The sequence below is a fragment of the Rhodoferax sp. ZS1R8 genome, from assembly GCF_056521325.1.
In genome coordinates this window covers 114,907-342,821 of sequence record NZ_JBWMBA010000001.1, presented here as the reverse complement: position 1 = coordinate 342,821, position 227,915 = coordinate 114,907, and the positions used below count along the sequence as shown (strand labels likewise).

Annotated in this window: 202 protein-coding genes, 6 tRNA genes and 1 pseudogene (2 of these 209 only partly in view); 127 read left to right on the top strand and 82 right to left on the bottom strand. The window is 59.9% G+C overall.

The genetic code is table 11. From position 1 onward, the window contains the following. From gspE to AC097P_RS01505, 17 genes are all read left to right on the top strand, one after another. On the top strand, nt 1-834 hold the final stretch of the coding sequence (gene gspE, locus AC097P_RS01585) for a type II secretion system ATPase GspE (RefSeq protein WP_479608609.1). 849 nt of this gene lie to the left of the window's left edge; only the last 834 of its 1,683 coding nucleotides appear in the window; the start codon falls outside the window, past its left edge; it ends in the stop codon at nt 832-834. A gap of 59 nt (nt 835-893) precedes the next feature. Continuing rightward, complete coding sequence (locus AC097P_RS01580) at nt 894-2,054, top strand: type II secretion system F family protein (RefSeq protein WP_479608608.1); 1,161 nt, start codon at nt 894-896, stop codon at nt 2,052-2,054. A gap of 37 nt (nt 2,055-2,091) precedes the next feature. Next, on the top strand, nt 2,092-2,541 hold the full coding sequence (gspG, locus tag AC097P_RS01575; RefSeq protein ID WP_479608607.1) for a type II secretion system major pseudopilin GspG: 450 nt from the start codon (nt 2,092-2,094) through the stop codon (nt 2,539-2,541). Continuing rightward, on the top strand, nt 2,520-2,987 hold the full coding sequence (locus AC097P_RS01570) for a GspH/FimT family pseudopilin (RefSeq protein ID WP_479608606.1): 468 nt from the start codon (nt 2,520-2,522) through the stop codon (nt 2,985-2,987). Before gspG ends, AC097P_RS01570 begins: the two co-directional genes overlap by 22 nt. 2 nt (nt 2,988-2,989) lie before the next feature. Next, on the top strand, nt 2,990-3,382 hold the full coding sequence (locus tag AC097P_RS01565; protein ID WP_479609453.1) for a type IV pilus modification PilV family protein: 393 nt from the start codon (nt 2,990-2,992) through the stop codon (nt 3,380-3,382). Further along, nucleotides 3,379-4,035: a prepilin-type N-terminal cleavage/methylation domain-containing protein gene (locus AC097P_RS01560; protein ID WP_479608605.1), complete on the top strand. Its 657-nt coding sequence runs from the start codon at nt 3,379-3,381 to the stop codon at nt 4,033-4,035. Before AC097P_RS01565 ends, AC097P_RS01560 begins: the two co-directional genes overlap by 4 nt. Continuing rightward, on the top strand, nt 4,032-4,931 hold the full coding sequence (locus AC097P_RS01555; protein ID WP_479608604.1) for a type II secretion system minor pseudopilin: 900 nt from the start codon (nt 4,032-4,034) through the stop codon (nt 4,929-4,931). The genes AC097P_RS01560 and AC097P_RS01555 overlap by 4 nt, the downstream gene beginning before the upstream one ends. Continuing rightward, nucleotides 4,931-6,031 (top strand): PilN domain-containing protein, encoded by a 1,101-nt coding sequence (locus tag AC097P_RS01550; RefSeq protein ID WP_479608603.1) that lies wholly within the window; start codon nt 4,931-4,933, stop codon nt 6,029-6,031. Before AC097P_RS01555 ends, AC097P_RS01550 begins: the two co-directional genes overlap by 1 nt. Beyond that, nucleotides 6,028-6,603 (top strand): type II secretion system protein GspM, encoded by a 576-nt coding sequence (gspM, locus tag AC097P_RS01545; protein WP_479608602.1) that lies wholly within the window; start codon nt 6,028-6,030, stop codon nt 6,601-6,603. The genes AC097P_RS01550 and gspM overlap by 4 nt, the downstream gene beginning before the upstream one ends. Continuing rightward, nucleotides 6,600-7,292 (top strand): hypothetical protein, encoded by a 693-nt coding sequence (locus AC097P_RS01540; RefSeq protein WP_479608601.1) that lies wholly within the window; start codon nt 6,600-6,602, stop codon nt 7,290-7,292. Before gspM ends, AC097P_RS01540 begins: the two co-directional genes overlap by 4 nt. Nucleotides 7,293-7,346: 54 nt before the next feature. Then, nucleotides 7,347-9,602 carry a type II secretion system secretin GspD gene (gene gspD, locus AC097P_RS01535; RefSeq protein ID WP_479608600.1) on the top strand — a complete coding sequence of 752 codons (2,256 nt, stop codon included), beginning with the start codon at nt 7,347-7,349 and terminating at the stop codon, nt 9,600-9,602. A 276-nt stretch (nt 9,603-9,878) separates the two neighbouring features. Beyond that, entirely contained in the window at nt 9,879-10,811 is a 933-nt protein-coding gene (locus AC097P_RS01530; protein ID WP_479608599.1) for a hypothetical protein, read from the top strand. A 152-nt stretch (nt 10,812-10,963) separates the two neighbouring features. Then, nucleotides 10,964-12,721: a sialidase family protein gene (locus AC097P_RS01525; protein ID WP_479608598.1), complete on the top strand. Its 1,758-nt coding sequence runs from the start codon at nt 10,964-10,966 to the stop codon at nt 12,719-12,721. Between the two features lie 72 nt (nt 12,722-12,793). Next, a complete protein-coding gene (locus tag AC097P_RS01520; RefSeq protein WP_479608597.1) occupies nt 12,794-14,794 on the top strand; it encodes an O-linked N-acetylglucosamine transferase, SPINDLY family protein in 2,001 nt (666 codons plus the stop codon). 65 nt (nt 14,795-14,859) lie between these two features. Next, nucleotides 14,860-17,172, top strand: coding sequence for a tetratricopeptide repeat protein (locus AC097P_RS01515; RefSeq protein WP_479608596.1), 2,313 nt, complete (start codon nt 14,860-14,862; stop codon nt 17,170-17,172). A gap of 2 nt (nt 17,173-17,174) precedes the next feature. Next, nucleotides 17,175-19,394, top strand: coding sequence for a tetratricopeptide repeat protein (locus AC097P_RS01510; RefSeq protein WP_479608595.1), 2,220 nt, complete (start codon nt 17,175-17,177; stop codon nt 19,392-19,394). 11 nt (nt 19,395-19,405) lie between these two features. Beyond that, nucleotides 19,406-21,826, top strand: a complete 2,421-nt coding sequence (locus AC097P_RS01505; RefSeq protein ID WP_479608594.1) for a tetratricopeptide repeat protein — start codon at nt 19,406-19,408, stop codon at nt 21,824-21,826. A 36-nt stretch (nt 21,827-21,862) separates the two neighbouring features. Here AC097P_RS01505 and AC097P_RS01500 read toward each other — a convergent pair whose 3' ends face one another. Next, nucleotides 21,863-24,163 (bottom strand): tetratricopeptide repeat protein, encoded by a 2,301-nt coding sequence (locus AC097P_RS01500; RefSeq protein WP_479608593.1) that lies wholly within the window; start codon nt 24,161-24,163, stop codon nt 21,863-21,865. Nucleotides 24,164-24,450: 287 nt separating this feature from the next. Here AC097P_RS01500 and AC097P_RS01495 point away from each other — a divergent pair, with 287 nt between their 5' ends. The 3 genes from AC097P_RS01495 to AC097P_RS01485 are packed head-to-tail and all read left to right on the top strand — an operon-like array spanning nt 24,451 to nt 27,446. Beyond that, entirely contained in the window at nt 24,451-25,572 is a 1,122-nt protein-coding gene (locus AC097P_RS01495) for a DegT/DnrJ/EryC1/StrS family aminotransferase (protein WP_479609452.1), read from the top strand. Then, nucleotides 25,569-26,288 carry a WbqC family protein gene (locus AC097P_RS01490; RefSeq protein WP_479608592.1) on the top strand — a complete coding sequence of 240 codons (720 nt, stop codon included), beginning with the start codon at nt 25,569-25,571 and terminating at the stop codon, nt 26,286-26,288. The genes AC097P_RS01495 and AC097P_RS01490 overlap by 4 nt, the downstream gene beginning before the upstream one ends. Before the next feature lie 48 nt (nt 26,289-26,336). Further along, nucleotides 26,337-27,446: a class I SAM-dependent methyltransferase gene (locus tag AC097P_RS01485; protein ID WP_479608591.1), complete on the top strand. Its 1,110-nt coding sequence runs from the start codon at nt 26,337-26,339 to the stop codon at nt 27,444-27,446. A gap of 3 nt (nt 27,447-27,449) precedes the next feature. Here AC097P_RS01485 and AC097P_RS01480 read toward each other — a convergent pair whose 3' ends face one another. From AC097P_RS01480 to AC097P_RS01460, 5 genes are read right to left on the bottom strand one after another with little or no spacing between them, the layout of a single operon-like run. Beyond that, entirely contained in the window at nt 27,450-28,163 is a 714-nt protein-coding gene (locus AC097P_RS01480; protein ID WP_479608590.1) for a class I SAM-dependent methyltransferase, read from the bottom strand. A gap of 29 nt (nt 28,164-28,192) precedes the next feature. Beyond that, a complete protein-coding gene (locus AC097P_RS01475; RefSeq protein ID WP_479608589.1) occupies nt 28,193-29,158 on the bottom strand; it encodes a glycoside hydrolase family protein in 966 nt (321 codons plus the stop codon). 25 nt (nt 29,159-29,183) lie between these two features. Further along, nucleotides 29,184-30,185: a class I SAM-dependent methyltransferase gene (locus tag AC097P_RS01470; RefSeq protein WP_479608588.1), complete on the bottom strand. Its 1,002-nt coding sequence runs from the start codon at nt 30,183-30,185 to the stop codon at nt 29,184-29,186. Between the two features lie 13 nt (nt 30,186-30,198). Further along, nucleotides 30,199-30,795 (bottom strand): GNAT family N-acetyltransferase, encoded by a 597-nt coding sequence (locus tag AC097P_RS01465; RefSeq protein ID WP_479608587.1) that lies wholly within the window; start codon nt 30,793-30,795, stop codon nt 30,199-30,201. Next, on the bottom strand, nt 30,792-31,472 hold the full coding sequence (locus AC097P_RS01460; RefSeq protein WP_479608586.1) for an LbetaH domain-containing protein: 681 nt from the start codon (nt 31,470-31,472) through the stop codon (nt 30,792-30,794). Before AC097P_RS01460 ends, AC097P_RS01465 begins: the two co-directional genes overlap by 4 nt. A gap of 163 nt (nt 31,473-31,635) precedes the next feature. On the opposite strand from AC097P_RS01460, the gene AC097P_RS01455 reads away from it, so the two are divergent. The 13 genes from AC097P_RS01455 to AC097P_RS01395 all read left to right on the top strand — a co-directional run bounded on the left by AC097P_RS01455 (nt 31,636) and on the right by AC097P_RS01395 (nt 44,537). Continuing rightward, nucleotides 31,636-31,863 carry an acyl carrier protein gene (locus tag AC097P_RS01455; RefSeq protein ID WP_479608585.1) on the top strand — a complete coding sequence of 76 codons (228 nt, stop codon included), beginning with the start codon at nt 31,636-31,638 and terminating at the stop codon, nt 31,861-31,863. Continuing rightward, nucleotides 31,860-32,612, top strand: coding sequence for an SDR family NAD(P)-dependent oxidoreductase (locus AC097P_RS01450; RefSeq protein ID WP_479608584.1), 753 nt, complete (start codon nt 31,860-31,862; stop codon nt 32,610-32,612). Before AC097P_RS01455 ends, AC097P_RS01450 begins: the two co-directional genes overlap by 4 nt. 15 nt (nt 32,613-32,627) lie before the next feature. Further along, nucleotides 32,628-34,166 carry an AMP-binding protein gene (locus tag AC097P_RS01445; RefSeq protein WP_479608583.1) on the top strand — a complete coding sequence of 513 codons (1,539 nt, stop codon included), beginning with the start codon at nt 32,628-32,630 and terminating at the stop codon, nt 34,164-34,166. 122 nt (nt 34,167-34,288) lie between these two features. Continuing rightward, nucleotides 34,289-35,854 carry a GNAT family N-acetyltransferase gene (locus tag AC097P_RS01440; RefSeq protein WP_479608582.1) on the top strand — a complete coding sequence of 522 codons (1,566 nt, stop codon included), beginning with the start codon at nt 34,289-34,291 and terminating at the stop codon, nt 35,852-35,854. A 21-nt stretch (nt 35,855-35,875) separates the two neighbouring features. Beyond that, nucleotides 35,876-37,132 carry an oligosaccharide flippase family protein gene (locus AC097P_RS01435; RefSeq protein WP_479608581.1) on the top strand — a complete coding sequence of 419 codons (1,257 nt, stop codon included), beginning with the start codon at nt 35,876-35,878 and terminating at the stop codon, nt 37,130-37,132. Next, entirely contained in the window at nt 37,122-38,141 is a 1,020-nt protein-coding gene (locus tag AC097P_RS01430; protein WP_479608580.1) for a class I SAM-dependent methyltransferase, read from the top strand. Before AC097P_RS01435 ends, AC097P_RS01430 begins: the two co-directional genes overlap by 11 nt. Beyond that, on the top strand, nt 38,141-38,974 hold the full coding sequence (locus AC097P_RS01425; RefSeq protein WP_479608579.1) for a glycosyltransferase family 2 protein: 834 nt from the start codon (nt 38,141-38,143) through the stop codon (nt 38,972-38,974). Before AC097P_RS01430 ends, AC097P_RS01425 begins: the two co-directional genes overlap by 1 nt. After that, on the top strand, nt 38,971-39,783 hold the full coding sequence (locus AC097P_RS01420; RefSeq protein WP_479608578.1) for a glycosyltransferase family 2 protein: 813 nt from the start codon (nt 38,971-38,973) through the stop codon (nt 39,781-39,783). Before AC097P_RS01425 ends, AC097P_RS01420 begins: the two co-directional genes overlap by 4 nt. Before the next feature lie 5 nt (nt 39,784-39,788). Next, nucleotides 39,789-40,715, top strand: coding sequence for a glycosyltransferase (locus AC097P_RS01415; protein ID WP_479609451.1), 927 nt, complete (start codon nt 39,789-39,791; stop codon nt 40,713-40,715). 2 nt (nt 40,716-40,717) lie between these two features. After that, nucleotides 40,718-41,683 (top strand): NAD-dependent epimerase/dehydratase family protein, encoded by a 966-nt coding sequence (locus AC097P_RS01410; protein ID WP_479608577.1) that lies wholly within the window; start codon nt 40,718-40,720, stop codon nt 41,681-41,683. Nucleotides 41,684-41,695: 12 nt separating this feature from the next. After that, nucleotides 41,696-42,256, top strand: a complete 561-nt coding sequence (locus AC097P_RS01405; RefSeq protein ID WP_479608576.1) for a sugar transferase — start codon at nt 41,696-41,698, stop codon at nt 42,254-42,256. 22 nt (nt 42,257-42,278) lie between these two features. Then, the gene (locus AC097P_RS01400) at nt 42,279-42,623 is read left to right on the top strand and encodes an H-NS histone family protein (RefSeq protein WP_479608575.1); all 345 of its coding nucleotides are present in this window, start codon (nt 42,279-42,281) and stop codon (nt 42,621-42,623) included. 24 nt (nt 42,624-42,647) lie between these two features. Further along, nucleotides 42,648-44,537, top strand: a complete 1,890-nt coding sequence (locus AC097P_RS01395; RefSeq protein ID WP_479608574.1) for a polysaccharide biosynthesis protein — start codon at nt 42,648-42,650, stop codon at nt 44,535-44,537. Here AC097P_RS01395 and rsmI read toward each other — a convergent pair. Then, entirely contained in the window at nt 44,501-45,448 is a 948-nt protein-coding gene (gene rsmI / locus AC097P_RS01390) for a 16S rRNA (cytidine(1402)-2'-O)-methyltransferase (protein WP_479608573.1), read from the bottom strand. The genes AC097P_RS01395 and rsmI overlap by 37 nt on opposite strands. Here rsmI and AC097P_RS01385 point away from each other — a divergent pair, their 5' ends adjacent. The 3 genes from AC097P_RS01385 to AC097P_RS01375 are packed head-to-tail and all read left to right on the top strand — an operon-like array spanning nt 45,449 to nt 47,124. Beyond that, complete coding sequence (locus AC097P_RS01385; protein ID WP_479608572.1) at nt 45,449-45,850, top strand: YraN family protein; 402 nt, start codon at nt 45,449-45,451, stop codon at nt 45,848-45,850. It begins immediately after the preceding gene. A gap of 54 nt (nt 45,851-45,904) precedes the next feature. Continuing rightward, nucleotides 45,905-46,504, top strand: coding sequence for a phosphoheptose isomerase (locus AC097P_RS01380; protein ID WP_479608571.1), 600 nt, complete (start codon nt 45,905-45,907; stop codon nt 46,502-46,504). Then, nucleotides 46,501-47,124 (top strand): BON domain-containing protein, encoded by a 624-nt coding sequence (locus AC097P_RS01375; RefSeq protein ID WP_479608570.1) that lies wholly within the window; start codon nt 46,501-46,503, stop codon nt 47,122-47,124. Before AC097P_RS01380 ends, AC097P_RS01375 begins: the two co-directional genes overlap by 4 nt. A gap of 67 nt (nt 47,125-47,191) precedes the next feature. On the opposite strand, the gene AC097P_RS01370 is transcribed toward AC097P_RS01375, so the two are convergent. The 3 genes from AC097P_RS01370 to AC097P_RS01360 all read right to left on the bottom strand — a co-directional run bounded on the left by AC097P_RS01370 (nt 47,192) and on the right by AC097P_RS01360 (nt 50,573). Next, nucleotides 47,192-48,118 (bottom strand): NAD(P)-dependent oxidoreductase, encoded by a 927-nt coding sequence (locus tag AC097P_RS01370; RefSeq protein ID WP_479608569.1) that lies wholly within the window; start codon nt 48,116-48,118, stop codon nt 47,192-47,194. Between the two features lie 151 nt (nt 48,119-48,269). Continuing rightward, nucleotides 48,270-49,406 carry a PilT/PilU family type 4a pilus ATPase gene (locus tag AC097P_RS01365; protein WP_479608568.1) on the bottom strand — a complete coding sequence of 379 codons (1,137 nt, stop codon included), beginning with the start codon at nt 49,404-49,406 and terminating at the stop codon, nt 48,270-48,272. 123 nt (nt 49,407-49,529) lie between these two features. After that, nucleotides 49,530-50,573 (bottom strand): type IV pilus twitching motility protein PilT, encoded by a 1,044-nt coding sequence (locus AC097P_RS01360; protein WP_479608567.1) that lies wholly within the window; start codon nt 50,571-50,573, stop codon nt 49,530-49,532. A 77-nt stretch (nt 50,574-50,650) separates the two neighbouring features. Between AC097P_RS01360 and AC097P_RS01355 the strand changes: the two genes are divergently transcribed. Continuing rightward, entirely contained in the window at nt 50,651-51,379 is a 729-nt protein-coding gene (locus AC097P_RS01355; RefSeq protein WP_479608566.1) for a YggS family pyridoxal phosphate-dependent enzyme, read from the top strand. 61 nt (nt 51,380-51,440) lie between these two features. Here AC097P_RS01355 and AC097P_RS01350 read toward each other — a convergent pair whose 3' ends face one another. Then, a complete protein-coding gene (locus tag AC097P_RS01350; protein ID WP_479608565.1) occupies nt 51,441-52,013 on the bottom strand; it encodes a DUF3617 domain-containing protein in 573 nt (190 codons plus the stop codon). 111 nt (nt 52,014-52,124) lie between these two features. Here AC097P_RS01350 and AC097P_RS01345 point away from each other — a divergent pair, with 111 nt between their 5' ends. Next, nucleotides 52,125-53,090 (top strand): adenylate/guanylate cyclase domain-containing protein, encoded by a 966-nt coding sequence (locus AC097P_RS01345; RefSeq protein WP_479608564.1) that lies wholly within the window; start codon nt 52,125-52,127, stop codon nt 53,088-53,090. Nucleotides 53,091-53,184: 94 nt separating this feature from the next. Here AC097P_RS01345 and AC097P_RS01340 read toward each other — a convergent pair whose 3' ends face one another. The 4 genes from AC097P_RS01340 to AC097P_RS01325 all read right to left on the bottom strand — a co-directional run bounded on the left by AC097P_RS01340 (nt 53,185) and on the right by AC097P_RS01325 (nt 57,859). Beyond that, complete coding sequence (locus AC097P_RS01340; protein ID WP_479608563.1) at nt 53,185-55,608, bottom strand: serine/threonine-protein kinase; 2,424 nt, start codon at nt 55,606-55,608, stop codon at nt 53,185-53,187. 62 nt (nt 55,609-55,670) lie between these two features. Then, nucleotides 55,671-56,492 (bottom strand): hypothetical protein, encoded by an 822-nt coding sequence (locus AC097P_RS01335; RefSeq protein ID WP_479608562.1) that lies wholly within the window; start codon nt 56,490-56,492, stop codon nt 55,671-55,673. An 80-nt stretch (nt 56,493-56,572) separates the two neighbouring features. After that, nucleotides 56,573-57,232 (bottom strand): hypothetical protein, encoded by a 660-nt coding sequence (locus AC097P_RS01330; protein ID WP_479608561.1) that lies wholly within the window; start codon nt 57,230-57,232, stop codon nt 56,573-56,575. 150 nt (nt 57,233-57,382) lie between these two features. After that, nucleotides 57,383-57,859, bottom strand: a complete 477-nt coding sequence (locus AC097P_RS01325; RefSeq protein ID WP_479608560.1) for an Lrp/AsnC ligand binding domain-containing protein — start codon at nt 57,857-57,859, stop codon at nt 57,383-57,385. A 266-nt stretch (nt 57,860-58,125) separates the two neighbouring features. Between AC097P_RS01325 and AC097P_RS01320 the strand changes: the two genes are divergently transcribed. Then, nucleotides 58,126-61,167: an L-glutamate gamma-semialdehyde dehydrogenase gene (locus AC097P_RS01320; RefSeq protein ID WP_479608559.1), complete on the top strand. Its 3,042-nt coding sequence runs from the start codon at nt 58,126-58,128 to the stop codon at nt 61,165-61,167. A gap of 117 nt (nt 61,168-61,284) precedes the next feature. On the opposite strand, the gene AC097P_RS01315 is transcribed toward AC097P_RS01320, so the two are convergent. The 3 genes from AC097P_RS01315 to AC097P_RS01305 all read right to left on the bottom strand — a co-directional run bounded on the left by AC097P_RS01315 (nt 61,285) and on the right by AC097P_RS01305 (nt 64,651). Then, a complete protein-coding gene (locus tag AC097P_RS01315) occupies nt 61,285-61,584 on the bottom strand; it encodes a hypothetical protein (RefSeq protein WP_479608558.1) in 300 nt (99 codons plus the stop codon). 227 nt (nt 61,585-61,811) lie between these two features. After that, nucleotides 61,812-63,764, bottom strand: a complete 1,953-nt coding sequence (locus AC097P_RS01310) for an MFS transporter (RefSeq protein WP_479608557.1) — start codon at nt 63,762-63,764, stop codon at nt 61,812-61,814. A 35-nt stretch (nt 63,765-63,799) separates the two neighbouring features. Next, entirely contained in the window at nt 63,800-64,651 is an 852-nt protein-coding gene (locus AC097P_RS01305) for a hypothetical protein (RefSeq protein ID WP_479608556.1), read from the bottom strand. Between the two features lie 114 nt (nt 64,652-64,765). Between AC097P_RS01305 and AC097P_RS01300 the strand changes: the two genes are divergently transcribed. Next, nucleotides 64,766-65,497, top strand: coding sequence for a helix-turn-helix domain-containing protein (locus tag AC097P_RS01300; RefSeq protein WP_479608555.1), 732 nt, complete (start codon nt 64,766-64,768; stop codon nt 65,495-65,497). 80 nt (nt 65,498-65,577) lie between these two features. Here the strand turns inward: AC097P_RS01300 and cuyB are convergent, their stop codons facing one another. The 5 genes from cuyB to AC097P_RS01275 form a co-directional block, all read right to left on the bottom strand. Then, nucleotides 65,578-66,294 carry a cysteate racemase gene (cuyB, locus tag AC097P_RS01295; protein WP_479608554.1) on the bottom strand — a complete coding sequence of 239 codons (717 nt, stop codon included), beginning with the start codon at nt 66,292-66,294 and terminating at the stop codon, nt 65,578-65,580. Then, on the bottom strand, nt 66,294-67,595 hold the full coding sequence (locus AC097P_RS01290) for a dicarboxylate/amino acid:cation symporter (RefSeq protein WP_479608553.1): 1,302 nt from the start codon (nt 67,593-67,595) through the stop codon (nt 66,294-66,296). The genes cuyB and AC097P_RS01290 overlap by 1 nt, the downstream gene beginning before the upstream one ends. A gap of 21 nt (nt 67,596-67,616) precedes the next feature. Next, complete coding sequence (locus AC097P_RS01285) at nt 67,617-68,441, bottom strand: substrate-binding periplasmic protein (protein WP_479608552.1); 825 nt, start codon at nt 68,439-68,441, stop codon at nt 67,617-67,619. A 24-nt stretch (nt 68,442-68,465) separates the two neighbouring features. Beyond that, on the bottom strand, nt 68,466-70,580 hold the full coding sequence (locus AC097P_RS01280; RefSeq protein WP_479608551.1) for an adenylate/guanylate cyclase domain-containing protein: 2,115 nt from the start codon (nt 70,578-70,580) through the stop codon (nt 68,466-68,468). Between the two features lie 66 nt (nt 70,581-70,646). Then, a complete protein-coding gene (locus tag AC097P_RS01275) occupies nt 70,647-75,368 on the bottom strand; it encodes a response regulator (protein ID WP_479608550.1) in 4,722 nt (1,573 codons plus the stop codon). 92 nt (nt 75,369-75,460) lie between these two features. Here AC097P_RS01275 and AC097P_RS01270 point away from each other — a divergent pair, with 92 nt between their 5' ends. Continuing rightward, complete coding sequence (locus AC097P_RS01270) at nt 75,461-78,277, top strand: M16 family metallopeptidase (protein WP_479608549.1); 2,817 nt, start codon at nt 75,461-75,463, stop codon at nt 78,275-78,277. A gap of 10 nt (nt 78,278-78,287) precedes the next feature. On the opposite strand, the gene AC097P_RS01265 is transcribed toward AC097P_RS01270, so the two are convergent. From AC097P_RS01265 to AC097P_RS01255, 3 genes are all read right to left on the bottom strand, one after another. Beyond that, a complete protein-coding gene (locus AC097P_RS01265) occupies nt 78,288-79,367 on the bottom strand; it encodes an alpha/beta hydrolase (protein WP_479608548.1) in 1,080 nt (359 codons plus the stop codon). A gap of 75 nt (nt 79,368-79,442) precedes the next feature. Next, nucleotides 79,443-80,360, bottom strand: coding sequence for an arginase (rocF, locus tag AC097P_RS01260; protein ID WP_479608547.1), 918 nt, complete (start codon nt 80,358-80,360; stop codon nt 79,443-79,445). Between the two features lie 15 nt (nt 80,361-80,375). Beyond that, the gene (locus AC097P_RS01255) at nt 80,376-81,383 is read right to left on the bottom strand and encodes an asparaginase (protein ID WP_479608546.1); all 1,008 of its coding nucleotides are present in this window, start codon (nt 81,381-81,383) and stop codon (nt 80,376-80,378) included. 97 nt (nt 81,384-81,480) lie between these two features. On the opposite strand from AC097P_RS01255, the pseudogene AC097P_RS01250 reads away from it, so the two are divergent. The 3 genes and pseudogenes from AC097P_RS01250 to AC097P_RS01240 form a co-directional block, all read left to right on the top strand. Next, nucleotides 81,481-83,298, top strand: a pseudogene (locus tag AC097P_RS01250) (carboxyl transferase domain-containing protein); the annotation flags it as partial. 72 nt (nt 83,299-83,370) lie between these two features. Then, nucleotides 83,371-84,498, top strand: a complete 1,128-nt coding sequence (locus AC097P_RS01245) for an aminotransferase class V-fold PLP-dependent enzyme (RefSeq protein ID WP_479608545.1) — start codon at nt 83,371-83,373, stop codon at nt 84,496-84,498. Nucleotides 84,499-84,610: 112 nt separating this feature from the next. Beyond that, nucleotides 84,611-85,018, top strand: a complete 408-nt coding sequence (locus AC097P_RS01240) for a hypothetical protein (protein ID WP_479608544.1) — start codon at nt 84,611-84,613, stop codon at nt 85,016-85,018. Nucleotides 85,019-85,070: 52 nt separating this feature from the next. Here AC097P_RS01240 and AC097P_RS01235 read toward each other — a convergent pair whose 3' ends face one another. Continuing rightward, the gene (locus tag AC097P_RS01235; protein WP_479608543.1) at nt 85,071-85,400 is read right to left on the bottom strand and encodes a hypothetical protein; all 330 of its coding nucleotides are present in this window, start codon (nt 85,398-85,400) and stop codon (nt 85,071-85,073) included. Nucleotides 85,401-85,878: 478 nt separating this feature from the next. Here AC097P_RS01235 and AC097P_RS01230 point away from each other — a divergent pair, with 478 nt between their 5' ends. From AC097P_RS01230 to AC097P_RS01220, 3 genes are all read left to right on the top strand, one after another. Beyond that, nucleotides 85,879-86,379 (top strand): hypothetical protein, encoded by a 501-nt coding sequence (locus AC097P_RS01230; RefSeq protein WP_479608542.1) that lies wholly within the window; start codon nt 85,879-85,881, stop codon nt 86,377-86,379. 447 nt (nt 86,380-86,826) lie between these two features. Next, complete coding sequence (locus tag AC097P_RS01225) at nt 86,827-87,543, top strand: DUF899 family protein (protein ID WP_479608541.1); 717 nt, start codon at nt 86,827-86,829, stop codon at nt 87,541-87,543. 145 nt (nt 87,544-87,688) lie between these two features. Then, entirely contained in the window at nt 87,689-88,123 is a 435-nt protein-coding gene (locus tag AC097P_RS01220; protein ID WP_479608540.1) for a DUF2846 domain-containing protein, read from the top strand. Between the two features lie 43 nt (nt 88,124-88,166). Here the strand turns inward: AC097P_RS01220 and AC097P_RS01215 are convergent, their stop codons facing one another. Beyond that, nucleotides 88,167-89,660: an FAD-linked oxidase C-terminal domain-containing protein gene (locus AC097P_RS01215; protein WP_479608539.1), complete on the bottom strand. Its 1,494-nt coding sequence runs from the start codon at nt 89,658-89,660 to the stop codon at nt 88,167-88,169. 161 nt (nt 89,661-89,821) lie between these two features. Here AC097P_RS01215 and AC097P_RS01210 point away from each other — a divergent pair, with 161 nt between their 5' ends. Beyond that, the gene (locus tag AC097P_RS01210) at nt 89,822-90,985 is read left to right on the top strand and encodes a GGDEF domain-containing protein (protein ID WP_479608538.1); all 1,164 of its coding nucleotides are present in this window, start codon (nt 89,822-89,824) and stop codon (nt 90,983-90,985) included. A 17-nt stretch (nt 90,986-91,002) separates the two neighbouring features. Here the strand turns inward: AC097P_RS01210 and AC097P_RS01205 are convergent, their stop codons facing one another. Continuing rightward, nucleotides 91,003-91,974 (bottom strand): LysR substrate-binding domain-containing protein, encoded by a 972-nt coding sequence (locus AC097P_RS01205; RefSeq protein ID WP_479608537.1) that lies wholly within the window; start codon nt 91,972-91,974, stop codon nt 91,003-91,005. A gap of 65 nt (nt 91,975-92,039) precedes the next feature. On the opposite strand from AC097P_RS01205, the gene asd reads away from it, so the two are divergent. After that, entirely contained in the window at nt 92,040-92,885 is an 846-nt protein-coding gene (gene asd, locus AC097P_RS01200; protein ID WP_479608536.1) for an archaetidylserine decarboxylase, read from the top strand. Between the two features lie 132 nt (nt 92,886-93,017). Beyond that, nucleotides 93,018-94,649, top strand: a complete 1,632-nt coding sequence (locus tag AC097P_RS01195; RefSeq protein ID WP_479608535.1) for a methyl-accepting chemotaxis protein — start codon at nt 93,018-93,020, stop codon at nt 94,647-94,649. Nucleotides 94,650-94,733: 84 nt separating this feature from the next. On the opposite strand, the gene purU is transcribed toward AC097P_RS01195, so the two are convergent. The 3 genes from purU to AC097P_RS01180 form a co-directional block, all read right to left on the bottom strand. Then, complete coding sequence (gene purU, locus AC097P_RS01190; RefSeq protein WP_479608534.1) at nt 94,734-95,582, bottom strand: formyltetrahydrofolate deformylase; 849 nt, start codon at nt 95,580-95,582, stop codon at nt 94,734-94,736. 303 nt (nt 95,583-95,885) lie between these two features. Continuing rightward, the gene (locus AC097P_RS01185) at nt 95,886-96,200 is read right to left on the bottom strand and encodes a BTH_I0359 family protein (RefSeq protein WP_479608533.1); all 315 of its coding nucleotides are present in this window, start codon (nt 96,198-96,200) and stop codon (nt 95,886-95,888) included. Nucleotides 96,201-96,260: 60 nt separating this feature from the next. Continuing rightward, nucleotides 96,261-97,412, bottom strand: a complete 1,152-nt coding sequence (locus tag AC097P_RS01180; RefSeq protein ID WP_479608532.1) for a DUF3108 domain-containing protein — start codon at nt 97,410-97,412, stop codon at nt 96,261-96,263. 85 nt (nt 97,413-97,497) lie between these two features. Between AC097P_RS01180 and AC097P_RS01175 the strand changes: the two genes are divergently transcribed. From AC097P_RS01175 to AC097P_RS01165, 3 genes are all read left to right on the top strand, one after another. After that, nucleotides 97,498-98,529: a fumarylacetoacetate hydrolase family protein gene (locus AC097P_RS01175; RefSeq protein ID WP_479608531.1), complete on the top strand. Its 1,032-nt coding sequence runs from the start codon at nt 97,498-97,500 to the stop codon at nt 98,527-98,529. A 77-nt stretch (nt 98,530-98,606) separates the two neighbouring features. Then, nucleotides 98,607-98,825, top strand: a complete 219-nt coding sequence (locus AC097P_RS01170; protein ID WP_479608530.1) for a helix-turn-helix transcriptional regulator — start codon at nt 98,607-98,609, stop codon at nt 98,823-98,825. A 59-nt stretch (nt 98,826-98,884) separates the two neighbouring features. Then, on the top strand, nt 98,885-99,796 hold the full coding sequence (locus AC097P_RS01165) for a glutaminase (protein ID WP_479608529.1): 912 nt from the start codon (nt 98,885-98,887) through the stop codon (nt 99,794-99,796). Between the two features lie 160 nt (nt 99,797-99,956). Here the strand turns inward: AC097P_RS01165 and AC097P_RS01160 are convergent, their stop codons facing one another. Then, nucleotides 99,957-101,291, bottom strand: a complete 1,335-nt coding sequence (locus AC097P_RS01160) for a lipase family protein (RefSeq protein WP_479608528.1) — start codon at nt 101,289-101,291, stop codon at nt 99,957-99,959. Nucleotides 101,292-101,461: 170 nt separating this feature from the next. Continuing rightward, nucleotides 101,462-102,067 (bottom strand): MarC family protein, encoded by a 606-nt coding sequence (locus AC097P_RS01155; protein ID WP_479609450.1) that lies wholly within the window; start codon nt 102,065-102,067, stop codon nt 101,462-101,464. A 177-nt stretch (nt 102,068-102,244) separates the two neighbouring features. On the opposite strand from AC097P_RS01155, the gene AC097P_RS01150 reads away from it, so the two are divergent. The 3 genes from AC097P_RS01150 (at nt 102,245) to AC097P_RS01140 (ending at nt 107,017) form a co-directional block, all read left to right on the top strand. Next, nucleotides 102,245-102,934 (top strand): PhaM family polyhydroxyalkanoate granule multifunctional regulatory protein, encoded by a 690-nt coding sequence (locus tag AC097P_RS01150; RefSeq protein ID WP_479608527.1) that lies wholly within the window; start codon nt 102,245-102,247, stop codon nt 102,932-102,934. A 73-nt stretch (nt 102,935-103,007) separates the two neighbouring features. After that, on the top strand, nt 103,008-104,315 hold the full coding sequence (locus tag AC097P_RS01145) for an FIST signal transduction protein (protein WP_479608526.1): 1,308 nt from the start codon (nt 103,008-103,010) through the stop codon (nt 104,313-104,315). Between the two features lie 74 nt (nt 104,316-104,389). Further along, complete coding sequence (locus AC097P_RS01140) at nt 104,390-107,017, top strand: EAL domain-containing protein (protein WP_479608525.1); 2,628 nt, start codon at nt 104,390-104,392, stop codon at nt 107,015-107,017. Nucleotides 107,018-107,103: 86 nt separating this feature from the next. Here AC097P_RS01140 and tgt read toward each other — a convergent pair whose 3' ends face one another. Next, nucleotides 107,104-108,294: a tRNA guanosine(34) transglycosylase Tgt gene (gene tgt, locus AC097P_RS01135; RefSeq protein ID WP_479608524.1), complete on the bottom strand. Its 1,191-nt coding sequence runs from the start codon at nt 108,292-108,294 to the stop codon at nt 107,104-107,106. A 169-nt stretch (nt 108,295-108,463) separates the two neighbouring features. On the opposite strand from tgt, the gene AC097P_RS01130 reads away from it, so the two are divergent. Together AC097P_RS01130 and AC097P_RS01125 are read left to right on the top strand one after the other, a co-directional pair. Continuing rightward, entirely contained in the window at nt 108,464-109,084 is a 621-nt protein-coding gene (locus AC097P_RS01130; RefSeq protein WP_479608523.1) for a helix-turn-helix domain-containing protein, read from the top strand. Between the two features lies 1 nt (nt 109,085). Continuing rightward, a complete protein-coding gene (locus tag AC097P_RS01125) occupies nt 109,086-109,604 on the top strand; it encodes a GNAT family N-acetyltransferase (RefSeq protein ID WP_479608522.1) in 519 nt (172 codons plus the stop codon). On the opposite strand, the gene AC097P_RS01120 is transcribed toward AC097P_RS01125, so the two are convergent. Together AC097P_RS01120 and queA are read right to left on the bottom strand one after the other, a co-directional pair. Beyond that, on the bottom strand, nt 109,589-110,242 hold the full coding sequence (locus tag AC097P_RS01120; protein WP_479608521.1) for a PEP-CTERM sorting domain-containing protein: 654 nt from the start codon (nt 110,240-110,242) through the stop codon (nt 109,589-109,591). The genes AC097P_RS01125 and AC097P_RS01120 overlap by 16 nt on opposite strands. A gap of 59 nt (nt 110,243-110,301) precedes the next feature. Continuing rightward, the gene (gene queA, locus AC097P_RS01115; protein WP_479608520.1) at nt 110,302-111,426 is read right to left on the bottom strand and encodes a tRNA preQ1(34) S-adenosylmethionine ribosyltransferase-isomerase QueA; all 1,125 of its coding nucleotides are present in this window, start codon (nt 111,424-111,426) and stop codon (nt 110,302-110,304) included. A gap of 68 nt (nt 111,427-111,494) precedes the next feature. On the opposite strand from queA, the gene recG reads away from it, so the two are divergent. From recG to AC097P_RS01085, 6 genes are read left to right on the top strand one after another with little or no spacing between them, the layout of a single operon-like run. Beyond that, nucleotides 111,495-113,747 carry an ATP-dependent DNA helicase RecG gene (recG, locus tag AC097P_RS01110; RefSeq protein WP_479608519.1) on the top strand — a complete coding sequence of 751 codons (2,253 nt, stop codon included), beginning with the start codon at nt 111,495-111,497 and terminating at the stop codon, nt 113,745-113,747. 11 nt (nt 113,748-113,758) lie between these two features. Continuing rightward, nucleotides 113,759-114,769 (top strand): hypothetical protein, encoded by a 1,011-nt coding sequence (locus AC097P_RS01105; RefSeq protein ID WP_479608518.1) that lies wholly within the window; start codon nt 113,759-113,761, stop codon nt 114,767-114,769. A 27-nt stretch (nt 114,770-114,796) separates the two neighbouring features. Further along, nucleotides 114,797-115,756 carry a LysR substrate-binding domain-containing protein gene (locus AC097P_RS01100; RefSeq protein ID WP_479608517.1) on the top strand — a complete coding sequence of 320 codons (960 nt, stop codon included), beginning with the start codon at nt 114,797-114,799 and terminating at the stop codon, nt 115,754-115,756. 25 nt (nt 115,757-115,781) lie between these two features. Next, nucleotides 115,782-116,684 carry a Dyp-type peroxidase gene (locus tag AC097P_RS01095; RefSeq protein WP_479608516.1) on the top strand — a complete coding sequence of 301 codons (903 nt, stop codon included), beginning with the start codon at nt 115,782-115,784 and terminating at the stop codon, nt 116,682-116,684. 8 nt (nt 116,685-116,692) lie between these two features. Continuing rightward, nucleotides 116,693-117,592, top strand: coding sequence for a 4-hydroxybenzoate octaprenyltransferase (gene ubiA / locus AC097P_RS01090; RefSeq protein WP_479608515.1), 900 nt, complete (start codon nt 116,693-116,695; stop codon nt 117,590-117,592). A 22-nt stretch (nt 117,593-117,614) separates the two neighbouring features. Continuing rightward, complete coding sequence (locus AC097P_RS01085) at nt 117,615-119,498, top strand: putative bifunctional diguanylate cyclase/phosphodiesterase (RefSeq protein WP_479608514.1); 1,884 nt, start codon at nt 117,615-117,617, stop codon at nt 119,496-119,498. 51 nt (nt 119,499-119,549) lie between these two features. Here AC097P_RS01085 and AC097P_RS01080 read toward each other — a convergent pair whose 3' ends face one another. Further along, the gene (locus AC097P_RS01080; protein WP_479608513.1) at nt 119,550-119,834 is read right to left on the bottom strand and encodes a PsiF family protein; all 285 of its coding nucleotides are present in this window, start codon (nt 119,832-119,834) and stop codon (nt 119,550-119,552) included. Between the two features lie 140 nt (nt 119,835-119,974). Between AC097P_RS01080 and argS the strand changes: the two genes are divergently transcribed. The 3 genes from argS (at nt 119,975) to AC097P_RS01065 (ending at nt 123,139) form a co-directional block, all read left to right on the top strand. Beyond that, nucleotides 119,975-121,672: an arginine--tRNA ligase gene (gene argS / locus AC097P_RS01075; protein ID WP_479608512.1), complete on the top strand. Its 1,698-nt coding sequence runs from the start codon at nt 119,975-119,977 to the stop codon at nt 121,670-121,672. Nucleotides 121,673-121,745: 73 nt separating this feature from the next. Beyond that, nucleotides 121,746-122,402, top strand: coding sequence for an SPOR domain-containing protein (locus tag AC097P_RS01070; protein WP_479608511.1), 657 nt, complete (start codon nt 121,746-121,748; stop codon nt 122,400-122,402). An 86-nt stretch (nt 122,403-122,488) separates the two neighbouring features. Further along, on the top strand, nt 122,489-123,139 hold the full coding sequence (locus AC097P_RS01065; protein WP_479609449.1) for a thiol:disulfide interchange protein DsbA/DsbL: 651 nt from the start codon (nt 122,489-122,491) through the stop codon (nt 123,137-123,139). Nucleotides 123,140-123,156: 17 nt separating this feature from the next. Here AC097P_RS01065 and AC097P_RS01060 read toward each other — a convergent pair whose 3' ends face one another. Continuing rightward, nucleotides 123,157-124,050, bottom strand: coding sequence for an alpha/beta fold hydrolase (locus AC097P_RS01060; protein ID WP_479608510.1), 894 nt, complete (start codon nt 124,048-124,050; stop codon nt 123,157-123,159). 191 nt (nt 124,051-124,241) lie between these two features. Here AC097P_RS01060 and AC097P_RS01055 point away from each other — a divergent pair, with 191 nt between their 5' ends. Genes AC097P_RS01055 through AC097P_RS01040 form a run of 4 tightly spaced genes read left to right on the top strand, consistent with a single transcriptional unit; the run spans nt 124,242 to nt 127,106 of the window. Further along, a complete protein-coding gene (locus AC097P_RS01055) occupies nt 124,242-124,715 on the top strand; it encodes a Spy/CpxP family protein refolding chaperone (RefSeq protein ID WP_479608509.1) in 474 nt (157 codons plus the stop codon). Nucleotides 124,716-124,736: 21 nt separating this feature from the next. Continuing rightward, nucleotides 124,737-125,018, top strand: a complete 282-nt coding sequence (locus AC097P_RS01050) for a hypothetical protein (protein ID WP_479608508.1) — start codon at nt 124,737-124,739, stop codon at nt 125,016-125,018. Then, on the top strand, nt 125,015-125,743 hold the full coding sequence (locus AC097P_RS01045) for a response regulator transcription factor (protein ID WP_479608507.1): 729 nt from the start codon (nt 125,015-125,017) through the stop codon (nt 125,741-125,743). Before AC097P_RS01050 ends, AC097P_RS01045 begins: the two co-directional genes overlap by 4 nt. Further along, nucleotides 125,736-127,106, top strand: coding sequence for a sensor histidine kinase (locus AC097P_RS01040; protein WP_479608506.1), 1,371 nt, complete (start codon nt 125,736-125,738; stop codon nt 127,104-127,106). Before AC097P_RS01045 ends, AC097P_RS01040 begins: the two co-directional genes overlap by 8 nt. Nucleotides 127,107-127,202: 96 nt before the next feature. Here the strand turns inward: AC097P_RS01040 and pap are convergent, their stop codons facing one another. Next, a complete protein-coding gene (gene pap, locus AC097P_RS01035; RefSeq protein ID WP_479608505.1) occupies nt 127,203-128,786 on the bottom strand; it encodes a polyphosphate:AMP phosphotransferase in 1,584 nt (527 codons plus the stop codon). 273 nt (nt 128,787-129,059) lie between these two features. On the opposite strand from pap, the gene lptA reads away from it, so the two are divergent. From lptA to AC097P_RS01000, 7 genes are all read left to right on the top strand, one after another. Further along, nucleotides 129,060-129,710, top strand: a complete 651-nt coding sequence (lptA, locus tag AC097P_RS01030; RefSeq protein WP_479608504.1) for a lipopolysaccharide transport periplasmic protein LptA — start codon at nt 129,060-129,062, stop codon at nt 129,708-129,710. 59 nt (nt 129,711-129,769) lie between these two features. Next, the gene (lptB, locus tag AC097P_RS01025) at nt 129,770-130,510 is read left to right on the top strand and encodes an LPS export ABC transporter ATP-binding protein (RefSeq protein WP_479609448.1); all 741 of its coding nucleotides are present in this window, start codon (nt 129,770-129,772) and stop codon (nt 130,508-130,510) included. Between the two features lie 17 nt (nt 130,511-130,527). Continuing rightward, entirely contained in the window at nt 130,528-132,135 is a 1,608-nt protein-coding gene (gene rpoN / locus AC097P_RS01020) for an RNA polymerase factor sigma-54 (RefSeq protein ID WP_479608503.1), read from the top strand. A 57-nt stretch (nt 132,136-132,192) separates the two neighbouring features. Continuing rightward, nucleotides 132,193-132,774, top strand: coding sequence for a nucleotidyltransferase domain-containing protein (locus AC097P_RS01015; RefSeq protein WP_479608502.1), 582 nt, complete (start codon nt 132,193-132,195; stop codon nt 132,772-132,774). Continuing rightward, the gene (locus tag AC097P_RS01010; RefSeq protein WP_479608501.1) at nt 132,761-133,180 is read left to right on the top strand and encodes a hypothetical protein; all 420 of its coding nucleotides are present in this window, start codon (nt 132,761-132,763) and stop codon (nt 133,178-133,180) included. The genes AC097P_RS01015 and AC097P_RS01010 overlap by 14 nt, the downstream gene beginning before the upstream one ends. Nucleotides 133,181-133,242: 62 nt before the next feature. Further along, nucleotides 133,243-134,547: a THUMP domain-containing class I SAM-dependent RNA methyltransferase gene (locus AC097P_RS01005; protein ID WP_479608500.1), complete on the top strand. Its 1,305-nt coding sequence runs from the start codon at nt 133,243-133,245 to the stop codon at nt 134,545-134,547. Further along, complete coding sequence (locus AC097P_RS01000) at nt 134,537-135,004, top strand: putative toxin-antitoxin system toxin component, PIN family (RefSeq protein ID WP_479608499.1); 468 nt, start codon at nt 134,537-134,539, stop codon at nt 135,002-135,004. Before AC097P_RS01005 ends, AC097P_RS01000 begins: the two co-directional genes overlap by 11 nt. Here AC097P_RS01000 and AC097P_RS00995 read toward each other — a convergent pair. Continuing rightward, entirely contained in the window at nt 135,001-136,650 is a 1,650-nt protein-coding gene (locus AC097P_RS00995) for an FMN-binding glutamate synthase family protein (RefSeq protein WP_479608498.1), read from the bottom strand. The genes AC097P_RS01000 and AC097P_RS00995 overlap by 4 nt on opposite strands. Before the next feature lie 84 nt (nt 136,651-136,734). On the opposite strand from AC097P_RS00995, the gene AC097P_RS00990 reads away from it, so the two are divergent. Then, nucleotides 136,735-137,610, top strand: a complete 876-nt coding sequence (locus tag AC097P_RS00990) for a UPF0149 family protein (protein WP_479608497.1) — start codon at nt 136,735-136,737, stop codon at nt 137,608-137,610. A 162-nt stretch (nt 137,611-137,772) separates the two neighbouring features. Further along, nucleotides 137,773-139,545: a methyl-accepting chemotaxis protein gene (locus AC097P_RS00985; protein WP_479608496.1), complete on the top strand. Its 1,773-nt coding sequence runs from the start codon at nt 137,773-137,775 to the stop codon at nt 139,543-139,545. On the opposite strand, the gene AC097P_RS00980 is transcribed toward AC097P_RS00985, so the two are convergent. Beyond that, nucleotides 139,542-140,435 (bottom strand): LysR family transcriptional regulator, encoded by an 894-nt coding sequence (locus AC097P_RS00980; RefSeq protein WP_479608495.1) that lies wholly within the window; start codon nt 140,433-140,435, stop codon nt 139,542-139,544. The two genes, AC097P_RS00985 and AC097P_RS00980, sit on opposite strands and share 4 nt — an antisense overlap. A 111-nt stretch (nt 140,436-140,546) precedes the next feature. Between AC097P_RS00980 and AC097P_RS00975 the strand changes: the two genes are divergently transcribed. Both AC097P_RS00975 and AC097P_RS00970 read left to right on the top strand, forming a co-directional pair. Next, a complete protein-coding gene (locus AC097P_RS00975) occupies nt 140,547-141,572 on the top strand; it encodes an NAD-dependent epimerase/dehydratase family protein (protein ID WP_479608494.1) in 1,026 nt (341 codons plus the stop codon). A 31-nt stretch (nt 141,573-141,603) separates the two neighbouring features. Then, nucleotides 141,604-142,830 (top strand): Acg family FMN-binding oxidoreductase, encoded by a 1,227-nt coding sequence (locus AC097P_RS00970; protein ID WP_479608493.1) that lies wholly within the window; start codon nt 141,604-141,606, stop codon nt 142,828-142,830. A 117-nt stretch (nt 142,831-142,947) separates the two neighbouring features. Here the strand turns inward: AC097P_RS00970 and AC097P_RS00965 are convergent, their stop codons facing one another. The 8 genes from AC097P_RS00965 to apaG all read right to left on the bottom strand — a co-directional run bounded on the left by AC097P_RS00965 (nt 142,948) and on the right by apaG (nt 149,005). Then, entirely contained in the window at nt 142,948-143,469 is a 522-nt protein-coding gene (locus tag AC097P_RS00965) for a CinA family protein (RefSeq protein WP_479608492.1), read from the bottom strand. Continuing rightward, on the bottom strand, nt 143,466-143,987 hold the full coding sequence (locus AC097P_RS00960) for a phosphatidylglycerophosphatase A family protein (RefSeq protein WP_479609447.1): 522 nt from the start codon (nt 143,985-143,987) through the stop codon (nt 143,466-143,468). The genes AC097P_RS00965 and AC097P_RS00960 overlap by 4 nt, the downstream gene beginning before the upstream one ends. An 86-nt stretch (nt 143,988-144,073) precedes the next feature. After that, nucleotides 144,074-144,610, bottom strand: coding sequence for an SRPBCC family protein (locus tag AC097P_RS00955; protein WP_479608491.1), 537 nt, complete (start codon nt 144,608-144,610; stop codon nt 144,074-144,076). 81 nt (nt 144,611-144,691) lie between these two features. After that, a complete protein-coding gene (locus tag AC097P_RS00950; RefSeq protein ID WP_479608490.1) occupies nt 144,692-144,907 on the bottom strand; it encodes an HNH endonuclease in 216 nt (71 codons plus the stop codon). A gap of 51 nt (nt 144,908-144,958) precedes the next feature. Next, nucleotides 144,959-145,339, bottom strand: coding sequence for a YXWGXW repeat-containing protein (locus AC097P_RS00945; protein ID WP_479608489.1), 381 nt, complete (start codon nt 145,337-145,339; stop codon nt 144,959-144,961). A 155-nt stretch (nt 145,340-145,494) separates the two neighbouring features. Next, entirely contained in the window at nt 145,495-146,514 is a 1,020-nt protein-coding gene (gene thiL / locus AC097P_RS00940) for a thiamine-phosphate kinase (protein WP_479608488.1), read from the bottom strand. 17 nt (nt 146,515-146,531) lie between these two features. Next, the gene (locus AC097P_RS00935) at nt 146,532-148,604 is read right to left on the bottom strand and encodes a site-specific recombinase (protein ID WP_479608487.1); all 2,073 of its coding nucleotides are present in this window, start codon (nt 148,602-148,604) and stop codon (nt 146,532-146,534) included. Next, the gene (apaG, locus tag AC097P_RS00930) at nt 148,604-149,005 is read right to left on the bottom strand and encodes a Co2+/Mg2+ efflux protein ApaG (protein WP_479608486.1); all 402 of its coding nucleotides are present in this window, start codon (nt 149,003-149,005) and stop codon (nt 148,604-148,606) included. The genes AC097P_RS00935 and apaG overlap by 1 nt, the downstream gene beginning before the upstream one ends. Nucleotides 149,006-149,280: 275 nt before the next feature. On the opposite strand from apaG, the gene rpe reads away from it, so the two are divergent. Next, the gene (rpe, locus tag AC097P_RS00925; protein ID WP_479608485.1) at nt 149,281-149,958 is read left to right on the top strand and encodes a ribulose-phosphate 3-epimerase; all 678 of its coding nucleotides are present in this window, start codon (nt 149,281-149,283) and stop codon (nt 149,956-149,958) included. Between the two features lie 15 nt (nt 149,959-149,973). On the opposite strand, the gene AC097P_RS00920 is transcribed toward rpe, so the two are convergent. After that, nucleotides 149,974-150,558, bottom strand: coding sequence for a chalcone isomerase family protein (locus AC097P_RS00920; RefSeq protein ID WP_479608484.1), 585 nt, complete (start codon nt 150,556-150,558; stop codon nt 149,974-149,976). Nucleotides 150,559-151,076: 518 nt separating this feature from the next. On the opposite strand from AC097P_RS00920, the gene AC097P_RS00915 reads away from it, so the two are divergent. From AC097P_RS00915 to AC097P_RS00775, 29 genes are all read left to right on the top strand, one after another. Next, the gene (locus tag AC097P_RS00915) at nt 151,077-152,624 is read left to right on the top strand and encodes an anthranilate synthase component I family protein (RefSeq protein WP_479609446.1); all 1,548 of its coding nucleotides are present in this window, start codon (nt 151,077-151,079) and stop codon (nt 152,622-152,624) included. A 2-nt stretch (nt 152,625-152,626) separates the two neighbouring features. After that, nucleotides 152,627-152,965: a chorismate mutase gene (locus AC097P_RS00910; RefSeq protein ID WP_479608483.1), complete on the top strand. Its 339-nt coding sequence runs from the start codon at nt 152,627-152,629 to the stop codon at nt 152,963-152,965. Beyond that, a complete protein-coding gene (locus AC097P_RS00905; protein WP_479608482.1) occupies nt 152,962-153,537 on the top strand; it encodes an aminodeoxychorismate/anthranilate synthase component II in 576 nt (191 codons plus the stop codon). Before AC097P_RS00910 ends, AC097P_RS00905 begins: the two co-directional genes overlap by 4 nt. Before the next feature lie 45 nt (nt 153,538-153,582). Continuing rightward, nucleotides 153,583-154,650 carry a low-specificity L-threonine aldolase gene (gene ltaE, locus AC097P_RS00900; protein ID WP_479608481.1) on the top strand — a complete coding sequence of 356 codons (1,068 nt, stop codon included), beginning with the start codon at nt 153,583-153,585 and terminating at the stop codon, nt 154,648-154,650. A gap of 9 nt (nt 154,651-154,659) precedes the next feature. Then, complete coding sequence (locus AC097P_RS00895; RefSeq protein ID WP_479608480.1) at nt 154,660-155,319, top strand: LysE family translocator; 660 nt, start codon at nt 154,660-154,662, stop codon at nt 155,317-155,319. Between the two features lie 17 nt (nt 155,320-155,336). After that, nucleotides 155,337-156,395 carry an anthranilate phosphoribosyltransferase gene (gene trpD / locus AC097P_RS00890; RefSeq protein WP_479608479.1) on the top strand — a complete coding sequence of 353 codons (1,059 nt, stop codon included), beginning with the start codon at nt 155,337-155,339 and terminating at the stop codon, nt 156,393-156,395. Continuing rightward, nucleotides 156,392-157,180, top strand: a complete 789-nt coding sequence (trpC, locus tag AC097P_RS00885) for an indole-3-glycerol phosphate synthase TrpC (protein WP_479608478.1) — start codon at nt 156,392-156,394, stop codon at nt 157,178-157,180. The genes trpD and trpC overlap by 4 nt, the downstream gene beginning before the upstream one ends. A gap of 13 nt (nt 157,181-157,193) precedes the next feature. After that, a complete protein-coding gene (locus AC097P_RS00880; protein WP_479608477.1) occupies nt 157,194-157,907 on the top strand; it encodes a uracil-DNA glycosylase in 714 nt (237 codons plus the stop codon). 101 nt (nt 157,908-158,008) lie between these two features. After that, nucleotides 158,009-158,094 (top strand) — tRNA-Tyr (locus tag AC097P_RS00875). Between the two features lie 33 nt (nt 158,095-158,127). Further along, a tRNA-Gly gene (locus AC097P_RS00870) sits at nt 158,128-158,201 on the top strand. Nucleotides 158,202-158,236: 35 nt separating this feature from the next. Continuing rightward, nucleotides 158,237-158,311 (top strand) — tRNA-Thr (locus AC097P_RS00865). 78 nt (nt 158,312-158,389) lie between these two features. Continuing rightward, nucleotides 158,390-159,580: an elongation factor Tu gene (gene tuf / locus AC097P_RS00860; protein WP_479608476.1), complete on the top strand. Its 1,191-nt coding sequence runs from the start codon at nt 158,390-158,392 to the stop codon at nt 159,578-159,580. An 11-nt stretch (nt 159,581-159,591) separates the two neighbouring features. Then, nucleotides 159,592-159,667: transfer RNA gene (locus AC097P_RS00855), tRNA-Trp, on the top strand. A gap of 109 nt (nt 159,668-159,776) precedes the next feature. Further along, nucleotides 159,777-160,160: a preprotein translocase subunit SecE gene (secE, locus tag AC097P_RS00850; protein WP_479608475.1), complete on the top strand. Its 384-nt coding sequence runs from the start codon at nt 159,777-159,779 to the stop codon at nt 160,158-160,160. Then, complete coding sequence (nusG, locus tag AC097P_RS00845; protein ID WP_479608474.1) at nt 160,160-160,750, top strand: transcription termination/antitermination protein NusG; 591 nt, start codon at nt 160,160-160,162, stop codon at nt 160,748-160,750. Before secE ends, nusG begins: the two co-directional genes overlap by 1 nt. A 175-nt stretch (nt 160,751-160,925) precedes the next feature. After that, nucleotides 160,926-161,357 (top strand): 50S ribosomal protein L11, encoded by a 432-nt coding sequence (gene rplK, locus AC097P_RS00840; protein WP_209398000.1) that lies wholly within the window; start codon nt 160,926-160,928, stop codon nt 161,355-161,357. Further along, complete coding sequence (gene rplA / locus AC097P_RS00835) at nt 161,358-162,053, top strand: 50S ribosomal protein L1 (RefSeq protein WP_479608473.1); 696 nt, start codon at nt 161,358-161,360, stop codon at nt 162,051-162,053. Nucleotides 162,054-162,292: 239 nt separating this feature from the next. Further along, nucleotides 162,293-162,826 carry a 50S ribosomal protein L10 gene (gene rplJ, locus AC097P_RS00830; RefSeq protein ID WP_479608472.1) on the top strand — a complete coding sequence of 178 codons (534 nt, stop codon included), beginning with the start codon at nt 162,293-162,295 and terminating at the stop codon, nt 162,824-162,826. 43 nt (nt 162,827-162,869) lie between these two features. Further along, nucleotides 162,870-163,244 (top strand): 50S ribosomal protein L7/L12, encoded by a 375-nt coding sequence (rplL, locus tag AC097P_RS00825; RefSeq protein WP_209397996.1) that lies wholly within the window; start codon nt 162,870-162,872, stop codon nt 163,242-163,244. A 272-nt stretch (nt 163,245-163,516) separates the two neighbouring features. After that, nucleotides 163,517-167,635 carry a DNA-directed RNA polymerase subunit beta gene (rpoB, locus tag AC097P_RS00820; protein ID WP_479608471.1) on the top strand — a complete coding sequence of 1,373 codons (4,119 nt, stop codon included), beginning with the start codon at nt 163,517-163,519 and terminating at the stop codon, nt 167,633-167,635. Nucleotides 167,636-167,661: 26 nt separating this feature from the next. After that, complete coding sequence (gene rpoC / locus AC097P_RS00815; protein ID WP_479608470.1) at nt 167,662-171,888, top strand: DNA-directed RNA polymerase subunit beta'; 4,227 nt, start codon at nt 167,662-167,664, stop codon at nt 171,886-171,888. Nucleotides 171,889-171,964: 76 nt separating this feature from the next. Beyond that, nucleotides 171,965-172,516 carry a LemA family protein gene (locus AC097P_RS00810; RefSeq protein WP_479608469.1) on the top strand — a complete coding sequence of 184 codons (552 nt, stop codon included), beginning with the start codon at nt 171,965-171,967 and terminating at the stop codon, nt 172,514-172,516. A 7-nt stretch (nt 172,517-172,523) separates the two neighbouring features. Further along, on the top strand, nt 172,524-173,849 hold the full coding sequence (rsmB, locus tag AC097P_RS00805) for a 16S rRNA (cytosine(967)-C(5))-methyltransferase RsmB (RefSeq protein ID WP_479608468.1): 1,326 nt from the start codon (nt 172,524-172,526) through the stop codon (nt 173,847-173,849). Between the two features lie 22 nt (nt 173,850-173,871). Further along, entirely contained in the window at nt 173,872-174,438 is a 567-nt protein-coding gene (locus AC097P_RS00800; protein ID WP_479608467.1) for a DUF4390 domain-containing protein, read from the top strand. Continuing rightward, on the top strand, nt 174,438-176,726 hold the full coding sequence (locus tag AC097P_RS00795; RefSeq protein ID WP_479608466.1) for a sensor histidine kinase: 2,289 nt from the start codon (nt 174,438-174,440) through the stop codon (nt 176,724-176,726). Before AC097P_RS00800 ends, AC097P_RS00795 begins: the two co-directional genes overlap by 1 nt. 37 nt (nt 176,727-176,763) lie before the next feature. Continuing rightward, nucleotides 176,764-177,444: a response regulator gene (locus tag AC097P_RS00790; protein WP_479608465.1), complete on the top strand. Its 681-nt coding sequence runs from the start codon at nt 176,764-176,766 to the stop codon at nt 177,442-177,444. 49 nt (nt 177,445-177,493) lie between these two features. Beyond that, nucleotides 177,494-177,569 (top strand) — tRNA-Phe (locus AC097P_RS00785). 56 nt (nt 177,570-177,625) lie between these two features. Continuing rightward, nucleotides 177,626-177,701: transfer RNA gene (locus AC097P_RS00780), tRNA-Gly, on the top strand. A gap of 129 nt (nt 177,702-177,830) precedes the next feature. Beyond that, nucleotides 177,831-178,385: a hypothetical protein gene (locus AC097P_RS00775; RefSeq protein ID WP_479608464.1), complete on the top strand. Its 555-nt coding sequence runs from the start codon at nt 177,831-177,833 to the stop codon at nt 178,383-178,385. A gap of 9 nt (nt 178,386-178,394) precedes the next feature. Here the strand turns inward: AC097P_RS00775 and AC097P_RS00770 are convergent, their stop codons facing one another. Further along, the gene (locus AC097P_RS00770) at nt 178,395-180,506 is read right to left on the bottom strand and encodes an ATP-dependent helicase (protein ID WP_479608463.1); all 2,112 of its coding nucleotides are present in this window, start codon (nt 180,504-180,506) and stop codon (nt 178,395-178,397) included. Between the two features lie 267 nt (nt 180,507-180,773). On the opposite strand from AC097P_RS00770, the gene AC097P_RS00765 reads away from it, so the two are divergent. The 4 genes from AC097P_RS00765 to AC097P_RS00750 all read left to right on the top strand — a co-directional run bounded on the left by AC097P_RS00765 (nt 180,774) and on the right by AC097P_RS00750 (nt 186,416). Then, nucleotides 180,774-181,763, top strand: coding sequence for an AEC family transporter (locus AC097P_RS00765; RefSeq protein ID WP_479609445.1), 990 nt, complete (start codon nt 180,774-180,776; stop codon nt 181,761-181,763). A 132-nt stretch (nt 181,764-181,895) separates the two neighbouring features. After that, nucleotides 181,896-182,855, top strand: coding sequence for a cation diffusion facilitator family transporter (locus tag AC097P_RS00760; RefSeq protein WP_479608462.1), 960 nt, complete (start codon nt 181,896-181,898; stop codon nt 182,853-182,855). A 189-nt stretch (nt 182,856-183,044) separates the two neighbouring features. Further along, nucleotides 183,045-184,709, top strand: coding sequence for a M4 family metallopeptidase (locus tag AC097P_RS00755; RefSeq protein WP_479608461.1), 1,665 nt, complete (start codon nt 183,045-183,047; stop codon nt 184,707-184,709). Nucleotides 184,710-184,832: 123 nt separating this feature from the next. Further along, nucleotides 184,833-186,416 (top strand): sensor histidine kinase, encoded by a 1,584-nt coding sequence (locus AC097P_RS00750; RefSeq protein WP_479608460.1) that lies wholly within the window; start codon nt 184,833-184,835, stop codon nt 186,414-186,416. Here the strand turns inward: AC097P_RS00750 and priA are convergent. The 4 genes from priA to AC097P_RS00730 all read right to left on the bottom strand — a co-directional run bounded on the left by priA (nt 186,413) and on the right by AC097P_RS00730 (nt 192,921). Continuing rightward, nucleotides 186,413-188,638, bottom strand: coding sequence for a replication restart helicase PriA (priA, locus tag AC097P_RS00745; RefSeq protein ID WP_479608459.1), 2,226 nt, complete (start codon nt 188,636-188,638; stop codon nt 186,413-186,415). The two genes, AC097P_RS00750 and priA, sit on opposite strands and share 4 nt — an antisense overlap. Before the next feature lie 372 nt (nt 188,639-189,010). Then, nucleotides 189,011-190,156, bottom strand: coding sequence for a uroporphyrinogen decarboxylase (hemE, locus tag AC097P_RS00740; protein ID WP_479608458.1), 1,146 nt, complete (start codon nt 190,154-190,156; stop codon nt 189,011-189,013). Nucleotides 190,157-190,185: 29 nt separating this feature from the next. After that, entirely contained in the window at nt 190,186-190,602 is a 417-nt protein-coding gene (locus AC097P_RS00735; RefSeq protein ID WP_479608457.1) for a CoA-binding protein, read from the bottom strand. 9 nt (nt 190,603-190,611) lie between these two features. After that, entirely contained in the window at nt 190,612-192,921 is a 2,310-nt protein-coding gene (locus AC097P_RS00730; RefSeq protein ID WP_479608456.1) for a protein-disulfide reductase DsbD family protein, read from the bottom strand. A 130-nt stretch (nt 192,922-193,051) separates the two neighbouring features. Here AC097P_RS00730 and AC097P_RS00725 point away from each other — a divergent pair, with 130 nt between their 5' ends. Next, entirely contained in the window at nt 193,052-193,924 is an 873-nt protein-coding gene (locus AC097P_RS00725) for a creatininase family protein (protein ID WP_479608455.1), read from the top strand. A gap of 31 nt (nt 193,925-193,955) precedes the next feature. Further along, nucleotides 193,956-195,203, top strand: a complete 1,248-nt coding sequence (locus tag AC097P_RS00720; RefSeq protein WP_479608454.1) for a sensor histidine kinase — start codon at nt 193,956-193,958, stop codon at nt 195,201-195,203. Between the two features lie 118 nt (nt 195,204-195,321). Here AC097P_RS00720 and AC097P_RS00715 read toward each other — a convergent pair whose 3' ends face one another. The 9 genes from AC097P_RS00715 to AC097P_RS00675 all read right to left on the bottom strand — a co-directional run bounded on the left by AC097P_RS00715 (nt 195,322) and on the right by AC097P_RS00675 (nt 203,622). Further along, nucleotides 195,322-196,365 (bottom strand): formylglycine-generating enzyme family protein, encoded by a 1,044-nt coding sequence (locus tag AC097P_RS00715; RefSeq protein ID WP_479608453.1) that lies wholly within the window; start codon nt 196,363-196,365, stop codon nt 195,322-195,324. Next, nucleotides 196,347-197,015, bottom strand: coding sequence for a histidine phosphatase family protein (locus tag AC097P_RS00710; RefSeq protein WP_479608452.1), 669 nt, complete (start codon nt 197,013-197,015; stop codon nt 196,347-196,349). The genes AC097P_RS00715 and AC097P_RS00710 overlap by 19 nt, the downstream gene beginning before the upstream one ends. A 92-nt stretch (nt 197,016-197,107) precedes the next feature. Beyond that, a complete protein-coding gene (locus tag AC097P_RS00705; protein WP_479608451.1) occupies nt 197,108-198,079 on the bottom strand; it encodes a threonine dehydratase in 972 nt (323 codons plus the stop codon). After that, entirely contained in the window at nt 198,076-198,780 is a 705-nt protein-coding gene (locus AC097P_RS00700) for a VOC family protein (RefSeq protein WP_479608450.1), read from the bottom strand. Before AC097P_RS00700 ends, AC097P_RS00705 begins: the two co-directional genes overlap by 4 nt. 2 nt (nt 198,781-198,782) lie before the next feature. Then, nucleotides 198,783-199,757 carry a PhzF family phenazine biosynthesis protein gene (locus tag AC097P_RS00695; RefSeq protein ID WP_479608449.1) on the bottom strand — a complete coding sequence of 325 codons (975 nt, stop codon included), beginning with the start codon at nt 199,755-199,757 and terminating at the stop codon, nt 198,783-198,785. A 104-nt stretch (nt 199,758-199,861) separates the two neighbouring features. Continuing rightward, nucleotides 199,862-200,533, bottom strand: coding sequence for a glutathione S-transferase family protein (locus AC097P_RS00690; RefSeq protein ID WP_479608448.1), 672 nt, complete (start codon nt 200,531-200,533; stop codon nt 199,862-199,864). A gap of 4 nt (nt 200,534-200,537) precedes the next feature. Continuing rightward, entirely contained in the window at nt 200,538-201,743 is a 1,206-nt protein-coding gene (locus AC097P_RS00685) for an aminotransferase-like domain-containing protein (protein WP_479608447.1), read from the bottom strand. Nucleotides 201,744-202,066: 323 nt separating this feature from the next. After that, nucleotides 202,067-203,014: a DMT family transporter gene (locus AC097P_RS00680; RefSeq protein ID WP_479608446.1), complete on the bottom strand. Its 948-nt coding sequence runs from the start codon at nt 203,012-203,014 to the stop codon at nt 202,067-202,069. Continuing rightward, nucleotides 203,011-203,622: a LysE family translocator gene (locus AC097P_RS00675; RefSeq protein ID WP_479608445.1), complete on the bottom strand. Its 612-nt coding sequence runs from the start codon at nt 203,620-203,622 to the stop codon at nt 203,011-203,013. The genes AC097P_RS00680 and AC097P_RS00675 overlap by 4 nt, the downstream gene beginning before the upstream one ends. Before the next feature lie 142 nt (nt 203,623-203,764). Between AC097P_RS00675 and AC097P_RS00670 the strand changes: the two genes are divergently transcribed. The 6 genes from AC097P_RS00670 to AC097P_RS00645 all read left to right on the top strand — a co-directional run bounded on the left by AC097P_RS00670 (nt 203,765) and on the right by AC097P_RS00645 (nt 209,948). After that, nucleotides 203,765-205,201 (top strand): aminotransferase-like domain-containing protein, encoded by a 1,437-nt coding sequence (locus tag AC097P_RS00670; RefSeq protein WP_479608444.1) that lies wholly within the window; start codon nt 203,765-203,767, stop codon nt 205,199-205,201. 185 nt (nt 205,202-205,386) lie between these two features. Continuing rightward, nucleotides 205,387-205,569, top strand: coding sequence for a DUF3606 domain-containing protein (locus AC097P_RS00665; protein WP_479608443.1), 183 nt, complete (start codon nt 205,387-205,389; stop codon nt 205,567-205,569). 19 nt (nt 205,570-205,588) lie between these two features. Then, a complete protein-coding gene (gene ligD / locus AC097P_RS00660; RefSeq protein ID WP_479608442.1) occupies nt 205,589-208,153 on the top strand; it encodes a DNA ligase D in 2,565 nt (854 codons plus the stop codon). Nucleotides 208,154-208,786: 633 nt separating this feature from the next. After that, entirely contained in the window at nt 208,787-209,041 is a 255-nt protein-coding gene (locus AC097P_RS00655; protein WP_479608441.1) for a GlsB/YeaQ/YmgE family stress response membrane protein, read from the top strand. Between the two features lie 126 nt (nt 209,042-209,167). Then, nucleotides 209,168-209,680 carry a YidB family protein gene (locus tag AC097P_RS00650; RefSeq protein ID WP_479608440.1) on the top strand — a complete coding sequence of 171 codons (513 nt, stop codon included), beginning with the start codon at nt 209,168-209,170 and terminating at the stop codon, nt 209,678-209,680. Further along, the gene (locus tag AC097P_RS00645; RefSeq protein WP_479608439.1) at nt 209,658-209,948 is read left to right on the top strand and encodes a hypothetical protein; all 291 of its coding nucleotides are present in this window, start codon (nt 209,658-209,660) and stop codon (nt 209,946-209,948) included. Before AC097P_RS00650 ends, AC097P_RS00645 begins: the two co-directional genes overlap by 23 nt. A 208-nt stretch (nt 209,949-210,156) precedes the next feature. On the opposite strand, the gene AC097P_RS00640 is transcribed toward AC097P_RS00645, so the two are convergent. The 12 genes from AC097P_RS00640 to flgB form a co-directional block, all read right to left on the bottom strand. Beyond that, nucleotides 210,157-211,380 (bottom strand): HDOD domain-containing protein, encoded by a 1,224-nt coding sequence (locus AC097P_RS00640; protein ID WP_479608438.1) that lies wholly within the window; start codon nt 211,378-211,380, stop codon nt 210,157-210,159. Nucleotides 211,381-211,413: 33 nt separating this feature from the next. Beyond that, nucleotides 211,414-212,718, bottom strand: coding sequence for a flagellar hook-associated protein FlgL (gene flgL, locus AC097P_RS00635; RefSeq protein ID WP_479608437.1), 1,305 nt, complete (start codon nt 212,716-212,718; stop codon nt 211,414-211,416). Between the two features lie 25 nt (nt 212,719-212,743). Then, entirely contained in the window at nt 212,744-214,705 is a 1,962-nt protein-coding gene (flgK, locus tag AC097P_RS00630) for a flagellar hook-associated protein FlgK (protein WP_479608436.1), read from the bottom strand. A 12-nt stretch (nt 214,706-214,717) separates the two neighbouring features. Continuing rightward, on the bottom strand, nt 214,718-215,653 hold the full coding sequence (gene flgJ / locus AC097P_RS00625; protein ID WP_479608435.1) for a flagellar assembly peptidoglycan hydrolase FlgJ: 936 nt from the start codon (nt 215,651-215,653) through the stop codon (nt 214,718-214,720). Between the two features lies 1 nt (nt 215,654). Further along, entirely contained in the window at nt 215,655-216,824 is a 1,170-nt protein-coding gene (locus AC097P_RS00620) for a flagellar basal body P-ring protein FlgI (RefSeq protein ID WP_479608434.1), read from the bottom strand. Between the two features lie 66 nt (nt 216,825-216,890). Continuing rightward, the gene (locus AC097P_RS00615; protein ID WP_479608433.1) at nt 216,891-217,607 is read right to left on the bottom strand and encodes a flagellar basal body L-ring protein FlgH; all 717 of its coding nucleotides are present in this window, start codon (nt 217,605-217,607) and stop codon (nt 216,891-216,893) included. Between the two features lie 8 nt (nt 217,608-217,615). Beyond that, nucleotides 217,616-218,398 (bottom strand): flagellar basal-body rod protein FlgG, encoded by a 783-nt coding sequence (gene flgG / locus AC097P_RS00610; RefSeq protein ID WP_479608432.1) that lies wholly within the window; start codon nt 218,396-218,398, stop codon nt 217,616-217,618. Nucleotides 218,399-218,434: 36 nt separating this feature from the next. Continuing rightward, the gene (locus AC097P_RS00605; protein ID WP_479608431.1) at nt 218,435-219,175 is read right to left on the bottom strand and encodes a flagellar basal body rod protein FlgF; all 741 of its coding nucleotides are present in this window, start codon (nt 219,173-219,175) and stop codon (nt 218,435-218,437) included. A 6-nt stretch (nt 219,176-219,181) separates the two neighbouring features. Next, nucleotides 219,182-220,432, bottom strand: a complete 1,251-nt coding sequence (flgE, locus tag AC097P_RS00600) for a flagellar hook protein FlgE (protein ID WP_479608430.1) — start codon at nt 220,430-220,432, stop codon at nt 219,182-219,184. 51 nt (nt 220,433-220,483) lie between these two features. Further along, nucleotides 220,484-221,089: a flagellar hook assembly protein FlgD gene (locus AC097P_RS00595; RefSeq protein ID WP_479609444.1), complete on the bottom strand. Its 606-nt coding sequence runs from the start codon at nt 221,087-221,089 to the stop codon at nt 220,484-220,486. Between the two features lie 59 nt (nt 221,090-221,148). Beyond that, a complete protein-coding gene (gene flgC, locus AC097P_RS00590; protein WP_479608429.1) occupies nt 221,149-221,553 on the bottom strand; it encodes a flagellar basal body rod protein FlgC in 405 nt (134 codons plus the stop codon). Nucleotides 221,554-221,578: 25 nt separating this feature from the next. Beyond that, a complete protein-coding gene (gene flgB / locus AC097P_RS00585; protein ID WP_479608428.1) occupies nt 221,579-221,998 on the bottom strand; it encodes a flagellar basal body rod protein FlgB in 420 nt (139 codons plus the stop codon). Nucleotides 221,999-222,219: 221 nt separating this feature from the next. On the opposite strand from flgB, the gene flgA reads away from it, so the two are divergent. The 3 genes from flgA (at nt 222,220) to AC097P_RS00570 (ending at nt 223,826) form a co-directional block, all read left to right on the top strand. Then, nucleotides 222,220-222,963, top strand: coding sequence for a flagellar basal body P-ring formation chaperone FlgA (flgA, locus tag AC097P_RS00580; RefSeq protein ID WP_479608427.1), 744 nt, complete (start codon nt 222,220-222,222; stop codon nt 222,961-222,963). Between the two features lie 104 nt (nt 222,964-223,067). Beyond that, nucleotides 223,068-223,400, top strand: coding sequence for a flagellar biosynthesis anti-sigma factor FlgM (gene flgM, locus AC097P_RS00575; protein ID WP_479608426.1), 333 nt, complete (start codon nt 223,068-223,070; stop codon nt 223,398-223,400). Nucleotides 223,401-223,445: 45 nt separating this feature from the next. Next, the gene (locus AC097P_RS00570; protein ID WP_479608425.1) at nt 223,446-223,826 is read left to right on the top strand and encodes a hypothetical protein; all 381 of its coding nucleotides are present in this window, start codon (nt 223,446-223,448) and stop codon (nt 223,824-223,826) included. Between the two features lie 131 nt (nt 223,827-223,957). Here AC097P_RS00570 and AC097P_RS00565 read toward each other — a convergent pair whose 3' ends face one another. The 5 genes in view from AC097P_RS00565 to flhA are tightly spaced (at most 27 nt apart) and all read right to left on the bottom strand, a layout consistent with a single transcriptional unit that may run on beyond the window. Continuing rightward, entirely contained in the window at nt 223,958-224,590 is a 633-nt protein-coding gene (locus AC097P_RS00565; protein ID WP_479608424.1) for a hypothetical protein, read from the bottom strand. A 27-nt stretch (nt 224,591-224,617) separates the two neighbouring features. Beyond that, nucleotides 224,618-225,334 carry an RNA polymerase sigma factor FliA gene (locus tag AC097P_RS00560; protein WP_479608423.1) on the bottom strand — a complete coding sequence of 239 codons (717 nt, stop codon included), beginning with the start codon at nt 225,332-225,334 and terminating at the stop codon, nt 224,618-224,620. Beyond that, nucleotides 225,334-226,143, bottom strand: coding sequence for a hypothetical protein (locus AC097P_RS00555; protein WP_479608422.1), 810 nt, complete (start codon nt 226,141-226,143; stop codon nt 225,334-225,336). Before AC097P_RS00555 ends, AC097P_RS00560 begins: the two co-directional genes overlap by 1 nt. Further along, nucleotides 226,136-227,575, bottom strand: coding sequence for a flagellar biosynthesis protein FlhF (gene flhF / locus AC097P_RS00550; protein WP_479608421.1), 1,440 nt, complete (start codon nt 227,573-227,575; stop codon nt 226,136-226,138). The genes AC097P_RS00555 and flhF overlap by 8 nt, the downstream gene beginning before the upstream one ends. Further along, on the bottom strand, nt 227,572-227,915 hold the end of the coding sequence (gene flhA / locus AC097P_RS00545) for a flagellar biosynthesis protein FlhA (RefSeq protein WP_479608420.1). Its footprint extends 1,738 nt past the window's final position; 344 of the gene's 2,082 nt are visible here — the last part of the coding sequence; the start codon falls outside the window, past its right edge; it ends in the stop codon at nt 227,572-227,574. Before flhA ends, flhF begins: the two co-directional genes overlap by 4 nt.

The window sequence follows — 227,915 nt, the reverse complement described above, 5'->3', positions numbered from 1 at the left end:
GGAACGACTTTGGATTTCGCCGCGCTGGGTTTTGATGCGGTGGCTCTGGAGCGTTTCTCCCAGGTATTGAACCAGCCCCACGGGATTGTGTTGGTGACGGGGCCAACCGGTTCTGGCAAGACCACTACGCTGTACACGGCGCTGGACAAACTCAATAAGCCCGATATCAAAATTCTCACCGTTGAAGACCCGGTGGAGTACCAGATGGAAGGTATCAATCAGATCCAGGTCAAGCCGCAAATCGGCCTCACCTTTGCGAACGCTCTGCGATCCATCGTGCGCCAGGATCCTGACGTCATCATGATTGGTGAAATCCGTGACCTGGAAACGGCGCAGATCGCTGTGCAGTCTGCGCTCACGGGACACATGGTGCTCTCGACTTTGCACACGAATGATGCCGCTAGCACCATCAATCGCCTGCTGGATATGGGTATGGATGACTACCTGTTGACGTCAACCGTCAACGGCATCTTGGCCCAACGCCTGGTCCGCACGCTGTGCAGCCAGTGTCGTCAGGCCTATCCTGCGCTGCCCGAAGTCATAGAAGAAATGCAACTGAAGCGCTACACAGCTGCGAATCCTGTGACGCTCTATCGCCCAGTAGGGTGTGAAGAGTGTGGCGGTACTGGGTACTCTGGTCGGGTGAGCATCGTGGAGTTGCTGGTGATGACTGACACCATACGCGGAATGATCATGCGACATGTCACCTCGGGTGAGGTTAGGCAGCAAGCCATTGCGGATGGCATGCAGACCATGTATGAAAACGGACTCTCCAAGGCCGTCGCTGGCGTGACCACCATCGAAGAGGTCTTGCGCGTCACGCGCGAGGAGTAGTTTTGCCGCAATTTAGTTACAAGGCTGTCGCGCCGGACGGGGAGCCGCAGGAAGGCGCAATGGATGGGAGTTCCCAAGCCGCTGTAGTTGATCGTCTGCAAGGCATGGGGCTTATCCCCATTCGTGTGGAGGAAGCGGCCGCCAGCGTTCCCGAATCCAATGGTGGGGGGCTGTTTGCCAAAAACCGCATCTCCCAGGATGACGTTGCGGTGTTTACGCAGGAGTTAGCAACCCTGCTCAAAGCCGGTTTGCCGCTGGACCGTTGCCTGGAGATACTGATCAGTTTGTCCGCCAGCGAACCTGTTCGGCAACTCATGAGTCAGTTGCGCGAAGACGTACGCGGTGGCGCGTCCTTGTCCAAGGCCATGGACGCTCGCAAAGGCGTTTTTAATCGGTTCTATCTGAATATGATCCGCGCCGGGGAGGCTGGAGGTGCCCTGGACGTGGTGTTGCAGCGCCTGACCGAGTTCATGGAGCGGTCCAAAGACCTGCGGGACACTGTGAAGTCGGCGTTGATTTATCCGGCCATTCTGATTGGCGTGTCCGTGTTGTCGGTTGCCATACTGCTGGTCTGGGTGGTTCCACAGTTTTCGCAGATGTTTGAGGAGTCTGGTAAAGCCTTGCCCTTGCCAACCCAGGTGGTGATCGCCGCCGGGGATGCAGTGCGCCACTACTGGTGGGCCATGGTATTGGGCGTTGTTGGCGTATATGCTTGGTTTGGCCAGCAGATGCGAAAGCCTGCCAGCCGCCTTCGTTGGGACCGGCGCCTGCTCGATCTGCCACTGGTAGGGGATCTGGTGGGCAAGCTTGAAGTGGCGCGATTTTCCCGCACACTGGGCACTCTGATCGGCAATGGCGTGACCCTGCTGGCCGCACTCTCCATAGTGAAGGAAACCCTAAGCAATACGGTGATGGCCCAAGGCTTGACCGAGGTTGCTGCCCAGTTGAAGGAGGGTAAGGGTTTGGGTAAGCCTTTGTTCGAAACCGGACTGTTCCCGAAGCTGGCGGTACACTTGGTGATGGTTGGAGAGGAAACGGGCAAGCTGCAGGAAATGCTCATCCGAGTCGCTGATATCTACGATCGTGAGGTGCAAACCGCGGTCAAGCGCCTGTTGGCCCTGATGGAGCCCGTGCTGATTTTGGGGCTGGGACTGGTTATTGGCGGAATCATTATGTCAATCTTGGTGGCAATACTCAGCGTGAACGATCTGGCGATGTGAGCAGCCACTAGGCAATGAATTTCTGGAGAATATGTAGATGAAACGTAAGCAAGCAGACCAGGGGCAGCAGCAGCGGGGTTTTACCCTTATTGAGTTGCTGGTGGTGCTGGTCATTCTGGGCCTTTTGGCGGGCGTTGCAGGCCCGCGCATTATTGGCTACCTCGGCGGTGCGCGGTCGGATACTGCGCGATTGCAAATTGAAGAATTTGGCGGAAGCCTTGATCTGTTCAAGCTAGAGACGGGACGATACCCAACAACTCAGGAGGGGTTGCAGGCTTTGGTGCAGCAACCACCTGGCTTGGCTGGCTGGAACGGCCCTTACTTGAAGAAAAAAACCCTACCCAAAGACCCGTGGAATAACGACTATCGGTACGTGTCGCCAGGTCAACACGGTCCTTATGACATTAGTTCATTGGGTGCCGATAACAAAGAGGGTGGCGATGCCGAAAACAAGGATGTCAACGGTTGGGAAGACAGCAAAAAATAAGCCCCTCCACCCAGCAGGGCGGTTTTACCATCATTGAATTGCTGGTCGTGATGGTCATCATGGCGATGGCCTACACACTCGCAGGTCCATTGGTTTCATCTGGGGTCTCCGGTACTGAGTTGAAAGCCTCTGCGCGTCAGTTGGCCGCGGGATTGCGCAAGGCGCGTAGCGAAGCGATTGCACGTCGACACGAGACAGTCTTGACGGTGGATGTGGAGGGGCATCAGTTTCAACTTAGTGGCGACCCGCGTGTTTACCGCCTACCCAAGAGTGTTGTCTTGAGGTTATTTACCGCGCAGTCCGAACTGGTCAACGGTACGACCGGCGCAGTGCGGTTTTTCCCAGATGGCGGCTCCACGGGTGGTCGCATCACGTTGAGTGCACGCGATCGCAACTATGACGTGGATATCAATTGGCTGACCGGGCAGGTCGCCATCCTCGATTGACCATGCGCAACCATTGTCGCGGCATGACCTTGATGGAGGTGTTGGTCGCCTTCGTTGTATTGTCTTTGACGATGGCGGTGATCCTGCACATTTTTTCCGGCGGTATGCGCAATTCAAGGTTGACCGATAGCTATAGCCGAGCGGTGTTCCTAGCGCAGTCCAGATTGGCGGCGGCCGGGGTGGAAAATCCACTATTGCCGGGTGAAGAGAATGGCCAAATCGGCACCAATCTACGGTGGCGCGTCAGCATTGCACGTATGGATGACGGCGGCGAAGCGGATCGGCTGTTGATGCCGGTACGGCAATATATAGTGCGAGCGCAAGTCTCTTGGCAAGAAGATGGCCGTGACAAGCAGATTGAACTCTCGTCGGTGCGTTTGGGCCCCCGCCAATGACGCCTAGCTGTGACCGTCGCTCTTTGGCCCAGCGGGGATTCACTTTGCTGGAGCTTCTGATCTCTTTGACCCTGCTCGGGTTGATCCTTGTCCTGCTGTTTGGCGGCTTGCGGCTGGGTGTACGCAGTTGGGATACGGTTCAAAAGCAGGTGGACACGCTAAATTCGGTACGGTCGGTGGAGAGTTTTTTGCGCCGGGAGATGGAACAGATCCACCCCTATCGCTGGAGAGCAGGGCTACCCCAAAGGTTCGCTTTTGTCGGTGAACGCCATAAGCTCTACTTTGTCGCACCGTTGCCTTCGCGAATTGGTGTTGGCGGCCTCTATGCCATTGCCCTGGAGCTTGAGCAGACGGGGAGTGGCCGTCGATTGACATGGAAGCATATCCCGGTAGAGCCGACCATGCAGGACTTCTCGGCGCTCGAGCCAGTAAAAGAAATGCAGTTGGTTGGTACGGAACTCAATACTGTGGATGATATTTGGCTGAGTTACTTTGGTCGTGAAACGGAGGCCGCTACTCCGCGGTGGGTCGACCGTTGGGATAGCGTTGCCACCATGCCACTTTTGATCAAAATACAGGTCCGATTTGCAGACGGTTCGGAATGGCCGGATTTTGTGGTCGCTCCCATGCTGATGCCGGAGACACCGCGATGATCCGCCAACGGGGTGTTGCACTGGTGTTGGTCTTGTGGGTTGTAACCTTGCTTTCGGTGATAGCCGGCAATTTTGCGTTCAGCATGCGTGGCGAGGCACAGATTGCACGCAATCTGTTGTCCACGGCCCAAGCCCAGGCTCAGGCCGATGCGGGTATACAGCGGGCTTGGTACGAACTTATGAAGCCCCCCACAGAATTGAATCGTTGGATGGGCGACGGTACGGTGCATGATCTGGGCTTAACCGAAGGCGTTTTGCGAGTCTCGGTCCAGGATGAGTCTGGTAAAATCGATCTCAACACAGCGCCAGAAGCCCTTTTGGTAGGGCTTTTTCGTTCTGTAGGGATGGGTGCAGAGGCTGCGGTGGCGCTGGCAGATAGTGTTCAGGATTGGCGTGATGCCGACAAGTTAAGGCGGCTTCATGGCGCGGAGGAAGCAGAATACCTCGCTGCTGGCAAGACGTACACACCGTCTAACGCTCTGTTTGAAACCGTTGATGAGTTGCAACGGGTTTTGGGTATGACGCCGGAGTTGTTTCGCCGACTGGAGCCCGCGTTGACGGTTTACTCCCGGCAGCCCGGTATCAATACGGTCGTTGCGCAACGCGAAGCGCTACTGGCGATACCGGGTGTTAGTCCAGAGGCAGTTCAGCAGTTTCTGGAGCTTCGTCAAAGTATGGCTGCCAATCAGCAAAGTCCGCCAGTCTTTCCAGGAGCGGGGGGCTTTGCGTCAGGGGCGGCAGGTGTCCCTGTATATGCGGTGCGCAGTGAATTCAAAATGGCCGACGGTACGGTGTTCGTGCGCCAAGCCGTTGCGCGGATGACCCGGGACCCGAAACGACCCTTCACGGTGTTGGCGTGGGGCGAGGGTAATAGCGAACAATCTTCGGGACAGTAATGACTGCTTTATTGGAAAATTTCAGCGGATCGCTGACAAGTTTGCGCAAGCAACTTAAGACCAGCCGTTTTCTGGCCTGGTGGCTTGCAGAGTTGTCTGGTGTGGCGCCCAAGTGGATGCGTTCGGCCGGGCCAACACTCGAAAACTATGCATTGCTGCCTTTGGAGCAGGTCCATGTGCACATGGCAAAACCTAAAGTGCCGGACTCCCGTGCCCTGGCACTCACGGTGTCTGCCCGCCACATATTGCGTAAAAGCTTGACTTTGCCGCTCGCCACCGAGGAAAACCTCCGGCAGGTACTTGAATTCCAAGTGGAGCAGCATACGCCGTTCACGTTGCAAAGGGTATATTTTGGCTACCTCGTCAGGAGTAGAGATTTCGAGTCTAGACACCTGACGGTGGAGCTTGTGGTTGTTCCGCGCGAAGCCGTAGACCCGGCAATCAACTCGCTAAGGGGCATGGACACGGAGGTGCAAGGCCTGTTTGTAGACGAATTGCTGGAAGAGGGAGCATTGCTCAATCTTTTACCGACGGCAACATCGCGCAGTGCGCCTTCGTTGTTGAAGCGTGGAGCCAATCCCTGGCTCGCGGGTCTGGTGGTCATTCTGTCTATTGCTGCACTGGTGACGCCACTGCTCATCAAGCGGGAAGCGGTAGTGCGGTTGTTGCCCTGGGTCGACAAGGGCAAGGTAGCGGCAGAAGCAGTTAGTGCGGTGCGCCGTGGGTTGGAAGCCCGCGTAGAGCAGCACAATTACTTGCTTGAGAAGCGCCAGACTTCACCAGCTGTGATTCAGATCATCGAAGAGTTGACCCATATTCTTCCGGACGACACGTGGGTACAGGTTTTTGACCTGAAGGGAAAGAAGCTCCAGATACAGGGTGAGACAGCTTCTTCGTCTCGCCTTATTGGCTTGTTTGAAAAGTCCAGCATGTTTCGGGATGCGAGTTTTTCGTCTGCTCTTTTCAAGGGCCAGGTTGCTGGCACGGAGCGCTACCAGCTGGAGGTTCAATTGCGGTCAACGGCCAAGCCGGACGCGGGAGCCGTGCCACCAGTTACAGGCGTGTCTGCTCCTGGTGTTGCAGGAGGCAAGGCACAATGAAGCAGCTCGGACCCCGGCAAAAGAAGGCTGCGGCGTTGGCAATTCTGGTGATCGTGGTTGCACTCGCTTGCGCCGCAATTGCCTTGCCTGTGTTTTTGCTCAACGGGCACTATGACTTGGCTTTGGACGATGCCACCAGTCGGTTGGAGCGCTATTCCAAGATCGTGGGTATGCGAGATGCCTTGCAGAAGCAGGCCTTGGAGGTCAAGGCGCTTGAGGCCGGGCGTCATTTTCTTAAAAGTGCAAGCCCAGCGCTCGCTGCTGCCGAGTTGCAGGAGCAGGCGCAGGCTATATTTATCGCTACAGGCGCCAAGGTCAACAGCGTGCAGGTGTTGTCGCACAAGGATGAGGGCCTATACCGCCAGGTTTCTGTCCAGGTGCAGTTGCTGGCTCCATTGACTGGCGTCAGAGGGATCTTGCACGGATTGGAATCGGCGCGTCCCTACCTTTTTATCGACAACTTTTCCATTCGCGCTCCCAATATGCAGGTCAATCGTCCAGATACGCCCAATGAGCCGGATTTGATCGTTCAGTTCGATTTGACGGGCTATGCCCTGAAGGGGGCACCATGAGCGCCATGGGCCGGCAAAAGTATCTGTCTATTGCGCTGTGTATGGTTGCGTTGCTCTTGATTGCGGTACTTGTGTGGGAATGGAATCAAGGGCTGCGCTTGGAGCGTGAGCTGCTGAAAATGCGCAATATTCCGGCGGTTGCTGCCAGGCCGCTGAATGCATTGCCCGAATTTACGTTGCCGCCCGAGGAGGCCGGGTTCCCCGAGTTTGTATCCAGATCATTGTTTTCCATCAGTCGACGATCTTCGGCCGTGGCAACCAAAGGGGGGGTCTCGGCGATGAAGAAAGGTCAGTTCGTGTTGGTGGGTGTGCTCATCACGCCGCAGCGGAGTTCTGCGCAATTGCGTGATGTCCAGACAAATAAGGCAGAGACGGTGACTCTGAACGCAGTGGTGCGGGGCATGACTGTTGGTGAGGTGGGGCCGTCTAGGGTTGTGTTGCGCCAGGGCGCGGAGAGCGAGGAGCTCGTTCTCAATGTTCAAACTGGTCCCAAGGGCGCTACGGTTGCAAAGGCTCCAGCGGCAGCTGCACCTCCGCAGGGTGCCCCTGTAGCGAGCCCTCCCGCGCCGCCTAGCTCGGCGGCATCAGCGCCGGCGCGTGCGGCAAGTGGCATGGCCCCTCCGGCTACGGCGTCGAGCGCTCCGCCGCCCCCGCCCACGCCCCACATCGAATCAAAGAAGCAGCCGTGAACACTCTCGTGGTTATCCCGCGTGGGTCACCACTAAAAAGTCAAGGAACCCAAAATGAAAAAAACATCTAACAAGCTGACGAAGATTGCATTTGCGATCCTTTGCTGTATGCCGGTATTGTTTGCAGGCTGCGCATCACAGCCCACTGACGCCCAGGCGCAGGCACCATTTCCGGCAGTAGCGCCTGTGATGGGGACGGCTAAACCTATTCCGAAGACGGAGACTGTTGTTGCTGACTCTCCGAAGGTGGATGCCGACGCCCCAAAGATCATTCCTGGAACCGGCATTTTTGTGAAACCTGCGACTGCGGCCGCAGCGCCCCCAGGGCCGCAAGATATCGTGCTCAATTTTGAAGGCGCTGATCTACGCGAAGTGGTTCGCGTCGTGATGGGCGACATGCTGGGCGAAAACTACACGATTGATCCCAAGGTCAATGGCACGGTCACCATCCACACCAGCCAAGCCATTAACCGGGCGGCGGTGACGCCGATTCTGGAAACCGTGTTGCGCATGAATGGCGCCGCCATGGTGAAAGAAAACGGCACCTACAAGATCAGCCCGCTCAATAGCGCACTGCGGGGCTCCACAACGCCGCAACTGGGAAACCTGCAACCAGGCTACAGCGTACAGGTCGTGCAGCTGCAGTACATCGCTGCGCGCGAAATGGCCAAGATTTTAGAACCACTATTGCCGGAAGGCAGCGTTCTGAGAGTGGATGAGAGTCGCAATCTGCTCATGTTGGCAGGTGGAGAGGCCGAAATGCGGCACGCAATGGAAACTGTCAGTGTGTTTGATCTGGACTGGCTGGCCGGAATGTCGGTTGGGCTGTTCACCCTCAAAAGCGCAGATGTGAAAAGTATTTTGCCGGAGTTGGAAATCTTGTTTGGCGACAAATCCAAAACTCCGTTTGCGGGTCTTCTGCGGATCCTGCCGATTGAGCGCATGAATGCCGTGTTTGTTGTCAGCCCACGGCCGCAATATCTGGAACAGGCACGCCAGTGGATCGAGCGCCTGGACCGCAGCGGCGGCAAGAGCGGCACTCGCCTGCATGTCTATCCAGTGCAGAACGGAAATGCCGAGAAGATCGCGGCCCTACTGAGTCAGGTGATTGGTGGCAAGTCAGCTACCAGCACGCCTGCTGCTGCAACGGTAGCTCCAGGTTTGGTCGGGGCTTCACTGCAGTCTACGGGTGGCGGCACCAGTGGCGCGTCGGGTGGTCTGTCAAGTTCGACCAATAGCCCATCAACCGCGGGCACACCATTGAGCGCCAACGCAACAAATACGTCAGTCAGTGTTGTAGCGTCTGGTACCGGGGAGGCACTGGGCCTCAGTTCGGCCAACACCGTCAAAGTGATCGCAGATCGTGACAACAACTCGCTGCTGATACTAGCCAATGGGGCCGAATACGAAAAGATTGAAGAAGCCATCAAGCGGCTCGATGTGGTGCCGCGCCAAGTGTTGGTGGAAGTTACCATTGCCGAGGTAACACTTAGCGGCGCCCTGAGCTATGGGCTGGAGTGGTACTTCAACAATGGCAGCAATAACCTGACCGGATCGCTCTTTAACCCAGATAAACGCTCTTTACCGACAGATTCAAACGCAACCAGCATCACGCCTGCTCTCCCCTTTTCAGCCGTTTGGCGTACGACAGGCGGCAACGTGAATGCTGTATTGAGTGCGTTGGCTAGCAAAACAAACGTCAATATTTTGTCGTCGCCCCACATCATGGTGACAGACAACCAGGTCGCCAAGATTAATGTGGGTCAAAGTGTTCCAGTAGAGGGCCAAAGCACAGTGGTGGGGACGAATATCGTCCGCTCAGTGAGTTATGTCGATACCGGTGTGGTTCTGTCGGTGCGCCCGCAAATTAATGCGGGTGGATTGGTCACCCTGGAAGTCAGTCAAGAAGTAAGCGACGTTCAGGATGGACTAACCACCGACGGCATCAAATCACCGACTATCAATAAACGTTCCGCGCAAACAAGGGTCGCCGTGCAGTCGGGAGACACCATGGTGTTGGCTGGCTTGATCAAAGACGACAAGACCGTCGGTTCTAAGGGCATTCCTTTGTTGTCAGAAATACCGGTGGTGGGCGCATTGTTTGGCGCGAAAGCCGACACCAATAATCGCCGCGAACTCATCATCACCATCACGCCACGCGTAGTGAACGACAACCAGCAGGCACGTGACGTCACTGCCGAATTCCGCAAAAAACTCACGGGTATGAACAAGCTGAACATGGAGGCGGCGGCCTCGGCAAAGAGAGAGAGCGACGCAGCTGCACAAGCGGAAGGCGCAAAGGCGCAATAGTTTGTTGTTTCTGTGTTGCATTAAAAGCACAGAGCCTCAAAAAGCCCCACAAATCGCTTGGAATGTCTTTGACCTTGCTAGTGTTCTTTTGTACATTGGCAGCATGCGTCAGGGAACTGGCCATCCGGCAGAGGAGCTATGAGTTTTTTTGACCGGTTTAGTCAATCCATGTACAATGGATTTCGTTAGTGCAAAAAGGTAGTACACTAGTTCGGTAATTCTTTGCCGTTCGGGTGTATGAATTATTTTATTTTGGCCAAAATAGGAAACGTAAACATGAAAAAAACTTTTCAAAAGACTCTGATCGCTGCTGCTGCTGGCGCGGCTCTGATGTCTGCTGTCGGTACAGCTAACGCGGCTTCGCTGCTGTTCCCTTACTTCACCACTGCTACTGGCGCGCAAAGCGTTATCAGCTTGGCTAACACTGCGGTTAACACACAGTCCCTGCACTATGTGTACAACTACGGTTCTACTTGCACCCACTTCGACGCGTACGGTTCGTTGACTTCTAACGACATTCTGAGCCACTCCATCGCTGCTACAACAGCTGGCGGTTTTGGTAAGGTCGTTGGTTCTGATACATCGACACCTGTGTACTTCCCATTGGCTGGTCAGACAGGCTTCTTGGTTGTGAGCTCTGTTACTGCCGCTAACACTGCAACATCGTTGAACGGTAGCATGGCTATTGTTGACCCAGCGTCTGGCTTGGTTGTGTCTTATCCTGCTATCAGCAACAACGTGGTAACAACCGCTGGCGCTGGTGGTAACGAAGGTGACTTCTCTGCTGTTATCACTGACGTGAACTTCGCATTGACAACTATGCCTTCGGCTGCTGTGACAACATCTTGGTTCGGCATTGTTGCTGGTAACATGAGCACCGCTATCACAGCTGGTGCAGACTGGACTGCTAAGGCTACTTTCAGCAACAATGGTAACGTGTACAACAACGACGAAGTTGCTTTTTCTGGTACTGTTACCAAGGCAATCACTTGCTTGGGTTCTATCGCTTCTGCTGACCTGATGACCGGCGCGCAAGCTGCTGCTGTTGGTACAAACGGTGGTTTGATCAAGGCTACTGCTACTCTGACTACCAGTGCTACAGCCAGCGCCTCTGGTGTTGTGCTGATGAAGATCCAGACTGTGCAGCCTGCAGTTGGCGCTCCTTTCGCTGGTAAGCAGTTCCTGCACCGCGAAACTGCTGGCTTCTAATTAAGCTAGCTTTTTTGGAAGCACCAACCTGTTAACAGGTGGGTAAATCTGAGAAATAGAAAAGGCCCCGCTTGCGGGGCCTTTTTGTTATGTGCTGTAATTTGCAGTCGCATGTTTACGCACTATGAATTCCGATCTCAAGAGAAAGTCAGATGAATCGCTATCACTTTGCATTGTGTTTTTTTGTTGGATTGAGCGGTTGTGCTGCAAGCGCTCCAGACGCTGGCGTTCCGCAGTATTTGGAAATTTCAGACGCGCAAACAGGAGCCCTCGCTACCCGCCCTGTATTAGCTGATGTAAACGGTGATCTGGCGGTGCTTTACTCAACAAAGGCAGATCGCGTTGCGCTGCAAATTGGCTCGCAGGCCAAGCAAATGTTGGATGCAACGGCGCGTGTAAAGAATGGCGGGTCGTTTTTCAAACTTTGGTCACAGGGCAACCATACGCAAGCAGCATGGTGGTCCCACCAAGACGGTAAAAACATCTACTTTGCATCCTCCAGTGATAACGGCAAGTCTTTTTCACCGGTCAGCATGGTGAACCAGGCAAACGGTGTATTACCGCCATTTTCGCTTGTGCGTGGCACGGGCGGGGTGCTTGGTATGCTCTACTACGATGAGCGTACGCCGGGTTATCAAGCATACTTTAATCGCTCCACTGACAACGGAGTTTCCTGGCAGGCCCAAGATCAACGTTTGGACACACCGAACATTGAAGGTCGGTCAGATACCGTCCATGAACCACAGATTGTCCAGGCAGGAACTACCTGGATAGCGGCGTGGACCGACACCATTCAGGTCAGCGGAAAGCCTAACTACCGGATACTCAGCCGTCGCTCAATTGACGCTGGCGCTACATGGACAGCGCCCCTCGAACTCGCCACGTCAGACCACCACATGTCTGCCCTCGTGGTTCGTGCTGACGGTACAAATTTGGTCGTCGCTGCAGACGAACTGAATAGCGGCATCTTTGCGCTTGTATCCCAAGACGCAGGGACAAATTGGAAAAAGATCGAGCTACTCTCTGGTACCGCGGGGGTGAGCAATAGTGGAATTGAAATGGAATATCGCGACGGCAGAGCGCATCTAGTTTGGATGGCGCAGCGAAGCGAGGAAAAAATCCAAATCATGACCGCCAGCTTGGATATCGCCAAGCAAACATGGGTTAGCCCGGCCCGGCGTTTGAACCCTAAACAGTACGAAAACACCACGTCGTTGTCACCGGTTATTAGTGCAACCGAAAGCGGCGCCTTGGTTGCCGCTTGGGTCGACTACCGTGACATTCGACCAAACATCTACTTGGCAACTTCTTATGACAAGGGAGACTCGTGGTCAGCGCCTCAACCATTGTTGAAACCGGGCACGGTTTCCGCTGGCTGGCCGCAACTCGTCCAGGTCAAGGGAAAAACCTATATCGCCTATGAACGCTACCCGACGGAGCGAGTAGCCGAGGGAAGTCTTCATGTAACGGAACTGCCAGTGGCTGCGGGCGCGAATGCAATGGCGCAAATATCAGTCTACCCGTCGATTAGCGAGGCTGACCGCGCTGCTCGGTTAACTGCGCGCATTGATAGTTTGTGGTCAGACCGCGTTGCCGGCAACTATGCCAACGCATACGAGTCATTTGACTTTGCATACAAAGCGGCGACGCCAAAAAAAGCCTATACAGAAAACGCAGGGGTCATCACCTATATGGGCTTCACCACCGGCGAGATAAAGATCACAGGCAATGAAGCAAATGTGAAGATGAAGGTGAAATACGAAGTTAAGCCTACCATGCTGCCAAGCACGGGTAAGCCGATTACTCTCGCACCGATTGAAGTGGAAGTGCCAAATAGATGGGTTTGGGTTGGTAACGATTGGTATTTAGTCTACACACCCTCATTCGAGCCGCCTATCCTCAAATATTGAGCGGGTCACAGCTCCAGCGGCTGATACTTCCACTGGAAAATCTACATCTCTTTTCACGAAGGCATGGCAAGTATGACCATATCTGCGCAGTCCCAGATCGAAGCGCAGGTGTCGCAGATGGAAGCGCTTTTTCATGGCGCCAACTACTCCGAGCTAGAGGAATGCGCGCGGAAGTTCACCGCGACATATCCCACAATCGGTTTTGGCTGGAGTGTTTTAGGTACCGCGCTCCAGATGCAAAACAAAGACGCTCTGCCAGCGATCGAACGGGCGGCGGAGCTTCTGCCTGATGACCAGATTGCCCTTAATAATTTGGGTGATGCCTTTATGGCATGCGGCCAGCATAGAAAAGCAGCAGAAAGCTACCAAGCTGCAATAGCTCTCGATGCCAATAATGCAGCCGTACACAATAATTTGGCAAATGCATTGTCGGCACTTGGCGAATTCGATAAGGCACATGCAAGTTACCACACTGCGCAGGCGCTGCAACCTGCCTTTGCCGAAGCGTATTTCAACCAAGCCCTTGCGTTTAATCTGCAGAGACAGCTGGCCTTAGCTGAAAGATGTCTGCGCAAGGCGATCGAGTCGCGCCCTGGTTATACAGAGGCGCTGATTCAACTGGCCACGGTATTAAAAGAGCTAGGACGCACGGAAGAGGCGGAACTCAACGCTCGCATCGCTCTGGAGCAAAGCCCTACCTTTGCCGAGGCCCACAATAATTACGGCACCATCTTGGGTGACTTGGGAAGGGGGGAGGAGGCCGTTGTTGCATTCCGGCGTGCGATTGAATTGGCTCCAAATTTCAACGTTGCTTATAGCAATCTGCTCTTCCATCAAAGCCACAGCGAATACGTTAGAGCCGCGGACTTGTATAGAGCGCACACTGATTTTGCCGAGCATTTTGAGACGCCCCTGATGCCAGGGTGGCGTCCGCACACCAATGACCGTGACCCAAACCGGATCATTTGCTTGGGATTTGTATCCGGCGACCTGCGTCAACACGCAGTAACCAGCTTCTTCGAGCCTCTTCTGAATCGGCTAGCTGAGCACAAAACGCTTTCATTCTTTGCCTATAACAATAGCCCATATGAAGACGAAGTCACCCAACGTCTGAAGCTGAAAATACCTCACTGGCGTCAGGTTTCTGGTCTGACCGACCATGCTTTAGCGCAAATGGTAAGGGACGACGGCATTGACATTCTGATTGATCTGTCTGGGCACACTGCGTTCAATCGGTTACTGGCATTTGCACGCAAGCCAGCGCCTGTGCAGTTGAGTTGGATCGGATATGCCGGCACTACCGGGCTCAAAGCCATGGACTACTACTTTGGCGATCCATATTGGTTACCGCAAGGACAATTTGAAAGTCAATTTTCGGAAAAAATCATTCGACTTCCGGCCTGCTCCTTGTTTCGCCCCTTTGCCGGCTCGCCGGATGTCGGTGAATTGCCCGCGTTGCGAAATGGACATCTAACGTTTGGCAGTTTCAATCAACTTCGTAAGCTCACTCCCATAGTGGTGTCGGCTTGGTCAAAAGTACTGCTGGCAATCCCCAGCGCCCGTATGTTGCTGGCTGCCATGCCACGCGAGGGCGCGAACCAGATGGTGGCGGACATGTTTATGCGCGAGGGCATCCAGCCGGAACGACTGAGCTTTCACCCCAAGGCGGAAATGCAAGACTACCTTGCTTTGCATAACCAAGTGGACATTTCATTGGATACTTTCCCCTATCCAGGCGGAACCACGAGTTGCCATGCGCTGTGGATGGGGGTCCCCACTATTACGCTTGTGGGGGAAACCCCGGTGAGTAGAGTGGGCGCAGTCTTGCAGAACCAGGCGGGCTTACCGCAATTTGCTGCAAGCAGTATTTTGGAATACGTAGCGAAGAGTGTTTACTGGGCTAATCACTTGGCAGAGTTGGCTGAAATCAGAAGGAACATACGTACACAGTTTGGTAACTCGGCAATGGGGCGGCCAGAAATTGTCGGAACTGCAGTCGAGCATGCGTTGAGGCGCATGTGGCAAGCCTGGTGCGAAGGTAGGCACCCAGCATCTTTTGACGTATTGAGCTAATGTCTTGACACATACAAACTCTGCTGTAAAAAAGCTAACAGGCTCCCGCAGCGAACATAAAGACGATGACAACGATTGACAAAGACGCGCCTTGCCCCTGTGGGAGCACCAAAAAGTACAAACATTGCTGCCAACGCAAGGAGAAGCAGCAGCACGTCAACCCCTCACAAACGACTGCGATGGCGCAAAACTGGTTGCGGATGGGTATCGAGTTGTTGCATCAAGGGCGCCTGCAACAAGCCAAGACAATGTATGAACAGGCGTTGCAAATCGTTCCGCAATTGCCAGATGCCTTGCATGGGCTGGGTGTCGTCTACTACCGCCGAGGCGATAGCACGCGAGCGCTGGAGCATTTACGTAAGGCAATTGCTGCGAGTACTAGCAATGCTGTCTACCATTTCACCCTCGGCAACTTGCTTAAAGATTTGGGTCAAAGCGAACTGGCTGTGGAGAGCTATCGCAATGCCTTGTCGATCAAGCCCGATTTCGCGCAGGTGTATGACAGTTTAGGCACTGTGTTAGCAACCCAAAACAAACTTTCAGAGGCTGTCGATCACTATCGCATGGCACTCCAGCTAGCACCACAGTTTGCAGAAGCCTACAGTAACTTGGGTGTCGTCTTGTCCATGCAGGGGAGGCTCGACGAGGCCGCAGCGAGCCACCGTCAAGCATTGATTCTGAACCCTAGCCGTGCTGAGGCTTTCAACAATCTTGGTACCGTTCTTCAGGCACAAGGGCATGTTGATGCCGCCGTGGAGGCTTATCAAAAGGCAATAGCACTTGCGCCCAGTTACGGGCAGGCATATTTCAATATTGCCGACGCGCTATCTGAACGAGCCCCTGAGCAGGCACTGCCTTATGCTAAGAGGGCATTGGAGATTCAGCCTGAGAATTACTTTGCCCTGCTAACACTCGCATCACTTCTGCAAGGCCAGGGCGAGACTGACTTGGCGCGTGCTGCCTACGATGAGTGTTTTGCCCGCAAAGGGAGCCTTGGTATAAAAGTCCAGGCCGCATTGATACTCCCACCCATACTAGGAACGCAAGATCAAGTACTTACTACTCGAAAAAAATTCGAGGACAACCTTTTTAAACTGGCTCAGAGCGGGATCCGATTAGAGGATCCTGTTGCGGAACACTGCAGCCAAAATTTCCATCTTGCCTACCACGGTCTCAATGACAAGGCTGTACAAACTGATGTTGCAAACTTCTATGCTCAAGCATGCCCTAGTTTGCTGTTCGTAGCCCCTCATTGCAACCAGGCCAAGAGCGTAGGGGGCAAGAAACGCGTCGGATTTCTGTCTAAATTCATAACCCGCCATTCGGTGGCTTTAAGTTTCAGCAAAATAGTTGCAGGATTAGCGGCAACCCATGCCTTTGACGTGGTGCTCATCTCAACGGCAGATGCCGACCCAGCAGTCATTCAGGAAGCGTATCCGAACTTCGCTGGGCAGTATGTGAAAGTTACTCCAACTTTGGAGCGCGCGCGAAATCAAATAGCTGCACTTGAACTAGACGTTTTGGTCTACCTTGACATTGGCATGGAACCCTTTAGCTACTTTCTTGCGTTTGCAAGGTTAGCGCGTGTGCAATGTGTGCTCGGGGGGCATCCAGTTACAACCGGCATCGCAGCAATGGACTACTTTCTGTCCACAGAGTTGAGCGAGGTTGAGCATGCGCAGGAGCATTACAGCGAAACACTAGTGAGGTTGCCTCACGGGGCGCACTACTTTGATCGCCCGGTGCTGCCATCATTTAATAAGACCAAGGCCGAGTTGGGCCTGCCGGCGGTGGGGAGCATATATGCGTGCCCCATGACGCTGCATAAATTACATCCAGACTTTGATGCGGCCATGGAGCGCATCCTGCAGCTTGACCCCGCCGGCCATATCGTCCTGTTTGCAGACAAGAAGTTTTCTGCATGGCAGAAACAGCTGGAGCGCCGATTTGCACTAACCATCTCGGCCGATGTGCGAAGCCGCGTAATCTTTATCCCCTGGGTGACAGACCCCCAAGAATTTATCCGGGTGGTGGAAGCATCAGATGTTATTTTGGATCCGTTTCACTTTGGCATCGGCACTACTGCTATCCCGATTTGTGCGGTTGGGACCCCCTTTGTTACCAAGCCGAGTGAGTTTCTGCGTGGACGCGTGGGGCTGTACTACTGCAAACTGATGGGTCTGATGGAGTGTGTCACCGACGATGTGGAGCGTTATGCTACCAAGGCAGTTTCTATTGCCACCCAGCCGGCGGAGCGCGCGCGCATCAAAAAAATGATGCTTGACAATAACCATGCCTTGTTCCAAAACAGTAGAGGCATTCAGGATATGACCGATTTCCTGGCAAGCATTTTTTTACCGCCGGGCTTAGCCATCTGAAAATGAAGCCTACAGAGTTGTCACATACGCCAATCGACAAAAACGATGCCTGCCCCTGCGGCAGCACTAAAAAGTACAAACATTGCTGCCAACGCAAAGTGACGCAGCAGACTAAAAAGCCTGCGAATGGTATGGCAATGGTGCTTACGTGGCTCACACTAGGCATGCAGTCGTTGCGGCAAGACCGACTCCAGCAGGCTAAAACTTTGTATGAGCAAGTATTGGCAGTCAGCCCCCGTCAGCCAGAGGCACTGCTATGGCTCGGAGTTATCGACCACAAGCAGGGCAATAGCGACCGTGCGATGGGGCTAATAAACGAGGCAATCGTCGCGGGTCCTAACAACGCTTTTTACTACAGCACACTTGGCAACGTACAGAAAGACGTTGGCCATAATGAAGAGGCAGAAGAAAGCTATAGAAGAGCTATAGCAATAAAGCCTGACTTTGCTGAGGCGTATAACAACTTGGGTATCGTCCAATTTACGCAGGGCAGGATCCCTGAGGCAGTTGAGAGCTATCGAATTGCGATTTCATTGATTCCTGGGTATGCGGAGGCTTTAAACAATCTGGGTACTGCGCTACAGGAGCAAGGTCAACCAGAAGCAGCCTTGGAGGCCTATAACCGGGCAATAGCGCTGGCACCGAATTATGGCCAAGCCCACTTCAACATCGGCGTCGCATTGCAGGATAAGAAGCCAGAGCAAGCGTTGCACTACATCCAAAAAGCAGTCGCGCTAACGCCTGGGCACTACGAAGCTGTACTCACCCTTGCCAAACTTCTACATGCGCAAGGCTCAATGAATCAGGCTCGGCCCGCCTATGCGCGATGCTATGCGCTCAGGGCAACGTTTGCCCTGAGAATCCAGATGACATTAGCGGTCCCACCCATCATGGGTACTCACGAAGAGGTATTGTTGGAGCGCACTCGGTTTGAAAGTGGCCTCACCGAATTGGCAAGTGCTGGTATCGCCATCGACGATCCGCTAAAAGAGTACTGCAATACCAATTTCCACCTTGCCTACCACGGTCTCAATGACAAGGCTGTACAAACTGATGTTGCAAACTTCTATGCTCAAGCATGCCCTAGTTTGCTGTTCGTAGCCCCTCATTGCAACCAGGCCAAGAGCGTAGGGGGCAAGAAACGCGTCGGATTTCTGTCTAAATTCATAACCCGCCATTCGGTGGCTTTAAGTTTCAGCAAAATAGTTGCAGGATTAGCGGCAACCCATGCCTTTGACGTGGTGCTCATCTCAACGGCAGATGCCGACCCAGCAGTCATTCAGGAAGCGTATCCGAACTTCGCTGGGCAGTATGTGAAAGTTACTCCAACTTTGGAGCGCGCGCGAAATCAAATAGCTGCACTTGAACTAGACGTTTTGGTCTACCTTGACATTGGCATGGAACCCTTTAGCTACTTTCTTGCGTTTGCAAGGTTAGCGCGTGTGCAATGTGTGCTCGGGGGGCATCCAGTTACAACCGGCATCGCAGCAATGGACTACTTTCTGTCCACAGAGTTGAGCGAGGTTGAGCATGCGCAGGAGCATTACAGCGAAACACTAGTGAGGTTGCCTCACGGGGCGCACTACTTTGATCGCCCGGTGCTGCCATCATTTAATAAGACCAAGGCCGAGTTGGGCCTGCCGGCGGTGGGGAGCATATATGCGTGCCCCATGACGCTGCATAAATTACATCCAGACTTTGATGCGGCCATGGAGCGCATCCTGCAGCTTGACCCCGCCGGCCATATCGTCCTGTTTGCAGACAAGAAGTTTTCTGCATGGCAGAAACAGCTGGAGCGCCGATTTGCACTAACCATCTCGGCCGATGTGCGAAGCCGCGTAATCTTTATCCCCTGGGTTACAGACCCTCAAGAATTTATGCGTGCGGTGGAAGCATCAGATGTTATTTTGGATCCATTTCACTTTGGCATCGGCACTACTGCTATCCCCATTTGTGCGGTTGGGACCCCCTTTGTTACCAAGCCGAGTGAGTTTCTGCGTGGACGCGTGGGGCTGTACTACTGCAAACTGATGGGTCTGATGGAGTGTGTTACCGACGATGTGGAGCGTTATGCTACCAAGGCAGTTTCTATTGCCACCCAGCCGGCCGAGCGAGAGCGCATCAAAAAAATGATGCTTGACAATAACCATGCCTTGTTCCAAAACAGTAGAGGCATTCAGGATATGACCGATTTCCTGGCAACCGTCGTCTCTTTCAACTGAAGTTTCCATTCATGCAGAGTACCCCAACCATCTCGACGCTACAGACATTCTTTCAGCAGGCAGTGCAATTGCATCAACAAGGGCGACTGGCAAATGCTCGCGCAATGTACGAAAGCATTTTGAAAGTACAGCCTCGTCATGCGGAAGCGCTGCATCTGTTGGGTGTAGTCCTCATGGACACTGGAAACCCCGAGCGCGCTGTCGAATTGATTAGTCAAGCCATTGCAATCGATCCGCAACAGGCAGTCTTCTACTCGAACTGTGGAAATGCCCTGCTAAAACTCAAGCAGTTCCAACCCGCAATCACCTGTTACGACAAGGCAATTGAACTCAAGCCAGACTATGCAAACGCATATTACAACCGTGGGGTAGCACTGAGGGAGCTGAACCAGCTCCCTGCGGCTGTGTCAAGCTATGACAAAGCCATCTCCTTGCTGCCCAACTTTTTGGGCGCGCTCTACAACCGCGGCATTGCATTGCAAGCGCTTGAAAAGTTTGAAGCTGCGGTTGCTAGTTATGACAGGGCCATTGCCGTACAACCCAACTTTGCTGAAGCGCACACCAATCGTGGGAACGCTTTTAAGGCCTTAGGAAAGCTTGCCGAGGCCAAGTTAAGCCATGACAGGGCAATCGCCCTCAGACCGGACTTTGCCGAAGCATATGTCAATCGAGGGGGAGTGCTTAAGGATCTGAAGGAATTGAGCGCTGCGATCGCCAGCTTTGACAAAGCGATTGCAATCAAACCTGACTTTGTTGGGGCCCATTACAACCGTGGCGTGGTTTTCCAAGAACTTGGCCAAATGGACGCGGCGCTCTTTAGCTATGACAAGGCAATTGCGCTAAAACCAGACTATGTTGAAGCCCACATCAACCGTGGATATGTGCTCCAGTACCAAGGAAGGTTGGCGGAGGCAGAAGCTTGCTACAGCTTAATCATCGACATTGAGCCAAATAACGTGGAAGCCCACACCAACCGTGGCAATGCGCTTAAGGATCAAGGGAAAATCGAAGAGGCACGGGCCAACTATTTGCGCGCAATGGCGATCAAACCCAGTGGCAAGCTCACCATCCTTGAGGGGCTGATGCTTCCTCCGATCATGGGGACACGCGACGCGGTATTGGCAAGTCGCACGAGGTTTGAACGCAACGTCGAAAGGCTAATAGAAGCAGGCATAACCCAGCTTGATCCCATCAAGGACGCGTGCAACACTAATTTCTACTTGGCGTACCACGGGGTCAACGATAAAGATATTCAGATAAGAGTTGCGCAGATGTACGCCAACGCATGCCCCAGTCTCTTATTCACTGCACCCCATTGTGCTTCGCCACCCTCGCCCGACCAAAAAAAGCGTATTGGTTTTTTATCGAAATTTATAACAAAGCATTCGGTAGCGTTGTGTTTCAGTCGCGTCATAGAAGGACTAGCAGAGCAGGATGATTTTGAAATTACTTTGATTTCTAGCGCGGAACCCCAAGATGAACTTCTGCGCGCGACCTATCCGAATTTTCGTGGGGCCTTTATACAGCTGGCCGACAGCCTTGCAGCGGCGCGAGAACAGCTCGCTGCTCTTAAGCTTGACGTTTTGGTGTACCTGGATATTGGGATGGACCCGTTCAGTTACTTTCTGGCTTTTTCTCGGTTGGCTCGTACTCAGTGTGTGTTGGGAGGCCACCCAGTGACAACCGGGATTGCCGCGATGGATTGCTTCATTTCCTCGGTTCTCATCGAAACCGAAGATGCGGAGGCGCACTACAGCGAAAGGCTCATTAAATTACCCTTGGGTCTATTTTATTTTGAGCGCCCTGTATTGCCACATCAATATAAATCACGTTCTGAACTGGGCATGCCAAGCAACGGACATATATACCTGTGCCCAATGATGCTTCATAAGCTGCACCCCGACTTTGATGCCGCAATGGAGCGGATTTTAGAGTTGGACCCTAGCGGGCACGTCATTCTCATTGCGGACAAGAAATACAGCGTATGGCAATCTCTCTTACAGAGCCGGCTTGAAAAAACAGTGGTGCAAAGCGTACGCGACAGAATCCTATTTCTGCCTTGGCTCTCCGATTGGAATGATTTCGCCAGCCTGTGCAAAGCTGCAGACGTGGTGCTGGACTCTTTCCATTTTGGTATCGGAACAACCGCCATAACAACCTGCGCAGTTGGAACCCCCTTCGTAACGAAGCCTGGCGATTTGATGCGTGGGCGCGTCGGACTGTTTTATGCCAAGTTGCTGGATGTGATGGAGTGTGTCGCGCAGGACAAAGAGAGCTACGCTCAAAAGGCAGTAGCTATTGCTTCGGATAGAGTTTTGAGGAAAAGCATCATGACCAAGATTCACGCTAACGACCATCGTTTATTTGAAAACAAGCAAAGTATCCAAGGTGGGATCGAATTTTTTAAAGATATTGCTTTGTATGGACATTGAATACTGTTTTCTGATTACGTGCGTATTACGTATCGACTAAACCTCGAACGCCTCTGCCGACAGCCCTTCACACCAGCGCCGCCACATGATCCGGAGTGCACGCTCCGCGATTGAGGGTACTACGCCCGTTTGTCCCAGCGCAGATTGACTAAATGTCTCTCGTAGCCCTGCCCTGATACTGGCAAGCTCAGTCAGTTGAGTCGACCAGTACACAGCCTTATTTACGAAGTCGACCTTGTTGTTGGCGACGAACTGATCTAATCCTGCATGACTCTGCAGTGCGGCCCCCACCCTACTTACGGGCGTCGCCCCCCCCATTGTGATGGTGGGTACTCCCATCCACAATGCGTGGCAACTGGTGGTCGCCGCCGGGTAGGGAAAGGCGTCAAGACACACGTCTAGCTGATGGTGTAACTGAAGGTAGTCTTTCATACTGCGTTTGGGCTCGAAAGATAGTCGGGCCTTCGCAATGCCAGCATCAGCAAACCATTTGGCCACTAATTCGATGTCGCCAGCTGAGTGCATCGCACCTATAAGCATCCTTGCGCTAGGAAGTGCATGCAAGACCTGGGACCATAGCGCAACTACGGAAGGATTGAGCTTCCTGACCATATTGAAGCTGCCAAAGGTCAAATAGCCTCTTCTGAGCGCAGGTAGCGCATTGATCAGCGGGGAATCGCTGAACGGCAAGAACGGTGCGCAAGCCGGCATGCGTACGAGTTTTTCTGAAAACTGGTTGTCCATGAGTCCAGGTGGAGCGAAAAAACGATCCGTAAAGTAGTAGTCCATCGCAGATAAGCCTGTGGTGCCAGCGTAGCCCATCCAACTTACCTGTATAGGGGCAGCTTTTCGTGCGAACATAAGTAACCGATGTCTGGAGGAGTGACCCGAAAGGTCGAACAATATGTCGATTCGGTCGCGAACGATCTGCTCTGCAGCAGCATCGTCTGATAGTTCCACAATAGATCGCCAGTAGGGTATATGTCTCTTTAGGCGCAGCGTAACCATATCTTGGTGTGCGTGGTTGTAGTACGCATATAGCGACAGTTTCGGATTGCCAGCAAGGTACTCCAAAACCGGCTCAAGAAAGTTCGCTACAGGGTGGGTACGCAAATCAGCTGATACGAAACCAACCCGTAATATTCGATCTGGGTCACGCGAGTTGGTATGGCGCGGCCAGTGAGGGATTAAAGAAGTCTCAAACTGCGTGGCAAATCTCTGGTGCTCCGCAAACAATGTTTTTGCATCCACAGCTTCCATGTGGCTGAGGTGAAAGAGCCGGTTGCTGTAAGCATCGACAAACTTTGGGTCGCATTCGATGGCTCTTTGATAACAAGCCTCGGCTTCCTCGTAATGCCCCAGCTCGCTGAGAAGTACGCCCAAATTATTGTGCGCTTCGGCTGAATGAGGGTCGAGTCTCAGTGCCGCCCTGCAACTGGCTACTGCCTCGTCGGGGCGGCCAAGACCCCGGAGGGCGGCTGAGAGACCACTATGCGCGTCCGCAAACGTTGGATTGATGTGCAGCGCTTGCCTAAAACTTTGTTCAGCCTCGCTAGAGAGGCCCATTTCTAGAAGCGCTGCGCCGAGATTACTGTGGGCCTCCGCGAGACCGGGGTCTATGGTAAGCGCCTGCCGAAAGCACGCGGCAGCTTCATGGGTGCGGCCCAACGATCGTATGGTGGCCCCAAGGTTAACGTGTGCCTCGGCATACATAGGCATTAACTGGATTGCCCGCCGCAGCGCGGTTTCAGCCTCTTTTGGCCGACCCAGCGCTTTGAGAGTTGTACCGAGCGCCCCGTAAGCAACTCCGAAATTCGGGTTTATGTCAATCGCTCTGCGAAAGCTAATTGCAGCGTCTTCGAGTTTTTGGCTATCAAGGAAGAGGACGCCCAGGTTGCAGTGTGCTTCGGCGAATTCCGGCCTAAGCTTCAATGCATGGTTGTAGTAGGCTTCGGCCTCGGCAAGCTGGCCCTGGGCTTTGAGGGTATTACCTAAATTGAGATACGTTTCTGCTGAATCTGGGTCAAGCTCTAGAGCCAATCGAAAGCTTGCCGCCGCTGCATCGTATTGCCCGGCAGATTGCAGTACATCGCCCAAGTTGCGCTGGGCCATGGCGTCATCAGGCAATAGCTCAGCCGCCTTGCGCACGGCGGGCAACGCATCTTTACCTTGAAGCTGAAGTGCAGTGCCCAACACACTCCACCCGAATCCCAGGCGGGGATGTTTCGCCACAAACACTTGCGCCAGTACCTCCAGCTGTCCGTACTGGCCACTGGTGAAAAGGCTCTCCAACTGACTGGCTTCGGCTTCAAGCTTATGCTGTTCTTCTAAATTCATGCTACTCCACGTGGACTTAAGTGCAACTAAACGCTTTTAGTACCCCGATATGATACTTGCCGACTGGAATCAAACGCCCTCCAAGTTTTTGGCCCGTTCACCAATGCTGCATGGCTGTCCAGCCCCCGTGAAATGGGCGAGGTGTGCTATGAATTGAGTAGCAGCAGCAATTGTCTGTCAGTGGTTGTTCGGAGTTCAAACATATGGAGCGCACCCAGTGGGTATATACCGCCGCCTACAATGGCATTACCACTCGCTGGCAGCTGGTTAGTATTACGAGGTTCCAGATGGAAAAAGAACGAAAAGCAGACTTCCCTGTGTACGTGACCCAACCGGTATTGCCGCCGTTGGAGGAATTTGTCCCCTATCTGCAGCAGATTTGGGATAGCAAATGCCTAACCAACGCAGGTCCGTTTCATCAAAAGCTGGAGCAGGCACTATGTGAATATTTGGGGGTGAAGCATATTTCGCTTTTTACAAACGGCACTCTTGCTCTGGTGACAGCGCTGCAGACGTTGCGGATTACGGGTGAGGTCATCACCACGCCATATTCATTTGTCGCGACGGCACACTCCCTGCTTTGGAATGGCATAAAGCCGGTTTTTGTGGATATCGATCCGGGCACTTTGAACTTGGACCCGGCGCGCATTGAGGCGGCGATTACTCCGCAGACCACAGCCATCATGCCGGTGCATTGTTATGGCCAACCCTGTGATGTCGACCGCATACAGAAGATTGCGGACACCTATGGCCTCAAGGTGATCTACGACGCAGCGCATGCATTTGGAGTGCAGTACCGTGGTGGGAGCGTATTGAACTATGGAGACTTGTCTGTGCTGAGCTTCCATGCTACGAAAGTGTTTAACACGTTTGAAGGGGGTGCCATTATTTGCCAAGATGCCAAGACCAAGGAGCGCATAGACCATTTGAAGAACTTTGGGTTTGTGGATGAGGTTACTGTCATCGCTCCTGGGATCAATGGCAAGATGAGTGAGATCAACTCTGCATTTGGCTTGCTTCAACTCAAGGGGGTAGACCAGGCGCTGGTTGGGCGCAAGCTTTTAGATGCCCATTACCGCCATGCTTTAGCGACGGTTGACGGAATCGAATGCCTTCCGGAGCTTGCCCTTAAAGAAGGAAACCACTCCTACTTCCCAATACTGGTGAAGCCTGCCTATCCGATTTCACGTGACTCTTTGTTTGAGAAGCTCAAGGCAAACGGTATCTTTGGGCGCAGATACTTTTACCCACTTATCAGCAATTTCCCCATGTACCAATCCTTGCCGTCTGCGGCGGCGGCAAATTTACCAGTTGCAACCAAAGCGGCAAATGAAGTAATTTGCTTGCCTATTTACCCTGATCTTTCCTTGCGCCAGGTTGAGTACATTGTGAGTTTGATCGCAGAATGACGTCGATCAGCACCCGACTGGCAATTATGCAGCCTTACTTTATGCCATATATTGGATACTTTCAGTTAATGGCTGCGGTGGATAAATTTGTCATTTACGACGATGTTCACTTCATAAACCGAGGCTGGATAAACAGGAATCGGCTGCTGATAAACGGGTCCGTTCACACTTTCACTCTACCACTGCGAGGTGCAAGCCAAAACAGGTTGATTTGTGAAATCGAACTTGCAGACGAGCAGGACTGGAGACTTAAACTCCTGAGAACTGTATGCCAAGCCTACAGCAAAGCGCCAAATTACATGGAAACATCCCGACTGCTAGAGCGCTTGATCTACTTCCCTGCGACGCACTTACACGCGTTTCTGCTCAACAGCCTTCGAGAACTAGCGAAGTACCTTTCGCTGAATGTGCAAATAGTGGGCACATCGCGTATTTACAACAACAGCCACCTCAAGGCGCAAACACGGATACTAGACATTTGCCGCCTAGAAGGGGCCAGTGATTATGTCAATTCGATTGGAGGAATAGATTTGTATGAGAAAACAGAATTCGCCAAGCACAATATAGAATTACATTTTTTACAGTCTACCGCTGCCCAATACTTTCAAGGCACGCAAGAGCACGTGTCAAATCTGTCTATCATAGATGTGCTTATGCACAACAAGGTTACACATGTGCAGGCCATGTTGAAAGCAGTGAACTTAGTTCAAATTTAAAGAACATAAATGACAAGTCAATCGTCGACCAACACACCGGAAATAAACATGGCTAACAACCCTGCAACTTTGGTTTTCCCCGCTACCCACCCCGATGGGCGCAATTATTTTGAAGCAGCACAAATGCGGCATGAAAACGTTATTGCGGCAACTTCTGAGCGAAGCTCCGAACTGTTTGACGAAATAACTAATCTGGCCTATCTGCCATATGTTTATGAAGACAGTTTTCCAGATTTTTTTCTGAATTTTATTATCACTAGGAAGATAGAACGAATCTACGCTCCCGTAGCTGCAGTACATTCGTGGTTGAACCGATTCATCATGGAAAACAAGCTTTCCATTCAATTGATTGGAGAGTCGCCTATAAAAAGGGAGATGGAGCGATTCAACAAGCTGATGCAAAAAGTAGCAAGCTATCGTTCGTTCATCGTCGATTGCTCGAATGGGTTTACCAATCTGAGTAATATTGAAATCGCTTCAGTATTTCGAATGATTGGTAATATCTATGGCGAATCCAATGACCAAAAAATAGCCGCCATGATGGCAATTTTTGCTAGTGCACCTAAGGGAGACGTCATCGAAATTGGATCTTTGGTGGGGAAGTCTGCATCCGTTCTAGCATTAATGTCTAAGCGATTCAAAATCGGTAACGTTTTGGCCATTGACCCATGGCATCAAGGAGCCGCAACGCAACACGACTCTCCGGACAACGTCAAAATCCATATGGTTAAAGAGTGGGATTACGAGATATTGCCCCAAAACCTCTCGATTAATATCTTGCCGATTGGTTTGGGGCATTTTAATTACCTGCGTATGGAGTCGGAAAAAGGGTGGAAATATTATAGTGAGAATCTAACTGTTACAAGTGAAGTATTCGGAACAATCAATTACACAGGTACGATATCCGTAATACACATAGACGGCAACCACGACTTTAGGAAAGTGGATCTCGATTGCAAGCTATGGCTGCCTCTTTTGGACAAGCAGGGTTGGCTTATATTAGATGACTATATTTGGGCACATGGCGATGGTCCTTATCGCGTCGGCAATACTTTGCTAGAAACACATGCATCAAAAATAGAACTTTCCTTTGTATGCGGAAAAGCGCTGTTCGTAAAGTTTCGGGAAGAGATTACCCCTGAGCTCCTGAGCTCCTGAGCGTCAACTGTTTTCTACCCTCTCAGCAACTACAAGATAGCAGGAGACTCGAATTCCGTAGAAGTCATCATCTTGGTGTCCGACGCTCAATACTCGAAACTCGGGGCCTAAAATCGCTTTTAGATCCGATGCATTTTCTGCCGCCATAAATCTCATTCCATTTCTTAGGCCGTAGGGGTCTGACGCAATCAAAAAGGTGCCGTCCTGATTACGTGTTGCGTCTGAAAGAACAAAATTGTTGAAATCCGGGAAATTTGCGATTAATAAACCTCCTGGCTTAATGACCCGCCCTAACTCTGCCATTACCTCAGACCATTTTGCGGTTGAGCTAAGGTAGTAGCAGCTTGCACAACATAACATGTAGTCAAAGTAATTGACCTCATAAGGAAGTGCTGCATTATTTCCGACATCAAACTTAACGGAAAGGCCGGCCCGGTTAGCGGTTGACTCAAGCTCTGCAACAATATCTTTCGATATTTCGCAAGCGTGAACATCAAAACCTAGATCTAGTAGAAGTGGGATATTTCGCCCATCACCACAACCCATATCAAGAATGCGACGTCCTCTGTAAAGAGACTTGTCTAAGGTAAGGGAAGGATAATTTCCTCCCGCAAGAGTTCTTACCACCCATTCGGTCGGGTATCGACCCGCAAAAGATTGCCTGCGCACGCTATAGAAATCTGCCCAGACTTCACCTTGCATCGCTATATTTGTCAATGTCGCTCCTTATACTTCGATGTGGGGTGTTAAGGATGATGGCAAGTTGCCAACCCGAAACCGTCTCGACCGAAGTGGTTGCCGCTGTAAAGCATCCAAAGCTCGTCATTGTGCGGAAACACATATGGATAGCAAACCATTTCAGAGTCCCAGCCAGAGTCAGACGGCGACATTGGGCTGGCCTCGTCCCGTCTATCCCAATGAATGAGATCCGTCGACGTCGCATACCCCATACGGTAACCACCGGCTTTGTTTCTAAATCCAGTCCCGTGGCGGTGGCAAAACCAAAGATGGTATGTGCCATCAATTTCAAGCATTGAGGGGTTTGTTTGGCACTCATGCTCGGTAAGCACCGGCATGCATGGAACTCCGTCCCGGACCCAGTGGATGCCATCATCCGACGTCGCATGCATCAGAACGTAAATCGATTCAGGACGACCATCGTGCATCAACCAGCGCGTGCCTGAGCTATACCACATATGGAATTTCCCATTTATAAGCACGACAGTAGGGCTGTTTTGCAAAAAAGGCTCCATCGTCGAGCGCGAAAGAATTGGTCCTTCCGAGTATCGCTCGAATGTCCTCCCCCCATCTTTACTAGTTGCAAGGCCGATTGCGTGGGAATATGGGGCGCCTTCGCATCGCATCCAACCGACGTAGTACAGCCAAACTTCGTCGCCGACCTGTAAGACGGCGCCTGGCATTACCCCGAATTGATCAAAAGCACCCAGTCCACCTGGACATAATACAGGCGCGTCATTTATCAGTAAAACCTGTTCGGGGTTGCTACGGTCTATTTCTACGAACGAAGTGACACTGGCGAAATACCCGCGCTCATCTGCTTCCGGTCGACAGGTGAAGTAGACACGGATCCGCTCTTCCAAAACCAATGCGCATGGATTTTGGTTGTGGGATCTCATCCACGGATGTTGACCATTTGATTGGAAAATTTGTCCTTTTTTTTCCCAGAAAAATGCCGATTGACTTGTTTGCATGGATATTTACAGGATATTTTGTTTTTCAACGCTTTGTGGCGGCTTCTCGGACGACGCTGTCCAACCAGTCGTGCATGGATTGGCCGGTCTTTGCTCTTGCTTCGTGGGCCAAGCGTTTTGCTTCGTCTGAAACTCCTTCTAACTGACCGTAGTATCGCGACCAGTGACTTCCACCGCGTGCGCTGGGAATTTGCATGTGGTAGTCCGGCAACGGCTGTTGTTCTATCTTGCGGAATTCAACAACAAAGAAGGCCCCCATCATGACGTACTCGAGCTTTACCTCAACTGCATTTGGGGGTAGGAGCGCCAATGGCGGTTCGCACTTCAGCAATGGATTCGAATTGACCATAATTCTCCCCATTTCGGTGTTTCGCAGCCATGGCCCTAGGCCCTCGTCCCCGATGACGATCTTGCCACCTGGCTTGACTACACGTGTCAATTCACTTAAACATCTTTCAATTTCAGCGAATGTATTGATTCCCCCAAAATGGTGAGCAGCGTCGAAAAAGTTGTCAGGAAAAGGAAGGTAGCTACCATTGGCCAACGATACCTCCGCCGACACCGAGGCATCCCTCAGTTTGTTTACCGCAATATTCAGCAACCTCGGTGAAATCTCTTGTAAGTACAACTCACCTCGTTCACCAAGCCGCCGCGCTATGTGCAAAGCGCCGCGGCCAGTTCCACAGCCAATTTCCAGAACACGAGAATCGCTCTTGAGTTCTAGAGCATCTACCATCCGCTCCCGCACGTCGTCCTCACTGGTCCGATATGTAACGAAAGGTAGTGCCGCGTAGCGGTCATAGTCTTTCGCCATATCCTCGTAAGACTGTTTGGTTTCGGCATCCGAATGCTGCAAAACTAACGGCCAAGTGAAATCGGGAATGCCGCTTTTGATTAGAAAATCCGTGCCTGTTGAGTTCTGCAGAACCCCTTCGACGATCTCGTCCCCAGCAGACGTAGTGACTTCCAGTCGCAAAGGTGAGCCGGTGGCAGGGCAAATGTATGCATGTGCTAATGATCTTTTCAAAAGAATACTCCTTTTAGATTGATAGGTTATTTGAGTGTGCGCCAATCATCTCAAAGTGATTTAAATGATGCCAAACCCCGTCCTTACGAAACGCATCCTTTTCTTGGCCAACGTATTCAAAGCCTAGTTTCTCAATAGTTTTTCCGGAGCCCGGATTGTCTGATGCGTGGTAAACCCGAATTTTATGGAACTGTAGGGTGCCAAAAGCGTATTCGACTATGGCCGTGGCGGCTTCCGTAGCATAGCCCAAGCCTTGAAAAGGACAGCCAATCCAGTAGGCTAGCTCTGCGCGATCAAGCGTCCAAGTACGATGGCTACGTCGCACGTCAATGAGTGAAACCAACCCAACAAGTCGGCCATTTGCTAATGCCACCCAATGGTATCCCGCGTCGGATTGTTGTGATCGAATCAACGACTTCAGCATCTCGCGGGTCTCTTCAATTGTGCGATGTGGTTCCCACGCCAAAAATGTGGTGAGACGAGCGTCGGAGACTAGGGGCCACAATTCTGTCGCATCGCCCTCAACGGGCGGGCGCAGGGTTAGACGGGGAGTGCAGATATGGAATGAATCGCTCGCAATGAAGTGTGGACTGGGTTTGTCGGCACTCATACATCGTCAAACTTCGACATCCGCAAAAATTGGCGGCTATTCAAACGAAATGCTTTCGTACTTTCCGCGAGGAATGTCTCTCCCGCTTTGGTTGACTTAACCACCAACGCGTTTGCACCAATAAAGCAATGATCCGCAATCTCAATGCCGTGCCCAACAGTGGCATTGACTGCTAGAAAGCAGTTCTTTCCCATAGACACAACACCAGAAACACTTGCGCTGGAAGTAAGCCAGCAGTTGTCTCCGATCGTGGAATGATGCCCCACCATAGCGCCCGACCAAACAAAAACATTGTTCCCAAAGCGCACCCGAGGGTGCACATGAACGTGGTTCATCACGAAGCAGTTGTCGCCATAGACGCAATCGGATGGCAAACCTGCGTCTGGGTGAATTAGAGACGGCAACGTATAACCTAAATCGCGGACCAGTTGGCACTTGGCTTCGCGCAGGCCATTCATATCCTGGTAACCCTGAGCCACAAATAGGTCATAAGCGTCGGGAGGATAGATTTGCAGTATCTCTTCAAATGCGACCACGGGCAGTCCGTTCCACACAGTTGCGGTTACATACTGCCGATCAACCGTACAAGCAACAACCTCACGATCACTGCTGTTTTTGAAAAAATACAGTAGCACTTCGGCGATCTTGCCGACTCCAAATAGAACAATAGGCTTCACATTTGTACCCTCCAATGGTGCAAATTGTAGTACCCAACGCCTTCCGTAAACGGTCGGTTTAGGGTGCCCGCTTGGATCACCAATTCCCGCTGGTAAAATTGGAAGTAACCCGGAGTGTCTCGCTCACCTCGCCGTCTTCAAACCAATCCCAATCCAAATCCCAATGTCCTTAGAAAAAAAAATTGCCGATGTCTTCGATATTGCCGAGGGGACCGTTCTAGACTCGCTAGCGCTGGCCGACATCCCAACCTGGGACTCTATGGCTCATATGATGTTTATTGTGCGGCTTGAAGAGGACTATCAAATCCAGTTCACCGGCGATGAGATCGCTGACATCAGAACGGTTGGCGATACGCGCGCGGCCCTGCTGTTGCATGGAGCCAAGTTGTGAAAATCGTCGGTACACATGTCCTGTTAACGGGAGGTGGCTCAGGCATTGGCCGTTTCTTGCTGGATCGCCTGATTGATGATGGGGCGGAGGTGAGTGTGCTGGAGTTGAATGAAAAACGGTGTGACGAGTTACGCACGACTTACGACGGACGTGTAAAGTCAATAGTTTGCGATGTATCCGACGCAAATGCTGTCGACGCTGCTCTAATGGACTTATTTGAGGGCGGTTTTGAACCAGCAGTACTGATTAATAACGCTGGGATCATTCACAGTGAACCACTGGTCAATTTAATTTCCAGAGGTGACAAGGCGCACTCCCGGGACTCTTGGCGTAAAGTGTTGTCCGCCAACTTGGATTCAGTTTTTTTTGTGACCAGTCGCGTGGTGGAGCGCATGCTATCCAAGCGGAGCAAGGGCGTGGTTATCTCCATTAGCTCGATATCAGCCAACGGCAATGCGGGGCAATCCGCCTACTCGGCCGCCAAGGCGGGCGTCAACGCCCTGACTAGTGCTTGGGCTAAGGAGTTGGGCACTTTGGGAATGCGCTTTGTAGCGATTGCGCCTGGGTTTATGGATACGCCGTCAACGCATGCCGCCCTCAGCGAAGCAGTTGTCACTCGCCTTAAACAGCAGATTCCCCTGCGCCGTTTGGGGGAGTTGGAGTGTATTTACCAGGCGGTGCGGTACGCCATTGAAAACGACTACGTCTCTGGCACGGTGCTTGAAGTGGATGGCGGGCTGACGCTGTAGCTTGGGGAATTGCCAATGGCTTTTATTTCGAACTTGTACCTGGCTTTTGAGCGCATCGCGAAGAGCAATGAAAGCCGCGTTGCATTGCTGTATCCCGCCTCGGGGTTAGAAACCAAGTATGGCGAACTCTACCTTCTGGTAGACCGCATCGCAAAAGAACTTTGGTCACGGGGTTTACGCCAAGGCCAGGTGGTGGCCTTCTTTCACGACAAATCGCCCCTGGGATTTGCAGCGATGCTGGCTTGTCTCCGGCTCGGCCTCATCTACACCAATCTTGATCCGGCCAGCCCCTGGGAGCGTGTGAGAAAGATATTGGCAAACTGCAAGCCAGTTTTAATTGTCAATGCATTTGAGTCGATCCCCTTCGCCCTGGATTTGCACGCCGCAGGTTTTGACAAGATTCTTGACCTGCCCAACTTACCTGAGTCAAACGCGGCAGCAGATCTTCCGCAGCCGGAGGCAATTTCTGGTGCTACACCGGCGTACATCATGTTCACGTCGGGCTCTACCGGCACACCTAAGGGTGCGGTCATATCGCACGCGAATTTGCTATGGTTCATTCAATGGGCTCAAGACCGGTTGGGTATCACCCACAACGACGTCCTTTCCAATGTAAACCCCATCTATTTTGATAACTCAGTCTTTGACTTTTACTCTGCAATATTGTCGGGCGCAACGCTAGTTCCGTTTACTCCTGAGCAGGTTAAAGATGGACGCCTTCTGCTACAACTCATTTCTAAAGCCAAGTGCACGATTTGGTTTTCTGTGCCTTCGTTGCTGGTTTATTTGCTTACGACACGAGCGCTCACCAAAGACCATTTCCCAAGTATTAAAAAGATCATTTTCGGTGGCGAAGGTTTTCCCAAACCTAAACTCAAGGAGTTGTTTGATCTCTTCGGTGCTCGCGCAGAATTGGAAAATGTGTATGGACCAACTGAATGCACCTGCATTTGCTCCGCCAAGACGATCAACGAAGATGATTTCTTAGATATGCAGGGGTTGGCACCGCTTGGCAAACTTTCTCAAAATTTCGAATACGAAATACTTGCGCAAGACGCAAGTAACCCAGATTTCGGAGAGTTGCTGCTACGGGGCCCCCAGGTCGGCCTGGGCTATTACGACGATCCCGTGCGAACCCGATCTGCGTTTGTACAAAACCCAACCCAAGACCGGTACGTGGATGTTGGTTATAAGACCGGTGACTTGGTTCAACGCGACGCGCAAGGTTGCTTGCATTTCCGCGGCAGAGCGGACTTTCAAATCAAACATATGGGGTATCGAATTGAGTTGGAAGAGATTGAAGCCGCTTTAAATGCCGTTCACGGTGTGTCGGAGTGCGGCGTGGTCTACCAACGCATGGACGGTGGGGGGGGGCAAATTTTGGCTTTTGTGAGCGGCGTGGGCGCTACCTCTAAGCAAATCCTAGTGGAATTAACCAAGCTATTACCACCCTACATGTTGCCCAGGCGGATAGAGGTTCTGGAGGAACTGCCCAAGAATGCGAATGGCAAGATAGACCGTGTTCAATTGCTGCGTTGTGTAAGGGTGGCGTAGCCTGACAGTTTTGGCTTTGGCGATGCGGCCGTTGATGTTCGATCAGTCCTGGGCCGTCGGTTATGGGACTTCGTCCGTGGAAGTTCTGCTTGGCAAGGTCTTCATTTTTCGAAGGTATTGCCATGAGGGTGCGCGTATTTGCTCCGGGTGGTGGCTTCTCAGAATTCACTTTAGGCGCTTCGCACCGTAGTGCGGATCCTTTAGACTCGATCCTTTGTTCGCTGTATGGTATGCCCGTCGATAAGCCTTTGGTAAATGCAAGTAGCAGTTTTATGCTCGACATAGAGTTGAGCGTAATTCTTCCTCCACCGCCAGCGCATATATTGCTAATAGGTCAACAGACGAGTGCAGCAGCTGCGGCCTTGCGGACGGAAGGTTACACCGTTGCCACGGTTCCGTTATCCACGCCTCTCGCGTTTGCCCAAACCCCATCCGCTACGCGTCAAGGTGTGTACGGCGTAAATTTACCCGAAGGGGATTACACGGTTGACGCGGTTTTGGTCTTGGTTTCCCCGCAAGTTCATCCATTGGCCCTGTTCGACCAACTGTCCCGCTTCCTATCGCAAGACACGCTAGTTTTGTTGACAGGCCCAGATTTGTTGTCTGAAGCTCCGCGGGTCAGCCGGTGGCTCGAATATGTACTGGCCATAGGTGCGCGGTGCGGCTTTATGTCCGTGGACCTACCGGTCGATGCCTCGCCAATTGGCCCCGGGAATTTTGTCCGGGCTTTTCATAAAAAGGCTGCACCACGCTGGCAACTGCGCCACATGCGTGACAACGACTATTTGGAAATTGCCGAGTTGTTTCAGGAAGTGTTCGGCCACCCCCTGAGCCCGGAGTTGTGGGCCTGGAAGTATGCAAAGGGGCGCGGCAACGCCGTACTTGCCAGCCGCGACGGGGTCTTGGTTGCGCACTACGGGGGCATGTACCGCGAAATACTGCTGTGCGGTAAGCCTGAGTGGGCCTATGGCGGCAGCGACGTGATGGTGCACCCTAAGGAGAGAGGTGTCATGACGCGGCAGGGCCCTTTTTTGCTAACCGCCGCTACTACCGCCGAACTGTATGGTCCTGTCGCGTTCGGCTTTCCGACCGAGCGGGCAATGCTTGTGGCCGAGAGGATGGGGCTCTACACCAAGGCGGGACAGATGGCCGAGGTCCGTTGGGAGCCCTCTGCTTCAAGGGCGCGTGTGCGCACGCAGGTGCGAAGCTTGAGTCGCGGCGCAGCGGCGGACCAGATGCTGGTTGACGAGCTATGGGCGGACATGGCGAGTGACTTCCGATCCAGTGTTATTGGCGTGCGCGACTGGAAATTCCTCGATCACCGCTATTTCGGTCACCCGCACAACCGTTATGAAATATTGGCCATAACGTCGCGCTTGACCGGAAAGCCGCTCGGAGTAATGGTGTTGCGCCGCTTGGAGGACTCTTGTGAGCTACTAGACGTCATTGCACCGCTGGCCAACCTTTCGCTGGTTATTGATCAGGCACGAAGGATGACAGCACGTTGGGCTCTGCCGTATCTGTACTGCTGGATCACCAGCAATCAGGCGCATCACTTCGTAGCCTGTGGCGGGGAGGAAAAGTTGCTCAATATGTTTATCCCCACCAGTTGCTGGACCGACGACCCCCGTGTCGACATGTTGATAGACAAATGGTGGCTGATGTCCGGCGACACGGATTTCCGCTAGACGCCAGCCAACCCGCAGTCCATGTCTCTCAAACGCAATACCCTGTGGAATCTCGCAGGCACTGTCATCCCTATGGTGGCAGGGCTAGCCCTGGTCCCCTTTACCTTGGATCGTTTGGGTGGTGAGGCGTTTGGTGTGCTGACTCTGATCTGGGGCTTGATTGGCTACTTCAGCGTATTCGATCTGGGCGTAGGCCGGGCACTGACGGTGCAGCTCAGCCAATTGGCCGCCAGCGGCCACACGACGGAGACGGGGCCAACGCTGCGTGCAGGCATGCTGTTGACCGGGTGCGCGGGGCTACTGGGTGTCGCGCTGGTCTGGATGCTGGCGCCGGGCCTTGCAACCCAGTGGCTCAAAATCAGCCCCGCTTTGCAAGACGATGCCCGCCAAGCCTTCCTGGTCGCCGCCGTAGGCGTGCTGCCCACCACGCTGGCCAGTGGCTTGCGCGGCGGGCTGGAGGGACTGGATCGCTTTGCAGCCTCCAATTTGGGCCGGATCGTGCTGGGGGTCTGGATGTTCGCGTTACCTGCCTGGTCGGTGTATTTCCATGGCCCGCAGTTGGCGGTTGTTGCGATGTATCTGGTTCTGGGTCGCTGCCTTGTGGTGCTGGCCATGGTGGTCCAGTTGCGGAAAAGTTTTTTTGCAGGGGGCATGTGGTTTGAAAAGCGCCACCTGCAGACACTCTGGAATTACGGCCTGTGGGTTACGGTCACTGGCATCGTGGGCCCATTGATGGTGTACGGGGATCGATTCTTTGTCAGTGCTGCAGTCGGTGCCGATCAGTTGCCCTTCTACTCGATCCCGCAAGACGTTTTGCTGCGGTTGTTGCTGATCCCTCTGGCACTGACGGGCGCGCTGTTGCCGCGCTTGGCTGCCATGGGTGCCGCGGAAGCGGCCCACGCCTACCGCCAGACCTACCAGCGCGTGGGTGTCGCCATGCTGGGCATTTGTGTGGCCGCCGCAACGTTGGCGTATCCGGCATTGTCGATCTGGATATCGGGGGAGTTTGCGCACGCCGCCTTGCCCATTGTGCTGGTTCTGTGCGTGGGCGTCTGGGTGAACTCGCTGGCATCCGTGCCCTACACCCTGCTGCATGCCAAGGGCAATCCACGGCTGACAGCCCTTTTTCATGTGGCCGAACTAGTGGTGTACCTCCTGGCTCTGTGGATTCTGTCATCACGGTTTGGCCTGTTGGGTGCGGCACTGGCCTGGGTGGCACGCGTCGCGCTGGACTGGGCCTTGTTGCACGTCGCGGTGCGGAGGCTCTATGGCATCTGAAACAGCCTCTTGGCCGGCAGAGAGTCTGGAGCCCGTCCACGCCTGTCCCTACTGCGGTGAAGCGGATCGTAGGTTGGCGTACGAGGATGTCGAAGACTGGGCTTTTGGGTGCGCACCGGGGCGCTGGAGCTATTGGAGTTGCAACCATTGCCGGGCCCTGTACCTGCAGCCCCGACCGACCCCCGAGACCATAGGAGACGCGTACGCCCGCTACTACACCCATAGTGGCGATCAAAAAGGCGGCGCACTGCGGGTGTGGAAGCAGAAGTTGCGTAATGAATACTGGTCCAACCGCCTGCAGACTTCCATCGCCCCCCGCTTGGGACTGCCGCATTGGGCGGCTGGTGCCACGGTCTTGCTTGCACCCTGGATTGCTGAGCCTTTTGGCCTTCGGCAGTTGGCGCAGCTGCCTAAGGGCCTGCTGCTGGACGTTGGGTGTGGAAATGGCGACAAGCTGAAACTGGCGAGCCAATTGGGATGGCGTGCCCGCGGTATCGAACTGGATGCCTCGGCGGTAAAGGCTGCCCAGGCGCAGGGCCTGCAGGTGGAGCAGGGCGGTTATGAGTTGCTGGACAACTATCAAGGGCGGGCCGATTGCGTGGTGTGCTCGCACGTGCTGGAGCATGTGCACAAGCCGCTGCATATGTTGCGCTTACTGGTGGCTTCGCTCAAGCCCCATGGCGTGCTTTTGCTGAGCGTGCCAAATGCCGCGAGCTTTTTGCTGCGCCACTATGGGGAAAACTGGCGGGGCTTGGAAGCTCCCAGGCATTTGGCCATCCCAGATGGGGCTTGGTTGGCGCAGCACTTGCAAAACGAGGGCTTCGACTGCGTGCAGGCTCCGTCCTACCCGTTAGAAACCGCGATTGAGTCCGAGCGTATGCGGCGTCGGGGTTTGAGTACGACCGCCGCAGATATCCGGGCGGCAAAAGCTTTGTTGCGTCGCCAAGCCAAGCCATCGCTTGCCGAACAGGATGTTACGCAATTGGTGTGTGTCAGGGGTCGAGCCTGATGCCCGCGCGCGTCGCCATTGTGGTGTTGAATTGGAACGGCTGGCAGGACACCTTGGCATGCGTTGCAAGTCTGCAAGCGCTTGACTATGGTGACTTCCAGATTGTGCTGGTGGACAACGGATCGACGGATGGTTCTGAGGACCAGTTCCGCCGCGCGCTTCCCCCTTCAATAGAACTGTTGCAAACCGGTAGCAACCTCGGCTTTGGTGGCGGTTGCAATGTGGGCATGCGGCATGCATTAGCGGGTGGTGCGGATTATGTATGGCTGGTCAACAGTGACGCAACGGTTGACAGCCATGCGTTGACGGCATTGGTTCAGGTTGCCGCTCAAAACCATGCTGTGGGGGCAGTAGGTTCTGTGCTGTTTGATGCTGACGTAAGAAGTCAGGTGCAGTTGTGGGGCGGTGGTCGCGTGGATCTGTGGCTGGGACGGTCCGTTCATCGCTTGCTTCCTGGAACCGTGGACTTCGTATCGGGTGCATCCGTACTCCTGCGCCGTGCGGTACTGGAGGAAGTGGGCCTGTTCGACGAGAACACTTTTTTCATGTACTGGGAGGATACCGATCTCGGCTTTCGGATGCGCAAGGCAGGCTGGAAGCTCGCGGTTGCGGACGAATCCAAGGTCTGGCATCGACAGTCGACCAGCCTTGGTTTTGGCAACCCCTTGCTAGACGAGTACGCCACGCGCTCCTGTGTACGCTTTCTGCGGCGCCACGCCCCCATCCCCTCACTGTCGGTTTTGCTCATGTTTGTCCGAATGGTGGTGAAGCGCATCGTGATCGGGCGCCCGGACCGGCTTCGGGCGGTCATTCGGGGCTACCGTTCTGCATGAGCAATTTCGCGCCGGTTTCCGTTGTCGTGCCTTGCTTCCGATGTACAGCAACCATTGCGCGCGCTGTGGCGTCGGTAGCCGGGCAGTCGCGGCGTCCTGCTGAACTGATTCTGGTCGACGATGCGAGTGGCGATGGGACCTTGTCACAATTGGAATCATTGCAGGCGCAGCATGGGACCTGGATCCGGGTTGATGCGCGGCCCGTTAATGGTGGTGCGGCGTCTGCGCGCAATGCCGGGTGGGCCCAGGCCACACAACCTTATATTGCCTTTCTGGATGCAGATGATGCATGGCATCCGCAAAAAATCGAAATCCAGTACGGCTATATGCTGCAGCATCCCGACGTTGCGCTGAGTGGACACCTGTGCCGTCAGCTACCTGCGTCGGAGTTCAGCGCACCTACTTGGCCGGTGGACGAAACGGTAGATGTGCTGCATATTTCCTGGCACCAGCTATTGCTGCGACACCAGTTCGTGACGCCATCGGTAATGCTGAAGCGCGACGTTAGCCCACGGTTTTTCGAAGGGGCCCGGTATATGGAAGACCATCGGCTCTGGCTGGAGATTGTGGGCGCTTCCTTGCCCACCGTTAGACTAGAGGCAGAACTGGCAGCAGTGTACAAGCCTGTGTATGGAGCATCCGGCCTCAGCGCCGATATGTGGGGCATGGAAAAGGCTGAGCTCGCCAATTATCGTTATTTCTACGGTATGGGCAAACTCTCAGCGATGCAATTACTTCTTCTACAAAGCTATTCTCTGGTGAAATTTATCCGCCGCCTGCTGATCGTCCAGCTTCAAGGTCGAGCGTGAAACGCATGTCCATGGTCCAGGTAAATATTCCCTCTGTTGCTGTTTGCCTTGCAGCCTTCAATGGGGTTCGCTACTTGCAGGAGCAAGTCGATTCCATTTTGCAGCAGACAGGTGTAGATATTACGCTGTTCGTTAGTGTAGATCGCTCGACAGACGGAACCGAAGAATGGTTTCGCAGTTTGCAATCAAGGGATGCGCGGGTTGTATTGCTGCCGTATGGGGAATTATTTGGTGGTGCGGCCCGGAATTTTTTCAGACTGTTGCGTGACGTGGATTTTTCGCCGTTTGGGTATATCGCTTTTGCGGACCAAGACGACGTATGGCTTGCGGGGAAGCTTAAACGGGCGACGGATTGCTTGATACAACACGGGGCCGATGGATACTCGAGCGATATTGTCGCTTTTTGGGAATCGGGGCGCTCCCGATATATCAAAAAATCGTATCCGCAGCGGCGCTGGGATTATCTGTTTGAATCGGCGGGCCCCGGCTGCACCTTTGTACTAACACGTCCGTTGGCGGTTGCAGTGCAGAGTCTGCTGCAACAGCATGTGCAGAAGTCTGCGGAAGTGGGTTTGCACGATTGGTTTACCTATGCGTTTGCCCGTGCGCGCGCATACCGATGGGTTATCGACGACTACGCCAGCTTGATGTACCGTCAGCACGGCCAGAACCAGGTCGGCGTCAATGCGGGGTTGGCCGCGCTGCTATGGCGCGCCAAGCAAGTGTTGAGCGGCTGGGGTTTGAACCAGGCGCGATTGATCGCTGACTTAGTGGGCGCCAGTGGAGATGATTTTGTTCGCACTTGGTACCCAGGGGGGCGCGGGCGCATGTTGGCACTTGCGCTGCAGTCGGTGCACTGTAGGCGCAAGCCTGGCGACAGGCTGTGGTTTGCCGTGTCGTGCATTGCCTTGGCTGTTTTAGGCTGGAATTGAATATGACTGGAATAGTGGCTATTACCGGAGCAAACGGGTTTGTGGGGCGCGCTTTGTGTACCGAGGCGCTTCGACGCGGTCTGAAGGTGCGGGGTATCACACGCTCGCCCTGCATCTTACCGCCGGGCGTCGAAAATATAGCGGTGGGCAACGTGGATGGCACCACGGATTGGGGTGACGCACTGGCCGGGTGCGACGTGGTTATTCACCTCGCGGCGCGCGTGCACATCATGCACGACAAATCCAGCGATCCACTTGCCGAGTTCAGACGGGTAAATACCGTGGGTAGCATCAGGCTAGCGCATAGTGCAGCGGCCGAAGGTGTGCGCCGCCTTGTAAATGTAAGTTCCATTGGTGTTAACGGTCCCAGTACCCAGGGGGAGCTCAAGTTTACGGATCAGGATACGCCCGACCCCCACAATCCGTATTCTGTTTCTAAGTGGGAGGCGGAACAAGCCCTGAAGGAAATACATGCCAGTGGGCTTATTGAGGTGGTGACCGTGCGTCCACCGTTGATATACGGGCCGGGGGTTGGTGGTAATTTTTTGCGACTTCTAGGCGCTGTGTACCGCGGAATTCCCCTCCCCCTGGGGATGACTCGCAATTTTCGCGATTTGCTATTCGTTGGCAATTTGGCAGACTTTCTGATTGTTTGTGCTTTCCATCCCGCCGCCAGTGGTCACACGTATTTGGTGAGTGATGGCACGCCGGTCTCCACCAACGCGTTGCTTCGGGGCCTTGCGCGGGCCCTGGATGTTCAGTCGCGGCTTTTTCCTGTGCCTCCATTTCTGCTACAAATTGTGGGTAATATGACTGGGCACACAGCTGAATTTGAGCGATTGCTCAGTTCTCTCCGGGTTGACGGCACCAAAGTATGCAAAGAGCTTAATTGGTTTCCCCCGTTTACTCTGCGGCAAGGCTTGCAAGCTACTGCCGACTGGTATCGGTTGGAGCGCAGCACGCAATAGCATGCATCGCATATGAAAAGGTTGTTTGATCTCGCGCTAGCCACGTTTGCGGCCATTGTTTTGTTTTTTCCCTGCCTCATCGTGGCCCTATTGGTGAAGGCGACCTCACGCGGGCCGGTGTTATATTGGTCCGACCGAGTGGGTCGCAATAACTGCATTTTTAAAATGCCAAAATTTCGGAGTATGCGAATGGGAACGCCAGCGGTTGCTACCCATCTGCTAGCCGATCCAGCGAGCCATTTGACGCCCATCGGGAGTTTCCTGCGCAAGAGCAGCCTGGACGAGTTACCCCAACTATGGAGCATTTTTGCTGGGGATATGAGTTTTGTAGGGCCAAGACCCGCGTTATACAACCAGGATGACCTCATCGCACTCAGAACTCAGCAAGGTATCCACACTGTTTTGCCAGGCTTAACGGGCTGGGCCCAGGTCAATGGACGCGATGAATTGCCGATACCGCAAAAAGTTGCGCTGGACAGCGAATATGTGCGCCGACAATCCCTGAGCTTCGATATCAAGATACTCTTCCTGACGGCAGCGCGGGTTATTATGCGCAGTGATGTGAGTCACTAAGATTTCAAACATGAAAGGTTGTATGGGTAATTTGCTGGATATTCAACTGCAGATCGAAAAGCTGCAAAAACAGGCGTCCGAAATTAAAGACCGGGAGTTTGATAAAACTGTCCAGGATATTCGCGACAAGATGAAAGCTTTTGGCATCACTGTCAAAGATTTGCAGGCCACGCCACCCGCCAATGGCAAGCGGCTTGGTAAAGGGGCATCCGTTAAAAAATCCAAAAGCACGCCTGCGAAAAAGACCACCGTTGCCGCGAAGTACCGTGGGCCGAACGGGGAAACCTGGAGCGGTCGTGGCCTGACGCCGCGCTGGTTGTCCGCACTGCTGGCGCAAGGGAAAACGAAGCAAGACTTCGCCATCTGAGCTATGACCAGGTAACGGAGTTCAATGCAGAGTTTGGTTCTTGGATGGTCGCGATCGGCGAAACGGCTGTTCGTGGTGGCGCTGGATATTGTGTTGGCCGTGGTAGCGACGTGGCTGGCCTTTTCGTTGCGGCTGGAAACCTTGCATTGGCCGGTGGACTTGCAGTGGCGGGTCTATGGCCTGACCTCGCTGTTGTTTGTGCCCGTGTTTGTCCGGTTCGGCTTATACCGCGCCATTTTTCGGTACACGGGGCAGGCGGCCCTGCTGGCGACGGCCAAGGCCACGGGCTTGTATGCCAGTGTGTTGTTTGGAATTTTGCTGTGGATGCAGTGGCCGGGCGTTCCGCGCAGTCTGGGTATATTGCAGCCTCTGGTATTTCTACTGCTGGTGGGCGCCAGCCGGGCATTCGCGCGGTTTTGGCTGGCGGGTCTGGGGCCGTTGGCAGATGGTGCCGAGAGTCGGTTCCTTATTTACGGGGCCGGTACGGCGGGCGCGCAGACCGCATCTGCCATGGAGATAGGGGCGCAGTCGGTACTGGTGGGATTCGTCGATGACGACCCGACCAAAGTGGGGCGTAGCATCAATGGCGTGCCGGTGTTTGCGGCTTCCAGCGTTGCCGAGTTGGTGCGGGACCAGGGGGTGACAGACCTGTTACTGGCAATGCCCAGCGCCCCACGGTCGCGCCGCAAGGAAATTATCGAAAGTCTGCATGCGGTGCCGGTGCACGTACGCACACTACCGGATTGGGCAGACCTGACTAGCGGGCGCGTTACCGTCCAGGACTTTAAAGAGTTGGACATCGAGGATTTGCTTGGGCGCGACCCTGTTCCACCCCACACCGATCTGTTGGCGCGGAATCTGGCGAGCAAAGTGGTGCTGGTCACCGGCGCAGGCGGCAGTATTGGCAGCGAGCTATGCCGCCAAATCGTGGGTCAGCGGCCGAGCCAACTTTTGCTCCTGGACCATAGCGAGTTCAATCTCTATACCATCCACCAGGAATTGACCGCGTCTGTAAGGAGCTTGGGGCTGGCGGTGGAGGTGGTGCCGCTGCTGGCCAGTGTCGCGAATCTCGCTCGGTTACAGGAAGTGTGCCGGGTATACCGGCCGCACACCGTCTACCATGCTGCAGCGTACAAGCATGTGCCCATCGTTGAGTCCAACCCGGCTGTAGGTATCGACAACAATGTATTCGGTACCTTGAATATGGCGCGCGCTGCGCTGGGTAGTGGTGTTTCAAGTTTTGTATTGGTGTCCACCGACAAGGCGGTCCGTCCTACCAACATCATGGGCGCGAGCAAACGCATGGCCGAACTGGTGCTGCAGGGCTTGGCTGCGCAGTCACCACCCCCAAACGGCACGTGTTTCAGCATGGTCCGTTTCGGTAACGTTCTGGGCTCCAGCGGCAGTGTGGTGCCCTTGTTCCGGCGGCAATTGGCCGAAGGGGGCCCGTTGACCGTAACCCACCCCGACGTAACCCGCTACTTCATGACGATTCCGGAGGCCGCGCAACTCGTGCTGCAAGCTGGCGCTATGGCGCGGGGAGGCGAAGTATTTGTGCTGGACATGGGCGAGCCGGTCCGGATCGTTGACCTGGCCCGGCGCATGGTGGAGCTTTCGGGCATGACCGTTCGCGACGAGGCTACGCCTGACGGCGATATCAGCATCGCCATCACCGGATTGCGCCCAGGTGAAAAGCTGTATGAAGAGTTGCTGATAGGCGACAACCCCACGGCCACCGTTCACCCGCGCGTCATGATGGCCCACGAGCATTTTTTGGACTGGCCCGTGCTCGAACAGCACCTGCTGGCCTTGCGCCACAGCGCAGATTCGGATGACATCGTGCAGATCAAGTCGGTATTGCGCACCTGTGTCCACGGTTACGTAGGCGACCCCGATACATCCGAATCCTCCTGACCTCTGGCAGAGGATTTCATAGCCAATGCGCTCTGGTAAAGACCGTTGCGCGGCTCCCCGGTGATGTCAGCGGCCAGTTTTACGGCCGTCTTAAGTGGCAGATGTTCCAACAGCAACTTCAGGATGCGGGTGTCGTGCGTTGTCGTTGGTGTTGGAGGCACCGGATGCAGAACCAGCGCAAATTCTCCGCGGAGTCGGTTGCTGTCTGCGGCCAGCCATGCCGGCAAGTCCTGGGCGGCGACGGTCGCCACTTCTTCAAATTGTTTGGTCAGTTCGCGGCCTACAGTTAGTGGGCGCAGCCCCAGCGCAGCCAATGCGGCGGCCAGCGCTTCTATTCGGTGTGGTGCTTCAAGCAAGACCACTGCTCGCTCCTCTTTTTGCAGCGTCAGCACGGTCCGTTCGCGCTCTGCGGTTTTGGTCGGGAGAAAGCCGACGAATACAAAACCTGCAGGATGGTCTTCTACAAGACCAGCTACCGACAGCAACGTGCTCACGCTACTGGGCCCTGGCAGCGGAATGGCGCGCAAGTTCTGCTGGCGCACCGTCGCCACCAAGCGCGCACCCGGGTCGCTGATGCCTGGCGTGCCCGCATCGCTTACATAGGCCACGCGCTGACCTTGTTGCAGGTGGTCTACCACGGTCTGTGCCGCCCGCGCTTCGTTGTGCTGGTGCACGGCAATCAGCTGCCCCCCGCTTTTGTCTATGCCATAGGCGCGCAGCAGCGACTGTGTGTGCCGGGTGTCTTCGCAGGCAATGGCGTCCGCCAGGCCTAGCACATGGAGCGCTCGCAGGCTGATGTCGGCCAAGTTGCCAATAGGCGTGGCGACCACATACAAGGTTCCGTGCGGATAATGCTGCGCAGAAGCGGCCTCGGCTGAGGCGGCAAGGGCATTGGCAAATAAAGCGCTCACATGGGATTCCTTTCATCAAAACCAAAGGGTGTTGGCACCACCCCACCCACGACCAAGGCGGTCGGGGACGGAGCCGAAGACCTGGCTCTGCACTACCTGCAAAAGCGGGGCTTGCGTCTATTGGTGCGTAATTATCGGACGCCGGGGCGGGGAGGGGGCGAGATCGACCTCGTCATGGGTGCGCCCGACGGCACTACGGTTTTTGTAGAAGTGCGCAAACGCAGTTCGTTGCAACACGGCGGGGCGGCCGCCAGCGTGGGTGGCATCAAGCAGCGGCGCATTGTTTTCGCTGCCCGCCACTACCTGATGCGCGTGCGCGAACTGCCGCCCTGCCGTTTCGATGTCGTGGTCGTCGAGCCAGACGGTATTCAGTGGCTGCAAGCCGCCTTTGACGCGAGCTGAGCGCAACGGAGGCTCAGCGTAGGGGTAATCTCTAGCGCGGTATCATCGCCCCCCATGCTTGAACAACGAATTCAACAACACTTTATCGACAGCGCTGACCTCAAATACCAGTCGGCGCTGACCCTGAGCAAACCCATTGCCGCGGCAGTGCAGGCCATGTTGACCTGTGTGACCAGCGGCGGCAAAGTTTTGGCGTGTGGAAATGGGGGCTCTGCCGCAGACGCCCAGCACTTTGCGGCTGAGTTTGTGGGCCGCTTCGAGCGGGAGCGCCCCGAGCTGGGAGCCATTGCGCTGACCACCGACAGCTCTATTCTCACCGCCATCGCCAACGATTACGATTTCAACGTCATTTTTTCTCGCCAGGTGCGTGCATTGGGTTCGCCTGGAGACGTCCTTTTGGCTATCTCTACCAGCGGCAACTCGGCGAATGTTTTGGCTGCCATTGAGGCGGCCCATGCGCGCGAGATGGTGGTGGTGGGCCTGACGGGACGGGGCGGCGGCAAGATGGCCCAGTTGCTGCGCGATACAGACGTACACATCTGTGTGCCACATGAGCGCACTGCCCGCATCCAAGAGGTGCACATATTGTCTTTGCATTGCATCTGCGATGCGGTCGATGCCCAGCTATTGGGTGAACAGGAACCTGCTAAATGAAATTTTCCATACGACACACCGGCCTGGCGCTGCTCTTGCTGGGTAGCGCGCTGGGGCCTCTGACCGCCTGCGTTCCCTTGGTAATGGGCGGAGCCGTGGTAACCGGCATGGTGGCGGCCGATCGGCGCACCACCGGAACCGTGGTTGAAGACGAGGGCATCGAGCTGCGGTCCGCCAGCCGAATCCGCGAAAATCTGGGCGAACGTGGACACGTGAATGTCACGAGCTACAACCGCCAGGTCTTGTTGACTGGCGAAGTAGCGTCTGCGCAGGATAAGCAGTTGGCCGAGCAGATCGTTTCCGGAGTGGACAACGTACGCAATATCGTCAACGAACTGGTGGTATCGGGCAATTCCACGTTGACACAGCGCTCGTCCGATTCGCTGGTCACTGGTCGTGTCAAGGCGGCACTGGTCGATGCCAAAGACCTTTACTCCACAGCCTTCAAGATTACAACCGAGCGTGGCACTGTTTACGTCATGGGTCGTGTGACTGCGCGCGAAGCCGCCCGGGCCACCGAAATCATCAGCGCGACAACCGGAGTGCAGCGCGTAGTCCGCATTTTGGAAACTATCACTGAAGACGAGCTGGCCCGCATGTCGGCAACGATGTCCAGATAAGCTTCCAAGCAATCACGCAAGGCACCTTTCCCGCGCCCCCCAAAGACCCGCTCTCAGGCGGGTCTCGTTATTTCAGCCGTTTGATCAGGCTGGATGTGTCCCAGCGATTCCCGCCCATGGACTGCACGTCGGCATAGAACTGATCTACCAGAGCGGTCACGGGCAAGCGGGCGCCATTGCGTTTGGCTTCGTCCAATACAAGCCCCAGATCCTTGCGCATCCAGTCGACGGCGAATCCAAAGTCGAATGTGTCAGCCACCATCGTCTTGCCGCGGTTGTCGAGTTGCCAGCTCTGGGCCGCACCCTTGCCAATCACATCCAGTACCTGGTTCATATCGAGTCCCGCACGGTCACCGAACGCAATGGCTTCGCTCAGGCCCTGAACCAGTCCAGCTATGCAGACTTGGTTGACCATCTTTGCCAATTGACCAGCTCCACTGTCGCCCAGACGCGTGAAGGCGCGGGCGAACGCCATCCCCACTGGGCGTGCCCGGTCAAAGGCCGCCTGCTCGCCACCGCACATAACCGTCAGCATGCCGTTTTGCGCGCCGGCTTGGCCGCCGGAAACCGGGGCGTCGACGAAGTGCAGACCGCGCTGCTGCGCGGCGGTGTTGAGCTCACGGGCTATGCTGGCCGACGCGGTGGTGTGGTCCACAAAGATGGCGCCCGCTTGCATGCCGGCAAATGCACCATCGGGCCCGAGTGTGACGCTGCGCAAATCATCATCGTTGCCGACGCAGCAAAAAACGATATCGGCCTGCTGGGCTGCCTGGCGTGGCGTTGCGGCATGGGCATTTATGGAATTTTCGTTGCTAGCCCTCGCAAACTCTCCACACCATGCTATCGATTTGCTAGCGGTGCGGTTGTAGACCGTGACCTGGTGCCCGGCCAGAGCTAAGTGCCCTGCCATCGGATAACCCATCACACCCAGGCCCAGAAAGGCCACGCGGGTTGGGGGAGTGGCTTCGTAGGTTTTGCTATTGGTCGTGGGCATCGTAGAAATGGAGTCAATCGGTTAATGAATAGCGACCCGCGCAGCGGCGGAGCGTGGGGGCCGCAATTTCTCGCCGGGCCGCCCCAAGGGAAATTAACCCCCTAGGGGGGGGCAGCGACCCGCGCAGCGGCGGAGCGTGGGGGCCAGTCTGTCACATGATTGCGAAGTTCTCGGTGCCCGCAGCCAAGTCACTCGACTTGGCACGTTGGCTGTTGAGCTTGATCTGCAGGCGCAGGTCGTTGACCGAGTCCGCATTGCGCAACGCATCTTCAAAAGTGATCTGGTTCTTCTCGTACATGTCGAACAGAGCCTGGTCGAAGGTTTGCATGCCGGCTTGCCGGCTCTTCTTCATGATTTCCTTGATTTCGGTCACGTCGCCCTTGAAGATCAGGTCCGAAATCAGCGGTGAATTCAGCATGATCTCGACCGCGGCCACGCGGCCTTTGCCATCCTGCTTGGGTATCAAACGCTGGGATACCAGAGCCTTCAGATTCAATGATAGATCCATCAGCAGCTGGGCGCGGCGCTCTTCGGGGAAGAAGTTGATGATGCGGTCCAGGGCCTGATTGGCGCTGTTGGCGTGCAGTGTCGCCAGGCACAAGTGACCCGTTTCGGCAAAGGCCACCGCGTGCTCCATGGTTTCACGGTCGCGAATTTCGCCCATCAAAATCACATCGGGAGCCTGGCGCAGGGTGTTCTTCAGCGCCGCCTCCCAGCTATCGGTGTCCAGGCCGACTTCACGCTGTGTCACCACGCAGTTTTTGTGCATGTGCACAAACTCCACCGGGTCCTCAATCGTAATGATGTGGCCATAGGAGTTGTCGTTGCGCCAGTCCACCATGGCCGCCAGCGTGGTGGACTTGCCAGAGCCGGTAGCGCCCACCATGATGCACAGGCCACGCTTGGACTGGGCGATTTCCTTCAACACCTGGGGTACACCCAGGCCGTCAATGGTTGGCAGGACCATGGGAATGGTCCGCAGCACCATGCCGACTTTGCCCTGCTGGATGAAGGCGTTCACGCGAAAGCGCCCGATGCCGGGCGGCGAGATGGCGAAATTGCTCTCTTTGGTGCGCTCAAAATCCGCCACCTGCTTGTCATTCATGATCGAACGCGCAAGCGACAGGGTGTGCACACCCGTCAGCGCCTGCGGCGACACCTTGGTCACTTTGCCATCGACCTTGATCGCCGGCGGAAAGTCCCCGGTGATGAACAAATCGCTGCCGTTGCGTCCGACCATCAGCTTGAGCAGGTCATTGATAAATTTCGTGGCTTGATCGCGTTCCATAGAACACCTACCTTTCTAAATCATTACCGGAGTGTGCGCCCATTCCCGGCCGGGCCGCCCCAAGGGAAACACGGCCCCATGGGGGGCAGGGAACACACGGAGTGAGTGACCGTGGGGTCATATCTACCCTGGGAAGTTTTCCGGAATCTTGGCCTTGCCGCGTGCTTCGGCGGGGCTGATCACATTGCGCTTGACCAGCTCCGTCAGATCCTGGTCCAGTGTCTTCATGCCTACGCTGTTACCGGTCTGGATGGATGAGTACATCTGTGCCACCTTGGCCTCGCGGATCAGGTTGCGGATGGCGCTGGTGCCCAGCATGATCTCGTGGGCAGCGACGCGACCTTGGCCGTCCTTGGTCTTGCACAGCGTTTGCGAAATAACGGCCTGTAGTGATTCGGACAACATGGCGCGTACCATTTCCTTTTCATCTGCTGGGAACACGTCGATGATCCGGTCAATCGTCTTTGCCGCGCTGGAGGTGTGCAGCGTGCCGAACACCAAGTGACCGGTTTCAGCGGCCGTCATAGCAAGGCGAATGGTTTCCAGATCGCGCATTTCGCCGACCAGAATACAGTCCGGATCTTCTCGCAAAGCGGATCGCAGCGCTGCGGCAAACGACAGCGTGTGCGGCCCCACTTCGCGCTGGTTGACCAGGCACTTCTTGGACTCGTGCACAAACTCGATCGGGTCTTCCACTGTCAGGATGTGGCCGAATTCGGTCTCGTTAAGGTAGTTCACCATCGCGGCCAGCGTCGTGGATTTACCCGAGCCCGTGGGGCCAGTGACCAGCACCATGCCGCGCGGCTTCAGGGCCAAATCGCCAAAAATCTTAGGCGCATTGAGCTGCTCCAGCGACAAGATCTTGCTGGGAATGGTTCGAAACACCGCACCGGCACCGCGGTTGTGGTTGAAGGCATTGACGCGAAAACGCGCCAGGCCGTCGATCTCAAACGAAAAGTCAATCTCCAAGAATTCTTCGTAATGCTTGCGCTGGCCGTCGTTCATGATGTCGTACACCATGCCGTGCACCTGCTTGTGGTCCAGCGCCTCCACATTGATGCGGCGCACGTCGCCGTGGACCCGGATCATCGGGGGCAGGCCGGCTGACAAGTGCAAGTCGGAAGCCTTGTTTTTGACGCTGAACGCCAGTAGTTGGGTAATGTCCACGGAGTTTCCCCTAGTCAGTTGGGGACAGAGCTGAAGGTCTGTCCCGCAAGTTCTTCGTTTGTTACGCTAGACTGATTATGACTATGATTGCCGAGAATCTCCATCACGTTCGAACCCGACTTGCACACGCTTGCACGCAGGCCGGGCGGGCAGCGGATGCCGTGGCCTTGCTTGCGGTTTCCAAGACCTTCGGCGCGGATGCGGTTGCACAGGCCCACGCAGCCGGGCAGACAGCCTTTGGCGAAAACTACATCCAGGAGGCAGTGGAAAAAATCCAGGCATTGCGCCAGCTGCCGTTAGAGTGGCACTGCATTGGCCCCATCCAGAGCAACAAGACGCGGCTGGTGGCCGAACACTTCGATTGGGTCCACACGATCGACCGGCTGAAGATTGCCCAACGCCTGAGCGAGCAGCGGCCCGCGCATCTGGAGCCGTTGCAGGTATGTATTCAAGTCAATGTGGATGGGGGAGCCAACAAGTCCGGTGTGGCGGTATCAGAAGCCTTGGGCTTGGCCCAAGCGGTCGCCGCCTTGCCCCGGTTGCGTCTGCGTGGATTGATGTGCATCCCCGAGCCTGCTCCTGATTTTATAGCTGCTTGCGCGCTCTACACGAGGGCTACAGCCCTATTCGATACTTTGAAAGCAGCCCAAATGCCATTGGATACTCTGTCCATGGGCATGAGCGCAGACCTGGAGGCCGCCATCGCCAGCGGCTCTACGATGGTGCGTGTGGGCAGCGCGATCTTCGGGGATCGACATCCCCCACGCTCCACCGCTGCGCGGGTCGCTGCCCCCCAAAGGGGCTGACCCGCCTTGGGGGCGGCCCGGCGGCGGGTCGCGTGTCTTGCTCGGCCCGCCGCTACATCGTTTACTTCTTCGGCATCTCAATCGGCCTGACCGCACCACAATCGCCGCCCAGCCAACGGCCGTCGGTTTGCATGTCCATCTTGGTCGGCTGGCCTTTGACGAGGCTGGTGGACGTCATTTTCATGCTGTAAGCCTCACGGCTGGTGAAAGTGAACTGGCCCTCGCCACTGCTGGGAGGCTTGGTGCAGACAAACGCGAACTGCATGGTGTTTCCGCTTCGCGGGCTATTGGTTTGCGTGCAATCGGTTTGGTTGTGATTGGGGTTGCGGACCGACATCTCGTTGCGTTCGACCATCTCCTGCGTCAGGCAGATCTTGATGCTCATGCCGCCCGCGCCATTGCTACCCATCTGCACGCCGCGTTTGGCCATCATGTCCTGCATCATCTTGCGCTGCTCGGGGGGCATGCTTTCCATCTGCTTTTGCGCTTGGGCCATCGCTTCGGCCATTTCACTGGAGCCGCCGCCATGCATCTGCGTGCTGATTTCCCATAGGCCGGGTTTCATCGTTTGAGCACTGGCGTAGCCCGCAGTGGCTGCCAGCAGGAGCGTTGCGATACCAAGTTGCACTTTCATGTTTTCCCCTTAAAACGGCGATTGTGGCAAAGCTTGCTCCGTTTGGGAATGGGCCAGCTGGTATTCGCCCGCCTTTGCGGGCAATCACTGTATAGAATTGCTGCCAAGCCTATGGCCAACACAGACCCACATCACTTTGCCCCCGGAGAGACCGTGCTTGCCGGTATCTCCAGCCCTGTGTCGGTGCGCCCTACAGCCAATCTGGCAGTCCTGTTTGCCGATGTGGTGGGCAGCACCAAACTGTATGACAGGTTCGGCGATACGACGGCCAAGCAGATGATTGACGACTGCCTGGCGGTTTTGCGAAGCGTGGCAGTGCAATACGGCGGCCGCGTCGTCAAGACCATCGGCGACGAGATCATGTGTGTGCTGCCCAGTGCCGACGCCGGTTGCCTGGCTGCCACCGACATGCACCACAAGATTACGGCCTTGCCCGAGGTTTCCCAGGTCAAGCGCAGCGTGCGCATAGGCTTTCACTTCGGTCCGGTCATTGAAGAGAACGGTGACGTCTTCGGCGATACGGTCAATGTGGCGGCCCGCATGGCCGGGCTGGCCAAGGGCGCCCAGATCATCACGACCGGCGCCACCGTGGCCTGCATGTCGCACATGCTTCAACTGTCCACGCGCAATATCGCGGCTCTGGCGGTCAAGGGTAAGGGCGATGATGTCGCGGTCAGCGAGGTCATCTGGCAGGGCGGTGAGGAGCTGACCATGACCACCTCGTCGCTGGCCTACACCAGCAAGACCGTATCGCTGCGCCTGGAGCACTGCATGCAGGACCGCGCCTGGGTTGTGGACACCGCCCACGCCTCCTTTGTGCTGGGGCGGGACGCCAGTTGCGATATTGTCATTGCCGATCGCAATGCCTCGCGCCAGCATGCCCGCATCGAATGCCGGCGGGACAAGTTTTTCCTCATTGACCAAAGCACCAATGGTACGTCGGTCGTCATTGCCGATGAGGCTGAAGTGCTGTTGCGGCGCGAAGAAATCATGTTGCGTGGCAGGGGTCGCATCGGCTTTGGGCGGTCCGTGAAGCTCCCCGACTCCGAGTTTGTGACCTTCACGATCCTCGGGTAAGGCTGCGCACCCAACGCTGGGCCGCTGTGCAGGTCGCGGCCCCCCCCCAAGTGGCTAGTTTTCCCCTGCGGGCTGGGCGCTTTCGCGGCGGAGGTCAGGTGGTTTTGCTGGCCAGCTTGCCACGCGCTCCAGGTGCACTCTGCAATCCGGCCGGTGGCAGGGCATCGAGCTTGCTGCGTACAGCAGACTCGGAGCAGGCCGCTGAGAAGCTCACATTGACATCCGCACCATTGGAGCCGGCCAGCGCAAAGCAGGCCTGGCCCATCTTGGTATTCAGCGGTTTGAGCACGCCCTCATTGATCAGCTCGCTGGCATTGCCGTCGGCCAACTGCAGCTGGTACTGGCCATTGTCGGACGTCGATTGGGCGTCCAGCACCTGGCGGAAGCCCCGCAACTCGCGCAGCAGCAGCTTGGCACTTTGCTTGTCGGGCAGGCCGGCAATGTTCAGGTTGACTTTTTGGGCGTTGAAATTGAAGTGTTCAAGGAAGAAGTTTTTGGAAAACTCATCGCCGACCATCTTGCCGATCTCCGACAGCGCCAGGTCTTCCGAACCCCAGCTTTTGCCCGTGGGGTTGACGGTGTTCAGGTAGACCTCTTCGCCAGTCGCTTTGTCGATGGCCTTGACGGTCCATGAGGTCAGCGCCGTCTTGCTGATGGTCAGCCCCGATGCCGGCAGCTTGGCAGACAAGACTTTGAGCTTGACCTCACCCTCGATTTGAAAGTCCGACGGCTGCACCTTGGCACCGGCCTTGACCTCGCCATCGGCCGACCAGACCCGGAAACCAAAGGACTTGATGCGTTCCTTGACCACATTCTCGGCCACCATGGAGCGCTCGGCAGGCAGGGCCTGCGTGGTGTCTGCATTGCGAATGGCCATCAGGATGGATACCTTGGGGTCACCATTGTTGCGGATGAATTCGATGCGCTCGTCCTTGGACAACTGGTTGAGTGACTTCTGCACGTCACGCACACGCACCACTGCCCGGGCCTCGGTCTCTACCAGGCCGTCCTTGCCGGTGGCGGCAGCGCCTTCCTGGATGACGGTCTTGATGAAGGCGTTGGGCTGCGACAAAAGCTTGCGATCCAGCACCGCATAGTTCTTGTTGATGGAGTCCTTTTCCACATACAGGGCGACGGCTTTTTCGACCAGCTGGCGCATGGCGTCCGCGCGCGATTCGCTTTGCGCGGCATTTGCATCGCCATTGAAACGGGCGTCCTTGGGGTCCACTAAGCCAATGGCGCTGATGACCATGGTGCCCGGCTCCAGCGCAATGTCGGTGGGCGCAGGCGTTGCCGCAGAGGGAATGGTTGCCGCCGCCGATGTTACGTTGCCGCTGCTGTTGTTCGCCTGTTGCGACATGGCAGGGTTGCCGCCGTCTGCTGGTTTGCCGCGAGTGGCCATATAGCCACCGCCACCCACAATTACCGCTCCCACTACGGCTACTGCCGCAATCAGGGCAGCATTGGATTTGCTTTTGGCAACCGCGGCAGGAGTCGTTACGGCAGATTGCTCCCACACAGGCGGTGGGCTGGCCTTGGAGCCTGGGTTAGCCAAAGGCTGCGGCGGCATGCTCAGCGCGGTGCGATCCGGGTCCGCTGCAGCTGCGGCCGCCGTTGCACTACCACCGATGGCGTTGGCTGGTGCCGCGCTCAGCGTGGTCTTGATGGCCTGCGCAAACTCCTGCGCGGTCTGGTAACGATCGTCCGGGTTCTTGGCCATGGCCTTGCGCACGACCACGTCAAAAGCCGCAGGCAGGGCCACGTTCAGCAGCGAGGGTGCCAAGGGCTCCTCGTGCAGCACCTTGTACATGATGGTCGTGGAGTTTCCGGTGAAGGGCTTCTCGCCAGTGAGGAACTGGTACAGGATGACGCCGCAGGAAAAGATGTCGCTGCGTCCATCCACCGGCTGCCCCATGAACTGCTCGGGCGACATATAGGCCGGTGTGCCCATCACGGTGCCAACCTGGGTCAACTCGGACTTCTCGACGCGTGCAATGCCAAAGTCGGCAACCTTGACCTTGCCGTTTGCCAGCACGATCAGGTTGGCGGGTTTCATGTCGCGGTGCACGACGCCGTTGGCATGGGCGTGGGCCAGCGCGTCCAGGATCTCGCCCATCAGGCGCTCTACGTCTTTGAGGGCAAAGCGCTCATTGGCCTCGAAGAACTCGCGCAGTTCCTTGCCCTTGACAAACTCCATCGCAATAAAGGCGACGCGTTGGCGCGCCTTGTCTGCTGCTTCGCCAGCCACCATGGTGTGGTCGTCGTCTACGACCACTTCGCCGTAGTCGTAGACCGCGACGATGCCGGGGTGGTTCAGCCGGCCGGCGGCCTGCGCCTCGCGCTTGAAGCGTGCCAGCACGTTGCCGGCTTCGTCCACGCTGAGCTGCTGCGGCAGTATGGTCTTGATGGCGACCGTGCGCTCTATGACCGGGTCGAAACCCTCATAGACGATGCCCATCGCACCCTTGCCCAACTCGCGGCGGATGGCGTATTTGCCAAGTTTGGTGAGATTGGTCATGGTGTGGTGTGCAGCGAAGGACGGAAGGCGAAGGGCGTGGAGGCCATGCGTGTAGCGTGTGTTTACTTGAGTTTGGCGTCAATGTCCCAGACCAGGGTTTGCACGAGGCGCTGGACCATGGTGTCCAGACCCACGCCGCCCTTGGCCGAGCTGGATACACCCAGCACGCTGGTACCGGTGGCGCCGACTTCCATCTTCAGGTCCTTGTAGCCCTGCGCGACCTGCTCGGTGGTGTTGGCGTCCATGATCTTGTAACGCATGCCAATCAGCCATACGCCGGTGGAGTCACCGGTCTGTACGGAGCCGGTCACCGAGCCTGCAACCGATGTTGCAACACTGCCGCCAAAGGCTGAGAGCAGTCCACCAATCGCGCGGCCGTCGAAACCCTTTTGGTTCTGGGCAATCTGCTCGGCCTTCAGGATGTCGAACTTGACGATCCACTTCGTGGTCTTGAGCTTGCCCATCTGCATGGTCTTGCGCGCTGCAGCCGGGTCACCCAGGTTGTAGGCCAGCGAAATCTCATTCATCAGCGGGCCCAGGTTGGTGCGCTCCAGCACGCCAAAGTTGGCGTTGGACAATTCCAGTTCCGCAAAGTCGGCAATGTTGTTCGGCAAGAAGCGCTGCGTGAACGTCGCGTTGTTGCTCTTGATTTCGCCGGGGATGACGACCAGTGCTGGGCCGCGCACATTGCGGTTGGTGTACTGCACCTCTTGGTAAGCGGCGGCATCCGCGGCGGCATTGGCCTGGTTGGATGTGGAAGTGCCAGCGGTGGGCGATGGATTGCCAAAAGTGGGCTGTGCCTGCACGGCGCTACCCAGTGCGCAGAGAATCAGCAGGGCGGAAACAGCTGCGCCCCGGGCGGTGTTGTTGAAACGTTGGCTCATCGACATAACTCCAAAAATAGAAATCTGACTGCACCCACTGCCTTGTTGGGCCGTAGCGTACACACTACCAAAAGCAGTGGCTAGCCGCCAATGCGGCAATAGTCACTGTACAACTGCGCGACCACTGCGTCGGCCTTCTCGTTGATCAGGGTCAGGGCCATGCCTGACGTGTCCATGCCCGCGTAGCTGGCATTCTCGGCACTGGCCTGCGCCACCGTTCGGCCACTGGCGTCGGTCAGCGTGAAGTTCATGCGGATGTTGACCTGGTTGACGCGCACGATCCGGTTATACGCCGTTTCGCTGGAGATCAATCCGCGCAGGATGTACTGGGCCGACAGGCGTTTGGATGCGCTTAAAGCGGCATCCGGGTCGTTTTTGAAATACGCATCGATCTCAGCCTGTGCTACCTGCGCCTTGATCTGCGCCTGGGTCACAGTCTTCAGGCCCATGCGCTGCAGGCGGGCGTTGAGTGCATCGAAATGGCCGCCGTAGCTGGACTGGGCTGCCTGGATGTAGCCATCGCGGCTTTCACCAATCAGCACCATGACCTTCTGGTTCTTGATCTTGCTGCGGCAGGGGCTGGCCAGTATGGCTTGTACCCTGGCCTGGGTTTCCGCTTCGCGCTGCTGGTCGGCGTTGTCTTCGTTGGAGAACTTGAAGCCTTGTGCAGATACCCCGCAACTCAGGGTGGCTGCTGCAAACAAGACAAACAGTGCATGGCGCATAAAGTGGTGGTCCAAGTGTGGAGCAAAGCGTTGTTATAGGCCTATTGGGCCTAACGCGGTAGCACTTTTTGAGGGTGCTGGGGTTTTCCCTTGAACAAATTATAGGGAGCGGGGTTGGGTCGTTGTATCAGACATGTATCAGTTCGCACGCGCGTGTACGGGTGCCTAAAACAAGCTTAGTTGCGTGGTGTTTTTGACTTCTTCCATCACAGGGTAGGTGCGTGTTTCGCGCACGCCAGGCAGTTGCCACAGCACGGTGCCGGCAAAGTCGCGGTAGGCGGCCATGTCGGCCATGCGGGTCTTGAGCAGGTAGTCAAAACCGCCGGCCACCATGTGGCATTCCATGATTTCACCGCGCACTTGCACGGCGGCTTTGAAGGCTTCGAACACGTTGGGGGTGGTGCGGTCCAGCAGCACTTCTACAAACACCATCATGCCGGCACCAAGCTTCAGCGGATTGAGCCTTGCCTCGTAGCCGAGGATGTAGCCGTCTTTGGTGAGTCTTTGGACCCTGGCCAAAACTGCGGTGGGGGACAAAGACACGGTCTCTGCCAGCTTGAGGTTGGAGACGCGGCCGTCTTCCTGCAGGCAGGTCAGGATTTTGAGGTCTATGCGGTCTAGGTCTGTTGGGTTGTTTGCCATGGTTGTTTGTTTTTGTGGGCGCGGTTGGGGCGTGGGCGGCCGCTGTGTGTTTTGCTCCGTGTCCCCCGCCCGCTGCGCGGGCTCCTCCTTTACCTGCGCAAAACACACAGCGGCCGCCCACGCCCAAACCGGTCAGTTGGATGTTTCACTATTTCAATTGCAAATTTTAGTGAGAAATTGCAGTCGTATTCAACGAACATAGCTACATCATCAGTTCGATGGCGTGAAATCAGTCCATCTAGCAAGTAAACCACCAGGAGCCTCCCATGCCCGTCACGCAACGTCTGCCTTTCCCCTACCGTCCCGAGGCTGAAGTCGTAGCCCGCCACTTGCAGACCGTGAGCCAGGCTTTGGATTGGGCAGATGCTGCGCGCTCTGCCGCGCCTTGGGTGCGGGCCGTGCGCGACAACCCGCCTCCGTTCTGGGCCATGGAAAGCCTGCTGAAGGAATACCCTATCTCCAGCGCCGAGGGCCTGGCCCTGATGCGGCTGGCCGAAGCGCTGTTGCGTGTGCCGGATGCCGAGACCGCCATTGCGTTGACGGCTGATCAGCTGGGCCGCGCCGACTTTGACGGAAGCGGCGACAAAGTGTTGGCGCGGCTGTCCAGCACCGCCATTGCGCTGTCCAAACACTTCCTGCCGGGCGCGGCCGACAGCAATGCCAAGAGCGAGCCCGGGCTGATGGGTAAATTGGGTGCCAAAACGGTAGTGGCTGCTACGCTGCGCGCCGTCCAGTTGCTGGGCCGCCAGTTTGTGTTGGGCCAAAACATGAAAGAGGCGCAGCGCGAGGCCGACAGCGCCCGCAAGCATGCCAATCTGACCTTCTCGTACGACATGCTGGGCGAGGGTGCGCGCACCGACGAAGATGCACTGCGGTATTTGCAGAGTTATTCGAATGCTATTGATTCCATAGCTGCTCACGCGCGCCAGACGGGGCCTCTGGAGCAAAATGACGGTATCTCCATCAAGCTGAGCGCACTTCACCCACGTTACGAAGATGCCCACAGCGCGCGTGTCATGGCCGAACTGGTGCCCCGCGTCTGGGGCCTGTGCCAGCGTGCCGCGGCCGCCAATATCAACCTGACGGTGGACGCAGAAGAGGTGGACCGGCTGGAGTTGTCGCTGGAGCTGTTTGAAGCGTTGGTCGCCAAGGTCGCCGAGCACCATCCCAAATGGGGCGGCTTTGGCCTGGCCATGCAGGCCTACCAGACCCGGTCGCTGGACCTGATTGGCCACATCGTCGGCCTCGCGCGCCGCTACAAGGTGCGCCTGATGTGCCGCCTGGTCAAAGGCGCGTATTGGGATGCCGAGATCAAGCGCGCCCAGGAGTTTGGCCTGCCGCACTATCCGGTGTTCACGCACAAGCACCACACCGACGTTTCGTACTTGGCCTGCGCCAGCGCTTTGCTGGCAGCGCCGGATGCGGTCTACCCCCAGTTCGCCACGCACAACGCGGCCACCATTGCCGCTATCCTGCAAATGGGTGCCAAGACCGGCGCCAAGTTTGAGTTGCAGCGACTGCACGGCATGGGCGAGGGCGTGTACCGCGAAGTGCTGAAGAACCCGCTGGTCACCTGCCGCGTCTATGCCCCGGTGGGCGCACACCGCGACTTGCTGGCCTACCTGGTGCGGCGCCTGTTGGAGAACGGTGCCAACTCCTCGTTTGTACACCAGCTGGCCGATGAGTCGGTGGGCATGCAGGAGCTGTTGATCTCGCCGCTGCGCCTGGAGCCGCATTCCAGCCTGCCGCTGCCGCCTGTCCTGTTTGGTGCACACGCCGGCGCCCGCAAGAACAGCACCGGGCTGGACCTGACCGTGCCGACGATGCGCGAGCCGCTGATGGCCGCGCTGACTAGTACCACCGTGCCCGTGGTGCCGGAGTTCAACACCCAGAACACCCCCAGCGCCTTTGCCGCCGCCCACGCCAGTTACAAGCAGTGGAGCAAGACCGCAGTGTCTGAGCGCGCCACCATCTTGCGCCGCGCTGCCGACTCCATGCTTGAGCAGACGCCTGTCTTCTGCGCGCTGTTGGTTAAGGAAGCCCACAAGACGTGGGGCGATGCCGTCAGCGAAGTCCGCGAGGCGGTCGACTTCTTGCGCTACTACGCCGATGAAGCCGAGCGCATCATGCAACCGGTGGCCATGCCCCAGGTCCATGGCGCACCGCCCATGTTGTCCAGTTACGCCTTTGGCGTGACCGGCGAGACCAATACGCTGTCGCTGACCGCACGCGGTGTGTGGGTCTGCATCAGCCCATGGAACTTCCCGCTGGCCATTTTTGTAGGCCAGGTCGCAGCGGCACTGGCCACTGGAAACACCGTGCTGGCAAAGCCCGCCGAACAAACCTCGGGCGTGGCCCAAGTCGCTGTACAGCTGATGCATGCGGCCGGTGTGCCCACGGATGCCTTGCAACTGATGCATGGCGCGGGGGAAACCGTCGGCGCAGCGCTCGTCGCCCAACCCGGCGTGGCCGGCGTGGTGTTCACCGGCTCTACGCAGGTCGCGAAGATCATCAACCGCGCATTGGCCGCCAAAGACGGCGCGATTGTCCCGCTGATCGCCGAGACCGGCGGCATCAACGCCATGGTGGTCGACTCGTCCGCGCTGCCCGAGCAGGTGGTCGATGCGGTCGTGCAAAGCGCCTTCCGCAGCGCTGGCCAACGCTGCTCCGCGTTGCGCCTGTTGTGTGTGCACGAGGGAATAGCCGATGGTGTCATCGCCATGCTCAAGGGCGCCGCCAGTGAACTGGTGGCTGGCGACACGGCCGACCTGGCCACCGACGTGGGCCCGGTCATCGACGCGGAGGCGTATGACAACATCCAGAAGCACATCCAGCGCCTGCGCCTTGAGTCAAAAGTGCTTCTAGCCCCCGCAGAATCTGATCAAGACGCTACTAAAACAGTAGCAAATCTGATTGCGCCCCATGCTTTCGAGGTGAACAGCATTGCCGACGTCAAGGCCGAAATCTTCGGCCCGGTGCTGCAAGTGGTGCGCTGGGGCGGCGACCCGGCCGACATCATCGCCCAGGTGAACGCTCTGGGCTATGGCCTGACCTGCGGCATCCAGACCCGCATCGACAGCCGCGCCCAGGCCCTGGCCCACGCCGCCCACGTGGGCAACATCTACATTAACCGCAACATGATTGGCGCCGTGGTCGGCGTGCAGCCTTTTGGCGGTGAAGGCTTGAGCGGCACCGGGCCCAAGGCCGGCGGCCCGCACTACCTGTATCGTTTTTGCGCGGAGCAAACGATTACTGTCAATACGACAGCAGCGGGGGGAAATGCAGCGCTGCTGGCAAGCGCCCACTGAAATTTACCTTTGGAGAGGGCGTGCGGTTAGGTGGCGGTTGCTCGGCGAGATTTTCGACCCGAGCAACCAAGCGGAAATCAGTATCGATAAACCAATTCAACGGCGCGCTCAGACCATTCATTCCAACTTATCCTCAAAGGTCTTTAGCGCTTTCATCACGGCTATGTCCTTGGAGTAGCGGCGCCGCAGTGCTGCTAGTTTCCTATCTGTTCCAGCGCAATAGATGTCGATGCTGTCGTTTACAAACGTCTGCCTCTCTTTACGTTCGGAAGTGTTGCCTTCCACTGGCTCGCCGATAAAGTGCTCACACGTTTTGCGTTCAAGGATGAACGAACGCACTTCATTGGGTAACTGGCCGTTATCGGCGAGAAGGGGAAGAGTAACAAGAGCGAGGCTAATCGCAACTATGGTTCTCATGCCACTGAACTCTGTATAGTGAAAAACATTCGAACTATTTTAGTAACTGCGAGATCGGCCGGCCATGGTTTTTCCTGTGCGTGAAGTACAGCACTGCCTGCATTTCGACAAACCCAGAAAATTTCCTGCCGAGAAATCTAGACTCCATCTAGAGAATTCCTGAAATTTCGGGTGCCTGCTGCTCCGCCCCCTGTATTCAAACACCATTTTCAGGCTGCAAGAGAACTCTAAGCCCCAAGCAACTGCTGCACCCGCTGTTGCAGTAGCGCCGGCTGTACGTCTTGCGGTGCCACGGGGGCTCCCACGTTCAGCCCCACCGAGCTCCACAGCCCGCGCCGGAAGGGCTTCACCATCGCGTTACCTTTTTCCACCCGGCTGAAAAACGAGCCCCACAGATTGGTCAAGGCCATCGGCACGACCGGCACAGTCAAACCCTGCTGCGCGGTGCGCTCCAGGATCTTCATGATGCCGCCCTTGAACTCCTGCAGCGTGCCATCGCGGGTCAGCCCGCCTTCGGGGAAGATGCACAGCAGATCACCCTCTGCCAGCACCTTGGCGGCGGCGTCAAACGCTGCTTCGTAGGCGGCAGGGTCTTGTGCACGCGGCGCAATCGGAATCGCCTTGGCCAAGCGGAACAGCCAGCCCAGCACCGGCACCTTGAAGATGTTGTGGTCCATGATGAAGTAGATGGGCCGGGGGCTGGCCGCCATCAGCAGCACGGCATCAACAAAGCTCACGTGGTTGCACACCAGGATGGCGGCCCCCTGCGTAGGGATGTTTGCGTCGCCCTTGACCTTGAAGCGGTAGATGAAATGCGACAGCACCCAGGCCACGAAACGCAGCAGGTATTCGGGCACCAGCATGAAGATGTAGAACGCCACCACTGCATTGGCCAGCCCGGTGAACAAAAATATTTGCGGGATGGTGAAGCCGCTTTTGAGCAGCGCACCGGCAATCACCGAGCTGCCGATCATGAACAGCGCGTTCAAAATATTGTTGGCCGCGATGATGCGGGCGCGGTGCGTGGCCTGGCTGCGCAACTGGATCAGTGCATACATGGGCACGCTGTACAGGCCGGCAAACAGGGAGAGCAGGGCCAGGTCGGCCATTACGCGCCAGTGTGCGGGCTGGGCCATAAACGCGGACAGGCCCATGATCTCCGAGGCGGGCAGGCCGTTGGACGCAAAGTACAAATCCACCGCAAACACGCTCATGCCGATGGCGCCCATGGGTACCAGGCCGATTTCCACATGGCGCTTGCTTAGCACCTCGCACAAGAGTGAGCCGGTGCCAATGCCGATGGAGAACACCACCAACAGCAGCGACGCCACCTGTTCATTGCCATGCAGCACTTCCTTGGCCAGGCTGGGGAACTGGCTCAAAAATACGGCGCCGAAGAACCACATCCAGCTGATGCCCAGCAGCGAGCGGAACACGACCAGGTTGCCATGCGCGAGTTTGAGGTTGCGCAGGGTTTCGCTGATGGGGTTCCAGTTGATCTTCAAGCCGGGGTCAGTGGCAGGCGCAGGGGGGATATACCCAGCAATGACACGGCCGACCAACGCCATCGCCACGCAGGCAAACGCCACTGTCTGGTGGCCCACGCTGGGAATGGCTACCAACAGGCCGCCGACTACATTGCCCATCAGAATGGCCACAAACGTACCCATCTCCACCATGCCGTTACCACCGGTCAGTTCGCGCTCGTTCAGCACCTGGGGCAATAGCGCAAATTTGACCGGACCAAACAGCGTGGAGTGCACGCCCATCAAAAACGTGCAGAGCAAGAGCACGGCCACCTGGTCGGCGACAAAGCCGTAGGCGGCAATCGCCATGATGACGATCTCCAGGTTCTTGACGAAGCGGATCATCAGCGTCTTGTCGTACTTGTCGGTCAGCTGCCCGGCTGTGGCCGAGAACAGCAGAAAGGGCAGTATGAACAGCGCACCGATCGCCAGGCCCGCCATGGCCGGCGGCAACCAGCCCACGCTGAGCTGGTAGGTCACCATCACCGTGAAGGCGAACTTGAATAAATTGTCGTTCGCGGCACCGGCAAACTGCGTCCAGAAGAAGGGCGCAAAGCGGCGCTGGCCGAGCAGCGCAAACTGGTTGGGGTGGGCGTCGTGGTCGGCCGGACCGCTGGCTGTGGCCGCTGCAGGATTCAGGGTTTCGGTGTTCACAGGGTTTCCTCGGGTCGGTTGTTGTTGTGCGTAACTTAAGTCCGGACCGCCGTGCGCGACCATGCGCGGGCCTGAGCGGGCCTGAGCGGGCCTGAGCGGGCCTGAGCGGGATTTTCACCATTTTGCATGACGGCGATGACCGGCCAGGCTGCCATGGCCGCGGCGATGTGTTTCAGGCTGTGGCCCGATACCCAGCCCTGGGTCAATGCCAGGACGTGGTGGTCGCCAAGCTCCAGTACCTTGGCCAGCACGTACCACGCAATCACGGATGCCAAGGCGATACCCCAGGCACCGATCAGCGGCCTGCGCAGTGCCAGCACCACCACCAACAGCATGCCGCCTCCCTGCAATACGGACCATGGAAGCAGATTGCCGGTGATGGCCCATGTGCCAACTGCGACGGGGCCAAGCGCCAGCACCGCGCCGGCCGTCCACTGGCCCGCCCATGCGCTGATGCGGTCGGCGGCGGCCAGGCCCATCAGGCCGGCAAAAGGCACCAGCATACCCATGCGGTCAACCAGCAGGCCAGCATCGTCGGGTTGCAGGTGGTAGTAGCCCGAGCACAGCGTGGTGATGATCAGCCCGGCAAAGAACAGCAGGGCCAACGGTTGCTGGGCGTCGCACGGCAATTGCACGGCATAGCCCACGCGGCGGGCCAGCGGCCTTTGCCACCCACGCAGGCGGAGCAGGCCCCAGACACCCAGCAGCGCAAAGGGTAGGTTGCTCAACACGTCCATCGCATGGGGCAGGCCCCACAGCGTGCGCTGGTCGGCAAAGGCGTGGTAATGGTCGTACTGCGCCACAGCAGGGCCGAGGCAGGCCACGGCTATGGCCAAGACCAGCGCGACCACCAGGCCGGTTTCAGAACGTGTCAGTGGTATTTTCATCAGCAACTCCAGAGGGTAAGAAGGCGCCAGTGTGTTGTGCAGGGGCACAACGGCGCCATCAATTCCTGATACAAGCTTGCGTTCGGGTACGAAAAGTATTAATAATCGATACCTATGAGCACCACCGCCGACCTCGTATCCGCACTGAAGCACGAGCTGAAGTCCGCCCACATGACCTATGCCGACCTCGCCGCCGCGATGGGCATGGCTGAATCCAGCATCAAACGCATGCTGGCCAAGGGGGACATGCCGCTGTCGCGCATAGACGCAATCTGCCGGGCATTGAAAATCGACTTTGCCGATCTGGCGCGCCGCGTGGCCGACGCGCAGCCGCTGCTGGCGCAACTGACGCAGGAGCAGGAGCGGGCCGTGGTGGCCGACAAGAAGCTGCTGCTGGTGGCGATTTGTGTGCTCAGCCAGTGGACGCTGGAGCAGGTGGTGTCCGCCTACCGCCTGACGGAGGCGGAGTGCATTGGCTACCTGGCGCAGCTGGACCGCATTGGCATCATCGAACTGCGCCCGCTGAACCGCTACCGCCTCAAGTTAGCCAAGACTTTCCGCTGGCGTCCGCATGGCCCGGTCATGGATTACTTCCGCGACAACGCGCTGCTGGACTATTTTTCTGGTGATTTTGATGGCGACGGGGAAGGTCTGCTGCTGGTGCACGGGTCGATCAGCCGTGCCTTGGCGCCATCCTTCAGGGAGCGCATGCAACGCGTGGCGCAAGACTTTGCGCAGCAACACCTGGCAGACCAGAAGTTGCAGGAGAAAGACCGCCAGGGCTACACGCTGCTTCTGGCCATGCGCAGCTGGGAGTTCGAAGCCTTTGCTGCACTGCGCCGTTAATTGCTATCAAAAAATGAGCTGGTCACGCGCGCCGGACGAGGGCTAGCGCCCCATTCTCTAAATGCAGGGCGATCCGCCGCTTACAAATAGCCCAGCCTGCGCAGACTGGCGGTAGCCAACGCGAGCGACGTGTCAATCGCCTGGATCTCGCTGTGCGGATCACCGGCCCGCGCGACGTAAGCGATAGGTAGTTCCGTACAGCCCAGGATGGTAGTTTTCACGCCGCGTGCGGCCAACGTTTTCAGCAGCCCGCGCATGCTGTCGCGTGCGGGGCCCACCCGCGCGCCCTTGACGTCGTGGATGATCTGGTCAACAACGGCCTGCTCGTCTTCGGTGATGACCGCCAGCTCAAAACCTTTGGCCAGCAGCCGTTTGCCATATATACCTGCCTGCACCGTTCCACGCGTCGCGAGAATGGCGATAGCACCTAAAGGTCCCTCCAGGCGTTGCAACTCCTCGATTGCGGCGTCTGCGATATGCAAAATGGGCGCACTGGATGCCGCTTGCATTTGGTCGAACCAGAAGTGGCTGGTATTGCAGGGTATTGCAATCAGCTGCGTACTCTGCGCGGCAAGCCATGCCACGCCTTTGATCAGGTAGGGGGCCGGGCCGTCGTTGCCGGCCTTGATGGCGGCGCTGCGGTCGGGTATTCCCGGCTGGCTAACGGTGACCCAGGGAACGTGGTCCTGGTCGCGGGTGGACGGGGTCAAGCGCGTCAACTTGCCGAGAAAGTCCACCGTGGCCAGCGGCCCCATGCCCCCCAGGATGCCCAATACTGCCTGTTGCTGGGTGTCCATCAAGCGCTGCGGGCCATCAACTGATCGTCACCCTCTACCTGGTCCGCCAGCGGCGTGATCAGGGCCACCAGCGCATTGATGGACAACACCAGCAGCACGGTGCGCAACGTATCGCAGATGGGTTCTACGGCAACAAACAGCACGAAGGCCGCCTCAAAGGGCAGTCCCAGCAGCGAGCAGACGATGGTGGTTTGCGAGATAGTCACTATGCCGTTCATGCCCGTGGACGAGAACCCGGCAATCAACGAGGCGAACAGGATCAGCAGGTAGTCCGTTGTAGCAAGGTCTCGACCATACAGCTGGGCAATGAAAACGGTGGCCATGCAGTAGTACAGAACCGGACCCACCCGAAACAATGCCGTTCCCAGGGGCACCAACAGCTCGGTAATGGGCTTGTCGAAGCCCAGCTTGTCGACCATGGCGATCAGCATGGACGGCATGCATGAAGCGCTGTTGCGCGTGGCCACAGCGAGGAAGAACGGCCCTTGCTGCGATGCGACCGTGTCGGACAGCTTGCGCCCGGACTTTCGCCAGATGATGAGCACGCATCCCAGCAGCAAGATCGCGGTGACTGCGCCAAAGGCATAGATGAACTGCACCATGACCTTGAAGGGCTCGAACCCGGTGTTGGCGATTTGGTCGGCAGCCAGCGAGAACGAGGCAATAGGCAGCACATACAGCAACCAGGTGGTCAGCTTCTGGCAGGCTCTGAAAACGACTTCGCAGCCCTCAAGAAACCCAATAGCCGTGTCGGCCGGAGACTTGGTTAGCGCAAAGCCAAACAACAGCGCAAAGAACAGGGTCTTGAGCGTGTCGCCCACCGACAGCGCGCTGAAAATGTTGTTGGGGATCATGCGCGACATCAGCTTGATCAGCATCCCGTCGTTCTTGTCCGTGGCCACCGGCGACAGCAGGTTGATGCTGCTTTCCACCCCACTGATGTCCGACTGCACCAGCTTGCCGAAGGCTTGCATCGTGTTCTGGTCCATGTTGGTACCCGGCTTCACGGCGTACATGTAGGCGAGACCCACAACCCCGGCCAGCGTCATACCTGCAATCAGGCACACCACGATGCGCGCCACATAACGGGACGCCTTAGGGTTGCTGGCCAGCCGGTTGATACTGACAATGACGGCCGAGACGAGGAAGGGCAGGATCACCATCTTCAACAAGTCGACATAGATGTCGCCAATGAATTTGAGCCCTTTGGCGAGTTCCGGTGTGTAGACCCCGGTGACGATGCCCAATGCAATTGAGCCGACGATGGCCACCGGATGGGTGGCAAGTTTTTTCAGTTCCATGGTGCGCGCCTGATGTGTCGGTCAATTGAGGAATTTCTCATACTTGGTCAATATCTGCTCTGAGGTGTATTTGACGTTCTTTTGTTCGAGAAACAGGTTGAGGAAATTCAGCAGCAAATAGTTGTTGCGGTTGACGGCAATGCCAATAGTGTCCTTGATGTCCTCGATCATGACGGAGCGCACGGTAAGGACCAGATCGGGCTTGACCTTGAAGATGCGTTTAACCTCGAAAGCATCTCTGTAGGCCATGGTCACCGTGCCCTTGGCCACTGCTTCCACGACCTGGTCCCAGGTCTCAAACTCCACGATTTTGGCCCGGGGGAAATAGGTTTTGGCGAAGCCGACGAAAGACGAGTTGGCAATCACGCCCACCGTGTCGCTGTAGTTTTGCATCACCTCTGCGACCGGCTTGCCCCCAGAAATCTGGGCGAAGCGCAGACGGTTGACCAGCATGGCGTGGGGCAGCGTGATATAGGGTGTACTGAACAGAACGGTTTGAGAGCGCGCGAGGGTGCGGCTGATCTTGGCGGCCGACATGTCGGCCTGGTCATCGGCCACCAACTTGACCGCGTCGTTGAAGCTCTTGCCACTGCGATTGAAGACCGCCTCTACGCCCAAGGCTTCGGCGACGGCTTTGGACAAATCAATGTCCAAACCCTTGAGCTCGCCGCGCTCCTCAAAAAAGAAGGGCGGGTTACGCTGGTCCGGAATCGCGACGATCAACTTGCCACTGGCTTTGATTTCTGCCATTTCGCGCGCACAAATGTTCCCTACGCTCAGCAGCAGCACCAGGGTCGACAGCACAAGTCGCCAGGTGGCGTGTTGGGATGGGATGCGGATAGTCATTTTGGGGTCTCGCAAGTTCGGTTCTCAGTGTCGGTGAAACGCTTTGTTGATGGCTGTGTCGCTCTTTTCCATCATTCTGCGTGCAACAAGGTCATGGGGAAATTTCTCAAGGATGGCCGCGTAAGCCGCTTGTGCCTGCACGTAGGCTTCTTCGGCGTACAGGGCGTAGGCCGCCGTTGTCATATTGCACAGGTTGATTTCATCTTGCGTGGCGCACACCTCTTCGTCGCCGTCGCGAATGGCCAGCAATTCGTAAATCAACAGTTCGCCTTTGCGGCCTTTGACGGTGACGGTGTCGATGGGGCGCAGCCAGAGGCGCTCTCCGGCCTCGCGGAATACCGCCTGGCTGATACAAACCCACGTTCCCATTTCCTTGTTGATGCCTTCCAGGCGCGCGGCCACGTTCACCCCGTCACCCATCACGGTGTAGCTGACCCGCTCGGCGGAGCCCACATTGCCGACCAGCACGGCGTCGCTGTGGATGCCGATGCGTACCTTCAACGGGGGCAGGTCGCGTGCTGCCCAATCACGGTTGCGTATGGCCATGCGCCGTTGCGAGCGCACGGCGGCTACGCACGCCAGGTAGGCGTGGCTGTCAACGCGGTTGGGTGCACCCCAAAATGCCATGACCGCATCGCCAATGTACTTGTCGACGGTGCCGCGCTCGCGCTCGATAGCGCTGGTCACGCTGGAGAAGTAGTCTGACACGCGGGCCAGCAATTGCTGGGAGGGTTCAGACTCGGACAACGTCGAGAAACCCTCCAGGTCCGTAAAGAACAAAGTCAGGTAGCGACTTTCCACACCCAGCTTGGTGCCTTGCCCCGATTCGATCAGCTGTTGCACAAGGCCCCGTGGAACATAAGATGTGAAGGATTTGAGTGCGCGGGTCAACAGATAGACGGCCTTGGCCAAATGGTCGATCTCTGCCACGCGCGACGTCACGGTCTCCGCGTCGGAGAAGCGGAATGCCCGGATGTTGGATACCTCGTCCGCCAGGATTTCCATCGGCCGGGAGATGGCCTTGGACAGCCTGTAGATAAGAACGAGTTGCAGACAAAAGGCCAGCACGCCAAAGATCAATAACCTTCGGTTCGTATTCTTGACCACGCCGACGAAGTCATCGGTGGGTGTGAGTATCAACAGCTCCCATGGCTTATTGAAGTCCTTGGGGAAGGGGGAGAATGTGACGATGTACTCGGTGTTGTCCGGTCCGGCGGTGAAGTGGAAGCGGTCCTTGCCGCTGCGCAATCTCTCACCCAACGCCGCCAGTACGCGTGAATCCCCCAGCTTGTCGAGCCGGTTTTGAACCAGTACGCCTCCCTTTTGCACCACGCCCATCTCCAGCTCGGGGTGGGCGATGACGCCACCGCTTTCGTCAGCCATGATGGTGACGCTGTTAGCCGTGACCCGGTTGTCGGACAGGTAGTTCGACAGGGTTTTAAGCGTCAGGTCGACCGCGAACACGCCCACGACGCCTGCGTCGCTCACGATCGGCGCCGCGACCGTGATTCCCAATTCACCTGAGCTTGCAAACGGGTAGACGTCAGACACGGTGAGCGTCCTCTGCCGGATGGCATCCTTGTAATAGGCACGCGTGCGCGGGTCGTACGCGGCCGGGCCTACATCACTGCCTATGACGTTGCGCCAGTCTGAGTGGAAACGGTAGACGTCGGGCGTTGTGCCGTTGGCGGATTTTTTGCGGGTGTCTATGTACCGATCGATGATTCGCGTATCCGTTGCTATGGGCTTGTCCAGCACAGTCTTGCCCTTCACGGCCCGGCGAACCTGGCGGAAAGAGCCATCCTCAAAAGCAGCATAGGCTGCATAAACGGCCTCGTTGGACGCGACAATTTCGTGCAGGTAGTCGATGGACGAGTCTTCTCGAAAATAGTCTGGCTTGTCACGCATCAAGGTGCCCGCCGAACGTGCCGAGCTGATGATCGGGTTAAGCAGCCGGGTGGCGTTGTTAATGTTGTCTTTGATGGACTTTTCGATGAATTTTTCGGAGTAGTCCTCTATCACCAGCGTATTGGATCGGTAGCCGACGAAGACAAAAATTGCCATGACCGGCAGGGTCAGCAGCACAAATAACCAGCTAATGGTGATGTGCAGCTTGATGTTTCTGGTGTAAGTGGACATGCAAATAGGCGCCGTCAGTCGTGCAGTTGATCTGCAACTATAGGGGAATTCTCAGAGCGATCAGCATCATTCTGGACCGCCGCCATGGATCGCTGCAATGAGAATGTCGCACTGCGCAGCACCCTTCGCGAAGTCAAAATCCCGTATGGCTTCGTCCAGATCGTTGAAGCCCTGCTCCCATGGCGTGGCAGGGACCGCATGCAGCCGGGCGTGTACCTCCAGAGCCTCCATGTCTGATTGCATCAGCAGGGCCTGCAACTCCCGTAGTATCGCCACCACATCCAGCCTGGCCAGCGGTTCAGGGCTGCGAGGATGGGGTTGCGCACCGTATTGATCGAGCAGTGGTTCCATAGCGCGCTGGGTATCTTCCATCGCCTCCGCCACACGCACGCAAAGGTGCTCGCGTTGCTGGCGCGTGCCCGCATTTCGCAGCTCAATTTCAGCGGCCTGGGCTCTAGCTGACATATGGGTCGCTCCCACGGTTGCGGAGACGCCTTTCAGCGCGTGCAGCAACTCTGTTGCACCTGCCACATCTTCGCGCTGCAGCAGCTCCAACAGCTGCGAGGATTGGTGCGGCAATTCTTCCAGATACGAACGCAGAACCGTGGCATAGAGCGCCCTGTTGCCGCCCAGGCGGGCGATGGCCCCGTCTACATCCGGTTTGTCCGGCACAGGTGTCGGGGCTGCAACCACCTCTGCCGGCGCAGGTAAGCCCAGCGTGGCTGCCAGCGGCCGCGGCGGGTTGTTGCTAGCGCTGCGTCTGACGTGCGAGCGCAATACCTCCACGAGGTGGTTCAGGTCAAAGGGTTTGCCAATGTGGTCGTTCATTCCCGATTTCAAACATGCTTCACGGTCTGCCGCCATGGCGTTGGCGGTCATCGCAATGACAGGTAGCGTCGACAGACCCAAGGTCTCGCGTATGGCACGTGTGGCCGCATGCCCGTCCATGACCGGCATCTGCAGATCCATCAGCACCGCATGAAAGGGTGGCTCTGCACAGGCGATGGCATCCACACCGAGTTGCCCGTTGTCGGCGATGCAGACGCTGGCACCCTCCTCGGTCAGAAGTTCGCGGGCGACCTGTTGGTTGATCAGATTGTCTTCAACAACCAGCAGTCGCATGCCCTCCAGACGACCCATCCGGTCGGACCGTGTCCTTGGCCGTGCGCGCAAATTGCTGACACCAGCGCGGGCTCCTACGATGGTGTCGGAGAGCATGGACGCAGTTATCGGTTTGATCAAAAACGCGTTGAGCAGCGACTGTTCATGGGCGCTGCGCTGGGACAGCATGTCGCGTCCATGCGCCGTCACCATAACGGTAATCGGGCTGATGGCTTGATAACCCATCTCGCGCACCCTGGCAACGGTCTCCCATCCATCCATATCCGGCATCAGCCAGTCGACAAACATGGCGTCGTAAGGACGCTGCAGTGCCTTGACCCGCGCAGCTACCATGTCCAGCGCAAGGGCTCCGCCGCTGGCAATATCCACCTTCCAGCCCAATGACCGGGCCATCGCAGCAAGCAGTTCACATGCCACCGGGTTGTCGTCCACGATCAGGACCTGCATCGAACTATCCAGGTTTGCCGGTGGCGCTATAGGGTCGCCAGGCACCTCTCGCGCGGTAGCGAACTCCACGCTGAAGTGAAACGTGGTTCCGCGGTTTGGCACGCTGTCTATTTCCAAGCTGCCACCCATCAGTTCAACCAAACGCCTGCAAATGGACAAACCCAGCCCAGTACCGCCGAAGCGGCGCGTCGTGGAGGCCTCGGCCTGCGAAAACCCGTCGAAGATGTGCGTCAAATGTTGGGGGGCGATACCAATGCCGGTGTCGCTGACAGCGATGCGCAGCCGCGTGTGTTCGCCGCTGCGCTCCACAACCCTGAATTGCACCACCACCTCACCGCGGTCAGTGAATTTGATGGCATTGCCGCCGAGGTTGATGAGCACCTGCTGCAAGCGCATCGCGTCTCCCACGATGACTTGGGGCATGGCAGGATCGACGTCAAACAAAACCTCAACCGGTTTTACGCCGACGTTGGCCGACAGGATCACGGAGAGGTCACGCAGCAGCCGGTCCATGCGAAATGGCTGGGGATCCAGGCCCATCTTGCCGGCCTCGATCTTGGAGAAATCCAGCACGTCATTGAGCAACCCCAGCAATGACTTGGCAGCCCCTTCGGCCTTGGTCGCGTAGTCCAGCTGTCGTGTCGTCAGCTCTGTATTGTGCAAGAGCTTGAGCATGCCCAAGATGGCGTTCATCGGGGTGCGAATCTCATGGCTCATGTTCGCTACGAACTGGCTCTTGGAGCGCGAGGCCTCCTGCGCCGCTTCAGTCGCCCGGGTGAGTTCGGTGATATCCGTGTACGTCGTGACAAAGCCGCCATCGGGCATGGGCGCACCGCGCACCTCCAGCGTCCGGCCGTCCCCCCGCTGGCGCTGGAAGCGGTGCGCCTGCGCCGAGCGGGCCCGGGCCACGATGTCCTTGACAATGGAATCCTGGTCGCCGGCACCGTATTCGCCCCGCGCCGCATTGAAGCGGATGATGGACTCGAAGGATGTGACCTCGCCGGCAAACAACGTGTCCGGAAAGTCGAGCAGGGTCCGAAAAAGCGGGTTGTCCACGACCATGTTGAGCTTGCTGTCCATCACGCTGAGCCCCACCGGGATATTCTCCAGAATGTTCTTCATCAACACGTTTTTTTGGCGGACCTCTTCCTCCAGTTTGTGACGTTGCGAAATGTCCTGGAAGATACCCACCAATCGGATGCGTTTGCCATCCCGGTATTCGGCCTCAGCCGCGCAGCGAACCCAGATGCGCCTGGCCATGGCGGTGATCAAGGGCAGCTCAAGGTCCCAAGGCCTGCCGGTCTTCTTTGCGTTTTCAATCGCGGATGTAATCTCGCTCCGTGCCTCGGGGGCAAAGAAGGCGATCGACTCCTCCAGCGTAGGTGTGTAGCCCTTCACAACATCGTGAATATGGCAGGTCTGGTCAGACCAGGTAATACCGCCCAGCTCCAGATCGTATTGCCACCGACCGATACCCGCAATGCGCCCGGCGCGCGCCAAAAAGGCCGCGCTGTCGCGAAGGCTTGCCGCCTGTTCCCGGCGTTCAAACTCTGCACGCTTGGCTTCGGTTATGTCCAGCGCAATGCCGTAAATCCATTCCGGTGCTCCGTCGGCGGTATGCGTGCACACGCGTCCACGCGTCAGGTGCCAGCGCCAATGCCCATCCTTGTGGCGCAATCGACCTTCAAATTCATACGCTTCGCGCTGACCGGCGAGGTGCTCCTGCAGGTTGACGCTGGCTGCCAGCAGATCGTCTGGGTGTACGCAGTTGCGCCAGAGCTTGTTCGGGTCACCCGACACTTCCTCCAGTGTGTAGCCCAACATTTCCGCCCAGCGCGCATTCACAATGGCCTGATCCGTCTGGTGGTTCCATTCCCAAGTACCCGCGCGGGTGCCGGTGATAATGTTGTTCAGACGCTGGCGCTCAGCGTCCAGCACCTGTCGGGCCTGCTTGTTGGCGGTGACGTCGGTGCGAATCGAGATGTATTTCTCTATGCCGTGAACGCCGAAGTAGGGGGCTATCACCGTGTCCACCCAGTAGAGTGAGCCGTCCTTGGCGCGGTTGCACACCTCGCCCCGCCATACGTGTCCGCTGGAAATGGTTGTCCACACCGTCTTCCAGTAGCCGTCCGGTTGCGTGCCGGAATTGAGCATGCGGTGGTTCTGCCCCACCAGTTCCGCATTGCTGTAGCCGCTGACCTGCGTGAACATATCGTTGGCGTGCGTGATGCGTCCTGCGGTGTCTGTGGTTGACACAATAAAGTGCGTGTCGATTGCTTCCATCAACGTCTGGGACTCGCGCAAAGACTCCAACCGTTCGGCCTGCGCCTGACGGCGTTCTGCGTCCATATTGTCCAGATTGACTTGCGTTTGTGCCAGTCGGCCCAGCACGCTGGCCTCCATGCCTTCCTGTACCGCGATGGGCGTGGAGAAATCACCCTGTCCCATGCGCGTGATATGCGCGTAGATGGCCTCCAGCGGCCCTCCCAAGGTGGCGCGCATGGCCCAACGTGTGCGTACCAGCATGCCCAACAACAACAGTCCGCTAGCGATAAGCCCGTACCGTAGAGCGGTAGCCCTGTCCTGGGCCACCTGGGCGTCCATGCGTGTTCGCTCATCCACCATGGCAACGAAATCCCGAATGGGACGCATGACTTCGGCCTTGCTCTGGTGGTAGGGCCCATCAAATAACCGCGACGACGCAGCGGCGCTGCCACGCAGCAGGTCTGCACCGCTTGCGTCAAATGACGCCATGGCAGACAGTTCAGTCTGGATCAGTCGATCGAACTGGGCCTTGGCCTGGCTCAATTTCTCCTGCTCCTGTTGCGTTGCGCCCGCTTCGTGTGCTCGCTCCAGCAGGCTGACTGCCGCTCCCAGAACGCTGTGGGGGGCCATCTTGGGGTTGCGGACATCGTCCCAGTAAATGTCCTGGTAGTCCAACGGGCGCGGCTGACGTCCGTCGCACACAGCTGCGATGTACAGGTGATGGCTTTTGTAGCGTGGGTCCCCGGTGGCAATGTAGGTACGCGCCATGCGGGTCAGTTCATCAGAGGAAAGGCGCAACTCGTCGGCCAGGCGAACCAGCCGGTAGCGCCGCGCGTCAGCGCTGTGGAAGATGCTTTCCTGCGCCATGTAGGCAAGGAACAGCGCCGCCATGGCCACCACCAGGCCTGCTGTAAGCCATACGTTGCGGGAGAACGGGGACCGTTGTAGGAGCATTTACGCAGCCGATCCAGGCGTTGGGGGTGGGTGAATCACATTCTACGCATGGCTACTGCTAAGCTTTGGGGATTATCACCAACGGGAAAAACATGGCATCTACGCTCATCCGGAACCTGTGCACAACCGTAGCGCTACTTGCCAGCGCCTGGAGTGTGCAGGCCGCGCTCAATTTGTCCGATGCGCTGCCCACCAGCCCCGAGGTCACGGTGGGGCAGTTGCCCAATGGCTTGCGCTACTACATTCAGAAGAACAACCGTCCCGAGAAACGACTCGAACTGCGCCTTGTCGTCAAGGCCGGGTCTATCCTGGAAGATGAAGACCAACTCGGCCTGGCCCATGTGGTGGAGCACATGGCGTTCAATGGCTCCACCAACTTCAAGAAGCATGAGTTGGTGTCCTACCTGCAATCCATTGGTCTGAAATTCGGTGCGGACCTGAATGCATACACCAGCTTCAACGAGACGGTGTACATCCTGCCCATCCCGACCGAGAACCCCGAGAACGTCAAAAAAGGCTTTTTGGTGCTACAGGACTGGGCACAGGGCGTCAGCTTCAATGACGCCGATACTGACCTCGAACGCTCCATCGTGCTTGAGGAATTGCGCCTGGGAAAGGGAGCGCAGGACCGCATGAACAAAGTCCTCATGCCCAAGATATTCAGCGGATCCCTTTACGCCAAGCGCCTGCCCATTGGCACGGAGGAGAGCCTGAAAGGTTTTCACCACGATGCCATCAAGCGCTTTTACAAAGACTGGTACCGCCCCAACCTGATGGCGGTGGTGGTAGTGGGCGACATTGAGCCCGCCACTGCCAAGGCTCTGGTGGAAACCCATTTTGGCGCTTTGAAAAACCCCCAGAACGAGCGGCCCCGCCTGTACCCCACGCTGGCGGCACGCACTGACTCGGAGGCCGTTGTCGTGACCGACAAGGAAGCCACCAGAAACGCAATGATGATCCGCTACCCCGTGCAACCCGCGCGGACCGTACGTACGTTGGGCGACTACCGCCAGTCCATGGTGGAGAACCTGTTTGGCACCATGCTGGGGCAACGTATGCAAGAGTTGACCCAGCAGGCCACCCCACCGTTTGTGGGCGGTGGCAGCGGCGTGGGTCGTTTGGTGCCGGGCTATCGAACCTTCAGCTCAAGCGCAGTGTTGGGGCGCCAGGGCGTGGTGCCTGCAGTCGATGCGCTGGTGCAGGAAAACGAACGTGCACGGCAGTTCGGGTTTTCCGCCGCTGAGCTGGATCGCAGCAAGAAGACCCTGCTGCGCAACACGGAGCAGGCCTACGCTGAGCGCGAGAAGACAGACTCCGCGCGTTACGCTGCCGAATACCTGCGTAACTTTTTGGAGCAGGAAGCCATTCCCGGTATTGGCAGCGAGCTCGCCTATGCGCGGGAGCTGCTGCCCACCATCACGCTAGCCGACGTCAACGGTTTTGCGCAGACGGTGATCCCGGAGAAATCGGCCAAGCTGGTTGCCTACACCGGCAACGAGGGTGCCGAAAGTACCACGCCTACCGAGGCTCAACTGCTGACCAGTGTCAGCCAGGCGGAGCAGCGCACCGTCAGCGCCCGGGTTGAGAAAGCCGTGGCCACCCAATTGATGGCCAAGCTGCCCACCGCGGGCAGCATCGTCGCCGAGCGGCGCAATGCCGCACTTGGAACCACCGAGTGGGACCTGTCCAACGGGCTTAAGGTCATCCTCAAACCTACGGACTTCAAAAACGACGAGATCATGATTGGCGCCAACCGCTTCGGTGGCCAGTCCCTGTATGGCCAGGCGGACATGTACAACGCGGCGATGGCCAGCTCCGTGGTCCAGGCGATGGGACTGGCGGACTTTGCGCCCACCGACTTGGAACGAACACTGGCCGGCAAGGTGACCTCGGTGAGTGCCGGTTTGGCCGGATTCAACGAGGCTGTCGTTGCTTCATCCAGCAACGCCGATCTGGAGACTACGCTTCAACTGTTGAGCATGAAGTTTGCACCCCCCAGGCGCGACGCCGACCTGTACCAATCTTTTGTGTCCCGCTCGCAGGATGCGGCTCGCAATGCGATGGCGCGCCCCGAGTCTGTGTTTTTTGATGCGGTGCAGACCACGCTGTTCAACAACCACCCGCGCCTGCTGCTCACGCCCAGGCCGGAAAACTTCAACCAGCTCGACATGGAGCGCATGCGCAGCATCTACCAGGAGCGTTTCTCCAGTGCCAAGGGCTTGACGTTTGTAATGGTTGGCAGCTTCTCCCCCGAGACAGCCAAGCCTCTGGTTGCACGCTACTTGGCCAGCCTGCCCACGCCAGATATTTCCACCGACTTCAAAGACCTGGGTATACGCCCTGTGACCGGGATCGTGAAGAAAGATGTGCGAGCCGGCACGGAGCCCAAGAGCCAGGTCTCCATCAACTTCACGGGTGCAGCGGCGTATTCTGACGAAGAGCAACTGCGGGTGAACGCGCTGGTCGAGGTGTTGAACATCAAGATCATCGACGTCTTGCGCGAGAAGCTCACGCTGATCTACGGCGGTGGCATGCGGGGTAACCTGGTGCGCACCCCGTATGAGCACTACCAACTGACGTTGACGCTGCCCTGTGCACCCGAAAACGTGGACAGGGTGATTACAGCTGCCTGGGAAGAGATCCGGAAAATCCAGGAGACGGGGGTCGAGGCTGCCGACTGGGCCAAGGTCAAGCAAAATTGGTTGACCACGCACCGCAAGAACCTTCGCGAAAATAGCTTCTGGGCGTCGCGCCTGCAGTCCGCAGCCCTGTATGGCACCGATCCAGCCAAAATTCTGGATTACGAAAACCAGCTGGCTGCCATCACGCTGGCAGACTTACAGACTGTCGCCAAGCGCTACCTGAAGGGTGACAACTATGTGCAGGTAGTCCAGTATCCCCAGAAGTAGAAATTCGTTCCTAGGCTAACCGGCGGGGCCGGGCCAGGAACTTTCGAATCTCATCAAAAGCTTGGCGGGCCTCGGCCAGATCGGGGTCGAAGATGTGCCACACATGCACCATGTTGCTCCAGGTTTGCAGCGTGACCGCGGAGCCTGCGGCCCGCGCCTTGTGGGTATAGCGCACGCTGTCATCGAGCAGCATTTCGACCTCGCTGGCCTGTATGAGCACGGGCGGCAGACCGGCCAGGTTACCAAAAATCGGTGACACCACCGGGTGGCTGGGGCGAATGCGCGTACGCAACCAATACAGCCCCAACAGTGCCGCGCGCGGCACCCATGACAGGGCGCCAAACGCCGGGCCCAGCATCGCGTCGCTGTGCAAGTTGGTGCGCAAGCTGGGGCTGCCCATCGTGCCATCGGTAGCGGGGGACAGGGCCACCGCAGCGTCTGGTGCGTGCAAGCCCTGGTCCCGAACCCAGGCGATCAATGACAGCGTCAGGTTTCCGCCGGCAGAGTCGCCGGCCACATACACGGCGCTGGCAGGGGCGACGCTGGTGGCGTCGTCCGGGCCGTGATCCAGCATCCAGCGGTAGCTGCTACGGCAATCTTCGATGCCATCCATGCGGCTGTGTTCGGGCATCAGCCGGTAGTCGATGGCTAACACGGCGCCGCCGGTGATTTCGGAAAAACGCGTGGTGATCGCGCGGTGGCTGCGCGCGCTGCCCATGACCCAGGCACCGCCATGGATGTACAGCGTACGGCGGCGGCTGTCAGCGCCGGGGGCGACCACCCATTCCGCTGGCACACCGCCAGCGTCTACGGGTATGAACTGCGCGTCAAATACGCGGTCTGCACTTAAATTGTCCATGTGCTTGCGCAACACGCGCAGTTGCTGCAGACGCGGTGCTTTCTTGGCGAGGGCGGAAGTGCGCTTCAGCGACGCGATGACAGCGCGCTGGTCTGCATTTCCTTTGGGCCCGCTGGAGAAACGGTGGTGATAGGTACATGCCTTACCGCCCGCCGGCGAGTCAAACGACTGCAACCCCTCCAACCGCGAACCCAAGCCCGGTACTACCGTATCCACTATCGATCGAATCAAATGCGTCTCCCGAAAAAGCACGCAGTGTCCGGTGAAAGGGTGGGCCAGGTCTGTGTGGGGCCACACGCACGGTGGTTATTTGCGCATCAGCGTGCTTTTGCCAAACAGCGACTCGATCAGGTCCACCGCCACCTCGGCCGTGCGGTTGCGTTCGTCCAGCGCGGGGTTGAGCTCCATGACGTCGAGCGATGCCAGGCGGCCGGTGTCGGCAATCATCTCCATGCACAACTGCGCCTCGCGGTAGTTGGGGCCGCCACGCACCGTGGTGCCCACGCCGGGGGCTATGGCAGGGTCCAGGAAGTCCACGTCAAAGCTCACATGCAGGTGGGTGTTGGCGTCCACCAGCGCCAATGCCAACTCCATCGCTGCGCGCATGCCCATCTCGTCGATGTAGCGCATGTCGAACACTTCCAGATCCATCTCGTGCACGAAACGTTTTTCGCCCTCGTCCACGCTGCGGATGCCGATCTGGCGTATCCACTTGGGCGAAATGGCCGGCACGTGGCCGCCGATTTCGATCAGCTCCTTGGGGCCATGGCCGCACAGGCAGGCTACCGGCATGCCGTGGAGGTTGCCGCTGGGCGTCAGCGTGTTGGTATTGAAGTCGGCATGCGCGTCCAGCCACAGGATTCGCAGCTTCTTGCCGGTGTCGCGGCAGTGGCGGGCCACGGCGCTGATCGAGCCTATGCCCAAGCAGTGGTCGCCGCCCAGCAGGATGGGCAGGCGGCCATCAGACAACTCGGCATACACCGCGTCGTGCACGGATTGGTTCCAGTGGGTGACTTCGGCCAGGTGGCGGTAGCCGTCCACTGGCGGTAACCAGGGGTTACTGGGGCCGACTACATTGCCCTTGTCGACTACGTCCAGGCCCTGCGCAGCAAGCACCGGGGCGATGTTGGCCACGCGCATGGCCTCGGGGCCCATGCTGGCGCCGCGGCTGCCCGCGCCGATGTCGGTGGGCGCGCCTATCAAGCTGATCTTGGTATTGGTCATGGTGGGGTGCAGTAATTAAGTTGTTTGTAGTTGAAAGGCCGGGCGGCGCTCGCCGACGTGGATGCCACGGGCGTTGACGATGGCTTGGGCGCGCCAGGGGCGCAGGGCCTCGCGTTGCGCGTCATTGAGCCAGCCCAGTTGTTCCATGACCTCGACGCTGGCGGCAAATAGCGCGGGCTTGTTGGCGTCGATGATCTTCAGCGCAAAGGCTTGACCGCGGGTGGTGCTGCCAACTACTTGCACGCCGTCGGCACCGACCTTGGTCACCCAGTCGCCATTACCGGCTTCCATAAATGCCTTGTCGTTGCGCCCGGTGCCGCTGACCAGATCTGGGTGGGCAGTCATCGCAGCGCTGAGCTGCGCAAAGCTGTTGCCAAACTGGCTGTCAAGCGCGCCACTGGCCAGGCGTGCATAGCCGTAGGCCAGGCGTGACAGAGGCATGGCGTAGTTGGGTGCAGAGCAGCCGTCCACACCCGCCTTCAGGTCGGCGGCATCCATGCCCACGACTTGGGCCACGTCGCGGCGAATCGCCTGTTGCAGCGGGTGATCGGGCGCCTCGTAGTTGTCCAGGCTTAAGCCATGCTGCACGCAGTAGGCGACAAAGCCTGCGTGCTTACCGCTACAGTTGTTGTAGCGCTCATCAAAGGTTTCACTCGGGCTGGGAGCCTTTCCGGCAATCTCGAAGTGGTAGGGCACGTGGCAACCGCAGCGCAGCACCTTGTAGGTTTGGCCAGCTTTCTCCAGCATCTGCTGCGCGGTCTGCACATGCATGGGCTCGCCATTGTGGCTGGCACACAGCAGCGCAACGTGCTCGGGCGTGAAGCCAAAGTGCTGCGGGCCGCCGGCCTCAACAAACGGCAGCGCCTGCAACGCTTTGAGCGTGGAGCGGGTAAAGGTCATCCAGTGCGGATCGCCGGCATGGGCCAGCAGTTTGCCCTGGGTGTCGACGACGGCGAGCGAGCCAAAGTGCTGGTTTTCCAACGTGCCGCCGCGGGTCATTTCTATCAGTGGGGTGTGTTGCATGCCGCGATTGTGGAGCAAATCGGATAGACCCTTTGCGGCTGTCGCTTGCTTGACCCGGCCGCATCGGGGCTTGCTCCACAATGCCGCCATGACCCACATCCGCTCCCCCTTGCAGGCTCAAGTTGTCCAATGGCTGGTTCAACGTGGCGACACCGTACGCGCAGGCGACGTGGTCGTGGTTCTGGAGGCGATGAAGATGGAGCACGAGGTGCGCGCCGAGCGGGAAGGCCGTGTCACCGAGCTGCTGTTTGCACCGGGCGAGATGGTCAATGCCGATGAGGTGCTATTGATTTCAGAGCGGCTTACGCACACTGCGCCAGGGCCAGAGCCCGAAAACACCCCAAACAATTCCGCCAACCCAGCGACAGAAGCAGATGCGCCGGGTGCCCCGCGAGCCGACCTGCAGAAACTACTGGAGCGTCAAGCCTTCACCTTGGATGCCAGCCGCCCCGAGGCGATGGCCAAGCGCCACGCCCTGGGCCTGCGCAGCGCCCGCGAAAACATTGCCGACCTGTGCGATGCCGGTACCTTCACCGAATACGGCGCCCTGGCCGTGGCCGCGCAGCGTAGCCGCCGCAGCGCCGAGGACCTTATCCAGAACACCCCCGCAGACGGCATGGTCACTGGCTTGGGTCAGGTCAACGGCCAGCCCATCGTCGCCATGGCCTACGACGCTACGGTGCTGGCCGGCACGCAGGGCGCGCGCAACCACCAGAAGACCGACCGCATGCTGGGCATTGCGCTACAAAACAAACTGCCGGTCGTATTGTTTGCCGAAGGCGGCGGTGGTCGGCCGGGCGATGTGGATGTGCCCATCGTTGCCGGGCTGAACATGGCCACGTTTGCCAGCTATGCGCGACTCAACGGCCAGGTTCCGGTGGTGGGTATCGCGGCAGGGCGTTGTTTTGCCGGCAACGCGGCACTGCTGGGGTGCAGTGATGTCATCATCGCCACAAAGTCCAGCAACATCGGCATGGGCGGCCCGGCCATGGTGGAGGGTGGTGGCCTGGGTGTGTTCAAACCCGAGCAGATTGGCCCATCCAGCGTGCAGCATGGCAATGGCGTCATTGACATTTTGGTGGACGACGAAGCGCAGGCCGTGGCCGCGGCGCGCCATTATTTGTCGTTCTTCCAGGGGCCTGCGACGGACTTCACCGCACCACCCGCGCTGGCTCTGCGCGATGTGGTGCCCGAGAACCGGCTGCGGGTCTACGACATCCGCACTGCGCTGCAGGGCGTTGCCGACGTGGGCTCGCTGCTGGAACTGCGCACCGGTTTCGGCAAAGGCATCCACACGGCGCTGGCCCGCGTGGAAGGTCGGCCCATAGGCCTGCTGGCCAACAACCCGCTGCACCTGGGCGGCGCCATAGACGCGGATGCCGCCGACAAGGCCGCGCGTTTCATGCAGCTGTGCAATGCCCACGGCCTGCCCATCGTCAGCCTGGTGGACACACCGGGCTTCATGGTCGGGCCGGACACCGAGGCCACGGCCCAGGTGCGGCACGTCAGCCGGCTGTTCATCGCCGCTGCGCACTTGCGTGTGCCCTTCCTGAGCGTGGTGCTGCGCAAGGGCTATGGTCTGGGCGCGATGGGCATGACGGCCGGTGGCTTCCATTCGCCGCTGTTCACCGTAGCCTGGCCCACCGGCGAGTTTGGCGCCATGGGGCTGGAAGGCGCGGTGCGGCTTGGCTTCAAGAAAGAACTGGAGGCCGTGCCCGAAGGACCCCAGCGCCAGGTCTTGTACGACCAACTGGTCGCCCGCCAATACGACAACGGCAGTGCGATGAACATGGCCGCCATGCTGGAGATTGATGCGGTGATCGACCCGGCGGACACCCGCGCCTGGTTGGTGCGCGGCTTGCAGGCCGGTCGGGTTGACCCCTCGGCCATAGGCCCCAGCATTGATACCTGGTAGGGGCGCTACGTGGGCTGTCGGCCCATGCTAAGCTGGTTGTCTGCCTAAAACCAAAGAGCCAAGGAGACCGCCATGCCCGGACTATTACCCCAGATCGACCCCGAGGGCCTGCTCGAATTTTCGGTGGTCTACACCGACCGCGCGCTAAACCACATGTCGCAGCGTTTCCAGGGCGTCATGAAGGACATTTCTGCGATCCTCAAAGAGGTCTACCACGCCAAGTCCGCCGTGCTGGTGCCCGGCAGTGGCACCTTTGGCATGGAGGCCGTGGCCCGCCAGTTCGCCACTGACAAGAAAACACTCGTCATCCGTAACGGCTGGTTCAGCTACCGCTGGACGCAAATTATGGACATGGGCCGCATCCCCAGCGCATCCACCGTGTTGAAGGCCCGCCGCGTGGGCGAGGGCAAACAGGCGCCGTGGATTCCGTGTCCCGTGGATGAAGTCGTGGCCACGATTGCACGCGAGAAGCCCGACGTGGTGTTCGCGCCGCATGTGGAGACCGCCGCCGGCATGATGCTGCCCGACGACTACCTGCGCGCCGTGTCTGATGCCGTGCATGCGGTGGGGGGCTTGTTTGTGCTGGACTGCATTGCGTCTGGCGCCATGTGGGTGGACATGCAAGCCACGGGTGTGGACGTGCTGGTCAGCGCGCCGCAAAAGGGCTGGAGCGGATCACCCTGCTGCGCGATGGTGTGCTTGAGCGAACGCGCTCGCGCCGCGATCGACGCCACCACCAGCACGAGCTTTGCCTGCGATTTGAAGAAGTGGCTGCAGATCATGGAAGCCTACGAAGGCGGCGCCCACATGTACCACGCCACCATGCCCACCGACGCTCTGACCCGCTTGCGCGAAGTGATGCAGGAGACGCGCAACTACGGATTTGAAAAGGTGCGGGCGGAGCAGATCGATCTGGGTGCCAAGGTGCGGGTCCTGTTTGAGAGCAAGGGCATCGTCAGCGTGGCGGCCGAAGGTTTCAAGGCGCCGGGCGTGGTCGTCAGCTACACCGAAGACCCAGGCATGCAAAATAGCAAGAAGTTTTTGGCGCAGGGCTTGCAGACCGCGGCTGGCGTGCCCCTGCAGTGTGATGAGCCTGCCGATTTCAGCACCTTCCGCGTGGGGCTGTTCGGGCTGGAGAAGCTGCACAACGTGGACCGGACGGTGGCGCAGTTGGCTGAGGCATTGGAGAAGATTGCGTAGCTTGGATCTGGGGTGGCGGTCCCAGATGTCTGCCGTTTGGGGTCGGTAGCAGTCATTTGTGCAAGTCTTCCAATCGAGCGATGATGACTCCTATCATCAAGCAGTACCTTAAATGAACACTGTTACTCGCATCTTTTTGATCGCAATTGCGGCATTGACTGCTGGTCTCTTAATATTTCAATTCGAAATTGCTCTTCGAATGCCTGGCTTCTGGGCCGGGACGCTCCCTATCTACTACGACTGGGTTGGCAATTTCATCATCTTGGGCGCCATCTACCTTATGGTGCCATTGCTCGTCCTTATTGCCTCATCGGTGTGGCGTAAAGGCCATCTTTCCCTAGTCTCAAGTTGTGGAGTGCCAGTAGTTTGGAGCGGACTTGTAGTTTTGTTGTGGGCTCGCAAACCTTGGGCCTACTATGGCGAATTTCCCTGGTGGATGATGACGCGAGATTTCGTTCCCGCCTGTGGCGCCGCTCTAACAATGGGCTGGGCATACTGGCGTCTTGCAAAAGTAGGTTGACCAACCCGTCATTCGACTGGACCTGGGAAAAGGTCCGCGCAGGTCGGTCAATTCAAACGCTAAAGGACTGCGTCCGAGCGCCGCTAAAGTCGGCAATGTGTCTGCTATCGGCGCTGCCGTGGGGCGGAAGCAGACTTTCGTTGCGGCAGTCCAGTTGTGACGAAGATTCAACGAATTTCGAAAACCAAGACTGATCAATGAAACGCACAACAATTAGAAATGCAGTCTTAATTGGAACAATTTGGGTAAACATCCCGGCCTTACTTCTGTTGGTCGGTCCCATGGTCTTATGGGCAATCTTTCTACCGCCAAACTCAACACACCCGGCTACCCTGCCGGAATTGGGGTTAATTTTTGCACTACTCATGTCCGGATGCTGCATTGCTTGGATGTGGTGGTCCTTGATGATCCCGAGGTGGCGCATCTGGGCGTGGCGACGCGTGGATGACCTGAGGGACTTGCGATTGAGAGCGGTTCGCGCCGGGTTAATTTGGCCGAAAGGACATCTGTTCGAAAAAACGGAGTTTCGACTTACTGCTCTTCGAAAGGAAATTGAGATACTCGAGAATACGGAAATATAGAAAGAAGCCGTTGCGGAGCATTCACCGTCTCATGTGGGTGAAACCGGTCCTTCAGGGGCGTGGACCAGTTTGAGTAAAGACCCACTTGCCGCCTAGAATCGGGTAAAAGCAATGTGCGGGGTTTGTCGAAATATTTATACCTGCAAAAGAATGTATGAATCCGTAGAAACCGAGGCTGCGCGCGGGCCTGCAGGAATTTTTTAGAAATGTATTGTCAGGGCCCGGATGTATCAACCGGGTTTTGCAAACTATATTAAGTTGGGCATGAGGAAGCAAGCTATGAATTGGAAAGGTACGTTGTTAGTGCTTATTGCATGGGTATCTGTGTCTTGCTTTGCGCAACACATTGTTGGGCCTGCGCATCAAACCGGGGACACAAAGTTAGCAATCTCTACGAGAACATGGAGCCCGATATTTTCCGCTATTGATCTCGACAAACGAATCCAAGGACGTCCTGTTAAGCGGGAAGATATTCAGCGCCTCAATGATCGTTTTTATCAAGTGTATGCAGAGTACCTTGAGGAGCCTGAACTCTTACTTCAGCAAAAAATGTATGGCACTGCTGTTGGCAAGAGGATCGGAGAGAGCATGGTTAGAGAGTTATTCGGGTTTCAGTCAATTACTTTGAAGTACGAGGACTTCTCCAAGGCTGAGCAGGACGAGTGGGAAAACTTTTCCAGGGCCAATCACCTTCAAGTCAAACAACTTGAGGGCAAGATGAATGGTTTCCCGGACTTCGTGCGAAGTAAGATCGCTCAGAAGGGTTTGACGTCGAAATAGATCGGAGGTCTATCAGCAAACTCAAGAGCCCAACAAATTCATCAAATTCGCACGCCTTGCGTGCCCGACTGGCAAATCGCTACGCGCTTCGCCAGCGGTTTATGAATGGCGTTGAAGCCACAATTCTCGTGATTTGAACGTCCGCTTTCTGGAAACATGGATGACTGCAATGTGTCTATAGCCGGAATCCTTCGCGCATCAAATCTTTGCACTTCCCGAGTAAAAAAGCCACTGACATAGCTTGAAACCCCTGGCAGCCGGAGTGGGCAGAACTTTATTTATCCAGGCCGCTAAGTGGCATGGCGCACAGTCAACTAGCCGTTCCTGGCGCAATGTCAATGTTTGGGTCTCGCCGCATCCACGACGCATTCCTGTCCGATACCGCTTGTTAACTGCCTAGGCTGTCCCGGATGCCGAACATGGAGAAGCAAGAGAGGGACCCACGTAATGACTACTACCACCACCACCCCACAGCACCTGCCACCCGCCGCCGAACTGGCAACCAGGAACGCAGTGCGCTTTCCGAACGAGAGCAAGGAATACCGCACTGCACGCACCGCGCTGCTGGCCGAAGAGATTGAACTGCGCCGCCATATCGAACGTGTTGCGCAGCAGCGCCGTGCCCTGCCACCGGGGGGTATGGTCGCCAAGCCTTACCAGTTTGTCGGCGAGCATGGGCCCGTTACTTTTGCCGACCTCTTTGGCGACAAACAAACTCTGGCGGTTTACAGCTATATGTTCGGCCCTCAGCGCGAGCGGCCGTGCCCCATGTGTACCTCGTTATTGTCGGCCTGGGATGGCGAGGCGCCGGATGTCGAGCAGAACATTGCGCTTGCCATCTTCGCGCGTTCACCCATCGAGCGCCTGATGGCCTTCAGGCAAGAGCGCGGCTGGCATCACCTCAACCTCTATTCCGATGCCGCCGGTGACTACACACGAGACTATGTGAACGCGGACGACGCAGACGTGCCGGCCTTCAATGTCTTTACGCGACGCGATGGCAGCATCCGCCACTTCTGGAGTGGTGAGATGGGTGGCGAGACCGCAGATCCGGGTCAGGACCCCCGCGGCGCACCCGATCTGATGCCACTATGGACGGTTCTGGACAGCACACCAGAAGGTCGTCCGGCCAACTGGTACCCGAACCTCGGTTACGCCAAGTAGCCGGCGTGTCTGGCTTCTGATTTTTGTGGCGGTAGCCCGCGTTTTGCTGGGATACCGATTTAACATCTGCACCGACCGATGCGCCCCTTGCGCCGGTCTCTTTTTGTTATTTCAACTGTCACACATCTGTAGAAAGAAAATTCCCATGAAGAAATTTGTCGCTGTAGCTTTTTTGGCCCTAAGCCTTGTCGGCTGTGCAACGGTCAATATGGGTGATGCCAAGCAGGACGCAGCCCTCAAAACGTTCACGGCTCCCAAGGACAAAGCCGGTGTTTTTGTCTACCGCAATGAAACCATGGGTGCGGCCATCAAGATGAACGTCGAAGTAGACGGTCAAATGATTGGACAGACCGGGGCCAATACTTATCTATACAAGGAAGTGGCGCCGGGCAAACACACCATCACCTCCAAAACCGAAAACGAAAGCTCGGTTGAAATCGACGCCAAGCCTGGAACATTGTTGTACTTGTGGCAAGAAGTGAAAATGGGTTTCGGCAGCGCGCGTTCCAAGTTGCAAATCGTAGACCCAGCGCAAGGGCAAAAGGGCGTGTTGGAAACCAAACTCGCCGAAACCAAATAAGCGACTACGAGATCGTCATTGCAGCCTGCAACCGCAGGCTGCTTTAAAACCGCGGCAGATCCGGGTGCTTGATCTGCCCGCCACGTACCAGCATCTTGCCGTACTCGGCACAGCGCTGCAGCGTTGGTATCACTTTGCCGGGGTTGAGCAAACCCTTGGTGTCAAAAGCGTGTTTGATGCCCAGCATCTGCGCATTTTCAGCCGCAGAAAACTGCACGCACATCGAGTTGAGTTTTTCCACACCCACACCGTGTTCCCCGGTCACCGTGCCGCCCATCGCTACGCTGGTTTCCAGGATGTCGGCACCAAACAACTCGCAACGGTGTAACTGGTCAGGGTCGTTGGCGTCGAACAGGATCAGCGGGTGCAGGTTACCGTCACCGGCGTGGAACACATTGGCGCAGCGCAACTGGTACTTCTTCTCCATCTCTTGAATGGCCAGCAGGATGTCGGCCAGCCGCTTGCGTGGGATGGTGCTGTCCATGCACATGTAGTCCGGGCTGATGCGGCCGCTGGCGGGGAAGGCGTTCTTGCGGCCACTCCAGAACTTCAGGCGCTCGGCTTCGTTCTGGCTGACGGCGATCGCGGTTGCCCCATGGGTGCGCAGCACATCCGCCATGCGACCGATTTCTTCCTCCACCTCTTCGGGCGTGCCGTCGCTTTCGCACAGCAGAATAGCCTCGGCTGTCAGGTCGTAGCCCGCCTGCACAAAGTCTTCCACTGCGGCTGTCATGGGCTTGTCCATCATCTCCAGCCCGGCAGGGATGATGCCGGCCGCAATGACCGCGGCCACCGCATCGCCCGCTTTGCGCAGGTCGTCAAAGCTGGCCATGATGCAGCGCGCAAGCATGGGCTTGGGCACCAGCTTGACGGTGACTTCGGTGATGACGGCCAGCATGCCCTCACTGCCCACGACCAAGCTCAGCAGGTCATAGCCCGGCGTGTCCAACGCGTCGCTGCCAAAGGTGATGGGCTTGCCCTCCACTGTGTAGCCCTTGACCTTGAGCACGTTGTGCAGCGTCAGCCCGTATTTGAGGCAATGCACGCCGCCCGAGTTTTCAGCCACATTGCCGCCTATGGTGCAGGCGATCTGGCTCGACGGGTCGGGCGCATAGTACAGGCCCAGCGGCGCGGCCGCCTCGCTGATGGCCAGGTTGCGCACGCCACACTGGACAACGGCCGTGCGGCTGCGCTTGTCCATCTTGACGATTTTGTTGAATTTGGCCAGCGACAGGGTTACGCCCAACGCATGCGGCATGGCGCCGCCCGACAGACCCGTGCCCGCACCGCGCGCCACGACGGGCACGCCCATATCGAAGCAGGTTTTGAGGACTGCCGCTACCTGCGCCTCAGACTCGGGCAGGGCCACGACCAGCGGGCGCTGGCGATAGGCGGTCAGGCCGTCGCATTCATAGGGCGTGGTGTCTTCACGGTTCCACAGCAGGCTGCTTGAAGGCAAATGGGCCTCTAGCCCTTGCACCACGCGCGTAAGCAGCTCCTTTTTTTGTAGCAGAATTTGACTGTCGTCGTTTATCATTGCGTGCGGGTAGATAGTGTTTGATAACTGTAGGCCAATACTGCGATGTTCAGCTGAAAGAAATGCAGCGAGTTCGTGAAATTAGATCGTCAGCGGGCAAATGTCGACTGCGGTAGCATGCCGCATCGATCGTCGTTAACCATCCGTCCATGAGAGTAGCTATGTCAGATACAACCGGCTTTGCCCCAACCCGATTGAACAGCCTCGCAGAGGAGGACACGGACTATGAAGCAACGCAGCTCGCGGGTCTGCATACAGACAACGGTCTCGACGAGGAAACACGAAGACTGCAAATACTGCAAAGCTACCGGTTGGTGGACACTGCTCCCGAGCCGGCCTATGACGACATTGTCAACGTGGCGTCCCTGATATGCGGTACACCGACGGCAATGGTCTCCCTGATCACAGAAGATCGCCAGTGGTTCAAGGCGCGGGTAGGTATGGATGTGGAGGAGACGCCGCGCGACCAGGCTTTCTGTGCGCACGCGATCCGCAACCCCTCCGCCATCATGGAAGTGCAGGATGCCACGCTGGACCCGCGCTTCATGCACAACCCTATGGTTGTGGGCGAAAATGGCATCCGTTTCTATGCGGGGGCTCCTTTGCTGTCGCCTTCTGGCGCTGCACTAGGCACCGTTTGCGTCATTGACCGCGTGCCGCGGCAATTGACGCCAGCCATGGCTCAAGGTCTACAAGCTCTAGCGCGGCAGGCAGGGGAGTTGCTAGCCCTGCGCCGGGCCAATTCCGATTTGGAGACGCTGAACCAGTCTGTGATGGAAATGCAGGTGGAGTTGGAGCAGTACCAGATTCAGCTGGAGAGCGAAAACGCGGATTTGGCCCACGCGAACCCCATTGACGCAACCACCGGCCTGTACAACCAGCGTAAGTTTGAGCAGTCACTGGCGGAAGAGCTGCACAGGGTGGAGCGCAACCATTCCCGCTTGGCCGTGGTGCTGGCCGATATTGACCACTTGCGCAACTTTGGCCGAGACTTTGGTGCTGTGGCGGCAGACGATGCGCTGCGCCGTGTGGCTCGTGCATTCAAGGCCCAGGCGCGCGGGTATGACACCTTGGCCTGCATGCAGTCGCGTCGCTTTGCCGCACTGTTGCCCGGAGCAGACGATGCAGAGTTGGTTGCTGTTGCAGAGCGGTTGCGCCTGGCTGTTGAGGCGCTGCCGCCCATCGGGCGTGCGCTGCGCGTAAGCATCGGGGTAGCGGTCGCCCGGCCTATCGACGCGCCGTTGGACATCATGGAGCGCGCAACGTCTGCGCTGAAACTGGCCATCGCGCAGGGCGGCAACCAGGTAGCCGGTGCCCCGGTGTAAGGCCAGGCCTGCGTTGATCAGGCCGTGACCTGGCGAAGCCAATCGGCAAAGGCCACGCACTCCCACCGGTCCATAGTCCCGGTGCGCCAGCAAAGGTAGTGCGCATGGGGGCTCGGGACGTTGCGGCTGAACACATCGTTGCTCCCCAGACGGACCAGTGAGCCATTGTCTAACCAGGGCGCTCCGAGTTTCATCCGGACCAGGGCAACACCCATGCCCGCGGCGGCAGCGTCACACATCAGGCCGATGTCGTTGAACTGCGAGCCATCTACAGGTTCGGGCCAGTCCAGGCCTCGGGCGGCAAACCAGGTGCGCCATGGCTCCAGTGGGCTGCGCAGCAGGGGTATCCCACCAAGGTCTTGGGCCACCTCAAACGGCCCGTGTTCTCGCAAAAAGGCGGGCGAGGCCAGCGGGGTCACTTCATCCTTGGCCAGGCACACGAATTCCATGTCGGCGTAGCGGCCGGGGCCAAAGCGCACGACCAAGTCAGCGTCTTCGGCCACCACATCCAGCAGCGGTATGGAGACTTGCAGTGTCAGGTCGATCTCGGGGTAGGCCTCAGTAAACTGGCGCAGCCGGGGGATCAGGATGGAGCGTGAGAACGTCGGCGTGACAGCCAGCCGCAGCTTGCGCTTGCCGGGAGCTGCGGCCGAGCTGGGGAATTTCTGCAGGCTGGCCAAGCCCTCGCGCACATGGGCCAGGTATTCGCTACCCTCGGTGGTCAGCGAAAAATCGGCGCGGCCAAACAGCTTGGTGCCAATGGTCTGCTCCAGTTGGCGCACGCGGTGGCTGACCGCGCTGGGCGTGACGCACTGCTCTTCGGCGGCCAGCGTCACACTGCGCAGGCGGGCCAGGGCCTCAAAGGTCAGCAGGCATTGGATCGGGGGGATGCGTGCCGTGCCACTGCCGCTGGGCCGCCCCGCGGCAGTGGGCGCCCCCACGGGGGGCAGCGCACCACGCGCGTCGGGAGGCGTGGGGTTAGTATTCATTGGCTTACTATAATCCGGCCGCATTCTCCCGCGCCACACGTCCCAACATCTATAAAGGAACTGCCGTGTCCGACACCCTGGCGGTATTGCCGCAGTACCTGATTCCCAAACAAGCCATCACCGCATTGCTTGGCAAACTGGCCAGCGCCCGCGCCGGTGGTACGACGACCTCCGTCATCCGCTGGTTCGTCAAGCGCTACAACGTCGATATGGCCGAGGCCGCCAATCCCGACATCGCCAGCTACGCGACCTTCAACGATTTTTTTACCCGGCCCCTGAAAGACGGCGCTCGCCCGTTGGCACAGGCGGATCTGTTATGCCCCGTGGACGGCGCCATCAGCCAATTCGGGTCCATCAAAAAAGACCAGATTTTCCAGGCCAAGGGCCACAACTATTCGACGACCGCGCTGGTGGGTGGCGATGCAGCACTGGCCGCGGAGTTTGAGGATGGCCACTTCGTCACGCTGTACCTGAGCCCCAAGGACTACCACCGCATCCACATGCCCTGCGCCGCCGTACTGCGGCGCATGATTTATGTGCCTGGCGATCTGTTCTCAGTCAACCCGACTACGGCGCGTGGCGTGCCGGGGCTGTTTGCACGCAACGAGCGCGTGGTCTGCGTGTTCGATTCGCCGCAGGGTCCGTTTGTGCAGGTGCTTGTGGGCGCCACCGTCGTGGGCAGCATGGCCACGGTCTGGCACGGGCAGATCAATCCGCCGCGGCCGGGTCATTTGTGGGAGCGTCTGTATAAAGATGGTGGTGTAAACCTGGCCCAAGGCGCTGAGATGGGACGATTCTTGCTCGGCTCTACCGTGGTGCTTTTGTTTCCGCGCGGCCCCTTGGCTTTCAACCCCCAATGGGCGCCTGGTGGCTCCATCCGCATGGGTGAAAAAATGGGTACGCGTGCGTAAAACCCGGCTATCCTGATGCTTTAGCATCTTCTGCTTGGGAACCGCACGATGGAATCTGATTCAGCTGAGAACTTGCAGCCCGCGTTGGCCGATTCGATTGTGCAAGTCCGGCTGCCGCAAAGAAACCAAGCAATGAAAGCCTTGGGAGGCGTTGCGCAAACCGTGCGTGATCGCTTGCTCAAGCCCACCAATCCTGCAGCGGACGGCATGTCGGTTCGTGCCAGCCTGCGCCTGGCGTTCGCCATTGTCGTGGCTGGCGCGTTCATCATTGGCGTGTTCTCGCTGTTCCAGATGGGGCGTCTGAACGCATCCACCAGCACCATTTATGAGCAGGAATATATGGCTGGCCAAGCGGCCGAACAGGTGCGCAGCAATGTGTTGCGCGCCAGCCGTGCACAAACCCAGTTGCTGACCGCCAGCACCGCGGCCGAGCGTGAGACGCTGGCCAAGGACGTAGAGGGTAGCCTGGCCGAGGTTGGCAAAAAAATCGAAACCATCCAGGGCCTGTCCACCAATGAGGAATCGATGGCTACCGCCAAGCAGCTGGGCGAGGCGATTGCCAAATGGAGCAAGCGCCTGCGTGACTACATCAAGCTGGTCAAGGAGCAGCCGCTGTCCTTCATGGAGTTGAGCCCCGACGTGGCGTCCGAGGATGCTGGGCTCGTCAATGAAACGCGCAAGGTCGAGAAGATTGTCGACAGTCTGGTCGCCCAGCGCGGCCAGTCGGCCCAGGCCACGATGCAGCACACCGGCGAGATCTACAAGACCTCTGTCGTCTGGGTGATCGGCATTGTGCTGCTGCTGATCGCCTTGTCGATCGGTGTGGGTAGCTGGGTGATTGCACGCCTGACACGCCAGCTGGGTGGGGAGCCTGCCTATGCCAAGTCCATTGCCAGCCGGATTGCTGATGGCGACCTGTCGATGGATATCGAGCTGGCCGACAACGATACCCACAGCCTGCTGTACTCGCTGCACGAAATGCAGACCCGGCTTGCTGCAACCATGGGCGAGATTGCCGACAGCTCGGCCCAGGTGGCCAACGCATCACGTGAAATCTCCATGGGTAATCTGGACCTGTCCAACCGCACGGAGCAGCAAGCGTCATCGCTGGAGCGCACGTCTACCAATGTCGAGCAATTGACGTCGATTGCCAAGCGTTATGCCGATAGCTCCACCCGTGCCGCCCAGTTGTCGAGCAGCGCGACGCTGGCTGCGCGCCAAGGTGGAGAGGTGGTGGCCAATGTGGTGCTGACGATGGAGAAAATCAGCCAGAGCACGCAGGCCATTCATTCCAATATTGGTGCCATCCAGAGCATTGCCTTTCAGACCAATATCCTGGCGCTGAACGCCGCGGTGGAGGCTGCCCATGCCGGTGAACAGGGTCGCGGCTTTGCGGTCGTGGCCGCCGAGGTGCGGGACCTGGCGCAGCGCAGTGCCACCGCAGCCAAAGAGATCAGTGCGCTGATCGAAAACTCGACCCGTCAGGTCAAAGAAGGGTCCCAATTGGCACGCAGTGCGGGGCAGACCATCGCCGACATGGCCAAGACCGTCGAAAAAGTTAGCACGGTGATGGAAGAAATCTCGGGCGCGTCGCTGGAGCAGAGTGAAGGCATCGCCGAGATGAACCGCGCCATTGCGCAGATCGACCAGACCACACAACAAAATGCCGCGCTGGTGGAGCAAGCCGCCGCGGCGGCACAATCATTGGATGAGCAAGCCCAGTCGTTGGACCAGTTGGTGGGGCGGTTTGACCTGAAGAGCTAAAGAGAAGAGGCCCCCACGCTCCCGCTGCGGGTGGTTCGCTGCCCCCCGAGGGGGCTGCTTGAAATCGTGCCCCAAGGCTTTGGCTTACTTGAAAATCACGGTTTTGTGGCCGTTTAGCAGCACGCGGTGCTCGCTGTGCCATTTGACCGCGCGGGCCAGCACCTGGCTCTCGGTGTCGCGGCCCTGGGTCGTCAAATCTTCCACCGTTTTGCTATGGTCCACGCGCGCCACGTCCTGTTCGATGATGGGACCTTCGTCCAGATCGGCCGTCACGTAATGCGCTGTGGCACCAATCAGTTTCACACCGCGGTCGTGCGCCTGGTAATAAGGCTTGGCGCCCTTGAAGCTGGGCAGGAACGAGTGGTGGATGTTGATCGCGCGGCCCGACAGCTTGCGGCAAAACTCATCGCTCAGAATCTGCATGTATCGAGCCAGCACGACCAGTTCTGCGCCCTCCGATTCAATGATCTCCAGCTGGCGGGCTTCGGCCTGTGCCTTGGTCTCGGGTGTGACCGGAATGTAGTGGAAGGGAATGTTGTAGCTGGCCGCCAGCTGGTAGAAGTGTCGGTGGTTGGACACGATGGCACGTATGTCTATGGCCAGCAGGCCGCTCTTCCAACGGAACAACAAGTCATTGAGGCAATGGCCTTCCTTGCTGACCAGAAGCACCGTGCGCATGGGCTGCGACGTGGCGTGCAGGCCCCATTGCATCGAATAAGGTTTGGCAAAAAAGGCCAGTTGGCTGCGCAGGTCTGAAAAGGTCAGGCGCACGCAGGTGAACTGCACGCGCATGAAAAACAGACCAGTATCCGGGTCGTTGTACTGGGCGGCTTCTTCGATATTGCCGCCGCGCTCCAGCAAAAAGCCCGATACGGCGTGGACCAATCCCAGGCGGTCTGGGCATGACAGGGTGAGTATGTAGGTCTGGCTCATGGAGCGACATTGTCGCAGTATGTGTAGCCCCCACGCTCCGCCGCTGCGCGGGTCGCTGCCCCCCCGAGGGGGCTAAATCCGCTTGGGGCGGCCCGGCGGCGAGTTGTGGCCCCCACGCTCCACCGCTGTGCGGGTCGCTGCCCCCCGAGGGGGCTAACTCGCCTTGGGGCGGCCCGGCGGCGAGTTGTGGCCCCCACGCTCCACCGCTGTGCGGGTCGCTGCCCCCCGAGGGGGCTAAATCCGCTTGGGGCCACCCGGCGCGGATTTGTTGCCAGCAACCGGCGCCGCCGGGATGGCTACAGCCTAGTGGACGACGACGGGGTTCTGCGCCAACTCGGCGTACTGTTCCAGCGTGTCTTCGACTTCTTCCTGCGTCGGGGTATTAACCTGCCAGGCCATGATGTGCTGCTGGAACAATTCGGCCCACGAGCCGTCCAGGTACACCTCTTTGCCGGAACGCTTGTCGACGATTTCAAAGCCGTGGCGCGCCATGGTCGGCACGCCGCTGGGGTATTGCACCGTTTTGATGACACCCGACCCGGTAGCCTTGCCATCCGTTTCGGCGTTTGCCAGCATGTGGGTGACCGAATAGGTGTCTGAATCGTAGAGCGTTTGCATGTTTTTAATAGTAGAGCTTCTATTGCAATTGAGCGCAATAGTTGAAAAATCAAGGGCGCGCTATTTTTGAGTCGACTTCCACTGCTGATCCGCCACGTCCCCGTTGGGTTGGGTCAGCCGTATGCGCACCGGCAAGTAGCCTAGTTCGGGTGCAAACCAGACCTCAATGCGGGAGTCATGTTCGCCCAACGGGTCGCGCCAGAGGCGCAGCGCGCTCAATTCCCCACCCGGCAGCGTCAGTTTTTCCGACGTGCCGATGTTAAAAACCCAGGATTCAGCCGACCGCGGCCCTACCGCCTGGAATGACAGCGTGCTGCCCTGCGTGAACAGTTTGGGTTCGGCAGCCAGCATTGACGCGATCTGCAGCATCACGCTCAACTGGTCCTGAGCCCCCGGCAGCATGGGCACGTCGGGCGTGTTGGCGCTGAACGTGACCTGGTTCTTGTCGTAGTCAAAGTGGGCGGCCACTTCACTGCGAACCTTGTCGCCAAAGCGTATGGGCTCCAGGCCGTGCGCTCCCAGGCGCCCGGTGCTGGTTTGCAGGCGCGTGCCCAGCAAGAAGTGGCTGATTTCCATCCGCGCGTTATACGTTTTTCCGTCTTGGGACCACTGCAAGTCGCCACTCACATGGTACGGAAAGCCTTTGATCTCGCCCGTGACGTTGTACTTCAACCGTGCGGACGGCGGAAACACAAACTTGCGCACGGCCTTGGCGGTCGGCAATGTGGCGGTGTCTTGTTTGGCGGCAGGCGCGGCAGGGATGTCGTTGCCCTTGGTGGATGGCACTGTGGCGGCAGCCAGCAGCAGATCGTCTGAGGCGCTGGCCGCTGTGTCCGATGTTTCCATTGGTGCTATTGTTTCGATAGCTGCTTGTGCTCGCTGTTCGGGGGCTACCGGGCTAATTGGCTCAAAGGTTTCCACAGGAGCGGCACCTTCGGCGGATGCAACGGGCGTCAGCTTTCGCGGTTTGCGTACCGGTGCGGCCGCCGGTTCGGGGGCGGCAGCCGGCGCTGAGATTTGGGGGGGGTCTTCGGCAATGGTGCGGGTGGCAAAGGCCCAACTGCTGCCGGCATCCGTACTGGCGTGTGCGGCCAGCGCCAGCGGCGCGGCCCGCAATATGGCCCAGTGCGCCAACAGCACGACAGCCGTCAACAGCAGCAGGCGCCACGACGGGCGGCGGCTGTGGGCAGGAGCAAGAGAGGGGTGGGGCATGGATTGGAAAAGAGGCCGGAGGCAGTGGCGGGGTAGGGGTGGGCCTGTACCGCGCCGCCAGTTTAATTCAAGCGACAATTCCCGCATGAAACTCGCAACTTACAAAGACGGTTCGCGCGATGGCCAACTGGTCGTGGTCTCGCGCGACCTCAGCCAGGCAGTGCACGCGTCCAATATCGCCAACCGACTGCAGCAGGTACTGGACGACTGGAACTACCTGGCGCCCCAGCTGCAGGACCTGTACGACACCCTGAATAATGGCCGGGCGCGCCACGCCTTTGCGTTCGACGCCACACAGTGCATGGCGCCGCTGCCCCGCGCCTACCAGTGGGCCGATGGCTCAGCCTACCTGAACCATGTCGAGCTGGTGCGCAAGGCGCGCGGCGCCGAGGTGCCCGAGAGCTTTTACACCGACCCGCTGATGTACCAGGGTGGCAGCGACGATCTTCTGGGTCCACGCGACCCCATCGTCTGCGCCAGCGAGGCCTTTGGCATCGATTTTGAAGCCGAGGTGGCCGTCATCACCAGTGACATGCCCATGGGCTGCACGCCTGAGCGCGCGCTGGATGGCATCCGCCTGCTGATGCTGGTCAATGACGTCAGCCTGCGCAACCTCATTCCAGGCGAGTTGGCCAAGGGCTTTGGTTTTGTGCAGAGCAAACCGGCCACCGCCTTCAGCCCGGTGGCCGTCACGCCTGACGAGCTGGGTGTTGCCTGGATACAGGGCCGTGTGCACCTGCCGCTGGCCAGCACCTGGAACGGCCGCAAGGTCGGCCTGTGCGATGCCGGGCCGGATATGACCTTCCATTTTGGTCAACTGGCAGCCCACCTGTGCAAGACCCGTAATGTGCGCGCCGGCTCCATCATCGGCTCCGGCACGGTAAGCAACAAGGGCGTCTCCAAGGGCAGCGGCGAGCATGCGACGACCGAATGGCCCAATGGCTACAGCTGCATTGCCGAGAAGCGCGCGATGGAAACCATCCAGAACGGCCAGCCCAGCACCGAGTTCATGCAGTACGGCGATACGATCCGTATCGAGATGAAGGGCCCCGACGGGTTGAGCATTTTTGGTGCGATCGAACAGGAAGTAGTGGCGCTGGAGAAATTGCAGCCCTAAAGGCCTACACATCTTCACTTTCTCTGTTACGTGTCGATACAACAATGGGGCAAGACACGAAAACCGGGAGAAATTTTATGGATGCCACTGTGAAAAAACTGCTGTCACAAGGCGAGTTGGCTAAACGCTGGGGCCGTTCGGAGTCGGCCATCAGCCTGGCCACTGCGGTAGGCACCGGGCCGCGCTACATCAAGATCGATGGCGCCATCAAATACCCGTTTGACGAAGTGCAGCGTTACGAGCGGGCCTGCATGTTCGCTGACGCCACCGAGACCCGGCTGCAGACGGTGAACTAGCACCCACGCTTGGCGCTTCGCCGGGCGGCGACAATCCTCGCAACACGAAAAGGGTTGCCATGGATTTCCAAACCGTACTGGATGACATCACCGCGCAGATCAAGCCCCAATTAGGCCAAGCCGGCAATGTGGCCAGCTACATCCCGGCATTGGCCCGGGTATCGCCCCACCAGTTTGGCATTGCGCTGCGCACCTGTGATGGCCGGGAGGCGGCGGCCGGCGACGCGGCAATACCGTTTTCGATACAGAGCATGTCCAAGGTTTTCACGCTGACGCTGGCCATGCGCAGCCTGGGTGACAGCCTGTGGGAGCGCATTGGGCGCGAGCCATCTGGCAGCCCATTCAACTCATTGGTGCAATTGGAGACCGAACGCGGCGTCCCCCGCAACCCTTTCATCAATGCCGGTGCTATCGCCGTCGCAGACCGTTTGCTGAGCCTGGGCGATGCCAAGGCCGACATCCCGGCCCTGCTGTCCAGTCTGTGCGGCGAGGCGGTGGCGGTGGATCCGGAGGTTGCGCGGTCGGAAGCTGAAACCGGCTTTCGCAATGCCGCGCTGGCCAATTTCATGAAAGGCTTCGGCACGCTGGACCATGCGGTGGACAGCGTGCTGGACGTGTATTTCAACCAGTGCGCGATCCGCATGAGCTGCCAGCAAGTGGCGCGCGCGGCCGGCTATTTGTGCCGGGACGGGGGGCACCCCTATGGCGGGGCGCAGGTGATCAGCGCGGCGCAGGTGCGGCGCATCAATGCGCTGATGCTGACCTGTGGCACCTATGACGCGGCGGGGGAGTTTGCGTTTCGCATTGGCCTGCCCTGCAAAAGCGGCGTGGGCGGCGGCATCATGGCCGTGGTGCCCGATACCCTCAGTGTCTGCGTGTGGTCGCCTGCGCTGGACAATACCGGCAATTCCCACCTGGGCCGCATGGCGCTGGAGTTGTTTGCGGCAAAGACGGGGCTGTCGGTGTTTTAACGCGAGGCTAGCCCGGGATGGAGCGAAAAAAAAGAAGCGCAGACCAAACCAAAACGAATGCTGGCTGGTGACCATCTGGGTAGTCTGCGCCCTGGGCCATATAAAACCGCTACCCAAGAGGATAACGGTTTATACGATTTCTTGCAGGGTTTCCCCCGATCTATTTCACCGAGTCGAAGACCGCCCGGGCTTGCACATGGCAGAACGGTGGTTCATAGGTCCCATGGTAGTTGGAGTAGTAGGTGGAAAAGGCGGCCGATGTGGGGTCGATGGGCGCCTTGCCGCCAGGGCCAAACGTGGCTTGCACCGCGAGGTCCACATCCACGGAGCTGACGTTGGTCAGGCCGCGGCTGTCGAAATCGGCCTTCATCACGGCCTGGTGCACTGCCGGTGGCACGGTGGGGTCACCGGAGCCGCCGCACAACAGCAGCTTGGACTTGGGGTTCCAGCCCAGCAGGTCGTTCTTTTTAGCCGCCAGGTAGAACGGGCTGTTGTTGTTGGTCTGCACGTCTGTCGTAAAGGCGGTCTGGAACACTGCGTCCCGGGCCTGGTTGGGTGTCTCGCCCTTGGCGCCGGGCAACTTGCCTGTGGTGATCAGCGTAGCGTAGGTGAGCGTTGGGCTGGGCAACAAGGTCTCGATATAGCTGTCGTAAGGCGCCTTGAATGCCACTGAGGGGCTGCTGTAGATGTTGCCGTAAACCTTTTGGTACGCCGTCACCATATAAGGCACGAAGAACTGCACGCCGGCAATGGCGTTGGTGAGCTTGGTCGAGCCCGACAGGTTGTAAGGGCCGGCCAAGTGGGCACCGGCCACGACATTGATCTCGTTCGCATACTCGCGCTCCACCGCGCGGTGGGCTGCCATCGATGAGTGGCCGCCTTGGGAATAACCGGTGAGCATGACCTTGCCAGACAGGCTGGCGCCCACGGCACTGGATGCGTTGCGCGCGGCCCGGATTGCGTCGATGACCGACGTGGCTTCCGAGTCGGCGTGCAGGTAGGGGTGGTAGCTGTAGCTGGATTTGGCGAAGCCCAGGTAGTCGGTGGCTACGACTGCGTAACCCTGTGCGGCGTACATTGCGGCCAGGAAAAAGGTTTCGGAATCCGACGGGTTGGCCAGCGTACGGGGTTTTTGCACATCCGTACCCTTGGCGTAGGCCACCAGCGCTGCGGGGCTGGTGCAGCTGCCGGCGGGCACCAACATCACGCCCGATGCGTTGGTCTGCTCGCCGGAAACGCCAACCGTGTTGTAGTTCAGCGCGACCACTTTGACGTCGCATTTGGCCGTGCCCGACAGCGCCTGCAAGCCGCTGCTGGCCGTTGCAGCGTTGAGCTGCGAGATGGTGAGCGTGGTGACGACAGCCGCTGGCTCTGCCAGCGTGCCACGCAGTGACGTGGGTGTGGGGGGGGTACTAGTGCCGCCGCCGCAGGCGGTCAGCAAACACGCAGCAGCCAGTGCCGACAATGGGTAGCGTTTAAAACCGGTTGTTTTCATCATGGTCTCCAAAAAATGGGGGTTTGTGGGGGGGGCTTGAAGGGGACAGGCACATGCTAGGGGCCGAGCCAATGGCGGCGCACAGGGTTACTACCGAGCCAGGTGTCAATGCAGACACCTGCGGGACAGCAGCCCCGCGATAGCGGGGCGTGATCTGGAACGTGGCGTGGCTAGCCGTGCGCCAGCTGCTGTGCAAAGGTCTTGAAGCCGCGCAGCATCATCTCGATGGCCACCGACACCAGAACGAGCCCCATGAGCCGCTCCACTGCCACCACTAGGCGTGTGCCGATGATGCGCTGGATGCGCTCGGCCGACACCAGCACCACGGCGCTGACCAGCATGGTCACGCACAGCGCCCCGATCCACTCCAGGCGCCGCTCCGGCTGTTGGGATACCAGCAGCAGCACGGTGGCCAGCGCGGACGGGCCGGCGATGGCGGGCACGGCCAGCGGCACGATCAGCGGCTCCACCATTTGCTCTTCATCGGCGGCTCCAGCCGGCGGCGGAAACACCATGCGCAGCGCGATCAGAAACAGGATGACGCCGCCCCCAATCTGCAGAGACAGCTCGCTGAGGTTCATGACACGCAAAAAGCTATCGCCTACAAACATGAAGGTCAGCAGCAGCGCAAAGGCGATCAAGATTTCACGCAGGATGACGCGCGCCCGGCGCTCAGGTGCTACGTGCTTGAGCGCATTGGCAAAGATGGGAATATTGCCGATCGGGTCGGTGATCAGCACCAGCAAAATGGTGGCGGACAGGAAGGTGTAGTGCATCATGGGTACGAGTCCTTGGCTGCGTTCGCGCGCCCCCGCCAGTCTAGCGGTGATTCCCGTCCGAGGGGCAAGCCCCGTACGCGCAGCGAAAAGCGTTGGGGACTGGCTCTAGCCCGGGTCGGCGCATTGGAGTAAGCTGTACACAGTTTCGAGTTGACAACCTCCCATGGAGTGCATATGAGTGACGCAGACACCACCGGTTTTGGCAAATACGTGCCCGGCTTTGATTTCTTGCAGAATTTGGCCAAGGGTGCGACGAACAACATCCCCCAGATGCCCAATCTTGGTAATTGGGTGGCCCCCACACTGAATGTGGAAGAGCTGGAAAAACGCATTGAAGAGCTCAAGGCCGTGCATTTCTGGCTGGAGCAAAACTCCCGCGCACTCGGCGCCACCATCCAGGCGCTCGAAGTGCAGAAGATGACACTGGCTACGCTGAAGGGCATGAACTTCAACATCGGCGATGTGGCCAATGCGCTGAAGCTGAAGGCGGCCGAGTCGGTGCAGACCGGCGTGCAGCGCGTCAGTGACCGCGCGGCCTCCACAGCCAAGACCATTTCCGACGTTGCCATTGGTAACAGCAGTGCGTCGTCCAAGGCCGGCAAGGCCGCAGCGGGCATGGGCGCGCTGGTCGACCCGTTGCATCTGTGGGGTTCGCTGACCCAGCAGTTCCAGCAGATTGCGGCCGGCGCTTTTAAGGAAGCGACCGCCAAGACCGCGGTCGACGTCACCAAGAACATGGCCACCGGCATGGCCAAAGAAGCCCTCAAATCCGCCAAGGCTGCTGGCAAGAAGGCCGCCAGTGGCGCCGTAAAGCGCGCCACCGCCAAGCCTGCAGCCCGCAAGACCGCGTCACGTGGGCAATAGAGCCAGTAGACTCGGACAGACCCAGCGGGCCCCATAGCACCCGGCCAGTCGGGTCTGTTAGCAGGGGTACGGTATGAAACTTTTTCCTTACGCGCACGCCACCCACCCGCAGTGGCAGATGGCATCGGCGCTGGTGCTGGCGCAGTTGCGGGCGCAAATGGCGCTGCATGGTTACTGCAGTGCGCCCACGCTGGCGCTGCTCTACATTACCGACCACTATGCCGACACCGCCCAGGGCATACTGGACCACCTGGCGGCCGAGCTACCGCTGGTGACCGACTGGTCCGGCACGGTGGGCATGGGCATCGTGTCCAACAATGTCGAGTATTGGGACGAGCCCGCCATGGCTGTCATGCTATTGGAGCTGCCCAGCGACCAGTACCGCGTGTTCTCCGGCGTAGCGCCGCTGGGGCTGGGCTTTGAAGCCCATACCGCCCTGGTCCACGCCGATCCGGAAACGGCCGATGTGGGCGAACTGATTGCCGAAATGGCAGCCCGCACAGACTCCAACTACGTATTTGGCGGGTTGGCCAGCAGCCGGTGGAAGTCGGTGCAGTTTGCCATCGGCGGTAACGGCAATATTGGGGGCCATGGTGGTGCCAGCGGCGTGTTCAGCGGTGGCCTGAGCGGCGTGGCCTTTGGTGCCGATGTGGCGCTGGTGTCGCGCGTTACGCAGGGCTGCATGCCGGTGTCCGCCGTGCGCCGTGTGACCGAGGCCGAGCACAACGTCGTGCTGTCGCTGGATGGCGAGCCCGCGCTGGACACCATGATGCGCGACCTGCAGATCTCGCTGGACGAACCCCAGGAAGCGCTGGACGTGGTGCGCGCTACGCTGATCGGCCTGGTGCCGGCCCCGGACTCGCTGGCGAGTGCGGTTGGCGCCGATGTCGCCACGTCGGCCGTGCGCAAGACTGGTAATTTTGGTGAAGACGTGCTGGTGCGCCACATCATTGGCCTTGACCCTGGGCGGCGCGGCGTGGCGCTGGCCGACCGCGTGGAGGCCGGTGCGCAGATGGTGTTTTGCCGGCGCAATGTGCAGGCCGCGCGGGCCGACCTGACACGCATCTGTGCCGAGATACGCGAAGAGCTGGAGCCGCAGGAGCAGGCCCTGGAAACCGCCCATGCCGTGCAGGTGTCCATGCTGGAGGCCGCGCCGCACCCGGCGCGGCGTGTGGCCGGCGCGGTGTATGTCAGCTGCACCGGGCGCGGCGGCGCGCACTTTGGCGGGCCAAGCGCCGAGATGCAATTGGTGCGCCGTGCGCTGGGCGATGTGCCTTTGGTCGGCTTCTTCGCAGCTGGCGAAATCGCACACCACCACCTCTACGGGTATACCGGTGTGCTCACCGTCTTCATTGCTGCTACCGAGGAGCAAGCGGAATGACTGGGCCAGGGCCATTCGGCAGGGGGCCGCACCCGGCGAGTGAACACGATAGAACGCCGCCCGAGCAACACCTCTTGGCTGGCCTGACTCCGCTGGCCAGCGACCTGGCCGGTGGCGAACTGTTGCTGCAGCAGATTTTGGACACCTCCAGCGTCGCCATCTTCCTGGTCAACCTGCAAGGGCGCATCACCCATGCAAATCGCCGCATGGCGGAGATGTTCGATTGGTCGATCGCTGAACTGGTTGGCATGGAATATGTGGCGTTGGTGGACCCTATTGAGCGCGACATCGGACGCATCAAGATGCTCAAGCTGCTGGGGGGTGAGGTCGCTGTAGTTGATGTGGAGCGCCGCTACCAGCGTTCCGACGGCAGCGAGTTTTGGGGCCACCTGACGGGCAGGCGCTTTGTCGATGCCGAGAACCACAACATGGGCCTGGTGGGCGTGCTGGCCGACATCACCGACCGCAAGCGCGCCGACCAGCGCGAGCAGCACCACAACCGCGTGCTCAAACTGTTGGCCGAAAAAGCGCCGCTGGCCAGCGTCCTGGACGTGATGGTGCGGGATGTTGAAGCCATCAACCCCTCCATGCTGTGCAGCATTCTGCTGCTGGATGCCGATGGCAAACACCTGCGCCATGGCGCGGCGCCCAGCCTGCCCGCGTTTTACAACGCTGCGCTGGACGGCGCCTTGTTTGGGCCGGGCACCGGTTCCTGTGGTACGGCGGCCTTCACCGGGCAGCGGGTGATCGTGGAGGATATTGCCAGCCACCCTTGGTGGGAGCAGTACCGTGAGCTTGCGGAGCTGGCCGATCTTGCGGCTTGCTGGTCCGAGCCCATTTTGTCGGCACAGGGCCAGGTGCTGGGCACCTTTGCCATCTACCACCGCAAGATCAGTCGCCCTGCCATCCAGGACCTGCTGCTCATAGAGGACGAGGCCCGGCTGGCTGCGCTGGCTATTGAAAAATCCCAGGCCGATGAGCGCCTGCACCTGGCGGCCACCGTGTTCAGCCATGCGCGTGAAGGCATCATGATCGTGGATGCGGCAGACCGCATCATCGACGTCAACGCCATGTTTACCGAGATCACCGGTTACAGCCGCGAGGAGGCCATCGGCAGGCGCCCGCGCGGCCTGCTGAACTCGGGGCGCCACGACGACGATTTTTACGCAGCCCGGGCGCTCGCCTTGCGCACCGACGGCCACTGGAGTGGCGAAATCTGGAACCGCCGAAAGAACGGAGAGGTGTTTGCCGAAATGCTGACCATCAGCATGGTGCCTGACGCCGAGGGCCAACCGAAAAGCTATGTTGCGCTGTTCACCGACATCACCCCCATGAAGGACTACCAGCGCCAGTTGGAGCACGTAGCCCATTTTGACGGGTTGACCGGTCTGCCCAACCGCGTGCTGCTGGCCGACCGATTGCAACAGGCCTTGACGCAGTGCGTGCGCCGCGAATGCTCGGTGGCGGTAGTCTATCTGGACCTGGACGGCTTCAAGGGGGTCAATGACCTGCACGGCCACGGTTTGGGCGATGAGCTACTCGTGGCGCTGGCGCAGCGCATGAAAGCTGCTCTGCGCGACGGCGACACGCTGGCGCGCATTGGTGGCGATGAGTTTGTCGCTGTGCTGGTGGACCTGCAACGCGTGCAGGATGCCGAGCCAGTGCTGGAGCGTCTGCTCAAGGCGGCTGCGGCGCCTGTCTTGCTGGCAGACGCGGTTTTGCAGGTTTCGGCCAGCATTGGCGTTACCGTTTATCCGCAGGACGGGTCTGAGGTAGACCTGTTGCTGCGCCATGCCGATCAGGCGATGTATACGGCCAAACAGGCTGGCAAGAACCGCTACCACTTGTTCGACGTCGTGCAGGACACGGCGGTTAAGAGCCGCCGCGAAAGCCTGGAGCGCATACGGTTGGCATTGGATGAGCGTGAACTGGTGCTGTATTACCAGCCCAAGGTGAATATGCGGACGGGGGCCGTCACGGGCGCGGAGGCCTTGATTCGGTGGATGCACCCCGAGCGTGGTCTCCTGGCTCCCGCCGCCTTTCTGCCGGTCATCGAAAACCATTCCATCAGCGAAGCGGTGGGGGAATGGGTTATCGATACAGCGCTGCAGCAGATGGCGCACTGGAAAGCCGCCGGACTGGACATTGCGGTCAGCGTCAACATCGGTGCGCGTCAGCTGCAGCGGGGCGACTTCACCGAACGATTGACTCAGCTTCTGGCGCGTTACCCCGCAGTTCGCCCCGAGGCACTGGAGCTGGAGATCTTGGAGACCAGCGCGCTGGAAGATCTGGCCCAGGTGTTCCAGGCCATCTTGACCTGCCAAGGGCTGGGCGTGCGTTTTGCGCTGGACGATTTTGGAACCGGCTACTCGTCATTGACGCACCTGCGCCACCTGCCGGCTGAGGTGATCAAGATTGACCAAAGTTTTGTGCGCGACATGCTGCACGACAACAACGACCTTGCCATCGTGCGCGGCGTTATTGGCCTGGCGGCGGCGTTTCAACGCGAGGTGATTGCCGAGGGGGTGGAGACCACCGCCCACGGCGTGCAGTTGCTGATGCTGGGCTGCGAACTGGCCCAGGGCTATGGCATTGCCCGACCCATGCCCGCGGCCGACCTGCCCGCCTGGGTGGCCGGCTGGCGGCCCGACACGGCCTGGACCGGCGAAGCGGCGGACTGCTATCCCAACGGAGGCCTGTAGGCCGGCTGTGGCCGGAATCTATATGCCAAATCGGGCTGTAGCCCTCGTGGGATGGGCGTAAGCAGCTATCAAATGTATAGCGTCTATCAGACGCCCCGAGCCCGATCCGCCTTGAACTGCGCCCTAAACGCGCCAAACGTGCCGGCATCCAGCGACTCACGCACCTCGCGCATCAGGTTCAGGTAGTAGTGCAGGTTGTGGATGGTGGCCAGCATGGGCCCCAGCATCTCGCCACAGCGGTCCAGGTGGTGCAAGTAGGCCCGGCTAAAGCCCTCGCGTCCGCCCTGGTCCCAGGAGATTCCAGACGTGCCGGCGCAGGCATGGCAGGTGCAACTGGGGTCCAGCGGCTGCGGGTCAATCTTGTGGCGGGCGTTGCGCAGTTTGAGGTCGCCATAGCGGGTAAAGATGGTGCCGTTGCGCGCATTGCGCGTGGGCATCACGCAGTCGAACATGTCTACACCCTCGGCCACGCCCTGCACCAGGTCCTCGGGCGTGCCCACGCCCATCAGGTAGCGCGGCTTGTTGGCCGGCAGCAGGTGCGGCGTGTGCGCCATGATGCGCAGCATCTCGTCCTTGGGCTCGCCCACACTGACGCCACCCACCGCGTAGCCGGGGAAGTCCATTTCCACCAGCTGGTCCAGCGATTCCTGGCGCAGGTTCTCGAACATGCCGCCCTGCACGATGCCGAACAGCGCGTTCGGGTTCTCCAGCTTCGTGAACTCGGCCTGGCAGCGCTTAGCCCAGCGCAGGCTCAGCTCCATCGATGTGCGGGCCTCGCGCTCGGTCGTGATGTGGCCCTTGGTGTCATACGGCGTGCATTCGTCGAACTGCATCACGATGTCGCTGTTCAGCACCGTCTGGATCTGCATGCTGATCTCGGGTGTGAGGAACAGCTTGTCGCCATTGACCGGGCTGGCGAACTTGACGCCTTCCTCGCTGATCTTGCGCATCTCGCCCAGGCTCCAGACCTGGAAGCCGCCGGAGTCGGTCAGGATGGGTTTGCTCCATTTCTCAAACGCATGCAGGCCGCCAAAGCTGGCCATCACGTCCAGGCCGGGGCGCATCCACAGGTGGAAGGTGTTGCCCAAAATGATCTGCGCCCCCATTTCCTCCAGGCTGCGCGGCATCACGCCCTTGACCGTGCCGTAAGTGCCCACCGGCATGAAGATCGGTGTTTGCACCACGCCGTGGTTCAGCGTCAGCGTGCCGCGGCGGGCGTGGGAGCCGGTATAGCCTTCGCGGGCAGGATCGGTCTTCAGGAGTTCAAAGTTCAGCATGGGACGGTGCGGGAGAGAGAGAAGGGCCGGGCGCGGGCTGCGCGGGCCGGTTGGGGAGGGCAGATTTTAAAGGGGGTGTTTCGTCCTGGGGGCAGCTGCGGGGCGATACAGCCTTTTCGCGTATCCATATATTGTCAATTCCATAAAACTGGATAAAATATCCATAAATATGGAAAATAATCCAACCCCCGCGACCATCGATAACCGCATTGCCGCCAACCTGCGGGCGCTGCGGGCAGACCGCAAGCTGTCATTGGAGGCCCTGGCGCAGGCCACGGGTGTCAGCCGATCGGCATTGTCCTTGATCGAACGCGGCCAGAACAGCCCCACCGCGGTGGTACTGGACCGCATCGCCGTGGGGCTGGGTGTCACGCTATCCGATCTGGTCGGGCAGCCGGGCGGCGCTGCACAGGCAGCCGCTAGTGCATCGCCGCTGGCGCGCCAGGCTGAACAGGCCGTCTGGACTGATCCCGGTTCCGGTTATGTGCGCCGCGCCGTGTCGCCGGCTGCCTTTGCGTCTCCCATCCAGTTGGTTGAGGTGCTCTTTCCGGCGGGTGCCCGCGTGGCCTTTGAAACCGGCCCGCGCAACGTCCAGGTGCACCAACAGGTCTGGGTGCTCGATGGACGCATGGACCTGACCGTGGGCGCTACCACCTGGCAACTGCACAGCGGCGACTGCATGGCCATGGCGCTGGACCAGCCCATGGTGTTCTTCAACCCCACCGATCGCACGACGCGCTATGCCGTGGTGCTGGTCAGTGACGCTTCAACGAATACTAGGAAGTTCTGAAATGACAGCCATCACGTTGGAACGCTTGCACACCCTGAACGGCGACCATCTGGCCCAACTGTCCGCGGTGCTGCTGGACTGTGTGAACGGCGGCGCGTCCGTCGGCTTTATGCAGCCTTTGACGCCGGACCAGGCCCTTGCCTTTTGGCAGCGCGTGGCAACCGGCGTAGTGGCGGGTGAGCGGGCACTACTGGTGGCTTGCGATGGGGCGGGCATCGTCGGCACTGTGCAGCTGGTGCTGGACCAGCCGGACAACCAGGGCCATCGCGCAGATTTATGCAAGATGCTGGTGCACCGCCGTGGCCGCCGCCAGGGGCTGGGCGCGGCGTTGATGCAGGGTGCGCAAGACTTGGCCCGCGCCAGCGGCAAGACACTGCTGGTGCTGGACACCGCCACGGGTAGTGATGCTGAGCGGCTGTATGCCCGCCTGGGCTGGAACCGGGTGGGGGTGATCCCCGACTACGCCCATTGGCCCGAAGGCAATCTGTGCGGCACGACGATCTTCTACAAGGCTGTGTGAGCCAAGCGACGGCGTTTGCGGCGGGTGACGGCGCCGATCAGCCCCAAGCCTGCCAGTAGCAGGGCACAGCTTTCGGGCTCCGGAACGGCCGACACCGTGTTGATGTAGGCGGTTGGAAACCCTTCGGTGTGGCCGAAAAACTGTACGTTTGGCGCGGCACTGTCCACGTTGCCACTGAATACAACCCGTGTTCCCAAATGGGCGTTCAGAAAGTTGATGCCAACTGTGTTGAACACGATGTCTACGGAATGGCTGTCCCCCGTGTCCGCAACGCTTGCGGTGATGGTGCCAAAGGACCCGCCGCCCGTCAGACCGGCAAAACTGAAGCCGGTGGCTGCGCGCAGCGAATAGACCGCAAGCGGGTCGTCACTGAAGTTTCTGCCGTCACTCCAGATGCTGACCGTGGCAGCCGAGACCTGCTCGTTGGCGATGTCGAAGGCAAACCAATTGCGGTAGCTGACTCCGGCATAGTTGCCGGCAAAGGTATTTGCAAATGTCTCGGTATGGGTGTTGCTGCAATCGCCGGCAGTGTTACACCATCCGCTACCAACCGCCAAGGATGCGGTGTCTGCAAAAGCCCCGGCACTGGCAGCGAGTAACCCAATGGCAAGCAGGCCATTTTTGAGTGGTTTGAACATAAGCGAATCTTCCCTCGTTTTGAAATTTGAGACGAGGTTATTGGCTAACGCGGCGGTACTCAATAGTCCGTTCGGACCTGCATGGCGCGTGCGAGCAACATGGCGTCACCGTAACTGAAGAAACGGTATTCCCGTGCTATAGCGGTGCGGTATAGCGCCATGATGTGGTCGTACCCCGCGAATGCACTGACCAGCATCATCAGCGATGACTTGGGCAGGTGAAAGTTGGTCACCAGCAGGTCGATCAGCTTGAATTCAAATCCCGGCGTAATGAAGATGCGCGTATCGCCGCGGGTGATGCCGCTGTGCGCCCAGGATTCCAGCGTGCGCACCGTAGTCGTACCCACGGCTACGATGCGGCCGCCGCGGGCGCGGCAGTCGGCAATGGCCTGTTGCGTGGCGGCTGGCACGTCGTACCACTCGCTGTGCATCTGGTGCTCGGCCAGGTTTTCGGTCTTGACCGGCTGGAAGGTGCCGGCCCCCACATGCAATGTCACATGCGCCTGGTGCACACCCATCGCAGTCAGCTCGTCCAGCAGGGCCTGGTCGAAGTGCAGCGCAGCCGTCGGTGCAGCCACAGCGCCGGGGTTTTTGGCGAACACCGTCTGGTAGCGCTGCGCGTCCTCAGCCGAGTCGGTGTGCGTGATGTAGGGCGGCAGCGGAACGTGGCCGTGGCGCTCCATCAGCGTATACGGATCATCGCCCGCGTTGTTGGAGAGCACGAAGCGGAACAATGGCCCCTCAACCGCATCGGGCCAGCGACCCAGCATCGTGGCGCTGAGGCCATCGGCATGGCCCTGTGCACAGACCAGCTTCAGCGTGGCGCCTACTTCCGGTTTCTTGCTGACCCGCATATGGGCCGCCACCTGGTTGCCGCCCAGCACGCGTTCCACGAGCAGTTCGACTTTGCCCCCGGTGGCCTTTTCACCATACAAACGCGCCTTGACGACCTTGGTGTCGTTGAAGACCAGCAGGTCGCCGGCACGCAGCAGCGTGGGCAATTCCTTGAAGATGCGGTCAACGGCTGTGGGAGATGTGCCATCCAGCAGGCGGGAGCCCGTGCGGGTGGCAGCGGGGTGCTGGGCGATCAGCGCCTCGGGCAATACAAAGTCAAAGTCGCTGAGCGTATGGGTGGTGGTGACGGTGTTGGCGACAGCGGCGTGGTCGGGAGCAGAGTGGGTCATGGGTACTTGAGGGTTGGACAAACCCGTGCCAAGGAGGTTGTAGGTGAAAGAACGGGCAGAATTGTCCCATGCCGCGCAGCACCACCGCCACACCTCCACCCAAAGCCGGTGCCAAGGCCAGCGCGGCCACGCCCAAGAGCCTGACCCAAAAGGCGCTGGAAAAGCTGGGCCTCAAGCGCGACATCGACTTGGCCCTGCACCTGCCGTTGCGCTACGAGGACGAAACCCGCATCACACCGCTGCGCGATGCGCGCGAGGGCGACACCATACAGATCGAAGGCCGGGTCACCGATTGCGAGGTGACGTTCCGCCCGCGCCGCCAGCTGGTGGTGACGCTGGACGACGGCACCGATACCTGCACGCTGCGCTTCTTCAGCTTCTACCCGTCCCAGCAAAAGGCGCTGGCCGTGGGCAACCGCATCCGCGCGCGCGGCGAGGTCAAGGGTGGTTTCCTGGGCTTCACGATGCTGCACCCGGCGTTCCGCACGGCGGGGGGCGACCTGCCCAAGGCGCTGACCCCCATCTACCCCACGGTGGCCGGCCTGTCGCAGCCCGTGCTGCGCAAGGAAGTGCTGGCAGGGCTGGCCCGTGCCGAGCTGTCGGACACCTTTGCGCCTGGTGACTTAAGCCAAATCAGCCCACAGCCCTTGTGGACGCTGCGTGAGGCGCTATCATTTTTGCACCACCCCACGCCTGACGTGTCATTGGATACGCTGCAGGACCACACCCACCCGGCCTGGCAGCGCCTGAAGGCCGAGGAGCTGTTGGCCCAGCAAATCTCGCAGCTGCAGTCGCGCCGGGAGCGGGCCATGTTGCGTGCACCGGTGCTGGCCATGGTGGCGCCCGAGGTGCTCGATCCGCCCAATGAACCCGAGCAACCGGTACTGCTGCCGCTGTACACCGAACTGGTCGCCACGCTGCCCTTTCAGCTGACCGCTGCGCAGCACCGGGTCTGCGCCGAGATTGCGCATGACCTGGCGCGGCAGGTTCCCATGCACCGGCTACTGCAGGGTGATGTAGGCTCCGGCAAGACCGTGGTCGCCGCGCTGGCAGCCTGCATCTGCATAGACGCTGGCTGGCAGTGCGCGCTGATGGCGCCCACCGAAATTCTGGCGGAGCAGCATTTCCGCAAGTTGCTGGGCTGGCTGGAGCCGCTGGGCATCACCACGGCCTGGCTGACCGGTAACCAGAAGGCCAAAGAGCGCCGCGAGGCGCTGGCCATGATCGAAAGCGGTGAAGCCGCACTGGTGGTGGGCACCCACGCAGTCATCCAGGAGAAGGTGCAGTTCAAGAACCTGGCGCTGGCCATCATCGACGAGCAGCACCGCTTTGGTGTGGCCCAGAGATTGGCTCTGCGCAACAAGATGGGCGCGAGCATCGCCGCCGGGCCGCCCCAAGGCGATGCAGCCCCCTCGGGGGGCAGCGACCCGCGCAGCGGTGGAGCGTCGGGGCCAATGCCTATGGAGCCCCACATGCTGATGATGACGGCCACACCGATCCCGCGCACGCTGGCGATGAGCTATTACGCCGACCTTGATGTATCCACGATTGATGAACTACCGCCGGGGCGCACACCCATCATCACCAAGCTGGTCAACGATGCGCGGCGCGACGAGGTCATAGAGCGCATACGTGCCCAGATTGCCCAAGGGCGCCAGGTCTATTGGGTCTGCCCGCTGATCGAAGAAAGCGAGGCGCTGGACCTGACCAATGCCACGCAAACCCATGCCGACCTCGCCGAAGCGCTGCAGGGTGCCACACGGGCCGATGGCCAGCCGGTGCTCATAGGTTTGCTGCATTCGCGCATGCATGCGGACGACAAAAAGGCCGTGATGGGTGCTTTCACGGCCGGCCTGATGTCGGTGCTGGTCAGCACCACCGTCATCGAAGTGGGTGTGGACGTGCCCAATGCGTCGCTGATGGTCATCGAACATGCCGAGCGCTTTGGCCTGTCCCAACTGCACCAGCTGCGCGGGCGGGTGGGGCGCGGGGCGGCGGCCTCGGCCTGCGTGCTGCTGTACTCCACTGGCGACGCGCCGCGGCTCAGCCAGACGGCCCGCGCACGGCTCAAGGCCATGGCCGATACCAATGACGGGTTTGAGATCGCCCGGCGCGATCTGGACATAAGGGGCCCCGGGGAGTTCCTGGGCGCGCGACAATCAGGGGAAGCCATGTTGCGCTTTGCCGACCTGAACCGCGATACTGTGCTGCTGGAGTGGGCACGGCGTGAAGCTCCGATGTTGTTGGACCACCACCCGCAGCTGGCAGAGCGGCACGTGACACGTTGGTTGGGCGGAAAAGCAGAATTTTTAAAGGCCTGAACGCGATGCAAATGACCGAATTTCTCCCTCTGATGTGGTGGGCCCTGGGTGCCGCCGCCGCGTTAGGTGCGGCCGTGTACCTGTACATGGAATACCAGGCCTACCTGCTGCGCACCAGCGTCATCAGCGTGCCCGGGGGCCTGCGCTTTGTCGCCCAGGGGCTGACCGTGGAGTCGCGCCACGCGGGCAAAGAGGTCAAGATCACCACCAAAAACGGTCGCTACGTCCGCCAGCCGCTGGCCGGCGGCGACGAGGAAGTGCAAAGCGGTGCGCTGGTGGTGACGTTGGTGGCCATAGGTCTGCAGATTGAGGTGGCGCGGATTTCGGTGAAGGACGCCAAGGGCGGCGCGGCCAAGGCCACGGGGTTCAGCCGCATCGTGTTCGCGGCGACCGATGAACCGCTGCACAAGGCCATGGGCCGCACCGGCGGACACCGGTCCGAACTCCGCATCGACCGCGTGCCCGACGCCATTGCGACCCAATTCCAGCAGTTTGCCAATGGCCTGAGAGTCTGGATTGACAAGGTGGAGCAGCAGTTGCAGGCCAAGGTGGAAGAGCAGCGCAAACTGGAGCGGGCGGCCGCTGCCGCTGCGGCCGGGCTTGCCGTGGTGCCGGAGGAAGACGCCACCGTACCATTGACCGATGCCGACCGCCAGGGTCGCGCCACAGCGCAGTTGGAAAAGTGGCGCGCCGCGGCTGGCTTCAAGGGAACATCGACGGAAATGCATTTTGATGACCGCGGAAAGATCATCTGGCTGATCGACCTGGAGCCGTCGGGCAAGGTCATCCTGCACGCCAGCCCACGCACTTTCTACGGCAGCCTGAAGGGCGCAACCGTCAACGGATTCGGGCCGGAGCTGGAGGTGGCAGTGCGCGACGAGTATTGGACCGAAGACGACCCGCGCCTGGCGGCATTCCGTATCCTGAATGGCGCCAAGGCCGAGGTACGCCGGGCCTGGAAGGAGCGGCTGGACCTGACAATTCAAAACCTGGGTGGCGATGCGGGCCAGCAGCAGCGCTAAGGCCATGTCCATTCCAACGAGACCCCTATGACGCTGACCGAGCTCAAATACATTGTGGCAGTAGCCCGAGAGCGGCACTTCGGCAAGGCCGCGGAGGCTTGCTACGTGTCCCAACCCACGCTGTCCGTTGCCGTCAAGAAGCTGGAGGAGGAGCTGGAAGTCAAGCTGTTCGAGCGCAGCGCGAACGAGGTAACCGTGACTCCGCTGGGCGAGGAGATCGTGCGCCAGGCGCAGAGCGTACTGGAGCAGGCGGCCAATATCAAGGACATCGCCAAGCGCGGCAAGGACCCGCTGGCCGGGGCGCTGAAGCTGGGCGTCATCTACACCATCGCGCCCTATCTGCTGCCCGACCTGGTGCGCCAGGTCATCAAGCGCACGCCGCAGATGCCACTGGTGCTGCAAGAGAACTTCACCGTCAAGTTGATGGAAATGCTGCGCACTGGCGAGATCGACTGCGCCATCCTGGCCGAGCCTTTTCCCGATACGGGGTTGGCCTCCGCCCCGCTGTACGACGAGCCTTTTTTGGCGGCCATTCCAATGCAGCACGCGCTGGCGTCGCAGACCCGGGTCAGCGCCGACGAACTGAAGAAAGAGACCATGTTGCTGCTGGGCAATGGCCACTGTTTCAGGGACCATGTGCTGGAGGTCTGCCCCGAATTCGCACGTTTTTCCAGCGACACCGAAGGCATACGCAAAAGTTTTGAAGGCTCGTCGCTGGAAACCATCAAGCACATGGTGGCCGCCGGCATGGGCATCACGCTGGTGCCGCGGCTCAGCGTGCCGTCGGGTGCGCTGGTGGCGAAGACGCGCAGGCATGCTGATTCGCTGGTCAAATACCTGCCGGTGGAAGACGGCCTGGGCGGCGAGCCCCCGTCGCGCCGGGTGGTACTGGTGTGGCGGCGCAGTTTTACCCGTTACGAGGCCATTGCCGCACTGCGCAATGCGATTTACGCCTGCGAGCTGCCAGGCGTGAAAAGACTTTCATGAAGACAACTACATAGGAACACAGGCAATGGCATATGCTGCCCAGAGCGGAATTCTGGCTCCGGTACCCCCCGTCGGGCGTTATTTGATTTTTACTTTGACTGGTGCACCGCAGACCGTTGGCGCTGCATTGACACGTTTGGTTCCGTTGGCAGATGGCGAAACTACCGTGGTGGGTTTGGGGGCAGATTGTGTGTCGGCGCTGGGCGCCACCGTACCGGGCTTGCGCGGCTTTCCAGACCTTCGTGCGGCACCTGTGGCAGTGCCCGCCACGCCCACTGCGCTGTGGTGCTGGCTGCGCGGAAACGATACCGGAGACCTGGTGAATCTGTCACGGCGCATTGCCCAGGCCCTGGCGCCAGCCTTCGAGCTGGGCCAGGTCGTCGATGGTTTTCGCCATGGCAAGGGCCCGAACGGCCACGGCCGCGACCTGACCGGCTACGAGGACGGCACCGAAAACCCCGAGGGCGAAGCGGCGCTGCAGGCCGCGCTGGTGCAGAGCGGTGCGCCGGGCTTGGAGGGCGGCAGCTTCGTGGCTGTGCAGCAGTGGGTGCACGACTTTGCCGCCTTTGAGGCGCTGGACTCGCAGGCCCAAGACCATGTGATGGGACGCCGCCGTAGTGACAACGAAGAGCTGGACGATGCGCCCGATTCATCCCACGTCAAGCGCACCGCGCAGGAGAGCTTCACGCCCGAGGCCTTTGTGCTGCGACGCTCGATGCCGTGGGCGGCAGGCATGCAAGCGGGTCTGATGTTTGTGGCGTTCGGCCATTCGCTGGACGCGTTTGAAGCGCAAATGCGGCGCATGGCGGGGCTGGAAGACGGCGTCGTAGATGGTCTGTTCGGCATGTCCAAGCCTGTCACCGGCGCCTATTTCTGGTGTCCGCCACTGCGTGAGGGGCACCTGGACCTGCGGGCCGTGGGCCTGTGACGCGGGCAATGCTTCGTCAAAAAATTGCCCTGTACTTGCAGCTGATCCGCTGGGATCGCCCTGCGGGCTGGCTGCTGCTGCTGTGGCCCACGCTGAGTGCGCTGTGGCTGGCGGCGGGCGGCTTTCCGGGCTGGCATCTGTTGAGCGTGTTTGCGCTGGGCACCATACTGATGCGCAGTGCCGGGTGCTGCATCAACGACGTGGCTGACCGCGAATTCGACAAGCACGTCAAGCGCACGGCGCAGCGGCCAGTGACCCGTGGCGCGGTATCGGTGCGCGAGGCGCTGCTGCTGGGCGCCGTGCTGGCTCTGCTGGCCTTTGGTCTTGTGCTGACGACCAACACTGCGACCGTACTGTGGTCGTTTGCCGCCTTGGGGGTGGCGCTGGTCTACCCCTACGCCAAGCGTTTTGTGTCCATGCCGCAGGCGGTTCTGGGTGTGGCCTTCAGCTTTGGCATTCCGATGGCGTTTGCCGCCGTGCTGGGAGGCGATTCCATCAGCTGGGCAACTGTCCAGGGCAGCGTTCCGCCCGAGGCCTGGCTGCTCTTGGTCGGCAATCTGTTCTGGGTGCTGGCCTATGACACCGAGTACGCCATGGTGGACCGTGACGATGATGTGCGTATCGGCATGAAGACCTCGGCCATTACGCTGGGGCGTTGGGATGTGCCAGCCGTTATGCTGTTTTATGTCATTTACCTGGTGCTCTGGTCTTGGGTGGTACTGCCCCGTGTACAGCCGCTGGCCTGGTGGTCGGGTGTCGCGGTCGCGGGCGTGCAGGTGGTCTGGCACTACGGTTTGATCCGCGCGCGCACGCGGGATGGCTGCTTCAAGGCTTTCCGCACCAACCATTGGGTCGGTGCAGCGCTGTTTGCTGGTATTGCGGCCTCGTTTTTGCTAGCGTTGGGCTGATCCCTCAGCGAACTTCGTACCCATGCAAGACCATAGCGACCCAACCCCGGACACCGCCCAGGCAATGCGCGCGTTGCGTTTGGCCCAGATATCGGCCATTGCCACCGTGGCCTTGGGTTTGGCGCTGCCTTTTTTCATTTACCAGGCGCGGTGGGCTGCTGTCTGGCCGCTGCTGGGCGGGCTTGCGATGGCGGGGCTTTGCTATGTACTCAACCGTGTCGGGCACACGGCACGCGCGACGTTGTTGTTGCTGTCTTCATTGACGGCAATGGCATCGGCCCTGATGTGGATAGGCGATGGATTGAAAGACGCGGCAATTCTGGCCTTTCCGGTGTTGTTGACCATGGCCGGGCTGTTAGTGGGCAAGCGCGGATATTTCATCTTGTGGGCTTGCATGATGGCCCTGCTGGCGGTATTGACGGTCGCCACGGTCATGGGTTGGCGCGCCTCACCCGACCGGCCCAGGGATCCAGTGGAGTTGTGGCGAGACGTCTCGATGATTCTGGTCGTGGGGGCGCTTGCTGTGTGGACCGTGGTCAACGACATGCACAAGGCGCTGCTATATCTGCAGGAGCAGGTTGTCAAAGTCACGGCCTCGCAAAAACAGCTTGCCTACCTGTCGCAGCACGATGCGTTGACCGGGTTGCCCAACCGGTCCATGGGGCGCGACCATGTTCAACAGGCCATCGCCCATGCCGCGCGTCGCCAGACTCGGGTGGCGTTGTTGTTTGTCGACATGGACAACTTCAAGGCGGTCAACGATTCGCTGGGACATGCCACTGGCGACGAATTTCTCAAGCAGATCGCCCAGCGGCTCGCATCGTCGGTGCGCAAGTCGGATGTCGTAGCGCGCCATGGCGGAGACGAGTTCGTGATCGGCCTGACGGATATCGGTGATGTGGAAGACGTGTCCAAGGCCGCAGGCACGGTGCTGGCCAGCCTGGGCCGTCCAATCGCACTGGGGGACGCCGAAGTGAGCACTTCATGCTCGATAGGCATTGCGCTGTTTCCAGATGATGGGACAGATTACGAGTCCCTGCTGCGTGAGGCCGATATCGCCATGTACCAAGCCAAGGAAGCCGGCCGCAATGCCTACCGCTTTTTTGACCAGGCCATGAACGCCAAGGTCCAGAGCAATCTGTTGCTACTGTCGGATTTGCGGACTGCGCTCGTGCGCAGCGAATTTGTACTGCACTACCAGCCAGTCGTGGACTTGACAACGGGGGCGTTGGTGGGGGCCGAGGCGTTGGTCCGATGGCAGCAGACGCCGCACAGGCTGGTGCCACCGGGGGACTTCATCCCGGCAGCGGAGAAATCAGGCCTGATCGTGGAGATGGGGGAATGGGTGCTGCGCGAGGCCTGCCGACAGATGGTGGCTTGGCAGGCGCAGGGGCATGAAAACTTTGTGATGGCGGTCAACCTGTCGCCGGTACAGTTCCGCAGAGGCAATATCGAAGCCGTGGTCGGCCACGCACTGCACCAGTCCGGCTTGAACCCGGCATGCCTGGAACTGGAAATCACCGAGTCCACCTTGGTGCAGGATACCGAGACGTTCATCGCGTCGCTGCAACAGCTAAAGGCCCTGGGCGTCAAGATATCGATTGATGACTTTGGCACCGGCTATTCCAACCTCTCCTATCTCCAGCGCTTTGCCGTGGATAAGCTGAAGATCGATCAGTCTTTCGTCAAGCGCCTGCTGCTGGGGCCGCAGGACCGGGCCATCGTGACCGCCATCATCCAGATGGCCAAGAGCCTGAATCTCAGCACCACAGCCGAGGGCATAGAAGACGATGCCACGCGCCAGATCCTGCTGGACCTGGGCTGTGTCCAAGGACAAGGCTACTTCTTTGCCCGGCCCGTCCCCGCAGCCGACTTTGACCGGGCAGCGATTGGTATGGCGCAATAAAAAGCCCGGCCAGTGCAACGGGTCGGGCTCGGGTTCAGCGGGTGTGTTGACTTATTTTTTCAGGCAATCGCTCATGAATTTCTTGCGCTCATCGCCCTTCATCCCTTTGGCGTCTGCATTGCAGGTTTTCATTTTTACCTGCTGGGCCTTCTTGGCATCGGTCTTGGCGCTCAGGCATTCCTTCATGAATGTCTTTCGCTCATCACCCTTCTTATCGCCTGCGTCTTTGTTGCAGGTGCCCATCTTGGATTGCTGAGCCGTTGGCGCATCGGCCGCGTGAGCAGCGCCAAACGACAGAGAGAGACCCAAAGCCAGTAGTGGAAGCAATTTTTTCATGTTCGTCCTATGAGTTGAGTGACAGCGGTGCCGCCGTTGCGGTGGTAAATCCACAGATGGATTCAAACATACAACGCCCCAAACGACAATGTGGCTGACCCCCTAATCCGCGCCCTGAGCCGCCCCCGTAAAATCCTGGCATGCTGTCTGTAAAACATGAACTTCTGGAGGCGCTGGCCGCTTCCCTCGAAAAACTCTCCCCCGGGAGCGGTGCCAAGGCGGCGTTTGAGTCGCCCAAGGTAGCGGCCCATGGTGACTTGGCTACTACTGCGGCCATGCAGTTGGCCAAGCCGCTCAAGCTGAACCCCCGCCAACTGGCAGAAAACCTCAAGGCTGAGATGCTGAGTCACTCCGCGTTCCAGCGCTGGGTCGATGCGATCGAAATCGCCGGCCCCGGCTTCATCAACATCCGCCTCAAGCCCGAGAGCAAGCAAGAAATCGTGCGCGAGGTGTTGGGCCAGGGCGCCCAGTTTGGTTACCAGGCCAGCAATTGCCAGCGCGTCTTGGTCGAGTTTGTGTCGGCCAATCCCACCGGTCCGCTGCACGTGGGCCACGGCCGCCAGGCAGCGCTGGGCGATGCCATTTGCAACCTGTTTGCGACCCAGGGTTGGAATGTGCACCGCGAGTTCTATTACAACGACGCCGGTGTGCAGATCCAGACGCTGGCCAACAGCACGCAGCTTCGCGCCAAGGGCTTCAAGCCCGGTGACGAATGCTGGCCCACTGACCCTGATAACCCCGCCAGCAAAGCCTTTTACAACGGAGACTACATCCAGGACATTGCCGACGATTTCCTGGCCAAAAAGACCGTTGCAGCCGATGACCGCAGCTTCACCGCCAGTGGTGATGTTGATGATTTGCAGTCCATCAGCAACTTCGCCGTAGCCTATTTGCGCCACGAGCAGGACAAGGACCTGCAGGCCTTCAACCTGAAGTTTGACGAGTACTACCTGGAATCCAGCCTGTACACCAGCGGCCGCGTCGACCAGACGGTGGCCAAGCTGGTCGCCAACGGCAAGACCTACGACAAGGACGGCGCGCTGTGGTTGAAATCCACCGACTACGGTGACGACAAGGACCGCGTCATGCGCAAGCAGGACGGCAGCTACACCTACTTTGTGCCGGATGTGGCCTACCACATTGCCAAGTGGGAGCGCGGCTTTACCAAGGTCGTCAACATCCAGGGTACCGACCACCACGGCACCATCGCCCGCGTGCGCGCCGGCTTGCAGGCGGCTGGCGTGGGCATCCCAGTGGGGTACCCCGATTACGTGCTGCACACCATGGTGCGGGTGGTCAAGGGTGGTGAAGAGGTCAAGATCAGCAAGCGTGCTGGCAGCTATGTGACGCTACGTGATCTGATTGAGTGGACCAGCAAGGACGCGGTGCGCTTTTTCCTGTTGAGCCGCAAGCCCGACACCGAATACACGTTTGACGTAGACCTGGCGGTGGCCAAGAACAACGACAACCCCGTTTACTACGTGCAATACGCCCATGCGCGCATCTGCTCGGTGCTGGCAGCCTGGGGTGGTGATGTGGCCAGCCTGAAGGACGTGGATCTGTCGGCGCTGCAAAGCCCACAGGCCCAGGCCCTGATGCTGCTGTTGGCAAAATACCCCGAGATGTTGACGGCCGCGGCTCATGACGAAGCGCCACATGACGTGACCTTCTACCTGCGCGAACTGGCCGCCTGCTACCACAGCTACTATGATGCCGAGCGCATTTTGGTGGACGAAGAAGCGATCAAGCTGGCACGCCTGGCTCTGGTCGCGGCTACTGCGCAGGTGTTGCACAATGGCTTGGCCGTGCTGGGCGTCAGCGCCCCGCAAAAAATGTAAAGACACGTTCGGTGGCTTGCGTGACAGATCTTCATCTCTGTCCTCCACTGTTTAGATAGAAAAAAGGTAGTGCATGAAGCAGCAACTTGGCGGAACCATCCTGGGATTCATCATCGGCGTCGTCGTCGGGCTGGCCGCTGCATTAGCGGTTGCGGTCTACGTCACCAAGGTGCCGGTGCCCTTCATGAACAAGGGCCAGAGCCGTTCGGCCGACCAGGACGAAGCCGAGGCAAAGAAGAACAAGGATTGGGATCCGAACGCGCCGCTGTATGGCAAGAATCCGGCCAAGACCGCTGCTCCGGCGGTTGCCGGCACACCATCTGCCAGCGCGGCAGTACCAGCCAAATCTGCGGACGCCAAGGCTACTGCCAAGACTGATGCAAAACCTGACGCCAAACCTGACGCGAAGGGTGAAGTCAAGCCCGCAGTCTCCGCCGACCCGCTGGGTGACCTGGCTAAGGCCAAGACGGCCCGCAGCAGCAATGCTGCCGAACCCTTCATTTTCTTTGTGCAGCTGGGGGCCTTCCGTACGGCGGAAGACGCCGAGGCCCATAGGGCCAAGCTGTCGTTGAGCGGCATAGACACCAAGATCACCGAGCGGGAGCAGTCCGGCCGTGTGGTGTTCCGCGTGCGCACCGGGCCCTTTGAGACCAAGGAAGATGCGGAGCGGAACAAGGAAAAGTTGGAGAAGGCAGGCCTGGAGACCTCGCTGGTGCGCGTCCAGCGCTGAGCAGGCGCCACTTTCCGTGCGCGGGAACTTATCCAGCTATCCAGCAATCACATAGACACATTTTTTGGAGTGGCTTTTGCATGAATATCAAACGTCGTGAATTTTCCCAAGTGGCCGCAGGTGCTGCGCTGGCGTCGTCCGCACTGTGGTCGCCGCTGGCCCATGCGCAAGCCCGATTCACTGCCGGCAAGGAATACCATGTGCTGGACGCGAAGGCGCCCGTCGAGGCACCTGCCGGGAAGATTGAAGTGGTGGAGTTCTTTTGGTACAGCTGCCCGCACTGCAATGCGTTCGAGCCCACACTGGCCAACTGGATCAAGACCGTGCCCAAAGATGTCGTCTTCCGCCGCTCGCACGTAGCCTTCCAGGACAGCTTTGTGCCGCAGCAGCGCCTGGCCTTGGCGCTGGAGGCTTTGGGTCTGGTGGAAAAGCTCCATGCCAAGGTGTTCCACGCCATCCATGTCGAAAAGCTGAAACTCGATACCGGCGAAGCCATTGCCGAATGGGTCAGTAAACAAGGTGTCGACAAGGCCAAGTTTCTGGAGCAGTACAACTCGTTCACGGTGCAGACCAAGGCCACACGCGCAACCCAGTTGCAAAACGCCTACCGGGTCGAAGGCGTGCCCGCTTTGGGTATTGCCGGCCGCTTTTATACCGACGGTTCGATGGCTGGCAACATGGAGCGTGCCCTCCAGGTGACTGAAAGCCTCATCGCCGAAGTTCGCACCAAGCGCTAAAACCGGTTCACGACGCTTTAGCGCATGAAGCTGCGCAAGGCGTCCGCCGTCGGCTCCGGTAGCTCCTCGGGAATGAAATGCCCGGCAGGTAGGGCTTGCCCCTCCACGGTGGCACTGCACTGGGCCTGCCACAGGCCCATAGGCTTGAACAGCCGCTGCACCACACCGCGTGCACCCCATAACACCAAGGTATCGCAAGTGATTTTTTCGCCACGCGTGCGGCTGGCGCGGTCATGCTCCAGGTCTATGCCAGCGCTGGCACGGTAGTCTTCACATGCGCTGTGGATGGCTTCTGGCCTGCAGAAACTGCGCTCATATTCGGCCAGTGCCTGCGGTTCAATGTGGGACAGGCCGCCGGAGCCCCAGCCGCCCAGCTTGTGGTGCAGATAGGCCTTGGCGTTTCCGCCAATCATGTCCTCAGGCAGCGGGCTGGGCTGTATCAGGTGGAACCAGTGGTAGTAGGCGCGCGCAAACTCCATGTTGGTGCTGGCGTACATGTCCAGCGTGGGCGCAATGTCGATGACACACAGTTTGCGAACCCGGCTTGCATGGTCCAGCGCCAGGCGGTGCGCCACCCGGCCGCCACGGTCGTGGCCGCACAGGAAGAATGCGTCTAACCGCAGTGCGTCGGCGATCGCAACCACGTCCGCTGCCATCGCGCGCTTGCTGTAGTTGCTGTGGTCCCCCACGCCCGGGACATGCGAAGAATCGCCGTAGCCACGTACGTCGGGCAGCACCAAAAAGTAGCCGTTAAGCAGCCGTTGCGCCACGCGGTGCCACATCACATGCGTCTGTGGAAAGCCGTGCAGCAGCACCAGGGCCGGCTTTTGGGGGTTGCCGCCGCAACGGAAGAAAATATCCACACCGTTGGCTACAAAGGTGCGGGCTTCGAAATCTTTGAACCAGGTCATGGTGGTGTGTGGCGGGGCGAGGGTGAGCGCATTCGTCTGCGTGGCGTAAACCGTTCACCCGACAGTGTGCCGCAAACTGGGTCCAGCACTGAAAAATATTGAAACAAACCGATACCCTGCCGACAGGACACGGCCCCCGTGCCCCGGCACTATCAAGGCCTGTTCAACACACTCCTTCAAAGGAAAATTCAATGAAATCCTGGATCAAACGCAGCCTCTATTCCCTGGTCGGCGCCAGCATTCTGGTGGGTGGCCTCTCGGCCTGCAGCCACAACCGCCACGCTTTCGGCAGCGCCACAAGCGCCGAAGACCCTGCCCAGATGCGCGGCAAGATTATTGAGCGCGTCGCCGGCAAGCTGGACCTGACTGCCGACCAGAAGCAGCGCCTGAACGTGCTGGCCGATAAGCTGCAAGAGCAGCGCGCCGCCCTGGTCGGCAAGACCAGTGACCCGCAGGCCGAGGTGCAGGCCCTGGTGGCGGGCGATAAGTTTGACCGCGGCCGCGCCCAGACCCTGCTGTCCGAGAAGACCGCCGCTATCACCAGCAAGGGCCCTGAGGTCATCGCCGCCATGGCTGATTTCTACGACAGCCTGACGCCGGTACAGCAGACCAAAGTGCGCGAGGCCATGCAAAAAGGCCGCCACGGCTGGTGGCACCGCAGTTGATGCACAGCGGGGAGCGATGCCATGCAAGCCATACACGTGCTCTTTGCCAGCGTGCGCGCCCACGGCCCGGCGCTGCTGGCATCCACCAGCGAGCCTGCCGCCGAGCTGCTGGCCCTGGTCTGGGGCCCCCGGTTTGACCGGGAGCATGCCCAGCACCTGGCCCAGTCCGCAAGCCAGGACCAATCCGGCCTGCAGTGCGCGCTGGCGCAGGCAGCCGACAGCTTTGACCGTTTGCCGGCCCCGCGCCAGCAACGCCTGCGTCGGCTGCTGCGCCACCAAGCCAGTGTGACAATCGACGCATGACGACGATGCGCATCCTGCTGATTGACGACGACGAGCAACTGGGCGAACCCCTGGCCGCTTATGTAGCCCGCTTTGAGATGCAGTTGAGCCATGCCACGCTTCCCAGCGCGGGGCTGGCCCAGCTGCGCCAGGGCGGCTTCGACGCCGCCATTCTGGACGTGATGCTGCCGGAGATGGATGGCTTTGAGCTATGCCGCAGAATACGCAAGGAGAGTGATATCCCGCTGATCATGTTGACCGCGCGCGGTGACGTCATGGACCGTGTTGTGGGCCTGGAGCTGGGGGCTGACGACTACCTGCCCAAGCCCTTTGAGCCACGCGAACTGGTGGCGCGGTTGCAAACTGTGTTGCGCCGCCGCCAGGCCCGTGGTACCCCGTCGGTGCAGCATGCCGAGCCACCCGCCGATGGCCGCCTGCACTTTGAAGGCCTGACTGTAGATGCCACCACCCGCAGCGTGCAATGCCTGGACCTGGATGTGGAACTGACCAGCACCGAGTTCGATCTGCTGCACCTGCTGGCGCGGGAGCCCGGCCGCGTATTCCACCGCGACGACATCCTGAACCAGCTGCGCGGCCATGACGCCGACCTGTTCACCCGCGCGGTGGATATTGTGGTCAGCCGGCTGCGCAAAAAGCTGGAGCCGCTGGACGCGATCAAGACGCTGCGCAATGCCGGCTACGCGCTGGCACTGCGCCCACGCAAGCCAGCGCCACCCTATGTTTAGCCCGCGGCACCGCCCCTGGCACCGCCGGGCGCGCCATGCGCTGGGGCATTCGCTGCGGGTGCGGTTGGTAGCGGTTTTTCTGCTGTTGGCCGTCGCGCTGGCCACCACGTTCACCTTTGGCATGCAAAAAGCGCTGAGCGTGGGTTGGCGCGTGGCGGCCCGCCCGCTGGTCAGTGACTACGTGGACCGCCTGGCTGCCGAGATCGGCAACCCGCCCAGCATTGAACGGGCGCAGGCACTGACCCAGCGCTTGCCTGTTAGCGTGAGCATCTCCGGCCCGGTGGTGAACTGGCGCAGCAAGCCGCAATCCGACACCATTGCCCACCACCACCGTGTGGCCCCTGACGATTGGCAGGACGGCCCGCCCCGCCTGCTGTCCCGCACCACGGCTGATGGCCACCGCATAGACCTGGGCGTCAGCGTGGCCGCGTGGGAGAACCAGCCGCACCGGGTAGGTTGGATGACGTTGGCCGGTATTTTGGCGCTGACTGCCTTAGCCTACGGCTACATACGCCGCCTGCTGCGACCGCTGGACGACATACGCATCGGTGCACAACGTTTTGGCAGCGGCGACTTCGACCAACCCATCCCGATTCGCCGGCGCGACGAACTGGGCCAGCTGGCCACCGATGTCAACACGATGGCCCGCAGCATCCACCAGATGCTGGAGGCCAAGCGCGGCCTGCTGCTGGCCATCAGCCACGAGCTGCGCAGCCCGCTGACCCGCGCGCGCCTGAACACCGAATTGCTGCCCGAGGTGGGTGACGTAGCCGCGCGTCGCGAGGCGTTGTTGCGCGACCTGGGCGAGATGCGCGACTTGGTCACTGACCTGCTGGAAAGTGAGCGCCTGGGCCAGGGCCACGCCGCGCTGCAACTGGAGTCTGTCGATCTGGCGGAACTGGTCCGGGAGGTAGCCCAGGCCGCGGTGCCGGATACCGCAGCAGCATCTGCAGTGGTATTGGAATTGGCACCCGATCTGCCGCTGCTGCAACTGGACCGCACCCGCATGCGCCTGATGCTGCGCAACCTGCTGGACAACGCGCTGCGACACAGCGCAGATGCCGTGCAACCCCCAATGGTCCGCTTGCAGGTCAACGCTGATGCGGGTGACCAAGGCGTCCGCATCGCCGTGCGCGACTATGGAGTTGGCGTCGACGAGGAAACCTTGCCCCATCTGGCCGAACCCTTCTACCGACTCGACTCTGCGCGGGGGCGGGCTGCGGGGGGCGTTGGCCTGGGCTTGTACCTGTGCAGGTTGGTCGCTCAGGCCCATGGTGGGCGGCTGGAGTTGCGCAATGCCCAGCCAGGACTGGAAGTGCGCGTGGATCTGCCCACCCTGTCTGGTGCACGCCCGTCGCGCTGAGAAGAGGCTGGGCGGCAGGGCGTTCTGCGCAGGTAAAAGGAGGAGCCCGCAGAGCGGGCGGGGGACACGGAGCAGAGCGCTCTGCCGCCCAGCCTCCTACCCCTTCTTGCGTTTGGCTGCCTTGTGGGGCTTGTCACTGTCCCTGGACTTTTTGGACTTCTTGTCTTTCTTGGGGCGTGCCGGTGAACCCTCTGCACTACGCCCTTCCAGTTCCGCCTCCACCCGTTCACACAGCGTCTGCAAAATCTTAATGCGGGCGTAGTTCTTGTCGTTGGCCTCCACCAGCGTCCACGGCGCGTTGCCGGTGCTGGTGCGCTCCACCATGTCGCACACGGCCTGCTGGTAGGCATCCCATTTCTTGCGGTTGCGCCAGTCTTCCTCGGTGATCTTGAAGCGCTTGAACGCGATCTGCTCACGCGCCTTGAAGCGTTTCAGCTGCTCCTGCTGGCTGATCTGCAGCCAGAACTTGACGACGATCGCGCCGGACGCGGCCAACTCGTGCTCGAAGTCGTTGATCTCGGTATATGCGCGCAACCAGTCGTTCTCGCTGCAAAAGCCTTCGACGCGCTCCACCAGCACGCGGCCGTACCAGGTGCGGTCAAAGATGGCGACCCGGCCCTGGCGCGGAACATGGCGCCAAAAGCGCCACAGGTAGGGCTGGGCACGCTCTTCTTCGGTTGGCGCAGCGACCGGTATTACCTGGTACTGGCGGGCATCCAGCGCGGCGGTGATGCGGCGGATCGCACCGCCTTTGCCGGCGGCGTCCGCCCCTTCAAACGCACACACCAGCGATCGGCCCAGGAAGCGCGGATCGCGCATCAGCTCTGCCAGCCGGCCCTGCCAGTGGGCCAGCGCGTCCTCATAGGCCTTTTCTTCCAGGTGCAGATGCAAATCCAATGCCGTCAGCACCGTGCGCCCATCCGTGTCCACGCGCACCAGCGGCGCTACGGGGGCGTCCTGCTCATCAGTGCTGGCGAGCTTTTTCTGCAGGGCCTGCAGCAGCATCTGCGCCACGGTCACCGAGCGGTAGCGGTCGTCCGTGCCTTCAATCACCATCCACGGAGCCCACGGGGTGTTGGTCACACGTAGCAGGTGGCCGGCCACGTCTTGCAGCTTGTCGTAGGTCTTGAGTCGGTCCCAGTTCCACTGCGTTACCCGCCAGGCAGTAAGCGGGTCTTTTTCCAGTGCTTTCAAGCGTTTGACCTGGCCTTCCTTGGTCAGATGCAGCCAAAACTTCAGCACCAGCGCGCCTTCACCGACCAGCATGGCTTCAAAGCGGTTGATCTGGTCGGCCTTGGCGTCCAGTTCCTTCAGAGAAATTTCGTCCTCAATCCGCTGGCGTATCGGTTCGGAATACCAGGAACCAGCGAAGACTCCAATGCGCCCCTTGGGGGGCAAGGCGCGCCAGTAGCGCCACATGGGCGGACGCTCGCGCTCTTCGTCGCTGGGCTGCGAGAAGGCCAGCGTGGACAGAAAGCGCGCGTCCATCCATTCGTACAGCACGTTGATGGTTTCGCCCTTGCCGGCACCGTCCTGCCCGCTGATCAGTACGACGACGGGTATCTTCTTGCCCTCGTGCAGGTCGACCTGCGCTTCCAATAGTGCGGCCCTTAGTGCGGGCACGGCGGCCTTGAACGCGGCCTTGTCGAGTTTGTGGCCAATTTCTGCGGATTCGAACATACGCTGTCTCCAGTAATACCTGGACCATTCTAGGGGCCGCGTAGACCGGTCAACGTGGCGCGGAGTACCAAGGCGGGCGAGTTTTAGCGATAAAGTGGGGTGCGCGCGGGGGAAAGTTATCAGTGGTAAAAAAATGCCTGTAGCCCTCGTGCTATGTGCGTAGCCAGCTATTAAAAATGTAGCAAATTACAAGCTTTTTGCTAGGTGGACGCTGCAGGCGGCGCGCGCTCAGTACAATCGCCGATGCTCCCGCTGAGCAAGTTCCGTGCCTTTATGAAAAAAACATCTTTATACCTATTCCTGTTGCCGCTGGTTGTTACCGCGTTGTCGGCTTCGCCAGTGTGGGCAGAAAGGGCCGACCAGAAAAAACCGATGGCTTTCGCGGCAGAGAGCATGCGCATCGACAACGTCAAGCAGCTCACCGTTCTTGAAGGGAATGTCGAGATGACCAAGGGCACGATCCTGGTCCGTTCCTCCCGTTTTGTCGTACGCGAGGGAGCGGACGGCTACCAGTTCAGTGTCATCACCGGCACGCCCGACAAGCCGGCGTTTTTCAGACAAAAACGCGAAGCGGTAGACGAATACATTGAGGTCGAAAGCGAGCGGATCGACTACGACGGCAGCATCGACGTCATGAAATTTACCGGTAAAGCCAAACTGCGCCGCTTGCGGGGCGATGTTCTGGCCGACGAGATATCCGGCGCTGTGATCGTCTACGAGAACCTGACCGACAAATTCAGTGTGGACGGCGGTGCACCCGGTGTAGGCCCTGCTGGCACGCCGGTCCCCGGCAGTGGCCGCGTGCGGGCCATACTGACGCCCAAGCCCGAAGCCGGGGCTTCCGCACCGCTGGTCAGCAAGGCCGCAAGCCAGCCCGGCCCCAGCCTGCGCGCCACACCGACGCTGGGGAGTACCCCCCAGTGAGCGAGGTGGCAGCGGCAGCGCCCGACAATAGCACCAACAGCAACGGCCCGGATTCCGCGATAGGCCGGCTCGAAGTCAGCCATATCCAGAAGGCCTATGGCAAGCGCCAGGTCGTCAAAGACGTGTCGCTGACCGTGCGCACGGGGGAGGTCGTGGGACTGTTGGGACCCAACGGTGCCGGCAAGACCACGTCGTTCTACATCATCGTCGGGCTGCTGCGCGCCAGCGCCGGCGACATTACGATAGACGGCCATTCGATCGAACACATGCCCATCCACCGCCGCGCGCGCCTGGGGCTGGGATATTTGCCGCAAGAGGCATCAATCTTCCGCAAGCTCAACGTTGAGGACAACGTGCGCGCCGTGCTGGAATTGCAGCACGACGACGCCGGCAAGCTGCTGGGCCATGTCGAAATAGAACGGCGCCTGACTGCACTGCTGCAGGATCTGCGCGTAGAGCATCTGCGCGAATCACCGGCGCTGGCACTGTCGGGCGGCGAGCGCCGCCGCGTCGAGATCGCCCGTGCGCTGGCTACGCGGCCGCGTTTCATCCTGCTGGACGAGCCCTTTGCCGGCATCGACCCGATCGCGGTCATCGAGATCCAGCGCATCATCAATTTCCTGAAGTCCCGTGGCATTGGCGTGCTGATCACCGACCACAACGTACGGGAGACGCTGGGTATCTGCGACCACGCCTACATCATCAGCGATGGCACGGTGCTGGCCCAAGGCACCCCCGCCGAGATCGTCGCCAACGCCGATGTGCGCCGCGTGTACCTTGGCGAACACTTCAAAATGTAAATCTAGATGGCCTCCGTATGAAACAAGGGCTGTCCCTACGCGTCTCGCAGCATCTGGCGCTGACGCCACAGTTGCAGCAGTCCATCCGGTTGCTGCAACTGTCCACACTGGAACTCAGCCAGGAAGTGGAGCAAATGCTGGACGAAAACCCGTTCCTGGAGATGACCCAGGACGAGGCCGTGCGCGAGGATTTTGGGCTGGCCCAGGCCGATACGCCGGTCAGCGCAGGCGAGCGCGAATTCGAGGCTGCTCCTGCTTCGATAGCAGACTATGCAGACTCCGCGGGGGCTAGCAGTACAAAAGACGAAGACACCACGCCGCTGGGCGGTAACGACGACGAGCCCAACTGGGACGGCGACGGCACGACCGAACTGGTGCCCGACGACGGCGAATGGGGTACAGACGCCAAGGCGAAAGCCAACAACCTGGGCGACGGCGAAGACACCGATGCCACCGAACTGGCCCGCACGCAGGAATCCCTGCAATCCTTCCTGCACCGCCAGGCGCTGAGCCTGCGCCTGGGCGAGCTTGACGCCAGTGCGCTGCGCTTTTTGATCGAGTCGCTGAACGACGAAGGCTACCTGGAAGACCCGCTGGACAGCCTGGCCCGCGGCCTGGCCGGTGATGACGAGGAACAAGCCGAAGACCTGGTGCACCATTTCACCGTGGCGCTGGGTTTGCTGCACAGCCTGGAGCCTGCGGGCGTCGGCGCGCGCGACCTGGGTGAATGCCTGCGCCTGCAACTGCGCGCCAAACTGGACGACGCACTGGACCCGCCCGAGCCCGAATACGCGACGCTGCTGACGCTGGCTCTACGCATCTGCGGCCAACCCATGGATTTGCTGGCGCGTCGCGATGTCAAAAATTTAGTACAACGCTGCGGTGGCACCGACGCGCAAACGCGTGAAGCCATTACGCTGATTGCGCGCTTGGAGCCCAAACCCGGCCGCCGCTTTGTCGATGTGGAGCGCAACATCGTCGTGCCCGACGTGCTGGTTGTACCCGTGGGCAAAGTGCGCGCCGGCATTAACCCGCAGTTCCGCGTGATGCTGAACCCCGAGGTCATGCCCAAGCTGCGCGTGCACGACATTTATGCCAATGTGCTGCGCAACCACCGCGGTGGCAAGGATAGCGTCAGTTATGCCGGTCTGCAGCAACGCCTGCAAGAGGCCCGCTGGTTCATCAAGAACATCCAGCAGCGCTTTGACACCATCTTGCGCGTCAGCACGGCCATCGTCGACCGGCAAAAAAGCTTTTTCACGCACGGCGAGCTGGCCATGCGCCCCCTCGTCTTGCGCGAGATCGCCGATGAGCTGGGCCTGCACGAATCCACGATCAGCCGCGTCACCACCGCCAAGTACATGGCCACGCCGTTTGGTACGTTTGAGCTGAAGTACTTCTTCGGATCCGGCCTGGGCACAGAGTCTGGCGGCAATGCATCCAGCACCGCGGTGCGCGCGCTGATCAAGCAGTTCATCAGTGCCGAGAGCGACAAGAAGCCGCTCAGCGACAACCAGATTTCCGAAATGCTGAAAGAGCAGGGCATCGAATGCGCCCGCCGCACCGTGGCCAAATACCGCGAGGGGTTGAAGATTGCCCCCGCTTCGCTGCGCAAGGCGCTGTAGTGCAGCGCATTAGCGGATGCTGTGCCAATAAATAGCTTGATTGTGCTAATATTTGGCATGAGCATCGGCAGCGCCATTTTCACCGATAGCCAATCACGCCTGTTTAGCTGGCTTTTTGGCCAGCCTGAGCGTTCCTACCATCTCAATGAGTTGCGCCGCTTGACGGGGTTGGGTAGCGCCTCGTTGCAGCGAGAGCTCAACCGCCTGGCCACAGCGGGTTTGGTCGATACACAAACGGTTGGCAACTTGCGCCGGTTTCACGCCAACACCCAATCGCCCGTGTATGCTGAGTTGGTGTCCCTGACCCGCAAGACACTCGGCACGGTGCCGGTATTGCGCAATGCCTTGCAGGCCTTGCGACCCCATTTGCGATCTGGCTGGGTCTATGGCTCGGTGGCCAAACGGACCGACACGGCCCGCAGTGACATTGATGTCATGCTGGTGGGCGATGACCTGTCGCTTAGCCAGGTTTTGGCTGCGCTGGAGCCGGCCGAGGCCCAATTGGGTCGGAAGGTCAATCCCAGCTGCTACTCGCCCCAGGAGTTTGCGCGTAAGCGGGCCGAACCCGATTCTTTTGTCAACCGTGTGTTGTCGCAACCCACGTTGTTGCTGATGGGAGATGCCAGTGAGTCTGCCTGAATTGGATAACTTGGTGCGCATCGGCCAACTTAAAGCCGAGCCGCGCAACGTCCAGGAAGCTACCCGTATGATCGCCATGGCGCAGACGCGACTGGACGACGCTCGGTTGGATAGTTTGTCGCTGGAGGGGCGATTTACCAGCGTCTACAACGCGGCCCACGCAGCCGCTTTGGCAGCACTGCGCTGGCATGGCTACCGTAGCGAAAATCGCTTTACCGTCTTTCAATGCCTGACACACACGGTGTGCTGGCCCGCCAGCCGCTGGCGGGTGTTGGATGCCGCGCACCAGAAGCGTAATCTCGCTGAGTATGAAGGCTATCTGGAGGTGGAAGCAGCCACGGTGGATGAGATGTGCACCTTGGTCCAAAGCCTGGTGACTGATGTGCAAGGTCTGATGGGCAAGTAGGGCGTTGGCCCTCGTTCAACCAACGCAAACAACCCCAAAAAACATAGTAAGACGTCCGTGCCATGAACTCACTCCAAATTTTCCTCCCCTGCGCCGCCGGCGTAGAAGACTTGCTTGCCCATGAGGTCCATGACCTGACCGGCTTGATGGGCGAAGACCTGCTGACCCGCCGCGGTGGCGTCATGGCGCGTGCGTCGTGGCGCGATGCGATGCGGCTCAACTTGCACAGCCGCCTGGCGCAGCGTGTGCTGGTGCAGCTGTCATACACCGACTACCGCAGTGAGCAGGATCTGTACCGCGCCGCTAGCGAGGTGGCGTGGGAGATCTGGTTCACACCCAAGCAATCCATCAAGGTCGAAGTGACGGCGCAGCACAGCCCACTCACGTCCCTGAACTTTGCCGGGCTGAAGATCAAGGACGCCGTCTGCGACCGCTTCCGCGACAAGGCCCACGGCGTGCGCCCTGACGTCAACACGCAGTGGCCCGATGTGCGCATCTACGCCCATCTGACCACCGACACCTGCTCGCTGTACATCGACACTTCCGGCGAGCCGCTGTTCAAGCGCGGCTGGCGCGAAGACAAGGGCGAGGCGCCCCTGAAAGAAACACTCGCGGCGGCCATGATTGCCGCCAGTGGCTGGGCCGATGGTGACGAGGACTTGTTGCCGCTGTACGACCCCTGCTGCGGAAGCGGCACCATCGCCATCGAGGCGGCCCAAATCGCCTGCAATATCGCACCGGGCAGTCTGCGCCGCTTTGCGTTCGAGAAATACATCCCGTTTCAGCAGCACGTCTGGGATGGCATTAAGGCCGAGGCCGCAGCGGCGGTGGTCAAACCTGAGCCTGGCCAGAGAGCGCTGATCTACGGCAGCGATGTGGCTCACCGCATGGTCGACTTTGCACAGCGCAATGCCGAACGTGCGGGCGTGGCCGATGTCATTGAATTCCGTGGCGGCGATGCGCTGCAGCGCATGCCGCCCACTGACGTACCTGGGGTGCTGTTGCTAAATCCGCCCTACGGCGACCGTATCGCGGTGGCTGGTGTCAGCGGTGCAGGTGCACGGCGCTCCGGTGCGCCAAATCGCGGTGATCGCAACGATGCGCCGCTGCCCGATTACGAAGCGCAGAGTGGCGGGCGTGAGGAGGCGGTGACCGAAGACGGCGGCGAATTCTTCAGCCAGCTGGCCACGCACTGGAAGAAGAATTTCAGCGGCTGGACCGGCTGGATTTTGACGCCGGACCTGAAGCTACCCAGCAAGATGCGCCTCAAAGAATCCCGCCGCGTGCCGATGTGGAATGGCCCCATTGAATGCCGCATGTTCAAGTTCGACATGATCAAAGGCACAGCTCGCAAAAATGCAGGCTGACCTCCGCACGGTCATCCTGGACACCAACATCGTCCTCGATACCTTCGTCTTCAATGACCCCGCCGCCAAACCGCTGCGGGCAGCGCTGGATGCTGGCACGCTGCAATGGATTGCCACCGCCCCCATGCGCGAAGAGCTGGAGCGCGTGCTGGCATATCCCAAGATCGCCAAACGCCTCGCTTTTTACCAGCTGCAGGCGGCCGATGTGCTGAAGCACTTCGACACCTTGGTTCAGACAGTGGCGGTGGCCGTCAAGGCTCCCATCGTCTGCAAAGACCCGGACGACCAGAAATTCATAGACCTGGCAGTGGCGCACAAGGCCTTGGTGCTGAGCAAGGACAACGCCGTGCTCTGTATGAAAAAAAGGCTTCTAGCCCTCGGCGCACAAGCACAGTGTGCTATTGAAAATGTAGCAGCTGCGATACCGGCTGTGACACCGGTGGCAGCGGGGCTTTAGACCGGCAGCGCCTGCAGCGGCTCGCTCTGCAGCAGAAAGGTCTGCGCCACGGCCAGCGGCCAGGTCTGGCGGTAGATGATGGGCAGGGCCTGCAGATCACTTTCTAGCAGCGCCCGGTCGGGCAGTTGCGTCAGTATCAACTGGGCCAGCGACTGCACCTTGTGGTCTCCCGAGCGGCGCACGATATGGTGGGCCGTGATTTCGGCCGGATGGTTCACGCCGGCGGCTTGTACCAGCTCTTGCAGCGCATACAGCGTCTGTTGGTGGAAGTTGTAGACACGTGTCGCCTTGTCGGGCACCACCAGGGCCTGTTGGCGTACCGGGTCTTGTGTAGTGACGCCGGTCGGGCAGTGGCCCGTATGGCAGGTCTGGGCCTGCAAGCAGCCCAGCGAAAACATGAAACCCCGCGCGCTGTTGCACCAGTCGGCGCCCAACGCCATCATGCGGGCGATATCAAACGCGGTGACCACCTTGCCGGCGCAGCCGATTTTGATCTTGTCGCGCAGGCCCACACCGCGCAGCGTGTTGTGCACCAGCAGCAGGCCTTCTTGCAGCGGTGAGCCCACATGGTCGGTGAACTCGACCGGTGCGGCCCCGGTGCCGCCCTCCGCGCCGTCCACCACGATGAAGTCCGGCGTGATGCCGGTGACCAGCATGGCCTTGACCATTGCAAACCATTCCCAGGGGTGGCCTATGCACAGCTTGATTCCGGTGGGCTTGCCGCCCGACAAATCGCGCAGCCGTTCCACAAATTGCATCATTTCTATCGGTGTCGAAAACGCGCTGTGCGATGCCGGTGATATGCAGTCCACGCCCACGGGTATGCCCCGTGCCTCGGCGATTTCGGGTGTGACTTTTGCGCCGGGTAGCATGCCGCCGTGGCCCGGTTTGGCACCCTGGCTGAGCTTTATTTCTACCATCTTTACCTGGGGATCGCAGGCGTTGGCGGCAAACTTGTCGGCGTTGAACGTGCCATCGTCGTTGCGGCAGCCAAAGTAGCCCGAGGCCACTTCCCAGATCAGGTCACCACCGTGCTTGCGGTGGTGGATGGAGATCGAGCCTTCGCCGGTATCGTGGGCAAAGCTACCGCGCTTAGCGCCGGCGTTCAGTGCCTGGATGGCGTTGGCACTCAGGGCGCCGAAGCTCATGGCCGAGATGTTGAACACACTGCAGCTATAGGGTTGGGCGCGGCCCTCGCCTATGGTGATGCGAAAGTCGTGGGTAGTGAGCTGGGTGGGGGCCAGCGAGTGGTTGATCCACTCATAGCCCTCGGCGTGCACGTCGAGCTGCGTGCCAAACGGGCGCTTGTCGGGGTCGCCCTTGGCGCGCTGGTAGACCAGCGAGCGCTGGGCACGTGAGAACGGGTTGGCATCGTTGTCGCTTTCGATGAAATACTGGCGTATTTCAGGTCGTATGAACTCCATTGCGAACCGCAGGTGGCCAATGATGGGGTAGTTGCGCAGGATGGAGCGCTTGGTCTGGCGCAAATCGTATACGCCGGTAGCCACCAGAGCGGCAAACAGCAGGAAGGCCGGCAGGCCCACGCCAAACGCCACCAGGCTGAAAACGCTGAGCAACAGCCCGAAGCAGCTCAGGCCCATGGCCGTGTAACGCACGGGGAAGATCGTGTTGAGGTAGTACAGCATCACCCGACAATAGCAGGCAAACGCAACAAGGCAAAATGGTAAAAACCCGTTCCGTGTTGCGCCCCCACACCCTGAAGACACCTTATGAACCCCACTCCAGACCACCCCGATGCCGCTGCTGGCGACCCCTCCGATCTGCCGGCCGAACCGGGAGGTGGGGTGACCGCCGACCAGTTCGACACCGTAGATGCCATCCTCGACGATATGCGCACCCGTTACGACGAGACCCCACAATGGGAGTTTTGTGAAGGCTTCATGGCGGCGCTGATCTGCTGCCGCCGACCCATCCCGCAGGCCGAGTACCTGGACGTGCTGCTGGCGGTGGCCGACGCGGCCGATGACGCACCCCAGGTGGTGCAAGACGGCGAACAAATGCCCGAGGTGGGGGGCTCCTTTGCCGACGCCGCCCAGCGTGCCCAGTTTCTGCAGATCTGGGAGCAGCGCTGGGCGGAGATACAGACCGCGCTGGACACGCCCATTGAATCACTGGAAGACACGCACGCCTACCACCCCGAAGTCATGGACGTGCGCGGCGCGATGGCAGAGTTGTCGGATGCCGAGCGTGCGGAAATGTCCGATGAAGCCCTGCCGGCCTTCGGCCAGGTCTGGGCGCTGGGCTTCATGTTTGCCGTCGAAGCATGGCCCGACGAATGGGCCGAGCCCAGCGACAAGAAGGCTGCCAAGTGGCATGACGTGGCGCTGCAGGCCATTGTTGCGCTGACCGAAGACGACGAGGGCAAGCCCGAGCTGTCGCCGTTCAGCGAAGACGGTCCGCCATCCATGAGTACGGCCCGGCTCAACGCCTTTGCCGATGCCGTCTGGTCGGTCTATGACCTGCGTGAAATTTGGCGCGGCATAGGCCCGCGCGTCGAGACCTTGCGCCGCGCCGATGTGCCCGGACGCAACGATCCTTGCCACTGCGGCAGTGGCAAAAAATACAAGAAGTGCCACGGCGCCTGAGCGATTTCAGGGTCTCCCGGAGGTTTGATTTAAACCGCTAAACCACGTGTTTTAGCGATTGCCACCCGCATATAGGCACGTTACGATGTGTCGGACACATGGCGCAAGCCTGCGTTGCTGTGCGGGTGGTCAGGAAAATTGAATTCCCTTTGGAGACAACAGATGAAAAGTTCTTCTATGACCGCGCGCGCGCGGCTGAGCCTGGGGTTTGGTGTGGTGTGCGCCCTTCTGATGGTGATATTGGGCGTAGGCCTGTTTTCGATGAATCGCATCGAAAACGGAATCGTCAATATCGTCGATGACCGCCTTCCAAAACTCGACGCAGCCAACACGGTACTGGACCAGACCGCCGCCATTGCCATTGCTTTGCGCAACATGATGCTGGCAGCAGACGCTGCTGAGCGCAAAAAAGAGGCCGAGAACGTGATGGCGGCGCGCGGCATCATCATCAAGAACATCGAACTGTTGGATAAGTTGATAGTGATGCCAAAAGGCAAAGAGTTGCTGCAAAAGGTCAAGGAGCAACGGACCAAATACGTTGCTGGGCAGGATGCGCTGATGGCCTTGGCGACCGCCGACAAGGCGGAAGAGGCCAAGGTATTTCTCGCGGGAGATTTGCGGACGGCTCTGGCTGGCTACACCACTGCACTGAGCGCTCTGGTTAACTTCCAGACGGAGCTGATGGACGCTACCGCAAAGGAAAGTGTTGAGACATACCAGCAAGCCCGCACGGCGATGTTGGCCTTGGGCTTGTTGGCAGTAGCTGTGGCGGTAGGCGTTGCGTACTTGATCATTCGCAGCTTGCTCAAGGAACTGGGGGGTGAGCCCAGCGATGCAGCCGAGTTGGCACGCACCGTTGCCCTGGGTGACTTTACCCATTTGGTCCCGGTCAAGCCTGGTGATACCACCAGCTTGTTGGCCCATCTGGCCAGCATGCAAATCAGCCTCGCGAAAGTGGTCAATACCGTGCGCCAGGGGTCTGATGGTGTGGCCACTGCCAGTGCGGAAATCGCGCAGGGCAATAGTGATCTGTCAGCCCGCACTGAGCAACAGGCCAGTGCGCTGGAAGAAACTGCGGCATCCATGGAAGAGCTGGGCTCCACCGTCAAACAAAACGCCGACAGCGCCCGCCAGGCCAACCAGTTGGCGCAAAGCGCTTCGACTGTTGCCATCAAGGGTGGCGAGGTGGTCGGCCAAGTGGTCGAGACCATGAAAGGCATCAACGAGTCCAGCCGCCGGATATCGGACATCATCAGCGTCATTGACGGCATCGCGTTCCAGACCAACATCTTGGCGCTGAATGCTGCGGTGGAAGCCGCCCGCGCCGGTGAGCAAGGCCGTGGCTTTGCGGTGGTGGCCAGTGAAGTGCGCAGCCTGGCCGGCCGCAGTGCCGAGGCTGCCAAAGAAATCAAGCAGCTGATCAATGCCAGTGTGGAGCGTGTCGAGCATGGCACGACCCTTGTGGACCAAGCGGGCACCACGATGGCCGAAGTGGTCAGCTCCATTCGCCGCGTGACCGACATCATGGGCGAGATCAGCGCTGCCAGCAACGAGCAGGCCAACGGCGTGGCCCAGGTTGGCGAAGCGGTTTCGCAAATGGACCAGGCTACGCAGCAAAATGCCGCCTTGGTGGAAGAGATGGCAGCGGCGGCTGGCAGTCTTAGAGGCCAGGCCAATGAACTCGTGCAATCGGTCGCGTTTTTCAAGGTGGCCGGCCAAATGGGGGCGCCTGGCATGCCCCGCACTGCGGTACGCGCTGCGCCCGCACAGGCCAAGCCCTTCAAGGGCGACGAGCGCCGTGCCATCGGCACATCTGCCAGTACCCCTAAAACGGGCAACCCTTCATCGGCAGCGCCCCGGCCCACGGCAGCAGCGCCCAAGACCCAGACCAAGCCCGCGCCCGCCGGTGGAGATGACGACTGGGAGACCTTCTAGATCACCTGCGGCAGCGCCTCGGCCAAAAAGTCGTAGACCGCCCGTATGCGGCGGTTGGTGCGTATCTCGCGGTGCACGGCCAGCCACATCGGTAGCGCGGGTATCGGCAGCTGGCCTGGTAGCACGCGCAGCACGTCGGGCTCGGTGCGGGCCACGTAGTCGGCCACAAAACCCACGCCAAAACCGGCACACACCGCCTGCCACTGCGCAATAAGGTCGTCGGTGCGCAGCGCAAAAGCCTCTGGCCCCACCGGGAACCCCATGGCCTGGAAGCCCCGCAGGATGGCGGTGTCGGTATCACCGCCGATCAGGTCATGCTGCAATAAGTCCGGCGGTTGGCGGATCGCGCTGCGCCGGCCCAGGTAGCTGCGGTGCGCGTAGGCGCCCACCCCGACATCGCCAATCTTTTTTGCGACCAGCGTGCCCTGGTCCGGGCGCACCATGCGCACCGCAATATCGGCCTCACGGCGCAGCAGGTTGGACACCTGGTTGCTGGACACCAGCTCCACCTGGATATCGGGCAGGGCCACACGCATGCGTTCCAGCAGTGGGGGCATCAGCTGCACTGCCACCGGCTGGCTGGCCGTGATGCGCACTGTGCCCACCGTCTGGGCCTGCGCGCCGGTCAGTGTGCGGGTCAGTTGCAGCGCACCGGCCTCCATGCCACGGGCGGCTTCGGCCAGTTGCAAGGCCGTGGCGGTGGGCACCAGGCCGCGCCCGGTGCGTTCAAACAGCACTACGCCCAGTTGGCTTTCCAGCTCGGCAATGTGGCGGCCCAGCGTGGGCTGGCTGGTTTTCAGCACGCGTGCTGCGCCGAGCAAGCTGCCCTGGTCCAGCGCCGCAAGGAATGAGCGGATCAGGCTCCAGTCAAAGGCATTCGGGTTGGGCATGTGGTGTCTCTTGGTATTCAATATTGCATAGCTGGTGTGAGCATATATGCAATTGTGCAAAGTGCCCGGTGTTTCCACAATCACTCCATCGACCACCCAGGAGACACCACCATGCAAGCCAACCCCAACACTGTTTTGATTCTCGGCGCCCGCGGCCGCTTTGGCCTGAGCGCCGCCCGCGCCTTCGCCGACGCCGGCTGGCGCGTGCTCGGCCAGACGCGCCCCGGGGCTAGCAGGCCCCAGGAAGCCTCCATCGAATGGCTGGGCATCGACTTGAACGACACGCCAGCCCTGGCCAAAGCGGCAGCGGGCGCTACTGTCGTCGTCCACGCACTCAACCCGGCCTACACCAACGCTGCCTGGCAGGCCCAGGTGCTGCCGATGACCGATGCGGCCATCGCCATCACCCGGGCACTCAGTGCCACACTGATGGTGCCAGGCAATGTTTACAACTTTGGCGCTGCCATGCCCGCCGTGCTGCGCGAGGACACGCCGCAACTGGCGCAGACGGTCAAGGGCCAGGTGCGTATCCAGATGGAGCAGCGCCTGCAACGCTCCGGCGTGCGCAGCATCGTCATCCGCGCTGGCGACTTCTTTGGCGGTGGCACCGGCACCTGGTTTGACACGGCCATGGTGAAGGACATCCGCAAGGGCCAGTTCACCTACCCGGGCGCGCCCGATGTGTCGCGGGCCTGGGCCTACTTGCCGGACCTGGCGCGTACGTTTGTGGCCGTGGCCCAGCGGCGCGCGCAGTTGGCTGCGTTCGAGGTCTTGCACTTCGCCGGCCACCGCATCACCGGCCAGCGATGGCTGGACGTGCTGGCGCCGCTGGCCCATTCGCAGGGCTGGGTAGCGCCAGGTGCGGCGCTGAAACTCTCCAAATTGCCGTGGCCCATCATCCGTATCGGCGCGTTGTTGATGCCCACGTGGCGGGCGTTGCTGGAAATGCGCTACCTGTGGAACGCCCCGCATGCGCTGGCCAATGCCAGGCTCGTCGCGCTGATCGGCGCTGAGCCCTCTACGCCGCTGCCCCAGGCCGTGCAGGCCGCGCTGGTGGATCTTGGCATGCTGCCGGCAGAGGTGGTGGCACCCCGCACAGGTTTGACCCCAGTCCACCGCGCCGCGCTGGCCCGCTAAGCCCAGGCGCCATAACCATACGGAGCACCCTATGCACTTTCCTCCCCATAACCCCAAACGTGGCGAGCCGCTGCGCCGCCGCCAGTTCATACGCCTGGTCGGCGGTGGCGCAGTGTCTGCCATCGCTGTTGCTGGAACCGCGGGCCTGGCCGGCTGCGCACAGGGCATGCCGCCGGAGGCCATTGAAGCGTGGACCGGTCCTGGCAGCGATGTGACCCAGCAGGCCGATGTGCGGCGCTGGCTGCTGAGCTACGCCATCTTGGCGCCGCATTCGCACAACCTGCAGTCCTGGGTGGCCGACCTGCGCACACCGGGTGAGATCACGCTGTATTGCGATCTGAAGCGCGTGCTGCCGCAGACCGATCCGCTGTCGCGCCAGATCATGCTGAGCCACGGCACCTTCCTGGAGCTGCTGGACCTGGCCGCCCGCGAGCGGGGCTTGCGTGCCGACACCACGCTGTTCCCCCAAGGCGCATTCGGCCCGGGCAAGCTGGACGCGCGGCCGGTGGCCATGGTGCGCTTGACGCCCGACGCCAACGTGCAAAAGGATCCGCTTTTTGCACAGATATTGCGGCGCCACACCAACCGCAGCCAGTACGACATCAACCGTGCCGTGCCATCCACGGCCTGGGCGGCGATGGGTGCAGCGGCAAGCGGTGCCACACCCGTGCGCACAGGCTTTGCTGGCCTGGAGCAGGGTGCCGACGCGCTGGCCCGGCACCGCCGCATTGCGCTGGATGCCTGGCGCATTGAGCTGACCGTGCCACGCACCATCATGGAATCGTTTGACGTGCTGCGCGTCGGCCGCTCCGAGATCGCGGCCCACCGCGACGGCCTGTCGTTGACGGCTCCCGTGGTCGTGGCCATGGACACGCTGGGCCTGTTCGACCGCAAAAACGCACCCAAGCCGGATGACTACGCGACCACCAGCCAGATCAAGGACTTCGACGCCAAGCTGGCCTCCACGCCCGGGTTCTGGTGGTTGGTCACACCGGGCAATGACCGTGTCACCCAGGTCAATGCCGGCCGCGCCTATGCCCGCGCACAACTGGCGGCCACGGCACAGGGGCTGGCACTGCACCCGCTGTCGCAGGCGCTGCAGGAGTATGCGGAGCAGCAAAAACCCTATGCCGACATCCACGCGCTGACGGGTGCTAGCGCCCCAGGTGAGACCGTGCAAATGTGGGTGCGCGTGGGTTATGCGCAACCGGTTGAACCAGCGCCGCGGCGGCGGTTGCAGGATTTCATCCGGGCCTAGAAGAAGGGGGGCCAGGTGTCCGGGCGCCAGAGCGTTTTGCTCCGTGTCCCCCGGCCTTGCGAGCAAGGCCTCCTCCTTTACCTGCGCAAAACGCCCTGCCGCCCGGACGCCTGGGGGTTAGGCCGCTTGCAGTAGCTCGGTCAACCGCTGTAAAGCCCTTTGCAAGGTGGCTGCGCGCACTTGTGCCCTGTCGCCGACAAAGTGCTGCAGCTCGGTCACCACGCCGGCCGGCGTCGCCCAGCCCAGCCACACCGTACCGACCGGTTTGGCGGCGCTGCCCCCGCCAGGCCCAGCCACACCGGTCACGGCCAGTGCCACCTGCGCGTCCGAGTGTTGCTGGGCGCCTTGCACCATGGCGCGCACCACGGCTTCGCTGACGGCGCCGTGGTGGGAGATGAGTTCTTCGTCCACACCCAGCATCTCGGTCTTGGCGGCGTTGGAGTAGGTTACAAAGCCGCGGTCAAACCAGGCGCTGGAGCCGGCCACATCGGTGCAGCAGGCGGCGATCATGCCGCCGGTGCAGCTCTCGGCGGTGGCCAGCTTCCACTGATTCTTCATCAGCAAATCGGCCGCTAGCCCTCGTGCAGCGTGCGTAAGCAGCTCTGAATTTGATAGCGGATCTGTGGCCGGTGCAGTCATGTGGCGAACCGCCACAGCGCGACCACCAGCACCGTACAGCCGGCCGCCACGATGTCGTCCAGCATGATCCCAAAGCCGGCCTTGCGCCAGGTCCCACGGTCGGTGGCCGGGTCCAGGTCGTGGTACAGCGCGTCGGCCCAGCCTACCGGGCCGGGCTTGGCGGCATCAAAGAAACGGAACAAGCCAAAGGCCAGCACCTGGCCAACCGGGCCGGTGGGCATGACCAGCCACAGCACCAGCCAGAAGGCGACTACCTCGTCCCACACAATGCTGCCGGGGTCCAGCACGCCCATGTTGCGAGCGGTCACCGTGCAGGCCCACCAGCCTACCGGCAGCGACAGCGCAATCAGCAGGGCCCAGCGCGCATCGTTCATCCAGGGGGCCAGCGCCAGAAACGCCACCCAGGCCCACAGCGTGCCGGCCGTGCCGGGTGCGATGCGGGACAGGCCCGAGCCAAAGCCCAGCGCAATCCAGTGCGCGGGGTGGGCCAGCATGAAGCGCACGGTGGGCCGCGCCATGGGCGGGGGTAGGCCGGCATCGGCCGCAAACACCGTCACGGGGTCGGCAAACGGGTCGGGCCGGGTGGGTTGGCTCACAGACTGACTCACGGGCTGGGCAGTTGGGCCAGATAGGCGTCAAGCTGCTCAAAGCTGGCATTGCAGCCCTGGGCCATGGCGGCGTGGCCGGCTTTGAACACGGCGATCTCGTCGATGTCTGACTTGTAGGGCGCCCAGTCGATGGAAATGCGGGTCTTGCCATCGCCATCGGCCTCAAAGGTGGTGGTAGACAGCGTCTGAAGCGGCCACGCGGGCGACATCGGGTGGCGGGTGATGCCACCGTTGGCATCGGAAAAGGCAACGACCATGGACAGCGTGTGGGGCGCAACGATGTCGACAAAAGTCCACTTGCCCCACATCTCGAAACCGGTGGGCGTGCGCAGGCAGTAGTGGAAGATGCCGCCGGGTCGCAGGTCGAACGTGCTGACCGGCATGGAGAACCCGGTGGGGCCGAACCACTGCATCAACGGCTCCTGCTCGGTGTAGGCCTTCCACACCGCGTCCAGCGGGCCGTTGACGGTGCGGCTGATGTGGAAGGTGGCACCGGTGTTTTCTTCGGTGGGGCTGGGTCGGGTTTCGGTCATGGCGGGGCTTCCATCGTGGGCGGCAGGGCGTCGCTATTATCAGCGGCCGCAGGCAGCGCAAGGTCTGGTTTTTCGGGAATATCAGGGCGTTTTGCCGCGCTGGTGGTTGCACACCGCGTGGCTGATGGCCAGGTTCTCCAGGTGGCTGTTGCCGCCTTCGCTCAGAGGCTTGATGTGCTCCAGCGTGGCATCTGCCTGCAGCACCGGCAGGCCACAGACCCAGCAGGGCACCACGCCATGCAGCTGGCGGGCTACGGTCTTGTAGATCTTGTCGCGGGTCAGTCCTAATCGGCTCATGCGCAAAGTTTAGCGAACGCCCCGGCCTGCGGCGCCCGCGTGGAGGCCCGCCTACTGTACGTAGGGGTTGTTGGGTGCACGGTCCCGGCCGTTGCGCACGCCGTCGTTGTCGGCATCACCCCGGTTCCAGCGGCCGCGGCGCAGTTCCCAGCGGTCACCGCTCTGCACCCAGGCCGGCTGTTCCAGGTAGTAGCCGCGGCGCGAGCGTTCCCAATGGCCTGCACGCCACACGTGGCGGTTGCCCCGCAGGTCCCAATAGCCGGAATGCCAGACATAGCCGCGGCGCGGCGCAGGCACCACCTCGCGGCGCGGCTCGGGCGGAGCGGAATTGAAGAATATCGACGTATGGGCAAGGGCCGCAGTAGGTACGGCTACGCTGGCGAGCGACCCGACGCAGATCGCAGCGGCCAGCAGGATTTTGCGGATTTTCATGTGCATTCCTTTCAGGGTCGGACATGGCACGGCTGCTAAGGACTGGTTCCGTGTGAACCGTACCTGTCTGCCTGCCAGGGTATTGCCAAGCGGCGCAGTGGTCTGTGCGACCGGCCACCAAACCTTCGCATGGCCCGGCTTGCATCTTCGCCCCTTCAGCTGGCGAAGTGGTCGAAGGAGGCAAAGTTGTTGACCACTGGCGCTCCCTGTGCATCGACCAGGCGCAGGCCCGGCGTTGCGTCGATCTGCCCGATGCGGGCGACCGGTGTGGCGCTGGCTTGTGCCGCAGCCTGCACGGCGGTGCGCTGGTGGGGTGGGGCGCAAAAGACCAGTTCGTAGTCGTCGCCACCGGCCAGCACGCAGCGCAGGGCCGTTTCTGGCGAAAGATCAGAGCCAAATGGGCCGCTAGCCCTTGTAGAGTGAGCGTAAGCCGCTAGCAAATGTATAGCGGCTTCGGTGTGCAGCGTTGCACCAACGCCCGAGCGCCGCAGGATGTGGCCCAGGTCGCCGAGCAGGCCATCGCTGATGTCCGCTGCCGCGCTGGCCACGCCGCGCAGTGCCAGACCCAGCGTTACGCGCGGCGTGGGTTGCTCCAGCCGCTGGCGGGCGGCAGCAAGCACTGCGTCGGGCAGTTGGATGTGGCCTTGCAGCGCCTCCAGCGCCAGCCGGGCATCGCCCAGTGTGCCGCTGGCGTAGATGTCGTCGCCGGGCTGTGCGCCGCTGCGTAACAAAGCTTGGGTGGCCGGCCGGCCTGCGCGCTGGGGCTGGCCGACAGGCACCTCGCCAAACACGGTGATGCAGATGTTCAGCGGCCCCTGCGTCGTGTCGCCACCAATCAACTCGCAGCCGTGTTCGTCGGCCAGCGCCAGCATGCCGGCCGCAAAGGGCTCCAGCCACGCGGCATCGGCCGTGGGCAGGGCCAGCGCCAGCGTAAAGGCCAACGGCCGTGCGCCGCAAGCCGCCAGGTCGCTCAGGTTGACGGCCAGCGCCTTGTGGCCCAGGCGGTGCGGGTCGGTGTCGGCAAAGAAGTGCCGGCCAGAGGCCAGCATGTCGCTGGAGATGGCCATCTGCATACCGGGTGCGGGTTGCAGCAGCGCGCAGTCGTCGCCCACGCCCAGCACGGCGCGCGGCGTGGGGCGGGTGAAGAAGCGCTGGATCAGCTCAAACTCGCCCATGGGCCTTCCCTTTGCGCTCAGCCTTCTTCGCGCGCGGGCCGCAGAAAGCTCAGTGGGGCCTGGCGCAGCCGCTCCAGCACGGCACGGCGTATGCGCACGCGGCCCAGGCCGGTGACGCTATGGGCCTGAAGCGCCACGTTAAAGGCCAGGTAGAAACTGACGCCCAGGTTCAACATGCCAATGAACGGAATGCTGGCCGCCGCCCACCACAACGCAGGGTTGCGCACCACGTCCCAGCCCAGGCTGGCGCAGGCCGCAGCCAGTTGCCCGGTGGACAGCGTTACGTGGCGCACGTCCAGCCCCAGGCCCAAAAAGCCGAGTATGGGTGGTAGCAGGCCCAGCATGAAGCCCAACGAAATATTGGATGCAAAGCCCGAAATGTTCTGCCGCAGGTAGTGCGCCCAGCGGTCGGCGCGCGCTGCGCCCAGGCGGCGGGTGACGTGGGGGTTGTAGCGTATGGCCGAGTCCAACCGGTGCAATACAAACCAGTTTTCCACCCAGCCGGCAACGATGCTGGCAGAGAACAGCAGCACGCCGGTAAAAGCGGCAAACAGCAGGCAGGGACCCAAGAGCGTCAGCGCATGGAAGACATGGTCCGCCTCGGCCGCATTGATCATCGGCTTGCCGCTGACCAGCTGTATGGCGCCAGATATCAGCAGCACGACCGGGAACACAACGACCACATTGCCCAGCACGGCCGCCACCTGCGAGCGCACCAGGTGGGTGACCTCGTCGACAAACTCTTGCAGTGCCGTGGCGTCCGAGAAATCGCGCAGCTTGGCGGCCATGGCCGGTGCCGTCATCGCCGGTTGCTTGGTGGCCAGCGTGAAGTGCATCAGCTGGATCAGCACAAAGCTGGCCGCGTACATCAGGCCAGACCAGAAGCCCTGCCAGAACGCGGTGAGCCCTACGGCGACGATCGTGAATTTCAGCAGCGTGGTGAGGGCCGTCAGCGCACCGCCACCGGCCGCGCTCTTGAGCATGGCGCGGTACTGGCTGCGGGTGCGGGTGATGTAGTGCTCACCCACCTCGGAGCTGCGTTCGGCCACCTTGGCCGCCAACAGCGATGTGCTGTGCGAGAACAGCGCCCGCAGACTGCGCTGGTACTGGCCCACGCTGGCCAGGTGCGAGAAGAGTTGTGCCGTGTGCACATGCGTGGGCTCGCCCAGCAGGCAGTCCAGCAGCGCGCGTATGCGCAGCACGCGCTCGCGCAGCTGCCGCAGCCGGAACACCAGGTCCACCGAGATGCCGTGCGCGTCCAGGTGGGTGTAGACGGTGGCTGCGGCGTGGCGGCAGGCATCGAGCTTGGCGCGGAAATGCCGCACGGTGTGCTCCACGGCATCGGCGGTACCGCTGCCGTCCAGCTGGGCCAGCCACGCATCGCGCAGGGCATCGAAGTCGGCTGACAGCGTGTGAAACGGGCTGGCCTCCAGCGCTGGCGCGCTCATGCGCAGGCGTATCTCCGGCGAGAAGCCGGCGGCGCGGATCTGGCTGGTGCAGAAGTTAATGGCCTCCAGCACCGTGTTTTGCCAGTAGGTCAGGTTGGGGTAGGCCTGCACGTGGTGGCCGGTGGCCGGTGCGGTTAGCAGGCGCGCCAGGCGCTCCAGCGTGGAGGGCGACAACGCGGCCAGCCACTGCGAATCGCGCGCGCTGGGCATGACCAGCGTGAACAGCTCGGACGCATCCGACGTCTCGGGCGACACCGGCAGCAGCTTGTAGTGCAGGCGCTCCACGAACTCGCTGACGAAGGCGTTGCGCGATGCGAAGCCGTAGTCGGACAGCAGGGTCGTGCCGTCCACCGAATCAATCAGCGTGCGCCACCAGACCTGCAGGCGCACGGCCACATCGGGCCGCGCCTCGACCACGTCCAGAAAGATATCCATGCGCGCCGAGGCTTTTTCGGGGGACGCCTGGTCACCGCGTATCCAGTCCAGCAGCGCAATCAGCCACAGGTGGCGGTGCACCTGGTCGGCATCGGGGTCCATGGCCTGCAGGATGGCCGACAGGTCCAGCCGGCGCGAGTGGTCGGGCAGCGTGGCCGCAGGTGCGGGCGCGGGCGAGGTTGCGGGGGTGGGATGGTCTGGGGTCATCAGTGCAGGGTACGCGACCCGCCCACGCCGGCTTCGCCGCTCAGCGCGTCGAGCACAAACATGGGCACATCGGCATCAAACTTTTCACCGTCTTCGGCCACGCAGAAAAAACTGCCGTGCATCGTACCGGTGGGCGTGCGCAGGCGTGTGCCGCTGGTGTACTCAAAGGACTGGCCGGGTTTGAGCAGCGGCTGCTGGCCGATGACGCCCAGACCCTTGACCCTCTCGGTGTGGCCCCGGGCGTCGTTGACGTTCCAGGTGCGCGATATCAGCTGGGCTGCAGTTTCTCCCGTGTTGGTGATGGTGATGGTGTACGCGAATACATACTGGTCCTCGTCCGGTGCGGACTGCTCGGGCAGGAATTGCGGTAAAACTTCGACGGAAAATTGGTACTTGGCCATGGCGGACGAGTGTAAACCGCGCGCCGCCGGGCCGCCCCAAGGCGCGCGACGCCCCCCTGGGGGGCAGCGACCCGTGCAACGGCGGAGCGTGGGGGCTTAACAAATCCGCGCCGGGCTGCCCCAAGCGGATTTAGCCCCCTTGGGGGGCAGCGACCCGTGCAACGGCGAAGCGTGGGGGCTTAGCAAATCCGCGCCGGGCCGCCCCCAGCGGATTTAGCCCCCCCGGGGGGCAGCGACCCGTGCAACGGCGGAGCGTGGGGGCTTAAACTCCTGCCATGACCTTCCGCATCGCCCCTTCCATCCTCTCCGCCGACTTTGCCCGCCTGGGCGAAGAAGTCAAAAACGTCATCGCCGCCGGTTCCGACTGGATCCACTTCGACGTCATGGACAACCACTACGTGCCCAACCTGACGTTCGGGCCGATGATCTGCCAGGCGCTCAAGCCCCATTCCAAGACCGTCGCCGGTGTGGCCGTGCCCATTGATGTGCACCTGATGATTTCGCCGGTAGACGCGCTGGCCGCGGCCTTTGCCGATGCGGGGGCCGACTACATCAGCTTTCACCCCGATGCGTCGGGCCACGTGCACCGCAGCATCCAGGCCATCAAGTCCAAGGGTGTCAAAGCAGGTCTGGTGTTCAACCCGGCCGAGCCGCTGGATGTGCTGGACTGGGTCATTGACGACATCGACCTGGTACTGATCATGAGCGTCAACCCGGGCTTTGGCGGCCAGAGTTTCATCGATTCGGCGCTGCGCAAGATCGAAGACGTGCGCAAGCGCATCACGGCCAGCGGCAAGGACATTCGACTCGAGGTGGACGGCGGCATCAAGGTCGACAACATCCGCCGCGTGGCCGATGCCGGAGCGGACACCTTCGTAGCCGGCAGCGCCATCTTTGGCAAGCCCGACTACAAGGGCGTCATCGACGCCATGCGCGTGGCGCTGGCGGCTTAGAGCGCCGCGGTGGGATTACTTGGTACCCAGCATGGCGTCCTTGAGCATGAAATCTGCCGGCGAAGATCCGAACCAGATCGACATCATGGCTTTGTAGAAATCCGGCGACGTGAACGGCTCGCCCTGCACCTGGCCCTTGGCGGTTACCACCATGCCGGTGCCCGGAATCCAGTCCAGCGTAATAACGTCACCGGGCACCAAAACCTTGTTGGTCGTGAAGATGTCGCCCATGCGGATCAGGCCTGGAACCAGCTTGGACATGTCGGACTTGGGTACATTGTCTTCCACACCCCGCGTGAGCAGCTTGCCAAAGGGGCCAGCCTCTACTTCGCGCAGCATCGTCATCGACAGGCGCTTAGGTCCGGGTGCGGCGATCAGCTCGTCCAACGAGCTGACCTTTTTACTGGTGTACAGGTCGCCCACGTAGACTTTGAACGGACCTTTGTAACGCGTCCCTGCGCCGTTGAGCTGCAGTGTCGCACCGCCCACGGTGGCGGTTTCCTGGACCTTGACGCCGTGGATGACCAGTGGTGCGGCCATGGCGCTGGCCCCGAAACACAGAGCGGCGGCGGCCAATACAAACTTTTGAATCAAACGCATGGGTATATCCATCCAGAAATAAACGATTGTTCGTTTTAATGTCATATTCTGCGCCGTTTACAACTAGTAACACCTAGGGTTATTGCGGAGATTGCCCCTATTTGGTGCGTAATCGGCAGCATCGCCCGGTTTGATACACTGGCCGCATGTTCGTTCACCATATTTTTTTGACGGGTTGTAGCGACCGGGGAGCCTGGCCCTGGCGTACCTGCACCGCCATGCCCGGATCCGTGGCTGCGCCACTCGCCTGAACCTGCAGACGAGCCTTGCGCAGTTCCCCGCGGATTCTGCGCGACCAAGCGGCACGGACCCCTCACTCCGATACCTTGCGCGCACCCAGTCTTCCCCGGTGAAATCCTTGCTGGGGAATCGGTTTGAATGAAACGCTGCGTCCGGGGTGAACCCAGGCAGCGTAGGCGGCGCCTCGGTGCCGCCCTGCAACGAGAGGAACGCAACCCGTGATTTCCGAATCCGAATTCCAGGCCCTGGCCGCCCAGGGCTATAACCGCATCCCCCTGATGGCCCAGGCCTTTGCCGACCTGGAGACACCCCTATCCCTGTACCTGAAGCTGGCCCACACGCCGGGGCAGCATGCCGATCCCGACAACGGCAAATACAGCTTTTTGCTGGAATCTGTCGTCGGTGGCGAGCGCTTTGGCCGCTACAGTTTCATCGGCCTGCCTGCGCGCACGCTGTTGCGTGCCAGTGGCTTTGGCGCCAACGCCCGCACCGAGGTGGTGACCGACGGCGTGGTTGTGGAAACTTCCACCGCCAACCCGCTGGATTTCATCGCCAGCTACCAGCAGCGCTTCAAAGTAGCCTTAAGCCCCGGCTTGCCGCGCTTTTGCGGTGGCCTGGCCGGCTATTTTGGCTACGACGCGGTGCGCTATATCGAGAAGAAGCTGCAAGACACTTGCCCGCCCGACGAATTGGGCTGCCCCGATATCCTGCTGCTGCAGTGCGAGGAGCTGGCCGTTATCGACAACCTGTCGGGCAAGCTGCATTTGATCGTGTACGCCGACCCCGGCCAGCCGGATGCCTTTGCACGCGGCGGGCAACGTCTGCGTGAATTGAAGGACCGCTTGGCCCGGGCGGTCAGCATTCCGGCCGTCAAACCCACGACCAGCCACCCGGCCCAGCGCGACTTCGCCAAGGCCGACTACATCGCTGCGGTGGAGCGCGCCAAGGAGTTGATCGCCGGTGGCGACTTCATGCAGGTACAGGTGGGGCAACGCATCAAGAAGCGCTACACCGAATCACCGCTCTCCCTGTACCGCGCGCTACGTTCGCTGAACCCCAGCCCCTACATGTACTACTACCACTTTGGAGATTTCCATGTGGTGGGGGCGTCGCCGGAAATTCTGGTGCGACAAGAACTCGTTACCGCTGGTGATGTGAGCGTCGTCGGGCCGCCCCAAGACGCGAAGGCCCCCTCGGGGGGCAGCGCAGCACACGCAGTGGCAAGCGTGGGGGCCACATCCACCAAAATCACGATTCGCCCTTTGGCGGGCACGCGCCCAAGGGGGGCCACGCCGGAACTCGACAAAGCCGCCGAGGAAGAACTGGTCGGCGACCCCAAAGAACGCGCCGAACACGTGATGCTGATTGACCTGGCGCGCAACGACATCGGCCGCATCGCCGCCATCGGTAGCGTCCAGGTATCCGACGCCTTTTGCGTGGAGCGTTACAGCCACGTCATGCACATCGTCAGCAACGTCGAAGGCACGCTGTTGCCCGGCATGACCAGCATGGATGTGCTCAAAGCCACCTTCCCGGCCGGCACGCTGACCGGCGCACCCAAGGTGCACGCGATGGAGCTGATCGACCAATTGGAGCCCACCAAGCGCGGCCTGTACGGCGGTGCGTGTGGCTACCTGAGCTACGCCGGTGACATGGACGTGGCCATTGCGATCCGCACCGGCATCATCAAGAACCAGACCCTGTACGTACAAGCCGCCGCCGGTGTGGTGGCCGACAGCGTGCCGGAGCTGGAATGGAAAGAAACAGAGGCCAAGGCGCGCGCACTGCTGCGGGCGGCGGAATTGGTCGAAGAGGGATTGGAATAAGCATGAGCCAGAACACCACAACCAAAGCAATTGAACAGGTGCAGCACTGCACGACGATGACCGACGTGCGCCGCTGCGTGGACGCGTTGGACGATGTGCTGGTGCCGCTCTTGGTGCAGCGCAGCGGTTATATGACCCAAGCCGCCCGCATCAAGCAGCACGACAGCCAGGTACGGGACGAAGCGCGCATCGAAGCCATCGTCGACCGGGTGCGCAAACAGGCGCTGGCCGAGGGCGGCGAGCCCGCCGTCATCGAAGCCATCTACCGCAGCATGATGGAAGTCTGCATTTCTTTTGAGCACCGCGAGTTTGCGCGGCTGCGTGAAGGAGAAGCGGTATGAAATTGCTGATGATCGACAACTACGACAGCTTCACCTACAACATCGTCCAGTACTTCGGTGAACTGGGCGCACAGGTAGAAGTCTTCCGCAACGACGAAATCTCGGTGGAGGGCATCGCCGAGCGCCGCCCCGACCGCCTGGTGGTGTCACCCGGACCCTGTTCGCCAGCGGAAGCGGGCATCTCGGTAGCCGCCATTCGCCACTTCATGGGCAAGCTGCCCATTTTGGGCGTGTGCCTGGGCCATCAGAGCATTGGCGCGGCCTTGGGCGGCACCATCATCCGGGCCCAGCAGCTGATGCACGGCAAGACCTCGGTGATCACAACGACGCAAGAGGGCGTGTTTGCTGGCCTGCCCAGGCAGTTCACCGTCAACCGCTACCACTCGCTGGCGATAGAGCGGTCTAGCTGCCCTAAGGACCTGACGGTAACCGCGTGGACCGATGACGGCGAGATCATGGGCGTGCGCCACACCGGCCTGGCCCATGGTGTGCGCATGGAAGGCGTGCAGTTTCACCCAGAGTCGATACTCACCGAGCATGGCCACGCGATGTTGAGGAATTTTTTGCTATGAAAACAGTAGCTGGTTACGCACGTTTGGCAAGGGCTGGAGGCCGATATGACTACTAGCTATCCGGGCAAGACGGTAGACCTGCGCAGCGACACCGTGACCCAGCCCACACCCGGCATGCGGGCCGCGATGCTGGCCGCGCCGCTGGGGGATGATGTGTTCGCCGACGACCCCAGCGTCAACGCGCTGCAGGACAAAATCGCCGCATTGCTGGGCTTCGAGGCCGCGCTGTTCATGCCCACCGGCACGCAGAGCAACCTGTGCGCCATCATGGCCCACTGCCAGCGTGGCGACGAATACATCGTTGGCCAGATGGCCCACACCTACCGCTGGGAAGGTGGTGGCGCGGCCGTGCTGGGCAGCGTGCAGCCGCAACCGCTGGCCCACCAACCGGACGGCAGCTTGGCGCTGGCGGACATTGAAGCGGCCATCAAGCCCGACGACGCCCACTTCGCCCGCAGCCGCCTGCTGACGCTGGAGAACACGATCGGCGGCAAGTTGCTGCCGTTCAGCTACGTACAGGCCGCGACCACGCTGGCGAAGGAGCGCGGATTGAACCGCCACCTGGACGGTGCCCGCTTATTCAATGCGGCGACTGCGCAGGCGGCCCAGTCCGGTGGGGATGTGTTCACGCAAGCGCGGCGCATTGCCCAGTGTTTTGACAGCGTGTCGGTCTGCTTCAGCAAGGGCCTGGGCGCGCCGGTGGGCTCGGCGCTGTGTGGCAGCCGCGAGCTGATTGCCCGCGCCCACCGCGTGCGCAAGATGGCGGGTGGCGGCATGCGCCAGGCGGGCCTGTTGGCCGCAGCCGCATCGTACGCACTGGACCACCACGTGCTGCGGCTCGCCGATGACCACGCGCTGGCGCAGCGCCTGGCCAACGGCTTGTCAGGCATAGAAGGCCTGGTCGTGGAGCCTCCGCAAAGCAATATCGTATTCGTCGACCTGGAGGGTGCTGCGCGCAGCCATTCAGCAGGATTGATTGCGGCCTTGGCTGAGCAGGGCATACGCGCCACCGGCCTGTACCGGCTGCGCTTTGTCGCGCATCTGGATGTGGATGCCGAAGGCGTGGACCGCGCCGTGGCCGCCATCCGCCAGTTCTTTGCCAACGCGGCATAAGGCGCCGCCATGCCCATCGACCAATTGCTGTTGTTTGTGGCCGCCGGTCTGCTGCTGAACCTGACGCCCGGACCGGATGTGCTGTACATCGTGTCCAACGCCTTGCGCGGCGGCGCGCGGGTCGGCATGGTCGCGGCGCTGGGCATTACCGCCGGCTGCTTTGTGCACATCTTTGCCGCCGCTGTGGGCGTCAGCGCTCTGATGGCGGCCTCTGCCACTGCGTTCACGATCCTGAAGTGGCTGGGCGCAGCTTACCTGGTCTACGTCGGCGTGCGGCTGGTGTTGTCAAAGCCCGAAGATGCTATGAATTTGGAAGCGCCTTACGCGCATCCCACGAGGGCTACAGGCCCAAAACACTATAAGACTATCTTCCTGCGCGGCTTCTGGACGAATGCGCTGAACCCCAAGGTGGCGCTGTTCTTTCTGGCGTTCTTGCCGCAGTTCATCGCGCCCACGGTCGAGCACAAGCCGATGGCGTTTCTGATGCTGGGGCTGCTGTTCAATTTCAACGGCCTGTGGGTGAATATTGGCTGGGCACTGGCCGCGGCCTGGCTGGCGGGTCGCGCATCGCTGGTGCAACGCAGCATGCACTGGCTGGACCGTTTCGCTGGCGCGATGTTTGTCGCATTCGGAATCAAATTGGCGCTCACCGAGTCGCCCAACGCATAAAACCAAAGGAATTCAGCATGCCCACACCCCTTGGTCACATCACGCCGCAAGAGGCCCTGCAGCGCACGATTGAACACCGCGAGATCTTCCACGACGAAATGCTGCACCTGATGCGCCAGATCATGTCGGGCGAGATGTCCCCGGTCATGATGGCGGCGCTGATCACCGGACTGCGTGTCAAGAAGGAAACCATTGGCGAAATCAGCGCCGCAGCCCAGGTGATGCGCGAGTTCTCAACCAAGGTTGAGATCGCCGACAAGACCCACCTGGTGGACATCGTTGGCACCGGTGGCGATGGCTCGCACACCTTCAATATCTCCACCTGCTCAATGTTTGTCGCCGCGGCCGCTGGCGCAAAGGTCAGCAAGCATGGCGGGCGCAGCGTCAGCAGCAAGAGCGGCAGCGCCGATGTGCTGGAGTCGCTGGGGCTCAACATCAACCTGTCGCCCGCGCAAATCGCCCAGTGCGTGGCTGACACCGGCATTGGCTTCATGTTTGCGCCCAACCACCACCCGGCGATGAAAAACGTGGCACCGATACGGCGCGAAATGGGTGTGCGCACCATCTTCAACATCCTGGGCCCGCTGACCAACCCGGCCGGTGCGCCCAACATCCTCATGGGCGTGTTCCATGCCGATCTGGTGGGCATTCAGGTACGCGCGCTGCAACGCCTGGGCGCCGAACATGCCTTAGTGGTTTATGGCCGCGACGGCATGGACGAGGTCAGCCTGGGGGCTGCCACGCTGGTCGGCGAGCTGAAGGACGGTGTCATCACCGAATATGAAATCCACCCCGAAGACTTCGGCATGGCGATGGTCAGCAACCGTTCGCTGAAAGTGGAAACCGCCGAAGATTCCAAGGCCATGCTGTTGGGTGTGCTGGACAACCAGCCCGGTGCGCCGCGCGACATCGTCGTACTCAACGCCGGGGCTGCGCTGTATGCCGCCAATGTGGCGCCCGGCATGGCAGAGGGCATTGTGCTGGCGCGCGAGGCGATTGCGTCAGGCGCCGCCCGGGGCAAGTTGGATGCATTGATAAAACTGTCGGCCGAACTGGCCGCCAAGGGAGCCGTATGAGCGATATTCTGGACAAGATTGTGGCGGTCAAACACCAAGAGGTGGCAGAGGCGCGCAAGCGCAAGCCGCTGGATGGGGTGCGGGCCGATGCCGAATCGCGGGTGCTGACACGCGATTTCGTTGGTGCGCTGAAAGCCAAGATCGCGGCTGGCCAACCGGCAGTGATTGCCGAGATCAAGAAGGCCAGTCCCAGCAAGGGCGTGCTGCGGGAAGACTTTATCCCCGCGGACATCGCGCAGTCGTATGCCGAGGGCGGCGCGGCCTGCCTGTCGGTGTTGACCGATGTGCAGTTTTTCCGAGGCCAGGTGGACTATCTGAAGCAGGCCCGCGCCAGCTGCCAGTTGCCGGTACTGCGCAAGGATTTCATGGTCGACCCGTACCAGATTTACGAATCCCGTGCCATGGGTGCCGACTGCATTTTGCTGATAGCCGCTTGTCTGGATGATGCGCAGATGAAGGATTTCGAGGCCATTGCCCGCAGCCTGGACATGGCGGTATTGGTAGAAGTGCACGACGGCGCAGAACTGGAGCGTGCGCTCGGGCTCAAGACGCCGCTGATCGGTATCAACAACCGAAACCTGAAGACGTTCGAGGTCTCGCTGGACACCACGCTGGCGCTGCGTGCGTCGGTGCCAAAGGACCGCATCCTGGTCACCGAAAGCGGCATCTTGAGTCGTGACGACGTGTTGCGCATGGGCGCAGCCGGCGTCAATGCCTTCTTGGTCGGCGAAGCCTTCATGCGTGCGCCGGAGCCGGGCGAAGCGTTGGCAGTGCTATTTGGCTGAGGGCGTGCAAACCATGCCACACGACGTCTTGGACCAGTTGCAAAGCGCCGACCCTAAGGCCTGGCCGGTGGCCGAGGGCTGGCAGCCGCTGGTCGACCGATTCATCCAGTCGGCGCAGGGACAGAGCCTGCTGGCGTTTCTGGACCAGCGCTTACAGGCAGGGGCGGTCGTTTTTCCGCCATTGCCGCTGCGGGCGTTAGAGTTGACGCCGCCCGGCGCCGTGCGCGTTGTCATCCTGGGCCAGGACCCGTACCATGGGCGCGGCCAGGCCGAGGGGCTGGCGTTTTCGGTCGCACCCGGTGTGCCGTTTCCGCCCTCGCTGCGCAATATCTTCAAGGAGTTGCTGCGCGACCTGGGCACCCCTATCCCGCCCCTGCCGCAGCCCGGTGGCAGCCTCGTCAAATGGGCGCAGAAAGGCGTGTTGCTGCTCAACACCTGCCTGACGGTGGAGGAGGGGCAAGCCGCCAGCCACTCCGGCAAGGGCTGGGAGCTGCTCACCGATGCCATCATCCGCCATGTGTCCGAAGAGGCAAAGCCCACCGTTTTCATGCTTTGGGGGGCGCATGCGCAGAGCAAGCGGGCGCTGATCGACGCCAGCCGTCATTTGGTGTTGACAGCCAATCACCCATCGCCACTGTCGGCGCTGCGCCCGCCGCAGCCCTTCATTGGCTGCGGCCATTTCTCACAAGCGCGCGACTGGCGTGACCAGCACCAGGCGCAGCCGTAACCCCGCTCGCGCATGTAGATTTCGACCCTGGAGTACGAAAATTCTTACCGCGCTGATATGACAAGGTCAAAAACCCGTGGCATAATCCGGGGTTCACCTTAGGAGAGGTGGCCGAGTGGTTAATGGCAGCAGACTGTAAATCTGCCCTCTTACGAGTACGCTGGTTCGAATCCAGCCCTCTCCACCAAGTGATGAGCTTGATTGTTTTGGATGAACCTCTGCGGGGTTCGTATAGTGGTAATACCTTAGCCTTCCAAGCTAAAGCGAGGAGTTCGATTCTCCTACCCCGCTCCACAGTCGGTTAGTCACGATGGGTTTGTAAAGAATTTGCCCTTTTGGCTCAGTGGTAGAGCACTCCCTTGGTAAGGGAGAGGTCGCGGGTCCGATTCCCGCAAAGGGCACCAGTTTTGTGTGCTGCCGATGTTGTGTCGGTGGTGCGGCGAATATTATTGATTTGAACCATTACTTTTCGGAGTCTGACAATGGGAAAAGAAAAATTCACACGTACCAAGCCCCACGTCAATGTGGGCACCATTGGCCACGTTGACCACGGCAAGACCACACTGACAGCCGCCATCACCACCGTGCTGGCAGCCAAGTTCGGCGGCCAGGCCAAGGCCTACGACCAGATCGACGCGGCTCCCGAAGAAAAAGCGCGCGGTATCACGATCAACACCGCCCACGTCGAATACGAAACCGCTAATCGTCACTATGCCCACGTGGACTGCCCTGGACACGCTGACTATGTGAAGAACATGATCACTGGCGCTGCCCAAATGGACGGTGCTATTCTGGTCTGCTCCGCAGCTGACGGCCCTATGCCCCAGACCCGCGAACACATCCTGTTGGCCCGCCAGGTTGGCGTGCCTTACATCATCGTGTTCCTGAACAAGTGCGATATGGTTGACGACGCTGAACTGCTCGAACTGGTCGAAATGGAAGTTCGTGAGCTGCTGGACAAGTATGACTTCCCAGGCGACGCAACCCCCATCATCCACGGCAGCGCCAAGCTCGCCATGGAAGGCGACAAGGGCCCATTGGGCGAAGAAGCCATCTTCAAGCTCGCAGAAGCTTTGGACACCTACATCCCCCTGCCAGAGCGTGCTGTTGACGGCGCATTCCTGATGCCTGTGGAAGACGTGTTCTCGATCTCTGGCCGCGGCACCGTCGTGACCGGTCGTATCGAACGCGGTGTGGTCAAAGTCGGCGAAGAAATCGAAATCGTCGGTATCGCTGACACCCAAAAGACAACCTGCACCGGCGTGGAAATGTTCCGCAAACTGCTGGACCAGGGCCAAGCTGGCGACAACGTCGGCATCTTGCTGCGCGGCACCAAGCGCGAAGACGTGCAGCGCGGCCAAGTGCTGTGCAAGCCCGGCTCCATCAAGCCCCACACCCACTTCACCGGCGAGATCTATGTCTTGTCCAAGGATGAAGGCGGCCGCCACACACCATTCTTCAACAACTACCGCCCCCAGTTCTACTTCCGTACAACGGACGTGACCGGTGCGATCGAGTTGCCAGAAGGCAAGGAAATGGTCATGCCTGGTGACAACGTGTCGATCACTGTGAAGCTGATCAACCCCATCGCCATGGAAGAAGGCCTGCGCTTCGCGATCCGCGAAGGCGGTCGTACCGTGGGCGCGGGTGTGGTTGCCAAGATCCTCGCTTAAAGAAATTGCGAAGGGGTATAGCTCAATTGGCAGAGCGTCGGTCTCCAAAACCGAAGGTTGTAGGTTCGATTCCTACTGCCCCTGCCAACCGGTCGTTGTAAGACTGGTGGCAATCAAGCCCGCTACGCCGTAGCGGGCTTCTGTGTCTTGAGCTAGCTGAGCTGGATTCAAACGAGAAACGCGAAATAGAGAAATTATGGCCACGTCACAAATTCAAACCGTTAATACCGGGGCAGACAAGGCCAAGCTGGCTGCTGCCTCTGTCATGGTGGTCGCTGCGTTGGCCGCGTTTTACATGCTGGACAAGCAGGGGGCGTTGGTTCAATGGGCCGCGCTGCTGTTGGGCCTAGGCGCAGCAGCTGCCGTGTTCTTTATGTCTGAGACAGGCAAGCAGTTGATCGCGTTTGGCCGTGATGCCTGGCGTGAAGTTCGCAAGGTGGTGTGGCCTGCCCGCAAGGAAGCAATCCAGATCACGGCCTATGTGTTTGGCTTTGTGTTGATCATGGCCATGTTCTTGTGGTTGACCGACAAGACGCTCGAATGGCTTCTCTACGATTTGATTCTGGGGTGGAAAAAATAATGACTGATGTCGTAGAAACCACGGTGGCCGATTCGTCGGCCACTTCGCCTGTCAATCCCGATTTGCGTTGGTATGTTGTGCACGCCTACTCCGGTATGGAAAAGGCGGTTGAGCGCAATATCCTCGAACGCATCGCGCGCGCCGGTATGCAGTCCAAGTTCGGCCGTATTCTGGTTCCGATGGAAGAGGTTGTGGAAGTCAAAAATGGCCAGAAGAAGACAACCGAGCGCAAGTTTTTTCCTGGCTATGTGCTGGTTGAAATGGTAATGGACGATGACACCTGGCACCTGATCAAGCACACCAACAAGGTGACGGGTTTCGTTGGCGGTGCCAAGAACCGTCCCGCGCCTATTTCTGAAGCCGAAGTGCTGAAGATCGTCAACCAGATGCAAGAAGGTACCGAAAAACCCCGCCACAAGGTGGAGTTTGTGGTGGGCGAGTTCGTGCGCGTCAAGGAAGGCCCTTTCACCGACTTCAACGGCTCCGTCGAAGATGTGAACTACGAGAAGAGCAAAGTGCGGGTGTCTGTCACCATCTTCGGTCGTTCCACTCCGGTTGAGCTGGAGTTTTCTCAGATAGAGAAAACCTGAGGTTTTGCGGGACAGACCGCAGTTTGCGCAGCAGGCAAGCTCTGTCCTCAACTGATTAGAGGTTTTTGTTCGCATTTTCCGACTCGGTGCGAACAGTAGTGAAGAGTCGTTAACCCCGGGAAGCTCAGGTCTGAATGGTTCAGTACCCAGGCGTTATGACCCGTAAGGAGAAATCATGGCGAAAAAAATCGTCGGTTTTGTCAAGCTGCAAGTGCCAGCTGGTAAGGCCAACCCATCCCCCCCCATCGGCCCAGCTCTGGGTCAACGTGGTTTGAACATCATGGAATTCTGCAAGGCATTCAATGCGCAGACCCAAGGTGTTGAGCCAGGCCTGCCTTTGCCCGTGGTCATCACCGCGTACGCAGACAAAAGTTTCACTTTCATCATCAAGACGCCGCCCGCGACTGTTTTGATCAAGAAGGCTATCAAGCTGGACAAGGGTTCTTCCAACCCGCTGAAGGACAAGGTTGGCAAGATCACCCGTGCTCAGCTGGAAGAAATCGCCAAGACCAAGATGAAGGACATGAACGCTGCCGACCTGGAAGGCGCCGTTCGCACCATCGCTGGTACTGCCCGTTCCATGGGCGTGAATGTGGAGGGCGTGTAAATGTCCAATCTGACAAAAAAGCAAAAGACACAAGTCGGCAAGATCGACAGCAACAAGCTGTACCCCTTGGTTGACGCTTTGGGTCTGGTGAAGGAATTCGCCACCGCCAAGTTTGACGAATCCATCGACGTTGCTGTGCAACTCGGTATCGATGCCAAGAAGTCGGACCAAGTGGTTCGTGGCGCTGTCGTGTTGCCTAATGGTACCGGCAAGACCAAGCGTGTCGCGGTTTTCGCCCAAGGCGCCAAGGCTGAAGAAGCCAAGGCTGCAGGTGCGGACATCGTCGGTATGGACGACCTGGCTGCCATGGTCAAGGCTGGCGATATGCCGTTTGACATCGTGATTGCTGCACCAGACGCTATGCGCGTGGTCGGTACCCTGGGTCAAATTCTGGGCCCACGTGGTCTGATGCCTAACCCCAAGGTTGGCACCGTGACGCCTGATGTGGCAACTGCTGTTCGCAATGCCAAGGCTGGCCAAGTGCAATTCCGTGTCGACAAGGCCGGTATCGTGCACTCCACCATCGGTCGTCGCTCGTTCGAAGCAGCTGCTTTGAAGGGTAATCTGGCAGCGCTGGTTGAGGCTTTGAACAAAGCCAAGCCAGCTTCCAGCAAGGGTGTGTATCTGAAGAAGGTAGCTGTTTCGTCGACGATGGGTGTGGGTGTACGCGTAGACATCCAATCCATCGCGGCGTAATCGCAAAGAGAAATTCAAGCGGCCGGCAACGGCTGCTTGGTGTGGTGGGCTGCTGATGCTTCAGGGTGTCGGCAGGTCATCCAAGACCGTTGGCGTGCAGCTGGTCTGCACTTAAACCATCAGCCAACGCAGATGGCGATCCCGCTGCAGATGGAAATTAAATTTCTGTTAACAGTTGGTCGCTGCAATGTGGAGCGTAACGTGGTGCAAACCGCAATGCGCATTTAAAGGAGTAGACCTTGAGTCTGAATCGCAGTGAGAAAGAAGCGGTCATCAGTGATGTGACCGGCCTCGCCGCTAAAGCTCAAACGCTCGTGATCGCGGAATACCGCGGCATCACGGTCGCTGACATGACCAAACTGCGCAACAACGCGCGCAGCAACGGTGTGACGCTGAGTGTGTTGAAAAACACACTGGCCCGCCGTGCTGTTGCCGGTAGCGCATTTGAAGTTGTGTCCGACCAGATGACCGGTCCTCTGATCTATGGCTTTTCTGTCGACGCCGTGGCTGCCGCTAAAGTGGTGGCCGAGTTCGCGAAAACCAACGACAAGTTGGTGATCCGTGCTGGTGCGTATGGTGGCAAGGCTCTGGACGTGAACGGCGTTAAGCAATTGGCAAGCATCCCTTCCAAGGAAGTGTTGTTGGCGCAGTTGTTGGGCTTGATGCAATCCCCTATCTCCCGTACGGCCCGTGTGCTGGCGGCGTTGGCGGAGCAACGTGGCGCAGGTGCAGCAGTAGAAGAAGCTGCTCCCGCAGAGGCAGTCGCCGCTTAATTGCGCACTGTCTGTAGTAACCAAAATTGTTAGGAAATAAAAAATGGCATTCGATAAAGACGCATTTTTGACCGCGCTGGACAGCATGACGGTCATGGAACTCAACGACCTGGTGAAAGCCATCGAAGAGAAATTTGGCGTGAGCGCTGCAGCTATGTCTGCTCCTGCTGCTGGTGGCGGTGCCGCTGCTGCAGTTGCAGAAGAGAAGACAGAATTCAACGTCATGTTGCTGGATGCTGGCGCCAACAAGGTGTCTGTCATCAAGGCCGTGCGTGAAATCACTGGTCTGGGCTTGAAAGAAGCCAAGGATCTGGTCGACGGCGCTCCCAAGGCTGTCAAGGAAGGCATTGCCAAGGCTGACGCCGACGCTGCTTTGAAGAAGCTGGTTGACGCTGGCGCCAAGGCTGAACTCAAGTAATTGAGCCATCCACAAGGGCTGGAGGTTCCGATGAGGGCCTCCAGCCTTTGGTGCTTGTGAGAGTGCACTAAAAAGTTGCGTCGCAACGCGATTTTTTAGTGTCTTCTGACCCCGACTGCAGAAGATGCCTTGGATCGGGTTGCGTGCAATGCGTAACCGTCCGCCAATGATTGGTAGTGGCCAATCGCCAAGAATGCCGAGCGTGATGATGGCGCCCGGTACTTCAGTCGCCTAGGACCCCCAGGTTCCTTTAGTCTTTGCCCGGAGATCTAATGGCTTATACATACACTGAACGCAAGCGAATTCGCAAAAACTTCGGTAGTCGCGATAGCGTGCTCGAAATTCCATACCTGTTGCAAATGCAGAAAGATGCCTACACGGCGTTCCTGCAAGCGGATACCGCGCCTAAAAAGCGGACCGCCGAAGGTTTGCAGGCTGCGTTTGAAGCAGCATTCCCCATCGTCTCGCACAACGGTTTTGTCGAGATGAAGTATCTGGAATACAGCTTGGCCAAGCCCGCCTTTGACGTGCGCGAATGCCAGACGCGGGGCCTTACGTTTGCCTCCGCCGTGCGTGCCAAAGTCCAGTTGATCATTTATGACCGCGAGTCCTCCACCTCGCAAAACAAGGTGGTCAAAGAGGTTAAGGAACAGGAAGTCTACATGGGCGAAGTGCCCCTGATGACTGGCAAAGGCTCCTTCATCATCAACGGTACGGAACGCGTGATCGTGTCCCAGTTGCACCGTTCGCCAGGCGTGTTCTTTGAACACGACAAGGGCAAGACCCACAGCTCGGGCAAGCTGCTGTTTTCCGCGCGCATCATCCCCTACCGCGGTTCCTGGCTCGACTTTGAGTTCGACCCCAAAGATCTGTTGTATTTCCGCGTCGATCGTCGCCGCAAGATGCCGGTCACGATTCTGCTGAAGGCTATCGGCCTGACCAACGAATCCATTCTGGCGAATTTCTTCGTCAACGACAACTTCCGGCTGATGGACAGCGGCGCGCAGATGGAGTTCGTAGCCGAACGCCTGCGCGGTGAAGTGGCACGCTTCGACATTACCGACAAGAGCGGCAAGGTCGTGGTGGCCAAAGACAAGCGCGTGTCCGCACGCCACACCCGCGAACTGGAGCAATCGGGAACCACGCACATCAGCGTGCCCGAAGACTTCCTGATTGGCCGCGTGGTTGCCTGCAATGTGATCGACGGCGACACGGGTGAGATCGTGGCCAAGGCCAATGAAGAGCTGACCGAAGCGCTGCTGAAAAAGCTGCGTCTGGCCGGCGTGCAAGACGTGCCTTGCATCTATACCAATGAGTTGGACCAGGGTGCCTATATTTCGCAAACACTGCGCACCGATGAAACCGTGGACGAGTTTGCTGCCCGCGTTGCCATCTACCGCATGATGCGTCCTGGTGAGCCGCCCACCGAAGATGCGGTGCAAGCGCTGTTCCAGCGCCTGTTTTACAACCCCGACACGTATGACCTGTCGCGCGTGGGTCGTATGAAGTTCAACGCCAAGATGGGCCGTTCCGAGTCCACTGGCCCGATGGTGCTGACTAACGAAGACATCTTGTCTGTAGTCAAGATTCTGGTGGATCTGCGCAATGGTCGCGGCGAAGTCGACGACATCGACCACTTGGGTAACCGCCGCGTGCGTTGCGTCGGTGAGTTGGCCGAGAACCAGTACCGCACAGGTCTGGCTCGTATCGAAAAGGCGGTCAAAGAGCGTCTGGGTCAAGCCGAACAAGAGCCCCTGATGCCCCATGACCTGATCAACAGCAAGCCGATCTCGGCTGCGTTGAAAGAGTTCTTCGGTGCGTCGCAACTGTCCCAGTTCATGGACCAGACCAACCCTCTGGCCGAAATCACCCACAAGCGCCGTGTATCGGCTCTTGGCCCAGGTGGTTTGACACGTGAACGTGCAGGCTTTGAAGTGCGTGACGTGCACGTGACCCACTATGGTCGCGTCTGCCCGATTGAAACGCCTGAAGGTCCAAACATTGGTCTGATCAACTCGCTGGCTTTGTACGCTCGCCTGAACGAATACGGTTTCATCGAAACACCGTACCGCCGCGTGGTCGACAGCAAGGTCACCAATGACATCGACTACCTGTCGGCCATCGAAGAAGGCAAGTACGTGATTGCCCAGGCCAATGCGGCCCTGGACAAGGACGGCAAGCTGACTGAAGACTTGGTGTCGGCACGTGAAGGTTCGGAACGCGAATCTATTCTGGTCAGCGCTGAGCGCGTGCAATATATGGACGTGTCGCCCGCACAGATCGTGTCGGTGGCTGCATCGCTGGTTCCGTTCCTGGAACACGATGATGCGAACCGCGCGTTGATGGGCGCCAACATGTCCCGCCAGGCAGTGCCTGTGCTGCGTCCCGAGAAGCCCATGGTGGGCACTGGCATCGAGCGCGTGGCCGCAGTTGACTCCGGTACCGTGGTCGTGGCAACACGCGGCGGTCTGGTTGACTACGTCGACGCAACCCGTGTCGTCATCCGCGTCAACGACGCCGAGGCGCAAGCGGGTGAAGTGGGTGTGGACATCTACAACCTGATCAAGTACCAGCGTTCCAACCAGAACACCAACATCCACCAGCGTCCCATCGTCAAGAAGGGCGACAAGCTGTCCAAGGGTGATGTGATTGCCGACGGCGCTTCTACCGATCTGGGCGAAATCGCGATCGGCCAGAACATGCTGGTGGCGTTCATGCCATGGAACGGCTACAACTTCGAAGATTCGATCCTGATCAGCGAGCGCGTGGTGGCAGAAGACCGTTACACCTCGATCCACATCGAAGAACTCGTCGTGATGGCGCGTGACACCAAGCTGGGTGCGGAAGAAATTACCCGCGACATCCCCAACCTGAGCGAACAGCAACTGAACCGCCTGGACGAGTCTGGAATCATCTACGTGGGTGCCGAGGTATTGCCTGGCGACACGCTGGTTGGCAAGGTCACCCCTAAGGGCGAAACCACGCTGACGCCAGAAGAGAAACTGCTGCGCGCCATCTTCGGCGAGAAGGCCAGCGACGTGAAAGACACATCGCTGCGCGTGGACCAGGGCAGTTCCGGCACCGTGATCGACGTGCAAGTCTTCACCCGTGAAGGCATCACCCGCGACCGCCGCGCCCAGCAGATCATCGACGACGAACTGAAGCGCTTCCGCCTGGATCTGAATGACCAGCTGCGTATCGTGGAAGCTGACGCCTTTGACCGTATCGAGAAGCTGTTGACTAATAAGGTTGCAAACGGTGGACCGCAAAAGTTGGCTAAGGGAACAAAGATCGACAAGGCCTATTTGGCTTCCGTCGAGAAGTTCCACTGGTTTGACATCCGTCCAGCAGACGATGAGGTGGCGACGCAACTGGAAAGCATCAAGAACTCTCTGGAGCAGACCCGCCACAGTTTCGACCTGGCTTTTGAAGAAAAGCGCAAGAAGCTGACACAAGGTGACGAGCTGCCTGCTGGCGTGTTGAAGATGGTCAAGGTCTACATCGCGGTCAAGCGCCGCCTGCAGCCTGGTGACAAGATGGCCGGTCGCCACGGTAACAAGGGTGTGGTCTCCAAGATCACACCGGTGGAAGACATGCCCTACATGGCTGACGGTACACCCGTGGACATCGTGTTGAATCCGCTGGGCGTGCCTTCGCGTATGAACATCGGCCAGGTGCTGGAAGTGCACTTGGGCTGGGCTGGCAAGGGCTTGGGTCACCGCATTGGTGACATGCTGCAACGTGAAGCCGCTGCTACCGAGATCCGTGCTTTCCTGGAACGCATCTACAACGGTGCGGGCCGCAAGGAAGACCTGGGTCAGTTGTCGGACGATGAAATCCGCAGCATGGCGCAAGAGCTGACCAACGGCGTTCCGTTCGCTTCGCCGGTATTCGATGGGGCGACCGAAGCAGAAATCGGTGACATGCTGCAGCTGGCCTATCCGGATGACGTCGCCAAGGCCAAGGGATTGACCCTCGCACGGACGCAGGCGCAGCTGTATGACGGTCGTAGCGGTGATGCTTTCGAGCGCACCACGACGGTCGGCTACATGCACTACCTGAAGCTGCACCATTTGGTGGATGACAAGATGCACGCCCGCTCGACAGGACCATACTCGCTGGTCACGCAGCAACCCCTGGGTGGTAAAGCCCAATTCGGTGGACAGCGTTTCGGTGAGATGGAAGTGTGGGCGCTGGAAGCGTATGGCGCTTCCTACACGCTGCAGGAAATGCTGACAGTCAAGTCCGATGACGTGCAAGGCCGTACCAAGGTGTACGAAAGCATCGTCAAGGGCGAGCACTCCATCGAAGCCGGCATGCCGGAATCGTTCAATGTGTTGGTTAAGGAAATCCGTTCCTTGGGCATCGACATCGAACTAGAGCGTAGCTGATCGCGGACAAGAAAAGGATTTAACCCATGAAATCATTACTCGACCTGTTCAAGCAGTTCACGCCCGATGAGCACTTCGGTGCCATCAAAATCGGCATGGCTTCTCCCGAAAAGATCCGTTCGTGGTCTTTTGGCGAAGTGCGCAAGCCCGAAACCATCAACTACCGCACGTTCAAGCCCGAGCGTGACGGCCTGTTCTGTGCCAAAATTTTTGGACCCATCAAGGATTACGAATGCCTGTGCGGCAAGTACAAGCGTTTGAAACACCGCGGTGTGATCTGCGAAAAGTGCGGCGTTGAAGTCACACAAACCAAGGTTCGCCGTGAGCGTATGGGTCACATCGACCTGGCCGCGCCGTGCGCCCACATCTGGTTCCTGAAGTCCCTGCCGAGCCGTCTGGGCCTGGTGCTGGACATGACGCTGCGTGATATTGAACGCGTGTTGTACTTTGAAGCCTATGTCGTCACCGACCCCGGCATGACACCGCTGAAGAAATTCAGCATCATGTCCGAAGACGACTTCGACGCCAAGTTCAAGGAATACGGCGACGAGTTCCAGGCCAAGATGGGCGCTGAAGGTATCAAGGACCTGCTGCAAAGCATTGACATCGAAGGTTCGATCGAGAAGCTGCGCAACGACCTGACCGGTTCTGAACTGAAGATCAAGAAGAACGCCAAGCGTTTGAAGGTTCTGGAAGCGTTCAAGAAATCCGGTATCAAGCCCGAGTGGATGGTGCTGGACGTGCTGCCCGTGTTGCCACCGGACCTGCGTCCGCTGGTGCCGCTGGACGGCGGTCGTTTTGCGACCTCCGACCTGAACGATCTGTACCGTCGCGTCATCAACCGCAACAGCCGTCTGCGCCGTTTGCTGGAGCTGAAGGCACCGGAAATCATTGCGCGCAATGAGAAGCGCATGTTGCAAGAAGCGGTGGACAGCTTGCTGGACAACGGCCGCCGCGGCAAGGCCATGACCGGCGCCAATAAGCGTGCTCTGAAGTCCCTGGCCGACATGATCAAGGGTAAGTCGGGTCGTTTCCGCCAGAATTTGCTGGGCAAGCGTGTGGATTACTCCGGTCGTTCCGTGATTACCGTGGGCCCAACGCTCAAGCTGCACCAGTGCGGTCTGCCGAAACTGATGGCTTTGGAGCTGTTCAAGCCTTTCATCTTCGCGCGGCTGGAAGCCATGGGTATTGCGACCACGATCAAGGCTGCCAAGAAGGAAGTCGAATCCGGCACGCCAGTCGTGTGGGATATCTTGGAAGAGGTTATCAAAGAGCACCCCGTGATGCTGAACCGTGCGCCTACGCTGCACCGTTTGGGCATCCAGGCGTTCGAGCCTATTTTGATTGAAGGCAAGGCCATTCAACTGCACCCCCTCGTTTGCGCGGCCTTCAATGCCGACTTCGACGGTGACCAGATGGCTGTTCACGTGCCTTTGTCGGTGGAAGCACAGATGGAAGCCCGCACGCTGATGCTGGCTTCCAACAACGTGCTGTTCCCCGCCAACGGCGAGCCTTCCATTGTTCCGTCTCAAGACGTGGTGCTGGGTCTGTACTACACGACCCGTGACCGTATCAATGGCAAGGGCGAAGGTTTGATCTTTGCCGACACCGGCGAAGTGCAGCGTGCGTTCGACGCGGGCGAGGTCGAGCTCAATGCACGTATCAATGTGCGTCTGACCGAGTACACCAAGGACAAGGACACGGGCGAGTTTGTGCCTTCCACCAAGCTGTGGGAAACCACTGCCGGTCGTGCGCTGCTGTCCGAAATCCTGCCCAAGGGACTGCCTTTTTCCAACATCAATAAGGCGTTGAAGAAGAAGGAAATCTCCAAGCTGATCAACGTGTCTTTCCGCAAGTGCGGATTGAAAGAGACCGTAGTGTTTGCCGACAAGCTGCTGCAAGCCGGTTTCCGCCTGGCGACACGTGCTGGTATTTCCATCTGTATCGACGACATGCTGGTGCCGCAGGAAAAGCACGGCATCATTGCCCGTGCCCAGAAGGAAGTCAAAGAGATCGAACAGCAATATGTGTCCGGTCTGGTGACCTCTGGCGAGCGCTACAACAAGGTGGTGGATATCTGGGGCAAGTCGGGTGACGAAGTGTCCAAGGTCATGATGGCCAAGTTGTCCAAGGAAACGGTCACCGACCGCCATGGCAACCAGGTCCAGCAGGAATCCTTCAATTCCATTTACATGATGGCCGACTCCGGTGCTCGCGGTTCCGCGGCCCAGATTCGCCAGGTGGCTGGTATGCGGGGTCTGATGGCAAAGCCTGACGGCTCCATCATCGAGACACCCATTACCGCGAACTTCCGCGAAGGTCTGAACGTGTTGGAGTACTTCATCTCCACCCACGGTGCCCGTAAGGGTCTGGCTGATACGGCGTTGAAAACAGCGAACTCGGGTTACCTGACCCGTCGTCTGGTCGACGTGACGCAGGACTTGGTCGTCACCGAGCAGGATTGCGGAACGCACGGTGGTTATCTGATGCGCGCCATTGTCGAGGGTGGTGAGGTCATCGAATCCCTGCGCGATCGTGTCCTGGGTCGTACCACGGCCGAAGACGTGCTGCATCCAGAAAACCGTGCAGTTCTGGCTACCGCCGGCGCCATGCTGGACGAAGACTTGATCGAAGAGCTGGAAGTCGCCGGTGTGGACGAGGTCAAGGTACGTACCGCGTTGACCTGCGAAACCCGCTTTGGCATTTGCGCCAAGTGCTATGGGCGCGACTTGGGTCGTGGTGGTCTGATCAACGGCGGCGAAGCCGTCGGTGTGATTGCTGCCCAGTCCATCGGCGAACCTGGCACGCAGCTGACCATGCGTACCTTCCACATCGGTGGTGCAGCATCGCGTGCGGCGATCGCCTCCAGTGTCGAAGCCAAGTCCAACGGTGTCATCGGCTTCAACGCTACGATGCGTTACGTGACCAACAGCAAGAAGGAACTGGTGGTGATCGCCCGTTCTGGCGAAATCATCATCCACGACGAGCACGGCCGTGAGCGCGAGCGCCACAAGGTGCCATATGGCGCGGTCCTGACCGTCAAGGCTGACCAGACGATCAAAGCTGGCGCTATCCTCGCCAACTGGGATCCACTGACACGCCCCATCATTACCGAGTTCGCCGGCAAGGCGCATTTCGAGAACGTGGAAGAAGGCTTGACGGTTGCCAAGCAGGTCGACGAAGTGACCGGTTTGTCCACCATGGTGGTTATCGATCCGAAACGCCGTGGTGCGACCAAGGTAGTGCGCGCCCAAATGAAGTTGATCGACGCTACGGGTAACGAGGTGAAGATCCCCGGAACCGACCACTCGGTGACCATCGGCTTCCCGGTCGGATCGCTGATTCAGGTGCGTGATGGCCTGGAAGTGGGCCCTGGCGAAGTGCTGGCGCGTATCCCGATCGAGGGCCAGAAGACGCGCGACATTACCGGTGGTCTGCCACGGGTTGCCGAGTTGTTCGAAGCTCGTACACCCAAGGATAAGGGAACGTTGGCCGAGATCACGGGTACCGTGTCCTTCGGTAAGGAAACCAAGGGCAAGATTCGCCTGCAGATTACCGATCCCGATGGCAAGGTCTGGGAAGACTTGGTGCCCAAGGAAAAGAATATGCTGGTGCACGAAGGCCAGGTGGTCAACAAGGGCGAGTCCGTGGTGGACGGCCCGGCCGATCCACAGGACATCTTGCGCCTGCTGGGTTCTGAAGAACTGGCCCGCTACATCGTCGACGAAGTGCAGGACGTCTACCGTTTGCAAGGCGTGAAGATCAACGACAAGCACATTGAAGTGATTGTTCGCCAGATGTTGCGTCGTGTGGTGGTCGAAGCCGCAGGTGACTCCAACTACATCAACGGTGAACAGGTTGAGCGTTCCGAAATGCTCAACACCAATGATGCACTGCGTGCCGACGGCAAGATCCCGGCCACATTCACCAACTTGCTGCTGGGTATTACCAAGGCTTCCTTGTCCACCGACAGCTTCATCAGCGCGGCTTCCTTCCAGGAAACCACTCGCGTGCTGACCGAAGCTGCCATCATGGGCAAGCGCGACGAGTTGCGTGGCCTGAAGGAAAACGTCATCGTGGGTCGTCTGATACCAGCTGGTACCGGTCTGGCCTACCACGAAGCACGCAAGGTGCGCGAAAACATGGACGATGCCGAGCGTCGCGCCATCGCGGAAGCCGAAGCTGCTGAGCTGGCCGGTGATGCCGAGGCCGTTGCTGAACCACAGGGGCTGGAAGGCGCGACTGGCGAGTAAGCCCGCACTGCTACACTAAACGTAGCGCCCCAAGTCCATTTCACGGGGGCTTGGGGCTTTTTTATTGTAGGAGTTCATGGAAAGTTCGCTGATTTTGTGGGGGATTTTGGCGCTGTGCATATTCTGGAGCGTCGGGGTGCACAACCGCCTGATGCGCATACGGGCACGGGGCTTGAGTGCCCTGGGCTCTGTTGAAAAGCATATGCGCATCTACACCGACCTTGTGCGCGAGAATCTGGCGCAGGGCGCAACGGGTCAGTTGCCTTCGGCTGCAGACCACCCCGCTGATGACGACTGGGCCCCCCTGTTGTCTGCGCTGCAGGTGTTTGAAGATGCGTTGAAGGGCACCCAGGCGGGCGCTCTGCGCGACGAGACGCTGTCGCACCTGGGCCAGTCTTTCGACGCGGTGCAGACAGCGTGGCAGAGGTTGAATGAGGTCCCCCCCGATCTGGCGGGACCGGTGGTGCCTGCCGCGATGCGGACCCAATGGGATACCGTCACGCAGCGTGTCGAAACTGCCCGTAGAGGCTTCAACCAGATACTGACCCAATACAACGAGGCCTTGGCCCAGTTTCCGGCCCGCTTGGTCGCGGGCATGATGGGTTTCAAGTCCGGCGGCACAATTTAAGGACAGCATGACCCCAAAGGACGAACAGATCCCGCTGTGGCGCCAACTCAGCGCCACAGCATCGGTCATACAGGCCGTCCGGGAGGGCGTGTCGGGCACGGCCGCTGTCGAGGGCGTACCCACAGAGTTGCGGCCCGGCGTGCAGGCGTTGGCCTTCCATGTGTGGCGAAATTTGGGACGGGCCCAGGCTTTGCGCAAGGCCCTCGCCGCCAAGTTGCCTCCACCGCCGGTTGACGCCTTGTTGTGCACGGCCTTGGCGCTGGCCTGGAATGATGACCAAGCCCCTTACGACATGTTCACGCTGGTCAACCAGACCGTGGAGGCGGCCAAACGAGCCCCAGCCACCCAGGCGCAGGCCAATTTTTTAAATGCCTGTCTGCGCAGATTTTTGCGCGAACGCGAGGCTTTGGTAGCCGATACCGATGCCGATCCGGTCGCGGTCTGGAACCATCCTGGATGGTGGATCAAGCGGTTGCAGAAGGAGCAGGGTACGCGCTGGCGCGAGATTCTTGAAGCCGCCAATCGCCATGCGCCGATGACATTGCGTGTCAACAGCCGCAAAACTACGCCCAAGGACTATCTGGCACTGTTGACCCAGACCGGGATTGCAGCCCGGGGCACAGCCGGTCCCACCATCGTGCTGGACCACCCAGTCGGCGTGCAGCGCTTGCCGGGTTTTGAGCAGGGTCTGGTGTCGGTGCAGGACGCCGCCGCCCAAATGGCAGCGCCTTTGCTGTTGGATGGCCTGTCGCAAGACCGGCCGGCGCGCATTTTGGATGCCTGCGCCGCACCCGGCGGCAAGACGGGGCACTTGTTGGAGCTGGTGGATGCGCACGTGCTGGCCTTGGAGTTGGACCCGGCGCGCACGGGCCGCATCGCCCAAAATCTGGAACGCCTGGGGTTGCGGGCCCACGTGGTGACCGCAGATGCTTTGCGCCCGCAGGATTGGTGGGACGGTCAGGCATTCGATGCCATCCTGCTGGATGCCCCTTGCACCGCGTCGGGCATCGTCAGGCGGCACCCGGATGTGCGATGGTTGCGGCGCGAGTCCGATATTGCCCAACTCGCCGCGATTCAGAAGCGCATGCTGCAAACACTATGGGGCCTGGTTCGCCCCGGCGGACGCTTGCTGTACTGCACCTGCTCGTTGTTTTTGGCCGAAGGGGAGGGCCAGGTCCAAACGTTTCTCCGACACAACACCGACGCGGTGTTGCTGCCATCCCCCGGGCATTTAATGCCCCAAAATGTCGCAAAAGCGGAAGCTGTCCCGGACAATGGGTTTTGTGACCACGATGGCTTTTATTACGCATTGCTGCAGAAACAAATGGCTTGATCGGGGCCTGCGCCAGCTATGCATGCTGGTTTTTGTCGCGTCTGCAGGGGTTTGCCAAGCCCAGATCGCGGCCGAAGTATCCCAATACCAGGTGGAGCGCCTGGACGAGGAGGTCCTGGTTTCGGCGCAAGTGGCGTTCGAGCTGCCATCCGCGGTAGAGGAGGCCTTGCTCAAGGGCATCCCAATGTTTTTTGTGACCGAGGCCAATGTGCTGCGTGAGCGCTGGTATTGGTATGACAAAAAGCTGGCCTCTGTTCAGCGTCACATGCGTCTGGCGTACCAACCTTTGACGCGGCGCTGGCGTCTGAATGTTTCTGCAGGTGCCGGGCGCGAGGTCAGTGTTGGATTGGCACTGAACCCCAGTTTTGACACGCTGGAAGATGCGCTGTCCGCCATCAAGCGGGTCTCCCGCTGGAAAATTGCCGACGTTGCAGATCTGGAAAGTGGCGTCAAGTACCGTGTCGACTTTAGTTTCAAACTGGATCTGAGCCAGCTGCCCCGACCCTTCCAGATCGGGACCTTGGGCCAGTCCGACTGGGATCTGGCGGCCAGCAGGACCACCACATTGATGCTTGCCCCGGTCAAATGATGGCTGACTTTCGCAACAGCGAACCTGCGCCATCCCTGCAGAGTTCCCGGGCACTGCGTTGGACAGTGGCTGCAGGCTCGGTTGCCATGGTCATCATTGGTCTGGTTTTGCTGTATCTGTTGACCCAGGCCACCAACAATCGCGAGCTGAACGAGCGCAACTATGCGCGCCTTTTCATTGTCAACATGGTGGTTGCGTCCGTGCTGTTCGGCGCAATTTTGTGGGTGGGCTACCGCTTGGTCGTGCGCTTGCGGCAAGGCCGCTTCGGCAGCCGTCTGTTGGTGAAGCTGGCGGCCATCTTTGCGTTGGTTGGCGTGGCGCCCGGGCTGTTGGTGTTCGGTGTTTCTTACCAGTTTGTGTCCCGCTCCATCGAAAGCTGGTTTGACGTCAAGGTCGAAGGGGCTTTGGAAGCCGGTCTGAATCTGGGGCGGGTTACGCTGGATACGCTGTCCAACGATCTCACGACCAAGACCCGTACCGCTGCGGTCCAGATATCCGAAACCGCAGAAGTTTCGGTAGGGCTGACGCTGGACCGCCTCGTCGAGCAATTGAGTGCGGCCGACATCACGGTCTGGAGTGCTTCGGGCAAGCTGTTGGCCAGTGCCGGTCAGTCTCGATTCCAGCTGACCCCGGACAAGCCCACCCCATCACAGTTCCGCGCCGCCAGGGCTGACCGGGCGCTGTCCTGGATCGAGGGCCTGGACGACACGGCAGTGGCAAACCCCAGTAATGTGCGGGTGAAAGTTCTGGTGCCTCTGTCGAGTTCCGTATTGGGACTCGCGCCAGAAGGCCGTTTTTTACTGGTTTCCCGTTTGCTGCCGCCGAATCTGGTCGCCAACGCCTTGGCGGTGGAGAGTGCCTACCGCGAGTACCAGGAGCGCGCGCTGGGGCGAGAGGGACTCAAGCGCATGTACCGCGGCACGCTGGCCTTGAGCCTGTTCCTCGCGGTATTCGCCGCAGTGCTACTGGCTGTGATTCTGGGGGACCAGATCGCGCGACCGTTGTTGATGCTGGCCGAAGGGGTCAGCCAAGTCGCTGCCGGTGACTTGACGCCCAAGCTGGCTTTGCGCGGAAAGGACGAATTGGGCGGGCTAACGCGGGCCTTCGCATCCATGACTGAACAGCTGGCCGACGCCCGCCACGCCGTTCAGCAAAGCATGTCGCAGGTGGATGCGGCGCGTGCCAATTTACAGACCATTTTGGACAATCTGACGGCCGGCGTCATTGTGCTGGATGCAGATGGTGCCATCCGGTCGTCCAACCCCGGAGCGACCCGGATATTGAATGTGTCACTGGCTGATTACGAAGGACAGTCGCTTTCGGCCATTGACGGGTTGCAAGAGTTTGGCCAAGCCGTACAGACACAGTTTGCCGACTTTCTGGTTCAACGCGCCGAGCAGCGCCTGGACCATTGGCAACGGTCGTTTGAACTGGGTGGCGGTGGCGCGTCCCCGCTGCATGGGCCGTTTGACCGCACACTGACCCTGGTTGCGCGGGGAGCCGAACTGCCGGGCGACGCTCGACTATTGGTGTTTGATGACATCTCCGACATCGTGTCGGCGCAACGGGCGCAGGCCTGGGGTGAGGTGGCGCGCCGGCTGGCACACGAAATCAAGAATCCTCTGACACCGATTCAGTTGTCCGCGGAGCGGTTGGAAATGAAGCTGTCCGGCAAAGTGGGTGCCGCTGAACAGGCGGTGCTGACCAAATCCGTAAAAACTATTGTGGACCAGGTCGATGCGATGAAGCGTTTGGTGAATGACTTTCGCGACTATGCGCGCCTGCCAGCAGCCGAGCTGAAGCCAGTGGACCTGAACGCTCTGGTGCAGGATATCTTGCAGCTTTACGAGAGCGATGGCCAGAGCGTGCCCGTGCGTGCTGAGCTTGACCCTGCAGCCCCCTGCGTCATGGGGGACGCCCAACAGCTGCGCCAGGTCATCCACAATCTGTTGCAAAACGCGCAAGACGCCAGCGAGGCGGGTCGTGCTGACGCGGCGGGCGAAGACCGCAACGTCATCGTGCGTACCCAGTACCAGCGGACATCCGGGCGTGTACGCCTGAGCGTGCTGGATTCCGGTGGCGGTTTTCCCGAACACATTCTCAAACGCGCGTTTGAGCCGTATGTCACCACCAAGGCCAAAGGCACGGGCCTGGGATTGGCGGTGGTGAAGAAAATTGCCGATGAGCATGGCTCGCGCATTGACATTGTTAACCGTGTAACAGACGGTGTCATAGTGGGTGCGCAAGTATCGTTATCATTGTCGGTTGACGATAGCGCGTCGGCTTGAGCGCGACATTAGCTAAGAAAGACACAACGCATACACCATGGCAAACATTCTGGTTGTTGATGACGAGCACGGCATTCGGGATTTGCTCTGGGAAATTCTGAACGATGAGGGTCACAACGTCGAGTTGGCAGAAAACGCTGCGCAAGCCCGTTCCGCGCGCGCGCGCGAGCGTCCAGACTTGGTGTTGCTCGACATCTGGATGCCAGATACCGATGGTGTGACCTTGCTCAAGGAGTGGTCCTCCAACGGATTGCTGACGATGCCCGTCATCATGATGAGCGGACATGCCACGATCGATACCGCGGTTGAAGCCACGAAGATTGGCGCGTTGGCCTTTCTCGAAAAGCCGATCACGCTGCAAAAACTACTCAAGGCCGTCGAGCAGGGCTTGGTGCGCAGCAACCTGCACAAGGCCCAGCCCGCCGTAGTGGCGCGGCCGCTGGTCACTACGCTCGAAACTTCGTCAGCGTACGTGCCGCCGTCTGCCAGTGTGTCTGTAGAAGCGGGCCTGCAGGCCACGCAAAATTTTGTGCTGGACAAGCCGCTACGCGAGGCCCGTGACGAGTTCGAGAAGGCCTATTTCGAATACCACCTGGCGCGGGAAAACGGCTCCATGACACGTGTTGCCGAGAAAACAGGCCTGGAGCGTACCCACCTGTACCGCAAGCTCAAGCAGCTCGGCGTGGACCTGACACGCGGCAAGCGCAACGGAATTTGATGGCTGTTAGCCAAAACAGCGAAATCTTCCTGCTATAATCGATGGCTCAGGCCCGGTAGCTCAGTCGGTAGAGCAGAGGATTGAAAATCCTTGTGTCGGTGGTTCGATTCCGCCCCAGGCCACCAAATTTAAGAATCTGTCGTTTGATAGGTTTTTATTTTGACCACCTCGGTGGTCACATGCGGGAATAGCTCAGTTGGTAGAGCGATACCTTGCCAAGGTATAGGTCGAGAGTTCGAGCCTCTTTTCCCGCTCCAAATTTATGCAAAAGCCCGTCCGTGTGACGGGCTTTTTGCTTTCTCTCTGCAAACAACTCTGTGCTCGGCCGAAAAGTGGCAAAGATTCCCCGGCTGGAGTAGCATTGTCAGAAATTCTGGAGAAACGCCATGTTCAACGGTTTTCTGGGCAAAAGCAAAAAACCGGATGGTCCACCGGATGCGGTGGATTCGCGTGGGCTAGAAGTAGTGGAAGACGATCCCAACACGGCGTGGGGCTTGTGGGAAGACGCTGTAGCCGAGCAGGACTCCAAATTCAGTTCCCTGCCGCCGCTGGACCCTTCCTTCCAGAATACGGTTCCAATGTCGCTTCACGCAGAGGGTAGCAACAGCAGCGCTGACGCAGCCCTGTCCCGCGAAGAACGCACGCTGGAGCAGCGCAAGGAAGACGCCTTGTCCACCGTGGAGTTGCACCACCACCGCATTGCCAACACGATACGCACGCTGTGGGGCTACAAGGAATGCAGCGATTACATCTCCAAATTGATCCTTGCCGGCGGTGATGGCATGGGCCATGCCCGCATGGGCTTCAACCAGGACGCGGCCAACGCCATGATGCTGCTTGCAGAAATACACGACGCGCAATTCGGTGCGGCCGAGCCCAGGGGCGGTAACGGCTTCTCCGATTCGGTGATGCGGGGTACCGGCTGGGACGCCCTTCGATAGAGGACTGGCCTAACGCACTTGCGCCGCAGCCGCTGCCGAATTCAGCGCCTTCGCAGCAAATTCGGCACGTAGCGCCTTCAACTTCTCACGCGGGTCCTCACGCACCGTGGCTTGGTCCAGGCCCATTTCCGCAATAAAGCGGCTGGGCAAGGCCGCCACCATCTCCCGGCCCTTTTTACGACGGCGCGTCCAGCTGACGGCCAGGCTGCGTTGGGCGCGGGTGATGCCCACATACATCAGGCGGCGCTCTTCCTGCAGGCGCTGCGCCATGTCTTCGTTGGCGGACTCGTGGGCGCGCTCAGAGCCGCCCAGCGACCCTGCACCATCGCCCAGCTTGAACGGCAGCATGCCCTCGGTCACACCTACCAACAGCACGTGCGGCCACTCCAGGCCCTTGGAGGCGTGCAGCGTGGACAGTGTCACGACGTCTTGGTCCTTCTCGCGCTCGCTGATCGTGGACAGCAGCGCAATGGTCTGCGCCACTTCCAGCAAATTCTTGACCTCACGCACGGTGGCTACGCCAGCGGTGTCGTCCAGTTCACCGCCGCAGCGCTGCGCCATCCAGTCGCAGAACTCCATGACATTGCCCCACTTGGCAGAGGCAACCTTTTCGCTGTCCTCGCCGTCCATCAGGTGCTGCTCGTAGCCAATCTCTTTGAGCCAATCCAGCATGAAAGTCTTGGCGGCTTCCGCGCCCTCTGTGTGGCGAGCGCGGTACTGCAGATCGTTGATGTAGCGTCCAAACTCGTGCAGGCTACCCAGCGCTTTGGCGGCCAACACCGATGCCAGCGAGCCGGCAAACAGCGACTCGAACAGGCTCAGCTTGTACTGCGTCGCAAAAACACCCAGCGTACCCAGCGTGGTGTGGCCGATGCCACGCTTGGGCGTGGTCACGGCTCGCAGGAACGCAGGGTCGTCGTCGTTGTTGGCCCACAGCCGAAACCAAGCGCACAGGTCGCGGATCTCGGCGCGATCGAAGAAGCTCTGGCCACCCGACACCTTGTACGGAATGCCAGCCCTGCGCAGCGCCTTCTCAAACGGTTTGGCCTGGTGGTTGGCCCGGTACAGCACCGCAAAGTCGCGGAACTCCTTGTACTGCTTGCCCTGTACAGGCAAGCCGTCGGCACGCAGACTCTGGATGCGGGCCACCACCCGCTCGGCCTCGTGTTCTTCGCTGTCGGCGTCTACCACGCGCACCGGTTCGCCTTCACCCAGCTCGCTGAACAACGTCTTCGGAAACAGCTTGGGATTGGGGCCAATGACGTTGTTGGCGGCCCGCAGGATGGCGCTGGTGGAGCGGTAGTTCTGTTCCAGCTTGATGACCTTGAGTGCCGGAAAATCAACCGGCAGCTTCTTCAAATTGTCCAACGTAGCGCCCCGCCAGCCGTAGATGGACTGGTCGTCGTCGCCCACCGCGGTGAAGCGTGCCGCATCGGGCGGGTTGCCGCCCACCAGCAGCTTCAGCACCTCGTACTGCGTCGCATTGGTGTCCTGGTATTCATCCACCAGCACATGGCCCATCATGCTTTGCCACTTCTGGCGCACGGCCTCATGGTCGCGCAGCAGCTTCAGTGGCAGGCTGATCAGGTCGTCGAAATCCACGCTCTGGTAGGCGGTCAGGCGCTCCTCGTAGCGACCCATGACGACAGCGGTGAGGCGCTCGTTGTCGTCGGCCGCCTGGGCCAGCGCCTGCGCCGCGTTCAGGCCGGCACTCTTCCAGGCGCTGATGGTCCACTGCCACTGGCGGGCCGTAGCCACATCAGTGCTGCCGCCAGCGTCCTTCAGGATGCTGGTTACATCGTCGCTGTCCAGGATGCTGAACTGGGGTTTGAGCCCCAGCACGCCGCCGTCCTGTCGCAGCATCCGCACGCCCAAAGCATGGAAGGTGCACACCACCACGTCCTTGGCCGCCCGGCCGATCAGACCCTTGGCGCGCTCGCGCATTTCGGCCGCCGCTTTGTTGGTGAAGGTGATGGCGGCAATCTTCTGCGGCGGCATGCCGGCCTGGATCAGCCGCCCGATCTTGTGCGTGATGACCCGGGTCTTGCCTGAACCCGCACCCGCCAGCACCAGGCAAGGCCCGTGCAGATAGTTCACCGCCTCCTGTTGGGCGGCATTCATGCGTTGGGCCAGGGGGGAGGGCGGGGAAGATGGGGGAGACGAAGCAGACATTGCGGCAATCCGGGCAGACAAGCGCGCCATCTTACCGGGGTGCGCCCCAGGGCCTGCGCCGCGCCGGTCGCTGCTGGTGGCGCCGCTGTGCGTCGCTGGGCCGTTTACGCCGAAAGGTTTAAGCCAAATCGGGCTGTAGCCCTCGTGGAACGAGCGTAAGCCGCTATGCATTTGATAGTAAATTTCCAGAACCAAAAGGCCAAGCCGCAGCCCAAAATGCCGGACAATGGCCCCGTGCTGCAAATTCTGACCATCACCTTCCCCTTTTTTGCGCTGGTCCTGTGCGGTTATGTGGCGGCCCACCGCGGCATGCTGCCGCTGCCAGCCATCCCCGGCCTGAACGCCTTCGTGCTGTTCTTTGCGTTGCCGTGCATGCTGTACCGCTTTGGTGCCACAACGCCGATTGCGCAGCTGCTGGACCCCAGCGTGGCGCTGACCTACCTGCTGTGTGCGCTGGTCATGGTCGGCTTTGTCGTCGCGGTCACGCGCCATGGGCGCATAGGCTGGAACGATGCCGCCTTTGGCGCACTGGTCGGCGCCTTTCCCAACACCGGGTTCATGGGCGTGCCGCTGCTGGTCGCGTTGTTAGGTCCCAAGGCCGCCGGGCCGGCCATCGTGACCATTCTGGTGGACATGGTCATCACCACCTCGCTGTGCATCGCGCTGTCCCGCCTGGGCAGCCATGGCCCCGGCGAGGCGTCGGCCAGCCAGGCGACCAAAAACGCGCTGAAGGGTGTGGCCACCAACCCGATGCCCTGGGCCATCCTGCTGGGGGCCGTGGTGTCTGCGTTGCAATTGGATTTACCCAAACCCGTCGTTCAAACCGTGGGCCTGCTGGCCGATGCCGCGTCGCCGGTGGCCCTGTTCACGATTGGTGCGGTGCTGGCCCGCTCCCAACTGCTGGCCAAGGCGGGCAAGGCGCACCCTGTGCACTGGCTCGAAGTGGTGCCGGTCGCCGGCATCAAACTCTTTCTGCACCCGATCTTGGTGCTGCTGATCGGGGCCGGCGCGATCCAGATGGGCGTGCCGCTGGACCGCTTTGCGTTGACCGTGCTGGTGCTGCTGGCCGCGTTGCCCAGCGCCAGCAATGTGTCGCTGCTGGCGGAGCGCTTTGGCGCGGATAACGGGCGCATTGCCCGCATCATCCTCGTGTCGACGGCCGCGGCGTTTTTTACGTTTGCGGGTGCTGTGGCGCTGATGACCTGAGTTTGCAGATAGTACGCTGCAGATTCATGCTCCAGCCCAAGCCGATACTACATATGATGCTATATATTTCATAGTGAGCTGATGCAGTGAACCCGGCATCATTCGCCTGGAAACTACCCCTGGAGAGTTGTAATGCCGCTTGACGATTTTGATAGCGATCCTGAGGACCCCCAGCAGGTGTCAGCCGAGCGCGCGGCCGCCGGGCGGCGCAGCACCTGGGTCAGTGTCTGCGTCAACCTGGCCCTTACCGTAACCCAGATCGCCGTCGGCCTGATGGCAAAGTCACAGGGCCTGGTGGCCGATGGCATCCATTCGCTGTCGGACCTGGTGGCCGATTTCGTGGTGCTGTTCGCCAGCCACCATGCCCAGAAGGACGCCGACGAAGATCACCCCTACGGACACCAGCGATTTGAGACCGGTGCGTCCCTGGTGCTGGGCGCGCTGCTGCTGGCGGTAGGCGTGGGCATGCTGTGGTCGGCGTTTCGCAAACTCGAAGAGCCTGGGCTGGTGCAGCAGGTCCACGTGATCGCGCTGTGGGTTGCAGGCGCAGCGCTGGTCGCCAAGGAGCTGCTGTTCCGCTACATGCTCTCGGTTGCCAAGCGGGTGAAATCCAGCATGCTCGTGGCGAACGCCTGGCATGCACGCTCCGATGCCGCATCGTCTTTGGTGGTGTGCATAGGCATCGTCGGCAACCTGGCGGGGTATCCCATCCTCGACCCCATTGCCGCGCTTATCGTTGGGTTCATGGTCGCCCGCATGGGCTGGGGCTTCGGTTGGGATGCCATGCACGACCTGATGGACCGGTCAGTGGATACGGCCGAGGTGGATGCCATCCGCCAGACGCTGGTGGATACGCCCGGCGTGCGGAATGTGCACGATCTGCGCACCCGCAAGATGGGCGACATGGTCGTCGTGGACGCGCATATCGAGGTCGATGCGGCGATCAGCGTGGAAGCCGGCCACGACATCGCGGTCGAGGCGCGCCAGCGTGTGCTGCAGCGACACCGTGTGCTGAATCTGATGACCCACGTGGACCCGTGGCGGCGCCCGGACGCGGACCATAGCCCCCCAGATTTTGCGACCAGTCTGTAGCATCGCCGCTCGGCCCAACCCCGCATTGCTGGAACGTATCCAGGTCGTGCTGCAGGGCGCCCTGCAGCCGCGGGCGAGGGTCGCCAATCCGTGGCAGGATAGGACATGTCTACACAGCGGGAGGGGTAAACCATGGTGACCAGAAAAACACACGCAGCGAAGCCTGCAGCAAACCCTAGGAACGGAAAGGTGGCGACAAAGGCTCTGCCGGGCAATGGCCTGAAAGCGTTCTCGCTGCATAGCAAGGACGAGGCGGCCAAGCCGGGTATCACGGCATTGCGGACCACGCGCCTGGATAACCCTGCGTTCGCTTTCGCCGACGCAGCCGGGCACAAAGCCCTGGACCCCGAAACCGCAGCCCGTAACTACCTGGACCAGGCGCTGGCCTGCAGCGCGCTACCAAGCTTCACCGCGCCAAAGGCGGATGCGGCGCCCAGCGAGTTCAGGACCCTTGGCACAGAGTCCATTGCGCTGACGGGTACCACCATCGTCAAGTTCCGGCAGAACTTCAACAAGATCCCCGTCTACGGCTCGCTGGTGGTGGTGGAGTTGGACGAGTCGAACAAGCTGCTCAACATCAACGCCGCGCTGGGCGCGCCCGCGGCGGTCAACCCGGTCGCCAAGGTATCGGCCGCCGAAGCGGTGAAGGCAGTTGACGCGTATCCGGGACACACCAAGGACCTGAAGCAGGTGGTGCCCCGCCTGCACTACTACTTTGATACCGGCGCGTCCAAGTGGCGGCTCGTGTTTATTCTGGAGGATGTGCCGGTCGTTCCCGAGACAAAGGGTCCGTCTCCTGTGCTGATGGACTACGTGGTCGATGCACACAGCGGGAAGGTTGTAAGGGCCACGCCACGCACGCCCACCCTTGGCGTGCAGGATAGCGCGGTGGACGGGCGTGGCCAAACCCGAGGATTTGAAGTGGACAAGACCGGCAAAACCAAGACGCTGAAGGATGCGACGCTGAACGTGCAGACCTTCGACTTCAAGTTCAGCGACCCCGTGCAACAGGCCGCGACCTTGCCCGGCAAGCCCATCAAGAATCCGCCCAAGTTCCCGCCGTCGGCAGTCAGCGCCCATGCCAATGCGGCGGCCGTGGCCACTTTCCTTCGCTCGGTGTTGAAGCGCAACAACATCGACAACAAGGGCGGTCTGATGGTGTCCAGCATCAACTGCGTGGACAAGAGCGACAGCCCCGACGGCAAGGAGTGGGTCAACGCATTCTGGAACGGTGAACAGATGGTCTATGGGCAGCGGCACGATGGCAAGGGCTTCATGTCGCTGTCGGTCGCGCTCGATGTGGTTGGGCACGAGATGTTCCACGGCGTGACCGACACCAGTTCGCGCCTGGAGTACGCGCTGCAACCCGGTGCGCTCAACGAGTCGTACTCCGATATCTTCGGCATCATCATCGCCAACCAGCCGAACGCGGACCCGCGCACCTGGAAGTGGCAAGTGGGCGCGGGCTTGCTGCCAGACGGCACACCGTTCCGTGACATGTCCGACCCCACGCTGTGCGGCCAACCGGCCCATATGCGCGACTTCAAGGTGCTGCCCAATACGCCAAGGGGCGACAACGGCGGCGTGCACACCAACAGCGGCATCCACAACAAGGCGGCCTACAACATCCTGACCGCTGTGGACGCAAAGGCGCTGGTCTTCACGCCAGATGAGGTGGCGGCTTTCTTCTATCTGGCCCTGACCCAGCGGCTTTCGCGCACGTCACAATTTGCGGACAGCCGTGTTGCCGTGCTGGACAGTGCCCGTACGCTGTTCCGGGCGCTCGCTCCTGCCGCACTGGCAACCAAAATCTCTGCCATCGAGGCCGGCTTTGCGGCGGTGGGCATAGACTGAAGAACGAAAGCAGTACTCGCGCCGCAGTTTGGGAAAATTGGTGCGAGGGGTATGTGACAGGCATGACTTGTGCATAGCGCACGGACACCACTATGCGTTACAGTGGCGTAAACACCCCACTCCATGAAGCGGATAACCGAACCCCTCACTGTTCGCCTGCGCAAGCTGTGGCTGCGGCTGCGCTCCTTGCGAGTGGCAATTGCACTGACCGTGGTATCGGGTGTGCTGTTTGCATCCTTTCTCTCCTATGTGGAGCAGACCTCGGATCTGCGTGAACAGCACGTAGCCCAGATCCGCACAGAAATGAACCATCTGGGGGCGCTGACTGCGTTAGCGTTGCGCGAACCGCTGTGGCAGTTTGAGGCCGAGCAGGCCAATTCCATTATGGAGGCCGCGTTTGTGAATCCGGACGTGGTGTCCATCGCCATTTGGGACGACAAAGGTGCTCCCTTTGCCACCCGCACCCGCGCCGCAGAAGACCCCAGTTTGGTGGATGCCACCACACATGTGGTGGAGCGCAACAAGACCATGGTTGGCAAGCTGACGATACAGATGTCCACCGCCGGTTACCTACGCAAGGTTCACGAAGTTCGCATGCAGTATGTGAAGCATGGCGCACAAACTTCCGCTGGCGCGCTCTTTGTAATCTTGCTGCTGATGCACTGGCGCCTGGTGCGGCCGCTGGAAGCATTGGTGCGGGCATCCCGTCGGCTGGAAAAAGGGCAGCTGGACGTGCCGATACGGCCTGTTTTCCGTGATGAAGTGGGCACGCTGGCCGATAGCCTGGAGTCCACACGGTTGGCCCTGCTGAACCTGATCGCGCAGCTGGAGAGCCGAAATACCGAGCTGACCGATGCCAACGAAAACCTGGAGCGGCGTGTGGCCGAGCGCACTGAATCGCTGGAGAAAACCCTGCTGACGCTGGAGCGGGCGCAGGAGGAAATCATCCAAACCGAGAAACTTGCGTCGCTGGGCCGCGTGGTGGCCGGAGTGGCGCACGAACTGAACACACCGATTGGCAATGCGCTGACGGTGGCCTCGACGATACAGTCCGAGTTGCAAGACCTCAAGACCGAGCTGGCAGGTGGATCGATGCGCCGCTCGGCACTGACGCAGTTCATCGCGCGCGCCGATGAGGGGTTGGCCCTGTCGCTGAAGAATCTGCAACGGGCAGGGAATCTGATCTCGGACTTCAAGCAAGTCGCCGTGGACCAGACGAGCGACCAGCGCCGGGAGTTTGACCTGGCCGAAGTGAGCACCGAAATTCTGAACATGCTGCAGCCCATGCTGCGCAAGTCAGGTTGCCAGATACAGAAAAACCTGAGCCCGGGCCTGGTCTGCGACAGCTTCCCCGGGCGCTATGGGCAGGTGCTGACCAACCTGGTCATGAACGCCACGATCCATGCCTTTAACGACGGCGCTGCCGGCAGCATCTCGGTCAGTGTCGGCGCCGTCGATGCAGACACCATGGAACTGGTCGTTGCGGACGATGGGCTGGGCATGGAAGACGCTGTGCGGGCGCGGATCTTTGATCCCTTCTTCACGACCAAGATGGGGCGCGGTGGCACTGGCCTGGGGATGAATATCGTGCATGGCATCGTGACCCGCATTCTGGGCGGACAGATCACGGTGCACAGCAAGCCCCGCGAAGGCAGCCGCATCCGCGTTCTATTCCCTCGCGTCGCCGCCGGTACTAGCGACGCTTAAATCGCCAGCGGATCGACGTCGACAGCCCAACGTATCAATCCCTTGCCCTCTGGTCCCTGGCGGGTAGCGTGCAGCACGGCTTGCCAGGCCGTCAAGAACTGTTGCAGCGCAGCGCGTGACGGGCTTTCGACCAGCATCTGGGCGCGCTCGATATTGGCCACGCGCTGGATGCTCATGGGCACGGCCGGGTACAGCGTGATTTGGTCCAGCACCGGTGCCCAACCTTCCCAATGCGCCATATTCTCTCGTGCTGCGCTGCTGGCGGCATTTAGAAACGCCTGGGCCACTTCTTGCGTGCGGGCCTCGGCGCGTACCAGGGCTTGCGCGGTGAAGGGCGGCAGCCCGGCCTGGGCGCGTTCTTTCAGTTGTTGCGTTGCAAAACCCGGGTAATCATGGCGTTTGAGTGCGGCGTACAGCGGGTGGGCGGGCTGGAAGGTCTGTATCCACACCTCGCTGCGCTCACCTAAAGTGGCGTCACGCCCGGCACGGCCAGCGGCCTGCATCAGCAGGCTGAACAGGCGCTCCGGCGCACGGAAATCGCTGGAGAACAGCGCACCGTCGGGGTTGACCGCCGCCACTAGCGTGATGCGCCGGAAGTCGTGGCCCTTGGCAATCATCTGCGTGCCGACCAGCACGTCCACATCGCCGGCATGTACGGCTGCCAGCTGGCTTTGCAGTTCGCCCTTGAGGCGTGTCGTGTCGGCATCGATGCGGGCTACGCGCACCGGCTCGCCGTCCGGGAATTGCTCGCTGACCGTGTTGGGGCGGCGCACATCGGCCAGCAGTTCGGCCACGTGTTCCTCCAGCCGCTCGGTGCCACGGCCCAGCGGTGCGATGTCGGGATTGCCGCAGGTGGGGCAGGCGCGCGGCACGCGTTCGGTAAAGCCACAGTGGTGGCAGCGCAGTGTGCGGTCGATTTTGTGGAACACGCGGAACGCGCTGCAGTGCGGGCATTCGCTCTTCCAGCCGCAGTCGGTGCAGTGCAGCACCGGTGCATAGCCGCGCCGGTTCAGGAACACCATGCTTTGCTCGCCCCGGGCCACCCGCTCCTTGATGGCTTCCAGCAACGGGATCGAGAACACCGCGTGGCGGTGCTGGTGGTTCATGTCCACGCGGCGCACCAGTGGCAGACCCTCGGGCGTGGCCGCCGTGGTGCGCATGGTCTGCTGTGCCGTCGGGGCGTTATCGCTCGGTGGCATAGCAGGCGCGGCGCCGATGCGGCTGGGCATGTGCAGGCGCAGGTAGCGTCCGCCTTCTGCCGCCGGGCGGCTGTGGTGCCAGCTCTCCAACGACGGCGTGGCGGAGCCCAGCAGCACCTTGGCGCCCTCCAGCCGGCCCCGGTATACCGCCAGGTCGCGGGCCGAGTAGCGTGCGCCTTCGCTGCTCTTGTAGCTTGGGTCGTGTTCCTCGTCGACGATGACCAAACGCAGATGGGGCAGGGAGGCGAACACCGCCATGCGCGTGCCCAGCACAATGCGCGCGGTGCCGCAGTGAGCGGCGAGCCAGCTTTTGAGCCGCTGCGGATTCGTCATGCCGCTGTGCAGCGATACGACGGCGTCCTCGCCATACAGCGGCGCAAAGCGCGCCTTGAATCGGGCTTCCAGCTGCGGTGTGAGGTTGATCTCGGGCACCATGACCAGTGCCTGGGCGAGTGGGTCATTTGCCAGCAGAGTCTGCACGCTGTGCAGATAGACCTCGGTCTTGCCGCTACCGGTGGCGCCAAACAGCAGAAACGGGCCGACCTCGGCCTGGATACGGGCCAGAACCACCGTCTGCTCGGGGCTCAGGGCAGGCAGGGCTTGTCCGTCTGCCGGTTGCTGGCTATCCGCCGGGCTGTGCCTGGCCCCCTTGCCACGCTGTAGGCGGCGCTGCACCTGCACTGGAGACAACTCGCGCAACTGGGGCGGCAGTGCAGCCAGCGCAACTTCTCCGATGGAGCGCTGGTAATACTGGGCTGCAAATGTAAGCAGTTGTTGCCACGCGCTGCTGAGCGGCGCAATGCCTTCCAGCACCCCTGCAATGGCCCGCACCTTGCCAGGGTCCACCTCGCCGGTGGCTTGCGCGGCGTCGGCATCCCAGACCACGCCCAGTGTCTCGCGCTTGCCCAGTGGCACCCGCACCAGCGTACCCGGCGCTAGTGGCGACTCACTTCTATAGCTCAGCACCGAGCCCAGCGCAGCGTGGGCCGGTGTCTGGACGAGTACGCATAACCAGTGCGTCATAGGCACTGGCACGCGGGTCTGCGGCGGGGGGTGGGACGGCGTACCACTTGGGTGAAGATGTTGATGTTGACTTGCGAAAGAGAGTCTAAGTGCTTGATTTGGATAGACTTTGCGCCTAACCCAGTGTTTCTGTGGATAACTTTGTTGATATGTTGTCCGTGGACTCCGCCAAGCCTTGAAAATCAAGGCTTTAGCTGGAATGCCCGGAAAAAAAGCAAAATCCAAAATCCTTATGAATCAACCACTTGCACGCGCTATTGCTTTCATAGCGCCTGCTGTCCAAATCAGGGAATGCCCGCATAGCGCCACCCTGTTTTTGTGCATAACTGTAGAGCGCGGGCTTGGATCCGGCCCAAAACAATGGTAAGAAACTTATGCCCGTGACGCGCGGGAGTGGCGGTGCACGGCGTCCACCAGCGCCGCCACATGGTCGGGTGGCGTGTACTGGCTGATGCCATGGCCCAGGTTGAAGATATGCGTGGGGCCGGTTCCCGTGCCCTGGTACGGCTGGCCAAAGCTGTCCAGCACCCGGGCCACTTCAGCCTCGATCTGGGTGGGTTGGGCAAACAACACATTGGGGTCGATATTGCCCTGCAGCGCTTTGCCGGGGCCATTTTCGACACCGCCAATGGCGGCGCGCGCCTTGCCCAAATTGACAGTCCAGTCCAGACCCAGCACCTCGCAGTCCAGCCCGGCCATTTCTTGCAGCCACAGGCCGCCGCCTTTGGTGAACACGATACGGGGAATGCGTACGGTGTTGCCGGCGGCGTCGGTGTGCGTCGTCTTCAGCTGTGCCAGCACGCGGGCTGTGTAGGCCAGGCTGAACTCTTGGAAGGCACCGTCGGCCAGCACGCCACCCCAGCTGTCAAAAATCATCACTGCCTGGGCGCCCGCGTCGATCTGCGCATTCAAATAAGCCGCGACGGAATCTGCGTTGGTGGCCAGGATGCGGTGCATCAGGTCCGGGCGGCTGTACAGCATGGTCTTGACCAGCCGGTAATCGCTGGAACCGGCACCCTCGACCATGTAGCACGCCAGCGTCCAGGGGCTGCCGGAGAAGCCTATCAGCGGCACGCGGCTCTTGCCATCGGGCCGTGTTAGCGCCTTGCGGATTGAAGACACGGCGTCAAACACGTAGCGCAACTTGTTGAGGTCGGGCACGGCAAGCTTGTCGACCGCAGCCTCGTCGCGCACGGGGGATGCAAAGCGCGGGCCTTCGCCCACACCAAAGCTCAGGCCCAGGCCCATTGCGTCGGGAATGGTCAGGATGTCGCTGAACAAAATGGCGGCGTCCAATGGATAGCGGTCCAGTGGCTGCAGCGTGACCTCGGTGGCGTAGTCCACATTGGTGGCCAGGCCCATGAAGCTGTTGCCGGCCTTCACGCGGGTGGCCAGGTATTCGGGCAAATAGCGACCGGCCTGGCGCATCAGCCACACGGGTGTGTGGGCGGTAGCCTGGCGCAAGCAGGCCTGCAGGAAAGTCGGGTTGTGGTGGGAGGCGAAAGTCGTGTCGGTCATGGACTGATTGTCGCAGCCCTTCGCGGATGTCAGCCCGGGGAGTGGTTTCGGTGTTCGACCATCAAACAGCGGTTTTGTACCACGCGCGGCCCGGCGTCACGCGCCTTTTGCGCTGCACCATCGTGCACCACGCCCATTTGCAACCATACGGCCTGTGCCCCGGTAGCGATGGCTTCATCCACGACCGGCGGCACATCGGCGCTGTTGCGGAATACATTGACCAACTCGATACGGTGGTGGCGCGCGGCCTCGGTCAAGGTTGGGTAGGCCGTCTCCCCCAGAATGCTGCTGGCATTGGGGTTGATGGGAACGATGCGCCAACCCTGGGCCTGCATGTAACGGCTTACCGCATAGCTGTCGCGGTGTGGTTTGGGCGATAGCCCCACCACCGCTACGGTGCGGCAGTGTTCCAGAATGTGCGTGATGTCGGCGGAATCGGTGTGCATGGGGTCAGCCTACAGCGCGGCCAGCGCAGTGCGCAGGGCTTGGGTGTCCAGGATTTCCGAGAACACCACCGGTGGCTTGCCGGCCTGGTGCAATACGTAAACCGGCACGCCGCTACGGCCCAGCGCCTCCAGCGCGACGGTAATGGCAGGGTCGCGGCGCGTCCAGTCGGCGCGCAGCAGGCTGACGTTGTGGGCGCGCATATCGGCCAGCACGGCGGCGTTGCCCAGCGTGGATTTCTTGTTGTATTGGCAGGTAATGCACCACGCGGCCGTGAAATCGACAAACACCGGCCGGCCCGATGCCAGTTCTGCCTCTACCTTGCCTGGGGCCCACGCCTGCCACCCGGCCTGCGGGTTGTTGCCGGTTGATGGGGCGGTGGCCACCGGCTCTTCCACCGTCAACACCAATGGGCCGATAGACCCCACGAATGCAAGCAATACTGCTACAGAAATCGTAGTAAAAACCATGCGACTGCGGCCAGCCTGGTTCAGTGACCAGACCAGCAGGCTGACCGCCAACAGCAGCGCAAGCAGCGCGCCGGCGCCATTTACGCCGGTCAAATGGCCCAGCACCCAGACCAGCCAAATGACGGTGGCCAGCATCGGGAAGGCCATGAAGCGGCGCAGCGCATCCATCCAGGGCCCGGGGCGGGGGAGCCAGCTACCCACAGCCGGAACCCAGGCCGCGGCCAGGAACGGCAGCGACAGGCCCAGGCCCAGTGCCGCAAAAATACTCAGCGCCTGGTAGGCAGGCAGGCTGATCGCATAACCCAACGAAGCGCCCATGAATGGCGCCGTGCAGGGCGAGGCAATCGCCACGGCCAATACACCGGACAAAAAGGCATCTACCACCGGATGTTGCGCCTGCATGCAGGCGATGCGGTTGGGCAGCACGCTACCCACTTCAAACAGGCCTGCGAGGTTCAGGCCCAGCAGCGTGAACAGCATGGCCAACACCGCCACAACGGCCGGCGACTGCAGATGAAAGCCCCAACCCAGCTGTTCGCCACTGGCCCGCAGGCCTAACATCAGGGCGCCCAGTGCAGTGAACGACAGCACGACGCCGGCGGTGTAAGCGAGTCCTTGGGTGCGCTGCGAGGCGCGGCTGTGCGCGTTGCGGCGGGCAAAGCCCAGCACCTTGATGGCCAGCACCGGCAGCACGCACGGCATCAGGTTCAGTATCAGGCCGCCCAGCACAGCGGCCATCAGCGCCATGCCCCAGCTGCTGGTCATGCTGCCGCCATTGGCATTGCCGCTCCCCGCTGTATTACCGGGACTGGTAGCCGGGCTGCCGGCGCCAACGGGCGCAACACCCACTGCGGTGCCTGTCGTACCCGCGCCGGGCAGGGCCGGCCAAGTGCCGGTGATGGGGGCGACACTGCGCAGGCTTTCGCTACCCAACGCCAGCACTACAGGCAGGCTGGTCGGCGCGGATTCGCGCTGTGCGGATAGGGGTAACTGTGCCGTCCAGACCCCTTTGTTCCAAAATTGGGTGGCCGGCTTGCCGTCTGTCGGTGCACTGCTGGCCACAGCGTCACTGGCCTGCGGAGTTTTCACCGGCTCGGCGATGTGTGCGGTCTCGGGAAAGGCCAGCAGCGCGCGGCCGTTCCAGCTGGCGGGTAAGCCGGTTACGGTCAACACCAGCGCATCGCCGCGCAATATGGCCTGCGAAGAGCCGCTCAGCGCTTTGGGGCTGACCGTGCGTGTGGCGTCAAAGGCCGCGCCATGGGTGGCCGTGGAGCCCTGCGTGGGCAGGCGCAACACGAATTTGCCCTCTTGCGGGATGCACTCCTGGCGGCAGACCAGCCAGTTGGCGTTCAGCCCAACTTCGAGCATGCCATTGGGACCGGCTTTGAAATCTTTGCCAACGGTCAGCGGCACCGGTAGCAGTACCGTGTCTTCATACCCAAAATTGGCAAGGGTGCCGATGGGGATGCGCTTGGGCGTAGGCCAGGCGATGTCGCCTGCGGTGAGCCCGGCGGGCAGCGTCCACTGCAACATCGTGGGCAGACCCGAATCGCCAGGATTGGTCCAATAGGTGTGCCAGTGTGGCTGGTGCTGGATTTGCAGGCCCACCCAGATGGTCTTGCCGGGGTCGACGCCGTCTGGCGCGTGGGCCAGTAGCTCCGCACGCACCTGTTCGGTTTGCACCACGGCGGACACGCTGGCGGTCTGGTGCGAATTCCTTAGCAGAATTTGGGCGCTAGCCCCCGTCAACAGCGCGTAAGCAGCTATGAAAATAGTAGCAATTCGCAGGCTGGGGAGGGGCAGACGGAAGGTGCCGGCGCGGCGCGGCAAGGTGCGGGAGGCGTGGGTCATTGCAAATTGGGAGCTTGTGGCAGCCTAAAAGTTCCGCCGCAGCGCCAAACGCCGCAGGCCATGGCCCGATTGTGGCACTGCACCCGAGCGCGTTACCATGGTCGCTTCGTTGGACAGCCGATTTTGACCCATGCCTGAAGCACCCCCTTCTTCCGCTGCCGCGCCCGCCCCTTCGCGCTACTGGGCTGACTGGAGCACGCGCGACTTTGCCCAACGCCAAGCCAGCGGTATCTTGCAGCAGACGATCGCCGTGCTGCCGGTGGCTGCCACCGAGCAGCATGGGCCGCACCTGCCGCTGCAGGTTGACCGCGCGCTGGTCGATGGCGTCATTAGCGCTGCTTTGCACCACCTGTCGGCCGACGTGCCGGCGCTGTTCCTGCCCACGCAGGCCGTGGGCCTCAGCCCCGAACATGCCCGCTTTGCAGGCACGCTGACACTGAAGGCCGAAACCACGATACGGCTGTGGACTGATATTGCCGAGAGTGTGGCGGCCAGCGGCGTCAAAAAGCTGGTGCTGCTCAATTCCCACGGCGGCCAGGTGGGGGTCATGGACATCGTGGCCCGCGACCTGCGCGCGCGGCTGGGTATGCTGGTCTACAGCGTCAACTGGTTCGGCCTGCCGCTGCTGGGGCCGCACGGCGAGGATGTGAATGCGCTGTTCAGCGCGCACGAGCACCGCTTTGGCATCCACGCTGGCGACATCGAAACATCGATGATGCTGGCGCTGGCCCCGGATTTGGTGGACATGGCGCAGGCGCAAAACTTTGCATCCACGTCGGAAGACCGGTCGAAGGCGTTCGCCATTCTGGGCAATGGCAAAAGCGCCAAGCTGGGCTGGCAGATGCAAGACTACAACCCCCACGGCGCAGTGGGCAACGCGGCCAATGCCAGCGCCGACAAGGGGCGTGCCGTGTTGGACGCAGCCGGCCGCGCGCTGGCAGGTCTGCTGGCCGAGCTGCACCAACTGCCGCTGGACACGCTGAGCAACGGCGTGGCCCGGTAAACCGGGTGCTGTGACCCTGCAGATTCACGCCATGAATACGGACCTTAGCAAAGCCGCTTTGGGCCGCATGGACCGCCTGGTGGGCTGGTTTATCCCGCACCGGCTGGTGCTGGATGAACATGCACTCACGGCCAGCCGGATGTTTGTCTATATTTGCCTGATCAATTCGGTGTTCTCGCTGCTGTACGTGTTCACGTCGCTGGCCATCGGTTTTGCGATGGGTGCGCTGTTGATGTCCACCGGCATCGTTTTCTTGTTTGCCGCGCTGTTCTACTTCCGCACCACCGGCAGGCTGCGGCCCAGTGTCAACTGGTATATGGCCAACGTGGCCTTTGTCGCGGTCATGGGCTGCAGCTTTTTCTCTGGCGGCCTGCATTCGCCGGTGCTGCCGTGGTTCACGCTGATCCCGGTGGCGGCGGTGCTGCTGCTGGGCTATGGCGTGGATGCGCTGGTCTGGTTTCTGGTGTGCTTCGCGATCTCGGTATCTTATGGTGCGGCCAGCCTGCAGGGCTACGAGTTCCCACGGATGTATGACCAGGACTACGCCACGGCGTTCAACATGGTCTGCATCGGCGGTCTGGTGGCCGTGCTGTTCCTGTTCGCGTTGACCTTTGACCACATCAGCAGCACCGCTGTGCAAGAGGTGCTGGACAGCCGAAAGGCGCTGGAGCATCTGGCCCGCAGCCAGGAGCGCATGGCCGAGCGCGGGCGTATCCTGCGCAATATGCACGATGGCGTGGGCGCCCACATCAGTTCGGCCATGCGCCAGCTGCAGGGGTACGACGCCGATGATCCCACGATGGACGCGCGCAACGAAGTGCTACAGACATTGCGCGACGGGCTGGACCATCTGAAGCTGTCGATAGACGCCATCCACCTGGCACCGGGCGATGTCACGGCCCTGCTGGCCAATATGCGCTACCGCATGGGGCCGCGCTTTGCCGGTATGGGCATTGAACTGCAGTGGGATGTGGACCTGCTGCCGATTTGCGAGAAGCTGGACGCCAGTGCCATGAGCGAGTTGCAGTTCATGCTGTTTGAGGCCTTGTCCAACGTGTTGCAGCATGCAAAAGCGCACGTTTTGCGCGTTGAAGGCCATGTACAGGACGGCAACCAGGTCTTCGTGCGCCTGGTGGACGATGGGTGTGGTTTCGACCCGGCCAAGCACACCCGCAACGGTTTGGCTACGATGCGCGAGCGCGCGCTGTCGATCGGCGCGCAACTGCACATCAGCAGTTCCCCTGGCAACACGGTTGTCGAAATTCAGTTGTCGGTCTAGCCCCCCACGCTGCGCTCCTGTGGGGGTCGCTGATCATGCCCCGGCAGAGACTCGGCTCTTCAGGCTGTCTAACGCCACGCGGGTGGCTTTGGAGCCGTGGCCTTCAGCCCCTTGGTAGCTAGGGGCGGCTTGGCGGGGTAGTGCTTGTTCCGCGATCAGTTGCCTCTAGCACGAGGCGGATGCCCACCAGCGTGTAGCGCGTCTCTGGAGAGTTCCAGTTGCGGTAGCTGGACCTCACATACAGCGGCCAGCTGTGCCAAGAGCCCCCGCGGCGTACGTAGACCGTGCCTTCGGCCGGGCCTTGTGGATCGTCCACCGGAGAGTGGGCGTAGTAGTTCTCATCATGCAAGTCGCTGGTCCATTCCCAGGCATTGCCATGCATGTCGTACAGGCCAAACGCATTGGGCGCAAATGACGCTACTGGTGCCGTGAACGCATAACCGTCATCGCCCAGCAGCGCATGGTTGGCGAAAGCCGGCCACATGGGTTTTGCGTGCGCGTCGAACACATTGGCGACGCGTACCAGGCCTTCGGGGTCGTCGCCATGGTGGTAGCGGGTACGCGTGCCGCCACGGGCCGCGTACTCCCATTCGGCCTCCGTGGGCAGCCGGTAAACACGGCCCTCGGTGGCACTGAGCCAGCGGGCCATGAACTGGGCATCGTTCCAGGTCACATTGACGACTGGGTGCGCATCGGTCTGCGCAAAACCGGGGTTGTTCCAGCTGTAGCGCGGGTCGCGCCCCTCAAACTGCTCGCCGCGCGCGCCTCTGGCCGGCACGTAGCGCGGGTTGTAGCCATAGCCACCGGTGCCATCGGCAACAGACTCGGGAACATACCCGGACGCGGCGATGAAGCGTCGGAATTGGCCCACGGTGACCTCGGTGCGGCCCAGGTAGAAGTCGCGCGTGATGCGCACGCGGTGCACCGGTGCCTCGTCGCCAAGCGCCTCGAGGCGCCGGCGCTCCATCAGCGGGTACGCTTGCTCTAGCGCTGCGACGGTTTCGTCGCTACCCATCATGAATTCGCCGGCCGGTATACGCACCATGGTCATACCCAGGGTGTTGACCACTGGTTCGCCACGCGGGCCTGCGGCGTGCGGGTCGGCGGCGCTGACGCTACAGCTGGCGCCGACCAGCAAAAATTTCAGGAGTAGGTGATCCATGGTGCATATTCTGCACCGTCCAGATGGGCCAAGGTGTTAAAGCTCAGTAACAAATGGCGCTTGGGCGTGTACTGAAATTCGGTCACTGCGCTGTTGCGGATCTGCAGGTTCAGCTCGATCGTCTTCTCAGGCAGCGTGCCCAAAATGTGACCGATAGCTGTGGAGATGGGTCCGCCGCTGCTGACCAGCAGCACATCGCCGGTGTGTTGTTTGCGCACATGGTCCAGCGCACTGGTTATGCCCGCCACGAAGGCGTCATAAGTGGGCATGCCCTTGGGCGTCAGCACGCCGTTCATCCACTGCGTCAGGCCATCACGCAACAGGCGGAAGTGCAGCTTGTACGACTCCGGCGTGGTTGGCGGCTCCAGCGGGCCGGGGTGGATGGCCGTGATCACCGCGTCGGCATCGTATTCGTTGAGGCCGGGCCACAGCGTGGGCTGCAGCTCCAACCCCGCGCCCTTGGCAATGCCGGCGTAGGTCTGCGCGTGGCGCCGGAGCGTGCCGGTCAGCACCGCTTCAAAACGGTTGCCCTTGGATGCGAAGTATTCACCCAGGCGAACGCTCTGCTTGTGGCCGAGTTCGCTCAGGTTGTCATAGTCGGCGGCACCAAAAGACGCCTGCCCGTGTCGTACCAGATAGAGTTTTCCCATGTCGGGAATCTAAGGCACGGTGCGGGGTTTCCGTTGTCATTGGGGCGACACGTGCCCCAGAGTTGCCCCCTGCTTGTAGGGGCGCATTGAACCTAAGCCTGCTTTGTCCCCGACAAGACGTTTGCAAACGTTGCGCTGTCGACATTGCCGCCGCACAAGGTCAGGCCCACGGTGAGCCCTTTGAGCGTGTCGCGCTCTTGCATGGCTGCAGCGAAGGCCGCGGCGCCTGCGCCCTCAGCCACGTTGTGGGTGCCGGCAAAGATGTCTCGCATGGCCTGGGCGACTTGGGCGTCCGTCACCTGCACGATGTGGTCGATCTGGCCTTGCAAAATGGCCAACGCCTGGGCATCTGCCACCCGGCAGGCCATGCCGTCGGCCAGTTGCGTGGTTACCGGGGCTTCAACAACCCGGCCAGCGGCCAGGGAATCGGCATAGGTAGTGGCGTGGGCGCTGACGACACCGACGATGCGCACGTGGTGGCCCAGTGCGCGTTTAGCTGCAATGGCGGAGCAGGCCCCCGAACCCAGGCCAATGGGCACGTAGACCACATCCAGTGCTGGCACCGCCCGGAACAGCTCCCACCAATAGGTGCTGACGCCGCGCAACAGATCCACGTGGAAGCTGGGCACCATGTGGGCGCCACGTTGCTGGGCCAGCGTGGTGGCGTGTTCGCGGCTTTCCTGAAAGTCGGCCCCGTGTTCGATCAGCGTAGCCCCCAGCGCGCGCATGGCCGCATTCTTCTCCACCGAGTTGCCGTGGGGCACAACGATGGTGCAACGCACACCATGGGCGCGCGCTGCCCAACCAATGCTCTGGCCATGGTTGCCCCGCGTGGCGCTGATAACCTCTGCGGGCAGCGTCTTGTTGCGCGCCAGTTGGTCAAAGTAGGTCAGGCCACCGCGAATCTTGAAGGCGCCCACCGGGGTGTGGTTCTCGTGCTTGAGCCAGCAGGCCGTGCCCAACTTTTCCGCCAGCAGCGGCCACGCGTACTGCGGGGTGGCGGCGAAGGAGCGGTAGACAACCTGGGCGCTGTTTTCGATGTCGTGCAGGTTAGGCAGATTCATGGTGCAGTGGAGTGGAGGGTGACGAGGCCCTTAGGCGTTGTCAGGGTTGCGCTCAGGCATGGCGGGCCCGTGATCGCTGTGGTGGATGACAGGCCCAGTGCCGCGTAGGCGCAGTTCAATGCCGCGGCCTGCGGGTGCTGCGCACGCAGGCTGTGCAGGGTGACGCCGCTGGCAGGCATCGCGTTGGTTGGGTGGGTGTCACCCCACTGGATCAGTGTCGGCAGGCAGCCGTCGAACAGGCGCTGGCCGTCGCTGCGCACACTGATCTGCCACTGCAGCAGGCCACCGGGCGTGGGGCGGAACGCCTGCACCGCGTCGCCACGGTCTATGCCCTGGCTTGCCAGCGTGGCCAGGGCTACGCTGATGTCGGGCACGCTGGCGATCCAGTGTGTGAGCCGGGGGCCGTGCTGCGTGATCTGCGCCTGCAGCGCCAGGTCATCCATGTCAAACCAGCGTCTAGCCCCCGCGGGGAGCGCGTGAGCAGCTCCTGAATTGATAGCAATTATTTCCAGGTATGCGGTGCGGTGTTGGTCCGTGGCGATCTTCAGCAGCCGGTTGTGCGTGCCCATCAGCGGGTGTTCACCGCCGGGGCCGGGCGTGACGCCCAGCGTAGCCTCGCACCAGGCCACGCCTTGGGCGAGGTCGCTGGCCATCACCACCAAGTGGTCTACCGAAGCTACCCGGCGGTCGATGGACGCCATGGCTACAACAGCACGGTGCCGTTGATGCAAGTCACCGCATCACCGCCCACCCATACCTGGCCGCTGGTGTCCTGGCGGATATGTACGCGGCCTTGCACGCCCAGGCAGGTGCCTTGGGCAGCGGTGTACTGTTTGGGCGCGTGGCCATCGGCAATCAGCCACTGGGCCAGGCTGGCGTTGAAGCTTCCGGTGACCGGGTCTTCGCCAATGCCCTTGCCGTGGTCGAAAAAGAAGCGCACTTCCACGGTCGGTTCCTCGCTGGTGCCGCTCTGCGCCGTGCTGGCACCACCACCACCGGCAAAGGCCCGCGCCTCGCGGTTGGAGCGGCCGATCAGGCCTGCGCCGCGCGCTGCTACTGCCGTGTCCGCTTGCACGGTGGCCACACCCACGCCGCTGATACCGGCCGCGCTGAGTACGGTGTTGAGCTTGGCGGCGTCGGGCTCCAACCCCAGCAGCACGGCATGGTCGTCGATCAACAAACCGAAGTGGGAGGGGCCATTGTTCTGGTGCTGGCTGGCCACGATGTGGGCTAGGGGCAGACCCAGTGCATCGGCCAGGGCTGCCACCAATTCTGGTGTGGCATCGCTACGGCGCAACGGGGGCGCGGCAAACGCCGGGCGGCCGCCGGTCTGGTTGATGCGGATCAGGCCGACCTTGCACTCTTGTACGACCAGCCCCGACTGCTTGGGAACACCGCCGTGCTCCAGCCAGGCGTGGCAGCTGCCCAGCGTGGGGTGGCCGGCAAACGGCATTTCGTACCCGGGCGTAAAGATGCGCACTTGGTAGTCCGCACCCTGGGCTGCGCCGTCGGGTGTGGGTGGCAGCAGGAAGGTGGTCTCCGACAGATTGGTCCAGCGGGCAAATTGCTGCATCACCTCGGTGCTCAGGCCCGTGCCATCCAGCACCACAGCCAGCGGGTTGCCCAAGTAGGCTTGGGCGGTGAACACGTCGACTTGTTTGAAAGGGCGTTGGTGCATAGAAATCTATTTTGATGAATGAGTGCCGCCGGGCCGCCCCAAGGCGCGAAGGCCCCCTCGGGGGGGCAGCGACCCGCGAAGCGGTGGAGCGTGGGGGCAATATGTCAGCTCAGGGTTACATCCAGCACACCACGGCTGGCCGGGCGCTGCTGCAGCTGGCCGAACCAGCGCTGCACGTTGGGGAAGGCCTGCAACTCCAGGCGGGTCACGCCATAGGCATCAAACTGCGCGGTGCGCATGCCCCACCAGCGGTGCATTTCGCAGCCCAAGGGGATGTCGGCCATGCCAAAACTCTCACCACCCATGTAGGCATGTTTTTGCAAATGGTTGTCCAGCAGCGCCAGCAGGGGCTCGGTTGCTGAAACCGATTGCTGGATCACATCGGCATTGCGCGCGTCGGCGGCCGTGCGTACCAGTTGCAGGAAGGCCGGGCCACCAGCGCGGTTGAATGTGGTTTGTTGCCAGTCCATCCAGCGCTCTGCGTCAAAGCGCGGCTCTAGTTCATCAGGATAGAACTTGAGTTCGGCGCCATAGCGCGCGCACAGGTAGCGCAAGATGGCGTTGGACTCCCACAGCGTGAAGTCGCCAATCTCCAGCAACGGCACCAGCCCATTGGGGTTCTTGCTCTGGTACTCCGGCGTCGTCGTGATGCCATAGGCTGCCCCCGCATCGGTACGTTGAAAGTCCAGGCCCAGCTCCTGCGCGGCCCACACGACTTTGCGCACGTTCAAAGAGCTGATGCGTCCCCACAGGCGGATGGTGGTGTCGTCCGTCATCGCTTCAACTTGTCCTGTGTTCGCGGATGGCAGCCGCCAGCGCGGCCACGCCGGTGCGGATCTCATCCACATTGGGTGTCACGAAGGACAGGCGCATGGTGCGCGGATCCGCATGGTCGTTGTAGAAGGCGGCACCCGGAACGAAGGCCACCCCCTTGTCCACGGCCTTGGGCAGCAGTTCTTGTGCGTTCATGCCTTCTGGCAAGCGGGCCCACAGGAACATGCCGCCCACCGGGGTGTTCCACGTCACATCGCTGGGCATGTCTTTTTGCAGGGCAGCCAGCATGGCGTCGCGTTGCGACTTGTAGAGCGCGCGGATGGTGGGGATGTGGCGGTCCAGGAAACCATCCTTCATGACCTCGGCAATCATGCGCTGGTTAAAGCCGGGGCTGTGCAAATCGGCCGCCTGTTTGGCCTGCAACAGCTTGGGGTAGATGCCGTTTGGCGCCACGATGAAGCCCAAGCGCAATCCCGGTGCCAGCACCTTGGAGAACGAGCCCAGGTAGATGCAGCCCTCAGGGTTGCGCGCAGTCAGCGGCGCGGGCGGCTCGCCGTCAAACCACAGGTCGCCATAGGGGTTGTCTTCGATCAGCGGCAGGCCCAGTTCGGCCGCCTTGGCCACCAGCGCGGCGCGGCGAGCCTCGGTCATCGTGCGACCGGTGGGGTTTTGGAAATTGGGCAGCACGTAAAGGAAGCGGGCCTTGTTGGCGCCTGTGCCAACCTTGCTGGCCAGGTCGGCAATGTCAACACCTTCGTCATCGCTGGCCACGCTGACGACTTCAGGTTCCATCGGCGTGAACGCTTGTAGCGCGCCCAGGTAGGTGGGGGTTTCGACCAGCACGCGGCTGTCGGCGTCGATCAAAATTTTTGCGACCAGGTCCAGGCCTTGTTGTGATCCGGTGGTGATCAGAATTTGTGCCGGGTCTACATTCCACGGCAGGCGGGCGGCCACCATCTCGCGCAGCGGGCCAAAGCCTTCGCTGGCGGCGTATTGCAGCGCGGCTTGCGCATCATGGGTCAGCACCTGGGTACAGGCGGCCGTGAATTCGGATACGGGGAAGGTTTTGCTGGAGGGCAGGCCACCGGCGAAGCTGATGATGCCGGGTTTCTCAGTGACCTTGAGGATCTCGCGGATCACAGACGGGTTCATGCGCGCGGCGCGGCGGGCCATGGTCCAGGGGGCGGCGGTGGGGAGGTCGTTGGGTTTCATGGTTTTCGGTCTCTTTTTAGGTAATGGGGGATTTTGCTCTTGGTTTTGTCTGGGTCACGGTGCGCGTAGGGCTGTGGGTGGCAAGGGCCAGCGGTGTGCCGGGTTCCTCATGGTGCGGGTACGCACAAATCGGGACCCGGCACACCGCTGGCCCTTGCTGCGCGCGGCGCGGGAGCGCGTGAGAGGAAAGACAGCGGGGCCCGTTGCACTCGCTACAACGCCGGATTGGGCGGAGCCCGGGGGCCGACTTGGCAAGCGCAGCGCCTCTGAGGCCCCCGGGCTCTGCCCACTCCGGCAGGCACGCGACAGTAGCGAGCATGTGTTCATGCTCTCACCTGCTGCGACACAGGCATCTTCTTGCCGATAAAAACGGTAGCAATCACCGCCAACCCAAAGCCGACGGTAACGGCATCCAGCTTCTCACCCAGCAGCGGCACAGCCACCAGCATGCTCAAAAAAGGTTGCACCAGTTGCACCTGGCTAACCCGCACTGTGCCACCCAGCGCCAGCCCCCGGTACCAGGCAAAGAATCCCAGCCACATCGAAAACACCGCCACATACGCAAAACCCCACCACGCGCTGCTCTGCAAGGGCGCGGTAGGCCAGTGGTAGGCGGACAGCGGCAACGTGACGGGCAGGGCGATGACCAGTGCCCAACAGATCACATGCTCGGCCTGCATGTGCTGTGACAGCCGTGCGCCGTAGCCATATCCAACGGCAGCGCACAGCACGGCGGCCACCAAAAGCAGGTCCGCACCGCCCACCGAAACGCCGCCTGTGGCTGTGGACGCTGTAGAAGCAGCACCACCATGCATCGCCGCAAAGACAGCAACCAACACACTGCCCAACGCCGCGCACAACCAGAACCCGTTGGATGGCCGCTGGCGGTGCAGCAGCGCACCCACGGCAGCGGTAGCCAGCGGCAACACACCGATGATGACGCTGGCGTGCGTGGCCTCCACATACCGCATCGCAAAAGACGTGAACAGCGGGAAGCCAAACACCACGCCACCGGCGGTGATGGCCAGCGGCAGCCAGTCTTCGCGGCGGGGTATTGGTGCACGGGTCAGCAGCAGGAAGGCACCCGACAGCGCGGCCGCCACCACGGCGCGACCCATCGCAATGAAGAAGCCGGACATCTGCGGCGCGTCGGCCGTGCCCACGGCCATGCGCGTCATCGGCAGCGTCACCGAGAAGATGGCGATGCCCAGCAGACCCAGCCACAGGCCCTGGTTGATCTGGCGTTGGTTGGCAATGGTGGTCGTTGTCATACGGTCAGCATCCACAAGGCAGTGGCGACCAGCACCACGGCCATCACGCGGTTGAAGGCCAGCAGGCGTTTGCCGGTTTCCAGCGGGCCGCGCAGCCATTCGCGCAACAGCGAACCCAGCGTGGCGTACAGCATATTGCTGGCAAAGGCGAAGACCAGCATCGTGGGCAGCACCACGGCCAGGCGTTGGGCCGGGTCGGCGCGGCCAGCGATCCAGCCGCCCACTATGGCTAGCGCCAGCATCCACGCCTTGATGTTGACAAATTGCAGCGCCACGCCCTGCCAGAAACCCACCTGCAACCGCGCAGCATCAGCCTCGCCCAGTTGGCGGGCCTGGCTCATCTTGAAGGCCAGCCACAGAAGGTAGGCCACGCCGATGATCTTGACGACCCAGCTCAATAGCGGCACGGCCAGCACCAGGGCGCCCAGGCCCAGCGCGCAGACCAGCAGCAGCGCGCTCCAGCCCAGCGGCACGGCGCACACAAATGGCATGGCGCGGCGCAGGCCACCGTTGGCCGCCAGTGCAGTGGCCAGCGTGGTGTTGGGGCCGGGCGTGAAGCTCATCGCCGTAGCCAGCACCAGTAAAGCTGTGAATTCTTGCCAAGTCATGCAACAGACTTTATAGTTGAAATCAACACACTACCAGTACAGTTTCGAGGTCATTCAATAAAACTGTACTGGTGGTTGGGGCAACACAGGCAAACGCCGTCTGCGCGTTGCCCACTGCCACCCACAGCCCGAGGCTCGCACCATGCTGATGAAAACCGCATCCCAATCGCTAACCGAACAGCTGTGCACCCGCATTGCCGAGCGCATCCGCACCCGGCTGCTAGCGCCCGGCACCCGCCTGCCTTCGGTGCGCCAGTGCGCGCAGCAGCAGGGCGTGAGCCCGTCTACCGTGGTGGCAGCCTATGACCAGTTGCTTGCCCAGGGGTTGGTGGAAGCCCGCAAGAACCGCGGTTTCTATGTGCGAGAAATGGCTGCAGCCCTCGACGGACGGCCACAAGCAGCTCTTGATTTGATAGCGAATGATCAAACCGCAAGCCGGGGCTTCCAGGCGCAGCATGTGCCGGTAAACGCCACTGCGTTGATACGCGGCATGTTCCACGGCAGCTCGGACAAGCCCCAACCCGGGATGGGCGTGTTCCCGCCGGACTGGCTGGAAACAACGTTCATGCCTGCGGCCGTGCGCAAGGTCACCAGCAACCGTTCACTGCAATCCTTCTCCTTGCAATACGGCGAGCCGGCCGGCGACAGTGGGCTGCGCCAGTCGCTGTCGCACAAGCTGGTGGCCTACAACGTGCACGCTGCGCCCAGCCAGATCGTCACCACGGTGGGCGCCACGCATGCGCTGGATATCGTCAGCCGCACCCTGCTGCGTGCCGGTGACTATGTGATGGTTGAAGAGCCCGGCTGGGCCATCGAATTTGCCCGGCTGGCTGCCCTGGGCATGCGCATCCTGCCGGTGCCACGCCGTGCCGACGGGCCAGACCTGGACGTGATGGCGCGTTACTGCGAACTGCATGCGCCCAAGCTGTTTGTCAGCGTCAGCGTGTTCCACAACCCCACCGGCTATTGCCTGACGCCCGGCAGTGCGCACCGCGTGCTGCAGCTGGCCAATGCCTACAACTTCCACATCGTCGAGGACGACACCTACAGCCACATCGCACCCGACCACGCCACGCGGCTGTGCGCACTGGATGGTCTGCAGCGCACCATCTATGTCAGCGGTTTTGCCAAGATTCTGGCGCCGGGCTGGCGCGTTGGTTTTCTGGCCGCACCGGCTTCGCTGGTGGAGGCCTTTGTCGACACCAAGCTATTGGCCACGCTGACCACGCCGGCCCTGCTGGAAAAGGCCTTGGCCTGGTGCATAGACCAGGGCCAGCTGCGCCGCCATGCAGAACGCATCCGCACCCGGCTGGACGAAGCCCGTGCGCGCAGCGTCAAGCTTGCACTGGCCCATGGCTGCACGTTTGCCACGCCACCGGCGGGATTGTTTGGCTGGGTCGAGACGGGGGTGGATACCGATGTGCTGTCGCAGCGCATGCTGGACGAAGGCTACCTGCTGGCGCCTGGGGCGCTGTTCCATGCAGAGCGGCAACCGAGTACGTTGATGCGCGTCAATTTTGCGACCACGCAGGATGCGCAGTTCTGGAATACGTTTGAGAGGTTACGGGCGGAGCAGTGAGGCGGCTAGTCAGCACTCTCAGCGGGCCGAACAACGGTGCTTTTCGCGACGGCCGCCGAAGCCCGCCAAGAAATGAATAACCTCTCTTCTGAAGAGGCTCACTCTTGAGCTTGGTGGCCCATCGCACAGAATCAGCAGGGAGTCCCCCATAGGATGCATCGACTTACATTTCGAGGAGATCTCCAATGGCAGACAACAAGCAAAAGACCGGTCCACAAGACAGTTCACGCGTCAATACCAGCGAAGACTACGAAGTTCGGTACTGGTCTGAAAAGTTCGGTGTAACGGCCGACAAACTGAAAGAAGCCGTGAAGGCCGTGGGCCCATCCGCCAAGGCGGTCGAAGACCAACTGAAGAAGTCCCGCTAGGCACTGGCCTGTTTTAGCCATGGCGACCGCAGACAAACTTGGCCCCTACAAGGCCAAGCGCAACTTCAGCATCACGAGTGAGCCAGCAGAGGGCGGACAGGAGAACAAGAATGCGCTGACCTTTGTGGTGCAGAAGCACTGGGCCTCACGTCTGCACTATGACTTCCGATTGGAGCTCGATGGCACGATGAAGAGTTGGGCGGTCCCGAAGGGCCCAAGCTACGACCCCCGTGACAAGCGAATGGCAGTCCACGTTGAGGACCACCCGATTTCCTACTCGTCGTTTGAAGGCACGATACCGCCAAAACAGTATGGTGCTGGCAAGGTCATCATCTGGGATGAAGGCACTTGGCATCCGATTGGCGACCCCGAACAAGGCTACCGCGACGGCAACCTGAAGTTCGAGATGCGTGGCCACAAGCTGATGGGCAAGTGGGCTCTCATCCGCATGAAAGGCAAAGGCGAAAAGCAGGAGCCGTGGCTCTTGATCAAGGAGAAAGATGACCTTGCCAAGCCAGCCAGTGAATTCAGCGTTGTGGATGAATTGCCCGATAGCGTCAAAGGTCTGCCACCACCCCTGCGGCCCAAGTCCATTGCGGTCGCGCCACCAGCGCAATCCCCGACAGGAGCCAGAAAAACCGCTGCGCGCAAGACCAAGTCAACTCCACAGGTGCCGGAAGGTGCCATCAAGGCCGAACTACCGGAGAAGATGGCACCGCAGTTGGCAACGCTGGTTGAAGGGCCGCCCAGCGCCACCCAGGACTGGGTGTACGAAGTGAAGTTTGATGGATACCGTCTATTGGCGCGCATCAAGGGCAAATCCATCAAGCTGTTCACCCGCAACGGCAATGACTGGACAGCAAAGCTTGGCCCGCTGCACGATGCGCTGGCCAAGTTGGCGCTGCCCGATGGTTGGTACGACGGCGAGATCGTCGTCTTCAACGACCATGGAGTGCCGGACTTCGGCGCGTTACAAAACTCTTTCGACAGTGCCAAGACCCAGGACATCAACTTCTTTGTGTTCGACATCCCTTACTGCGACGGGTATGACCTGCGCAACGTACCGCTGGAGTCCCGTCGCCTGCAGTTGAAAGCCGTTCTAGAAAAGTCAGACACCGACGGCCCCATCCGCTTCAGCGATGCTTTCGATGCGCCCCCGGAAAGCATGGTCGCGTCCGCCTGCCAGATGGGTTTGGAAGGCGTCATCGGTAAACGGCGGGATTCGCTATACCGTTCGAGCCGATCGCCTGACTGGATCAAACTCAAGTGCAGTCAGCGCCAGGAGTTCGTGATTGGGGGGTGGACCGACCCCAAGGGCAGCCGCAGCGGGCTGGGCTCATTGCTCCTGGGTGTGCACGATGACAAAGGCGACCTGGTTTATGCCGGAAATGTGGGCACCGGGTTCAGCGAAAAGGTGCTGAAAGATCTGCAACTGAAGCTCGACAAGCTGTCCGCCAAGAACAGTCCGTTTACCCATAGCAACGGCATCGTAGGCAAGCCCCACTGGGTAGAGCCTCGGCTGGTCGCGGAAGTCAGCTTTGCGGAGTGGACCAGTTCAAACCACATTCGGCACTCCGCCTTCCATGGCTTGCGCACGGACAAAGCCCCCAGCACCATTATTCGAGAAAAAGCTGGAAGTGCACCGCGGTCCGCGAAGCCAAGTGCCAAGTCAGACAGCGCAGCTGAACTCCAGTCGCACTCGCTGCTAAGCAAGCTTCGCATAACCCACCCTGACCGTGTCATCGATGCAAGCACGGGTATCCAAAAGATTGACCTGGTGCGGTACTACGCCCTGGTAGGGCCATTGATGATGCCCCACCTGCAGAACCGTCCGGTGTCTCTGGTGCGGGCGCCCAGCGGGGTTGGAGGTCAATTGTTCTTTCAGAAACATGCCGAGACCGAGAAGCTGCCAGGGATCGAACAGCTGGACCCGGCGCTGTACATGGGCCACCCATCCATGCTTGCCGTCGCAACCGAAGAGGGATTGCTGTCAGCCGCGCAGTGGAACATGGTGGAAGTGCATACGATGAACGCGCTTGCCCAGTCGTTCGGCAAGCCGGATCGGATTGTTTTTGACTTGGACCCGGGGGAGGGCGTGGAGTGGCCAGCCATCCTGCACGGCACAGAGGCCATTCATATTTTTCTGACCCAGTTGGGTCTGCCTTCGTTCCTGAAGACGAGCGGAGGTAAGGGCCTCCACCTGGTCGTCCCCATCAAGCCCGTCCATGATTGGGCAGCAGCGAAGGAATTCTCAGCGGCTGTGGTTCGTCACCTCTCCGCCACCTTGCCGATGCTATTCGTGGCGAAGAGCGGACCGAAGAATCGTGTGGGCCGCATATTCATCGATTACTTGCGCAACGGTGTTGGAGCGACTACCGTGTCGGCCTGGTCGGCGCGGGCGCGTCCCGGCATGGGAATATCAGTGCCTCTTGAGTGGAGCGAGTTGGCAAAATTGCAAGGGGCCAATCAGTGGAACATCCGCAATGTTCAGACGCGACTGGACAAGGGCAATGCACCGTGGGCGGATTACGGGACGTCAGCAAAAGCTTTGACGCAAGCAATAAAGGTTTTGGCGGGAGAGTAGGGTGCACATTTCACCAAGTTACTCGGTGGGCTCTATTCCTATTCGACGATTCTGTCGGCCTAACGTGGGCGCTCGCACATACAGCCTTGGCATACACACATACCGTTTGTCTTCACATTTTTAAAGGAGTAGGCGATGCAAGGTTCAACAGCGGCGAATGCAGACAGTGTCACAACACGTGACCACGGGGATGCCACAAACGCCAGTGAAGCTCAAGAGCAAACGTCCAAACCGCAAAGCGTGCCAGTTCAAACCTTTAACCCAGTCATTGACGAAGTCACTGCTGCCCGTCTACGCAGAATCGCCACCGGCAGAGGCTCCGCTGGTCATGGTGAAGGTTGGTTCCACCAAACAGGGAATGTCCTAGTAGAAGCTGGGAAAGCCTCGGTATCAAAAGCCCGAGAGGTGGTCATAAACAACCCTTGGGCGTCAATCGCAGGCTCAGTTCTGGTCGGCATGATGTTAGGCCGCCGGGTGCGGTCGGGGTCGGCAAGAGCGAAACGCTGAACGGCCCGCGCCGTGAGACACCGCGCGCAGCTGCTCCGCCGGATACGGGCGCATGGGTGGCACCAGCCGCAGGTATTTTTTGTTCTTTAACCGTTCGGCTCAACGAGCCCTTCACAGGAGTAGACCATGGGGATTATTTGGACAATCGTTATCGGGTTTATCGCAGGCGTGATCGCAAAGTTCATCATGCCGGGCAGCAACGAGCCTTCGGGTTTCGTATTGACGACCATCCTCGGAATCGTGGGGGCGCTGGTTGCGAGCTTTCTCGGGCAAGCGCTTGGATGGTATGCGCCTGGTGAAGGTGCGGGGCTCATCGGCGCGGTTATCGGTGCCATTGTCCTTTTGGCTATCTGGGGGGCCATCGCCAAGCGGCGCGTGTAGGGTGCGCCGGGCGCCTTGCTGAAGGATGAATCAGAGCAAGGACCGAAAGCCGGTGGTCAATTTAATGCTTTTCATGTGGGGTCATCAACAGTCGTTGTTTCACACACAACATCAAGGAGAAATGATATGAGTCGAGGAATGCCGTCAATGGTCGCACTTTTGGGATTGCTTGCAGTCGCGGGTTATCAAAACCGGGACAAAATCGCCGACGTGATGGGGGGGCGGCAGCAAGAACCTGACGGTAGACCCGACCCAAGTGAACCGCAAAGTCAGGGAGGATTGCTCGGCAAGCTGGGCGGGCTGCTCGGCGGTGCGGGTGCTGGCAGCATACTGAGCGGTGGGCTACGCGACTTGGTCGATCGTTTTAAGCAGAACGGCCACGGCCCAGCGGCGGATTCCTGGGTCAGCACCGGTCCCAACCAACAGCTCCAGGCCGATCAACTGGAGCAGGCGATCGGCCCCGAAGCGTTGAACGCGCTTTTGAAGCAAACCGGACTCTCGCGGGAAGAGCTGCTATCCAGGCTGACCCGGGAATTGCCCACAGCGGTGGACAAATTAACGCCTGCGGGCCGGCTGCCCACAGAAGAAGAGGCCCATCGTCAAATCGAGGAAGTTCATGAGTCAAGTATTTGGTCGTGAAGTGCCTGCTCGGCATATTCACACGGCACATCGAGAGGTAGCGAAGTACTTGGTCGTCATACCAGCTGCGGAGGGCTTGATTGCCAAGCTGCTTCTTGCCAACCGAGAGCAGACAGCGGAGTTGGATGCCAATACCGAAGAGGCAACGTCAATGACCCATGGGCTGACTGCTTCGATCGGCGCTACCGGCCCGGAGTGGGACCAAGCGCTGTCAGGCTATGGCGCTGCGGAACGCGCCGCCGCAAAGGTCTATACATTTAAGACGTAAGGTCGTTCCGGTCAGACGGATAGCAGCACGCGGTGGGCGGAAAGTGTCATATTTTTTGCTTCTGATGGAGACATTCAGAGTCTATCAAGTTGGGGCCGATGGCAGTCGTTCATCGATTGTGTAACCAGCCCAAAGCATATGCAGGTCGTGGTATGCCGAGGGTCTGCTTCGCTGGGGAGTCTTGCGGCCCTTATATCTCCACATCCATCTAAACCGTTGCCAATGCCCGCAGCAACGTCCGATTCACTTCATCCGCTGGCATCTTGTGCGCCTTGCAAACCTCACGGATCATCCGAGTGTTGCTCGATTCCAGCGCACTGGCCACGGCCAGCCACGGCGCGTACGCGCCAGTCTGGCCAACAACAGCCGAGGCGATGCGGCCGGGCAGGGGCAGGCGGTGGATCGCCGCACCCAAAGGTTCGCCCAGCAACACATCCAGTTGCGATAACACGCCGCACAAAAATACTTCATGCCGCAGCGCGTCTTCTATGCCGGCATCTGCCAGCCGTTCCATGATGCGGGCGCGCAGCACCATGGCGCAGCGTATGGGTTCCAGGTTGGGGTCGGTGCTGGCTTGGGGGATCTGCTCCATCAGCCACGTGCGCAGTTTGCTGGTGCCCATCACCATCAGGCCTTGGCGCACGCTGGTGACTTCGGTGCGGGCACCCAGGTGCGCGGAATTGGCGTACCGCAGGAAGCGGTAGGTCAGCAAAGGTTCTTCACCCATGCGGTGCTCCAGCATCTCCAGCGATTCGTCGTCTTCTATGGCCTTGACCAGGGCGCGCAACATCAGGCGGGAGGGTTGGATTTGCTTGAGCCGGTGGGCATGCACGATTTCATCGGTGGGCCAGCCCGCAACGGCCCATGCGTTTCGGTGGTCCAGCGCATGCTCCAGCAGGGCCTGGCTGGCCAGCCCTTGGTAGATGCTGTCGGCCACGACCGGGCTGTTGTGCCCGGCCCGTTGCGTCTGCGGCTGTTGTGGGTTCAGCGCAAGGCGCAGTGCGGCCAGCGCTTCAAGGGGCGTCAGTGCGCGCAGGATTTTGTGGAAGCTGCTTTGCAGGGCGGGGTCGGGCGCTTCGCCGGCTTCACCGCTCCAGACCAGTGGTAGCCCGCGGGCCTGGGCCGCGCGCAAGCGGCTTGCCAGTGCGGGGTTGGCCGACAGCTGGTGGTCTTGCACCTCCAGCCACAGCGGTCCGCGTGCGGGTGCGTGGTCCAGCAGGCCGCGCAGCAGCGTGGTGTCGCACACCTGGACGAGCAGCTTGGGGGCAGCCTCGGGCCACAGCTCGGTGACGGCGTTGACTAGATGGCGGGCGTCGACGCCGCTGTGGTTGTGGTGGGTGTCTACAAACAGGCGAACGCCGCAGCAGTGGCGCTTCTGGTCCCAGATCAGTTCGTAGCCGAGCGTGACGCTGCCGAGCACCGATGGGGTCATGGGGCGTCACCCGACCGCGCGTGCCGGCCTCACTTAACTGATGTAGTTGAACAGCGACAGCTTCTGCACCTGCGCGTACGACTGCAAGGCAGCCTGGTAGCCGGTCTGTTGGCTTTGGAAATCGGATATGCCTTTAACCATGTCTAAGTCTTCCGCGCGGGAGCGGGCACTTTCGAGCTGTATGCTGCGTTTGGACTGGTTGTCGGTAATCCGATCAGCGCGGTTGAGCAAATCACCGGCTTGACCGCGTACAGCGGCAACCCGCGACATGCCGATATCAATGTTGTGCAGTGCTTGGCCGACCGCCTGCGTGGCCGCATTGTTATTGGTGGCGCCACTGATATTTTTGATCGCATCATCCAATACGCTGAAGACGCTGGGTCGTGCCCCAATAGTGATCGTGTCGCCCACGGCGGGGGTCCCGGTAATTGAAAAAGACAGACCGGGGATTCCAGAAATCGGGCCAGCGGACTTGCTGGGATAGCTGATAGTGACCGGTGCAAAGGGCGCCGGGACACCCAAGGGCGTCACAGATGGAGTTTCGGTAATGTTGTAGGTCAAAGTCGTGGTACCGGGCACTGTAGTTGTGTCCACAGCGGTGAAGGCTATGTTGTAGACGGGGTAAGGTACACCGGTTGCGGCAGTCGCCGCGCTCGCCGTTCCGGCCACAATTGGTTGGTTGGTTATGACCACGTTGTCCGTCGTCAGTGTGCGGTTCGCTGGAATGTTGCTGACGGAGACGTTGAACACGGCATCGCGTGACGGTTGGTGCATGAATGCGCTGTCCCCGTCCAGTGCGATGGGGATTGATACTTCGGAGCTAGCGAGTTGCCCCGGAAGACCGTTGAACGTGTAGTCAGGTGCGACGGCCTGCGGTCCTACAAAAGGGGTCAATGCACTTGCCAATGCTCCAAACAATGGTTGCCCGTTGGTATCCTTGCGATTTGCGAGTCCAAAAACCTGGTCACGTAGACTTTGCAGCTCTCCCGCAATGGTGGTGCGATCCGCGGGCGTATTTCCACCGCTGCCAGCCGCCACCACCAACTCGCGAAAGCGCTGTATTGCAGTATTGACGTCACCCAAAGTACCTTCGGCCTGGGTAATGGAGTCGCGCTGCGCTTCCAGTGCACGCTGGTCCGCTTGTATTCGGCTAATGCGGGTCATCGCGCGTTCGGCTTGGGCAGCTGCAGTGGGGTCATCGCTTGCAGTGTTGACACGCTTTCCGGAGGTCAGTTGCTCCTGCAGATTGCTCAGCGCGGTTTGGCGCTCCAGGAGATGGCTACGCGCGCTGTCGTAGGTGTTGGCGGTGCCTAGGCGCGAAAAGGAAGGGGTGGACATATTTTCTCTTTCTTCCGAGACCGTATCAACGAGACAGGCCCTGAATCAGCGTCTCAAAGATACTTTGTGAGATTTGAATCATCTTTGCTGAGGCTTGGTATGCCTGTTGGAATTGCAGCAGCTTCGCTGCTTCTTCGTCCAAGTTCACACCCGACACACCGGTGCGGTCCTTTTCAAGATTGGCAGCTATGCTGGTCGAGCTTTGGGCGGCGTAATTGGCGCTCTGTCCGCGAATGCCAATTTGCGCTATGAGGCCCGCGTATCCATCGGTTAATGCCGCTCCATCGAACAATGGCATGTCGCGCAAGTTCATCATGGCGGTGGCATTGCCTGCGTTTAGCTTGAGGTTGATGATGCCCGCTGCGTCGAGCACTTTGGTATTGCTAACGGTAATCGTGTCACCGGCTTTTGGCGACCCCTGCAGTGTTAGGGACCATTGCGAGAGAGGAGTGGTAGGCGGCGTTGTGCCTTCGATAGGCACGCCGGGCATGTACGCAAAGGTTGTTGCGTTTGGAATGGGCAGTTCGTCGCTGCGGGTGAAGCTATTGCTGCCGGTAAAGGTCAATTTCACGGGCGTAACTGACGGTGGATTGCTCCGGGCCAACAAAGACGTTTGCTGCAGACTTCCGGTATTGGAGCTTCCCATTTGCCCGACTACCGGACTGGCAACCGCCAGGGCGCTGGGTGTAGAAAACTGGCGTTGAATTGCGCTTGCCGAGGTACTAAAAGGTTTGAGCAAAAAGCGGTCACCAGCAGCAGCTACACCCGCGCTTTTGGCTATGTTGATTCCATCCAAAATCACAGGGTTGGTTACGGAGAAATCAAACCCAGTGACCAATCCATCGGACTTGCGTGTGATGGACCCGGCCGTTGCGGTGCTGAAACTCACTTCATAATCCGACGCCGCAAACTTGGTGGGGTCATTGATCGACAAGGTCAGGTTGGTAGCCCCTGTGTTTAAAGTTGCGGGAGCAGTAGGTAGCAAGACGTTTTGACTGGTGAATGTAGTGGGCGAAAAAATGTTGCCACCCACGTTGCCATTGAGATCTAGACCCAGCGCGTGCTGGGTATTCATTTCTGTGCTGACCGCCATTGTTAGACGGCCCAGTAGATTGCGACCTTCCACCAAATCTGCATTCTGAAAGCGCAGTAGGCCGGGAACTTCCCCTCCGCCCATCGTGTTTTCGTCCATCAAGATTTGTTGGCCGTTGCGGTTGACTGCAAGCTTGTTGTTCGTCAATCCGCCAAAGTCTTTCACCAGTGAAACCGATGAAGCCGTTGATCCCAATACCAGCGACTGGCTTCCGCCAATAAAGATACCAACTGTGCCATCACTCGCAGGGATGGATGTGGTTTGCACATACTGGTTGAGATCCCGCACCAACTGATCCCGTCGGTCCAGTAAATCATTGGGTGACTGGCCGCTGCCGTTTGCGCGCGCGATCTGGGCGTTAACAGCGGCGATGCTTTGCGCAAGGCTGTTGACGCTATTGATTTTTTGGTCGAGCTCTTGTGCAACACCCGTTTGCAGATCATCCAGCTGTTGTGAGGCGGACCGCATCCTCGCTGCCGTTTCGTCAACGCGTGTTAACACCACGGTACGGGCGGTCAGATCTGTGGGTGCGCTGGCAACATCTGAGAATGCGTTGAGCATGCTGCTGATCGACGCACCCAACCCACTTGCCCCTCCGTTAAAAAGCCCTTCCAGTTGTTTGAGCTTGTCTGCTCGCACGGTGTCGGCAGATTGTGTGGATGTTGCCAGGGTGGCTTGGCGGGTTAGAAATTCGCTGAAGTTGCGTTGAATAGTCTTAACGTCAACACCTTTGCCAATGTAGCCGCCGCCAGTAAACTGACCCTCCACGGTTTGAAACACTACCGTCTGGCGTGAATAGCCCGGTGTGTTGACATTTGCAATATTGTTGCCGGCGGTCTGCAAGGCAATCTGGTTCGCCTCCAGTGCGCGCGTTCCTATGTTGAGTATGCCCATAGCGCTATTCCCTTAGGCCTGCGCGCGCTGGATTTGCAGCGTTGTGTTAATCGCGCGGCTCAATTTGGCGGCATAGTCGGGGTCAGTGGCGTAGCCCGCCTTTTGCAGGCCGCTTGCAAATGACTGTGCCGACCCCCCGGTCTGGGTCAGGGCCTCGGCTTTGGCTTTGGCGTAACGAGGGCTTTCGGTGATCATGCGCGCATAGTCCTTGAAGGCATCCGCATAGGAGTCATACGAACGAAATTTAGCCAGCTTCTTGGTGGCCACGCCGTCTACAAATTCGGTAGTGGTCACCTCGGCCACCTTGCCGGTCCAACCCGGGCCGGCCTTGATACCAAAAAGATTATGCGACGAAGCGCCGCCCTTGTGCTTGATTTCGAACTTGCCCCAACCGGTCTCATGGCCTGCCTGGCCCAGCATGAAGCTGGCGGGGATGCCGGTGGCCTTCTCGACCTCGCTGGCGACACCGGAGTGCTGCTGCACAAAGTTCGATTGGCTCTCGGTCGGTGCGCGGGGGGTCTTGCTGATCGTGGGTGGCGGCGTAGTTTGCGCCGCCACCTTGGCCGACTTGGCTGCGGTGACCGGAGTAGCGTTTTGGCCCGCACCGGCTACGGCCCCATCCTTGGGGGTGCCGGCCATCTGGCGGGTCAGTTGGAGCGCGATCATGTCGGACAGCCCGCCAGGCTGACCAGACATTTGCACGGCAAACTGCTGGTCCAGGAGATCGGTCCCCAGATCGCTGCCAGGACTTTCCAACATGCCCGATTTCATGGTGGCTTCGCGCATGCTCTTCATCAGTTCGCGCATAAACAGGGATTCGAACTGCTTGGCTGTTTCGCGGATGGCGGCCGGCGTGCTCTTACCGGCCTCCAGCTTCAGGCTACCCAGGGACTGGGCGTCGGCAGCGAGCGACTGTGCATTGGAAGGAGAAATGGATCCGTAGCCCATGTTAAATCACCTCCAGTTCCGCATTGAGTGCGCCAGCTGACTTGATAGCCTGCAGAATGGCCAGCAGGTCTTGGGGTGTCGCTCCCAGCGAATTAAGCGCCTTGACCACATCGGCGAGTTGGGCTGCTGCGGGCAAGCTGATGAGCTTGCCTGCGTCCTGCTTGATCTCGATATTGGCCTTCTCAGCCACCACGGTTTGGCCGCCGGTGGACAGGGCATTGGGTTGGCTAATAACGGGTGTGGAAGAGATGCTGATGGAAAGATTGCCGTGGGCAATCGCGCAGGCGCCGAGTGATACAGCCTGGTTCAGCACGATAGAGCCAGTTCGCGCATTGATGATGACTTTGGCCGCCGCGACCGAGTTCTGCACCGGCAGTTCTTCCAGCTCGGCCAGGAAGCTGATGCGGTCGTTGGGCGTCATAGGGGCTTTGACCTGCACGGTGCGGCCATCCAGTGCCTGTGCCACATCGGGGCCGAATTTGCCGTTGATGGCAGAGGCGACCTGGCGGGCGGTCTGGAAGTCACTGGCGCGCAAGCTCAGGTTCACAGTGGGGCCGTCTTGCAGGGCGGTAGGTACTACGCGTTCGACCTGGGCACCGTCGGGAATGCGTCCGGCGCTCAGGTGGTTGACAGTTACCTTGCTGCCGCCGGCTGCTGCACCAGCGCCCGCGACGATGAGGTTGCCTTGGGCCAGGGCGTAAATCTCGCCATCCGCACCCTTGAGTGGCGCGGTGATCAGCGTGCCGCCCTTTAAAGATTTGGCGTTACCGACCGAAGATACATTCACATCCAGCATTTGGCCGGGACGGGCGAAAGGGGGCAGTTGGGCAGTGACCAGTACGGCGGCCACGTTTTTCATCTGCAGCTGGGCCAGCGTGGTGGCAGTCAGGGTGATGCCCAGTTGTTGCAGGTAGTTGCTCAAGCCCTGCGTGGTGTAGGGCATTTGCGTGGTCTGGTCGCCGGTGCCGTCCAGACCGACGACCAGCCCAAAGCCGGTCAACTGGTTGGTGCGCACGCCCTCGACGCTGGCCACCTCCTTGATCCGCATAGCGTGGCCGGCGGTGGCAAAGCCAAAGCACAGCGCCAGGCTGAGTACCAGGCTCAGTAGCCTGCGCAGTTGACCCCATAGCCGGGGGGCAGTGGTGTTTGCCGATTGGGTCCAGGGTGTCATGTGCAGAGTTGGTTAGTGGGCAGATCCAGGTGGATCTGTTACCCCTCGGCACTATTCTGGATAACTTTAGAAAGGCTGAAAGCTCAAAAAGAACCGGGAAAGCCAGCCTACTGTCTGTGCCTCGCCCTGGGCACCGCGTCCGCGGGATTCGATCCGTACATTAGCCACCTGGGTGGAGCTGATGACGCTGCCCGGTTGCACCAGCCTGGGGTCAATGGTGCCCGAAAAGCGCAGCACGTCAACATTCTGGTTGACGCCAATTTGCTTTTCACCGGCCACAACCAGATGGCCGTTGGATTGAACCTCAATGACGGTCGCAGTGATGGACCCTGCAAAGGTGTTGGCACTTTCGGTGCCGCCCTTGCCGGAGAATGCGTTGTTGGTCGTCGCGCCTATACCGAGTTTGCCCAAGCCCTCGACGCTACTCAAAGGAAGTGCCTTGATGCTGGAGTCGATCGAACTGGCGCGGTTGACCGTGGAGGTGGATTTCTGGCTGGCTGTGACGTTTTCCACGATTTGCACCGTGACGGTGTCGCCGATGGCGCGTGCACGGCGGTCTTCGAACGCTGGCCGGTAACCGGCCGCTTGAAACAAACTGCCGGTCGCTGGCCGCGCCGCTGCGGGGGTGGCCATAGGTAGAGGGTTGACCTTGGGCTCTGCAAAGTCCACGACCACCTTTTGCGGAATTTGCTGGCAGGCTGTCAACGCCAGGGCGGCTGACAGCAAGAAGGCGAAACGGCCTGTAGCCCTCGTCGGATGTGCGTAAGAAGCTCTGTTTTTCATAGCAAACCTCACAGCTGACCGAGCTTTTGCAGCATCTGGTCGGACGTCTGGATGGCCTTGGAATTCATCTCATAGGCGCGCTGGGTCTGGATCATGGTGACCAGTTCCTGCACCACATTCACATTGGACGTTTCTACAAACCCTTGCATCAGCGTGCCCAGGCCGTTGGCGCCGGCGGTGCCGACATTGGGCTGACCGGAGGCGGCGCTTTCCGCGTAGATGTTTTGCCCTTTGGGGTCCAGCCCGGCCGGGTTGATGAAGCTGGCCAACGCAATCGTGCCGATGGCCTGTGGCGCTGTGGTGCCGGGGATGCTGGCGGACACTATGCCATCCGGGGCCACGCTGACAGCTGTCGCATTGGCCGGCACGGTGATACTTCCCGCCAATGGCAGACCACCAGAGTTAACCATTCGACCCTGGTTATCGATCTGGAATGCGCCGTCTCGCGTGTAACCAACGGTGCCGTCGGGCATTGTGAGCTGGAAGAAACCATTGCCTTGAACAGCGATGTCCAGGTTGTTGCTGGTTTGTTGCAGGTTGCCCTGGGCGAAACTGCGGCTGGTTGCTACCGCACGCACGCCCAATCCCACTTGCAGGCCGGTGGGCAGCGTGGACTGCTCCGAAGTGTTGGCTCCAACCTGCCGCAGGTTCTGGTACATCAGGTCTTCAAACACCGCATGCGATTTTTTGAAGCCGTTGGTGGAGACATTGGCCAGATTGTTGGAAATGACGTCCAGCTGCATTTGCTGGGCTTCCATGCCGGTTTTGGATATCCAGAGTGAGTTGATCATGTCAGTTTCCTATAAGGGTTGGCCTGCCGAGTGGCATCAGCCTTGTAGACCCAGCAACTGGCCGGCCGAGCGGTCGTTGGATTCGGCGGTTTGCAAGAGGCGCATCTGGGTCTCAAACTGTCGCGCTGTTTGGATCATGCCCACCATGGTTTCGATGGGGTTGACGTTGGAGCCCTCCAGTACGCCGGTTTGCAGTTTGGCCGTTTCGTCGTTGGGCAGCGGATCGCCGGAGTTGGCGCGGAACAGTCCGTCCGCGCCGCGCCTGATCGGGTCTTCGCCATTGGGTGTAACCATTTTCAAGCGACCAATGCCATTGGCCGGTTGATTGCCAACTTTGGCGGTGACCGTCCCGTCGTTGCCTATCGAAAGTGTGGCGCCGGCTGGTGCTGTCATTGGTGCGCCGCCGTTGGACAAGACTGGCAGGCCGATGCCGGACACCACAGTGCCGTCTGTCGAGACCTCCAGATGGCCGTTGCGGGTGTAGGCCTCGGTGCCATCCAGTGACTGCACTGCAAACCAAGCATTCCCGCCGGCCATGACGTCCAGGCTGCGGTCGGTTCGCATGGCTGGGCCTGGGCGGTCCAGGTGGCCTGCGGTAGCTTCCACTGCAAAGACCCGCGTCGTGGCGCCTTCGCCTTGCAAAGGGACTGCGCGGTAGGTCGACAGCTCGGCGCGAAACCCATTGGTCGAGGCATTGGCCAGGTTGTTGGACAGGACGGCCTGGCGGCTTGCGGCCGCGTTGGCGCCTGACATCGCGGTGTAAATGAGACGGTCCATGGTCGTTTAGCGTAAGTTCACCAAAGTCGATAACACCTGATCCTGTGTCTTGATAGTCTGGGCATTGGCTTGGTAGTTGCGCTGAGCTGTCATCATGTTGACTAATTCAGCGGTTAGGTCCACATTGGACTCTTCCAATGCTCCCGCACGCAATGCACCAAATTTGCCAACGCCCGGTACTCCCTGAACGGGTTGTCCAGAGTCTGCGGTCTCAATCCAGTTGTTGCTACCAACGGGCCTCAGGCCCTGTACATTACGAAAATTCATCAATGCCACCTGGCCAGCAGTTTGCGTTTTACCGTTGGAGTAGGTGGCTGTCACTGCTCCTGTCTCAGCAATACTGACTCTCGTCAGTTCTCCGGACGTATAGCCGTCCTGTGTCAAGTTGGAAACGGAGAATCCTGTGCCAAATTGCGTTGCTCCGGTAAAGTCCACGGTCGCGGAGAAAGTGGTGGGCGCAGCGGGAGGTGGTGGGCTCGTCGCCGGGTCGGGTAGATTGATCAGAGTTGTGGCGACAGGCGGCACAGGGCTTAACTGGCCGTTTGCGTTGAATGTCAGTGATGCGATCACTACGCCAACCACAGGCGGCACGGCTGCAGGGTTGTCCAAGTTGTCATACACGTCCCAGGTGTTCGCCCCAGTCTTAACAAAGTACATGTTGGCTGGCACGGCAGTGCCCTGTGAGTCGTACGCTGTTAGTGAGGTGCCGTATGTGGAACGCGGGGTCGGAGGGACGGCCGTTGCAGCTATGGGCGCACCTGCAGGGAGGTTGAATTGGGCGGCTATGGTGGTAGTCTTGCTTGCCGCAACGGGCGCACCCGTTGGTAGCTGGAGTGGAGCGAGCGTGCTGCTGGTACGTACACCCGACGTCGTGGTGGGGTAGCCCATAAGCTTGCCCCCGGAATTGGTTTTGATATACCCGGCTGAGTCAAGCTTGAAATCGCCCGCCCGCGTGTAAGCAAATGAGCCATCTGGCATGGTTTCTTGGAAGAAGCCGCCGCCGTTGATTGCTACGTCTAGGCTGTTGCCGGTGATATTGATATTGCCCTGAGTGAATTGCTGGGAAATAGCGGCAATGCCAACCCCTATGCCGGCTTGATTGCCGCTGGATGCGCCCAGTGAAGAAGCCACGATGTCGGAGAATTCGGCACGCGAAGCCTTCATGCCGGTAGTGTTGGCGTTGGCGATGTTATTTCCAATGACGTCTAGGTTTTTGCTCGAAGCGTTTAAACCAGAGAGACCTGTTTGAAAGCTCATGATGTATTCCTCAGGGTTGCGTTGTCACCAACAATTTTTTCACTGCATCGTTCACAAAATTGACAGAATCGCATCGTATGTAACTGCGGCACGCCCCTTCAGATCGACTCCACCGCTGTTGATCGATACGACGGTATCGCGTGCCAGAGCGGTCGTAGGCACATCCTTTCCGCCACTGCTAGCCGTAATTTTGAAACTTGGGTTGCCACCCGCGTAGTTTGATGCGTCCCATTCGAAGGCGTGGCGCCCTGCGGTCATGGCACCCAAACTACGGGTGTCGATAACCTGGCCACCCGGGGACAAAATTTCTAAAGTGACTTTGTCGGCAGATCCTGTGACTTCGACTGCGCCCTTTGCCTTGCCGGCGTCCACTGACAGAGTGTTGCTCTGAAGAAGCACATCATGGCCAATCATGGCTGTTCCTTGCAACAGGCGGCTTGCAGTGAACTGGCTCGCCATCGATTTCATTGTTTCATTGAGTTGCTGAATTCCCGAGACTGTGTTGATCTGCGCCATCTGACTCGTCATCTGCGCGTTGTCCATTGGGTTCATCGGATCCTGATTATTCAGCTGAGCAACTAGTAGCTTCAAGAAACGGTCTTGTGAGGCGTTGGCTTCGCTTTGCGCATTGGTTGGCTTATTCGCGCCGTTCAACATGGTGACGGCGTTACTGGCGGTGGGGGAGACGGTGGTGGTCATGCTGTGGTTCCTAAGGTCTATTGACCCATTTGAAGGGTTTTGAGCAATAGCGTCTTGGCAGTGTTCATGACCTCGACGTTGTTTTGGTAAGAGCGTGAAGCCGAGATCATGTTGACCATTTCCTCGACTGGATTGACGTTGGACTGCATCACATAACCATCCGCATCGGCTGACGGGTGTGCGGGGTTGTGGACGCGCTTCATGGGCTCGTTGCTCTCGCGGATGCCATTGACCCGCACGCCGGACGAGGCGTCTGAACCCATGGGGGCCGTCTCAAACACCACCTGGCGACTCTTGTAGCCCTGGCCATCCGGTCCGGCGACAGCATCGGCATTCGCCAGATTGCTGGCGACCACATTGAGACGCTGGGACTGTGCACTTATAGCGCTTCCCGATACGTTGAAGATGGAAAACATGGACATGGTGTATCTCCGCAAGCTTCAGGCGCTACTGCCCCTGAATGGCGCTCAGCAAGGTTTTGGATTGGCCATTGATAAAACGCAGCGTGGCTTCGTAGCGGACCGAGTTGTCTACGAAATTGGCCCGTTCGCGGTCCATGTCCACGCTGTTGTTATCCATGGCCGGCTGGCTTTGGGTGGTGTAGCGCAGGGCGTTGGAGCCCAGACTGGAGGTGCTGGCCTGAAGCGCGATGTGGCGCTGGTTGCTCATGCCACCCGAGGGGGCGCTTGGCGTTTGCATACCGGTACCGTTGGCCGCCTCCATGGCTTCCTTGAAGTTGATGTCGCGCCCTGCGTAACCGGGCGTGTCAGCATTGGCGATGTTGCTGGCAATCACCCGCTGCCGTTCGGCGCGCAGGACCAGCGCTTTGGAGTGAAAGTCCAGTGTGCTGGTTAGATTGGCAAACATTGATCACCTCCGAAAGGGTTTGCGAACCCACTGGACGGACCAGTTTGTTCGGCGTGGGGCAATTATGGGAAAACCTTTAATTTTTTAGCCATGGAATACGGGGGGTAAACCGGACCAATTGGAGGCTTTGTTCCATGGTCGACTCCCTATAGTTGACGGACTCCAAGTGCTAGGTGTCACCTCTGATGGTCTGGATATCTTGGAGAGAATGGAGATGTGCCATGTTGAATTTTTTAGGACAACTGCTGTACGCGCGGTGGTCCGGCGTGGTCGTCAGCGCGCTCGGTCTTATCGTGGTTGTAAGCGCTGCGCATGCGCAAGCCGTAGCGGAGCCGAATTTCCAGGTGATGGCGCAGGACTGGTTGCGCGATACCGCAGCGTCCTCTCAGCCCAGGGGACCTGCTGCATTGCGCCTAGAAGTCAAAGTCGGAAACTTCGACAGCCGTCTCAAGTTAGCACCCTGCGGCAGTGTTGAGCCCTACTTGCCTCCGGGATCCCAGCTCTGGGGACGCACCCGCGTCGGCTTGCGCTGCATCGATGGCGTAAGCCGCTGGAACGTCTCGCTGCCAGTAACTGTGAATGCCTATGGCAACGCTTGGGTGATCAGGGGTTCCGTTGCATCCGGCGCCACCGTTACCGAGGACGACGTGATCGAGGCTGAAGTGAATTGGGCAGAAGAGACCAGTCCGGTGATCCGTGACAAGGCGTTGTGGGTAGGGCAGATTGCCACCCGACAACTAGTAGCCGGCCAAGCACTGCGCCAGAGCATGGTTAAGCCCGCACAAGTGTTTCAGGCCGGCGCGCAGGTCCGTGTGATGGCGCAAGGCCCGGGGTTTCAAGTTTCGTCTGATGCGCAGGCCTTGTCGGTTGGCGTGGTAGGTCAAGTGGCCAGGGTGAAAATGGAAAATGGTCGAGTGTCTGCGGGGTTGGTGCTGGATGCAAAAACAGTACGCATCGATCTTTAGAACAGACTTCGGTTCAATTCTCATGCAAATTTCTCTAAAGTCGGCCATGATGCAGACGATAACCATCACACGAGACTACGCATTCTGTGGTTTTGGAGAGCTTTATGAAAATCGGTCAAACCCCAAACAATTCGGTTCAAATACAAAGCAGCACCACTGGTGCCTCGCAAAGAGCGGGGCAGGGAGCCCCCACCTCGGGCGCAGTGCTCCTGAAAGCTTCTACAGGTACCGCCGCGGAGGGTTCGGCTGTAACCGTTTCAATATCGGCAAATGGATTGAAGCAAGCAGGGCGAGGCGAATTAGCCGATATAAATTCTCAAAAAGTGGCCGCAATGCGGACCTCCATTCAAAACGGAACTTATGTAGTGAATCCCGAAGCTATTGCAGACAAGCTGCTGTCAAATGCACAGGAATTGCTGAATCGGACGAACGCCTGAGATATTTCAGGCGTTGCGCGTCTTCTATTACTCAAAGGAGCTGACGTGCCCACCGTTTCAATCGATAAACAACTTGAGCTGTTGCAAACCCAAGTTCATAGAGTTGCCGAAGCGCTTATCCGTCCAAACCCCGCAGCAGTGCAGACAGCCAGTGAGGAGCTTCAATATTTCGCGATCGAGTTAGTGCGAATGGCGGACCAGCTAGGACGAAACGCATTGGCTACGCCCGGTCGAATTCGAACCGTTGTCGCGTTATCGAATAGCGTTCGGACACTACGGGAAAATCTTATGCGCCACTCTGCCTATGTTGATCGCGCGCTTGAATTGCTTATTCCTACAACCAACCAAAACGCTACTTATTTTGGCAGTGGCGCATTTGGTGGCCCGATACGGCAATCGGGTACCTTTTCTGTGGCGGCGGCTTAAGGGGCAGAGTTCACCCGGCGTGTGAAGTGTCTATTTCGATGAAACTTCGCAAACACAAGTTATCTTCGAAAAAGGCTTAATGTGAGGCGACAGACCGCGGATCAAGCCTTATAGCAACCACTACCGCCCGTCTAGGGTAGAAAGCCAGGGCCGCAAATAGTTTTGGTCTTGCCTGCCCACGGTTTACCCACTACCAACGTAGTGGTATCCCAAGCAGACCAGGTTGTTGGGTCTTCAAAATCTACGGTGTTCGAATTTGCGAGTATTCCTACCACTTGCCATGTCCCTGTCGGAATCGATCTAAGGCTTATGTACCCACCAAAGAGTGTTTCGGTCTGCGCTCCTTGTCCGAGATTGTCCGCCGCAGGAAGGTAAATATTGTCTGCAACGGATCCTACCAAAGTCGACGGTATGAATGGACCGCGAATGGCTGGCGCTGCACCTAACGTAAATTTTTTGACTGGATGGAGGAAGCCGGAAGGGGAGTGCAAAATGATGAAAAGATCACGCTTTTCCATCGTCGTTTTGCCGGCATCGTATGTAATTGTGACGGTGACTTGGTCTGGTAACGTGTCCGAACATGGCGTCGTTTTTGTACTGCTTGGCTGGGTGGCGGCCAGCTTTTCTGCTGCAGACCCCTTCGGTGCCATGATTGTCATGCTCACCTTATAAGGGTAATCCACCGCCCAAGCGGACGGTGCAACAAAAGAGGCGCAGAGCGCGGTTCTCGCCAATAAATGACCGATTGAGGGCTTGATTTTCATGACAGAACTCCCGGTTCAAGTGGGCTTCTAGTGTGATCGCATTTTTGCCCGTAGACGGGCTATGGACTGGCTGTGCAGCTGGCAGATGCGGGATTCGGTGACGTCCAGCACAGCAGCGATTTCCTTGAGATTCATATCCTGCTCATAGTACATACTCATGATGTATTGCTCGCGCTCCGGCAGACTCTTGATGGCGGAAACCAGGGACTCACGCAAGCGGTGGTCGCGCAGCATATTCATCGGGTCTGCTTCACTGTCAGCAACGTGACGATCCAAGAAGTGGTCCTCGTCTTCGCCATTGCGCGACATGTCCTCCAGGTAGACAAGTTGCGTGCCGCGCACCTTGCCCAACAGGCTCTGGTAGTCGACCAGGCTCATGCCCATTTCGGTGGCGATTTCGGATTCGATGGGACTGCGACCCAGCCGGTGCTCTAGGCGCCGCATCGTGGCTTCAATTTCCTTTTGGCTCTTGCGCGATCCGCGCGACATCCAGTCGCTGCCGCGCAGTTCGTCCAGCATGGCGCCCCGTATGCGCTGGGTGGCAAAGGTCTCAAATTGAACGCCTTGGGCAGCTTCGTAGCGAGAAAGTGCGTCAGCCAGCCCTATTAGCCCGACCTGGATCAGGTCGTCCACTTCCACACTGGCGGGAAGCTTGGCCATCATGTAGTGCGCCAGCCTCCTGACCAGCGGCTGGTATTGCTTGATCAGTGCAGAGCGATCGAGTTGTCCCTTCTCGGTGTACATCAATGGCCCCTCGGAAATTGGTCAAGATGGTGCGTGCGCGGCACGCGGCGAACCAAGGCGCCGTCGGATGGCAGTTGAGTCCCCAGCGCCACAGCGCTCTCTAGCAGACGCAGCGCGAGGCCCTGTACTTCACCGCGAGGCTGCGACTCGCCCCGCTGCTCTTGAATGTCCAAGCTTTTGAATTCGCAGCCCAAAAACCGCTTGGCGCATTCGCTCAAGCTTGCGGGCGCGGCCGCCGGGGGCGTTGGCGGTTGCAGGTCAAAATCTTGCAGCATGTTGATGATGGTAGGCTTAAGTTTGCCAGTAATCAACAGCCGTTTCAGCGCGGTGTAGCCCGTTAGCAAGGATGTATGTACCTGCGATACCGCCAGCAGCGGTTCGATGCGCCAGTCGTTGAGCAGGCTAACCATGCTGTCTGCGGTGCAATAGAGGACCACGATGCCCTCTGCGGGAAACAGGTGGCGCAACTCGTGCAGGCTTCGCATGCTAGATCCCTGTGCCGAGCATAGGGTTTGAACGCCCTTTGCGGAGGGCAGCACCGTCCACGCCGGTATGTCCCTTGCGCCGTCATCGCGCCAATGCAGGTTTCCCAGCAATTGTTCCAGGCCTGGGTTGGTTTCCGATTCGGCTGTCGTGGCATCCAGCACAGTGACCGAGTAGCCGAAATTGACCAGCGACAGGCACAGCTGCCACAGCAGTGGCAGTTCCGCACGCTCGTCCCCATGGCTGACCATGGCGATCAGTCTAGGCCCCGGCTGACAACCCAATCCGAGCAAGCCGGCGGCCTGGTTGGTGTAGTGGTCAAGCATCCATACGCCCCTTGGCGAGGGAATGGGCAGAAGGCTGGCCAAAGTAGAAGCCCAGATCGCTGACTTTGGGATCGTAGGCAGATACGCCGACGGTGCGCATGGACTGGCGAACCAGCTTGCTGGCACTTGCGCTCTCCCAGTCTTCGGGAACACGTTGACCGGTAGTAATTCCGCGCAAAACCAGCTGGTTGCGGATGGCCGCGTCAATTGCTGGCCCCAGCTTTACAGCCTCATCTGTCTTGGAGAAGATGGCATGCTGCGTACCAGTGGACTTGAATGCGGACACAGCTTCGTCCAGTGTGTCGCCGTGGCTGCCGGCATTGAGCACCAGCAGGCGTTTGACGCTGGGCAAGTCGAGCAATTCCATCATTTCGTGTTTGCGAGGATCGCGCGGGGCGAGCCCCGTGGTGTCGATCAGCACCATCTTCTTGCCGGACAGCAGGCCCAGCAAATCCTGCAGCGCGGTCCTGTCGTGGGCCAGGTGTGCGACGACGCCGAGCATCTTTCCATAGGCACGCAACTGTTCATGGGCGCCCACCCGGTACGTGTCCAACGTGATCAGCCCCACGCTGGCGGCGCCGTGGGCACGGGCACACAGGCCGGCCAGCTTGGCCGTTGTGGTGGTCTTGCCGACACCGGTGGCACCGATCAACGCGAAGACGCCGCCTTCTTCATGCAGAGCAGGGCCGTCCGAGTCGGTTCGCAGGTTGCGTTCCAGCACATCCATGACCCAATGCACAGATTCGGATGCACTCATCTCCTCAGGCATTCTTTCCAGTATGGTGCGGGCCAGGTTGGGGGAGTAGCCCGAGCGGATGAGCTTGAGCATCAGGTTCGCCTGGAGGGGGTTCTGGCGCGCCTGACCCAGCCAAGCGAGCGTGTTGAACCGGTCCTCCATCATCTCCTTCATCGCATGCAACTCGTCCACGATACCTTGGGGCACAGCGCCCGCCGCAGGCTGTGACACCGGGGCCTTGCGCGAGGTCTCGTATTTTGGGGTTGCCGTTTCTTTTTTGATCGGAGGCCGTTGCTCGACCACGGACGCGCGGGCACGCTCGGGCGCCATGTCCTGGGCGATGAGTTCTGCGCTATGGGCCGAGCTTGTCTCGTGGCGCTTGCGCAGCATGCGTTCACGCACGTAGTCCTGGAACGACAGCGTGCTCATGGCCAGTTGCGCGGCATCGTCTTCCACCTTGGTGGCCACTTCTTGTGGCGCGGGCTTGATGCTGCGCGCAGGGTTGCCACCAGCTTTGGCAATAGGGGTGCTGGGCATCTGGTCCAGCGCGGCCAAGCTGTCTTCGGCCGTGGCCACCACTTCCACACCATTTTCGGTTGGACGGTTGGACAGAATCAGTGTGCCGTCACCAAAGGCCATGCGTGCTTTGGCGAGTGCCTCGCGGGAGGTTGGGGCGGTAAAGCGTTGGATGTTCATGGTGTTGCGCCTCTGAGAATCGGACCGATGCGTATCGTGTGGGTTTCAGGAATTTCGCTGTGGGCCAGCACCTGCAGCCTTGGGGCAACGCGCCGCACCAGGCGGGCGATAGCGCTGCGGATCTGGTCTGGTACCAGCAGGCAGGCCGGTACGCCCACCTCCTCTTGTTTCATAGCAGTTTCTGCTGCGCTGCGGGTCAGCATGTCTGCGACACCGGGGTCCAACGCAGGGCCGGATGCGCTGCCCAAAGCCTGCACCAGCAAGCGCTCCAGGCTAGGGTCGATAGCGATGACATTCAGCTCCCGGGTGGGGCCATAGATTTGCTGGACGATGGCGGGTG

What these genes read in the sequence shown, in the direction of transcription:
- AC097P_RS01580 (WP_479608608.1), top strand. Translation starts at nt 894, where the DNA reads ATGGATGGGAGTTCCCAAGCCGCTGTAGTTGATCGTCTGCAAGGCATG.
- gspG (WP_479608607.1), top strand. Translation starts at nt 2,092, where the DNA reads ATGAAACGTAAGCAAGCAGACCAGGGGCAGCAGCAGCGGGGTTTTACC.
- AC097P_RS01565 (WP_479609453.1), top strand. Translation starts at nt 2,990, where the DNA reads ATGCGCAACCATTGTCGCGGCATGACCTTGATGGAGGTGTTGGTCGCC.
- AC097P_RS01560 (WP_479608605.1), top strand. Translation starts at nt 3,379, where the DNA reads ATGACGCCTAGCTGTGACCGTCGCTCTTTGGCCCAGCGGGGATTCACT.
- AC097P_RS01555 (WP_479608604.1), top strand. Translation starts at nt 4,032, where the DNA reads ATGATCCGCCAACGGGGTGTTGCACTGGTGTTGGTCTTGTGGGTTGTA.
- AC097P_RS01550 (WP_479608603.1), top strand. Translation starts at nt 4,931, where the DNA reads ATGACTGCTTTATTGGAAAATTTCAGCGGATCGCTGACAAGTTTGCGC.
- gspM (WP_479608602.1), top strand. Translation starts at nt 6,028, where the DNA reads ATGAAGCAGCTCGGACCCCGGCAAAAGAAGGCTGCGGCGTTGGCAATT.
- AC097P_RS01540 (WP_479608601.1), top strand. Translation starts at nt 6,600, where the DNA reads ATGAGCGCCATGGGCCGGCAAAAGTATCTGTCTATTGCGCTGTGTATG.
- gspD (WP_479608600.1), top strand. Translation starts at nt 7,347, where the DNA reads ATGAAAAAAACATCTAACAAGCTGACGAAGATTGCATTTGCGATCCTT.
- AC097P_RS01530 (WP_479608599.1), top strand. Translation starts at nt 9,879, where the DNA reads ATGAAAAAAACTTTTCAAAAGACTCTGATCGCTGCTGCTGCTGGCGCG.
- AC097P_RS01525 (WP_479608598.1), top strand. Translation starts at nt 10,964, where the DNA reads ATGAATCGCTATCACTTTGCATTGTGTTTTTTTGTTGGATTGAGCGGT.
- AC097P_RS01520 (WP_479608597.1), top strand. Translation starts at nt 12,794, where the DNA reads ATGACCATATCTGCGCAGTCCCAGATCGAAGCGCAGGTGTCGCAGATG.
- AC097P_RS01515 (WP_479608596.1), top strand. Translation starts at nt 14,860, where the DNA reads ATGACAACGATTGACAAAGACGCGCCTTGCCCCTGTGGGAGCACCAAA.
- AC097P_RS01510 (WP_479608595.1), top strand. Translation starts at nt 17,175, where the DNA reads ATGAAGCCTACAGAGTTGTCACATACGCCAATCGACAAAAACGATGCC.
- AC097P_RS01505 (WP_479608594.1), top strand. Translation starts at nt 19,406, where the DNA reads ATGCAGAGTACCCCAACCATCTCGACGCTACAGACATTCTTTCAGCAG.
- AC097P_RS01500 (WP_479608593.1), bottom strand. Translation starts at nt 24,163, where the DNA reads ATGAATTTAGAAGAACAGCATAAGCTTGAAGCCGAAGCCAGTCAGTTG.
- AC097P_RS01495 (WP_479609452.1), top strand. Translation starts at nt 24,451, where the DNA reads ATGGAAAAAGAACGAAAAGCAGACTTCCCTGTGTACGTGACCCAACCG.
- AC097P_RS01490 (WP_479608592.1), top strand. Translation starts at nt 25,569, where the DNA reads ATGACGTCGATCAGCACCCGACTGGCAATTATGCAGCCTTACTTTATG.
- AC097P_RS01485 (WP_479608591.1), top strand. Translation starts at nt 26,337, where the DNA reads ATGGCTAACAACCCTGCAACTTTGGTTTTCCCCGCTACCCACCCCGAT.
- AC097P_RS01475 (WP_479608589.1), bottom strand. Translation starts at nt 29,158, where the DNA reads ATGCAAACAAGTCAATCGGCATTTTTCTGGGAAAAAAAAGGACAAATT.
- AC097P_RS01465 (WP_479608587.1), bottom strand. Translation starts at nt 30,795, where the DNA reads ATGAGTGCCGACAAACCCAGTCCACACTTCATTGCGAGCGATTCATTC.
- AC097P_RS01455 (WP_479608585.1), top strand. Translation starts at nt 31,636, where the DNA reads ATGTCCTTAGAAAAAAAAATTGCCGATGTCTTCGATATTGCCGAGGGG.
- AC097P_RS01445 (WP_479608583.1), top strand. Translation starts at nt 32,628, where the DNA reads ATGGCTTTTATTTCGAACTTGTACCTGGCTTTTGAGCGCATCGCGAAG.
- AC097P_RS01440 (WP_479608582.1), top strand. Translation starts at nt 34,289, where the DNA reads ATGAGGGTGCGCGTATTTGCTCCGGGTGGTGGCTTCTCAGAATTCACT.
- AC097P_RS01435 (WP_479608581.1), top strand. Translation starts at nt 35,876, where the DNA reads ATGTCTCTCAAACGCAATACCCTGTGGAATCTCGCAGGCACTGTCATC.
- AC097P_RS01430 (WP_479608580.1), top strand. Translation starts at nt 37,122, where the DNA reads ATGGCATCTGAAACAGCCTCTTGGCCGGCAGAGAGTCTGGAGCCCGTC.
- AC097P_RS01425 (WP_479608579.1), top strand. Translation starts at nt 38,141, where the DNA reads ATGCCCGCGCGCGTCGCCATTGTGGTGTTGAATTGGAACGGCTGGCAG.
- AC097P_RS01420 (WP_479608578.1), top strand. Translation starts at nt 38,971, where the DNA reads ATGAGCAATTTCGCGCCGGTTTCCGTTGTCGTGCCTTGCTTCCGATGT.
- AC097P_RS01415 (WP_479609451.1), top strand. Translation starts at nt 39,789, where the DNA reads ATGTCCATGGTCCAGGTAAATATTCCCTCTGTTGCTGTTTGCCTTGCA.
- AC097P_RS01410 (WP_479608577.1), top strand. Translation starts at nt 40,718, where the DNA reads ATGACTGGAATAGTGGCTATTACCGGAGCAAACGGGTTTGTGGGGCGC.
- AC097P_RS01405 (WP_479608576.1), top strand. Translation starts at nt 41,696, where the DNA reads ATGAAAAGGTTGTTTGATCTCGCGCTAGCCACGTTTGCGGCCATTGTT.
- AC097P_RS01400 (WP_479608575.1), top strand. Translation starts at nt 42,279, where the DNA reads ATGGGTAATTTGCTGGATATTCAACTGCAGATCGAAAAGCTGCAAAAA.
- AC097P_RS01395 (WP_479608574.1), top strand. Translation starts at nt 42,648, where the DNA reads ATGCAGAGTTTGGTTCTTGGATGGTCGCGATCGGCGAAACGGCTGTTC.
- AC097P_RS01385 (WP_479608572.1), top strand. Translation starts at nt 45,449, where the DNA reads ATGGGATTCCTTTCATCAAAACCAAAGGGTGTTGGCACCACCCCACCC.
- AC097P_RS01380 (WP_479608571.1), top strand. Translation starts at nt 45,905, where the DNA reads ATGCTTGAACAACGAATTCAACAACACTTTATCGACAGCGCTGACCTC.
- AC097P_RS01375 (WP_479608570.1), top strand. Translation starts at nt 46,501, where the DNA reads ATGAAATTTTCCATACGACACACCGGCCTGGCGCTGCTCTTGCTGGGT.
- AC097P_RS01370 (WP_479608569.1), bottom strand. Translation starts at nt 48,118, where the DNA reads ATGCCCACGACCAATAGCAAAACCTACGAAGCCACTCCCCCAACCCGC.
- AC097P_RS01365 (WP_479608568.1), bottom strand. Translation starts at nt 49,406, where the DNA reads ATGGAACGCGATCAAGCCACGAAATTTATCAATGACCTGCTCAAGCTG.
- AC097P_RS01355 (WP_479608566.1), top strand. Translation starts at nt 50,651, where the DNA reads ATGACTATGATTGCCGAGAATCTCCATCACGTTCGAACCCGACTTGCA.
- AC097P_RS01350 (WP_479608565.1), bottom strand. Translation starts at nt 52,013, where the DNA reads ATGAAAGTGCAACTTGGTATCGCAACGCTCCTGCTGGCAGCCACTGCG.
- AC097P_RS01345 (WP_479608564.1), top strand. Translation starts at nt 52,125, where the DNA reads ATGGCCAACACAGACCCACATCACTTTGCCCCCGGAGAGACCGTGCTT.
- AC097P_RS01340 (WP_479608563.1), bottom strand. Translation starts at nt 55,608, where the DNA reads ATGACCAATCTCACCAAACTTGGCAAATACGCCATCCGCCGCGAGTTG.
- AC097P_RS01335 (WP_479608562.1), bottom strand. Translation starts at nt 56,492, where the DNA reads ATGAGCCAACGTTTCAACAACACCGCCCGGGGCGCAGCTGTTTCCGCC.
- AC097P_RS01325 (WP_479608560.1), bottom strand. Translation starts at nt 57,859, where the DNA reads ATGGCAAACAACCCAACAGACCTAGACCGCATAGACCTCAAAATCCTG.
- AC097P_RS01320 (WP_479608559.1), top strand. Translation starts at nt 58,126, where the DNA reads ATGCCCGTCACGCAACGTCTGCCTTTCCCCTACCGTCCCGAGGCTGAA.
- AC097P_RS01315 (WP_479608558.1), bottom strand. Translation starts at nt 61,584, where the DNA reads ATGAGAACCATAGTTGCGATTAGCCTCGCTCTTGTTACTCTTCCCCTT.
- AC097P_RS01305 (WP_479608556.1), bottom strand. Translation starts at nt 64,651, where the DNA reads ATGAAAATACCACTGACACGTTCTGAAACCGGCCTGGTGGTCGCGCTG.
- AC097P_RS01300 (WP_479608555.1), top strand. Translation starts at nt 64,766, where the DNA reads ATGAGCACCACCGCCGACCTCGTATCCGCACTGAAGCACGAGCTGAAG.
- cuyB (WP_479608554.1), bottom strand. Translation starts at nt 66,294, where the DNA reads ATGGACACCCAGCAACAGGCAGTATTGGGCATCCTGGGGGGCATGGGG.
- AC097P_RS01290 (WP_479608553.1), bottom strand. Translation starts at nt 67,595, where the DNA reads ATGGAACTGAAAAAACTTGCCACCCATCCGGTGGCCATCGTCGGCTCA.
- AC097P_RS01285 (WP_479608552.1), bottom strand. Translation starts at nt 68,441, where the DNA reads ATGACTATCCGCATCCCATCCCAACACGCCACCTGGCGACTTGTGCTG.
- AC097P_RS01280 (WP_479608551.1), bottom strand. Translation starts at nt 70,580, where the DNA reads ATGTCCACTTACACCAGAAACATCAAGCTGCACATCACCATTAGCTGG.
- AC097P_RS01275 (WP_479608550.1), bottom strand. Translation starts at nt 75,368, where the DNA reads ATGCTCCTACAACGGTCCCCGTTCTCCCGCAACGTATGGCTTACAGCA.
- AC097P_RS01270 (WP_479608549.1), top strand. Translation starts at nt 75,461, where the DNA reads ATGGCATCTACGCTCATCCGGAACCTGTGCACAACCGTAGCGCTACTT.
- rocF (WP_479608547.1), bottom strand. Translation starts at nt 80,360, where the DNA reads ATGACCAATACCAAGATCAGCTTGATAGGCGCGCCCACCGACATCGGC.
- AC097P_RS01255 (WP_479608546.1), bottom strand. Translation starts at nt 81,383, where the DNA reads ATGCAACACACCCCACTGATAGAAATGACCCGCGGCGGCACGTTGGAA.
- AC097P_RS01245 (WP_479608545.1), top strand. Translation starts at nt 83,371, where the DNA reads ATGCCCGGACTATTACCCCAGATCGACCCCGAGGGCCTGCTCGAATTT.
- AC097P_RS01240 (WP_479608544.1), top strand. Translation starts at nt 84,611, where the DNA reads ATGAACACTGTTACTCGCATCTTTTTGATCGCAATTGCGGCATTGACT.
- AC097P_RS01235 (WP_479608543.1), bottom strand. Translation starts at nt 85,400, where the DNA reads ATGCAGCATCCGGACATGAGTAGTGCAAAAATTAACCCCAATTCCGGC.
- AC097P_RS01230 (WP_479608542.1), top strand. Translation starts at nt 85,879, where the DNA reads ATGAATTGGAAAGGTACGTTGTTAGTGCTTATTGCATGGGTATCTGTG.
- AC097P_RS01225 (WP_479608541.1), top strand. Translation starts at nt 86,827, where the DNA reads ATGACTACTACCACCACCACCCCACAGCACCTGCCACCCGCCGCCGAA.
- AC097P_RS01220 (WP_479608540.1), top strand. Translation starts at nt 87,689, where the DNA reads ATGAAGAAATTTGTCGCTGTAGCTTTTTTGGCCCTAAGCCTTGTCGGC.
- AC097P_RS01215 (WP_479608539.1), bottom strand. Translation starts at nt 89,660, where the DNA reads ATGATAAACGACGACAGTCAAATTCTGCTACAAAAAAAGGAGCTGCTT.
- AC097P_RS01210 (WP_479608538.1), top strand. Translation starts at nt 89,822, where the DNA reads ATGTCAGATACAACCGGCTTTGCCCCAACCCGATTGAACAGCCTCGCA.
- AC097P_RS01205 (WP_479608537.1), bottom strand. Translation starts at nt 91,974, where the DNA reads ATGAATACTAACCCCACGCCTCCCGACGCGCGTGGTGCGCTGCCCCCC.
- AC097P_RS01195 (WP_479608535.1), top strand. Translation starts at nt 93,018, where the DNA reads ATGAAAGCCTTGGGAGGCGTTGCGCAAACCGTGCGTGATCGCTTGCTC.
- purU (WP_479608534.1), bottom strand. Translation starts at nt 95,582, where the DNA reads ATGAGCCAGACCTACATACTCACCCTGTCATGCCCAGACCGCCTGGGA.
- AC097P_RS01185 (WP_479608533.1), bottom strand. Translation starts at nt 96,200, where the DNA reads ATGCAAACGCTCTACGATTCAGACACCTATTCGGTCACCCACATGCTG.
- AC097P_RS01180 (WP_479608532.1), bottom strand. Translation starts at nt 97,412, where the DNA reads ATGCCCCACCCCTCTCTTGCTCCTGCCCACAGCCGCCGCCCGTCGTGG.
- AC097P_RS01175 (WP_479608531.1), top strand. Translation starts at nt 97,498, where the DNA reads ATGAAACTCGCAACTTACAAAGACGGTTCGCGCGATGGCCAACTGGTC.
- AC097P_RS01170 (WP_479608530.1), top strand. Translation starts at nt 98,607, where the DNA reads ATGGATGCCACTGTGAAAAAACTGCTGTCACAAGGCGAGTTGGCTAAA.
- AC097P_RS01165 (WP_479608529.1), top strand. Translation starts at nt 98,885, where the DNA reads ATGGATTTCCAAACCGTACTGGATGACATCACCGCGCAGATCAAGCCC.
- AC097P_RS01160 (WP_479608528.1), bottom strand. Translation starts at nt 101,291, where the DNA reads ATGAAAACAACCGGTTTTAAACGCTACCCATTGTCGGCACTGGCTGCT.
- AC097P_RS01155 (WP_479609450.1), bottom strand. Translation starts at nt 102,067, where the DNA reads ATGCACTACACCTTCCTGTCCGCCACCATTTTGCTGGTGCTGATCACC.
- AC097P_RS01150 (WP_479608527.1), top strand. Translation starts at nt 102,245, where the DNA reads ATGAGTGACGCAGACACCACCGGTTTTGGCAAATACGTGCCCGGCTTT.
- AC097P_RS01145 (WP_479608526.1), top strand. Translation starts at nt 103,008, where the DNA reads ATGAAACTTTTTCCTTACGCGCACGCCACCCACCCGCAGTGGCAGATG.
- tgt (WP_479608524.1), bottom strand. Translation starts at nt 108,294, where the DNA reads ATGCTGAACTTTGAACTCCTGAAGACCGATCCTGCCCGCGAAGGCTAT.
- AC097P_RS01130 (WP_479608523.1), top strand. Translation starts at nt 108,464, where the DNA reads ATGGAAAATAATCCAACCCCCGCGACCATCGATAACCGCATTGCCGCC.
- AC097P_RS01125 (WP_479608522.1), top strand. Translation starts at nt 109,086, where the DNA reads ATGACAGCCATCACGTTGGAACGCTTGCACACCCTGAACGGCGACCAT.
- AC097P_RS01120 (WP_479608521.1), bottom strand. Translation starts at nt 110,242, where the DNA reads ATGTTCAAACCACTCAAAAATGGCCTGCTTGCCATTGGGTTACTCGCT.
- queA (WP_479608520.1), bottom strand. Translation starts at nt 111,426, where the DNA reads ATGACCCACTCTGCTCCCGACCACGCCGCTGTCGCCAACACCGTCACC.
- recG (WP_479608519.1), top strand. Translation starts at nt 111,495, where the DNA reads ATGCCGCGCAGCACCACCGCCACACCTCCACCCAAAGCCGGTGCCAAG.
- AC097P_RS01105 (WP_479608518.1), top strand. Translation starts at nt 113,759, where the DNA reads ATGACCGAATTTCTCCCTCTGATGTGGTGGGCCCTGGGTGCCGCCGCC.
- AC097P_RS01100 (WP_479608517.1), top strand. Translation starts at nt 114,797, where the DNA reads ATGACGCTGACCGAGCTCAAATACATTGTGGCAGTAGCCCGAGAGCGG.
- AC097P_RS01095 (WP_479608516.1), top strand. Translation starts at nt 115,782, where the DNA reads ATGGCATATGCTGCCCAGAGCGGAATTCTGGCTCCGGTACCCCCCGTC.
- ubiA (WP_479608515.1), top strand. Translation starts at nt 116,693, where the DNA reads ATGCTTCGTCAAAAAATTGCCCTGTACTTGCAGCTGATCCGCTGGGAT.
- AC097P_RS01085 (WP_479608514.1), top strand. Translation starts at nt 117,615, where the DNA reads ATGCAAGACCATAGCGACCCAACCCCGGACACCGCCCAGGCAATGCGC.
- AC097P_RS01080 (WP_479608513.1), bottom strand. Translation starts at nt 119,834, where the DNA reads ATGAAAAAATTGCTTCCACTACTGGCTTTGGGTCTCTCTCTGTCGTTT.
- argS (WP_479608512.1), top strand. Translation starts at nt 119,975, where the DNA reads ATGCTGTCTGTAAAACATGAACTTCTGGAGGCGCTGGCCGCTTCCCTC.
- AC097P_RS01070 (WP_479608511.1), top strand. Translation starts at nt 121,746, where the DNA reads ATGAAGCAGCAACTTGGCGGAACCATCCTGGGATTCATCATCGGCGTC.
- AC097P_RS01060 (WP_479608510.1), bottom strand. Translation starts at nt 124,050, where the DNA reads ATGACCTGGTTCAAAGATTTCGAAGCCCGCACCTTTGTAGCCAACGGT.
- AC097P_RS01055 (WP_479608509.1), top strand. Translation starts at nt 124,242, where the DNA reads ATGAAATCCTGGATCAAACGCAGCCTCTATTCCCTGGTCGGCGCCAGC.
- AC097P_RS01050 (WP_479608508.1), top strand. Translation starts at nt 124,737, where the DNA reads ATGCAAGCCATACACGTGCTCTTTGCCAGCGTGCGCGCCCACGGCCCG.
- AC097P_RS01045 (WP_479608507.1), top strand. Translation starts at nt 125,015, where the DNA reads ATGACGACGATGCGCATCCTGCTGATTGACGACGACGAGCAACTGGGC.
- AC097P_RS01040 (WP_479608506.1), top strand. Translation starts at nt 125,736, where the DNA reads ATGTTTAGCCCGCGGCACCGCCCCTGGCACCGCCGGGCGCGCCATGCG.
- pap (WP_479608505.1), bottom strand. Translation starts at nt 128,786, where the DNA reads ATGTTCGAATCCGCAGAAATTGGCCACAAACTCGACAAGGCCGCGTTC.
- lptA (WP_479608504.1), top strand. Translation starts at nt 129,060, where the DNA reads ATGAAAAAAACATCTTTATACCTATTCCTGTTGCCGCTGGTTGTTACC.
- rpoN (WP_479608503.1), top strand. Translation starts at nt 130,528, where the DNA reads ATGAAACAAGGGCTGTCCCTACGCGTCTCGCAGCATCTGGCGCTGACG.
- AC097P_RS01015 (WP_479608502.1), top strand. Translation starts at nt 132,193, where the DNA reads ATGAGCATCGGCAGCGCCATTTTCACCGATAGCCAATCACGCCTGTTT.
- AC097P_RS01005 (WP_479608500.1), top strand. Translation starts at nt 133,243, where the DNA reads ATGAACTCACTCCAAATTTTCCTCCCCTGCGCCGCCGGCGTAGAAGAC.
- AC097P_RS01000 (WP_479608499.1), top strand. Translation starts at nt 134,537, where the DNA reads ATGCAGGCTGACCTCCGCACGGTCATCCTGGACACCAACATCGTCCTC.
- AC097P_RS00995 (WP_479608498.1), bottom strand. Translation starts at nt 136,650, where the DNA reads ATGCTGTACTACCTCAACACGATCTTCCCCGTGCGTTACACGGCCATG.
- AC097P_RS00990 (WP_479608497.1), top strand. Translation starts at nt 136,735, where the DNA reads ATGAACCCCACTCCAGACCACCCCGATGCCGCTGCTGGCGACCCCTCC.
- AC097P_RS00985 (WP_479608496.1), top strand. Translation starts at nt 137,773, where the DNA reads ATGAAAAGTTCTTCTATGACCGCGCGCGCGCGGCTGAGCCTGGGGTTT.
- AC097P_RS00980 (WP_479608495.1), bottom strand. Translation starts at nt 140,435, where the DNA reads ATGCCCAACCCGAATGCCTTTGACTGGAGCCTGATCCGCTCATTCCTT.
- AC097P_RS00975 (WP_479608494.1), top strand. Translation starts at nt 140,547, where the DNA reads ATGCAAGCCAACCCCAACACTGTTTTGATTCTCGGCGCCCGCGGCCGC.
- AC097P_RS00970 (WP_479608493.1), top strand. Translation starts at nt 141,604, where the DNA reads ATGCACTTTCCTCCCCATAACCCCAAACGTGGCGAGCCGCTGCGCCGC.
- AC097P_RS00965 (WP_479608492.1), bottom strand. Translation starts at nt 143,469, where the DNA reads ATGACTGCACCGGCCACAGATCCGCTATCAAATTCAGAGCTGCTTACG.
- AC097P_RS00960 (WP_479609447.1), bottom strand. Translation starts at nt 143,987, where the DNA reads ATGGCGCGGCCCACCGTGCGCTTCATGCTGGCCCACCCCGCGCACTGG.
- AC097P_RS00955 (WP_479608491.1), bottom strand. Translation starts at nt 144,610, where the DNA reads ATGACCGAAACCCGACCCAGCCCCACCGAAGAAAACACCGGTGCCACC.
- AC097P_RS00950 (WP_479608490.1), bottom strand. Translation starts at nt 144,907, where the DNA reads ATGAGCCGATTAGGACTGACCCGCGACAAGATCTACAAGACCGTAGCC.
- AC097P_RS00945 (WP_479608489.1), bottom strand. Translation starts at nt 145,339, where the DNA reads ATGAAAATCCGCAAAATCCTGCTGGCCGCTGCGATCTGCGTCGGGTCG.
- thiL (WP_479608488.1), bottom strand. Translation starts at nt 146,514, where the DNA reads ATGGGCGAGTTTGAGCTGATCCAGCGCTTCTTCACCCGCCCCACGCCG.
- AC097P_RS00935 (WP_479608487.1), bottom strand. Translation starts at nt 148,604, where the DNA reads ATGACCCCAGACCATCCCACCCCCGCAACCTCGCCCGCGCCCGCACCT.
- apaG (WP_479608486.1), bottom strand. Translation starts at nt 149,005, where the DNA reads ATGGCCAAGTACCAATTTTCCGTCGAAGTTTTACCGCAATTCCTGCCC.
- rpe (WP_479608485.1), top strand. Translation starts at nt 149,281, where the DNA reads ATGACCTTCCGCATCGCCCCTTCCATCCTCTCCGCCGACTTTGCCCGC.
- AC097P_RS00920 (WP_479608484.1), bottom strand. Translation starts at nt 150,558, where the DNA reads ATGCGTTTGATTCAAAAGTTTGTATTGGCCGCCGCCGCTCTGTGTTTC.
- AC097P_RS00915 (WP_479609446.1), top strand. Translation starts at nt 151,077, where the DNA reads ATGGCCCAGGCCTTTGCCGACCTGGAGACACCCCTATCCCTGTACCTG.
- AC097P_RS00910 (WP_479608483.1), top strand. Translation starts at nt 152,627, where the DNA reads ATGAGCCAGAACACCACAACCAAAGCAATTGAACAGGTGCAGCACTGC.
- AC097P_RS00905 (WP_479608482.1), top strand. Translation starts at nt 152,962, where the DNA reads ATGAAATTGCTGATGATCGACAACTACGACAGCTTCACCTACAACATC.
- ltaE (WP_479608481.1), top strand. Translation starts at nt 153,583, where the DNA reads ATGACTACTAGCTATCCGGGCAAGACGGTAGACCTGCGCAGCGACACC.
- AC097P_RS00895 (WP_479608480.1), top strand. Translation starts at nt 154,660, where the DNA reads ATGCCCATCGACCAATTGCTGTTGTTTGTGGCCGCCGGTCTGCTGCTG.
- trpD (WP_479608479.1), top strand. Translation starts at nt 155,337, where the DNA reads ATGCCCACACCCCTTGGTCACATCACGCCGCAAGAGGCCCTGCAGCGC.
- trpC (WP_479608478.1), top strand. Translation starts at nt 156,392, where the DNA reads ATGAGCGATATTCTGGACAAGATTGTGGCGGTCAAACACCAAGAGGTG.
- AC097P_RS00880 (WP_479608477.1), top strand. Translation starts at nt 157,194, where the DNA reads ATGCCACACGACGTCTTGGACCAGTTGCAAAGCGCCGACCCTAAGGCC.
- tuf (WP_479608476.1), top strand. Translation starts at nt 158,390, where the DNA reads ATGGGAAAAGAAAAATTCACACGTACCAAGCCCCACGTCAATGTGGGC.
- secE (WP_479608475.1), top strand. Translation starts at nt 159,777, where the DNA reads ATGGCCACGTCACAAATTCAAACCGTTAATACCGGGGCAGACAAGGCC.
- nusG (WP_479608474.1), top strand. Translation starts at nt 160,160, where the DNA reads ATGACTGATGTCGTAGAAACCACGGTGGCCGATTCGTCGGCCACTTCG.
- rplK (WP_209398000.1), top strand. Translation starts at nt 160,926, where the DNA reads ATGGCGAAAAAAATCGTCGGTTTTGTCAAGCTGCAAGTGCCAGCTGGT.
- rplA (WP_479608473.1), top strand. Translation starts at nt 161,358, where the DNA reads ATGTCCAATCTGACAAAAAAGCAAAAGACACAAGTCGGCAAGATCGAC.
- rplL (WP_209397996.1), top strand. Translation starts at nt 162,870, where the DNA reads ATGGCATTCGATAAAGACGCATTTTTGACCGCGCTGGACAGCATGACG.
- rpoB (WP_479608471.1), top strand. Translation starts at nt 163,517, where the DNA reads ATGGCTTATACATACACTGAACGCAAGCGAATTCGCAAAAACTTCGGT.
- rpoC (WP_479608470.1), top strand. Translation starts at nt 167,662, where the DNA reads ATGAAATCATTACTCGACCTGTTCAAGCAGTTCACGCCCGATGAGCAC.
- AC097P_RS00810 (WP_479608469.1), top strand. Translation starts at nt 171,965, where the DNA reads ATGGAAAGTTCGCTGATTTTGTGGGGGATTTTGGCGCTGTGCATATTC.
- rsmB (WP_479608468.1), top strand. Translation starts at nt 172,524, where the DNA reads ATGACCCCAAAGGACGAACAGATCCCGCTGTGGCGCCAACTCAGCGCC.
- AC097P_RS00800 (WP_479608467.1), top strand. Translation starts at nt 173,872, where the DNA reads ATGCTGGTTTTTGTCGCGTCTGCAGGGGTTTGCCAAGCCCAGATCGCG.
- AC097P_RS00795 (WP_479608466.1), top strand. Translation starts at nt 174,438, where the DNA reads ATGGCTGACTTTCGCAACAGCGAACCTGCGCCATCCCTGCAGAGTTCC.
- AC097P_RS00790 (WP_479608465.1), top strand. Translation starts at nt 176,764, where the DNA reads ATGGCAAACATTCTGGTTGTTGATGACGAGCACGGCATTCGGGATTTG.
- AC097P_RS00775 (WP_479608464.1), top strand. Translation starts at nt 177,831, where the DNA reads ATGTTCAACGGTTTTCTGGGCAAAAGCAAAAAACCGGATGGTCCACCG.
- AC097P_RS00770 (WP_479608463.1), bottom strand. Translation starts at nt 180,506, where the DNA reads ATGAATGCCGCCCAACAGGAGGCGGTGAACTATCTGCACGGGCCTTGC.
- AC097P_RS00765 (WP_479609445.1), top strand. Translation starts at nt 180,774, where the DNA reads ATGCCGGACAATGGCCCCGTGCTGCAAATTCTGACCATCACCTTCCCC.
- AC097P_RS00760 (WP_479608462.1), top strand. Translation starts at nt 181,896, where the DNA reads ATGCCGCTTGACGATTTTGATAGCGATCCTGAGGACCCCCAGCAGGTG.
- AC097P_RS00750 (WP_479608460.1), top strand. Translation starts at nt 184,833, where the DNA reads ATGAAGCGGATAACCGAACCCCTCACTGTTCGCCTGCGCAAGCTGTGG.
- priA (WP_479608459.1), bottom strand. Translation starts at nt 188,638, where the DNA reads ATGACGCACTGGTTATGCGTACTCGTCCAGACACCGGCCCACGCTGCG.
- hemE (WP_479608458.1), bottom strand. Translation starts at nt 190,156, where the DNA reads ATGACCGACACGACTTTCGCCTCCCACCACAACCCGACTTTCCTGCAG.
- AC097P_RS00735 (WP_479608457.1), bottom strand. Translation starts at nt 190,602, where the DNA reads ATGCACACCGATTCCGCCGACATCACGCACATTCTGGAACACTGCCGC.
- AC097P_RS00730 (WP_479608456.1), bottom strand. Translation starts at nt 192,921, where the DNA reads ATGACCCACGCCTCCCGCACCTTGCCGCGCCGCGCCGGCACCTTCCGT.
- AC097P_RS00725 (WP_479608455.1), top strand. Translation starts at nt 193,052, where the DNA reads ATGCCTGAAGCACCCCCTTCTTCCGCTGCCGCGCCCGCCCCTTCGCGC.
- AC097P_RS00720 (WP_479608454.1), top strand. Translation starts at nt 193,956, where the DNA reads ATGAATACGGACCTTAGCAAAGCCGCTTTGGGCCGCATGGACCGCCTG.
- AC097P_RS00715 (WP_479608453.1), bottom strand. Translation starts at nt 196,365, where the DNA reads ATGGATCACCTACTCCTGAAATTTTTGCTGGTCGGCGCCAGCTGTAGC.
- AC097P_RS00710 (WP_479608452.1), bottom strand. Translation starts at nt 197,015, where the DNA reads ATGGGAAAACTCTATCTGGTACGACACGGGCAGGCGTCTTTTGGTGCC.
- AC097P_RS00705 (WP_479608451.1), bottom strand. Translation starts at nt 198,079, where the DNA reads ATGAATCTGCCTAACCTGCACGACATCGAAAACAGCGCCCAGGTTGTC.
- AC097P_RS00700 (WP_479608450.1), bottom strand. Translation starts at nt 198,780, where the DNA reads ATGGCGTCCATCGACCGCCGGGTAGCTTCGGTAGACCACTTGGTGGTG.
- AC097P_RS00695 (WP_479608449.1), bottom strand. Translation starts at nt 199,757, where the DNA reads ATGCACCAACGCCCTTTCAAACAAGTCGACGTGTTCACCGCCCAAGCC.
- AC097P_RS00690 (WP_479608448.1), bottom strand. Translation starts at nt 200,533, where the DNA reads ATGACGGACGACACCACCATCCGCCTGTGGGGACGCATCAGCTCTTTG.
- AC097P_RS00685 (WP_479608447.1), bottom strand. Translation starts at nt 201,743, where the DNA reads ATGAAACCCAACGACCTCCCCACCGCCGCCCCCTGGACCATGGCCCGC.
- AC097P_RS00680 (WP_479608446.1), bottom strand. Translation starts at nt 203,014, where the DNA reads ATGACAACGACCACCATTGCCAACCAACGCCAGATCAACCAGGGCCTG.
- AC097P_RS00675 (WP_479608445.1), bottom strand. Translation starts at nt 203,622, where the DNA reads ATGACTTGGCAAGAATTCACAGCTTTACTGGTGCTGGCTACGGCGATG.
- AC097P_RS00670 (WP_479608444.1), top strand. Translation starts at nt 203,765, where the DNA reads ATGCTGATGAAAACCGCATCCCAATCGCTAACCGAACAGCTGTGCACC.
- AC097P_RS00665 (WP_479608443.1), top strand. Translation starts at nt 205,387, where the DNA reads ATGGCAGACAACAAGCAAAAGACCGGTCCACAAGACAGTTCACGCGTC.
- ligD (WP_479608442.1), top strand. Translation starts at nt 205,589, where the DNA reads ATGGCGACCGCAGACAAACTTGGCCCCTACAAGGCCAAGCGCAACTTC.
- AC097P_RS00655 (WP_479608441.1), top strand. Translation starts at nt 208,787, where the DNA reads ATGGGGATTATTTGGACAATCGTTATCGGGTTTATCGCAGGCGTGATC.
- AC097P_RS00650 (WP_479608440.1), top strand. Translation starts at nt 209,168, where the DNA reads ATGAGTCGAGGAATGCCGTCAATGGTCGCACTTTTGGGATTGCTTGCA.
- AC097P_RS00645 (WP_479608439.1), top strand. Translation starts at nt 209,658, where the DNA reads ATGAGTCAAGTATTTGGTCGTGAAGTGCCTGCTCGGCATATTCACACG.
- AC097P_RS00640 (WP_479608438.1), bottom strand. Translation starts at nt 211,380, where the DNA reads ATGACCCCATCGGTGCTCGGCAGCGTCACGCTCGGCTACGAACTGATC.
- flgL (WP_479608437.1), bottom strand. Translation starts at nt 212,718, where the DNA reads ATGTCCACCCCTTCCTTTTCGCGCCTAGGCACCGCCAACACCTACGAC.
- flgK (WP_479608436.1), bottom strand. Translation starts at nt 214,705, where the DNA reads ATGGGCATACTCAACATAGGAACGCGCGCACTGGAGGCGAACCAGATT.
- flgJ (WP_479608435.1), bottom strand. Translation starts at nt 215,653, where the DNA reads ATGGGCTACGGATCCATTTCTCCTTCCAATGCACAGTCGCTCGCTGCC.
- AC097P_RS00620 (WP_479608434.1), bottom strand. Translation starts at nt 216,824, where the DNA reads ATGACACCCTGGACCCAATCGGCAAACACCACTGCCCCCCGGCTATGG.
- AC097P_RS00615 (WP_479608433.1), bottom strand. Translation starts at nt 217,607, where the DNA reads ATGAAAAACAGAGCTTCTTACGCACATCCGACGAGGGCTACAGGCCGT.
- flgG (WP_479608432.1), bottom strand. Translation starts at nt 218,398, where the DNA reads ATGATCAACTCACTCTGGATATCCAAAACCGGCATGGAAGCCCAGCAA.
- AC097P_RS00605 (WP_479608431.1), bottom strand. Translation starts at nt 219,175, where the DNA reads ATGGACCGTCTCATTTACACCGCGATGTCAGGCGCCAACGCGGCCGCA.
- flgE (WP_479608430.1), bottom strand. Translation starts at nt 220,432, where the DNA reads ATGAGCTTTCAAACAGGTCTCTCTGGTTTAAACGCTTCGAGCAAAAAC.
- AC097P_RS00595 (WP_479609444.1), bottom strand. Translation starts at nt 221,089, where the DNA reads ATGTTGAACGGCGCGAATAAGCCAACCAATGCGCAAAGCGAAGCCAAC.
- flgC (WP_479608429.1), bottom strand. Translation starts at nt 221,553, where the DNA reads ATGTCCATGTTTTCCATCTTCAACGTATCGGGAAGCGCTATAAGTGCA.
- flgB (WP_479608428.1), bottom strand. Translation starts at nt 221,998, where the DNA reads ATGTTTGCCAATCTAACCAGCACACTGGACTTTCACTCCAAAGCGCTG.
- flgA (WP_479608427.1), top strand. Translation starts at nt 222,220, where the DNA reads ATGTTGAATTTTTTAGGACAACTGCTGTACGCGCGGTGGTCCGGCGTG.
- flgM (WP_479608426.1), top strand. Translation starts at nt 223,068, where the DNA reads ATGAAAATCGGTCAAACCCCAAACAATTCGGTTCAAATACAAAGCAGC.
- AC097P_RS00565 (WP_479608424.1), bottom strand. Translation starts at nt 224,590, where the DNA reads ATGAAAATCAAGCCCTCAATCGGTCATTTATTGGCGAGAACCGCGCTC.
- AC097P_RS00560 (WP_479608423.1), bottom strand. Translation starts at nt 225,334, where the DNA reads ATGTACACCGAGAAGGGACAACTCGATCGCTCTGCACTGATCAAGCAA.
- AC097P_RS00555 (WP_479608422.1), bottom strand. Translation starts at nt 226,143, where the DNA reads ATGCTTGACCACTACACCAACCAGGCCGCCGGCTTGCTCGGATTGGGT.
- flhF (WP_479608421.1), bottom strand. Translation starts at nt 227,575, where the DNA reads ATGAACATCCAACGCTTTACCGCCCCAACCTCCCGCGAGGCACTCGCC.